The organism is Venatorbacter sp. C2-1 (assembly GCF_022832715.1).
In the GTDB taxonomy this organism is placed as follows: Bacteria; Pseudomonadota; Gammaproteobacteria; order Pseudomonadales; family Oceanobacteraceae; genus Venatoribacter; species Venatoribacter alkanivorans.
Map to the genome: position 1 here is coordinate 1,723,703 of NZ_CP094879.1, position 230,686 is coordinate 1,954,388.

At 52.7% G+C, this 230,686-nt stretch carries 183 protein-coding genes, 4 tRNA genes and 1 pseudogene (2 of these 188 cut by a window edge); 105 read left to right on the forward strand and 83 right to left on the reverse strand.

Annotated elements, in window-relative coordinates; all coding sequences use genetic code 11:
• From betI to MT343_RS07680, 7 genes are all read left to right on the forward strand, one after another.
• Positions 1–570: the 3' portion of a transcriptional regulator BetI gene (betI, locus tag MT343_RS07650; protein ID WP_243989479.1), read on the forward strand. It extends 66 nt beyond the left edge of the window; the window shows 570 of its 636 coding nt (coding positions 67–636); its start codon lies off the left edge, out of view; its stop codon occupies positions 568–570.
• Positions 571–574: 4 nt separating this feature from the next.
• Complete coding sequence (betB, locus tag MT343_RS07655) at positions 575–2,029, forward strand: betaine-aldehyde dehydrogenase (protein ID WP_145470984.1); 1,455 nt, start codon at positions 575–577, stop codon at positions 2,027–2,029.
• A gap of 4 nt (positions 2,030–2,033) precedes the next feature.
• On the forward strand, positions 2,034–3,734 hold the full coding sequence (betA, locus tag MT343_RS07660) for a choline dehydrogenase (protein ID WP_145470985.1): 1,701 nt from the start codon (positions 2,034–2,036) through the stop codon (positions 3,732–3,734).
• 24 nt (positions 3,735–3,758) lie between these two features.
• A complete protein-coding gene (locus MT343_RS07665; protein ID WP_145470986.1) occupies positions 3,759–4,685 on the forward strand; it encodes a choline ABC transporter substrate-binding protein in 927 nt (308 codons plus the stop codon).
• Positions 4,686–5,030: 345 nt separating this feature from the next.
• On the forward strand, positions 5,031–5,870 hold the full coding sequence (choW, locus tag MT343_RS07670) for a choline ABC transporter permease subunit (RefSeq protein ID WP_444875583.1): 840 nt from the start codon (positions 5,031–5,033) through the stop codon (positions 5,868–5,870).
• A gap of 1 nt (position 5,871) precedes the next feature.
• Positions 5,872–7,038, forward strand: coding sequence for a choline ABC transporter ATP-binding protein (gene choV / locus MT343_RS07675; RefSeq protein WP_145470988.1), 1,167 nt, complete (start codon positions 5,872–5,874; stop codon positions 7,036–7,038).
• Between the two features lie 130 nt (positions 7,039–7,168).
• A complete protein-coding gene (locus MT343_RS07680) occupies positions 7,169–8,227 on the forward strand; it encodes a porin (RefSeq protein WP_145470989.1) in 1,059 nt (352 codons plus the stop codon).
• A 107-nt stretch (positions 8,228–8,334) separates the two neighbouring features.
• On the opposite strand, the gene MT343_RS07685 is transcribed toward MT343_RS07680, so the two are convergent.
• The 8 genes from MT343_RS07685 to MT343_RS07720 form a co-directional block, all read right to left on the reverse strand.
• Positions 8,335–9,180 carry an SDR family oxidoreductase gene (locus tag MT343_RS07685; protein WP_145470990.1) on the reverse strand — a complete coding sequence of 282 codons (846 nt, stop codon included), beginning with the start codon at positions 9,178–9,180 and terminating at the stop codon, positions 8,335–8,337.
• A 183-nt stretch (positions 9,181–9,363) separates the two neighbouring features.
• The gene (locus MT343_RS07690; protein WP_145470991.1) at positions 9,364–10,911 is read right to left on the reverse strand and encodes an amidase; all 1,548 of its coding nucleotides are present in this window, start codon (positions 10,909–10,911) and stop codon (positions 9,364–9,366) included.
• A 120-nt stretch (positions 10,912–11,031) separates the two neighbouring features.
• On the reverse strand, positions 11,032–11,946 hold the full coding sequence (locus tag MT343_RS07695) for an FAD:protein FMN transferase (protein WP_222428622.1): 915 nt from the start codon (positions 11,944–11,946) through the stop codon (positions 11,032–11,034).
• Complete coding sequence (locus tag MT343_RS07700; RefSeq protein ID WP_145470992.1) at positions 11,930–13,117, reverse strand: DUF3570 domain-containing protein; 1,188 nt, start codon at positions 13,115–13,117, stop codon at positions 11,930–11,932. The genes MT343_RS07695 and MT343_RS07700 overlap by 17 nt, the downstream gene beginning before the upstream one ends.
• An 11-nt stretch (positions 13,118–13,128) precedes the next feature.
• Entirely contained in the window at positions 13,129–13,341 is a 213-nt protein-coding gene (locus tag MT343_RS07705; protein ID WP_145470993.1) for a DUF4266 domain-containing protein, read from the reverse strand.
• 15 nt (positions 13,342–13,356) lie between these two features.
• Positions 13,357–13,857 (reverse strand): TlpA disulfide reductase family protein, encoded by a 501-nt coding sequence (locus MT343_RS07710; RefSeq protein WP_243989480.1) that lies wholly within the window; start codon positions 13,855–13,857, stop codon positions 13,357–13,359.
• A 15-nt stretch (positions 13,858–13,872) separates the two neighbouring features.
• Positions 13,873–15,228 carry a DUF1501 domain-containing protein gene (locus MT343_RS07715; RefSeq protein WP_145470994.1) on the reverse strand — a complete coding sequence of 452 codons (1,356 nt, stop codon included), beginning with the start codon at positions 15,226–15,228 and terminating at the stop codon, positions 13,873–13,875.
• Between the two features lie 10 nt (positions 15,229–15,238).
• Positions 15,239–17,554: a c-type cytochrome gene (locus MT343_RS07720; protein ID WP_186436041.1), complete on the reverse strand. Its 2,316-nt coding sequence runs from the start codon at positions 17,552–17,554 to the stop codon at positions 15,239–15,241.
• Between the two features lie 326 nt (positions 17,555–17,880).
• On the opposite strand from MT343_RS07720, the gene MT343_RS07725 reads away from it, so the two are divergent.
• Entirely contained in the window at positions 17,881–19,872 is a 1,992-nt protein-coding gene (locus tag MT343_RS07725) for a sensor domain-containing diguanylate cyclase (RefSeq protein WP_145470996.1), read from the forward strand.
• A gap of 74 nt (positions 19,873–19,946) precedes the next feature.
• Here the strand turns inward: MT343_RS07725 and MT343_RS07730 are convergent, their stop codons facing one another.
• The 5 genes from MT343_RS07730 to MT343_RS07750 form a co-directional block, all read right to left on the reverse strand.
• On the reverse strand, positions 19,947–21,611 hold the full coding sequence (locus MT343_RS07730) for a methyl-accepting chemotaxis protein (protein WP_145470997.1): 1,665 nt from the start codon (positions 21,609–21,611) through the stop codon (positions 19,947–19,949).
• 229 nt (positions 21,612–21,840) lie between these two features.
• Positions 21,841–21,926 (reverse strand) — tRNA-Leu (locus MT343_RS07735).
• Between the two features lie 43 nt (positions 21,927–21,969).
• A tRNA-Leu gene (locus tag MT343_RS07740) sits at positions 21,970–22,055 on the reverse strand.
• Between the two features lie 41 nt (positions 22,056–22,096).
• A tRNA-Leu gene (locus MT343_RS07745) sits at positions 22,097–22,182 on the reverse strand.
• 55 nt (positions 22,183–22,237) lie between these two features.
• Positions 22,238–22,324, reverse strand: a tRNA-Leu gene (locus MT343_RS07750).
• A gap of 180 nt (positions 22,325–22,504) precedes the next feature.
• Between MT343_RS07750 and queA the strand changes: the two genes are divergently transcribed.
• The 6 genes from queA (at position 22,505) to MT343_RS07780 (ending at position 28,971) form a co-directional block, all read left to right on the forward strand.
• Entirely contained in the window at positions 22,505–23,557 is a 1,053-nt protein-coding gene (gene queA, locus MT343_RS07755) for a tRNA preQ1(34) S-adenosylmethionine ribosyltransferase-isomerase QueA (protein WP_145470998.1), read from the forward strand.
• Between the two features lie 23 nt (positions 23,558–23,580).
• Positions 23,581–24,729 (forward strand): tRNA guanosine(34) transglycosylase Tgt, encoded by a 1,149-nt coding sequence (tgt, locus tag MT343_RS07760; RefSeq protein ID WP_444875584.1) that lies wholly within the window; start codon positions 23,581–23,583, stop codon positions 24,727–24,729.
• An 89-nt stretch (positions 24,730–24,818) separates the two neighbouring features.
• On the forward strand, positions 24,819–25,184 hold the full coding sequence (gene yajC, locus MT343_RS07765) for a preprotein translocase subunit YajC (protein WP_145471000.1): 366 nt from the start codon (positions 24,819–24,821) through the stop codon (positions 25,182–25,184).
• Between the two features lie 74 nt (positions 25,185–25,258).
• On the forward strand, positions 25,259–27,118 hold the full coding sequence (gene secD / locus MT343_RS07770; RefSeq protein ID WP_145471001.1) for a protein translocase subunit SecD: 1,860 nt from the start codon (positions 25,259–25,261) through the stop codon (positions 27,116–27,118).
• A complete protein-coding gene (gene secF, locus MT343_RS07775) occupies positions 27,115–28,032 on the forward strand; it encodes a protein translocase subunit SecF (protein WP_186436043.1) in 918 nt (305 codons plus the stop codon). The genes secD and secF overlap by 4 nt, the downstream gene beginning before the upstream one ends.
• Before the next feature lie 87 nt (positions 28,033–28,119).
• The gene (locus tag MT343_RS07780; RefSeq protein ID WP_145471002.1) at positions 28,120–28,971 is read left to right on the forward strand and encodes a 23S rRNA (adenine(2030)-N(6))-methyltransferase RlmJ; all 852 of its coding nucleotides are present in this window, start codon (positions 28,120–28,122) and stop codon (positions 28,969–28,971) included.
• Between the two features lie 27 nt (positions 28,972–28,998).
• On the opposite strand, the gene MT343_RS07785 is transcribed toward MT343_RS07780, so the two are convergent.
• Positions 28,999–30,642, reverse strand: a complete 1,644-nt coding sequence (locus tag MT343_RS07785; protein ID WP_145471003.1) for an AMP-binding protein — start codon at positions 30,640–30,642, stop codon at positions 28,999–29,001.
• 399 nt (positions 30,643–31,041) lie between these two features.
• On the opposite strand from MT343_RS07785, the gene MT343_RS07790 reads away from it, so the two are divergent.
• Positions 31,042–32,160 carry a putative solute-binding protein gene (locus MT343_RS07790; protein WP_145471004.1) on the forward strand — a complete coding sequence of 373 codons (1,119 nt, stop codon included), beginning with the start codon at positions 31,042–31,044 and terminating at the stop codon, positions 32,158–32,160.
• Positions 32,161–32,174: 14 nt separating this feature from the next.
• Here MT343_RS07790 and nhaR read toward each other — a convergent pair whose 3' ends face one another.
• On the reverse strand, positions 32,175–33,080 hold the full coding sequence (gene nhaR, locus MT343_RS07795; RefSeq protein WP_145471005.1) for a transcriptional activator NhaR: 906 nt from the start codon (positions 33,078–33,080) through the stop codon (positions 32,175–32,177).
• Positions 33,081–33,183: 103 nt separating this feature from the next.
• On the opposite strand from nhaR, the gene MT343_RS07800 reads away from it, so the two are divergent.
• From MT343_RS07800 to MT343_RS07815, 4 genes are all read left to right on the forward strand, one after another.
• The gene (locus MT343_RS07800; RefSeq protein ID WP_243989481.1) at positions 33,184–33,900 is read left to right on the forward strand and encodes a Bax inhibitor-1/YccA family protein; all 717 of its coding nucleotides are present in this window, start codon (positions 33,184–33,186) and stop codon (positions 33,898–33,900) included.
• A gap of 119 nt (positions 33,901–34,019) precedes the next feature.
• On the forward strand, positions 34,020–34,334 hold the full coding sequence (locus tag MT343_RS07805) for a hypothetical protein (protein ID WP_225691849.1): 315 nt from the start codon (positions 34,020–34,022) through the stop codon (positions 34,332–34,334).
• A gap of 100 nt (positions 34,335–34,434) precedes the next feature.
• Positions 34,435–34,974, forward strand: a complete 540-nt coding sequence (locus MT343_RS07810) for a glutathione peroxidase (RefSeq protein WP_145471006.1) — start codon at positions 34,435–34,437, stop codon at positions 34,972–34,974.
• A 13-nt stretch (positions 34,975–34,987) separates the two neighbouring features.
• Complete coding sequence (locus MT343_RS07815; protein WP_145471007.1) at positions 34,988–35,383, forward strand: GFA family protein; 396 nt, start codon at positions 34,988–34,990, stop codon at positions 35,381–35,383.
• Positions 35,384–35,448: 65 nt separating this feature from the next.
• Here MT343_RS07815 and MT343_RS07820 read toward each other — a convergent pair whose 3' ends face one another.
• Positions 35,449–36,525 (reverse strand): alkene reductase, encoded by a 1,077-nt coding sequence (locus MT343_RS07820; protein ID WP_186436044.1) that lies wholly within the window; start codon positions 36,523–36,525, stop codon positions 35,449–35,451.
• Positions 36,526–36,697: 172 nt separating this feature from the next.
• Between MT343_RS07820 and MT343_RS07825 the strand changes: the two genes are divergently transcribed.
• The 4 genes from MT343_RS07825 (at position 36,698) to MT343_RS07840 (ending at position 40,347) form a co-directional block, all read left to right on the forward strand.
• The gene (locus MT343_RS07825) at positions 36,698–37,621 is read left to right on the forward strand and encodes a D-2-hydroxyacid dehydrogenase (protein WP_243989482.1); all 924 of its coding nucleotides are present in this window, start codon (positions 36,698–36,700) and stop codon (positions 37,619–37,621) included.
• 218 nt (positions 37,622–37,839) lie between these two features.
• Positions 37,840–38,976: an SMP-30/gluconolactonase/LRE family protein gene (locus MT343_RS07830; protein ID WP_145471008.1), complete on the forward strand. Its 1,137-nt coding sequence runs from the start codon at positions 37,840–37,842 to the stop codon at positions 38,974–38,976.
• An 84-nt stretch (positions 38,977–39,060) separates the two neighbouring features.
• Complete coding sequence (locus tag MT343_RS07835; protein WP_145471009.1) at positions 39,061–39,723, forward strand: LON peptidase substrate-binding domain-containing protein; 663 nt, start codon at positions 39,061–39,063, stop codon at positions 39,721–39,723.
• A 66-nt stretch (positions 39,724–39,789) separates the two neighbouring features.
• Complete coding sequence (locus tag MT343_RS07840; protein ID WP_145471010.1) at positions 39,790–40,347, forward strand: rod shape-determining protein; 558 nt, start codon at positions 39,790–39,792, stop codon at positions 40,345–40,347.
• A gap of 111 nt (positions 40,348–40,458) precedes the next feature.
• On the opposite strand, the gene MT343_RS07845 is transcribed toward MT343_RS07840, so the two are convergent.
• Entirely contained in the window at positions 40,459–40,677 is a 219-nt protein-coding gene (locus MT343_RS07845; protein WP_186436045.1) for a hypothetical protein, read from the reverse strand.
• A gap of 443 nt (positions 40,678–41,120) precedes the next feature.
• On the reverse strand, positions 41,121–42,089 hold the full coding sequence (locus tag MT343_RS07850; RefSeq protein ID WP_145471012.1) for an integron integrase: 969 nt from the start codon (positions 42,087–42,089) through the stop codon (positions 41,121–41,123).
• 334 nt (positions 42,090–42,423) lie between these two features.
• Between MT343_RS07850 and MT343_RS07855 the strand changes: the two genes are divergently transcribed.
• The 8 genes from MT343_RS07855 (at position 42,424) to MT343_RS07890 (ending at position 49,784) form a co-directional block, all read left to right on the forward strand.
• Positions 42,424–42,744, forward strand: a complete 321-nt coding sequence (locus tag MT343_RS07855) for an SMI1/KNR4 family protein (protein ID WP_145471127.1) — start codon at positions 42,424–42,426, stop codon at positions 42,742–42,744.
• A gap of 111 nt (positions 42,745–42,855) precedes the next feature.
• Entirely contained in the window at positions 42,856–44,031 is a 1,176-nt protein-coding gene (locus MT343_RS07860) for a Swt1 family HEPN domain-containing protein (RefSeq protein WP_145469044.1), read from the forward strand.
• A 459-nt stretch (positions 44,032–44,490) separates the two neighbouring features.
• Positions 44,491–45,069, forward strand: a complete 579-nt coding sequence (locus MT343_RS07865) for a hypothetical protein (RefSeq protein ID WP_222428553.1) — start codon at positions 44,491–44,493, stop codon at positions 45,067–45,069.
• 520 nt (positions 45,070–45,589) lie between these two features.
• The gene (locus tag MT343_RS07870) at positions 45,590–46,630 is read left to right on the forward strand and encodes a phosphoribosyltransferase-like protein (protein ID WP_222428552.1); all 1,041 of its coding nucleotides are present in this window, start codon (positions 45,590–45,592) and stop codon (positions 46,628–46,630) included.
• Positions 46,614–47,267, forward strand: coding sequence for an NADAR family protein (locus tag MT343_RS07875; RefSeq protein ID WP_145469042.1), 654 nt, complete (start codon positions 46,614–46,616; stop codon positions 47,265–47,267). The genes MT343_RS07870 and MT343_RS07875 overlap by 17 nt, the downstream gene beginning before the upstream one ends.
• 101 nt (positions 47,268–47,368) lie before the next feature.
• A complete protein-coding gene (locus tag MT343_RS07880; protein WP_145469041.1) occupies positions 47,369–47,692 on the forward strand; it encodes a hypothetical protein in 324 nt (107 codons plus the stop codon).
• Positions 47,673–48,212, forward strand: a complete 540-nt coding sequence (locus tag MT343_RS07885; protein WP_222428551.1) for a hypothetical protein — start codon at positions 47,673–47,675, stop codon at positions 48,210–48,212. The genes MT343_RS07880 and MT343_RS07885 overlap by 20 nt, the downstream gene beginning before the upstream one ends.
• A gap of 675 nt (positions 48,213–48,887) precedes the next feature.
• Positions 48,888–49,784: an alpha/beta fold hydrolase gene (locus MT343_RS07890; RefSeq protein ID WP_222428550.1), complete on the forward strand. Its 897-nt coding sequence runs from the start codon at positions 48,888–48,890 to the stop codon at positions 49,782–49,784.
• Between the two features lie 184 nt (positions 49,785–49,968).
• Here MT343_RS07890 and MT343_RS07895 read toward each other — a convergent pair whose 3' ends face one another.
• The 7 genes from MT343_RS07895 to dapE form a co-directional block, all read right to left on the reverse strand.
• Positions 49,969–50,313, reverse strand: coding sequence for a hypothetical protein (locus tag MT343_RS07895; RefSeq protein WP_145469040.1), 345 nt, complete (start codon positions 50,311–50,313; stop codon positions 49,969–49,971).
• Between the two features lie 138 nt (positions 50,314–50,451).
• On the reverse strand, positions 50,452–53,394 hold the full coding sequence (locus MT343_RS07900) for a valine--tRNA ligase (protein ID WP_145469039.1): 2,943 nt from the start codon (positions 53,392–53,394) through the stop codon (positions 50,452–50,454).
• A 184-nt stretch (positions 53,395–53,578) separates the two neighbouring features.
• Positions 53,579–54,361, reverse strand: coding sequence for a hypothetical protein (locus MT343_RS07905; protein ID WP_145469038.1), 783 nt, complete (start codon positions 54,359–54,361; stop codon positions 53,579–53,581).
• Positions 54,361–54,798, reverse strand: a complete 438-nt coding sequence (locus MT343_RS07910; RefSeq protein WP_145469037.1) for a DNA polymerase III subunit chi — start codon at positions 54,796–54,798, stop codon at positions 54,361–54,363. Before MT343_RS07910 ends, MT343_RS07905 begins: the two co-directional genes overlap by 1 nt.
• Positions 54,795–55,502, reverse strand: a complete 708-nt coding sequence (locus MT343_RS07915; RefSeq protein ID WP_186435904.1) for a TetR/AcrR family transcriptional regulator — start codon at positions 55,500–55,502, stop codon at positions 54,795–54,797. The genes MT343_RS07910 and MT343_RS07915 overlap by 4 nt, the downstream gene beginning before the upstream one ends.
• 127 nt (positions 55,503–55,629) lie before the next feature.
• Positions 55,630–56,475 (reverse strand): putative RNA methyltransferase, encoded by an 846-nt coding sequence (locus MT343_RS07920; protein WP_145469035.1) that lies wholly within the window; start codon positions 56,473–56,475, stop codon positions 55,630–55,632.
• A 10-nt stretch (positions 56,476–56,485) separates the two neighbouring features.
• A complete protein-coding gene (gene dapE / locus MT343_RS07925) occupies positions 56,486–57,613 on the reverse strand; it encodes a succinyl-diaminopimelate desuccinylase (protein WP_145469034.1) in 1,128 nt (375 codons plus the stop codon).
• Between the two features lie 218 nt (positions 57,614–57,831).
• Between dapE and MT343_RS07930 the strand changes: the two genes are divergently transcribed.
• The 10 genes from MT343_RS07930 (at position 57,832) to MT343_RS07975 (ending at position 72,395) form a co-directional block, all read left to right on the forward strand.
• On the forward strand, positions 57,832–58,395 hold the full coding sequence (locus MT343_RS07930; RefSeq protein ID WP_145469033.1) for a hypoxanthine-guanine phosphoribosyltransferase: 564 nt from the start codon (positions 57,832–57,834) through the stop codon (positions 58,393–58,395).
• Positions 58,396–58,516: 121 nt separating this feature from the next.
• Complete coding sequence (locus MT343_RS07935) at positions 58,517–59,005, forward strand: chemotaxis protein CheX (RefSeq protein ID WP_145469032.1); 489 nt, start codon at positions 58,517–58,519, stop codon at positions 59,003–59,005.
• A gap of 298 nt (positions 59,006–59,303) precedes the next feature.
• Positions 59,304–60,275, forward strand: coding sequence for a TetR/AcrR family transcriptional regulator (locus MT343_RS07940; RefSeq protein WP_145469031.1), 972 nt, complete (start codon positions 59,304–59,306; stop codon positions 60,273–60,275).
• A gap of 30 nt (positions 60,276–60,305) precedes the next feature.
• Positions 60,306–62,678 carry an efflux RND transporter permease subunit gene (locus MT343_RS07945; protein ID WP_145469030.1) on the forward strand — a complete coding sequence of 791 codons (2,373 nt, stop codon included), beginning with the start codon at positions 60,306–60,308 and terminating at the stop codon, positions 62,676–62,678.
• Positions 62,675–63,478: an outer membrane lipoprotein-sorting protein gene (locus MT343_RS07950; protein ID WP_145469029.1), complete on the forward strand. Its 804-nt coding sequence runs from the start codon at positions 62,675–62,677 to the stop codon at positions 63,476–63,478. Before MT343_RS07945 ends, MT343_RS07950 begins: the two co-directional genes overlap by 4 nt.
• Before the next feature lie 19 nt (positions 63,479–63,497).
• On the forward strand, positions 63,498–64,790 hold the full coding sequence (locus tag MT343_RS07955) for a hypothetical protein (protein ID WP_145469028.1): 1,293 nt from the start codon (positions 63,498–63,500) through the stop codon (positions 64,788–64,790).
• A 131-nt stretch (positions 64,791–64,921) separates the two neighbouring features.
• A complete protein-coding gene (locus MT343_RS07960; protein WP_186435903.1) occupies positions 64,922–66,346 on the forward strand; it encodes an efflux transporter outer membrane subunit in 1,425 nt (474 codons plus the stop codon).
• Complete coding sequence (locus tag MT343_RS07965) at positions 66,343–67,551, forward strand: efflux RND transporter periplasmic adaptor subunit (RefSeq protein WP_145469026.1); 1,209 nt, start codon at positions 66,343–66,345, stop codon at positions 67,549–67,551. The genes MT343_RS07960 and MT343_RS07965 overlap by 4 nt, the downstream gene beginning before the upstream one ends.
• Positions 67,548–70,667, forward strand: coding sequence for an efflux RND transporter permease subunit (locus MT343_RS07970; protein ID WP_145469025.1), 3,120 nt, complete (start codon positions 67,548–67,550; stop codon positions 70,665–70,667). The genes MT343_RS07965 and MT343_RS07970 overlap by 4 nt, the downstream gene beginning before the upstream one ends.
• Positions 70,668–70,817: 150 nt before the next feature.
• Entirely contained in the window at positions 70,818–72,395 is a 1,578-nt protein-coding gene (locus MT343_RS07975; protein ID WP_243989483.1) for a SulP family inorganic anion transporter, read from the forward strand.
• A gap of 750 nt (positions 72,396–73,145) precedes the next feature.
• Here the strand turns inward: MT343_RS07975 and MT343_RS07980 are convergent.
• The 6 genes from MT343_RS07980 to MT343_RS08005 all read right to left on the reverse strand — a co-directional run bounded on the left by MT343_RS07980 (position 73,146) and on the right by MT343_RS08005 (position 80,814).
• Positions 73,146–74,738, reverse strand: a complete 1,593-nt coding sequence (locus tag MT343_RS07980; protein ID WP_186435902.1) for a sensor histidine kinase — start codon at positions 74,736–74,738, stop codon at positions 73,146–73,148.
• A 163-nt stretch (positions 74,739–74,901) separates the two neighbouring features.
• Complete coding sequence (locus MT343_RS07985) at positions 74,902–78,093, reverse strand: efflux RND transporter permease subunit (RefSeq protein WP_145469023.1); 3,192 nt, start codon at positions 78,091–78,093, stop codon at positions 74,902–74,904.
• A 2-nt stretch (positions 78,094–78,095) separates the two neighbouring features.
• Complete coding sequence (locus MT343_RS07990) at positions 78,096–79,172, reverse strand: efflux RND transporter periplasmic adaptor subunit (protein ID WP_145469022.1); 1,077 nt, start codon at positions 79,170–79,172, stop codon at positions 78,096–78,098.
• A 213-nt stretch (positions 79,173–79,385) separates the two neighbouring features.
• Positions 79,386–80,090 (reverse strand): TIGR01621 family pseudouridine synthase, encoded by a 705-nt coding sequence (locus tag MT343_RS07995; RefSeq protein ID WP_243989484.1) that lies wholly within the window; start codon positions 80,088–80,090, stop codon positions 79,386–79,388.
• Entirely contained in the window at positions 80,090–80,242 is a 153-nt protein-coding gene (locus MT343_RS08000; RefSeq protein ID WP_145469021.1) for a cell developmental protein SirA, read from the reverse strand. The genes MT343_RS07995 and MT343_RS08000 overlap by 1 nt, the downstream gene beginning before the upstream one ends.
• Before the next feature lie 11 nt (positions 80,243–80,253).
• Positions 80,254–80,814 carry a hypothetical protein gene (locus MT343_RS08005; RefSeq protein WP_145469020.1) on the reverse strand — a complete coding sequence of 187 codons (561 nt, stop codon included), beginning with the start codon at positions 80,812–80,814 and terminating at the stop codon, positions 80,254–80,256.
• Between the two features lie 174 nt (positions 80,815–80,988).
• On the opposite strand from MT343_RS08005, the gene MT343_RS08010 reads away from it, so the two are divergent.
• Positions 80,989–81,390 carry a hypothetical protein gene (locus MT343_RS08010; protein WP_145469019.1) on the forward strand — a complete coding sequence of 134 codons (402 nt, stop codon included), beginning with the start codon at positions 80,989–80,991 and terminating at the stop codon, positions 81,388–81,390.
• A gap of 39 nt (positions 81,391–81,429) precedes the next feature.
• Positions 81,430–81,699 carry a YkgJ family cysteine cluster protein gene (locus MT343_RS08015; RefSeq protein ID WP_186435901.1) on the forward strand — a complete coding sequence of 90 codons (270 nt, stop codon included), beginning with the start codon at positions 81,430–81,432 and terminating at the stop codon, positions 81,697–81,699.
• A 92-nt stretch (positions 81,700–81,791) separates the two neighbouring features.
• On the opposite strand, the gene MT343_RS08020 is transcribed toward MT343_RS08015, so the two are convergent.
• Positions 81,792–83,402, reverse strand: a complete 1,611-nt coding sequence (locus tag MT343_RS08020; protein WP_145469018.1) for a methyl-accepting chemotaxis protein — start codon at positions 83,400–83,402, stop codon at positions 81,792–81,794.
• Between the two features lie 94 nt (positions 83,403–83,496).
• Here MT343_RS08020 and MT343_RS08025 point away from each other — a divergent pair, with 94 nt between their 5' ends.
• Positions 83,497–83,808 (forward strand): Nif3-like dinuclear metal center hexameric protein, encoded by a 312-nt coding sequence (locus tag MT343_RS08025; RefSeq protein WP_145469017.1) that lies wholly within the window; start codon positions 83,497–83,499, stop codon positions 83,806–83,808.
• A 23-nt stretch (positions 83,809–83,831) separates the two neighbouring features.
• Here the strand turns inward: MT343_RS08025 and MT343_RS08030 are convergent, their stop codons facing one another.
• Positions 83,832–84,383, reverse strand: coding sequence for an NUDIX hydrolase (locus tag MT343_RS08030; protein WP_145469016.1), 552 nt, complete (start codon positions 84,381–84,383; stop codon positions 83,832–83,834).
• A gap of 75 nt (positions 84,384–84,458) precedes the next feature.
• On the reverse strand, positions 84,459–84,809 hold the full coding sequence (locus tag MT343_RS08035) for a DUF3135 domain-containing protein (RefSeq protein ID WP_186435900.1): 351 nt from the start codon (positions 84,807–84,809) through the stop codon (positions 84,459–84,461).
• Between the two features lie 334 nt (positions 84,810–85,143).
• Here MT343_RS08035 and MT343_RS08040 point away from each other — a divergent pair, with 334 nt between their 5' ends.
• From MT343_RS08040 to purT, 4 genes are read left to right on the forward strand one after another with little or no spacing between them, the layout of a single operon-like run.
• Positions 85,144–85,716: a CoA pyrophosphatase gene (locus tag MT343_RS08040; RefSeq protein WP_145469014.1), complete on the forward strand. Its 573-nt coding sequence runs from the start codon at positions 85,144–85,146 to the stop codon at positions 85,714–85,716.
• Positions 85,717–85,726: 10 nt separating this feature from the next.
• Positions 85,727–86,251, forward strand: a complete 525-nt coding sequence (locus tag MT343_RS08045) for a gamma carbonic anhydrase family protein (protein WP_145469013.1) — start codon at positions 85,727–85,729, stop codon at positions 86,249–86,251.
• The gene (locus tag MT343_RS08050; protein WP_145469012.1) at positions 86,248–86,445 is read left to right on the forward strand and encodes a DUF1289 domain-containing protein; all 198 of its coding nucleotides are present in this window, start codon (positions 86,248–86,250) and stop codon (positions 86,443–86,445) included. The genes MT343_RS08045 and MT343_RS08050 overlap by 4 nt, the downstream gene beginning before the upstream one ends.
• Before the next feature lie 34 nt (positions 86,446–86,479).
• Complete coding sequence (gene purT / locus MT343_RS08055) at positions 86,480–87,676, forward strand: formate-dependent phosphoribosylglycinamide formyltransferase (protein ID WP_145469011.1); 1,197 nt, start codon at positions 86,480–86,482, stop codon at positions 87,674–87,676.
• On the opposite strand, the gene MT343_RS08060 is transcribed toward purT, so the two are convergent.
• A complete protein-coding gene (locus MT343_RS08060; RefSeq protein WP_186435899.1) occupies positions 87,639–89,255 on the reverse strand; it encodes a GGDEF domain-containing protein in 1,617 nt (538 codons plus the stop codon). The two genes, purT and MT343_RS08060, sit on opposite strands and share 38 nt — an antisense overlap.
• Positions 89,256–89,515: 260 nt before the next feature.
• Between MT343_RS08060 and MT343_RS08065 the strand changes: the two genes are divergently transcribed.
• Together MT343_RS08065 and MT343_RS08070 are read left to right on the forward strand one after the other, a co-directional pair.
• Complete coding sequence (locus MT343_RS08065) at positions 89,516–89,962, forward strand: MerR family transcriptional regulator (RefSeq protein ID WP_145469009.1); 447 nt, start codon at positions 89,516–89,518, stop codon at positions 89,960–89,962.
• A gap of 319 nt (positions 89,963–90,281) precedes the next feature.
• Complete coding sequence (locus MT343_RS08070; protein WP_225691888.1) at positions 90,282–91,358, forward strand: permease; 1,077 nt, start codon at positions 90,282–90,284, stop codon at positions 91,356–91,358.
• A 333-nt stretch (positions 91,359–91,691) separates the two neighbouring features.
• On the opposite strand, the gene MT343_RS08075 is transcribed toward MT343_RS08070, so the two are convergent.
• Positions 91,692–92,339 (reverse strand): class I SAM-dependent methyltransferase, encoded by a 648-nt coding sequence (locus MT343_RS08075; protein ID WP_145469007.1) that lies wholly within the window; start codon positions 92,337–92,339, stop codon positions 91,692–91,694.
• Positions 92,340–92,478: 139 nt separating this feature from the next.
• Here MT343_RS08075 and MT343_RS08080 point away from each other — a divergent pair, with 139 nt between their 5' ends.
• Positions 92,479–93,108 carry a DUF3833 domain-containing protein gene (locus MT343_RS08080; RefSeq protein ID WP_145469006.1) on the forward strand — a complete coding sequence of 210 codons (630 nt, stop codon included), beginning with the start codon at positions 92,479–92,481 and terminating at the stop codon, positions 93,106–93,108.
• 115 nt (positions 93,109–93,223) lie between these two features.
• Positions 93,224–95,512 (forward strand): 5-methyltetrahydropteroyltriglutamate--homocysteine S-methyltransferase, encoded by a 2,289-nt coding sequence (gene metE, locus MT343_RS08085; protein ID WP_145469005.1) that lies wholly within the window; start codon positions 93,224–93,226, stop codon positions 95,510–95,512.
• A gap of 92 nt (positions 95,513–95,604) precedes the next feature.
• Here metE and MT343_RS08090 read toward each other — a convergent pair whose 3' ends face one another.
• Together MT343_RS08090 and trhO are read right to left on the reverse strand one after the other, a co-directional pair.
• Positions 95,605–96,144, reverse strand: coding sequence for a hypothetical protein (locus MT343_RS08090; protein WP_145469004.1), 540 nt, complete (start codon positions 96,142–96,144; stop codon positions 95,605–95,607).
• A 254-nt stretch (positions 96,145–96,398) separates the two neighbouring features.
• The gene (trhO, locus tag MT343_RS08095) at positions 96,399–97,394 is read right to left on the reverse strand and encodes an oxygen-dependent tRNA uridine(34) hydroxylase TrhO (RefSeq protein WP_145469003.1); all 996 of its coding nucleotides are present in this window, start codon (positions 97,392–97,394) and stop codon (positions 96,399–96,401) included.
• A 311-nt stretch (positions 97,395–97,705) separates the two neighbouring features.
• On the opposite strand from trhO, the gene MT343_RS08100 reads away from it, so the two are divergent.
• Complete coding sequence (locus tag MT343_RS08100) at positions 97,706–98,527, forward strand: hypothetical protein (RefSeq protein ID WP_145469002.1); 822 nt, start codon at positions 97,706–97,708, stop codon at positions 98,525–98,527.
• A 308-nt stretch (positions 98,528–98,835) separates the two neighbouring features.
• Here the strand turns inward: MT343_RS08100 and MT343_RS08105 are convergent, their stop codons facing one another.
• From MT343_RS08105 to rsxA, 6 genes are read right to left on the reverse strand one after another with little or no spacing between them, the layout of a single operon-like run.
• Positions 98,836–99,549: an electron transport complex subunit E gene (locus tag MT343_RS08105; RefSeq protein WP_145469001.1), complete on the reverse strand. Its 714-nt coding sequence runs from the start codon at positions 99,547–99,549 to the stop codon at positions 98,836–98,838.
• Positions 99,550–99,551: 2 nt separating this feature from the next.
• Positions 99,552–100,244: an electron transport complex subunit RsxG gene (rsxG, locus tag MT343_RS08110; protein ID WP_186435898.1), complete on the reverse strand. Its 693-nt coding sequence runs from the start codon at positions 100,242–100,244 to the stop codon at positions 99,552–99,554.
• Positions 100,245–100,253: 9 nt separating this feature from the next.
• Positions 100,254–101,306, reverse strand: coding sequence for an electron transport complex subunit RsxD (rsxD, locus tag MT343_RS08115; RefSeq protein ID WP_145469000.1), 1,053 nt, complete (start codon positions 101,304–101,306; stop codon positions 100,254–100,256).
• Between the two features lie 2 nt (positions 101,307–101,308).
• On the reverse strand, positions 101,309–103,597 hold the full coding sequence (gene rsxC, locus MT343_RS08120; protein ID WP_145468999.1) for an electron transport complex subunit RsxC: 2,289 nt from the start codon (positions 103,595–103,597) through the stop codon (positions 101,309–101,311).
• The gene (gene rsxB, locus MT343_RS08125) at positions 103,594–104,202 is read right to left on the reverse strand and encodes an electron transport complex subunit RsxB (RefSeq protein ID WP_145468998.1); all 609 of its coding nucleotides are present in this window, start codon (positions 104,200–104,202) and stop codon (positions 103,594–103,596) included. The genes rsxC and rsxB overlap by 4 nt, the downstream gene beginning before the upstream one ends.
• Before the next feature lie 8 nt (positions 104,203–104,210).
• Positions 104,211–104,792 (reverse strand): electron transport complex subunit RsxA, encoded by a 582-nt coding sequence (gene rsxA / locus MT343_RS08130; RefSeq protein WP_145468997.1) that lies wholly within the window; start codon positions 104,790–104,792, stop codon positions 104,211–104,213.
• Positions 104,793–105,409: 617 nt separating this feature from the next.
• Between rsxA and MT343_RS08135 the strand changes: the two genes are divergently transcribed.
• From MT343_RS08135 to MT343_RS08175, 9 genes are all read left to right on the forward strand, one after another.
• Entirely contained in the window at positions 105,410–105,886 is a 477-nt protein-coding gene (locus MT343_RS08135) for a hypothetical protein (protein ID WP_145468996.1), read from the forward strand.
• Between the two features lie 862 nt (positions 105,887–106,748).
• Complete coding sequence (locus tag MT343_RS08140; protein ID WP_243989485.1) at positions 106,749–109,049, forward strand: ABC transporter substrate-binding protein; 2,301 nt, start codon at positions 106,749–106,751, stop codon at positions 109,047–109,049.
• 1 nt (position 109,050) lies between these two features.
• Positions 109,051–110,028 carry an ABC transporter permease gene (locus tag MT343_RS08145; protein ID WP_145468995.1) on the forward strand — a complete coding sequence of 326 codons (978 nt, stop codon included), beginning with the start codon at positions 109,051–109,053 and terminating at the stop codon, positions 110,026–110,028.
• A gap of 1 nt (position 110,029) precedes the next feature.
• Positions 110,030–111,448 (forward strand): ABC transporter permease, encoded by a 1,419-nt coding sequence (locus tag MT343_RS08150; RefSeq protein WP_243989486.1) that lies wholly within the window; start codon positions 110,030–110,032, stop codon positions 111,446–111,448.
• A gap of 10 nt (positions 111,449–111,458) precedes the next feature.
• Positions 111,459–113,069: an ABC transporter ATP-binding protein gene (locus MT343_RS08155; RefSeq protein WP_145468994.1), complete on the forward strand. Its 1,611-nt coding sequence runs from the start codon at positions 111,459–111,461 to the stop codon at positions 113,067–113,069.
• 110 nt (positions 113,070–113,179) lie between these two features.
• Positions 113,180–114,274, forward strand: a complete 1,095-nt coding sequence (apbC, locus tag MT343_RS08160) for an iron-sulfur cluster carrier protein ApbC (protein ID WP_145468993.1) — start codon at positions 113,180–113,182, stop codon at positions 114,272–114,274.
• Positions 114,275–114,533: 259 nt separating this feature from the next.
• Positions 114,534–116,576 (forward strand): NADPH-dependent 2,4-dienoyl-CoA reductase, encoded by a 2,043-nt coding sequence (locus MT343_RS08165; RefSeq protein ID WP_145468992.1) that lies wholly within the window; start codon positions 114,534–114,536, stop codon positions 116,574–116,576.
• A gap of 257 nt (positions 116,577–116,833) precedes the next feature.
• Entirely contained in the window at positions 116,834–117,235 is a 402-nt protein-coding gene (locus MT343_RS08170; RefSeq protein ID WP_145468991.1) for a hypothetical protein, read from the forward strand.
• Between the two features lie 251 nt (positions 117,236–117,486).
• Positions 117,487–118,104, forward strand: a complete 618-nt coding sequence (locus tag MT343_RS08175; RefSeq protein WP_145468990.1) for a hypothetical protein — start codon at positions 117,487–117,489, stop codon at positions 118,102–118,104.
• A gap of 164 nt (positions 118,105–118,268) precedes the next feature.
• On the opposite strand, the gene MT343_RS08180 is transcribed toward MT343_RS08175, so the two are convergent.
• The 3 genes from MT343_RS08180 to MT343_RS08190 form a co-directional block, all read right to left on the reverse strand.
• Positions 118,269–118,787: a discoidin domain-containing protein gene (locus tag MT343_RS08180; RefSeq protein WP_145468989.1), complete on the reverse strand. Its 519-nt coding sequence runs from the start codon at positions 118,785–118,787 to the stop codon at positions 118,269–118,271.
• A gap of 151 nt (positions 118,788–118,938) precedes the next feature.
• Complete coding sequence (locus MT343_RS08185) at positions 118,939–121,380, reverse strand: sensor histidine kinase (RefSeq protein WP_145468988.1); 2,442 nt, start codon at positions 121,378–121,380, stop codon at positions 118,939–118,941.
• Positions 121,381–121,405: 25 nt separating this feature from the next.
• Positions 121,406–121,927: a hypothetical protein gene (locus MT343_RS08190; RefSeq protein ID WP_145468987.1), complete on the reverse strand. Its 522-nt coding sequence runs from the start codon at positions 121,925–121,927 to the stop codon at positions 121,406–121,408.
• A 202-nt stretch (positions 121,928–122,129) separates the two neighbouring features.
• On the opposite strand from MT343_RS08190, the gene MT343_RS08195 reads away from it, so the two are divergent.
• Genes MT343_RS08195 through MT343_RS08215 form a run of 5 tightly spaced genes read left to right on the forward strand, consistent with a single transcriptional unit; the run spans position 122,130 to position 129,603 of the window.
• The gene (locus MT343_RS08195) at positions 122,130–123,632 is read left to right on the forward strand and encodes a Wadjet anti-phage system protein JetA family protein (protein ID WP_145468986.1); all 1,503 of its coding nucleotides are present in this window, start codon (positions 122,130–122,132) and stop codon (positions 123,630–123,632) included.
• Positions 123,633–123,634: 2 nt separating this feature from the next.
• Positions 123,635–124,597: a DUF4194 domain-containing protein gene (locus MT343_RS08200; protein WP_145468985.1), complete on the forward strand. Its 963-nt coding sequence runs from the start codon at positions 123,635–123,637 to the stop codon at positions 124,595–124,597.
• A 5-nt stretch (positions 124,598–124,602) separates the two neighbouring features.
• Positions 124,603–128,259, forward strand: coding sequence for an ATP-binding protein (locus MT343_RS08205; RefSeq protein WP_145468984.1), 3,657 nt, complete (start codon positions 124,603–124,605; stop codon positions 128,257–128,259).
• Positions 128,259–128,675, forward strand: coding sequence for a group II truncated hemoglobin (locus MT343_RS08210; RefSeq protein ID WP_145468983.1), 417 nt, complete (start codon positions 128,259–128,261; stop codon positions 128,673–128,675). The genes MT343_RS08205 and MT343_RS08210 overlap by 1 nt, the downstream gene beginning before the upstream one ends.
• Positions 128,641–129,603 carry a DUF4124 domain-containing protein gene (locus tag MT343_RS08215; RefSeq protein WP_186435897.1) on the forward strand — a complete coding sequence of 321 codons (963 nt, stop codon included), beginning with the start codon at positions 128,641–128,643 and terminating at the stop codon, positions 129,601–129,603. The genes MT343_RS08210 and MT343_RS08215 overlap by 35 nt, the downstream gene beginning before the upstream one ends.
• A 19-nt stretch (positions 129,604–129,622) precedes the next feature.
• Here MT343_RS08215 and MT343_RS08220 read toward each other — a convergent pair whose 3' ends face one another.
• From MT343_RS08220 to MT343_RS08240, 5 genes are all read right to left on the reverse strand, one after another.
• Complete coding sequence (locus tag MT343_RS08220) at positions 129,623–130,267, reverse strand: response regulator (RefSeq protein ID WP_145468981.1); 645 nt, start codon at positions 130,265–130,267, stop codon at positions 129,623–129,625.
• Positions 130,264–131,679: a cache domain-containing protein gene (locus MT343_RS08225; RefSeq protein ID WP_225691913.1), complete on the reverse strand. Its 1,416-nt coding sequence runs from the start codon at positions 131,677–131,679 to the stop codon at positions 130,264–130,266. Before MT343_RS08225 ends, MT343_RS08220 begins: the two co-directional genes overlap by 4 nt.
• A 184-nt stretch (positions 131,680–131,863) precedes the next feature.
• On the reverse strand, positions 131,864–133,156 hold the full coding sequence (locus MT343_RS08230; RefSeq protein WP_145468980.1) for a TRAP transporter large permease: 1,293 nt from the start codon (positions 133,154–133,156) through the stop codon (positions 131,864–131,866).
• A complete protein-coding gene (locus MT343_RS08235) occupies positions 133,153–133,683 on the reverse strand; it encodes a TRAP transporter small permease subunit (protein ID WP_145468979.1) in 531 nt (176 codons plus the stop codon). The genes MT343_RS08230 and MT343_RS08235 overlap by 4 nt, the downstream gene beginning before the upstream one ends.
• A gap of 72 nt (positions 133,684–133,755) precedes the next feature.
• Complete coding sequence (locus MT343_RS08240) at positions 133,756–134,829, reverse strand: TRAP transporter substrate-binding protein (RefSeq protein ID WP_145468978.1); 1,074 nt, start codon at positions 134,827–134,829, stop codon at positions 133,756–133,758.
• A gap of 460 nt (positions 134,830–135,289) precedes the next feature.
• On the opposite strand from MT343_RS08240, the gene chrA reads away from it, so the two are divergent.
• Positions 135,290–136,483, forward strand: a complete 1,194-nt coding sequence (chrA, locus tag MT343_RS08245) for a chromate efflux transporter (protein ID WP_243989487.1) — start codon at positions 135,290–135,292, stop codon at positions 136,481–136,483.
• A gap of 2 nt (positions 136,484–136,485) precedes the next feature.
• Here the strand turns inward: chrA and MT343_RS08250 are convergent, their stop codons facing one another.
• Complete coding sequence (locus MT343_RS08250; RefSeq protein ID WP_145468977.1) at positions 136,486–138,834, reverse strand: winged helix-turn-helix domain-containing protein; 2,349 nt, start codon at positions 138,832–138,834, stop codon at positions 136,486–136,488.
• A gap of 215 nt (positions 138,835–139,049) precedes the next feature.
• On the opposite strand from MT343_RS08250, the gene MT343_RS08255 reads away from it, so the two are divergent.
• The 3 genes from MT343_RS08255 to MT343_RS08265 are packed head-to-tail and all read left to right on the forward strand — an operon-like array spanning position 139,050 to position 141,240.
• On the forward strand, positions 139,050–139,745 hold the full coding sequence (locus MT343_RS08255; RefSeq protein WP_145468976.1) for a cytochrome c biogenesis protein CcdA: 696 nt from the start codon (positions 139,050–139,052) through the stop codon (positions 139,743–139,745).
• 32 nt (positions 139,746–139,777) lie between these two features.
• The gene (locus tag MT343_RS08260) at positions 139,778–140,308 is read left to right on the forward strand and encodes a TlpA family protein disulfide reductase (RefSeq protein ID WP_145468975.1); all 531 of its coding nucleotides are present in this window, start codon (positions 139,778–139,780) and stop codon (positions 140,306–140,308) included.
• Positions 140,305–141,240, forward strand: coding sequence for a redoxin domain-containing protein (locus MT343_RS08265; RefSeq protein ID WP_145468974.1), 936 nt, complete (start codon positions 140,305–140,307; stop codon positions 141,238–141,240). Before MT343_RS08260 ends, MT343_RS08265 begins: the two co-directional genes overlap by 4 nt.
• Positions 141,241–141,408: 168 nt before the next feature.
• Here MT343_RS08265 and MT343_RS08270 read toward each other — a convergent pair whose 3' ends face one another.
• On the reverse strand, positions 141,409–141,957 hold the full coding sequence (locus MT343_RS08270) for a lytic transglycosylase domain-containing protein (RefSeq protein WP_225692020.1): 549 nt from the start codon (positions 141,955–141,957) through the stop codon (positions 141,409–141,411).
• A 96-nt stretch (positions 141,958–142,053) separates the two neighbouring features.
• Positions 142,054–143,787 carry a proline--tRNA ligase gene (locus MT343_RS08275; RefSeq protein WP_145468972.1) on the reverse strand — a complete coding sequence of 578 codons (1,734 nt, stop codon included), beginning with the start codon at positions 143,785–143,787 and terminating at the stop codon, positions 142,054–142,056.
• Positions 143,788–144,012: 225 nt separating this feature from the next.
• On the opposite strand from MT343_RS08275, the gene MT343_RS08280 reads away from it, so the two are divergent.
• The 4 genes from MT343_RS08280 (at position 144,013) to MT343_RS08295 (ending at position 146,628) form a co-directional block, all read left to right on the forward strand.
• Positions 144,013–144,675 (forward strand): DUF938 domain-containing protein, encoded by a 663-nt coding sequence (locus MT343_RS08280; protein ID WP_222428549.1) that lies wholly within the window; start codon positions 144,013–144,015, stop codon positions 144,673–144,675.
• Positions 144,668–145,261: a DNA-3-methyladenine glycosylase I gene (locus MT343_RS08285; protein WP_145468971.1), complete on the forward strand. Its 594-nt coding sequence runs from the start codon at positions 144,668–144,670 to the stop codon at positions 145,259–145,261. The genes MT343_RS08280 and MT343_RS08285 overlap by 8 nt, the downstream gene beginning before the upstream one ends.
• An 83-nt stretch (positions 145,262–145,344) precedes the next feature.
• Positions 145,345–145,713, forward strand: coding sequence for a hypothetical protein (locus MT343_RS08290; protein WP_145468970.1), 369 nt, complete (start codon positions 145,345–145,347; stop codon positions 145,711–145,713).
• Between the two features lie 219 nt (positions 145,714–145,932).
• Entirely contained in the window at positions 145,933–146,628 is a 696-nt protein-coding gene (locus tag MT343_RS08295) for an MgtC/SapB family protein (protein WP_225691923.1), read from the forward strand.
• Positions 146,629–146,640: 12 nt separating this feature from the next.
• Here the strand turns inward: MT343_RS08295 and MT343_RS08300 are convergent, their stop codons facing one another.
• The 4 genes from MT343_RS08300 to MT343_RS08315 are packed head-to-tail and all read right to left on the reverse strand — an operon-like array spanning position 146,641 to position 150,512.
• Complete coding sequence (locus MT343_RS08300; protein WP_145468969.1) at positions 146,641–147,816, reverse strand: ABC transporter permease; 1,176 nt, start codon at positions 147,814–147,816, stop codon at positions 146,641–146,643.
• Positions 147,809–148,777, reverse strand: a complete 969-nt coding sequence (locus tag MT343_RS08305) for an ABC transporter ATP-binding protein (RefSeq protein WP_145468968.1) — start codon at positions 148,775–148,777, stop codon at positions 147,809–147,811. The genes MT343_RS08300 and MT343_RS08305 overlap by 8 nt, the downstream gene beginning before the upstream one ends.
• Positions 148,774–149,745 (reverse strand): HlyD family secretion protein, encoded by a 972-nt coding sequence (locus MT343_RS08310; protein WP_145468967.1) that lies wholly within the window; start codon positions 149,743–149,745, stop codon positions 148,774–148,776. The genes MT343_RS08305 and MT343_RS08310 overlap by 4 nt, the downstream gene beginning before the upstream one ends.
• Entirely contained in the window at positions 149,742–150,512 is a 771-nt protein-coding gene (locus tag MT343_RS08315; protein ID WP_145468966.1) for a TetR/AcrR family transcriptional regulator, read from the reverse strand. Before MT343_RS08315 ends, MT343_RS08310 begins: the two co-directional genes overlap by 4 nt.
• Positions 150,513–150,731: 219 nt before the next feature.
• Between MT343_RS08315 and MT343_RS08320 the strand changes: the two genes are divergently transcribed.
• From MT343_RS08320 to MT343_RS08340, 6 genes and pseudogenes are all read left to right on the forward strand, one after another.
• Positions 150,732–150,971, forward strand: coding sequence for a hypothetical protein (locus tag MT343_RS08320; protein WP_145468965.1), 240 nt, complete (start codon positions 150,732–150,734; stop codon positions 150,969–150,971).
• A gap of 3 nt (positions 150,972–150,974) precedes the next feature.
• Positions 150,975–151,169: pseudogene (locus tag MT343_RS19660) on the forward strand (RHS repeat domain-containing protein); the annotation flags it as partial.
• A gap of 36 nt (positions 151,170–151,205) precedes the next feature.
• Positions 151,206–151,754: a hypothetical protein gene (locus tag MT343_RS08325; RefSeq protein ID WP_243989488.1), complete on the forward strand. Its 549-nt coding sequence runs from the start codon at positions 151,206–151,208 to the stop codon at positions 151,752–151,754.
• Positions 151,755–151,758: 4 nt separating this feature from the next.
• Positions 151,759–152,217 carry a hypothetical protein gene (locus MT343_RS08330; protein WP_145468963.1) on the forward strand — a complete coding sequence of 153 codons (459 nt, stop codon included), beginning with the start codon at positions 151,759–151,761 and terminating at the stop codon, positions 152,215–152,217.
• Positions 152,218–152,876: 659 nt separating this feature from the next.
• Positions 152,877–153,446, forward strand: coding sequence for a L,D-transpeptidase family protein (locus MT343_RS08335; protein ID WP_243989489.1), 570 nt, complete (start codon positions 152,877–152,879; stop codon positions 153,444–153,446).
• A gap of 6 nt (positions 153,447–153,452) precedes the next feature.
• Positions 153,453–153,893: an acetyltransferase gene (locus MT343_RS08340; RefSeq protein ID WP_145468962.1), complete on the forward strand. Its 441-nt coding sequence runs from the start codon at positions 153,453–153,455 to the stop codon at positions 153,891–153,893.
• Positions 153,894–155,496: 1,603 nt separating this feature from the next.
• On the opposite strand, the gene MT343_RS08345 is transcribed toward MT343_RS08340, so the two are convergent.
• Positions 155,497–156,405, reverse strand: coding sequence for a hypothetical protein (locus MT343_RS08345; RefSeq protein ID WP_145468960.1), 909 nt, complete (start codon positions 156,403–156,405; stop codon positions 155,497–155,499).
• 257 nt (positions 156,406–156,662) lie between these two features.
• Between MT343_RS08345 and MT343_RS08350 the strand changes: the two genes are divergently transcribed.
• Positions 156,663–158,864 carry an OsmC domain/YcaO domain-containing protein gene (locus tag MT343_RS08350; RefSeq protein WP_145468959.1) on the forward strand — a complete coding sequence of 734 codons (2,202 nt, stop codon included), beginning with the start codon at positions 156,663–156,665 and terminating at the stop codon, positions 158,862–158,864.
• 69 nt (positions 158,865–158,933) lie between these two features.
• Here MT343_RS08350 and cobA read toward each other — a convergent pair whose 3' ends face one another.
• Both cobA and MT343_RS08360 read right to left on the reverse strand, forming a co-directional pair.
• Positions 158,934–159,782, reverse strand: coding sequence for a uroporphyrinogen-III C-methyltransferase (cobA, locus tag MT343_RS08355; protein ID WP_225691932.1), 849 nt, complete (start codon positions 159,780–159,782; stop codon positions 158,934–158,936).
• Positions 159,782–162,538 (reverse strand): nitrate reductase, encoded by a 2,757-nt coding sequence (locus MT343_RS08360; protein WP_145468958.1) that lies wholly within the window; start codon positions 162,536–162,538, stop codon positions 159,782–159,784. The genes cobA and MT343_RS08360 overlap by 1 nt, the downstream gene beginning before the upstream one ends.
• 479 nt (positions 162,539–163,017) lie before the next feature.
• On the opposite strand from MT343_RS08360, the gene MT343_RS08365 reads away from it, so the two are divergent.
• The 5 genes from MT343_RS08365 (at position 163,018) to MT343_RS08385 (ending at position 171,721) form a co-directional block, all read left to right on the forward strand.
• Positions 163,018–164,361 (forward strand): diguanylate cyclase, encoded by a 1,344-nt coding sequence (locus MT343_RS08365; RefSeq protein ID WP_145468957.1) that lies wholly within the window; start codon positions 163,018–163,020, stop codon positions 164,359–164,361.
• A 522-nt stretch (positions 164,362–164,883) separates the two neighbouring features.
• Complete coding sequence (gene nirB, locus MT343_RS08370) at positions 164,884–167,448, forward strand: nitrite reductase large subunit NirB (protein ID WP_145468956.1); 2,565 nt, start codon at positions 164,884–164,886, stop codon at positions 167,446–167,448.
• Between the two features lie 10 nt (positions 167,449–167,458).
• Positions 167,459–167,824, forward strand: coding sequence for a nitrite reductase small subunit NirD (gene nirD, locus MT343_RS08375; RefSeq protein ID WP_145468955.1), 366 nt, complete (start codon positions 167,459–167,461; stop codon positions 167,822–167,824).
• Between the two features lie 340 nt (positions 167,825–168,164).
• Positions 168,165–169,649, forward strand: a complete 1,485-nt coding sequence (locus tag MT343_RS08380; RefSeq protein ID WP_145468954.1) for a NarK family nitrate/nitrite MFS transporter — start codon at positions 168,165–168,167, stop codon at positions 169,647–169,649.
• A 242-nt stretch (positions 169,650–169,891) separates the two neighbouring features.
• Entirely contained in the window at positions 169,892–171,721 is a 1,830-nt protein-coding gene (locus MT343_RS08385; protein WP_145468953.1) for a bifunctional protein-serine/threonine kinase/phosphatase, read from the forward strand.
• A 36-nt stretch (positions 171,722–171,757) separates the two neighbouring features.
• Here MT343_RS08385 and MT343_RS08390 read toward each other — a convergent pair whose 3' ends face one another.
• On the reverse strand, positions 171,758–172,726 hold the full coding sequence (locus MT343_RS08390) for a DMT family transporter (RefSeq protein WP_186435896.1): 969 nt from the start codon (positions 172,724–172,726) through the stop codon (positions 171,758–171,760).
• A gap of 260 nt (positions 172,727–172,986) precedes the next feature.
• Between MT343_RS08390 and MT343_RS08395 the strand changes: the two genes are divergently transcribed.
• Positions 172,987–174,465, forward strand: coding sequence for an aminotransferase-like domain-containing protein (locus tag MT343_RS08395; RefSeq protein WP_222428548.1), 1,479 nt, complete (start codon positions 172,987–172,989; stop codon positions 174,463–174,465).
• Position 174,466: 1 nt separating this feature from the next.
• Complete coding sequence (locus MT343_RS08400) at positions 174,467–174,799, forward strand: DMT family transporter (RefSeq protein WP_145468950.1); 333 nt, start codon at positions 174,467–174,469, stop codon at positions 174,797–174,799.
• Positions 174,800–174,817: 18 nt separating this feature from the next.
• Here the strand turns inward: MT343_RS08400 and MT343_RS08405 are convergent, their stop codons facing one another.
• The 10 genes from MT343_RS08405 to MT343_RS08450 form a co-directional block, all read right to left on the reverse strand.
• The gene (locus MT343_RS08405) at positions 174,818–176,086 is read right to left on the reverse strand and encodes an NAD(P)/FAD-dependent oxidoreductase (RefSeq protein ID WP_145468949.1); all 1,269 of its coding nucleotides are present in this window, start codon (positions 176,084–176,086) and stop codon (positions 174,818–174,820) included.
• 69 nt (positions 176,087–176,155) lie between these two features.
• Entirely contained in the window at positions 176,156–177,331 is a 1,176-nt protein-coding gene (locus MT343_RS08410) for an alginate export family protein (RefSeq protein WP_243989490.1), read from the reverse strand.
• A gap of 24 nt (positions 177,332–177,355) precedes the next feature.
• A complete protein-coding gene (locus MT343_RS08415; protein ID WP_145468948.1) occupies positions 177,356–178,294 on the reverse strand; it encodes an ABC transporter ATP-binding protein in 939 nt (312 codons plus the stop codon).
• 15 nt (positions 178,295–178,309) lie between these two features.
• On the reverse strand, positions 178,310–179,326 hold the full coding sequence (locus MT343_RS08420; RefSeq protein WP_145468947.1) for an ABC transporter permease: 1,017 nt from the start codon (positions 179,324–179,326) through the stop codon (positions 178,310–178,312).
• A 105-nt stretch (positions 179,327–179,431) separates the two neighbouring features.
• The gene (locus MT343_RS08425) at positions 179,432–180,829 is read right to left on the reverse strand and encodes a CmpA/NrtA family ABC transporter substrate-binding protein (RefSeq protein ID WP_145468946.1); all 1,398 of its coding nucleotides are present in this window, start codon (positions 180,827–180,829) and stop codon (positions 179,432–179,434) included.
• Between the two features lie 363 nt (positions 180,830–181,192).
• Positions 181,193–182,479 (reverse strand): nitrate regulatory protein, encoded by a 1,287-nt coding sequence (locus MT343_RS08430; protein WP_145468945.1) that lies wholly within the window; start codon positions 182,477–182,479, stop codon positions 181,193–181,195.
• Between the two features lie 289 nt (positions 182,480–182,768).
• Complete coding sequence (locus tag MT343_RS08435; protein ID WP_145468944.1) at positions 182,769–183,905, reverse strand: hypothetical protein; 1,137 nt, start codon at positions 183,903–183,905, stop codon at positions 182,769–182,771.
• Entirely contained in the window at positions 183,896–185,104 is a 1,209-nt protein-coding gene (locus tag MT343_RS08440; RefSeq protein ID WP_145468943.1) for an SO2930 family diheme c-type cytochrome, read from the reverse strand. Before MT343_RS08440 ends, MT343_RS08435 begins: the two co-directional genes overlap by 10 nt.
• 57 nt (positions 185,105–185,161) lie before the next feature.
• On the reverse strand, positions 185,162–186,898 hold the full coding sequence (locus MT343_RS08445) for a parallel beta-helix domain-containing protein (RefSeq protein WP_186435895.1): 1,737 nt from the start codon (positions 186,896–186,898) through the stop codon (positions 185,162–185,164).
• Between the two features lie 461 nt (positions 186,899–187,359).
• Positions 187,360–188,409 (reverse strand): AraC family transcriptional regulator, encoded by a 1,050-nt coding sequence (locus MT343_RS08450; RefSeq protein ID WP_145468941.1) that lies wholly within the window; start codon positions 188,407–188,409, stop codon positions 187,360–187,362.
• Positions 188,410–188,675: 266 nt separating this feature from the next.
• Between MT343_RS08450 and MT343_RS08455 the strand changes: the two genes are divergently transcribed.
• Both MT343_RS08455 and MT343_RS08460 read left to right on the forward strand, forming a co-directional pair.
• Positions 188,676–190,829 carry a YgiQ family radical SAM protein gene (locus tag MT343_RS08455; protein WP_145468940.1) on the forward strand — a complete coding sequence of 718 codons (2,154 nt, stop codon included), beginning with the start codon at positions 188,676–188,678 and terminating at the stop codon, positions 190,827–190,829.
• A gap of 132 nt (positions 190,830–190,961) precedes the next feature.
• A complete protein-coding gene (locus MT343_RS08460) occupies positions 190,962–191,999 on the forward strand; it encodes a hypothetical protein (protein ID WP_145468939.1) in 1,038 nt (345 codons plus the stop codon).
• A gap of 106 nt (positions 192,000–192,105) precedes the next feature.
• Here MT343_RS08460 and MT343_RS08465 read toward each other — a convergent pair whose 3' ends face one another.
• On the reverse strand, positions 192,106–192,744 hold the full coding sequence (locus tag MT343_RS08465) for an NAD(P)H-dependent oxidoreductase (RefSeq protein ID WP_145468938.1): 639 nt from the start codon (positions 192,742–192,744) through the stop codon (positions 192,106–192,108).
• 367 nt (positions 192,745–193,111) lie between these two features.
• Between MT343_RS08465 and MT343_RS08470 the strand changes: the two genes are divergently transcribed.
• The 3 genes from MT343_RS08470 to MT343_RS08480 are packed head-to-tail and all read left to right on the forward strand — an operon-like array spanning position 193,112 to position 197,313.
• Entirely contained in the window at positions 193,112–195,271 is a 2,160-nt protein-coding gene (locus MT343_RS08470; protein WP_145468937.1) for a TonB-dependent siderophore receptor, read from the forward strand.
• A 58-nt stretch (positions 195,272–195,329) separates the two neighbouring features.
• Positions 195,330–195,875, forward strand: a complete 546-nt coding sequence (locus MT343_RS08475; RefSeq protein WP_145468936.1) for a hypothetical protein — start codon at positions 195,330–195,332, stop codon at positions 195,873–195,875.
• A gap of 7 nt (positions 195,876–195,882) precedes the next feature.
• Complete coding sequence (locus MT343_RS08480) at positions 195,883–197,313, forward strand: PepSY-associated TM helix domain-containing protein (protein WP_145468935.1); 1,431 nt, start codon at positions 195,883–195,885, stop codon at positions 197,311–197,313.
• 115 nt (positions 197,314–197,428) lie between these two features.
• Here MT343_RS08480 and MT343_RS08485 read toward each other — a convergent pair whose 3' ends face one another.
• The 3 genes from MT343_RS08485 to MT343_RS08495 all read right to left on the reverse strand — a co-directional run bounded on the left by MT343_RS08485 (position 197,429) and on the right by MT343_RS08495 (position 199,309).
• Entirely contained in the window at positions 197,429–198,067 is a 639-nt protein-coding gene (locus MT343_RS08485) for a hypothetical protein (RefSeq protein ID WP_145468934.1), read from the reverse strand.
• Positions 198,068–198,192: 125 nt separating this feature from the next.
• Positions 198,193–198,636 carry a hypothetical protein gene (locus MT343_RS08490; protein WP_145468933.1) on the reverse strand — a complete coding sequence of 148 codons (444 nt, stop codon included), beginning with the start codon at positions 198,634–198,636 and terminating at the stop codon, positions 198,193–198,195.
• Between the two features lie 352 nt (positions 198,637–198,988).
• Complete coding sequence (locus tag MT343_RS08495; protein ID WP_145468932.1) at positions 198,989–199,309, reverse strand: hypothetical protein; 321 nt, start codon at positions 199,307–199,309, stop codon at positions 198,989–198,991.
• A gap of 544 nt (positions 199,310–199,853) precedes the next feature.
• Between MT343_RS08495 and ald the strand changes: the two genes are divergently transcribed.
• From ald to MT343_RS08540, 9 genes are all read left to right on the forward strand, one after another.
• On the forward strand, positions 199,854–200,972 hold the full coding sequence (gene ald / locus MT343_RS08500) for an alanine dehydrogenase (protein WP_145468931.1): 1,119 nt from the start codon (positions 199,854–199,856) through the stop codon (positions 200,970–200,972).
• 708 nt (positions 200,973–201,680) lie between these two features.
• Positions 201,681–205,208: an exodeoxyribonuclease V subunit gamma gene (gene recC / locus MT343_RS08505; protein WP_186435894.1), complete on the forward strand. Its 3,528-nt coding sequence runs from the start codon at positions 201,681–201,683 to the stop codon at positions 205,206–205,208.
• Positions 205,205–209,041 carry an exodeoxyribonuclease V subunit beta gene (gene recB, locus MT343_RS08510; RefSeq protein WP_145468929.1) on the forward strand — a complete coding sequence of 1,279 codons (3,837 nt, stop codon included), beginning with the start codon at positions 205,205–205,207 and terminating at the stop codon, positions 209,039–209,041. The genes recC and recB overlap by 4 nt, the downstream gene beginning before the upstream one ends.
• Complete coding sequence (gene recD / locus MT343_RS08515) at positions 209,038–211,014, forward strand: exodeoxyribonuclease V subunit alpha (RefSeq protein WP_145468928.1); 1,977 nt, start codon at positions 209,038–209,040, stop codon at positions 211,012–211,014. Before recB ends, recD begins: the two co-directional genes overlap by 4 nt.
• Positions 211,015–211,117: 103 nt before the next feature.
• Positions 211,118–211,600: a hypothetical protein gene (locus MT343_RS08520; RefSeq protein ID WP_145468927.1), complete on the forward strand. Its 483-nt coding sequence runs from the start codon at positions 211,118–211,120 to the stop codon at positions 211,598–211,600.
• Between the two features lie 4 nt (positions 211,601–211,604).
• Complete coding sequence (locus MT343_RS08525) at positions 211,605–212,258, forward strand: PspA/IM30 family protein (RefSeq protein ID WP_145468926.1); 654 nt, start codon at positions 211,605–211,607, stop codon at positions 212,256–212,258.
• Entirely contained in the window at positions 212,258–212,902 is a 645-nt protein-coding gene (locus tag MT343_RS08530; RefSeq protein ID WP_145468925.1) for a YqiJ family protein, read from the forward strand. The genes MT343_RS08525 and MT343_RS08530 overlap by 1 nt, the downstream gene beginning before the upstream one ends.
• Before the next feature lie 64 nt (positions 212,903–212,966).
• A complete protein-coding gene (locus MT343_RS08535) occupies positions 212,967–214,661 on the forward strand; it encodes a flotillin family protein (RefSeq protein ID WP_145468924.1) in 1,695 nt (564 codons plus the stop codon).
• Between the two features lie 98 nt (positions 214,662–214,759).
• Positions 214,760–217,069: a DUF748 domain-containing protein gene (locus MT343_RS08540; protein ID WP_186435893.1), complete on the forward strand. Its 2,310-nt coding sequence runs from the start codon at positions 214,760–214,762 to the stop codon at positions 217,067–217,069.
• Between the two features lie 75 nt (positions 217,070–217,144).
• Here MT343_RS08540 and MT343_RS08545 read toward each other — a convergent pair whose 3' ends face one another.
• Both MT343_RS08545 and MT343_RS08550 read right to left on the reverse strand, forming a co-directional pair.
• Positions 217,145–218,311 (reverse strand): dipeptidase, encoded by a 1,167-nt coding sequence (locus tag MT343_RS08545; protein ID WP_222428547.1) that lies wholly within the window; start codon positions 218,309–218,311, stop codon positions 217,145–217,147.
• Between the two features lie 38 nt (positions 218,312–218,349).
• Positions 218,350–218,832 carry a protease complex subunit PrcB family protein gene (locus MT343_RS08550; protein WP_186435892.1) on the reverse strand — a complete coding sequence of 161 codons (483 nt, stop codon included), beginning with the start codon at positions 218,830–218,832 and terminating at the stop codon, positions 218,350–218,352.
• A gap of 349 nt (positions 218,833–219,181) precedes the next feature.
• Here MT343_RS08550 and MT343_RS08555 point away from each other — a divergent pair, with 349 nt between their 5' ends.
• On the forward strand, positions 219,182–221,584 hold the full coding sequence (locus MT343_RS08555) for a methyl-accepting chemotaxis protein (RefSeq protein WP_186435891.1): 2,403 nt from the start codon (positions 219,182–219,184) through the stop codon (positions 221,582–221,584).
• Between the two features lie 71 nt (positions 221,585–221,655).
• Here the strand turns inward: MT343_RS08555 and MT343_RS08560 are convergent, their stop codons facing one another.
• Complete coding sequence (locus MT343_RS08560) at positions 221,656–226,578, reverse strand: ATP-binding protein (protein ID WP_145468920.1); 4,923 nt, start codon at positions 226,576–226,578, stop codon at positions 221,656–221,658.
• Positions 226,579–226,783: 205 nt separating this feature from the next.
• On the reverse strand, positions 226,784–227,995 hold the full coding sequence (gene fabB / locus MT343_RS08565; RefSeq protein ID WP_145468919.1) for a beta-ketoacyl-ACP synthase I: 1,212 nt from the start codon (positions 227,993–227,995) through the stop codon (positions 226,784–226,786).
• Between the two features lie 177 nt (positions 227,996–228,172).
• On the opposite strand from fabB, the gene MT343_RS08570 reads away from it, so the two are divergent.
• On the forward strand, positions 228,173–228,421 hold the full coding sequence (locus MT343_RS08570; protein WP_145468918.1) for a hypothetical protein: 249 nt from the start codon (positions 228,173–228,175) through the stop codon (positions 228,419–228,421).
• A gap of 29 nt (positions 228,422–228,450) precedes the next feature.
• On the opposite strand, the gene MT343_RS08575 is transcribed toward MT343_RS08570, so the two are convergent.
• Together MT343_RS08575 and MT343_RS08580 are read right to left on the reverse strand one after the other, a co-directional pair.
• Complete coding sequence (locus MT343_RS08575) at positions 228,451–229,260, reverse strand: phosphatase PAP2 family protein (protein WP_145468917.1); 810 nt, start codon at positions 229,258–229,260, stop codon at positions 228,451–228,453.
• Positions 229,257–230,686: the 3' portion of an ArnT family glycosyltransferase gene (locus MT343_RS08580; RefSeq protein ID WP_186435890.1), read on the reverse strand. The gene runs 175 nt beyond the window's last position; 1,430 of the gene's 1,605 nt are visible here — the last part of the coding sequence; its start codon lies off the right edge, out of view; its stop codon occupies positions 229,257–229,259. Before MT343_RS08580 ends, MT343_RS08575 begins: the two co-directional genes overlap by 4 nt.

Consider the following 230,686-nt stretch of genomic DNA (forward strand, 5'->3'; position numbering starts at 1 on the left):
CTGAAATCCATTGAGTTGTATGGGTTTCAGGGCACGACCATCGTTACCATCAGCAAGCTGGCGGGGATGTCATCCGGCATCATCAGCCACTATTTCGGTGGCAAGCAGGGTGTTATCGAAGCCGCTGTGCGACATCTGCTGGAGCAGCTGAAGCAGGGCTTGTTGCAACAACTGCAGGCCGGTCAGGCGCGTCAGGTATCACCACGCGAGCGCCTGATGATGATTGTCGAAACCAACTTTGCCGGCTTTCAGCGCTCGTCTTCGGCCACGGTTACCTGGCTGGCGTTCTGGGCGAAAGCCATGCATGACCCGGCTCTGGCCCGCTTACAGCGGGTTAACAGCCAGCGCCTGAGCAGCAACCTGTTGTATTCCTTCCGCCAGTTAATCGCTGACCCCATTGCCGCCCGCGATGCGGCGGCGATGACCGCCGCCATGATTGACGGCATGTGGTTGCGCAGCACCCTCAATCTGACTCCTGCAACCGATGATGCTTTTAACGAAGCTGAGCGTTTGTGCAAAGCCTTTATTGATTCACTGATAGCGACCAGCGGTCGCACCGATGAGATCTGAATCCATGCGACTGATGAATTTTATTGATGGCCAGCCGCTGGCCAATCAAAGCGGTGAAACCTTCGATGTGATTAATCCGGCCACAGCCGAAGTGGCTTATCAGGTGGAGGTCGCCGACGACAGCATTAAAGCCGCTGCACTGGACAGCGCCCAGCGTGGTTTTGAGCAATGGTCGGCAACTCCGGCGATTGAACGCAGCCGTATTTTATTAAAAGCGGTGGCGTTGCTGCGTGAGCGCAATGATGAACTGGCCGCCGGCGAAGTACGGGATACCGGTAAACCCTGGCAGGAAGCCTCCGTGGTGGATGTGGTTACCGGTGCCGACTCGATTGAATTTTTTGCCGGTATCGCGCCAGCCATTGAAGGGAATCAGCAGGATTTAGGCGGTGATTTTTATTACACCCGCCGCGAACCGCTGGGTATCTGCGCCGGTATCGGCGCCTGGAATTATCCGCTGCAGATTGCCTGCTGGAAATCTGCCCCGGCTCTGGCCTGCGGCAATTCGATGATTTTTAAACCATCGGAAGAAACCCCGTATGGCGCAGTCAAACTGGCGGAAATATTTATTGAAGCCGGTGTGCCTGCCGGTGTGTTTAACGTTGTCCACGGTGCGGCCGAAGTGGGTGCCTGGCTGACGGCCGAAGAACGTATTGCCAAGGTATCTTTTACCGGTGAAGTCGGCACCGGCAAAAAAGTAATGGCTGCTGCGGCTGGCAGTTTAAAAGACGTCACCATGGAACTGGGTGGTAAATCGCCGCTGATTATTTTTGACGATGCTGATCTTGATGATGCGGTATCGGCGGCCATGCTGGCGAATTTTTATACTCAGGGTGAAATCTGCACCAATGGCACACGGGTATTTGTGCACGAAGCGGTATATGACGATTTTATGCAGCGTCTGCTGAAGCGTACCGAAAATAATATTGTGGCGGGTCATCCGATGGACCCGGACGTGAATTTCGGCGCTTTAATTTCCGCCAAACACCAGCAACTGGTTTTGAGTTATATCGACAAAGGCAAAGCCGAAGGTGCGACGCTGGCCAGTGGTGGGTTTGCGCTGGCGCCGGACAGTGCACCTAACGGCTATTTTGTTGCACCCACCATTTTTACCGATTGCCGCGATGATATGACCATCGTGCGCGAAGAAATTTTTGGCCCGGTGATGTCGGTGCTGACTTTCCGCAATGAAGATGAAGTCATTCGTCGCGCCAACGATACCCGTCTGGGACTGGCAGCCGGTGTCTTTACCCGCGATATCCGCCGTGCTCACCGGGTAATTCATCAGATGCAGGCCGGTATCTGCTGGATTAATGCCTATGGTGCCTCACCGGCGGAAATGCCGGTGGGTGGTTACAAATTGTCTGGTATCGGTCGTGAAAACGGCGTCGAAACCATTAAACACTACACCCAGTTAAAAGCGGTGTATGTGGGTATGAATCCACTGGAAAGCCCATTCTGAGGAAATGCCCATGAACGAATTTGATTACATTATTGTCGGTGCCGGTTCCGCCGGTTGTGTGCTGGCAAATCGTCTGAGCGAAGATCCGCAGGTGTCAGTACTGCTGCTGGAAACCGGTGGTTCGGATAAAAGTATTTTTATCCAGATGCCAACCGCATTATCCATTCCGATGAATACCAAAAAATACGCCTGGCAGTTTGAAACCGAGCCGGAGCCATATCTCAATAACCGCCGGATGCATTGCCCGCGCGGTAAGGTGCTGGGTGGTTCGTCATCTATTAATGGCATGGTGTATGTGCGTGGACATGCCCGTGATTTTGATGAGTGGGCAGAAGCTGGCGCGACTGAATGGGATTACGCCCATTGTTTACCTTATTTTAAAAAGGCTGAAACCTGGGCCTTTGGTGGTGATGAGTACCGCGGCGACAGTGGACCATTAGGCGTTAATAACGGCAATAATATGCAGAACCCGCTGTACGGGGCCTTTATTAAAGCCGGGCAGCAGGCAGGCTATGACTTTACTGCCGACTATAACGGTAAGCAGCAGGAAGGCTTCGGCCCGATGCATATGACGGTAAAAAATGGCCTGCGCTGGTCAACCGCCAATGCCTATCTGCGTCCGGCGATGAAACGCAATAATTTAACCGTGATAACCCATGCACTGGTGCATAAGGTTCTTTTGCAAAAGCAGCCGGATGGGTTACGTGCAACCGGTGTGCGCTATGAGCGCAGGGGTAAGATTAAAAATCTGCGCGCGCGTAAAGAAGTTATTTTGTCGGCCGGTTCCGTTGGTTCACCGCATATTCTGCAGTTATCCGGTATTGGCCCGCGTGATGTACTGGAGAAAGCAGGTATTGAAGTAAACCATCACTTACCCGGTGTCGGTGAAAACCTGCAGGATCATCTGGAGTTTTATTTTCAGTTTAAATGCAAACAGCCTATTACCCTGAACAGCAAGCTGGGGTTATGGAGTAAGTTTTTAATCGGCAGTCGCTGGCTGTTTACCCGCAAAGGTCTGGGCGCAACCAATCATTTTGAGTCCTGTGGCTTTATCCGCTCAAAAGCCGGGGTTGAGTGGCCCGACCTGCAATACCATTTTTTACCCGCAGCAATGCGTTATGACGGCCGTACGGCTTTTGATGGCCATGGTTTTCAGGTGCATATCGGTCATAACAAACCGAAAAGCCGTGGTTATATCCGCGCTGTCAGCGCTGACCCGCACAGTGCACCACGTATTCTGTTTAATTATCTGCAGCACGAAGATGACCGCGAAGGGTTCCGCGATTGCGTAAAGCTGACCCGTGAAATTATTGGTCAGCCGGCATTTGATGCCTATCGAGATGGTGAAATTCAACCGGGTGAGCAGGTGCAGACAGATGAGCAGATCGATGAATTTGTGCGCAGCAATGTCGAAAGCGCGTATCACCCATCCTGCTCCTGCAAAATGGGCACCGATGAATCAGCCGTGGTTGATCCTGAAGCCCGCGTTCATGGTGTACAGGGACTGCGGGTAGTTGATTCCTCCGTTTTTCCGACGATTCCCAACGGCAATTTAAATGCCCCCACCATTATGGTGGCCGAGCGTGCGGCGGATTTTATCCGCAGCAGTCTGACAGGCCGCTCACAGATATTACCTCCCGGTAACGCAGAGGTTGGTATGGAAGCCGACTGGAAAGAAAAACAACGGACTAATCCGCCGGCCTGATCCGGCAAAAAATGCAGGAGACAAATGATGACTTTACGAACGATTTTATTATCCATGGTACTGGCGGTAACTTCTGCCGCTCAGGCAGAGCAGTGCAATACGGTGCGCTTTTCTGATGTTGGCTGGACGGATATTACCGCCACCACCGCTCTGGCTTCCGTGGTGATGGAAAGTGCAGGCTATCAGACCAGTACGCAGTTACTGTCGGTACCGGTGACGTATAAGTCGCTGGAAAATGGCGATATTGATGTATTTCTGGGTAACTGGATGCCAACCATGGAAGGCGATATTAAAGCCTATCGTGAACGTGGCACGGTCGATACGGTGCGCAAAAATCTGAGCGGTGCCAAATACACTCTGGCGGTACCTCAGTACGTTTATGATGCCGGAGTAAAAACCTTTGCGGATATCGCTGAATTTGCTGATAAGTTCGATAAAAAAATCTACGGTATTGAGCCGGGTAACGATGGTAACCGTCTGATTCAGGACATGATTGATCAGAACACTTTTGGCCTGAAAGACTTTGAAGTGGTGGAATCAAGCGAAGCCGGTATGTTGTCACAGGTTAAGCGTAAAACCCGTCGTGATAAGTGGATTGTCTTCCTTGGCTGGGAGCCACATCCGATGAACAGCAACTTTAACCTGGCGTATCTGGAAGGCGGTGATGATTTCTTTGGTCCGGATCTGGGCGGCGCATCGGTATTTACCAATACCCGTAAAGACTATGTTGGCCAGTGCGCGGAAATCGGTAAATTTCTCAACAACCTGAGCTTTACCCTGGAAATGGAAAATCAGGTGATGGCGGCCATTCTTGATGACGGTAAAAAACCCAAAGCAGCAGCCACACAATGGCTGAAAAATAATCCTGACGTCCTGAACATCTGGCTGAAAGGCGTTAAAGCCGCTGACGGATCGCCGGCTTTAACTAAGGCACAGGCTGCTTTCCGCTAAGTATCCATAAACGCAGGAAGTTAGGGCCTGTTAACACTAAGTGAATCGAGCCTGCTGAGAGCCAGTTTTTCTCAGAACAAGGAGAGAGGAGTGATATTAGCGGGCTAAATGAATGACGAACGACGATGTTAATGGGGAAAACTGGCCTCAGCCCGAAGGGTTATGGCTAAAAATCCCTCATCCAGCGTTGCTGTTCGCTCGCTTAACCCGTTAGGCCACACTCTCAGCGCCTTGCCTGAGAAATTTTTAGCCGATAACAGGCCTGTTTAATTAGTGTTAACAGGCCCTAGTGCACATTCTGCACTGACTTCTGCTCAGATTTCTGTTTTGTTTCTTTATAACTACGTGAGTCTTATGGATAGTTTTAAAATTCCACTCGGTGAATATATCGAGCTGTTTTTCGACTGGTTGGTGGACAACACCTCCGGTTTCTTTGATGCCATGGCCGAATCACTGGAATGGCTGATTAATTCCAGTACTGATGCTCTTACCTGGATGCATCCGGGCGCCTTTATTGTGGTTCTGGCACTGTTTGCGTTCTGGCTGCATCGCTCTGTGGGATTGGTATTGTATGCCGTTGCCTCGTTATTGCTGATCTGGAACCTGGGGTACTGGGTCGAAACCATGCAGACCTTGTCATTGGTGCTGTATGCCACGCTGTTTTGTATTTTATTAGGTCTGCCTATCGGTATTTATGCGGCGCATCATCCGCGTTTATACACCGTCTTACGGCCGGTGCTGGATCTGATGCAAACCGTTCCGCCCTTCGTGTATTTAATTCCAACCCTGACATTGTTTGGTCTGGGCGTTGTTCCGGGCCTGATTTCCACCATTATTTTTGCCATTGCCGCGCCGGTGCGTCTGACCTATCTGGGTATTTCTGAAGTACCGAAAGAAATGGTTGAGGCTGGTCAATCCTTTGGTGCCACGCGCTCACAGTTGTTATGGCGTATCGAACTGCCGGCGGCGGCGGCTAATATTGCTGCCGGTGTGACGCAGTGCATTATGTTGTCGCTGTCGATGGTGGTAATTGCCGCTCTGGTCGGCGCCGATGGTTTGGGTAAGCCTGTGGTCCGGGCGCTGAACACGGTAGATATTGCCAGCGGTTTTGAAGCGGGACTGGCCATTGTTCTGTTGGCGATTTTACTCGATCGCCTGTGCAAACAACGGGAACAGGTGAGCTGATATGATCGAAATTAAACATCTTGATGTGGTCTTCGGCCCACAACCCCAGGAGGCGCTGGCATTACTTGATCAGGGCCTGGATCGTGAACAAGTACGTGCCCAAAGTGGTTCTTTGATTGCCGTTAAAGATGCATCACTGACGGTAAAACGCGGTGAAATCTGTGTCCTGATGGGCCTTTCTGGCTCTGGTAAATCCAGCCTGTTGCGTTGTATTAATGGCCTTAATCCGGTTGCCCGTGGGGCGGTAAATATTGAGCATGACGGTGAAATGCTCGACTTTGCCAGCGCCGATGCACAAACCCAGCGCGATATCCGTATGCGCCGGATTTCTATGGTGTTTCAGAAGTTTGCATTAATGCCCTGGCTGACGGTGGAGCAGAATGTTGCGATGCCACTGGAATTACAGGGCCTGCCGAAAGCTGAAATCAAACGCCGGGTCAGTGAGCAGCTGGAAGTCGTTGGCCTGGCTGAATGGCGCAAGCTTAAACCGGGTAAGTTATCCGGCGGTATGCAGCAGCGGGTTGGTCTGGCACGGGCGCTGGCGGTTGAGTCCGATATTTTATTAATGGATGAGCCGTTTTCCGCCCTCGACCCGCTGATCCGGACTCAGCTGCAGGACGAGTTGTTGCAGCTGCAGGAAAAACTGAAGAAGACCATTATTTTTGTCAGTCACGATCTTGATGAAGCGCTGAAACTCGGCAGCCATATCGCCATTATGAAAGACGGTGAAATTGTGCAGCATGGTAAACCGGAAAGCATTGTGCTCAATCCGGCGAACGATTATGTGCGTGATTTTGTTGCCCATACCAATCCGCTGAATGTATTGCGTGCGGTATCAATAATGCGTGAGCTGAGTGATATGGCGCAGCAGGAACGGGGCTATTGTCTGAGCAAACGCCATGATTATTGGCTTAGCCCCGATGGTAATCAGGTACAGGTAAAAGATCAGGTCTATGCTGTACAGTGTTGGCAGCAGGGTGATGATATCAGCGCGCTGCAGCAAATCCCCACCCGTGTGGGGCCGCGCACAGCCATGCGTGATGTGATGGAAATCCGTTACCACACAGGCCACTCGGTTCTGGTAGGTGATGAACAGGGGGTGCAGGGCGTTGTCGGTGACCGCGAGCTGTACCATACGTTGTTGGGAAAAATGATGTCCGACGACTAGTATCAATATCAGGTTGATGCCGTAATTTGGCCGGGCAAACAGGCGGTAAGCTCTGTCTGTTCTGGCCAGATATCCACGGGAAACCCTGAGTTTTCCGGGATTCATTCATAATAAGGAAGGAGAGAGTCTTTTGAAAAAAGTACACTTATCCCTGGCCATTGCGGCCATCAGTGCAAGTGCGGTGCCTGCTGTTGCATCGGAATCGATCAGCGGTGGCTTCTGGCTGAATCATGCGCTTTATAACAATAACGTTGATGAAGTGTCTTATGGTGATACCAGCTACGAAGCGCTGATTCTGTATATCGATAAAACCGATGAAAAAACCGGCTGGCAGTTTTCCTCAGAAATGCGTTACGGCACCGGTGCTTTCACCGATCCGGCGAATAACAATACCGGTGCTCATTTCGGTTTCCATAAAGCCTGGGTGGGTAAAACCTTTGGCAAGGGTGAGCTGAAAATCGGTAAATCTCAGGTGCCTTTTGGTTGGGCAACCGTTAACTTCTGGCCTGGCGATGAGTTGCTGGGTGGTTATGCCGACCAGATGGATGTCGGTGTTAAATGGAGTGCCGATCTGGGTGCGATTAACTATGACGTTGCTTACTTCCACGTTGATGACTTTGGTTCCAGCACCGAAACCATGGATGACGGCGGTCACTGGGGCAGCAAAACCACTTACCAGAAAACGCATACTTTCGTGCTGAACGGTGCATATGATCTGGCTGACAAGCAAAAAGTCGGTGCCTCTTACCAGAACGGTAAATTACGTGATCTGACCGGTGCTAACGCTGAGCGTCCGTATGTCGGTGAGCATAATGCCGCGGTTGTGTATTACGAAGGTGAGTTCAACAATTTAGGTGTTAAAGCCCAGTATATGATCACCGAACGTGATCTGAACGGTATTGGCGGTGTAAGCGGTTTACCTAAGGTTAAAAACGACCGTAAAGCCGTAACGCTGACCTACAGCATGGGTGATTACCTGTTTTATGTGGACTACACCAATGCTGAATCGAATACCAAGGGGAATACCGTTGGCTCCGCCGACAGCTGGGCGCCGGGTGTGAGCTATAACTATGGCCCGGGCTGGTTCTACCTTGAATACGTATCCAATGATGGTGATATCGGTGCCAATGGTGAAGTTGTTGACGGCGACTTCGATGCACTGTATCTGACCATGGATTATTACTTCTGATTGCATAAGATGTAATAAGACCATAAAAAAACCGCAGCTCTGGCTTAGGCTGCGGTTTTTTTATGGCGTCAGGTTATGTTTTATGAAACCACGTTGTGTTCTCGGCCTCAGCGTTTTAACGCCAGCAGGCCGAATTTTTTACTCAATATTTTGTCGAGCAGAGGCAGTGGAATCCAGCGCTTCATAAAGGGCAGTGCGCGGCTGCCATTACCGATACGGATCACCGGGTCCGGCTGGCTCAGTAACTGTGCCATTAATTCGCGGGCAAAATCCGTTGCCGGAGTCGGGTTGTCCTGTGAGGCAGTCGCCCGTGCCTGAATCTGTTTTTTCAGCGGTGCGTAAAGTGAACCGGGTTGAATCAGATCGCCCAGATTGGCCAGAGAGTTATCACCGAATTTTGACTGAATCGCACCAGGCTGAACGGTAATAACCTGAATATTAAACGGCGCAAGCTCCATGCGCAGAGCATCGGATAAGGCATGCAGAGCGGCTTTGGTGGCGCAGTAGGCGCCGGAAAAGGGTGTGGTCAGAATGCCGGAAACCGACCCGATGTTGACCACCTGAGCCGGATGTTTTTCATTCTGGCTGGCCTGTAATAACGGCAATAAGGCTTTGGTCAGCGCAATGGGCGCAAATACGTTGGTGGCAAACTGCTGTTGCAGCGATTCGCTGCTGAGCTCGGCCACCGGCCCCATCGCGGCGTAACCTGCGTTATTAATCAGGCAGTTCAGGTGGCCTGAGCGTTCACGGATAAGTTCAGCCGCCTGCTGAATATCCGCCGCATTGTTCACATCCATCTGCAGGGGAATTAAATGGGTGCTGGTCAGGTTATGCAGGCTGTCGGTATTGCGCGCGGCGGCATACACCAGATAACCATGACGCAGAAATTCTTCGGTCAGGGCGCGGCCAATACCTGAAGAGCAGCCGGTAATCAGAACGGTTTTATTATTCATGGGCATATTGGCAATCTTTTAATTGTTATCGGTCAGGGTGCCACAATCCTGTGACAGGATTGTGGATGGCCTTTTTATTTTCTGTTTCTGTAGCGTGTTTGTTGCATCTTATAAATCCGGGATACTTAGCTCCTCACAAATCCGGGATACTTAGCACCTCACAAATCCGGGATGCGTTGCACCTTATAAATCCGGGATGCGCCGCATCCAGGGCTGCGCCTGTTCCAGCTGTTGGGCCAGCTGCAGCAGGGTGTTCTCATCGCCCATTGGCGTAATAAACTGCGAGCCCAGTGGCAGGTTATTCGCCGTCCAGTATAACGGCACCGACATCGCCGGCAGGCCGGTCAGGTTGGCGAGCTGGGTAAAGGGCAGTTTCTCCAGATTATCCAGTGCCATCTGTTTCACCATACCGCTTTTCAAAAGCAACTTGTGCAGGCCAAAGGCATTGATCACTTTCATGGCTATTGCTTCCCATGCCGGTGGCTCAAAGCTGCCAATCGGCACCGGCTCAGAGCCGAGAGTCGGGGTTAATAATACATCGTAGCGCTGATGAAACAGGTGCATGGTCTGGGCAAAGTCATTCCAGCGGCGCTTGGCCTGCACGAAATCTCCGGCGGAGATGGTTTTACCGAGGAAGCCAAGTACCTTGGTCGTGTCTTCCACATCCAGATTGCTGATGCGGCTGCCCAGCTGCTGCGCCATAAATTCAAGGTCGGCCGCAACATGGCCGAAATACATGGTCAGGTAACTGTCGGCCAGCGCTTCGCCATCCAGACGGATGTCAACCGGCTCCACCTCGTGGCCGAGTTGCTCCAGCAATTTTACGCTGTGCTCAACGGCGGCAACGGCCTCAGCGCTGACCGGGCGACCAATAAACGAGGTGCTGGTATAACCGATACGCAGTTTGCGCAGCGGCTGGTTCAGACATTCGAGATAATTATTACGGCTGTGCAGCGGGTAGGGGCTGGAGCCATCGGGGCCAGCGATCACATCCAGCATGGCGGCGCTGTCACGCACACTGCGGGTGAGTACATGCTCGGTCGCCGCACCGTCCCAGAACTCCTGCGCATAGGGACCGGTCGGCACCCGGCCACGGCTTGGCTTGAGGCCAAACAGACCACAGCAGGCGGCAGGAATACGGATAGAACCGCCGCCATCACCACCGGAGGCCATCGGCACAATGCCGGCGGCAATAGCTGCGGCCGAACCACCGCTGGAGCCGCCAGGGGTGTGATTCAGATTCCAGGGATTGCGCGCCGGGCCAAAAGCCTTGGGTTCGGTGACGCCCATCAGCCCCAGTTCCGGCGTGTTGGTTTTACCAAAAAACACCAGACCGCTGCGTCTGAAACGGCTGGCCAGTTCACTGTCGCGTGGTGAAATACGGCCTTTTAATGCATTGCTGCCGTTGCTCAGCGGTGTACCTTCGACCGCACAGAGCAGGTCTTTCAGTAAGAAAGGCACACCAGAAAAGGGACCATCGGGTAAGCCGGCGTTAATTTGTGCGCGGCCGTAATCGTACAGGGGGGTAATAATGGCGTTGATTTTGGGGTTGACCGCTTCGGCCCGGGTAATGGCCAGATCCAGCAGTTCGCTGGCGGAAGTCTCACCGCGCCGTACCAGATCGGCCAGGCCCATCGCGTCATGCTGGCGGTAATCAAAAGGGGCTGCGTGGACGGCTTCAGCCTGTTCTGTGGCTGGATTACTGACCGTATCGGCGCTTGGCGTTTCCATAGTCTGACCTGCTGATGTTTTTCTTATTGAGGGCCTCTTTATATCAGCCCTTGGCGGTAACGGCCAATGCCGCCGGTGTCAGGTTATGGGTGTTGAATGTCAGAACGCAGGCGCTGAGTGTCAGGCTTCTGGTGTCAGAGGCCGCAGTTGCAGTGCGGGGTCGATCAGCAGGGCATGAACGTCCTGTTCCTGCAGCCAGTCAACGGCAGCGGCTTCACGCAGCATGGCAATGCTGGATAAGGTGCCGGCCAGCAGGCAGGACGGAGCCAGCACCGTCACCGAGGCCCAGTGGCTGACCGGCCAGCCGGATTGTGGGTTTAACAGGTGGCAGTAACGGCGGCCATCCAGCTCAAAATAGCGCTCGTAATCGCCACTGGTGGCCATGCCGCCGCGATAAACCGGAAGTTGCGCAATGGCCTGCTGCGGCTTGCGTGGATGGCGCACACCCAGCAGCCAGGGCTCTTCTCCCTGTGCGCTGATTTTCGGGCCGAGAATATGCAGATCACCGCCGAGATCGATAATTCCCTGATGCACGCCGGCATTGCGGGCAATGGCAGCGGCACAGTCGGCGGCGTACTCCTTGCCGATTCCGCCGAAGTCCAGCTCCATATCGGCGGGCATCCGCAGTTCGTTATCGTTCAGGGTCAGCCGGCCAAGGCCAATGCGTGGCAACAGGCGCTGCAGAGCGGCGCTGTCGGGCAGGGCGGGATGACGGAAGTTCCAGACGCTGCGCAGAATGCCGGAGCTGATATCAAACAGGCCGTCGCTCTGTTCAAAACAGACCCGGGCGTAATTCAGCAGCCAGGCGGTTTCGGCATCGATAACGCTGGCTTGCCCTGCATGCTCGTTCAGACGGGACAGTACGCTGTCGTGACGGTAGCGGCTGTATTTCTGCTCAATGCGGCGCACTTCCTCTTCCATCTGCTGCGCCAGTGTATGAATACCGGGCAGGTCGGGCAGATGAAAGCAGCAGGGCGACGCCATGGCGGTAAACTCATGGTGGTGCAGGGTTACAGCTTCAGTAGCGGTATTCAATGCCAAGACTCAGGATACTGTAATCGACCAGTGCCGGGGTTTCGTTATTGGTGGTTTGTACCAGGGCGAAATCTTCCGATGACAGGTATTGCTGCCAGTCGATACTGAGCGTCCATTGCTGATACAGAATGCGGCTTTCTAAGCCATAGCTGAAGGCACCATAAGACGATAACCGCGCATCGGAGCTGTTCAGCTGATCATCCGGCGGATTCTGTTCGAGGCTGTAAAAATCGGCCTGGGTCTGGCGGTAGTAGCGCATCATTGGGATAAAGCGGAACGAAAACGGCGCCAGGCTGACGCTCTGTGCCCAGCGTGCAGTCAGGGTGTGCGAGCGAATGCCCCAGTCATCGCTGTAGTAGCGGTAATCGCCATGCAGGGCTGCGCCATCCCATAACGGAAAAAAGTGCCGGTACTGACCACTGAGGGTCAGCTGTCCACGCCGGTCGGGGCGGCGGTCTTCAAATTTATACGGGTCGGACAGGTAGCCGGACAGCTGGGTGTAGCCGATGCCAACCTGTACGACGCGGTTTTTATCAATAACCTGCGAGACGCCTTCGTAAATGGAGACACTGCGTTTGCCGCGGCCATCGGCACGCTGGCGGTCAGGTGAAATATAGGCATCACTGGGCGACAGTTCATCCAGCGACATACTGACAGAGCCGAGCAGAGTGGTGTGTTTATTAAACAACTCCAGCGAACCATCGGCACCGAGGGCAACAGACTGGTAATCGTTTTCCTGCGACAGGGCCAGACTGGTTCCCAGTGTGCCGTCGAGCTGACCGTTCAGCGCACCACTGAAATAGCGCTTGGGAGCAACTTTCAGGTCATAGCGGGTTTCATTAATACTGGCACCACTCATCAGCAGCACGCTCTGGCCATTGGCATTCTGGTAAGTCTGCATGGGGGAAGCACCGCTCAGGGTTTCGTACTGAAACTCGCTGTTCAGATACCAGTCATCGCCCAATGGCCGTCCATAGCGAAACTGGTGAATATCGATACTGTAACGCTCGGTTGTCGGAGTAAAGGTTCGCGCCCGCGGAGCATCGGCTTCCTGATACTGACTGAAGCGGTACGCCATGACCTGTTCGGTTGGTGCGCTTTCCGCCTGAACCGGCAGGGTCGCCGCGGCCGCTGCCAGAGCGGCCAGAGAATTGAGTGTGTGTTTGCTCATAACATATCGGGCTAGTTACAGCCGCATCCGCCCCCGGCTGCCTGACCGCCGCCGGACGATCCTTCCTTGGAAAAATGAATATGGTTATCGAGCGAGGCCTTCAGTGGGTCGGGCTGCCAGGCCATGATGTCCTGGGCCAGGTTGCCCCGTTCCCAGGGTTTTACCGTGCTGCAGCCGCTGATCATCAGCAGGATAGCTACGGTAAGCAGTAATCGGCTGAGCATGGACTCAATACTCCGTTATTTTTGCTGCAGTTGCTGAATGACTTCAGCGCGGATTTTGCTGATATCGGAGGGCTTGAAGCCCTGATGCACGCTCTGAATCCGTCCCTGACGATCAATCAGGTAAGACGTTGGCATTCCACGCAGACCAAAAGCGGTGGGGGTTTTGCCTTCGCCGTCGTACAGCGTTGGGTAGCTGACCGGGAATTCTTTCAGAAACGCACGGGCATCTTTGACATCTTCATCCAGATTGATGGCCAGTACTTCAAAGCCCTGACCTTTCAGCTCAGTGCGCAGCTCGTTCAGCAGTGGCAGGGATTTACGGCAGGGGCCGCACCAGGAGGCCCAGAAATCAACATACACGACTTTGCCTTTGTAGCTGGCCAGTGACAGCTGACCTTTCTGGGTTAACAGCGGCAGTTTGAAGGCCGGGGCTTTGTCGCCGGTTTCCACCGCCAGACTCAGGGATGAGGTCAGCAGGCTGGTCAGTAACAGTACAGCGGTCATCAGTAAGCGCACGGGCTTATCTCCTTATTAAGCGAAAATATCAAAGTCGTTAACCCGCAGCGGATAATTGCTGTTCAGGACGCTTTGATCAACTCCAAGCAGCTTACGCAGAGCCTGGTTAACATGAGCCGGGGTCAGCTTGTCGCCGCTGGCATCGGCCAGGCCGGTGCTGCGGTTCAGTGTCTGAGCACGATATTCACTGGTGGAGGCGCCGAACACTTTGCCGCCGGTGCTGCCGGGGTGCAATACCATCATGCTGGTGACCGGCCAGTGATCTTTGCCATTACCGGAATTGTAGTAGGGTGTACGGCCGAAGTCAGAACCAACCACGACCGTGGTGCGGTCGGCGATACCGGCGTATTGCAGGGCAACCTGCAGGAAGTGGATGCCTTCCAGTAAGTCCCCCAGTTGCGGATAAGCACTGGCGTCGTGATTACCGTGGGTGTCGAAGCCACCGATATTCAGATTGGCCGAGGCCGCCAGGCCACTGTGGAAGGCGGCGGTTACCACCTCTGCCTGACTTTTCAGGCTGTTGGAACGGTTCGTGTTCCAGTTACTGTCGCGGCTGACGTTGGCACGGATATCGGCCAGCGATACGCTCAGCTGACCAAGATTGCTGTCTTCACTGCGCACACCGAACAACTGACTCAGCTGCTGGCGGCGTAACGGCAGTGGCTCCTGTTGCTGCTGGCGCTGAAGCCTGGCTTTCTGTGCAGCAACAATAGCGCTGTACTGGTCGATGCTGCGGTCACTGGTGCGGAACATAAAACCCCGGTCGCCGCTGTAGCGGTTAGGGTCTGCCAGCTGGTTAATAAAATCTGCATTACTGGCCCGGGCACGGGCAACCAGTGAGTCGGTAAAGTCGTAGCCACCGTTGCTGATAAACGCCATTGGCAGGGTTGGGCTGGTGGCCGCAGCAAAGTAGGCGGCAAGGCTGGGATAGCCAATCTCTTCTTTTCCAGACCATATTACGCGGTTGCCGGTATCGTGGTTATTGGTGCCGGTATCGATGCCGTTGATGATGGTCAGACGGTTGCCATAGGTATTGAAGAACTGATCGAACTGGCCTTCTACCCGTAACAGTACGGCATCGTCGTTGGAAACAAAGGATGGGATGGCACTCCAGCGGATATTGCCGAAGGCTTTAGCCGGGTCCAGATCGACGGAGTTGGTAGAGCCCAGATGGCGGTCAGACTGAGCTTCATAGGCACTGTTCAGACCTTTGGGATCGCACAGCGAGGTCGGGTCCCAGCCGCCACTGGCATTAACAACCACCAGAAACCGGTCGGGTGCGGCTGCAGCATGAGCCTTGGGAGTCCACAGCGGCATTTGTGCGGTCATGCCGGTGGCCGCCATGAGTTGCAGAAAGTGACGACGTTTCATGGCGTTCTCCTTATTCGTAGGCAAAGCGGTAGTCAGACAGCAGATAGGTAATTACAGCCATCCAGGCGCGGATGCTGTAATTTTCATCCCGTTCAAGGCGTAATTCCTCCGGCATATCGCCATTGGTACGGCCGTCGGCGGCACGGTACCAGCGCGCGCGACATTCCCATTCGAGAGAGGTCCCTGGTCGTGGTTCGTAGTCGCGGTAATTAACCAGCAGCTCCTGACCCTGGGCCCAGACCTGATAGAACAGGTCATAGCTGGCCTGCAGTTCGCTGCTGTTGATATCAAGCTGTTCGCCCAGCAGTACCCAGTGCAGATGCTGCAGGTTGTGTTTAATCATACTGACAGCCTGAGCGTTGACCGTGCCATCGCTGTTCAGCGGTGTGGTTGTCGGCTCAACATAACGGAACAGCTTGCGTTCGGTGGCTGTGCGGGTGAAATCCAGCGCGGTACCCCGGCAGGCCATTTCTGTCGCCATACGCTGCTGAATGGCGATGGTCAGGCCGCTGGGTTCACGGATGCGTTCGGTAATGCTGTCGGAATCCATGCCGCCGTACATAATGCGGTTGTTTTCATTGCGGAACTCATCCCAGCCAAAGCCCAGGGTAGCCTGCAGCTTGCGCTGCATCTGTTCCGGGCTGAGGAACTGGCTGGCACCAATATGCTTATTCGACGCCAGTTTGCCTGCATCTACCGCCTTGGCCCGGTAATAAGGGCTCATGATGATACCTTTGACTCCGGTTTTGATATTCCAGCCGTCGGCAGCCATGGCCTGACCGATGGTGTTGATAACAGCGCGCTGGCTGTTATAAGCGACCTTGTCGGCGTCACTGCCATTCTCGCCTGGCGATTCCAGCGGTTCCTGGCCAATGATCCCGGTATACAGGGTGCGCATGGTGGCGCGGATAAAGCGCGGGTCGTTGGCGATTTCGGTACCCAGCCACTGCAACATCTTACGGAAATAGCCGCTGCTGCCGGATAGTGGAATGGTTTTACCAGCCAGACCTGCGGGTTCTATATCGGAGCTGTCCCAGCGGTTAGGGGAGGTGCTGCCGGTCACAATAAACTGGCCGCGGTCGGTAAAGTGCTGGAAAGCAGAAGAAACCGGGTCCATTACCTGATGACAGGCATAGCAGGCCGGATCAAGCAGCGTCGGGTTTGCAGTACCTGTACCAATACCATCGCCCGGACGGTCACCCTCAATTTTCAGAATGTCGGTATCCAGAAAATAATCAAAAACAATACGTGAACGGTGACGGTTGCGGTTGGTTGCGGTGGTTGGATAGCGGTTTAAGAACATCGGAGAGGTCAGCACACCGGCGTGATAGAGGCCGCCTATTTCATATTCGAGATTCTTTTTTACCTGTGCCGGGCGGAAATCGTTCGGGTCGTAATAAACTTTAACACCGTTGGCATCACAAACTGGCTCAGCCAGCTGCTTAAAGGGGGTACCGGAATCAACCAATGTTGCTTCATAGACCTGCTGGCTGTACCAGTTCACCATCATGTAGTCGGCATTCATATAGAGGGTGTGAGGCAGACCGTTTTTGGCGGCGTAACGCACCAGCTCGAGAGGTTCGCGGGCAACGGCATCGTTAGTAAGTGTGCGCACACAGCCACGGATACTGCTCTGCTCATCCGCTGGGTAAGCATCGTTGTACCATTTACGGTTAGGGTAGTCGTCAGGGTCCAGCAGGTTGACTCCACCTTCAAACTGATTACTGGTCAGGTATTTGTCGGTCAGCAGCTGTTCGTTAAAAGCTTCCATCAGCCACTGATAAAAGTTCTCTTCATTCATCAGCTGATTGAGCGCAAGGCTCAGGCCGCTTTCGCCATTATTTTCCACCATGGCAATTTCGCTGTCGGTGGGCAGGCGGCCAGCCAGTTGTAAGGCTGCACTGCGCAGGGTAACGGTCAGTTCGTTATTGGCGACACCTTCCAGTGTGGTTGTGGCAGCGGCAAGGTTATAACCATTGAACGCATAAAGGATGTATTCCGCGGTATCGGTCGCACAGCTGCCACTGCAGCTGCCTACTTTTCCGATGGGCATAGTGCGGCTGATTTCATCCGCCAGAACGCTCAGAGTTGAGCAGGTGGCACAGGCAACCAGTGACGAGCCAATGGGGGTACCGTTACCGTCAACCCCATGGCAGGATGCGCACTGGCGTTCATACTGGCGCTGTCCTTCGGGGTTGTAATTGCCAATCAGAGTGCCATTGCCGCCATTCGACGCGCCGCCAACATCTCCTGAATATTCGCTCTTGCAGCCGCTCAGGGTTGCGCCCAGAGTCAGCAGTAATACCAACCAGAGTGTGTGTTTCATCCTCGCCTCACCGCGTTGAATCATGCCTTCTGCGGGCATTCCTTTTGTTATTGTCCTGATGGATCGGATCTTTTATAGCAGTCATTCAGTGAAAAAACTGTGAACAACGCTCAACTCTGATGATATGACAGAACCGGCAGTGTAAATTTTTGTGGCGCAGAAGGGTCATGCTGTATCTGCTGTAGCCTGTGCTCATGCAGAATACTTAGTAAATGGTCTTTATATGGTACTTCGGTACTTTTTCTTGTTCGGAATAAATCAGCCGCTATTCCCTTCACTGCAAGGTTTGCCTGCTAGACTGAATTCATCATACGGATGGATGAATTATGTCCCAGCGGTTACTTTCGCCAATGGTTTTTATTTGGCTGATGTTTTTTTCTGTCCCTGATGGAATAGCAGCAACCGCTGATATTGCAGAAGGTAACAATAATAAAGAGCGCATTACTGATCATAATGTCCGGACGGCAGAATATACCGATATCCGCACATTAGCGTCCGGGCAGGAGCTGGATCCGGTGTTGCAATATTACGAAGATACCCAAGCGGCCATTCAGGGGGTACCTTCGGCAGCCTTGGCCTGGCAGTACAACTTGCAGCATAAAATGTCTTTTGGTTATACCGATTCTGTGTACTGGTTTCGTCTGGCGTTGAGTAATCCCGGGGATCGGTCCGAACAACGCTTCCTCAGTCTTACCTATCCAGTGCTGGATCATGTCCGTGTCTATCACCGCAGTAATGAAGGAGATTGGCAGCAGCTGGAGCTGGGTGATAAACAATCATTTTATCAACGACCGGTAATTCACCGCTATTTTGTTATTCCTCTGACGCTGGCTGCCGGCGATGCTGACGAGTGGATATTCCGCGTGGAGACCTCCAGCTCTATGCAGTTTCCACTGAGTATCTGGCAGGAGCGTGATTTTTTTATTCACGACCAGCACCAGATTCTTGGGATGGGTCTTTATTACGGCATTATGCTGATTATGGTGCTGTATAATCTGTTTATATTTCTGGCGGTAAGGGAAGCAAATTATCTGTACTACGTGCTGTATGTTGGCAGCATGGCAGCGTTTCTTGGTAGCTTGCAGGGTATTAACTTTCAATATCTCTGGCCGACGGCTACTGAGTGGAATGACCAGAGTATCATTGTATTCCTCAGTGGCGTTGTACTCTTTGCGGCTATTTTTACCCGTAATTTTCTTAATCTTCAGGAAGTTAATTGGCTTAACCGCTCCTTTGGCGTGATTGTTATTGCTTCTCTGGCCATTGTTGTGATGAGCAATATTATCCCATATCACACCATGATCCGGGTTTTGATTGCGACGGCGGTGATTGGTATTGGTCTGGCTATTTATGGTGGTGTCTGGCGCTGGAGTCAGGGATATTCTGCGGCCCGTTATTACACCGTTGCCTGGTCATCAATGTTGATCGGTGGCGCGATTCTGGCAATGAATAAATTCAATATTATTCCGCGTAATATGTTTACTGAGAATATCGTCCAGTTTGGCTCTGCACTGGAAGTTATTCTGCTCTCTTTTGCTCTGGCCGATCGTTTAAATCAGGAAAAACGTGAACGTTTTGAGGCTCAGATAGCAGCTTTTGAGCATGAAAAAATAGCCCGCATAGCACAAGAGGATGCGCTGGAGCAGGAGCGTAATGCGCGGCTTGCTCAGGAAAAAGCGCTGGAACATGAACGTGAAGCACGTGAAGCGCAGGCAAAGGCGTTGGAAATTCAGCGTAAAGCAACGGAAACTCTGGAGCTTCGTGTTAAAGAGCGCACCTTAGAGCTGGAAGATGCCAACCGTAAACTGGAGATAATGAGTATCACTGATCCGCTGACCAATGTCCGGAATCGTCGTTTCTTTGATCAGATTATGCAGCGGGAAATGGCCCGTGCTATCCGTGAGCGTGAGCCGCTCAGTCTGCTGATGCTGGATGTGGATTATTTTAAAAAGGTTAACGATGTTCATGGTCACCAGGCGGGGGATGAAATTCTGCGTGTGGTCGCTCAGGCTATACGGCAAACGGTACACCGTAATACCGATCTGATTGCTCGTTATGGCGGTGAAGAGTTTATTCTTATTCTGCCCAATACGGAGTTGTCCGGAGCGATGCTGGTGGCTGAGTGTTTACGCAAAACCATTGCTAATCTGAGTTTTGACCGTCTTGCCGAAGGCCTGAAAGTAACGGTCAGTATCGGGGTACATGGTGACGTTCCGCAGTATCAGGATAAGCCAGAGCATTGGGTGCGTTATGCCGATGAGGCCTTATATTATGCTAAGGCCAATGGTCGTAATCAGGTGACACATTATCGGGGATGATTGTCGTAAGAAATAATAAAGGATGCATGGCATCCTTTATTATTTTCAGTTATTCCTTTCAGAATGATAGTGCTTTATTCACTGCGGTAGCCAATCCGGAAGCCTCCCCAGTGGCGGCCATTCACATAAATAGGCACGGATAAATCGTGCATCACTTCACCGGTATCCCGCTTATAGGTCTGCAATAAAAATGGCCGGGTGTTGGCGCCGCAACGTGCTCCGGTTCTGTCATTGAAAATACGTTTGGTACGGCTCTGCAGCAGATCTTTGGCGTAATCGCCGGTCAGTGGCTGAGAGAAACGTTTATTATGGGTTGGGAAATAACCATTAACATCAACTGCTCCGGCATAGGCAATGCTGCTGTTGCGTTCAAGAATTGGCTCCTGAATCGCCGGAAAATGCTGATCACTGAACGTATCATAGCTGGTTGAGTATTTTGTTGGACTGGTGCCTTTAATTGGCTGGTAATTTTTATCAAATACCTGATCTTCCGTCAGTTGTCCTTTGCTGATTGTTTCACTGAGCAGTGAGCCTATGGCTTCAGCAGCAGCTATTGCTTCTTTTTTTGCGGTGTCGTGGGGTTCTCCAAGCTCGCTGTTACCAAAGGCTTCGTAAATTTTTTCAGCGGTTTCAGAAAGCCCCAGTGAGCGTTCGGCAATGGAGGCTATTTCATGCTCGGTCAGTTGCAGTCGTTTGCTGGTCTCCTGCACGATGGACGAAATATGGCGGATATTCTGACTATTTTCCTGAACGCTGGATGCAATCGTGCTGATGCTGTGTTCAATTTCTTCAGAGCGATCATAAATATCATTAAGGTGTGTGCTGATTTTTTGTGTCATCTGCACGCCATGGTCAATGGTCACGGTCAGCTGTTGACTGTTTCCTACGGCATTTTTAATTTCCAGATTGATCTGATTAACGGTATCGCCAATCTGCTGTGTTGCATCGGAGGTTTTGGCTGCCAGTGCGCGAACTTCATCAGCCACAACGGCGAAGCCGCGTCCTTGTTCCCCCGCGCGGGCTGCTTCGATTGCTGCGTTCAATGCCAGCAGGTTGGTTTGTTCGGCAATGTCGCTGATAACCCGGGTAACGGCTTTAATTTCTTCGGATTTCGCTTCAAGCTGTGCAATCAGTTCAGCATTGGTATTAACCTGCTGTCGGGTTCCTTCCATCTGGGGGATGGTTTCATCAACGGCTTTTTTGCCATGGGAGTTAATGGTTTTGGCTTCACTGGCTGCGCGTGAGGCTTCCTGAGTCTGGCTCACCATGTGTTCAACGGTGTCGTGAATCTGGTTGGCTGATGCAACAATCTGGTCGGTATCGGCAACTTCGTCATGAATCTTGGTTTTCATCTGGTCGGCGGCATACGACATTTCCGCGGCGGCAATTGCAATGCGGCCGCCGTGTTCTGACAGTTTGCTTTTTAATTCGCTGTAAATACTCAGCTGCTGTTCGAGCCGGTCCAGATCTTTCTTCAAATAGGAAGGCAATGGATGGCGAGTGCGGTCGTGCTGAGCCGTGGGATGAGTCAGACGGTGTGCAATCTGGTGGCTTAGCAGGATCTGGGGACGGATGACCATGCGATACAGAACGGCAAGAGTAGCAGCGATTGTTATCACAATAACAGAGACTGTCGTCAGATCTGGCGGAGTAGACAGGTGGGCCAGTTGTGTCAGAACCAGGCTGGCGATGAGGCTGATCAGCGTTGCCAGCAATATGCGGATTCCATGCTTTGACATATTACGCTCCGGAATAGTTATTCCTTTCAGCTTAGTCAAAACAGAGCGGAGTCGCAGAAGTAAATGGTAGTAGTCTTCAGGCGTTGTCTGATCTGGCGGGGTTTCGGACTAAAGGTTATAACGTGACTTTTTTGCAAAGATAAAGTGCAGAGGCGGTAATCTGGATGTGTTTGTCGGGGGGGATAAAGAAGAGGGTAGGAAGTATTCACCAATCATTCAGAGAAATGATTGGTGCCCAGGGAGAGACTCGAACTCTCACGAGCATAGCTCACAGCGACCTGAACACTGCGTGTCTACCAATTTCACCACCTGGGCAGGGGTAAGGCTGTTAACCTTCCAAATTGTCACCACATAGATGTGGTGCCGAAGGAGAGACTCGAACTCTCACGAGCATAGCTCACAGCGACCTGAACACTGCGTGTCTACCAATTTCACCACTTCGGCGTGGGTCTGTTAAGTCTGACGACTTATCAGTTTCTAACTAATGGTGCCCAGGGAGAGACTCGAACTCTCACGAGCATAGCTCACAGCGACCTGAACACTGCGTGTCTACCAATTTCACCACCTGGGCTTGAGGCGCGGCATGTTACCACTTCGCACATCACACTGACAGTACTATTTTTGCTTGGTACCAGAGGCCGGACTCGAACCGGCACACCCGCAAAGGCGGGGGATTTTGAATCCCCTGCGTCTACCAATTTCGCCACTCTGGCGCATCAGTAGCGTGTCAGTGGCGCGCATACTACTCGAAAAAAATGCGCTGTCAACAATTTCTCTAATGATTTCCTTAACTTACCGGCTTATCTCCGGTAATCTTGCAGTCCTCCAGTCATTACCGCACCGGCCGGGGCTGCAAGCCGACTTTTGCAGTCTCAGAGCCCGCCAAGAACGAGATGAAGACCAGCGATTTTCACTTTGATCTGCCGGACGAGCTGATTGCCCGTTATCCGATGGCAGAACGCAGTGCCTCACGTCTGTTGTGCCTTAATGGTGCAACCGGTGAGCGTGCGCATCATACCTTTAAAGACCTTGCCTCCATGCTGGAGCCCGGTGATCTGTTGGTGTTTAACAATACCAAAGTGATTCCGGCGCGCCTGTTTGGCGAAAAGCTCAGTGGCGGCAAACTGGAAGCCTTAATAGAAAGAGTGACCGGTGAGCATGAAGCGTTAGCTCATCTGCGTTCTTCCCGTTCACCGAAGCCCGGCAGCCGGATTTTACTGGGTGGTGTCGAGGTTGAGGTGGTCGGCCGCGAAGGGGCGCTGTTTCAGTTACGCTTCCTTGATGAACGGCCATTGCTGAGCATTCTCGATGAAGTCGGTCATATGCCTCTGCCTCCTTATATGGAGCGTGATGATGCCGAAGAAGACCGCGAGCGTTATCAGACGGTGTATGCCGAGAAGCCGGGTGCAGTGGCGGCACCAACTGCCGGGCTGCATTTTGATGAACCGCTGCTGCAGGTGCTTAAAGAGAAGGGCGTTAACTTTGCCTACGTGACCCTGCATGTGGGCGCGGGCACCTTCCAGCCGGTGAAGGTGGATAATATCCACGATCATGAGATGCACGCTGAGTACATTGAAGTCAGCCAGGACGTGGTTGATGCGGTGAACGCCACCCGTGCTGCCGGTAAGCGTGTCGTGGCGGTGGGTACTACCTCGGTGCGCAGTCTGGAAAGTGCCAGCCAGAGTGGTGAGATTGCGCCTTTCTATGATGAAAGCCGTATCTTTATTTACCCCGGTTACCGCTTCCGCAGCGTCGATGCCATGATCACCAACTTCCACCTGCCGGAATCGACCTTAATTATGCTGGTGTCTGCTTTCGCCGGCCGTGATAACACCATGGCAGCCTATGCCGAGGCCGTTGCCCAGCGTTATCGTTTTTACAGTTATGGCGATGCCATGTTTTTATCCCGTCCGCAGCCAGTGCTGAACGACGCTCAACCGGAATAATGTCCATGACCCGTGAATGTTTTATGCAGTTTGAGCTGCACTCCGAAATTACTGATGGTTCAAGCCACGCGCGCCGCGGCACCATTACCTTTCCGCGTGGCAAAATTCAGACCCCGGCGTTTATGCCGGTGGGAACTTATGGCTCGGTGAAAGGCCTGAACCCGGATCAGATTGAGGCGCTGGGCGCTGAGATTATTCTCGGCAATACCTTCCACCTGATGCTGCGTCCCGGAACTGAGGTGATTAAAGAGCACGGTGATCTGCACGATTTTATCGGCTGGGATAAGCCAATCCTGACCGACTCCGGCGGTTTTCAGGTGTTCAGCCTTGGTGATATGCGCAAAATTACCGAAGAAGGGGTGGCTTTCCGTTCGCCGGTCAATGGCGACAAGGTAATGATGACACCGGAAAGCTCGATGCAGGTGCAGCGCGATCTGGGTTCCGACATCGTGATGATTTTTGATGAGTGCACACCGTATCCGGCGACTGAAAAGCAGGCAGCTGATTCGATGCGCATGTCATTGCGCTGGGCCAAACGCTCAAAAGACGCCCATGGCGATAATCCATCGGCTCTGTTCGGCATTATTCAGGGCGGTATGTATGAAGACCTGCGTGATGAATCCCTCGCCGGTCTGCTGGAAATCGGTTTCGACGGTTATGCCATCGGTGGTCTGAGTGTGGGCGAACCGAAGCCGGACATGATGCGCGTGTTGCGTCATGTGGCGCCGAAAATGCCGCAGGACAAGCCGCGTTACCTGATGGGCGTGGGTAAGCCTGAAGATCTGGTAGAAGGTGTGCGTCGCGGGGTGGATATGTTTGACTGCGTGATGCCAACCCGTAATGCGCGTAACTCGCACCTGTTCACCTCGAAAGGGGTGCTGAAAATCCGCAACGCCGCCAACCGCACCTACAACGGCCCGGTGGATGATGAGTGCGACTGCTACACCTGCAAAAACTTCAGTCGTGCATACCTGCATCATCTGGACAAATGCAAAGAAATTCTGGGGGCTACTTTAAATAGCATTCATAACCTCCATTATTACCAGACCCTGATGGCCGGTTTGCGCCGCTCACTGGAAGAAGGTACATTTGCCGGGTTTGTCGATGAGTTCTATGCCAAACGGGGCATGAAGACCCCGCCACTGGATCAGGACTCCGGAGCCAGGGAATAAATAACACGCGGCGCTTTACGGTGCCGTCTGTAAACATTTTGTCGTTCAGCCGTGACATACTCGCGGTAAGTAATTGGGAGACTCTCTACATGAAAGCAATTCTGGCAGCTCTGGCCTTAACTACCTCCGGACTGGCTATGGCCGACGGTGGCGCGGCAGCACAACAGCCAATGGGCATTACCGGTCAGCTGGTATTCCTCGGCGGTTTTCTGCTGATTTTCTACTTCCTGCTGTGGCGTCCACAGAGCAAGCGTCAGAAAGAGCATAAAAATCTGATCGGTGGCCTGAGCAAAGGTGATGAAGTGGTAACCGCCGGCGGTATGCTGGGCAAAATCACCAAAGTAACCGATGACTTTGTGGTTATCGAAGTGGCTGACGGCGTACAGTTGCCGGTGCAGAAAGTAGCCATCACGGCGGCTCTGCCAAAAGGCACCATCAAAGACGTTAAAGCTTAAGCCCCGTCTCCGGGCTCAGGACGGTCTCTCAGGAGGCCGTCTTTGTTTTCTGAATAAGGAATAAGGGCAGTTGTATGCTCAATAAATACCCGCTGTGGAAAAACCTTCTCATTGTGCTGGCGCTGATTTTCGCCTGTCTTTATGCCGCACCCAACCTGTATCCGCCCGATGCTGCTATTCAGGTAACGCCGGCCCGTTCTGGCGCTGAAATGTCGGAAGCGGTACTGACTAAAGTCCGTTCTGCTTTGCAGGAACGCAATATCGAATTTTTTGGTGAAGAAGTGACCGGCAGTACGGCACTGTTTCGCCTGACCAGCAACGAAAATCAGTTGCCGGCAAAAGACGCTGTACAGCGTTTGCTGGGTGATGAATTCATTGTGGCACTGAACCTGGCGCCGACCACCCCCGACTGGTTGCTCAATATGGGCGCGGGCCCGATGACGCTGGGTCTGGATCTTAGCGGTGGTGTGCACTTCCTGATGGAAGTGGATATGGATGATTACGTTAAAAGTAAAATCGCCAATTACCGTGAAGAATTCCGTAACCGTCTGCGCGAAGAACAGCTGAAGTACCGTCGTATTCAGATTGAAGATCATAAGCTGCGTATCAGCTTCGTCGATGCTGAAGTCCGGGCGCAGGCTAACAGCTTTATTTCCCGCACCTATCCTGAATTCCTGCAGGAAAATGAAGATAAAGGTGAGTACGCTGACGTTGTTCTGGCGATTACCGAAGCAAAAATCAAAGAATTTGAAGACTACGCCATCAAGCAAAACCTCACGACCCTGCGTAACCGGGTGAACGAGCTGGGTGTTGCTGAACCTCTGGTGCAGCGTCAGGGCCGTAACCGCATCGTGGTTGAACTGCCGGGTGTACAGGACACTGCTGAAGCCAAGAAAATTCTGGGCAAAGCCGCGAATCTGGAGTTTCGTCTTGAAGCCGAGCCGGGTGCCAGTCGTTTCCAGACCGAAGAATATGCCTTCCGTAATGAGCAGTTCCGTACTGCGCGTCTGGAAAAAGCCATTATCGCAACCGGTGACAGCGTAACTAACGCCCAGCCATCCTTTGATGAGAATGGCTTTCCGCAGGTGAATATTGATCTCGACGCCAAAGGTGGCGCGATGATGACTCAGGTTACCCGTAAAGCAGTAAAGCGTCGTATGGCGGTGCTGTTTGTTGAGCGTAAACCGAAAACCACCTATGAGCTGGTCGATGGTGTGGAAACGCCGAAAACCATTCAGATTGTGGAAAAATCCATTATTTCTCTGGCAACTATTCAGAGTACGCTGGGTAACAGCTTCCGCATTACCGGCCTGGAATCTGCAGAAGCCTCTGAGCTGGCTCTGCTGTTGCGTGCCGGTGCACTGGCGGCGCCAATGTACTTCGTTGAAGAGCGCACCGTTGGTCCAAGCCTGGGTAAAGAAAATATCGAAATGGGTATTAACTCAGTGGTATTGGGTCTGGCATTAGTGCTGGTGCTGATGGCTGTTTACTACCGCTTGTTTGGTCTGGTTGCCAACGTAGCCCTGTTGGCCAATATCGTTATTCTGATTGCTCTGATGTCGATGATCGGCGCCACGTTAACGCTGCCGGGTATTGCCGGTATCGTATTAACCGTGGGTATGGCGGTGGATGCCAACGTACTGATTTTTGCCCGCATACGCGAAGAACTGGGCAATGGCCGCTCGCCACAGCAGGCGATTCATGAAGGTTATAACCGTGCCTTTATCACCATTTTCGATGCCAACCTGACCACGCTGATCGTAGCGGTCATTCTGTTTGCTGTCGGAACCGGTCCGGTGAAAGGATTCGCGGTTACACTGTCGTTCGGTATTATCACCTCGATGTTTACCGCCATTGTTCTGACCCGAGCCATTATTAACTGGATTTACGGTGGCCGCCGTATTGAAACATTGTCTATCGGAGGTCAGTCATGATTGGGGCGACCAACTTTAACTTTATGCGTCTGCGTCATGCGGCCAGCATTCTGTCGATTATTCTGATTGTTATTTCTATCGGTTCTATCGCAATCCGTGGTCTGAATCTGGGGCTGGATTTTACCGGCGGTACGCTGCTGGAGGTTCAGTATGAAACACCGGAATCCATCGAGCGCATATCAACGGCACTTGAAAATGCCGGTTACCGTGATGTAACGGTTCAGCATTTTGGTGCGGAAACCGATGTATTGGTGCGTATGTCAGAAGCCTTCCGCGACAATCTGGGCGCAGAAGTTCTGAATGTTCTGCAAACCCAGAGTGCCGATAATAAACTGACGCTGATGCGCAGTGAGTTTGTTGGTGCGCAGGTCGGTGAAGAATTACGTGACCAGGGTGGTCTGGCTTTATTGCTGGCGTTGTTTGTGGTGATGATTTACGTTGCCGCACGCTTCCAGTTTAAATTTTCGGTCGGCGCTGTGGTGGCATTGTTCCACGACGTAATCATCATTATTGGTCTGTTCTCACTGTTCCAGTGGGAATTTGATCTGACGGTAATGGCAGCACTGCTGGCGGTCATCGGTTACTCGCTGAACGATACCATCGTTGTTGCTGACCATATTCGTGAAAATTTCCGCATGTTGCGCCGCGGTGATTCAGAAGAAGTCATCAACTATTCGATCAATCAGACGCTGGGTCGTACCATTATGACCTCCTTAACAACCGCTTTGGTGTTGTTTGCTCTGATGATTGTCGGTGGCGACCTGATTCATAACTTTGCGGTGGCACTGATGATTGGTGTGGTGGTGGGTACTTACTCGTCGGTATTTGTTGCCTCCAGTCTGTTGCTGATGATGAAGATCAGCCGTGAAGATCTGATGCCGCCGGAAGTGGAAGAAGTGGACGACCGTCCATAACAGTTGCCGGTCAGAAAAAACGCATCGCCTGGCGATGCGTTTTTTTTATCTTTTTATAACCATTAATCTGAGCACTGCGGACATTCTATGCTGAGCTACCGCCACGCTTTTCATGCCGGCAATTTTGCCGATGTACTGAAACATCTGATTCAGGTTGAAATCCTGCAATACCTGCAGCAGAAAGAAAAACCTTTCGTCTATATCGACACTCACTCAGGTGCCGGTCTGTATTCACTGCAATCGGCGGAAGCAGAGAAGAATGCCGAGTTTGAAACCGGTATCGGCCGTCTGCAGAACTGCGACTGGCCGGAATTACAGAGCTACCTTAATGCGGTGGCCAGCAGCCGCCCGGATCATGATCAGAGTGGTCTGGCAGCCAGTCAGCTTTATCCGGGCTCACCGAGACTTGGGCAGCTGTTTTTACGAGAGCAGGACCGCGCACAGCTATTTGAACTGCATCCGCAGGACTTTCGTTTTCTGGATGAATTAATGGCGACTGACCGCCGCTTGCGTGTTGAGCAAAGCGATGGATTTAAAGGATTAATTGCAGCGCTGCCACCACGTGAACGTCGTGGACTGGTATTAATTGATCCGCCGTATGAAATTAAAAGCGATTATGAGCTGGTGGTTGATACGCTGATAAAAGCCCACCGGCGTTTTGCCACGGGTATTTATGCACTCTGGTATCCGGTGGTGGAACGCAGTCGTATCAATAAGCTGGAGCAGCAACTGAAAGCCAGCGGCATTGCCCGTATTCAGTTATTTGAGCTGGGATTAAGTGCGGATACCGAAGGGCGGGGAATGACATCGTCCGGCATGATTGTGATTAATCCGCCATGGACGCTGAAAGATAAAATGCAGAACCTGTTGCCAAGGCTGAGTCAGTATCTGGCCGGAGAGCAGGGCGTCTGGCGCTGTGAGGAGTTGGCGGGCGAATAACGCCCGCTCTCTTTGATATTACCTTTATCAGGCTTGCTGCCAGACGACGCTCTGGGCATGTTCCCGCTGAATCAGGTCGTGGTATTTACTCTCAATTAAGTGGCGTTTGATTTTTAACGTCGGCGTCAGTAAGCCATTTTCCACACTCCAGCTGTCATCAACGACGACCATGGCATCCAGACGGGCATGGCTTTCCAGCTTTTTATTAATGTGTTCCAGGGTATGTTGCAGGCTATCGCGTAAGTGGTCTTTATTATGCGCCTGAGCTTCCGGTGTCAGTACTACCAGAGCAATGGGTTGTTTAAGATTGCTGCCGGTAACACAGATCTGTTCGATCAGTGAATTTTCCATTAATAAGGATTCAATTGGCACCGGCGCGACGTATTTACCTTTGGCGGTTTTGAATATTTCTTTCAGACGGCCGGTAATCCGGACGTAACCATCACTGTCAACGGTGCCCTTATCACCGGTGCGCAGATAGCCATCGGCGGTAAAGGCTTCGGCAGTTTTTTCCGGCTCCAGATAATACTCTTTCATCACGCAGGGACCTTTCAGCTGAATTTCGCCATCTTCAGCAATGCGCAGATCAACTCCGTCATAGGGGTGACCGATACAACCGATTTTATCGCGGCGGAATGGATAACTCAGCGTGCCCAGGCCATTGTTTTCCGACATCCCCCAGCCTTCGCTGATATTAATGCCAATGCGCTCATACCAGTGCAGGGTAGCCGGAGAAATCGGGGCCGAACCGGAACCAAACAGGCGTGCGCTGTCGAGTCCCAGTTGCTGGCGGATTTTTTTCGCGACGATGCCTTTCAGAATCGGAACACTGAGCAGACGATTGAGCTTCTTCGGTGGGATTTTGGCCAGTACGCCCATCTGGAAGCGTGTCCAGAGGCGCGGCACCGAGATAAATAACGTCGGTGATACGGCCTTCAGGTTTTCGGCAAAGGTATCGAGTGACTCAACAAAAGCAACGCTGAAGCCGTTATACAGGCTGGCACCCTCGACATACACACGCTCAGTAATGTGAGCCAGTGGCAGGTAGCTGAGCATGCGTTCTTTATTGCCAACCTTCAGAGCCTGGGCCAGAGCCTGGCAACTCCAGCCGTAAGAACCAAAGGTGTTAACGACACCTTTCGGATTACCGGTGCTGCCAGAGGTATAAATAATGGTCATGGTGTCAGAGGCATCAGGAACCGGCGAGCTGGCCAGTGGTGGTTGCTGCAGTAATTCCGGCCATTGATAGCGGGCAGGTATATCGCCATACGGCATAGCGAAACGGGTAATGTGGCTGTCGATGGCGGCACACTGGTGTTCGGTATCGTCCAGCTTGCCAATAAATATTGCCTTACAGTTACTGTGGGCAAGTACGTAGCGGATGGTTTCCTGCCCGGCGGTAAAATAAATGGGTACTGAAACATGCCCGGCCATCATGATCGCCAGGTCGGTAATAAACCACTCGGCACAGTTCTTCGACAGAATGGCGATGTGTGAACCTTGTTCGAAGTTCTGCGCAATCAGTGCGTTAGCGATTCTGCGTACCTGATCACCCACCTGTGCCCAGGTGAAATCATGAAAAACCCCATCAATTGGCTGGCGCAGGTAAACGGCATCCGGTGTGGTCTTTTCCCAGTAATAAAGCATTTCGAGAGGTGTCTTGACTGACATGCGTAAATCCTTGTTATTTTTATTGCTGAATTTCGGGCTATTCACACAGTAATAACTAACTCATTTTTGTTCTGTTAAGAATGGTAAATTGCTGAACAACTGAACACTGATAGCCGACTCCGCTACCACCCGTTTTGTCGATATCGATTACAGGGGCATCGTTAGCAGTCTGTTTTCTTATTCTGTACTTTGCACTGGCCTGTCGTAACGGTTATCTCCGGCAATAAAAAGGGTTATAAAGGCAGATTACAACATTGTGGATACGGCACCGTTTATATTTAATGCGCGCTGATTCACAGATATAAGGCCCAAAGGGATAAGCCTTGTATGGTTCATGTCCTTTACTGCCAACAATAAAAACAACAACAACCATAAACACCACATCAGCAGGATATTCGGATGATCAAAGGCCTATGGGTTGCCTGCCTGGCAACAGTATTACTTGGCATGCACACGGTGAGTGCAGCGGAGCGCGATGCCAAGCAGCAGGATAAGCTGCAGGCAACGGTAATGAGTCAGAATCTGCCTCTGGAAAAACGGATCAGGGCACTGAAGAAGCTGTACGCTGACCAGCTGGAGAATGGCAAAATTAATCGCAGTTTTTGCGTCTGGGATATGCTCGGAAAGGCCGGTCCGGTATTTGCCGCCGTTGATGATCAGAAGCTCCGTTCGCTGCATTATGGGCTCGACCTCACCATTATCGCCTATCAGGACGAGGACAGTCTGATCAACGATCTGACATCCGGGCAGTGTGATGCCGCTCTGATCAGCGGTAGTCGTGCCCTCAGCTTTAACCGCTTTGCCGGTACGCTGGAAGCACTGGGTGGCATCCCTGATGTGCAGCACCTGCAGATGCTGATGCAGGTGGTTGCCAGTCCGAAAATGGCTGACAGGCTGCAGGAAGGGGATTATGTCGTGCTGGGGGTTGCTTCTCTGGGGGAAAACTACGCCTATTCCGGCAGTAAGACGCTGCATAAATTTGCCCAGATGGCCGGCAAAGATCTGGTCGTGCCGGACAGCGATGTATCGTTACGCGCGCTGGCCGGACAGCTGAAAGCCAATGCCCGTCCGGGAGGTCTGCTGACCAGTGTCGATCAGTTTGTCAGCGGGCAGGCCGAAGCCATGCTGGCGCCACTGGTTGCCTATCATGTCGCGGGTGCCGGTAAGGCAAAACAGGGTATGGGAATAATGAACATGCCACTGTCGCAGTCGACCATTCAGCTGATTGGCCGCAGTGAGCGTTTCCCGATCGGTCTGGCACAGATTCTGCGCGAAGACTTCCTGTTCAAGTTCGATAACTACGTTAAACGGGTTGAAAAAGAGCGGGCGAATATTCCTGCATCGTTCTGGATAGATGTACCGGCTGCGGATCAGGCCAGAGAGCAGGCACGCCTGCGTGATCTGCGTATCGCTCTGCGTGATAAAGGCGTGTACGACCCGCTGATGCTTAAACTGCAGCGCAAAATCCGCTGCAAAGTGGACCCAACCCGCAACGAGTGTCTGAACCCGGTCGAGTAACTCCTGGCTCATGTTCAACTGGTCAGAAACCCATCCTTGGCGCGGTCAGTAATCAGTCTGACCGCGTTATGGCTGATGCGGCGTTCAGCCGATATGGCATAGAATTCCTGCACCAGATCATTCACTTCCCCGACGCATTCCACCTGATACTTGCGGCAGATTTCGTCGCGGATAACGGCTGGTGCAAAGAAAAATCCATGGCCTTCATTGCCGAAGGCTTCCAGCAGGGCGGAGTCATCAAACTCACCGGCAATCTGCATGGGAATGCTCAGGCGGTCGAGCCAGCTCAGCAGCTCGGTACGCAGACCAGAAGCGGTATCGGTCGGCAGCAGCAGTGGGGCATCGCGCAGGCATTCAGGAAACTCCCCCAAATAGCGTTCACGCAGTGCCGGAGCGGCGAAGCAAGCCAGCGTGCTGCGCCCAAGCAGGTGGTTAAAGCAGCGGATATTCATCCCGGAAGGAATCGGACTGTCGGCCAATACCAGATCCAGACGGTGCACGGCCAGCTCACCCAGCAGAATAGGCATCTGTTCTTCGTGGCAGACGATGCGCATGCGCCCGGATAAACTCAGCGCCGGTACCAGTAAGCGGTGGGCGATGGACTTGGGCAGCGCATCCACAATACCCACTCGGAATTCCAGTGGTCGTTCGGTCGCTCCCTGGTGCATCACTTCCTGCAATTCATCACCGAGGCGGAACATCTCGCGGGTGTAATCCAGCGCCACCCGTCCGGCGTCGGTCAGCTCCAGTCCACGCCCAGCCTTGGCAAACAGGGCATTGCCAAGATCTTCTTCCAGCAGCCTTAGCTGACCGCTGATGGTTTGCGGTGTCACATTCAGCCGTTTGGCTGCGGCAAGAATACTGCCTTCTGCAGCCACCGTATGAAAGTAGAGCAGGTGTTTATAGTTAAGACGCTTCATAAACTGTTCGTAAAAACCGATGTATTAGTGCAAGATAATTCGAATATTATTTTGTATTCGCGCTGCCTACAATGGCGCAATCTCTTACAAACAGGAGTTGGCAATGAATCGTCCCGATTATCTGAACATGAAGTCTGCATCCGCTGAGCCGGTGGTTGTACCGGCTGAACAGAATCAGGCGTATGAAACGCAGGCCGTGGATGGCCGTAAAGTACTGCGTAACACTTATATGCTGCTGTCCATGACACTGATCTTCAGTGCGGCTGCGGCAGGTCTGTCGATGGCCTTTAACTGGCCGCATCCGGGTATCATCCTGACGCTGGTGGGCTACTTTGGTCTGTTGTTTCTGGTTGAGAAAACCAAGAACAGCGCGATGGGTATTGTCTCAGTATTCGCACTGACCGGTTTTATGGGCCTGACTCTGGGACCAATCGTCTCTATGTACGCCAAACTGCCGGGCGGCACCGATATGATCGCCATGGCACTGGGTACTACCGGCCTGATCTTCCTGACTATGTCTGGCTGGGTGCTTAGCACCGGTAAAGACCTGAGCGGTATGGGAAAAACCCTGATGGTGGGTATTCTGGTCGCCTTCGCTCTGTCTATCGGTAACCTGTTCCTGGGTCTGCCAATGATCTCTCTGGCGGTATCAGCCATGTTTATCATGCTGATGAGCGGCCTGATTGCTTACCAGACCAGTGCCATTATTCACGGTGGTGAGACGAACTACATCTCCGCAACCGTTACCCTGTACGTTGCCATCTACAACCTGTTCCTGAGTCTGCTGCAGATTCTGGGTGTGATGGGCTCCGACGACTAACGATTTCTCTGTGCTCGAGAAGCTCGCCGCAGCACCTTTGGTCTGCGGCTTTTTTTTGTCTGTTATCCGACGATCTGGCGGTTGATACGTCTACACTTCCCTGATATCCGGAGAGGTTTATGCGCGTTTATTGGGTCACTTTTTTCAGACGGTTATTGGCAATTCTGACGGCAGGGCTATTGTTTCTGGCGCCAGTGACGTATGCCGAATGCCTTGACCGCGACGCCAAAGCGGCTAGCGACGATAAAGCCAAAAGCTACTTCAAAACGGCCGAAATTTTTCATCCGGCCCGGGTGCTGAAAGTGCACCATCCCAGCCGCCAGAAAGAGGTGGCCAGCTACGTAAAAACCGGTAAAAAATACTACAGCATCTTCACTCTGGTGAATGAAGATTGTCAGGCGCATTTTATCAAGCGCACCCGTCAGGGCGATTAGCGGCGTTAGCCTGCAAGCATTGTTTCCATTTCTGGTCGTTGACCAGCTGCGTTTATTCCTTCAGCCTGTGATCTGTAAAAACCTACTGCGGAGATCAGGTATGAGCATTTACGATATTCAGGTTAAAAATATTCAGGGTGAAACTCAGGCGCTGAACGATTACCGCGGCAAAGTGCTGCTGCTGGTGAACGTAGCGTCCAAATGCGGTCTGACGCCGCAATATGAGGGGCTTGAAGCTCTGTACAAGGCTGAAGCGGCCAATGGGCTGGAAGTTTTAGGTTTTCCCTGCAACCAGTTTCTCGGGCAGGAACCGGGCAGTGAAGATGAAATTCAGCAGTTCTGCAGCCTTACCTATGACGTTACCTTTCCGATGTTCGCCAAGCTTGAGGTAAATGGCCCGGGGCGCCATCCGCTGTACCAGCAATTAATTGCAGCTCAGCCAAAAGCCGTTGCCGGTGGTGCGCTGAAAGAAAAGCTGGCCGCCAAAGATCTGCTGCCAGCCAATGACAGCGACATTATGTGGAATTTTGAAAAATTCCTGATCGGTAAAGACGGTACGGTTCTGGCCCGTTTTGCTCCTGATCTGCAGGTCACCGATACGGTGGTGGCAGATGCAATCCAGCGTGCACTGCAAGCCTGATAAGGAGATCGTTATGCTGACAGGCAGCTGCTTGTGTAATGGAATTCAGTATCAGATCGATGGCGAACTGGGTCAGGCCATGGTTTGTCATTGTGGCAAGTGCCGTAAATCCAATGGCAGCGCCTTTGCGGTTAATGCGGCGATTAAGGTCGATGAATTCCGCCTGCTGAAAGGGCAGGAACTGGTGGGGGAGTTTGAATCCACACCGGGGGTCTTCCGCACCTTCTGTAAAAACTGTGGCTCGCCGCTGTACAGCCGGCGTCCATCCATGCCGGATATTTACCGGCTGCGTATTGGCACGCTCGACACCGATGTGCAGGTAAAACCCGTGGCCCATATTTATATGGGCTCAAAAGCCTCCTGGGATCAGTCGCACGACGATATTCCTCAGTACGACGAGCGTCCCTGATCAGATCTGCGGGGTATAAAAAAATCCTGCGCTGGATATTACTCCGGTGCAGGATTTTTTTATTTTCAGGCCGTCATAAACGGATAATCGGTATAGCCTTCAGCACCCTGGGTATAGAAGGTATTCTGATCCGGTGTGTTCAGTTCTGCTCCGGCCTGAACCCGTGCAGGCAAGTCCGGGTTGGCGAGAAAACCGGTGCCAAAGGCAACAGAATCGGCTTTTTCGGCAGCAATAATGGCAGCGGCTTCTGCAGCGCTGTAACCCATGTTCAGCATCAGATGGCCCTGATAATGTTCACGCGCAATACTCACCACATCCGCCTGCTGCACGCCAAAGAAATCGGCACGCATTAAATGCAGATAAGCCAGATTGAAACGGTTCAGGTGTTTGGCCAGATACTCGGTCCAGGCCAGCGGATCACTGTCGCGCATATCGTTAAAACTGTTCAGTGGCGATAAGCGCAGACCCACGCGGCCACTGCCGATTTCAGTGGTAACGGCGTCGAGAATTTCGGTCAGAAAACGGGCACGGTTTTCCAGCGAACCGCCGTATTCATCTGTGCGCTGGTTTGAGCCATCGCGCAGGAACTGGTCAATTAAATAACCGTTGGCGCCGTGAATTTCCACACCATCAAAACCGGCGGCAATGGCATTGGCAGCGGCTTTGCGGAAATCATCAACAATGGCGGCAATTTCTGTTTTGCTCAGAGCACGTGGCACGCTGTAAGGTTTTTTACCTTCCGGTGTGTGTACTTCGTCATTAATGGAAATGGCGCTTGGGGCAACCGCTTCGGTGCCGTTATTCAGCAGCGGATGGGCCGCACGTCCGGCATGCCAGATCTGCATAAAAATACGGCCACCGGCTTTATGCACGGCGTTGGTGGTCAGCTTCCAGCCTTCAACCTGCTCAGCAGAGTAAATACCCGGATCATTACCAAAGGCAGACGTGCGGGGCGTTACCATCGTGCATTCAGTAATTAACAGACCGGCACTGGCACGCTGAGCATAATATTCGGCCATCAGTTCATTGGGCTGGTGGCCAATGGCGCGGCAGCGGGTGAGTGGCGCCATAACGAAACGGTTGGGCAGGGAAATATCGCCTGTGGTTGTGGCGTTGAACAGAATCTGGGTATCGGTGGACATACATTCTCCGGGATGAATGAGTAATTTACTTATTGCGATAACTATATAGGGCCGCAGTGTCGGATTTCACCCGCCGCCACAGCAACAGACTGTTGTATTGAGCGTTATAGTCACTAACAATGGGCTGAATTCAGCAGGCCTGATCCACACATCCTGAACTGGGACACCGAACATGATGAAAGCCGTATTACTGGATGCCGACACGCTCGGCTCTGGCGTTGATTTAAGCCCGATCCGGGCGCTGGTGAGCGAACTTCGGGTATTTACCCGTACCAGCCCGGAACAGTTGGAAGAGCATCTGGCTGATGCCGAACTGATTCTTACCAACAAGGTGCAGATACCTGGCTGGGCTATGCAGGGCCGTAAGGGCATTCTGGTGCTGGCCACCGGCACCAACAATATCGATATGGACGCTGCCCGGGCGCAGGGTGTACCGGTGTGCAACGTCAGTAATTACGGCACGCACTCGGTGGCACAGCACACCCTGATGCTGATTCTGGCACTGGCGGCGCGCTTGCCGCGTTATCAGCACGACATCCGTGGTGGTGCCTGGCAGCAGAGCCCGTTCTTCTGTTTGCTGAATCACAATACGACTGAGCTGGCGGGTAAAACCCTGGTGATTGTTGGTCAGGGCACGCTGGGCAGTGCCGTGGCTAAACTGGCTGAAGCCTTTGGCATGACGGTGATGTTTTGCGCTCGTCCGGGAGCAGAAGATGACAGCCGCCTACCTTTTGAGCAGGCGATTGAGCAGGCTGATGTGCTCAGTTTTCATTGTCCGCTGAATGAACACACCCGGCACCTGCTCAACCGCGACAATATCGACCGCCTGAAACGCGGCTGTCTGGTGGTGAACTGCGCACGCGGTGGCATCATCGATGAAATGGCCGCACTCTGGGCGTTACAGTCTGGGCATCTGGGTGGGCTGGCTGTGGATGTATTACCGGTAGAACCACCAGGCGAAGGACACCCGCTGCTGTCTGCGCTTAAGCAGGGCAATCTTAATCTGATTGTTACTCCGCATAACGCCTGGATCAGTCCGCAGGCACGGCAGAATATTATTAATCTGACTGCCGACAATATCCGTATGTTGGCGTAAATTTTCACGCTCTTTATTAATAAAAATAACAGTCTTCCCTGGCTGTTTTGCCTGATTTTTATTATCGCCAGAGTAACAGTGCCGGCGGTTGTTTTACGTTAAAGAAAAGCCCGGACAATCCGGGCCAGTTATTTGCACCTTTAACCATGCTGAACCAGTTTTGATAAGTCCGGTGAATTCCGGGCCTGGAATAATCAAAACAATAAAAAGGATTCTGCATGCGCAACGTTGCTCTTACCCGCACTCCGTTTGTTGTCGGACGCTATCTGCGTTCTTTCTTTGCAGTGAAACTGCTTTTTCCCGAACGGGCTTTACGCATAATCTGCGCATTGATAACCATTTTTGTACTTACCGGTTGTATCGAAAAAGAAACTCTGGTGCGAATACCAGATGCTGAAAATATTCTGTTTACCTCCACCGGAGATTTACTGGTCAGTGGTGGTAAAAATATTTATCAGATCCGGCGTTCAATGGATGCCCTTGGCAATACCAGCTACCAAAGGCGGGCACTGTATGAGGGAAGCGACTGTGCTTTTGCCGGTATTGCCGAGCATAACGGCTGGGTTTTTACGGTCTGTCAGGAAAACCGGCTGGAATGGCGCTGGTTCCGGCTGGTTCTGGTGCAGGATACACACCTGCTGGCAGCCAGCCTAAAGCAACGGCCTTTAATATTCCGCGCGCTGGATCGTAAAGGTACAACCGATCCTCTGGACAGTTTGTCCATTCCCAATGGTCTGGCATTTGCTCCGGATGGAAACTTAATAATTGCCGATACCAATTATTTTGGTCGTTCAGCACTGGGCCGCATCAGTCTGGATTATTCGGCATCACCGCCAGCGATTAAAAGCTTTGAAAAAAACTGGCTGGGAGATGCTTACGGCATACAATCGCCAAATGGTGTGCGGGTCAGCGGTAACACACTGTACGTATCGGATGGTAATAAAGTACGCCGCTTTATATTTAATGCGCAGGGAGAAATACCCTTAACCCTGACGGATTACGCCGGCAACAGCATCAGCAATGCTGCGGCCGACAACGTATTGTTCAGCGGTGCGACACTGATTGACGACATCATGCCGTACTGCGGTGGTATTGCCGTGGCGATGTACCTGCAGGGGCAGCTGGTGTATCAATCGGCGGCCGGGGACCGAATAGCAACAGCACCGCTGAGCTTTGAATCACCCAGCTCGCTGGCTATTGGTGCCGGAGAAGGCTTTAACGGTTACGATTTACTGGTAACAGAGAAGGGCCTTATTTTTGATCAGCTTTCTGCTCTGGGGAACCGTCTGAGCCGCGTGCCGCTGGCAATGGATCTGGCCAATGCGGAAACCTGTCGTGCTATAACAGCGCCTTAGATTTATCTTCAGCCATGCTCAGCAGCCTTCTGAAAATCGCGTTATAGTGGCAGTAAGCCTGACGTGCCGACGTGTGGAGGTTGTATGAGCAGATTGTGTATTTTCCCGATCCCGGGTTGCGTTACCTTTCCCGGTACAGTGTTCCCGCTGCACGTGTTTGAGCCGCGCTATCGCGCCATGATCCAGCATTGTCTCGACACCGGTATGCCGGTCGCTATCTGTCATACCGAAAAGATGATCAGCCCCGGCAAACCCACCGGGAATCTGAAAGAGGCGCTGAACAGCAATCAGGCAACCTACCGGCCATATCCGGTTGTCAGTGCCGGACGCTGCGAGCTGGTAGAAACCAGCGATGACGGCCGCATGTATCTGAATGTACATCTTGAACAGCGTTATCGTCTGGGAGACGCGGTGCAGTTATTGCCCTATCAGATATACGAATGTGAGCCCTTTCCCGACCGCGAATTACCCGCGCCAGAAGCGGAGCTGGATGACGCTGATAATGCCCTGTTAAAAGATAAAATCCTGCATCGCCTTTACGCGCTAGGGCAGGGTGATGATGATGTAAAACGCAGTATCGAATATTTAATGGAGTCGGAAGAATGGCAGACAAAAAGTGCGCAGGCATTCAGTTTTGAATTGTTTGGTATGATCGCTTTCGATGCCGATATTCTGCAGGAGATACTGGAAATGGATTCGGCCAACGAGCGTCTGAACTACACATTAGCGCTGTTAAATGATGTATAACACTCACCTGACATTCTTTAGCCACAAACCGCCCGGGAAGGCTGTTACCAACTAAATGGAGTAAACATGCTGTCTGCTTTTATCCGCTCACTGCCATCGGGAACCTGCTATGCGCAATTGTGGAGCGACCGTATCCGTATAAGCTGCACGCAATCAACGAGGGTTTTTGACGACCAACCGTTATTGGCGATACGTACCGAAAACGGTAAAAGAATTGTGATGGCTGTCGGACGTAAAGCCGCACAGTTGTATCAGCAGGAGCAATTAAAAGAACAGCGCAACGAACAACAAAATGGAAAGCAAACGCAGGATATAACACTGGTTAATCCTCTGGATCATCCACGGTTGTTAATTGCCGATTTTGCTTATGCAGAACGGTTGCTGCGTTACGGAATTGCCAGTGTGTATGAAAAAATTGTTCTGCCGCGCTCGCCTGTGCTGATTATTCAGCCGATGGAAAAAACAGAAGGCGGTATCAGTGATATTGAGCGGCGCATGTACACCGAGCTTGGATTAAGTGCCGGAGCACGCAAAGTGTATGTGCATGATGGAGCCCCTTTGGCTCATCCGGTGAGGGCTGAAGATGCCGACCTGAAACGGATCATGGCGGCTAATAAACCATAAGCCCGAACCCTCTGTAGTCGGAGCTCAGACCTGGTCAGACAGATGACCGGCGTTGAGCCGGCTCAGGGCTGGCAGAAAGCCCGCGAAAAGAGAGTGCAGAACGATCATTGGTCAGCTGCCCATAGCCGCAATTTTTTCCTTCAGTTTTGCCTGATCACGCTCAAAGCTGGCCTTCTTCTTTTGCTCTTTTTCAATCATCGCCGCAGGAACCCGGGATATAAAGCCATCGTTGTTCAGCTTATTGGCGATGCGGTGAATTTCGTCTTCCAAGCGCTCAACCTCGGCGGTCAGGCGGGTGAGTTCTTCGGTGCTTTCCATCAGATCGGTCATGGTGATATTACCTCCTTGTGCGTGCTGCGAGGGATGGCTGGCAGTCACGGTCTGCCTGCTTCTGCCGCTGTCTGGCGAGCAGGCTTTAAAATTGAAACTCTGCATTCAAGTGTAGCCGGTTTTGCGGGGTTTGCCGGATATTTGCCAGGACGCGACAAATACAGGTATCCAGCCGGGCCGGGTTGAGAAGGCACAAATCGGGGTTAACGCGCTGATAAATCAGAGCGGTTGTTTACAATATACCCATGTATATGATCAGTGATTTATCAGTTGAGGGCGGTAATAAAGTCCGATAGTCTAATGAAAAAGCAGGGATTGCTGAACCTACCCGCTCGTCTGAGCAGCGGAACGGATGCTGATACTCCCTGAGAACGATATGCGTAAATCAAATATTGCCGGTCCTGTTGTGGCGTGAACAAGGAAGGGCGGCAGCGTGCCTGAATTCAGAACGATGCAATGGCATCCAGAGGGCTTGCAGTGCCAGCAAAATGTTGACCAATAACATGGGTATAAATCTGGGTTGTTTTTACATCAAAATGCCCCAGTAACTCCCGCACGGTGCGAATATCACGACCAGTACGAAGCAGTTCGGTAGCGAAACTGTGCCGGAAGGTATGACAGGTAATGCGCTTATTGGTAAGTCCGGATTTTATCACCGCTTGGCGAAGTGCTTTCCGAGGAACAGAGTCATGCAAATGGTGCCGGCAAAGAGTGCCAGTGATCGGGTGATTACATAAACCGGGTGATGGAAACAAAAACATCCAGGCAGCTTGCCGATAAGCAGAAGGATACTTTTTGGCGAGTACACCCGGAATTGAAGGGCCTATACCCTGCAGGTTGTCGGACTCCTGCAACCGAAGTGCGTTATAAATCTCTGCTTCAATGGCAGGGCGTAATAAGGGACTTAAAATGGTTACACGGTCTTTAGCGCCTTCACCATCATGAACCGTTAATGTTCCATGGGAAAAATTAAAGTCTTTCACGCGTAAGCGCAGGCATTCAGTAATACGAAGACCAGAACCAAACAAAAGGGAAAAAATCAGCTTATCGCGCCCTGAAAGCTCGCGCAGAATAGCGTCAACCTCTGACGTGCTGAGCACTTCGGGTAAGCGTCTCGGCTTGGTTGCAAAGGTGAAATCCAGGTCTCCTAATGGCTGTTGCAAAAATTGGTTGTATAAAAATGCCAGTGCGTTGAGTGCGATTTTTTGCGTATTAATCGCGACGCTACGCTTTGCAGCAAGATAACTCAGGTAGGCCATGACATCATCGCCGCCCAGCGTCGCCGGATGTTTGAGACGATGAAAACGGATGAAGTCCTTGATCCAGTAAATGTAGGTATGCTCGGTACGGAGACTCATTCCGCGCAGGCGCATAAACGTACGAATATCATTCAGGAAGGGGCTTTTACCCATATTAATACCCCAATTGAAATGCTGTATATAAAAACAGTATATTTGAGTTTTTTGTGAAATCAATGCGCGTTTAGGCGCGAGTGTAAAGATGTATATGCTCGAATTGACACCAAAGCCAAAAATAAGGGTTATATAATCAATGAGTTACGAGATTGTCGGAAGTGATCGTGCGCAAAGTGTAAAGATGATCGTGGTGCGAAAGCGTGCTTGCGTGTTTTTATCCTGGTAAGAGTCTTATTATCGGCGCTTTTCGTAACAGTGACAGTCGGTTAGGCTCGGAACTTAAAATCAAATGAAGGTGTGTAAATGAGCACGCCTACGAATAAACTGTTAAATGGCAAATATGAATATCGACTCTATTAAACAAGTTCTGAAGTCTTGGATAAGTGAGGGTTTCCTCGAAGGTGAGCTCTCAGTAGAGCCAGAGTGGTATGTCTTGTGGCGTCCGGAAGAACTGGAAGAGTTCAATCGTGATTATCAACTCGCTGAGTATGCTCCTGGTTTCCTAACCTTCGGTGGCAATGGTGGCGGTGAGCTTCTGGTTGTAAATGAATTAGGCGAGGTGTTCTACATGCCATGTATAGGCATGGCGCCAGATACAGCAATTAAAATTGCAAACAGCCTTCAAGAATTCAAAGGCTATATGCAGCAATGAGCAAGCCATTTAACAAGGCCAAGCAGCATCGCGCACTACGTGCGCTGGACCTCGCTACGCTCGGCCGCTGTTGGCGGCGTTAGAATTTCTTCGTGATTAAGGTGTAATCTTATGGAATGGAAAAAGGCACAAGTCAAAGATAATAATTTAGTTGAGATACCTGAGCGTTGGTTACACCTATATTATTATGAAGCTCTAAATGTTCTTTTTCGGTTCGAGAACTCACTAAGAGTATTTGTATACACCGTGTTGAAAGAAGAACTGAAGGAAAAATGGCAAGAAACCGCAGTTTCAGGTGGTTGCATAAAAAGCGAAACCAAAAAACGAATGAGGCAAAGTGATGACTATGGGTATTTAGGGCATGAGATTACATCGCCAATGCTATTTTTAAATAGTGGAGAACTTATTGATATTATCGTATCTGATGCCTATTGGAAATATTTTGCTAAGTACTTTAAGGCTAGTAAATCTATTGTCATCACAAAGCTTCAGGAAATTGGAACCGTTAGAAATTCGTTAGCTCATTTTAGACCAATCAAAGAAGATGATATCGACCTTATTAAGCAAAATACTAAACATGTGCTTCTTGAGGTTGAAAAGGCATTGGTAAAAATTACCTCTATTAGCGCCTTAGTACCCACAAATAGTGATGAACCTTGGTACTTAAAACTAAAAGCTTTAGGAAGTGAAAATATAAATTTATCTTTGTTCTATTGTGAAGATGAAAATTGGGTTCGATTATCGTTTTTGTATAAAATTCCGACTTTGCTAAAAAGTAAAATAACTGAAGAATTTTATACATATAAAGTGGGGGATTTAAGAACAGTTGAGGTTTTACGTAACTTTCAGGTAATAAAAGATAATTGTATATATGTAGCTGACTCATATGTTTTAGGTCGATTAAATGCTGATTTTGATGTCGTATCAAACAAAGAGTTTAGTGTGGTTCTATCAAAGCGTACTTTAACTGATAATATTGACTCTCTTGAAAGTGCGATCCGCGATATAATTACTAAAGTTGATGAAGAAACAGAGCTGTTAAAATCGGATGATTTAGCACGAGGTGTTTTAGTGGAGCCTAAGCATGCAAATGCATCGGTCAAAACTGGGCATAATAATAATCGTTACTGGCAAGTAGCATTAGATGCTTTGAAGCCTGATTCATCAAAAGCATCGGAAGTTGAATATTGGGGTACTAGGGGGCACTATGTGACCGATTTTGTTTCCGCAACTCAGCAGTACCCGTGGATGCCGTCTAGCATTTCAGATCTCGAGTTACCATTTTAAAATTCTAACAAACAAAGGCAGCGGATAAACCGCTGCTTTGAGCGTTAAGTGTCTATGAGAACAGAGCACGAAATTAAGTTAATGCTACATGCCCAAAGTGCGTTACTTGGTGAGGTTGCACCATCATTCAGGGCAGTATCATTCGAACTATCTCCCGATGGGGAAGACTTAGTTGCACGCTTTATTTTCGATGGAGAGCCAAGCGACGATGCTAGAGAAGTCGCGAGTGTTGTACTTACCAATCTGCTCTCAAATTACTCCAAGAATCATCGGAGTTATAACGAAGAAATGCTAGCCGTTCCATATCCCGAAGAAATGGAACATCTATCTTTGTTAGTGTATTTACGGAACGAGGACGACTGGAACTCATGGTCAAAGTTATACAAAAACACTTAACAAGCAAAGGCAAAGCGACGCGTACCGCGCGCTTGCTTTGAGCGTTAAGTGTATGGAGTGAATATGACACAGCAATATACAAAGCCAACATATTTGGAAGTGTCTAGTCATTTTCTACATGATGCTATTGATTTTAAAATTAGGTATCGCTATTGCATTGATAGTGACGGGCCATTATTTTTTGAACCAAAATCAAGAAGAACAAAATGTTTTGTAGATTTACGAATGGGGGTTGAGTCTGTCTTAAAGTCCCTAATTTGTTACTACACATATAATGATCGTAAAGGCAAAACACTTGTTAACTGGATTGAGAAATTTGGCCATAATCTGGCGAAAATGGTAAGAAAGCTAGAGGGTGAACTTCCAGAAGAACTATTTGACAAATTCAAAGAAGATATTCTCAAAATGGATGAGCTACCAGTTGGTTTAAGGTATCGCTTTGATACATGGAATTTTGAAGATAACAAAGAAGCTTTATATCTTGACACGATAGGGTGTGATCGTTGGCTAGAAAGCCTTTACTCTGCTTTAGAGCAACTTATTGAACATTCTAATGAACAACTGAAACCCCATAGTCGAATTGTTTCTGCTGCTGAAGTGATTGAAGAAATGGGCGAGGCACGATTTGAAAAATACACTTAACAAGCGCATGTTGCATCAGCCACTGTGTGGCTTGGACGGTTTTTCCGCTCGTGCCTCGCTACAAAACCGCCGCAAATGCGGGCGTTATGCGCTAAAACCCTAAATCCTCGTATCTTTCAAACCAATAGTTTTGCGCGCTTGAGGCGTGGATTGGCTCGTTCATGATCCCTTTCGTAACTAAACTCGGCGCCAGATTTCTAGTGCATTTTCGGGGTTCCTTTTGGCATGGCTAACATCTAAACTATTGGCTTATTAATAAATCGGCTAGCGTGTTTCATTCGTGGTTTTTGACGTCACATCAGTCATTGCGTTGGGCTCGCATAACAAGGCCCAGCACCGACTCCGTAAAAGCGTCACTTTTTGTGCAAAGAGCCGCACAAAAACCGCCGATTTTACTCCGCTGTGTGGGCGGCGTTAGGGCTCAGCCTACTAAACCCATACATGGCGCCTATTATCGTGCCGATCATGGGTATAAATGCAAAGGCGATTTAAGATTCGACAATTGGCAGGAGAATATTAGATGAGTGAACGTGATGACTTGCTCGCTTCAGTCGCGAACGAGATCAGGACCTATCGAGAAGGGGACCTCCCCGAACCGACGCCAGAGCACGTCGATCGTTGGCTTCATCAGTTCACGCCCGCTCAGCAGCTGCCGTTTCTGCGCGAGTTTGACCACGTAATCAAGCAGACCTTCTTCACGCGAAAGAACGTTAAGGACTTCCTCCGCGCTCTTGTGAGCAACGCGAAGCTGGCCGGTACTGATCCCGCTGCGTACTGGGCGTCCGCGAACTTCCTGAACATCCAGCAAAACGGGCAGAGCCAGAAGGAAATGCTGAAGCTCTTCTCAAAGTGCCTTGAAGATGAATGCGGCCTCGACTTGGATGACTGCGGAGAGGCTGGCGGCGACTTCATCTACCTTGATGACGTGATGTTCAGCGGCAACCGCGTGGGCAATGACCTTGAGCCGTGGATCGTCAATGACGCGCCTCAATCGGCCACGATCCATGTCATTGTTGCGGCCCTTCACTCGGGAGGCTCGTACCTTGTCGATAAGAGGATCAAAAACGTGATAGCACAGTCGGGGAAGAAGATCGCCGTCAAGTATTGGCGTGCCCTCGAGATTGAGAATCGCAAGTGGTACAAGAATAGTTCGGGAGTGCTTTGGCCTACGGCGGTTCCGAGCGTGGCCGAGGTTCAGGCGTACATGGCTCTGCCGGCGAAGTTCCCCTTCGAGCCTCGGCAGCCAAGCACAGTGGCAATCGAACCATTTTCCTCAGAAGCGGGTCGCCAGGTCCTGGAGAGCGAATTCCTTATCGCGGGCGCCAAGATTAGGGCTATGAGCGAGAATCCTAAACAGTCCATGCGTCCGCTCGGTTTCAGCCCGTTCGGCGTAGGCTTCGGCTCGATGATCGTCACCTACCGGAACTGCCCGAACAACTGTCCGCTTGCAATGTGGTGGGGAGACCCGGAGGCTAACTCGGGCGCCCTGCACTGGTATCCGCTGCTGCAGCGTGAGGGCTATTCCTCCGCGAGGAACATCTTCGATGACCTCACGCTCTAGCATCGATCGGCCCGAGAATAGCCTCCTGCGTACTTACGTCCGCAGCGAGGCTGTCGTCGTCTACAAAACGAAGGAGGACTTCGGTGGCCTGTCGAATATGGCCTCAGGCTTTCCTTTGCATATCAACGGCGTCCGAATCCTAACGACGGAGGCCCTATATCAGGCCTGCCGTTTTCCTCACATGCCGGAAGTCCAGCGGGAAATCATCGGGCAGCACAGCCCAATGACCGCCAAAATGAAGAGCAAGCCGCACCGTAAAGACTCAAGGCCAGACTGGGACGATGTTCGGCACAAGGTCATGCGCTGGTGCCTCCGAGTGAAGCTCGCGCAGAACTACGAGGAGTTCGGTCGGCTCCTGCTCGCCACACGCGATCGGCCGATCGTCGAGCAGTCGCGCAAGGACGACTATTGGGGTGCCAAATTGGCGGATGAGGCTGGCGACACACTGATCGGGCAGAACGTTCTAGGCAGGCTCCTGATGGAGTTGCGGGAGAAACTCAAAGACGGCGCGGATGGCATGCTGAAGACAGTGCCTCCGCTTGGCATTCCCGACTTCCTGCTGCTGGGTAAACCAATCGAGACGGTCACAGCCAGGAGGGCAGGCAACGGTGAAAAACCACAGCCGGAATTGTTTTAATTGCTTCGTTTAATCCGCTTCTGCGCCCTAACAATCGGCTGCACGGCGACCGATTTTTCGCCGCTTCGCGGCTCCAAACCGTCGCGTGAGCCGGGCGTTAAATGCCACAAGGAATCAGAGTATTTGCCAAGGAATTCCTAGTCGAAAACTATGATTGCTCTGAATACTTATCAAAGTACGAAGGTGGATACTACGATAACGAGGCTTGCCTGCAGCTGTTGCTTCCTATATCCGAAGTAGCAATAGATACAAAGCATCAACATTTGGTTATAGGCCATGCTGGATCTGATGGTATCGAATTTTGTTATCGCATCCACAAGCCTGGAGTTTGGGTCTTTTATCCAATTGAATTCGAATTTCAAATGGTGGCGGCCAATATCGGCCAACTAATAGAAGGGTGGTGCAATGGCACCATCAAAGTATAAGCATTTAACAAGAAAAGGCAGCATCGCCCCTGCGGGGCTGGACCTCGCTACGCTCGGCCGCTGCTTTTGGTGTTATGTAATTGAGACATCACTTATGAAGAAAATAATTTTAACTATGAGCCTACTTTCTATGTTTGGTTTTGCTAATGCAGTGGAATATTTTGAAAGTCAAGTCTGGTCTTATAAAACAAGAGCTGGAGAAGAGAAGTCTACGGTATTAATTAACAAGGTAGAAACTGATGAAAAATTAGGAATTATTTATCATATTAGTGTCAGTGACGTAAAAGTAAAAAATCCACATATAGACGGTGGTATCTCAAATGAGTTGCCTCACTTTCCAGTCTCTGAGGAAACACTGAAAAAGAGTCTTGTGAAGTTAATTGGTAAAAGCTCGCCCAATCCCGACTATGTTGAAGGCTACAATACATGGAAAGAAGCATTTGATGCAGGAAAAGCGGGCATATTTACTGTGCCTATATCTGAAATAATTGGTTTTGTTGAAGATACTATTGGTAAGTAGTTAAAAACGCATAACAAATTACTCCTTCTGACGTTTTGGTCTACGCTCCGTTTTGGGGTGGCTACGCCACTTTACCTCAAAAACTCCACTTCAACCAAAACGCAGCAGAGCGCGGCGTTAGGGCTCTTGAAATGAATCGCGCATTTCCAGGGTATTCATTAGTGAAGAGGGTGTTGAGTTCGGAATAATCCGCAAAGCCTCACTACCTTTTCAAGTAAGCTTGAAGGGGCAAAGGTATTGGCAGAGGATGAATCAGGAAACTTTTTCATTGAAGTTAATGAGGCTGTCTACTTCTGGGATCACGAAACCTCTGAGACGGAGTTTCTTGCTAGTTCATTGAATAATTTTATTTCTAGTGTGCAGAACCTGAAACAGTTGAGCTGAAGCCAGATCAAGTTGAATCGATTTGGGTTGATCCTGAGTTTGCGAAGAAATTTGGCATCAAATCCAGGCCCTAACAAGGCGTTCAAGCAAGGACGCGCTAACGCGCTTAGCTTAGCGTTGATATGATTCCCTTTGTTAAACAGGCAAATGGCGTACTCACCGGAAACCCAAAAAATTTACAACTGATGTCGATTTCGAAACTTCTCGTACGACTATATAGAGGGCTAAGGACTGGTCGATCAATATCGGCCGCCTTGTCATCCCTGTATATTCTTTCGAGAGGATTTCACAATGAATAAAAGAATCGTCATGCAGCTTCTGCATTTAACCACAACAGTAGCAATATTCACTTTCGGGGGCGCTGCGCCAACAGCAGCACAGAATGCGGAGCAATTAGCAATGAATCAGAACCCACAAGCAGTTCAGACAGGCTACGCTCCTGTCAACGGTCTGCGCATTTACTTCGAGATCCATGGCATCAAGAACCCAGCGCAGCCGCCTTTGGTGCTGCTACACGGTGGTGGCGATACAATCAATACGTCGTTTGGTCAAATCCTGCCAGAACTTTCCCGCACCCGGCAGATCATTGCATTCGAACAGCAGGGCTATGGACACACCGCAGACATCATCGAACGGCCATTCAGCTTCGAACAATCGGCCGACGACACTGCTGCACTGTTGGATTATCTGCATATTGAAAAAGCCGATCTTTTCGGTTTCAGCAACGGGGGCACTATCGCTTTGCAGGTGGCGATTAGGCATTCAAAGGTAGTGCGCAAGCTGGTATTGGCCTCGACTCTTCTCAAGCGTGATGGCGCGTATCCGTGGCTCTGGGACGCGATGGCTAATGCCAAGTTAGAAAACATGCCACAGGAACTGCAAGAAGAATATCTCAAGGTTGCGCCTCACCCAGAGAATCTACGGCTATTTCACGACAAGGCCGCGCGACGCGTGCTGGAATTCAAGGATATTCCAACTGATGCGCTCCGCAGCGTTTCCGCGCCGACGCTGATTGTTGTCGGCGACGCCGACGTCATTCGCCCGGAACATGCCGTAGAAACATTCCGGCTTTTCCAGCACGCTCAGCTCGCCGTGCTTCCCGATACAGATCACATGAAAGTGACGACGCGGGTCGATTGGTTGGTGCCTATGATCACAGATTTTCTGCAAGCACCGATGGCAAAGTAACGGAGGCCTTTCGGTTTTGCTTTACATCGGGCCAGAGGATGCCTGACAAAGTGCTGCTGTCGGACAGCTGATCCTGCCCCGTTTTAACGGACACCGAAGTCAAGCTGACGAGGTGTCCAATGCCAGAATATATTCAGCCAGAAAAGACCTGGCAGTTTTCAAACGAATTCAAAGTTAAAGCCGTTCAGTTGAGTGATCTTTGTCCGCCACTTTCCCTGATCTGCTTCTTACATGCCGCACACAGCGGCAGCGCTTCCGGCTTGCGGCGATAGTTTTTGGATGCCCAGTCGTTCCCCATTTTGCTGTAGTCAAATTTAAACGGCAGTTTACGTTCCGGGTTATTGAATGCGGGGGCGGATACACTGATACCACATTCTGAGCACTGGCTGGCGGATTGCGACAGTACTATCTGCAGCGGAATAAGCGGGATCAGCAGTAGCAGGGCAGCAAGAGGAATCTGAGGTGTTATCAGTACCCAGATAATCAGGCTGAGGGTGCCTGTTGCTGTCAGGAGACGGAAGGGTGTCATTATTCTATCCGGCGTGTGCTTAGATTATTCACTGGCTGACGACTGCGGATGTTACTGTATTTCTGGCCGACATAAATAAAAAAACCGCCGACTCTTATCAAGTGGGCGGTTTTTATTGCAGAGCCGGTAAGTCAGCGCTTACAGCGCCTTAATTTTCTCGATCTGCTCTTTGAGCTTAACAATGTCGCGCTCAAAGCCTGCGGCTTTTTCTTTCTCTTTTTCCAGAACCGCAGCCGGTGCTTTTTCGGTAAAGCCCGGGTTAGCGAGTTTGTTGGTTACGCGCTCCAGTTCTTTTTCCAGCTTTTCGATGGATTTGCCTAAGCGGGCTACTTCGGCGTCTTTATCGATAAAGCCGGCCATCGGAATCAGCACTTCCATATCGCCAACCAGCTGGGTGACCGACATTGGCTCTTCGTCGCCGTCGTTCAGCCAGGTGAGTTTTTCCAGCTTGGCCAGTTTCATCAGGAAGGTCTGGTTTTCTTCTGCGCGACGGAAGTCTTCGTCGTCGCCGTTTTTAAACAGCAGCTCCAGTTCTTTACCCGGTGCAATATTCATTTCTGCACGGATATTACGCACGGCGGTGATCACACCCTGCAGCCATTCGATATCGGCTTCGGCCTGGGCATCAATAAAGGCGTCCTGTGCCTGCGGATATTGCGCCAGCATGATGGTGTCACCGGTTTTGCCGGCCAGATCTTTTACCTGATGCCAGATCGATTCCGTAATAAACGGAATAATCGGGTGCGCCAGACGCAAGGTGGCTTCCAGTACGCGTACCAGAGTGCCACGGGTGCCGCGCTTGGCTTCTTCTGGCGCGTTGGCGTCCCACAGCACTGGTTTGGACAGTTCCAGATACCAGTCGCAGTATTCGTTCCAGATAAATTCGTACAGCGCTTGTGCGGCCATATCGAAACGATACTGGTCCATATGGCGGGTTACTTCTTTTTCGGCATTCTGCAGGCGCGAAATAATCCAGCGGTCGGCCAGTGACAATACGGCTGGTTCGCCATTGGCACCACAGGCAACTTTCATCTCGTCAGTAATGGCGATATTGGTGCCGGCTGCGGCAGCGTTTTCCACGGCTTCTTCACCAGCCACGCTGAGCATCACGTAGCGCGATGCGTTCCATAATTTATTACAGAAATTACGGTAACCTTCGAGGCGCTTCATATCCCAGTTAATATCACGGCCGGTTGAGGCCATGGCCGCGAGGGTAAAGCGCAAAGCATCGGTGCCGTGCGGGGCAATACCTTCCGGGAATTCTTTTTTGGTGCGCTTGCCGATTTTTTCCGCCAGCTGCGGCTGCATCATGTTGCCGGTGCGTTTTTCCAGCAGTTCATCCAGCGAAATACCGTCGATCATATCCAGCGGGTCGAGTACGTTGCCCTTGGATTTCGACATTTTCTGGCCGACTTCGTCACGGATTAAACCGGTAACGTACACGGTTTTAAACGGCACCTGCGGTTTGCCATCTTCGTCTTTGCAGAAGTGCATGGTCATCATGATCATGCGCGCTACCCAGAAGAAAATAATATCGAAACCGGTAACCAGTACGTCGGTCGGATGGAAATCGGCCATGCGCTTGGCCACTTCCGGGTCGTCCAGATTTGGCCAGCCCAGCGTACCGAAAGTCCACAGGGCAGAGGAGAACCAGGTGTCGAGTACGTCGTTGTCCTGACGCAGTTCGACGTCGTCGGCCAGATGATTCTGCGCGCGTACTTCGGCCTCGTCGTGGGCAACGTAGACGTTACCTTCTTCGTCGTACCAGGCCGGAATGCGGTGACCCCACCACAGCTGACGGGAAATACACCAGTCCTGAATATCGCGCATCCAGCTGAAGTACATATTTTCGTAAGACTTAGGCACAAACTGAATGTCGCCGTTTTCGACGGCTTCAATCGCCGGCTTGGCCAGGGTTTTGGCATCCACATACCACTGGTCGGTGAGCATTGGCTCAATCACCACGCCGCCACGGTCGCCGTAAGGTACGGTTAAATCGTGGTCTTTAATTTCCTGCAACAGGCCTGCGGCCTCAAAATCGGCAACAATGGCTTTACGCGCGGCAAAGCGCTCCATGCCACGGTATTTTTCCGGGATGCTGGCGTCGATGTCGTTATTCACGCTGCCGTCGGTATTAAATACCTGCGCGGTTTCGCGCACGTCGGCATTAAAGGTGAAAATATTAATCATCGGCAGGCCGCAGCGCTTGCCCACTTCGTAGTCGTTAAAATCGTGCGCGGGGGTTACTTTTACCGCGCCGGTGCCTTTTTCCATATCGGCGTGCTCGTCGCCCACGATCGGAATGCGGCGGCCCACTAATGGCAGAATAATGTCTTTGCCGATTAAATCTTTATAACGCGGATCTTCCGGGTTAACCGCCACACCGGTATCACCGAGCATGGTTTCCGGACGGGTGGTGGCAACTACGATGTAGTCGTTGCCTTCTGCGGTTTTCAGGCCATCCGCCAGCGGATAGCGCAGGTGCCACATAAAGCCTTTGGATTCTTTATTTTCCACTTCCAGGTCAGAAATGGCGGTGTGCAGTTTCGGGTCCCAGTTCACCAGGCGCTTGCCACGGTAAATCAGGCCGTCTTTGTGCAGGCGGATAAACACTTCCTGTACGGCTTTGTAGAAACCGTCATCCATGGTGAAGCGTTCGGTGTCCCAGTCGACCGAGTTACCCAGACGACGCATTTGGCCGGTAATGGTACCGCCGGATTGTTCTTTCCATTCCCAGACTTTTTCGAGGAATTTTTCGCGGCCTAATTCGTGACGGTCAGGCTGGCCTTCGGCCGCCAGTTTGCGCTCAACCACCATCTGCGTGGCGATACCGGCGTGGTCGGTACCTACCTGCCACAGGGCTTTTTTACCCTGCATGCGCTTGTAGCGGGTGAGGGCATCCTGAATGGTGTGCTGGAAGGCGTGACCCATGTGCAGCGAGCCGGTGACGTTCGGCGGCGGGATCATGATGGAGTAACCTTCGCCGGTCAGTCCGTCCTGATAAGGCTTGAAGTAGCCTTTTTCTTCCCACTCTTTGTACCAGGTTTGTTCAAGGGCGCTGGGCTTGTACGTTTTATCCATGGTTCGCTGCTGCTCGTCTCGTCGTTATCGCAGCCAGTCCCGGCGGGGCAGAGGCTGGCTGGTTTCGGGTTCAAAAAAATGGCGCCGATTATAACGGAAACTGCGGTTCAGGGGCAGGGTTTTGCAGCGTTTCGCTGTTTGTGCGGCGATTCCGGCGGCTGCCGGAACCGCCGTGGCGGGAAGGTCAGTGATTCAGCTTTTCGCGCAGCTTTTCACGCAGGCGTTCGGTCAGTTGCGGCAGCATTTCGGCAACCAGCTGGTCGATCAGGTGTTCTTTCTGCAGCGTGGTCAGCTGTTGCATATGTTGCTGCACGGCCTGTTCGCTGGCGCGCGCCTGCTTTTGCTCCATCACGCGCTGCATGGTGCGGTGTGCTTCCTGAGCACTGTGCTGGGCGGCTTCGCGCTCCTGGGTCAGGCGATCAAGAATGGCCTGGGGCAGGAAGGGGTTAGCCGATACCCGTGCCGGAGCAGCACCAGTATTGCCCGATGCCTCTGTGGCCGGGGTCGTTACCGGTGCTGTTGTTTCTGTGCCGACCAGTGGCGCGGCAGATACCTGAGCTGGCCGGGCTGGCATATCGCCCTGCGGACGCTGAATCACCACGTCGGGTAATGGCTGTGCACGCAATACCGGACGTGGGCTGGCGGCCTGCGGTTTGCCTTCTGCTGGCTTGTTCTGCGTTGCGTTGCTTTCTGCCGCTTTGGCTGCCGGTTGGTTCGCCGGGCGGCTGCTATCGGCTATTGGACGCAGTGGCACTGCGGTTGGTTTGGCCGATACGGCTTTTAATACCGGAATGTCATTCTCGCTGAACAGTTCGTCCAGCAGCGGAATGTCATCGGTCGGGTCCAGTGTCGGGATGCTGCGGCTGTGGTCTACCTGATCGCTGGCAGCATCATCGAGTACACGTTGCAGGTTTTCCAGTTCACGCAGCAGATTGCCGGGTTCGTCCTGGTCGTTACGTTGGGTCATTAACGCAATCTCATGTCGATATTGTTGATCGGGTAGCCCCGGTCTTTGAGGAATTTGTAGTGACTACGAGTGTAGTCCAGCACCTGATCTTCCTGTACTACGACGGCAATAAATCGCTGAAAGCGGCTGAAAAACGCCGGTAGCTGGCTGCTGAGATTCACCATCACATCATGATGATGGCCGGGATCGTTGTGCCAGCTGATACTGACCGGGCAGTCGGCCGGAGCGTCGCTGGCGCTGAGCAGGGTGTGCGGCACAAAGGCATCGTCGCGGAATTGCCAGAGCTGCTCGTCAAGCTGGCGGGCGGTGCTTTCGTCATCGACCTGAATCAGTACGCGATTACCCTTGCTGAAGGCTTTTTCCACCACGCGGCAGGCAAACAGCATCTGTTCGGCGCGGGTCTGGGCGGCGAGGATGTAAAAATCAACCTGGGTCATTGTATTTCTGCCGTGCTGTCGGGGCTGTTATGAGCCGTTCCGCTATTGAGAGCGTTACTGGCTGTACGGTGTATATGGCTGGCTTTATAGCCGGCAAACAGCCAGCTCAGGTGCTGCTGCAGTGTGGCGCTGAATTCGAGCCGGAACAGGGTCAGCGGAGGCTCGGCAATGGCGGCGGCCACGGTTTTGCTCGGGTGGCAGATATGCCAGCAGCCAATCATGGCCTGCTGAATATGCAGCAGCAGTTCTACCGCTTCGGCTACTGAGATGCTGAGCCAGCGGCTGATTAATGTGGCAAAGCGCTGCAGCAGTGGCAGCAGGCCAAGCTTAAAGTTGCGCGCTTCGTCTTCGGTCAGATTGCGTTCCAGTACGGTATGCAGAATGGCATTCAGACGGCAGAACAGGGGTTCCTCAGCCAGAGCCTGAGCGCAGACGGTGGCAGCATCATCACCCGGCGGCAGTTGCTCGCCGTGTTCAATCAGCCGTTCCATCTGTTGGTGGTAAAGCGCCAGAAACAGGGCCTCTTTGCTGCGGAAATAGCGGTACAGGGCAGCTTTGGTGATGCCGACCCGCTGGGCAATATCGTGCAGGCTCACCTGTTCAAAGGGGGCTTCGGCAAAATAGCCGGCGGCGGCGTCCAGAATTTGCTGGCGGCGCAGGGCTTTTTGTTCCGGGCTTTTTGCCCGCTGGCGGATACAGGTCATGAGGTCGGGCTGGTCTGTGCCGGCTTGGGCCGGTCGGACAAGGGCTGCCATGTTGGTAACTGAGGCCAGAATGCTACCTCTGGCCTCAGGGCAAGGCAAATGCTGCTGTCAGGCTCTTTGCGCTGCGTCACACCGATTGTCCGAACTGATGCAGAACCACGTCGATGGTTACCTCCAGTTCGTTCAACGCTTCCAGGCGTTGCAGCGCTTCATTGCGCACTTTCCAGCGGTGTGGGGTCATCATCAGCAGGTCCATAATCTGCTGGTTACTGGTCAGGCTGACACGGTATTTCAGGGTCTGCTCGCCTTTGCAGTCAAAGCCGTGTTCGGCCATGGCCGGACGCGGATCAAGGGCGGCGAGGTTTACTTCGTCGTAGATGATCTCGCGCAGTTCGACCAGATGATGCAGGCCGGTATTGAGCAGCACAATCTGCCCTTCTGGGCGCAGTGCGCGGGCAAAACCCTGCGGCATCAGATTGGTAAACAGGCAGGTGATCAGATCCAGACTGTGCGCAGTAAAGGGCAGCTGGCCGCCGGAGGCGACCAGCCAGTCGATCTGTTTACTGCGCCGTGCCGCACGGCGGACGGCGTCTTTGGAAATATCGACACCATATAAACAATGCGGCAGCTGATGATCGTCGAGCACTTCCTGCAGACGCTGGGTGTAATAGCCTTCGCCACAGCCAACGTCGGCAATCTGCAGGCCGCCGTCGTGGTTCAGTGCCAGTTCCAGCACCCATTGATTGAGCATATCGGAAATCGGCCGGTAGACCTGGCTGTCGAGCAGGCGCTGGCGGGCGTCGACCATTTCCAGCGTGTCGCCCGGCGCTTTCGATTTTTTATGCTGGGCCAGCAGCAGGTTGAGGTAGCCCTGACGGGCTTCATCATAGGTATGGCCGGCGCTGCAGCTCCAGCGCTTATCAGCGGCCTGCAGCTCCAGCCCGCATACCGGGCAGGCAATCACTTTGTTCACGCGTTGTCTCTCAGGCCAGCAGTAATTCGAGGATGCGTTCGTAGATCACGGTCAGGGTGTCGAGATCTTCGGCGACAATGTGCTCATCCAGTTTATGGATGGTGGCATTGCAGGGGCCGAGTTCCAGTACCTGGGCACCGGTTGGCGCAATAAAGCGGCCATCGGAGGTGCCGCCGGCGGTCGACAGTTCGGTGTCGCGACCGGTGACTTCTTTAATGGCCTGTACGCTGGCTTCGACCAGTGGGCCGCGCGCAGTCAGGAAAGGCTCGCCACTCAGGTTCCAGTCGATGTCGTAGCTGAGGCCGTGTTTATCGAGAATGGCGTGGGTGCGTTCTTTCAGGATGTCGGCGGTCAGTTCGGTGGAGAAGCGGAAGTTGAACACCACTTCCAGTTCGCCGGGAATAACGTTGGTGGCACCGGTACCGGCTTTGATATTGGAAATCTGGAAGCTGGTGGCCGGGAAGAATTCGTTGCCTTCGTCCCAGTGCTCTGCCGCCAGTTCAGCCAGTGCCGGGGCGGCAATGTGTACCGGGTTTTTCGCCAGATGCGGGTAGGCCACATGGCCCTGAATACCGTGTACATGCAGCACGGCGCCCAGTGAGCCGCGGCGGCCGTTTTTCACCACATCACCAACAGCGTTGGTGGAAGATGGCTCGCCGACGATGCACATATCGATCTTCTCGTTACGCGCTTCGAGAGTTTCCACCACTTTTACCGTGCCGTTTTTCGCCGGGCCTTCTTCGTCGGAGGTGATCAGAAAGGCGATGGAGCCTTTGTGATTTGGGTGTTTGCGCACGAAGTTTTCACAGGCAACCACCATGGCGGCCAGTGAGCCTTTCATATCGGCGGCACCACGGCCGTACAGCAGTCCATCGACAATGGTTGGCGTGAACGGCGGGTGGCTCCAGCGCCCTTCCGGGCCGGTAGGTACCACATCGGTATGGCCGGCGAAGCACACCAGCGGACCCTCTGTGCCACGGCGTGACCAGAAGTTTTCCACCTCTTCAAAACGCAGTTCTTCGTTATTGAAACCGGCGGCGGCCAGACGCTCCATCATCAGGGCCTGACAGCCATCATCATCCGGGGTGACTGAGCGGCGGGCGATTAAATCAAAGGCCAGTTGCAGAGTGGGGGTCATGCTGTTTCCTGATCGGCAAAGGCGGGCCGGAGTGCGCCGGACCGCAGAATTTAAAATGGCGCGTATCATAGCAAAACTGCGGCTGTTTTGCGCGCTGGCCGGGGTAGCTAAAGCGGCTGACCCAATAAGCCGTTGCGCCGTCCGGTGGCGGTGATACCATAGCCGGCTTTTTACCCGCCGGATTTTCCGGCCGACCAGCACTATTTAAGGTAGATAACATGAGCCAGCCCCTGACTCTTGAAGAACTGAACCAAGTGATGGCAGAAGCTGATCTGCTGAAATCCGAAGCTGACGTAGAAGCCGCGCTGAATCAGCTGGCTACGGATATCTCAGAACGTCTGAGCAGCAGCCTGCCGGTGGTGTACAGCATCATGAACGGTGGTCTGGTGATGGCCGGTCGTCTGCTGACCAAACTGCAATTCCCACTGGAGCAGGGTTATATGCATGCCACCCGTTACCGTGGCGAAACTTCAGGACAAACCGATCTGCAATGGCAGGCGCCACCATCGGTGCCGATGGAAGGCCGTACCGTACTGATCCTGGATGACATTTTCGATGAAGGAAACACCCTTGCCGAAGTGGTGAAATCCTGTCAGCAGCAGGGCGCGAAAGAAGTTCTGACTGCGGTGCTGGTGAACAAAGTTCATGACCGTAAAAACACTGATCTGAAGATCGATTTTATCGGTATGGATGTTGAAGACCGCTACGTATTTGGCTGTGGTATGGACTACCGTGGCTACTGGCGTAATGCGCCGGGCATCTACGCGGTGAAAGGTTTGTAATTCGTCAGCGTTTGCTGAACGGTTGGTTATAAAAGGCGCCTTTTGGCGCCTTTTTTGTCTATCCCGCAGATGGGTTTCCCGGCTGGTTTCGCTACACTGTATTGCAGAGGTGAACCTGCGTATGAATGTTGAGTTTATTAACCCGTTTGTAGAGACAATCAATAACATTCTGGCCACCATGGCATCCATGAGCTGCGAATACGGCAAGCCTTATCTGAAAGAAGGGCGTCAGCCTTTAGGTGTGGTTACCGGTATTATTCCGATGTCAGGTGACAGCGTACGTGGCTCACTGGCCATCAGTTTTTCTGCCGGCGCCATTATTAAAATCAGCAGCAGTATGCTGGGTGAAAGCATCGCTGAGGTGGACGAAACCTGCCATGACCTGACCGGCGAGCTGACCAATATGCTGTCGGGTGGTGCGCGTAAGCTGCTGTGGGAAAAAGGCTATGATTTTGACATGGCCAAGCCCGGTATTCTTTCCGGCGAGATGGATATTCCCCATGAAACCACCGGCCCGGTGCTGGTGATTCCGTTTGAAACCAGTGCCGGGCCATTTTTTATTGAGGTGGCACTGTCCTCCAGTCTGAAGCGTGCAGTGCTGAATGCCTGAGTGGGGCTGTCTTAACAAACCGGCGTTATGCCGGTTTTTTTATCACCTGGCTCCCACGCTCTGCGTGGTAGCCCTTGCTGGCACAGTTGTATTCCCACGCGGAGCGTAGGAACGAGAAGTCTGAATCGTGCAGTGCTGAATGCCTGAGTGGGGCTGTCTTAACAAACCGGCGTTATGCCGGTTTTTTTATGCCTGTCGGGTGGTTTTGATTCTGGCCTGAAATGTCCTCGGGCAGGGCTTGTTGTTTAGGCAGAAGAGAATAATATGACGGTTCGTCAATTTTCGACGGATCGTCAAAATGAAGTGGTTGTTAAAGTATATTTCTCCCGAGCGACAGCAGCGCCTGTTGCAGCAGATTCAGCAAATGTTGCGTGCCGGCAGTGCTCCGGTGCTGTGTCAGGCTGGTGATTCTGCCGCGCCGTTGATGGCCGATAAACGCCTGTGGATGGCCAGTGAGTCAAGCTCCGAAGGCGGCAATAAGCCGCTGTTTCCGTTGTTTTCCGGCAAACTGGGCGCCGGCAAAGCCGATTGCCCTCTGGGTCTGCGTAAAAGCAAAGCCGAAAAAATTGCTGAGCGTGAACAGCAGTTGCTGGATATTGCCCATGAATTGCTGAATCGCGATGGCTTTGCCGATTTTTCGATGGATAAGCTGGTGCGTGCCAGTGGCTATTCCAAAGGCACACTGTATAACCATTTTTCCAGTAAGGAAGACTGCCTGTCGGCGCTGTGTCTGCGTGGTATGGCAATGATGGAAGATATGTTCAGCCGTGCTGCTGCATTTGACGGAACCTTGCGGGAAAAAATACTGGCAATGAACGTTGCTTATCACCTCTATGCCAGCCTGCAGCCAACGTTGTCGCTGGCTGTTCTGTCGGCGAAAACCCCCTCATTTACCGAAAAAACATCCGCAGCCCGAAGTGAATTAATCGATGAGTGTGACCTGCGTGTTACCCGCATAGTGGATGATATTTACCGTAACGCCATTGAGCAGGGCTACCTGCAGGACAGCCCGGAATTAACCGTGGAATTAATGGCATTTATCAGCTGGGCGCAGGCATTTGGTCTGAATGCACTGATGACAACGGCCTGTGATATCACCGCGGTCAGCCGCGCGTTAGGAACCAATGTTGCTCTTATCAGCTGTAATATTCTGCTCGATGGTATGGGCTTTAAGCCTTTGTCTTCAGAGTGGGATTATCAGGCCAGCTGGGAACGGGTCGAACGCGATGTATTTGCGCCGGAAATGGCGCAGTTAGGTGCTTTGAAATAACTGAACCATTAATAACTACAGGGAAAGCGTATGAAAACACTCTGGTTAAACACCATATTGCGGTATCCGTGGATACTGCTTTTATTGTTACTGGTGCTGGCGTTTGGTGCTTCGTTTGGCGGTAAGAACCTTTATTTTCGCGGTGATTATAAAGTCTTCTTTTCGCATGATTATGGCCCGCTGCAGGACTTTGAGGAGATGCAGCGCATCTTCAATAAAAACGACAATATTTCGGTATTGGTCGTGCCACAAAATGGCGATGTATTCACCAACGAAAATCTGACTTTATTAGCAGAGCTGACGGAACAGGCCTGGCAGACGCCATTTTCCAGCCGCGTCGATTCGGTGGTGAATTTCCAGCATACCTGGTCTGAAGACGACGATATGATCGTTGAGGATCTGGTACAGAATCCACAGGATTTAACCCCTGCTGAGTTACAGCGCATCCGCAATATTGCCATTAATGAGCCGAATCTGAATGGTGGTCTGGTGGCCGCTGACGGCCGCGCTGCGGTGGTGAATATCACCGTGCAGATACCGGATACCCCCAACAACACCGCCGAAGTGATTGAAGTGGTCGATTTTGTTAAGGGGCTGACCAATGAACTGAGCAGCCGCTATCCGCAGGCGGCGTTTTATCATACCGGTGTGATTCCGATGAATTACAGTTTCGCCACCGAGGGTCAGAAAGATATGGCCACCCTGGTGCCGGCGATGCTGGGACTGATTGTGTTAATGCTGGCGGTTATGCTGCGCAGCGTGCTGGCCATGCTGGCAACGGTGCTGGTGCTGATATTGACCATCAGTGTGACCATGGGATTGGGTGGCTGGCTCGGCTTTTTCCTGTCCACCGGCACTATTAACGTACCGATTGTGGTGATGACACTGGCGGTGGCTGACTGCGTACATTTAATAGCTTCGGCACAATTTGCAATGCGTGAAGGGCGTTCGCGCAGCGAAGCCATACGTTTTGCCCTCGATCTGAATTTAATGCCGGTATTTATTACCAGTGCAACCACTGCAGTGGGTTTCCTGACGCTGGTGCTGTCGGAATCTCCGGTGCTGGCCGACTTCGGTATTCTCAGCGCGATTGGTGTGATGGTGGCGTTTGCTCTTTCAGTAACCCTGTTGCCGGTATTATTGCTGCTGTTGCCAGTGCGGGTAAAAGTGTCGCCTGAGCACCATGGCGGTATGGAAAAATTCGGTGGCTGGGTGGTGCGTCATCAGCGCACGCTGTTGCCGGTTACGGCGTTGTTGATGCTGATTTTCGGCTCGCTGGTCACGCTGAATGTAGTGAACGATGAAGCGACCAAGTACTTTGCCAAAGGCACCGACTTCCGCGATTCGGTGGATACTCAGGAAGCTTATCTTTCCGGTACCCAGACCATCGATTGGGCACTGTATACCGGTGAAGCTCAGGGCGTGAATGATCCGGCTTTTATCGCTAAAACCGAGGCCTTTGCTGAATGGCTGCGTCAACAGCCGGAAGTGGATCATGTGACAACGCTGTCGGATACTTTTAAGCGTCTGAATAAAAATATGCACGGTGATGACGAAAGCTATTACCGCATTCCACAGGATCGTGAGCTGGCGGCGCAGTATCTGCTGCTGTATGAAATGTCGCTGCCTTACGGACTGGATCTGAATAATCAGCTGAACGTGGATAAATCCTCGACCCGCCTGACCTCGACCCTGAAAAATCTGGGCAGTAAAGAAATCGTCGCGCTGGAAGACCGTGCCCGTGCCTGGTTTGCGGAAAACGCAGCCGGTATCCGCCTGACGGCGGCCAGTCCGGGACTGATGTTCTCGCATATTGGTGAAACCAATATGGACAGCATGATCATCAGCATGATAGCGGCATTGATTTTAATTTCGGCACTGCTGGTGGTGGCATTACGCTCATTGCGCCTGGGAGCGATCAGTCTGATTCCGAACCTTGGCCCGGCGCTGGTCGGTTTTGGTATCTGGGGGCTGATTTCCGGTGAAATTAACCTGGGCCTGTCGATTGTAGCCTCGATGACACTGGGGATTATCGTCGATGATACCGTGCATTTCCTGGCCAAATACAAACGTGCCCGCGATGATGGTAAAGACGCAGAAGCGGCGGTACGCTACGCATTTTCCAGCGTTGGCCGTGCCTTGCTGATTACTACCGTGGTACTGGTGGCCGGATTCTCTATGCTGGCATTCTCAGCGTTCCGCCTGAATTCCGATATGGGACTGGCCACAGCGCTGATTATTTTTATTGCCTTGTTGGTCGACTTCTTCTTCCTGCCGGCATTTTTATTGCGCCTTGATAAAAATAATCAGGCACACTGTAACGCTGAAGAACAACAAAAAGCCCGGCAAGACGTACAACAAGATCCAAATCCTGCATCCATTCTCACAGGGGAAACATTATGAAGATTTTTCTGAGCCTTATTACGGCATTTACTCTGGTCAGCCCGCTGGTTGCGCAGGCTGATGCGGTACAACCTGCTGCTGATGCGGCGGAGAAGGGGCTGGCCATTGCCAAAGACCGCAAACAACGTGATCTGGGCTGGGGCGACAGTGAAGCAAAAATGACCATGACCCTGCGTAATTCCCAGGGTGAAGAAAGCGTACGAGAAATGCGCCTAAAATCTCTCGAAGTGGTGGATGACGGTGACAAAGGCCTGACCATTTTTGATGAGCCGCGCGATGTAAAAGGCACCGCGTTTCTGAATTTCTCGCACACCGGAAAACCGGATGAACAGTGGTTGTATCTGCCAGCGTTGAAACGCGTTAAACGTATTGCTTCACGCAATAAATCCGGTCCGTTTATGGGCAGTGAATTTGCGTACGAAGATATGAGTTCATTTGAACTGGAGAAATACAGCTTTACCTACCTGCGTGAAGAAACGCTGAACGGTGTGGTCTGCCATGTAATTGAGCAGATTCCGGCAGATGAATATTCCGGTTATACCAAGCAGATTGTCTGGCTGGATACCGAACACCTGCGTGCACAACAGGTTGAGTTTTATGACCGTAAAAAGAGCCTGCTGAAAACCCTGAATTTCTCTGGTTATAAACTGTATAAAGATAAATTCTGGCGCGCCGATGTGCTGACCATGGTGAATCACCAGAATGGTAAAAGCACCGTGCTGAATACCGCCGAGCTGCGTTTTGATACCGGCCTGACGGATGCCGATTTTAACGATGCCACGCTTTCCCGCGTACGCTGAGCAGGAGGGCGCAATCGGTATGAAACGGCTGATAACCATCACGTTACAGAGCAGCGCCCTGATTGCGCTGAGTGTTAATGCCAGTACCAGCGCCAGCGCCGGGCTTATGCCCGACCTGGCCCTGCAGGGCGCCGTTGAAGGGCGCCAGTTTTTGCAGGAAGCGCAATTTCCGCAACAGGAAGACAGCGTGCTGTCAGTCTGGGCAGAGCCTGAGCTGGTGTGGGAGTGGGGCGATACCCAGCGCCTGACCTTTAAGCCTTTTTATCGTTATGACAGTGCCGATGATGAGCGCAGTCATGGTGATATCCGTGAGCTGATGTGGCTGACTTACGGCTCCAGCTGGGAAGTGCGTGCCGGTATCGGCAAAGTGTTCTGGGGCGTAACTGAGTCGCAGCATCTGGTCGATGTTATTAACCAGACCGATCTGGTGGAAGCACCGGACGGCGAAGAAAAACTCGGCCAGCCAATGGTGCATGCGACCTGGTTGCATGAGATCGGCACGCTGGAAGCCTTTATTTTACCGGGATTCCGCGAGCGTACTTTTGCCGGCGAAAAAGGGCGCCTGCGTTCTGCTTTGCTGGTCAGTGACGAGGCTGATTATCAGGCGGCGGAAGAAAAAGAACACGTCGACTGGGCGCTGCGCTGGAGCCGCTCGTTTGAAGTGGCGGAGGCACCGCTGGATTTAAGCGCGGCCTGGTTTCAGGGCACCGCCCGTGATCCTTTTTTAACACCGGATATCACCCTGAGCGGCAGTGGGCCACAGATAACCGGATTAACGCCGTATTATCCGCTGCAGCGTCAGCTGGGTATTACCGCGCAGGCAACGGTGGATGCCTGGTTGTGGAAGCTGGAAGTTCTGCGTCGTGATTTCGATGACCATGTGGCTGCTGATCTGAAAACACTGGGTGTAGCCGGCATGCAGGATTACAGCGCCGCAGTGGGTGGTTTTGAATATACCCTGGTGGGGCCTTTTGCTGAGCGCTGGGACAGCGCGCTGGATGTTGGTCTGCTGCTTGAATATCAGTACGACCAGCGCGGCAACGACGCGGCTATGGCACAGAACGATGTGTTTGCGGCTACCCGCCTGGCATTTAACGATGCTGACTCCAGTGAAATTCTGGCCGGTATTACTCAGGATCTGGATTACAGCGGCAGCCGCGGGGTTATGCTCGAAGCCAGCACACGTCTGACGGATTTCACTACGTTAAAAGTGAATGGCTGGATGTTTATGGCTGATGATCAGGAAGATACGCTGGCTTACAGCCTGCGTCAGGATGACTATATTGAAGTCAGTCTGAATATTTTTTACTGAGCAGTCATGCGTTGAATGGCAGTTGTGTGCAGCGAGGGTGTGTGGCGGGTACGGGTAAAGATGGGTAAACACCATTTTCATCTTTTCCGCTGCGCGCCTATTATGCGCCTTTTCACTGCGGAGAAGTCTCTGTGCGCTTTATCATCAGGGTTCCGTGGCGCGGCACTGCGGCGGTGGCGGTTTTAGCACTGGCCGGATGCGCCAGCGTTACACCGGTTGAACCACCCGAGACAGCATTACCGGACATTTTTACCGGCCAGAATAATAACGCCGGTACTGAGCAGAACAGCATCAGTGTTAACCGCTGGTGGCAATCCTTTAACGACCCGCAACTCGACCAGTTTATTGCACAGGGACTGGAGCAGAATTACAGCCTGCAGGCCGCCTGGGCGCGCCTTGCCCAGAGCCGTGCGCTCTGGCGGCAGAATGCCAGTGGCCAGTATCCCGATGTTAACGTTTCCCTCAGTAAATCCCGCAGCTGGCGTGAAAGCACAACCAGCGACTTATGGTCGGCGGGTATTTCCACAGAATACGAACTCGACTTTTGGGGGCGGGTGTCCGCTTTGGATGAGGCCGGCCGCTTAACCGCGCTGGCGAGTCATGCCGCAACACGCACTCAGGCTAATACGGTCGCCGGGCAAATTGCCCTTAACTGGTTTGGCCTGATTAAAGAAGGGCAGAACCTGACATTGCTGCAACAACAACAGGCGCGGGTTCAGTCGGCGTTACAGGTAATCCGCGGGCGTTTTCAGCGCGGACAGGCGGCGGTTTCCGATGTCTGGCAGCAGGAGCAATTACTGGAATCCATTAATGCTGACCTGATCAGCGCCGAAGGCCTGCGCGACAGTTACCGCCAGCAGCTGGCTGTGTGGATGGGGCACAGTGAATGGCTGTCGGCGGCGGCGCTGGAAAACAGCGAATTGCGCGCTTATCAGACGCAATCCTTGCCGCAGCTCGACACCACACCGTTAACCGTACCGGTCAGTGCCTTACAGCAACGCCCCGATGTGCAGCAGGCCTTCTTTAAGCTGCAAAGTGCCAATGCCAGCCTTGCCGCGGCCGTCGCTAACCGTTACCCGCGTTTTACCCTCAGCGCTTCTTACAGTGGCAGTGACGAAGATCTGGGCAAGGTATTTGATAACTGGCTGACGAATCTGGCCGGTGGTCTGGTGTTGCCCTTAATTGATGGTGGCAACCGCCGTGCCGCCGTTGCACAACAGCGCGCCGCATTAGATGAGAACCTGGCGCTGTATCAGCAGGCATTGCTGGACGCCGCGCAGGAAGTACAGCAGGCGCTGACCGACGAACGTCAGAGTCAGGCGCTGGTGCTTAGCCTGGAGCGACAACTGGAACTGGCCAGCAAAAGCGAAGCCTTCCAGAACAACCGCTATCGCAAAGGCGTGGGGGATTTTCTGGCTCTGTTAAATGCGCAACAGGATGTGATCAGTCTGGAGAAGCAGTTGTTAAATGCCCGCTGGAGCCAGCTGCAGAACCGTATTCAGTTATACAAAGCCGTCAGTCATGGCGACTTCAGTAAAGAGGAAACACCGTCATGATGAGTGCACGTCGTCATCGTCATCGTCGTCCGGCTTCAGGCAATGTTCTGCTGGTCGCGCTGGTTTTACTGGTTGGCGGGGCTTTGGCCTGGTACATCCTGACGTCTGCCCCGAAACCCCAGCGGGTAAAACCCGAAGTTCAGGCCCGGCTGGTGGAAGTGATCGCGCTGGAAAGCAAGGATGCCCGGCCATTCTGGCCCACTGGTGGCAAGGTGATGGCGGCCGACAGTGTAACCCTGACCGCACAGGTCAGTGCGCGGGTGGCGGACATCAGTAAGGATGCGCTACCGGGTGCGTATCTGGCCAAAGGCAGTCTGCTGGCCACGCTGGAGAAAACCGATTTTGAACTGCAGGTGCAGCAGAGCCAGGCCGCGCTGACTCAGGCTCAGGCCGATCTCGATATTGAACAGGGGCAGGCCGCACTGGCGCGGGAAGAATATGCACTGGCCGCCGAAAAACTCAGTGCAGAAGAACGTGCGTTAGTGCTGCGTGAACCACAGCTGGCGAAAGCCAAAGCTGCACTGCGTACCGCCCGCGCCAACCTTGATCAGGCGCGGCTGAATCTGGCCCGTACCGAGGTGCGTATGCCCTTTGCCGGTCAGATTATGGCGCGTCATGTCAGCGCCGGCAGTCAGGTTGGCAGCAGTACTGTGCTGTTTGATCTGGTCAGTACCGAACGCTACTGGATTGAAGTCAAAGTGCCACGTGCTTTCCTGAACTGGCTCGACAGCAGCGCAGACGCCACGCTGAGCATGAGTGGCTGGCAGGGGAAAACCCGCAGCGCCCGTGTTCTTAATGTGCTGCCGGATGTCGACAGCAGTGACCGGCAGGCCAAGGTGGTGCTGGAGCTGGATCAGCCACTGGCCGCAGGACAGCCGCTGGTGCTGGTGAACGATTTTATTGATGTACAGCTGCCCGGCCGTTTACTGAGCGGGGCTGTGACCATTGATGTCCGTCATCTGAATGATGATGACACCCTGTGGGTGGTGAACGCTGACAAGTTGTATAAACGCAAGGTGCAGGTGCTTTATCGTGGCCGTGAACAGGCCTGGCTGGCGGCGGCCGGGGATAAGAGCAAGGATGGGCAAAACGGTCTGCAGCCTGGTGACCAGCTGCTGCTCAGCCGTATCGACAGCGCTACCGATGGTATGGCGGTACGCATTCAGAACGATATACGCCCACAGGCTGATGGAGCACGTCCATGAGTCTGCGTTATACCGGGCCGGTGGCGTGGATGGCACGCCATGGGGTTGCGCCGAACCTGCTGATGGCATTTCTGATTATTGGCGGCTTTTTAATGTCGCTGAATATCCGTAAAGAATTTATTCCCAGCTACGAAGCCGACATGGTGATTGTCTCGGTTGGTTATGCCGGAGCAACGCCGTCAGAAATGGAGCAGGGCGTTATTCTGCCGATTGAAAACGAGTTGTCGGGTATCGATGGCCTGAAAGAAATTGTCTCCACTGCGACTCAGGGCTCGGCCCAGATCACAGCCGAGCTGGAGAACGGCGTCGATCGTCAGCAGGCCTATCAGGATATTCAGCAGGCGGTTAACCGTATTTCTACTTTCCCGGCACAGATGGAGCGGCCACTGGTGAGAATCGCCAGCCGTTCAATTGATGTGATTGAACTGGCGTTATTCGGTCCGCTGGATCAGTTCGGATTAAAGCGTCTGGGTGAGCAGATTAAAGATCAGCTGCTGGAATCGCCGGACATTACCAAGGTGGAATTACGCGGTATCAACGATGAAGAAATTCACGTTGAAATCAGCCAGAACGACCTGCAGCGCTATGGCCTTAAGCTGAGCGATGTGGCCGCCATTATCGGTAATAACGCCATTGAGCAGAGTGCCGGCAGCGTAAAAACCGACGGCGGCGACATTCTGGTTACCCTGGATGACCGTCTGTACTGGGCGGAAGAATTCCGTCAGATTCCGCTGATCAGCGACATATCCGGTGTGCAGTTACGCCTTGGTGACGTCGCCAAAGTGCGTGACGGTTTCAGCGACAGTAACCGCGAAATTACCTACAACGGCCAGACCTCGATGAGCTTTAAGGTGTACCGTGCGGAAAGCCAGACGCCGCTGACGGTGGTGGAAGCGGTGTACAAAAAGCTTGATGAAATCCGTCCGCAGTTACCGCCGGGCATGTCGCTGATCATTACCGACGATGATGGCGAAACCTATAAGCAGCGGGTTGGCCTGCTGCTGAAAAACGCGGTGGTGGGACTGGTGCTGGTGATGGTGCTGCTCAGTCTTTTCCTCGAATACCGTCTGGCCTTCTGGGTCACCATGGGGATTCCGACAGCCTTTATGGGCGCCATGTTGCTGCTGCCGGGCTGGGATATGTCGATCAATATGATCTCCATGTTCGCCTTTATCGTCGCGCTGGGCATCGTGGTCGATGATGCGATTATTGCCGGCGAAAATATCTACGAGCATATGCAGAAGGGCATGCCTTTTATGGATGCCGCCATTTTTGGTGCCAAAGAAGTCGCCATGCCGCTGGCCTTTGCCATTCTCACCAACGTCGCTGCGTTTCTGCCATTACTGGCGTTGCCGGGTATGATGGGCAAACTCTTTATTGCCATCCCTATTGTGGTTATCAGCTGTTTTATTATTTCCTGGCTGGAAGCCTTATTTATTTTACCGGCGCACCTCGGGCGTATGAAAAAACGCGATGTATTGCACGATCCGCACTGGCTGGACCGTTTGCAGCAACGCGTGGATAAAGGTCTGCACCGTTTTATTCAGACACGCTATCTGCCATTGCTGGACGGCAGCCTGCGTGCGCCGGGGTTAACTCTGGCAATCGCGGTGGCCATCGCCCTGATTGTGCTGGCCTGGCCTATGAGCGGACGTATGGGCTTCAGTATGTTCCCGCGTCTTGAAGGGGAATTTGCCGTCGCCAAGGTAGAAATGCCGCCTAATGCACCGCTCAGTCAGGCACAGCAGGTGCGTGATCTGCTCGAAGCGCGGCTGAAAGAGGTGGTTGATCCGATTGAAGCGCAGGGCAAACCGCTGCTGGTCAGTGTGGAAGGCGATATTGAAAACGCCACCATTGAGATCCAGGCCAAACTGGTGGACACCGAAGTGCGTCCGGTATCGGCCAACGAAGTGGTAAAACGCTGGCGTGAGGCCATTGGTGAAATTCCGGGTATCCGCAGTCTGACCTTTGATGCCGAGCGTGGCGGCGGCCCGTCCGGTGGTGCCGGTTTAACGGTTGAACTGCGCGGCAGTAATACCGAACTGCTGGCCACCGCCAGTGCTGAGCTGGGCGACTTTATGCAGCAGCTTGGCGGTGTTAAAGATGTGGCATCCAGCTTTACCAACGGTAAGCCGCAGTGGGATATCGAGCTGAATGAGCGGGGGCGCAGTCTTGGGCTGGAAGCCGATGTGGTGGCGCAGCAGATTCGCGCGGCATTGTATGGTGCCCGTGCTTTGCGTCAGCAGCGCGAACGTAATGAAGTGACGGTGCTGGTGCGCCTGCCGCAGGAGGAGCGGGCGTTCAGTGCCGATATCGAGCGGCTGATGATTCTGACCCCACAGGGCGGTTATGTGCCGTTGGCAGATATCGCCATTCTGCATAAAGAGCTTTCTCCGGCCAGCATCTCCCGTCGTGATGGTCGCCAGGTAGTGACGGTGACGGCTGAAGTGGAACCGCGCGAGCAGGTGCCGGCGGTGATGGCGGTGCTGCGCGAAGAAGCCTTTGCCGATCTGCGGGCAAAATACCCAACGCTGGATTTTGATTTCCGCGGCCGTCAGGCCGATACCCAGGAGAGCATGAGTTCGCTGCAGTTATACGGCTTTTTCGCCATGCTGCTGATTTACGTACTGCTGGCGATTCCGTTCCGCAGCTACAGCCAGCCATTGCTGATTATGGTGGTGATTCCTTTCGGTGCTGTAGGGGCGATTATTGGCCATTTGCTGCTCGGTTACAGTATGTCGATTATGTCGGTGATGGGGATCGTGGCGCTGGCCGGGGTGGTGGTGAACGACAGTCTGATTCTGATTGATTACGCTAACCGCCGTCGGCTGGAGGCCGGGCTGAGTGCGCTGGAAGCGGTTCGTGAAGCGGGTGTCCGCCGTTTCCGGCCAATTCTGCTGACCACCCTGACCACCTTTGGCGGGCTTTCGCCAATGGTGTTTGAAACCTCCCGCCAGGCGCAGTTTATTACACCGATGGCGGTATCGCTGGGCTTCGGTATTCTGTTCACCACCTTTATCTGCCTGCTGATATTGCCTTCACTCTATGTGTTGCTGGACAAAATCCTGCTGGCACTGGGGATCACTCCGGTGCACAGCACGGCTTCTGCGGTCTGATGCCTTACCTCTCTGTCCACCTGACAGAAATATCCGTCAGGTGGACAGTCAGCCCGGTAAACGCACAAAAAATAAGCGAAAACCTGAAAATGTCCTGATGGGCTGGTATAGTGCGCGGCTTTCTGAACCCAGCCCGGAGAAACCCGCATTATGTTGTTGCTGCGCGAGTTTATGCAGACCTTTTCCCCCAATGTTAAAAACGACACCTTATCTGGCCTGACCGTTGCCCTGGCACTGGTACCGGAAGCGGTGGCTTTTGCTTTTGTGGCGGGAGTTCATCCGCTGACCGGTCTGTATGCAGCCTTTATGGTGGGCCTGATTACCGCATTAATCGGTGGCCGTCCGGGCATGATTTCCGGCGCAACCGGTGCTCTGGCGGTGGTGATGGTATCGCTGGTGGCGGAGGCCGAGCGTGATTTCGGTGCGGGTTCGGGACCGCAGTATCTGTTTGCTGCGGTGGTGCTGATGGGCGTGATTCAGGTAACCGCTGGTGCGCTGAAACTGGGTAAATTTATCCGTATCGTGCCGTACCCGGTGATGCTGGGCTTTGTGAATGGTCTGGCGCTGGTGATTTTTCTGGCGCAGTTACCACAGCTGCAATCCTTCACGCCGGAAGGGAAGTGGGGCTGGACCGACGGTGTATGGCTGCAGGGAACTGAGCTGTATGTGATGCTCGGACTGGTGCTGGCAACCATGTTTATTACCCATTATCTGCCGAAAATGACCAAAGCCGTCCCATCGGCTCTGGCCGGTATTCTGGTGGTCAGCCTGGCCGCCTGGGGTCTGCAGCTGGATACCAAAACCGTGGGCGATCTGGCCAGTATTGCCGGCGGATTACCTGAATTCGCCGTACCTGTGGTGCCGATGACCCTTGATACCCTGTGGTTTATCCTGCCGTATTCAGTGATTTTTGCGGCTATTGGTCTGATTGAATCCTTGCTGACCGTCACCGTGATCGACGAAATGACTAACACCCGTGGCCGTGGCAATAAAGAATGTGTGGCGCAGGGAACCGCCAACGTGGTTACCGGTTTCTTTGGCGGTATGGGGGGTTGCGCCATGATCGGCCAGAGCATGATTAACGTCAGCTCTGGTGGCCGTGGCCGTTTATCCGGCATTGCCGCGGCGCTGTTCCTGCTCAGCTTTATTCTGTTTGCCAGCCCGCTGATTGAACAGATTCCGATTGCGGCCTTAATCGGTGTGATGTTTATGGTGGTGATCGGCACCTTCGAGTGGTCGAGCTTCCGTATTCTGCGCAAAGTACCTAAGCACGATGCCTTTGTTCTGATTCTGGTGTCTGCCGTAACCGTGGTGACCGATCTTGCTATTGCTGTGATCGTCGGTGTTATTGTCGCAGCGCTGGTCTTTGCCTGGGAGCACGCCAAACACATCAGCGCCCGTACCCGTATTCAGGAAAATGGTGCCAAAGTGTATGAATTATTTGGCCCGTTATTCTTTGGCTCGGTGGCAAATTTCAAAGAATTATTTGAGCCGGAAAATGACCCGGATGTAGTCATTATTGAATTCCGTAGCTCCCGTGTTGCCGACCACTCGGCGCTGGAAGCCATCGACAGTATTGCCGAGCGTTATCTGGCGCTGGGCAAAGAATTACATCTGCGCCATTTAAGTGAAGAATGCCGTAGTATGCTGAAAAAAGCCGGTAATCTGTGTGATGTTAATGTGATTGAAGATCCAAATTACCGCGTTGCGGTGGATGAGCTGGCCTGATATCAGGCTGGCTTAAAACCATAAAAAAGCCCGCTGATGCGCATTGCTGTCCCACAGTTTTTAATCAGCAGCGTAACTGACAATGACATCGTATTTTAATGTTTAGGCCCCATGACCTCTTTGAGGGGCCTTACCCCTCACGCCGGTCGGGCAAACTCCCCGCTTCGCGCTGTGCAGGACTTAATCCGCTCTGAATAATCCTGCGGTCCCGGTACCGCGAATAATGGGCCATCCATGGCCCTATTCGCTCGCCCGGCATCCATGCCGGGACATACCGGCGCAGCATTATTCAAACCGGCGTCCTGCAGGCGCATTGATTATTCCGCTAAGCGGCTTTTCAGATCAAACGTATTCTTTTAAATATCATGTCGCAAACACGTTTTCCGTTGAAATACGATTGAGCGGATTACTGTAACCGGCGATCGTGCGGCGCCAGACAACCAGATGATTCTGCGGCCTTCAGAGCAAAACCCTGCCCCGGAACGATACAAATATCTGGTGTTTTAAAACGTCGTTCCGGGGCGAATTGTTTTGCGTGCCGCATAATCATTGCCGTTGGCTGGATTAAGCCGGACGCGCCGAAAAGAGAGGATCGTAAGGAGATACCTCTCCTTGCAGGGGGCCAGGGGCTTGCCCCGGAAAGGCGTTTCAGATTGAAAAGCAGTAGTCGATGAATGCTGCAGTTTGGGGTGACAGTAGTGGCTGATGTGGGCTTTTTATGTCTTTATAAGGACATTTATACAGCAATCTTTATATCTGCGTACTGTGCTCTTCCGTTACCTTCGGAATAACCAACCGGAAAGCAGCGCCTTGTTCGCTGTCTTCAATCTGAATATCGCCTTTTAAGCGCTGATGCACGATGTTGTAGACCAGATGCATTCCCAGACCAGTGCCACCATGGCCACGCTTGGTGGTGTAGAAGGGCTCAAAGATTTTGGCTCTTGCTTCGGCATTAAGGCCAATACCATCATCGCTGTAACGGATAACAATATTGCCACGCTCTTCGGCTGCCTGAATGCGGATATGGCCGTCTTTTTTATGCTCAAAGCCGTGCAGCAGCGAGTTCATAATTAAGTTAGTCAGCACCTGGCTGATAGAACCGGCGTAGGTCTGCATCCATAACTGTTCGGAACAATCGATTTCCACCTGATGTTGATTCTGTTTGAATTTCGGCGACAGGGTTTCGAGAATTTCGTGCAGATAATCATGCAGTGAAAATTTACGGATATGCTCGCCGGTCTGATCTTCGGATACCTGCTTAAAGCTTTTAATCAGATGGGCGGCACGCTGCAGGTTTTTATCAAGGATGGTCAGGCTTTCATCCATCATGCCGGTAAATTCGACAAAATCCTGCTTACGCATTTCTCCCTGCTCAAAGGCGCTTTTCATCTTCAGATAATGATCTGCGATGTAGGAGTGAATGGTGATGCACAGGCCCAGCGGAGTATTAATTTCATGGGCAATGCCGGCCACCATTCCACCCAGCGATGACAGTTTTTCTGATTCAATCAGTTTGCTTTGCGTGGTGTGCAGCTCGGCCAGTGTCTGGTTCAGTTCGTCGACGGTGCATTGCAGGTTGTTGGTGCGTTCTTTAACCCGGTCTTCGAGTTCGAGGTTAATGGTTTTCAGTTGTTGCTGTGCCAGGGTTTTCTGCTGCAGCTCGTCGTTCATTTGTTCTGACAGAGCGTTGAAAGCACGGATCAGTACGTCAATTTCATCGAGATTATTGCCGGAGCGGGTAGATAGTGGTTCAAAGCTGTTGCTGTTTAGACGTTCATTAACTTCTTCGGCCATCAGGCTGATACGGCGATTAATCAGGCTGTGGACAACAAATCCTAACAGACTGGCCAGCAGCATCAGACTGACCAGCTGCGCAACCATATTGGAAATAGCCGCACGGGAGGCCTGGGCAAATACTGCATCGCGGTCGAATGCAATTTCGAGAAAACCGATATCTTTGCCATTAAAGGCAATCGGCATTTTTTCCACGTCTTTATGGTGTGGCCGCCGGCCTTCTTCGATGTTCATATTCAGGTTATCGGTCACCCGCACATAGCTGATGGCCTCAAGGTTCATGATGCCTTTTACCTGGCTGCGGATCTGAATTTCGTCATAAAACCACAGGCTGGAACCTAGGGATTCGGAGTAACCGGCACGGATATCTTCGAGTTTGCGCTGAAAGGCTTCAGTTTGTTGCTGGTAATTCCAGACAACAATGGCAGCAGAGACGCAGACGGACAGAGCGATGGAAGCGATAGCAAAGTAGAGGATGACCCGCCATAAAATAGAATGACGCCGGTTTTCGATGGTTTTTTTTCCCGGGCTTTCAGTACTGGTTTCCATGATCATTCCGAAATAAGACCTGAGTGTCTGGAGTGTCGCTGCGCTTCTGGAAGAGTAACGTCAGTTTAGCAGAAGGTTATACCGGCGACTGGGCTCATCAGGCAATAAAAAAGCCTGCGCAAGGCAGGCTTTTCCATTTCAGGTCGGCAGCCGGGCTAATGGTTCAGGCCCTGGCGCTGAAGGTTTTGCGGAAGGCCGCGAAGTACAGCAGCGGGATAATCACCAGCGTCAGCAGGGTAGAGACCAGAATGCCGAAGATCAGTGAGATCGCCAGACCGTTAAAGATCGGGTCGTCGAGAATAAAGAACGCGCCGATCATGGCGGCCACCGCGGTCAGTACAATCGGCCGTGAACGCACGGCAGCCGATACGATCACCGCATCTTCAAAGCGCATACCTTCGGCGGTTTTCTGATTGATAAAATCGACCAGCAGAATGGAGTTACGCACGATAATACCGGCCAGCGCGATCATACCGATCATCGAGGTGGCGGTGAATTGTGCGCCAAACAGTGCATGGCCGGGCATGACGCCGATAATGGTCAGCGGAATCGGCGCCATAATAATCAGCGGCACCAGATATGAGCGGAACTGGCCGACAACCAGCAGATAAATCAGAATCATGCCGACGCCATAGGCGATGCCCATGTCGCGGAAGGTTTCATAGGTGATCTGCCATTCTCCATCCCATTTCATGCTGATGTCATCGGTCAGTGGCGGTTGCTGAATGTACATCTGCTGCCAGTTCATACCGGCATCTGCCATGCCAAAGGCCATGCTGAACAGACCGTAGAGCGGGCTGTCGAGCTCACCGGCCATATCGGCGGTAACAAACACCACCGGCTGCAGGTTTTTGTGGTAGATGGTTTTCTCCGCGACACCTTTACGCACATGCACCAGATCAGACAGGGCAATAAAGCGGCCATCGGCGGCACGTACTTTCATCACCAGCAGCTGGTTGAGGTCGACTTTATCGCCTTCGTTCAGCTCCAGCCGGATCGGCAGCGGGTATTTATTATTGCCGGTATGCAGGTAGCTGACGTCTTCGCCTCCTAAGGCGGTATTGATCGCCTGCACGATGCTGCTCTGGGCAACGCCGAGCATGGCCGCACGCTGACGGTCGATTTCCAGCAGCCACTGCTCCTGATCGGCTTCCACCCAGTCGTCGGTATCAACGATGTCTGGTGTGTTTTCAAACAGGCTGCGCAGTTGTTTGGCCGCCGCGATCTGACGCTCGTAATCCGGACCGTACACTTCCGCCACAATCGGTGCCATTACCGGCGGACCGGGTGGAACCTCAACAATTTTAACGTTGGCGTTCAGTGTTTTACCGATCGCCTGCAGCGGTTCGCGCACGGACAGGGCAATGTCGTGGCTCTGACGGTCGCGCTGGTGTTTATCGACCAGATTCACCTGAATATCGCCCTGATGCGGCAGAGCGCGCAGGTAATACTGGCGCACCAGACCGTTGAAATTAATCGGCGCGGCGGTACCGGCGTAAAGCTGTACGTCTTTGATTTCCGGCACGGTCATCAGCTCGTCGGACAGTTCTTCCAGTACACGCAGGGTTTGTTCTACCGGCGTGCCTTCCGGCATATCGACGATGATCTGGAATTCAGACTTGTTATCAAACGGCAGCATTTTCAGCACCACCAGTTTGAATACCGGCAGGGCAACCGCCAGCATGATCAGCGCGGTTACACCGGCAAATAGCAGCAGACGTTTGCGTCCGGCGTCAGCCCCTTCGATAAAAGGCCGCATCAGGCGGTTAAAGCCGTCATACAGTTTGCCCTGCTTCGGATCGGCCTCATCGCAGCTGTGAGCATTGTCCGGGGTGTGACGATTGAGCAGTTTGTAAGACAGCCATGGGGTTACGACAAAAGCCACCACCAGAGAGATCAGCATACCGGTTGAAGCGTTGATCGGAATCGGGCTCATATAAGGGCCCATCAGGCCGGACACAAACGCCATCGGCATCAGCGCGGCGATGACGGTGAAGGTCGCCAGAATGGTCGGGCCACCGACTTCATCAACGGCTACCGGAATCACTTCCAGCAATTTCTTGCCGCCCATATGCAGGTGACGGTGGATGTTTTCCACCACCACGATGGCGTCGTCGACCAGAATACCAATGGAGAAAATCAGCGCGAACAGTGATACGCGGTTGAGGGTAAAGCCCCACACCCAGCTGGCAAACAGGGTGATCGCCAGGGTAATGAAAATTGCACCGCCGACAATCACGGCCTCGCGCCAGCTCATGGTCGCCAGTACCAGCACCACCACGGCGGCAGTAGCAAACAGCAGTTTGGTGATCAGTTTGTCGGATTTATCTTTGGCGGTAATGCCGTAATCGCGGGTGACTTCGGCGCTGATATTGGCCGGAATCAGGCGGTTATGCAGATCATCGAGGCGCTGCTCAATCGCCTGAGTGATATCAATGGCGTTCATGCCCGGCTGTTTGGCAATGGCCAGGGTAACGGCAGGGCGTGAGCTGTCCTGCCCGAGTTTACGGGTAAAGACTGCCTGCTCCGGGGTATCCGGTTGCTGCTGGATGGTGGCAACGTCGGCCAGGTACACCAGACCGCTCTGGTCTTTGCCGACAATCAGCTGGCCCAGTTCATCACGGGTTTTCAGGAAGCTGCCGGCCTGAATCTGGATTACCTGATTATTCTGCACCAGCGGCTGATGATAACCGCCGGCATTGGCACTGAGCAGGGCGTTGCGTACATCATCGAAGGCCAGACCATGGCCGTTCATACGCGCCGGGTCGAGCTCAACTTTCACCACATTGTTGTGGCCACCAATGGAGTAAATATCGCGGGTACCGGGAATGCGCTTGAGCTCGGTTTCCAGCGCATGGGCAACCTGGGTCAGCTGCGACGCCGTGACTTCGGCGGATTCCGACCACAGGGTGATGCCCATAATAGGCACATCGTCGATGCCCATGGGTTTGATCACCGGTTGCATCATGCCCAGGTTCTGCGGGAACCAGTCATTATTGCTGTAGACCTGGTTGTACAGGTTGAGGATGGCTTCTTCGCGCGGAATACCGACTTCAAAGGCCACGGTCAGAATGGCCTGACCCGGCTGGCTGATGGAGAAAATATCGTCCACGCCTTTGATTTCAGACAGCACCTGTTCGGCCGGAATGGCGACAAGCTGCTCCACCTCACGTGCGCTGGCACCGGGGAAGCCGATAAACACGTTGGCGAAAGTAACGTCAATCTGGGGTTCTTCTTCTTTCGGCGTCACCATGATGGCGAAGAAGCCCAGCAGCAGGCCGAGCAGGGCCAGCAGCGGGGTGATGGCCGAGTTCTGGAAAGCCTGTGCGGTTTTTCCGGAAATTCCGAGCGCCATGATTATTCTCCCTGTGAACCGATTGCGGCCAGCTGGGCCAGTGCATCGCTGACGATTTCATCACCGGCGCTGAGGCCGGACAGAATTTCTACCATGCCGTTATGACGGTTGCCGGCGCGAACCTGACGCAGCTCCGGCTGACCGTTATCCAGCACATAGACGGAGGTCAGCTCTGAGCGCTGCAGCAGGGCGCTGGCCGGAATCAGCAGGGCGTTACGCTCGCCGGTCTGTACGCGAATGATGCTCCACTGGCCGGGATAGAGTGCGCGACCGCTGGCATCCAGACTGTTGGCTGGCAGATTGGCGCGCAGACGCACGCTGTGATGGGTGGCATCGGCGTAAGGGAACAGCACAACGCTGTCTGGGTTGATGCTGTGTTCGCCCACGCGCACCTGAATCTGGGCGGCTTCCTGGTACTGGCTGGCGATACGTTGCGGAGCGTCGGCAACAGCACGCAGTTGTTCGAGTGATACGCCGGTCATCAGCGGTTGCCCCGGGCTGACCAGCTCGCCGACTTCCACATAACGGGTTTTAACCAGGCCGGCGTAAGGCGCTTTTACCTGGGTATAGGCCAGCTGCTCTTCGGCTTGTTTCAGCGCTGCAGCGGCCGCTTTGACCGCAGCGGCGGCGCTTTTGGCGCGGGCATTGCTGCTGTCGAATTCCCCCTGTGACAGCGTGCCCTGTTTGAACAGACGGCTGTTGCGGGTCAGCAGTACCTGAGCGTCTTCGTTCTGGGCTTTGGCCTGGGCCAGGTTAGCGCGTGCCTGTTCCAGCTGAGCCTGTTGCTGGGTATCAACGATTTCCAGCAGCAGAGCGCCTTGCTCCACACGGTCGTTGACATCGTAGTGTACGGCTTTGATGGCACCGCTGGTCTGCGCTGAGATCGTGCTTTCGTGCACGGCTTCCAGTGTGGCTTCCAGATCAAAGTACACCGGCACAGTGGTGGCCTGCAGAATCTGGCTGTTGGTGGCGCTGGTCTGATCGGCGGCTTGCGTGGCTGCCGCGAATACAGGCAGGGCCAGCAGAGCCAGGCTCAGGCTGCGCAGCAGACGACGGGACGAAGGCTGTGTGGTCGGCATGAAAAATTCCTCTCTGAATTCAGCGTCAGACCAATCGGTATGGACTGGCGATTGGTTCGGGTTAATATCAATATTACTACATTAGAATATACTAATATAATAATTGCAACCGTCCGGATGACGCTTTAACTGTGCACAGTATAGGGAGTGTTCGCAGGTGCTGCGGATTGTCTGCTGATAATGCCGAGGGGTTATGACAAAGAAGGGAAAAGGCTACAGAAGTTGCCAGGGGGTCAGCCAGTTGTCGGGCAGAGCTGCCCAGTCGCCATGCTGTGGCAGGCAGGTCAGCACTATATCCTGCGGGTCAGCACCGCTGACTTCATCGCGGAAGCAGAGCATAAAGGCATGCAGATAGGTGCGGTCGGCGCTCTCGCCGCCATAGCGCTCGTCGCCGTCAATGGCGGCACCGAGACTCTTCAGGGCAACCCGAAGCTGGTGGGTGCGGCCGGTCAGGGGCTTGAGCAGAAACAGCCGCTTCTGCTGTTGCTCATCATAGTGGCTGATAAACCGGGTAATGGCAGGGTTGTGGCTGCTGCGCTGTAACAGCCAGCTGCCATTACGGCCTTTGCTCATATCACCTTTAACCCAGCCCTGTTTCTTTTTCGGTTTTTGCGCGCTCTGCGCCAGATAGTATTTCTGGATTTTATGCTCAGCGAACAGGGCACTGAGGCGGGCGGCAGCGGTGGCATTTTTCGCCAGCAGAATAATGCCGGAGGTAACTTTATCGAGACGGTGAACAGGCCATAACGGGCAGGCAAACTGCTGTTCGGCCAGCACCACCAGACCCGCTTCGCCGTTTTCGCTGTGCATGCCAATGCCGGCAGGTTTGTGGATGGCGAGCCAGTCTTCGGTCTGGTTAATAACAGAAAATGGCTGTGAGTCGGGTGGCGTAATGGCGGGAGTAAAGGTATCCGGCACTAGCGGTTTTCCTGCTCCATGATTTCCAGCAGACGACGAACCAGAGCTTCAAACAGTTGTGCCTGTTCGTTGTTGCTGTCGGCGCTGAGGCTGTACATCAGGCGTTCGATTTCGGCGCGTGACATATAGCGTACGGTAACCGGGGTGGTCATTTCTGAATTCCTTAAAAGCGATAACTGAGCAGCAGATTATGGGTCCAGACGTCACCTTTGCTGGCGCCGGCCTGAAGATTTTCGCTGTTGTAATCCTTGGGATCACGCAGGGTGGCGGCTAGGTCGAGGATGATGGCATCAAACTGAGCGCCCACACCAAACTGCCATCCCCAGCCGTTAAACACACGGTAATGATCGCCGGCAGCACGCTGAACCAGCATTTTTTCATAGTGCCAGGCTGGCCCGGTGTAGATACGCAAGCCGGGTTCGGCCAGCCCCCAGCCCCACATCAGCTGGGTTTCGCCGCCCTGCAATTGGATGTCATCCTCACCATTAAGGCGGTAAAGAATAAAGCGCGAGGCGGCATGGTTGCTTTGTGGGAATTCGGCGAACAGGCTGAATCCCTGTTGCTCGCCGTTGGGCAGATAAGAAGGAGCATTACCTATATCGGCCTGAAAGAGCCCGGCACCCACACGGAAATTGGTTGGTTCGCTGTTATCGGCGGCCAGTATCGGCGCTGAGCAAAAAGCAAGCGCTGAGATCAGCAGAGAAGCGCGCAGAGTGCTTTGCATCGGGTCGTCCTTAGTCATTTTCTGAGCTTATCAAACGTGTTGTTACGCTGCTGATAAGGCGGATATTCAGGCTGGCGCCAAGGCTATCCCAGCCTTTTGGGGATGGCAAGCCGGACGGCCTTCAGGCGCTCTGCAACGGTCTATACTGATACTCTTTATAATTAGAGAGTGTGTATGCTGATGCTGTTTTTACGCCCGTTATTGCCGGTGTTATCTGCGAGTCTGTTTCTGGCGCTGATGGCTATTCCTGCGGCATGGGCTGGTGATGATCAGAACCTGCTGGCTTATCCGGTACAGGATGCCCGCGATAGCTTTCGCACGGGGCAATATGAATTTGTCGGAATTCAGCTGGCAGATGGCGTAGAATTGCCCGGTTTGAAAGATGCGGAAGCCGATAAGGTGCGGCGGGAGTATCGTATCCGGCCATTGAATAAGCGTTGGGAAACCTTTGCCAATGTCGAAGATGACCCGGCAAAACTGGCGCGGCTGCGCCAATATGCTCTGCGCTTTAATCTGACTATGTGGCGCTTAATGCAGAAAAAAGAACTGCAGGACGCAACCCGCTACCGTTACTGAGGTGAATGGCCTCATATCATTGTGTTGTATGAGGTGTTTGTGGATTGCCGACTCGGTTGTGGTGCCTGTTGCATTGCCCCCTCTATCTCTTCTCCTATTCCCGGTATGCCCGGCGGTAAAGCCGCCGGTGAGCGCTGCGTACAGCTGGATGAACATAATCTGTGTCTGCTTTTTGGTGATCCGCGCCGGCCTGCGGTATGTGGCGATTTTAAAGCCGATGAGGAAGTGTGCGGTACGGACAATCAGACAGCGCTGGATAACCTGACTCTGCTGGAAGATTCAACGGCGATTATTGTCCGTTCGCACTGAGCCTATTGGCACCCATGAAAAGAAACAAAAAAGCAGCCATTGGCTGCTTTTTTGTTTCTGGCGTTGTTGTTCTCTGGAGACGTCTGCCCGGGTCAGAGGCGGAATTTCTTCACCAGAGTGCTGAGGTGGTTGGCCATATTCACCAGACGCTTGGCAATATCGGTGGTCTGCTCGGCGCTCTGTGAGGTGTTGAGGGAATGGCTGCTGATACTTTCAATACCCTGACTCACATTACGTCCGACTTCGACCTGCATATGCATACGTTTCAGCGTTTCGTCGTTCAGGCTGCTCATACGGTCAACGTGCTCGGTCATGCTGTGCAGGGCTTTGGCTGCCTCGTTTACCCGCTCCATGCCTTCTTCGGCAATGCTCTGCGCATTGTGCATGGAATCGACCGCATGACGTGCTTCTGATTGCAGTTGCTCGATCATGCTTTCAATTTCCTGGGTCGACTCGTGTGTGCGCTGCGACAGTGTGCGTACCTCATCGGCGACCACCGCAAAGCCGCGGCCGGATTCCCCGGCCCGGGCAGCTTCGATGGCTGCGTTCAGCGCCAGCAGGTTGGTTTGCTCGGCAATGCCTTTAATAACACCCAGTACGCCGCCAACATTATTGCTGCGCTGATCAAGCGATGCGATTACCTCTGCGGTTGATTGAATCGCGGTATTCATGTTGCTGATACTGGCCGATGCCTGATCGGTTTTAATCACGCCGTTACGGGCGACAACCTTGGCCTCGGCAGAAGCCTGGCTGCTTTGTTCCGCGTTGGCCATAACCAGCTGAATACTTTCGTGCAGCTCTTCAATGGCATGCTGAATCTGTGTGGTTTCCGCTTTTTGTGACTGGGCGGCCTGTAGTGACTGGCTGGACGACACGTTGATATTTTTCGCCGCGTCCTCAAGTTCGCCGGAAGAACTGACCACCTGGCGCAGCGAGTCAGAGAAGCGCTCAATCATTTTATTGAGGGCCATTGCTGTGCGGCCGATTTCGTCAGCACTGTCGACTTTTACCAGTTGCGTCAGATCGGACTTGCGTTCCATCTGATCCAGTGTGCGGTGCATACGGCGCACCGGAGAAATAATGACTTTGCGCAGCAGCAGGGAAAGAATAATCAACGCGGCAATAAACATGGCTGCCTGAATCAGTCCCATCTTGAGCATGTTGTTGAAAATATGGCCATCAAGTTCGTCCAGCGAGTAGCTGATGCGGATGGCACCAAGGACATCACCTTCTTTGGCCTGATGGCAGCCGAGGCAATTGGTGCCGCGGTAATCCTCATGGGCCAGAACCGGGGTGAGAAAGGTCAGGGTGTGGCCGTCTTTGCTGTCGTTTTCAATAAGAATTTCCTCGCCGGCCAGTGCCCGCCGGTCGAGTTCATCAAGGGGATACTCGTGATCAAGCCCCTTACCATACAGCGCATCAATTTTCGGGCTGCGCAGCATCCGCGCTTCGACAATATTGTTGTCGGACAGCAGCTTGGTGCGTACCAATTCGCGGTTTGATATCGCGCCGGATATCATCAGCATATTCATGGTATCGAGATAGCCTGAAGCTTTATCCCGCAGTTGGGCATGAACCATATCTGAGCTCATTTTACGCTCAGCGGATACTGCAACACTGATAACAACAATGAGGACCAGCAAAAAGATACTGCCTAAAGCAAAGTAAACTTTATGCTGAATGGACTGGCTATTACCCTTCATGAAATTTCCTTAGTAGATGGCGGCATGACGGACGTTATATTCAAGCCTAGACCATTACTGGCAACTGACTAAATTATCGAGAGGAAGAAAAATAATGTACAAACTGGTGTTTTATGTGCCTGCGCCGGATCTTGAAAAGGTGAAGGACGCTGTCTTTTCTGCCGGTGCAGGAAAAATAGGTGAATATCAGGAATGCTGCTGGCAGGTTGCAGGCATCGGTCAGTTCCGCCCGTCAGCGGCGGCCAATCCTTTTATCGGGCAGGCCGGTCAGCTGGAGCAGGTCGAGGAATACCGTGTGGAAATGGTCTGTGCGGATGAGTTGATCGGCGCCGCCGTTCAGGCTCTGAAAGTGGCGCACCCATACGAAGAGCCAGCATACGATGTATGGCAGCTGGCGCCCTTATAAATCCGGTTGCTGCAATCCCTTCACTACAACCCCTTCGCCAGAGCCTGGGATATATCGATATCAAATACATGGGTTGCCTGCTGAGCTGACGGGTTGGCGAAATAGCGTTTTAACGTCTTGCTGACGGTAGGAAAGGCCAGCTCTTTCCAGGGGATGTCGTCTTCATGAAACAGGGCTACCTCAAGGCTTTCATCGCCCGCAGCAAATTCTGCTTTTTCCAGTTCGGCAAGAAAGAATATATGTACCTGATCAATATGCGGCACCGTGATCATGCTGAACAGGGATTGCAGCTGTACGACCGCGCGGGCTTCTTCCCAGGTTTCACGTAAAGCGGCTTGCTCGGTGCTTTCGCCGTTTTCCATAAAGCCCGCTGGCAGGGTCCAGAACTCCCGGCGCGGTTCGATGGCCCGGCGGCAGAGCAGTATCTGCCCTTTATGAACCGGCAGCGTACCGGCCACTATACGGGGGTTCTGGTAAAAAACGGCGTTGCAGGCGGGGCAGACAAACCGCGGGCGGTTATCGCCGTCAGGGATGATAAAGGTAAGTTCACTGGCACAATGGCTGCAGTATTTCATGGGATGTCCGGCCGCTGAATAAAGATTAGGGCCTGTTTAATTAATGTTAACAGACCCTGGCCGAGTATAACTGACTCAGGAACTGGCCCGGAACGGAAAAGGGATAACATTGGCAACACCAGCGTTATTGGCTGTGTTGCGGCTGAGAAGTGCATCTGCGTTGCCGTCGTCACTGAAATTCAGACTCTCGACCATGCAGTGCAGACGCTCGTGCATCATACGTGACATGCGCAGGCAGGCCGATAATGGATTACTGGCACGCTGGCGTTCCATATCAATCTGAAATTGCAGGCCGCGCAGACGGCGGCGGAAATCTTCACCTGCGCTGTTAATGGTCTGCTCGATCAGTTGCTGGCGCAACGCTTCCAGAGCTTCCGGATTGTGATTGGCCAGTTGTTTCAGTTCATCAAAGGGCGGCAGTTGCACAACAGGCACTCCGTGCAGGTTTTTGTTTGCATTTCTCTGGTTTTAGTCTACCGAATTGCAAGATGTGACAGAATCCTTTTGTCCGTCTGAAAAAGCCGGCTAAATGACTGAATTAATTAATAAAAATGGTCAGGACTGATCACTTCCTATGGCTTAAATCGTTTAAAAACAGAATGTTAAGTAAACGATCTGAGAGTGGTTGTGATGATCCTCCTGTGAGGATTCATACAATAGTCGGAGCTTTTAATGACTAAAAAATATAAAAAATCCCTTATTTGTTACGTAAGCCAGAGCAGTACTGGCTCGCTTTTCATCCAGACATTACAATGACGTTATGAATTCATCTCCGCTCTTCGACTATCTGCAGCTGCGTCTGCAGCAACATCAGCCACGAAAAGTGCAGCAACCCGATCTGGCTGAAGCTGGTGTTTTGGTTGCCCTCACCGACGAAGAGCAGCCGCAGGTGGTGTTAACCCGCCGGGCCGTGCATTTATCGACCCATCAGGGAGAAGTTGCTTTTCCTGGCGGCAAGCGTGACCCGGAAGATCAGAACATTATTATTACGGCACTGCGTGAGGCTGAAGAGGAAGTGGCACTGGCACGCAACCGTGTCAGGGTTCTGGGGGAGCTGGATCAGGTGGTGTCACGCTTCGGCTATCTGGTAACGCCGGTGTTAGGGCTTATTCCACCGGAAGAGCCGCTGATTGCCAATCCGGGTGAACTGGATGCGGTATTTAAAGTTCCGTTAAGTCATTTTCAGTTGCCGCCCAGCCGTTATTTTGAGCGCGGCCAGATCCGCATTCCCAGTTACGATTTCAATGGCTTCCACATCTGGGGGCTGACCGCCATGATGATTGCGGAGATGATGAATCATCTCTGGGATTGCGATATTCCGTACAAGGTATAGGAAGAACTCTATGTTTTATCAGCTGGGCGAGCGTCGTCCGACCCGTGGACAGGATGTGTTTGTTGCCGACGGCGCCAGAGTGATCGGCAGTGTTGTTCTGGGCGACAACAGCAGCATCTGGTTTGGTGTGGTTATCCGCGGTGATAACGATCTGATCACCATTGGTGAGCATTCCAATGTGCAGGATAACGCGGTGCTGCATACCGACTCCGGTATCCCGCTGACCTTGGGCAAGGGTGTAACGGTGGGTCATAACGCCATGCTGCACGGCTGTACGGTTGGCGATTATTCGCTGATCGGTATTAATGTGGTGGTGCTGAACGGCGCGAAAATCGGCAAGCACTGCATTATTGGTGCGAATGCGCTTGTGCCGGAAAACATGGAAATTCCCGATGGTTCACTGGTCGTAGGGTCGCCTGCGGTGATTAAGCGCCAGCTGAATGAGATGCAATGCAAAATGCTGGAAGGCAGTGCCGCGCACTACGTGCACAATGCCAAACGCTACCGCGAACAACTGCAGGAGATTGAACTGTGACGACTCCGGTCCGCTCCCCGTGCGTGAGTATCTGTGCGTTGGATGAAAATGATGTCTGTGTCGGCTGTTACCGCAGCGGCGAAGAAATCAGCCGCTGGGGGCGCTACAGCGATGACGAGCGCCGGGCTGTACTGCAAAAAGTGGCAGCGCGCGAGCAGGATGCGATGAATTTTACCCCCGTAAAGGCCGACTGACCGGCCACTTCTTTTCTTTCTGATGGACAACACCATGACAACACTGGGAACCCCTTTTTCTCCGACAGCCACCCGGGTGCTGCTGTGCGGTGCCGGCGAGCTGGGCAAAGAAGTTGTAATTGAACTGCAGCGTCTGGGCTGTGAAGTGATTGCCGCTGACCGCTATGCGAATGCACCGGCGATGCAGGTGGCTGATCGCAGCCATGTGGTGAATATGCTCGATGGCGCAGCGCTGCGTGCGGTGATCGAACAGGAAAAACCGCATCTGGTGGTGCCTGAAATCGAAGCCATTGCTACCGCAACGCTGGCCGAGCTGGAGCAGGAGGGCGTGCGCATTATCCCGACCGCCCGCGCCACCCAGCTGACCATGAACCGCGAAGGCATCCGTCGTCTGGCGGCGGAAACGCTCAAGGTTCCGACCTCAAGTTATCAGTTTGCCGATAACGAAGAGGATTTCCTGAAAGCGGCAGAAGCCATTGGTTTGCCGTGTCTGGTGAAGCCGATCATGAGTTCCTCCGGCAAAGGACAGAGCTTTGTGCGTGAGCAAAGTGAGCTGGCCCGCGCCTGGGCTTATGCGCAGGAAGGCGGCCGCGCTGGTAAGGGCAAAGTGATTGTTGAAGGTTTTGTCGACTTTGATTTTGAAATCACGCTGCTGACCATTCGCCATAAAGACAGCAACGGCAATACGGTGACCAGTTTCTGTGAGCCTATTGGCCATCGCCAGGAAGACGGTGATTATCAGGAATCCTGGCAGCCGCAGGCGATGACGGAAGCCGCACACGCGAAAGCGCAGCATATTGCCAAAGTGGTGACTGATGATCTGGGCGGACTGGGACTGTTTGGCGTTGAGCTGTTCGTCAAAGGCGATGAGGTGATTTTCAGTGAAGTTTCACCACGCCCGCACGATACCGGGCTGGTTACACTCATTTCACAGGATTTATCCGAATTTGCCCTGCATGCGCGGGCGATTCTGGGGCTGCCGATTCCGAATATTCAGCAGCATGGTCCATCGGCATCCTCGGTGCTGCTGGTGGCGGGTGAATCCACCACGATGCAGTATTCCGGTCTGGATAAGGCGCTGGCTGAAATTCATACTCAGCTGCGTTTATTCGGTAAGCCTGAGGTATCCGGTAAGCGCCGTTTAGGTGTGGCGCTGGCCCGTGATGAAAGTATTCAGGCGGCGAAAGACAAGGCTAATCGGGTGATTGCTGCCATACAGGTGACTCTGTAAAAGGCATTTCCGGGGTAATAATCTGCAGCATATTGCAGTTACGCCCGGAAGCTTTGGCCTCGTAGAGAGCGGCGTCTGCCGCTCTTAACCATTCTTCTTTTGACATATTTTCCAGCCACGGGCCGGATTCCCGGATCCATGCAATACCAAAACTGATGGTCAGTTGTTTGCTGACCAATGAGTGTTCATGGCGGATATTCAATTCGCGGATGCTCTCGCGGATTCTGTGGCGTACCGCATCCAGATTGTTGGCATCATCAATATATAAAATCAGCGCAAACTCTTCGCCGCCAAAGCGCGAGGTAATTTCATCGGTACGTTTGGCACAGCTTTTTAACGCCTGGGCAACGCGGTGCAGCGCATCATCACCCACCTGATGACCATAGTGGTCGTTAAAGCGTTTGAAATAATCAATATCCACCAGAATTAAGGCAGCGGACTGTTTATGTCGTTTCAGGCGTTTCCAGGTGGATTCCAATGCGTCATCGAAGGCACGGCGATTGGGAATGTTGGTCAGCCGATCTGTATTGGACAGCTGTTCAAGACGCGCCTGTTGCTGGCGGGCGGTATATACCAGCTGGTTGTAGGTATCGCGCAGCTGGCGCAACTCACGGATGCGGAGTGGTGTGGTGAACAGTACCGGACGCAGCATGCCGTCTTTATTATTTAACTCCAGCAAATCGGTTGCTTTACGGATTGGAGTAATCAGTAAATGAACCAGAAGAATAAAAATAATGCCCGGAATCAGCGCAATCAGCAGAAAGGCTGTGATGACATTGGAACTGAGGAATTGCGGCAGTTCCTGCTGATGATGAATGCGGAAACAGTACACCGGCTGTTGCTCCGGTGACATCAGGCAGCGGTCATGAAATGTCTGTGCGTCCTCGGGGCTGGTGAGCAGGTCGACGGCATTCTGCGGTATGTCTGTCCGCATCAGCGGGATGCGGGTAATCCGTTTCCAGACAGACAGTATGTCATCATCAAGCAACTGGAAAAAAATAAGCCAGCCTTGCCTTGGCCCTGAGTTATCGGAGTGCATTACCGGGCTGATGGCTAACAGATACGGTGATTCATCAATGCTCTGAAACAGCGTTGTTGGCTGGTCATTCAGATGTTCAACGCCACCCTGTTGCAACCAGTAAAGCAGACGCGTGCTGTTGCTGGTTACAAGCGATGACTCACTGTTGTATTCAAGATTAAAGACAGGCTCACGCTGATTATTGAGCAGCAGGGCACCGGACAGCTTCAGTGATTCGAAGGTGGTGTCAGTAAAGTTAGTGGCGATGTATTCTCTATAAGGTTCCTGAACGTAATGCCAGGTATCGTCCCAGTTGGCATAGTCGGAAACAAAGGTTGCCAGGGTTTCTTTCTTCAGTTCCAGCACACTGTTGAGGCTGAACATTTCGTTCTTCTGCGTTTCCAGTGCCGTGTTCAGTTCGGCCGGATAAAACCACAGCCAGCGCACCAACAGTAACCCGGCGAATAGCAGGGCAATAAAAATGATCGAAAGAAAAAGAAACAGCTGACGGATAGAAAACATAAGGTCTCTGTCTGGTTGTCCGGCCGGGTGCAGTGGCATGGACAGTCTCATTTAGGTCTGTTACGAACCCTCAGTGCGGTTGACCGGCTATGCAGACGGTTTCGTCACTGACTTTAAAAGCATAGCCGAAGCGGCGCGATAAAATGCGTAACCTGCGGTTTTTTCAGGCCGTTTTCTGATCTGTATCCGGCTGTGGGGTGACAATTTGCGGAAAACGGCTGAAAACACCACTTGACCTGTGAGTTACTCAAAGGTTTAAGCTGCGTTAATACTGAAGTATGTTCGGGCAGGAGAAGACTATGCGGGTACTGGAACTGGCCAGACGCGAGCAGGTTAATGCCAATACCATCCGCCATTATGTGCGGATCGGATTACTGAAACCTGGCAAAGACGACAGTGGTTATCATCATTTTACTGTGGCAGAGCACAAGCGCCTGCGTTTTATTCTGCAGGCGCGGGATCTGGGCTTCACGCTGGAAGATATCCAGACCATGCTGCAGGCCGCAGAACAGGGGGAATCGCCTTGTCCTACGGTACGCCAGCTGATCGAACCCCGGTTGTCAGAGGCCCGGGCGCGTCTGGCGGCGATGCAGGCTCTGGTCGCGCGGATGGAGCAGGCGGTTGAGCAGTGGGCCGGGCAACCTGATTGTGTCCCTTGTGGAGAACATATCTGTCATTTGATAGAAGGTGCCGATGTGCATCTGAGTGAACGTTGTGGAAGTCGGGGAGAATCTCAGCATGACTGATACGGAACGAAAGAGCTGCTGCGGCAGTGAGAAGGAATCAAAGCAAGCTGAGCAGGGCTCATGCTGCGCTACTGAAACGAAAGAAACTGAAATGAAAGCAACTGAGAGTTCGTGTTGCGGCAGTGCGAAAACATCAGCAGAGCCAGTGTCATGTTGTGCCGCGGAAGTAAAAAACGCGGAAGTAAAAAAAACTGAAGTAAATAGCAGCGAAAGCTCATGTTGCGGCAGTGCGAAAACATCAGCAGCGGCAAAACCGGCCTCGTGTTGTGCGGCTGAAGCGAAAGTCGCTGAGAGTTCGTGTTGCGGCAGCACGTCCGCAGTGGCAGCTTCCTGTGGTACCGAAAGCGGTGAGTCAGGCGGTTGCTGTCCGCCGGCAGAAAAAGGCCGCATCGACTGGATCTTATGGGGCTGCGGCAGTTTTGTGGTGCTGGGCTATATCGGTTTTTTATTGTTGGGTCATCAGCCTGACAGCAGTCTGCCCTGGCTGGGCGTGATGCTGCATACCTCGTATGAAATGGTTAACGCCATGTGGTGGGGGATTCTGACCGCCTCGTTCTTTGTCGGCTTGCTGGGGCGTATTCCGCGTGAGCTGGTGATGTCGGTTTTGGGGAGGGGCGGCAGTAAGCGGGGATTATTCCGTGCGACGCTGGCCGGCTTGCTGCTCGACCTGTGTAACCACGGCATTTTAATGGTGGCGATGAAGCTGTATGAACGTGGCGCCAGTATCGGTCAGGTGATGGCTTTCCTGATTGCCAGTCCATGGAATTCTTTAACGCTGACGTTAATTCTGATTGGACTGATAGGCCTTAAATGGACGTTGTTATTTATTGCCGCCTCTCTGCTGATTGCCTGGATCAGCGGCTGGATTTTTGATCGACTGGTTGAGCGCGGTACGTTGCCGGCCAATCCGAATCAGGGCGAATTTCAGCAGGTTCCCTTTCTGCCAACGCTGAAAAATACCTGGAAAGACAATGACTGGTCAGTACCGTCGCTGTTAAAGATGTTCTGGCAGGGCTTTAAAGAATCCAAAATGGTGTTGCGCTGGGTATTCTTTGGTGTGGTGTTAATTGCACTGGTGCGTGCCTTTGTGCCGGAAGACAGCTTCGGCATCTGGTTTGGTGCCAGCTTTACCGGACTGTTAATGACGCTGCTGGCCACGACCATTATTGAAGTCTGCTCCGAAGGCTCCAGTCCGATTGCCGCCGATTTATTTAACCGCGCGGCGGCGCCGGGCAATGCCTTTACCTTCCTGATGGCCGGAGCCGCTACCGATTACACTGAAATCATGGCGCTGCAAAACACCACCAGAAGCTGGAAAATCGCGCTGTTTTTACCGCTGATTACCGTGCCGCAGGTACTGCTGATTGGCTGGCTGATGAATACCGCCGGGGTGTAATTGTTCTGCAGTAAATAAAAACGCCGCACTAGGGCCTGTTAACACTACGTGAATCGGGCCTGCTGAGAGCCAGTTTTTCTCAGAACAAGGAGAGAGGAGTGATATTAGCGGGCTAAATGAATGACGAACGACGACGTTAATGAGGAAAACTGGCCTCAGCCCGAAGGGTTATGGCTAAAAATCCCTCATCCTGCGTTGCTGTTCGTTCGCTTAACCCGTTAGGCCACACTCTCAGCGCCTTGTTTGAGAATTTTTTAGCCGATAACAGGCCTGTTTAATTAGTGTTAACAGGCCCTAGCCAGATTAGTGCGGCGTTTTTTTAAAAGCAGGTTTTTATACCGGAAGCCTGGTGAAATCCAGAATCATCAACCGTCCTTCAAAACGGTTCGGTTCTAGGGCAAACCAATGCTCGTAGGTAAAGGCCGCAGGCCAGAGTTTTTCACAACGATTGGTTAACTCATCGAAGGTTGAACGCCCCGGATCGGCCAGAATAATCTGTTTAACGCCGGCTTTTTTTGCGCGTTTAAACAGGCGCAGTAAATCGCTGACCATTTCATCCCAGAAACAGATATCGGCACCGATAATACAATCGAATTTCGCCAGATTCTGACCTTTCATATCGTTAAAGGATGCGTGTAACGGACGCACTTTGGCATCGTTTGCGGCAGCCACCATATCCAGATACGGAAATACGCTGTCATCGACATCCAGACCGGTCACTTTGGCCTGTTGCTGGCTGGCACAATAGACCGCCGCCGGCCCCCAGCCACAGCCAAGCTCCAGTACCCGGGTGTTTTTCGCCAGCGGGTTGCTGCTCAGCCAGTCCATCAAAAGAAAACTGGACGACCAGGTTTTATGGCCGTGGACGCTTGGCTTAGCCACTTTTTTCAGTTTGCGGACCAAAGGGTGTTTCGCGGTAAAAAGGTAAATGCCATAGGCATACTGCATATGATCTTCGGCGAAGATTTCGAGGCGGGGCATGATAGAAAGCGCTTTGACAGACTATGTTGAGCGCCAGTCTACTGGGTTTTTTATCAGCCGCAACAGAATTGAGCTATTGCTACCAATGCTTCTTTGTATAATTCTGTACAGTAATTTGTATAGGTTTTATGGAGGCTTTATGAATTTATCCGAGTCCAGACCCGTTGTAGCTTCCCGCGGACTGTTTCCCGCCGCTCTGCTGCTGGCAGCCAGTGCGCTGTTAACAGGCTGTGCCGGCGTGCAGGTCGATGAGTACGCCGGGCGCGCTCCGCTGCTTGATCCGCGCACCTTTTTTGATGGCACCATCTGTGCCGACGGGGTGGTGCGTGACCGCTCCGGCAAGCAGATCCGCCAGTTTAATGCCCGTATTCTTGCCAGCTGGGAAGATCAGGGTAACGGTTCTGAAACCGGCACTCTTGATGAAGTTTTTTACTTCTATGATGAACCCGGTGCCTCCGCTGTCGAGGAAACCCGCGTCTGGACGCTGACGCCCAATAGCACCGGCGGGTATCACGCCAGCGCCACGGATGTGCCGCAGCCGACCACCATGAAGCATGCCGGTAACAGCATTCAGATGGCCTACACCCTGCGTTATGGCAAGCCCGGCGATACCATCGACCTGGATATGGATGACTGGATGTTTCAGGTCGCCGACGGCGTGGTAATTAACGAAACCCGTATGAGCAAATGGGGGATTCATGTCGGCCAGGTGCTGCTGGTGATGCGTAAAATGCCGGACGGATATCAGTGTTTGAGCGCGCGCGACTGAGACACTGATGAGTTTATCTATTAAATAAATTCAACTTTGTATTAGAAATCATCGTTTTATCTCATGATTGAATTTGGCCAGAATGTGAAAATCATTCAATCATTGAGATATTACGATGACACTTTTTCATACTCTCGGCTTTCCGCGCGTCGGTCAGCAACGCGAACTCAAATGGGCGCTGGAATCGTTCTGGGCCGGTAACAGCACACAGCAGGAACTGCTGGATGTGGCACATACCCAGCGTCTGGCGAACTGGCAACGTCAGCTGCAGGCGGGCGCCGATTTTATTACCGCTGGTGACTTTGCCCTTTACGACCATGTGCTCAATACCAGCTATCTGTTTGGCCATCTGCCGGAGCGCGCGCGCCATGGCGACGATGCGCTGAACCAGCTGTTTCTGGCGGCCCGTGGCCGTACCCCTTGTGGCTGTACCAGCCATGCCAGCGAAATGACCAAATGGTTCGATACCAACTATCACTATCTGGTGCCTGAGTGTCGGGCAGAGGATGAATTCCGCCTGCAACCGGAATTACTGCTGGAAGAAATCCGTGCCGCGCGGGCGGTGTATCCGAAAGTAAAAGCCGTGGTACTGGGGCCTCTGAGTTATCTGTATCTGGGCAAAAGTCTGGATAACAGCAATCGCCTGAACCTGCTGGCTAAATTACTGCCGCTGTATTCCGAATTATTTGCCCTGTTAAAAGCCGAAGGCATCGACTGGCTGCAACTGGATGAGCCGATTTTAGCCCTCGATTTACCGTCGGACTGGGCGCAGGCGTTTGAACCGGCGTATCACACCCTGCGTAATAATGGCCTGAATCTGCTGCTGACTACCTATTTTAATGGTCTGGAAGACAACCTCAGCCTGGCGCTGAATCTGCCGGTGCAGGGTGTGCATCTGGATCTGGTCAGTGCACCGGAACAGCTGACACCGGCGCTTGATCGTATCGGGCCTTATAAAGTGCTGTCGCTGGGCGTTATTGATGGGCGCAATATCTGGCGTTCCGATTTAAATGCGATCCGTGAATCTTTGCTGGAAGCCAAGCAGCAACTGGGCGAGCGTTTATGGCTGGGCACTTCCTGTTCATTGTTGCATGTACCCTATGACGCCGCCGGTGAATATCAGCTGTCGGATGGCGTTGGCCAGTGGCTGGCGTTTGCTCAGCAAAAACTGGAAGAGGGCGTATTGCTGCGCAATGCATTAAATAACAGCGACGTGCTCAGCTCTGCCGCCTGGCAGGCACAGGCCGATGCCATTCAGGCGCGCCGTACCTCAACCGCGGTACATAAAGCCACGGTAAAACAACGGGCCGCCGATGCTGCAGCGTTCGACTGGCAGCGCGATTTACCTTTTAACGAGCGCGCGGCATTACAGCAGGAATTACTGCAATTACCGCTGTTCCCGACCACCACTATTGGTTCTTTTCCGCAGACCAGTGGAATCCGCCAGTTACGTCGTCGTTTTAAACAGGGCGAGCTGACGCTGGCAGAATATGAAGATGGTTTAAAAGCCGAAATCGTGCATGCCATCCGGGTGCAGGAACAGATTGGTCTGGATGTTCTGGTACACGGCGAAGCCGAACGCAACGACATGGTGGAATATTTCGGCGAGCAGCTGGAGGGCATTGCAGTATCGGCCAACGGCTGGGTACAGAGTTATGGTTCGCGTTGCGTTAAACCGCCGATTATTTATGGCGATATTGAACGTCCGCAGCCAATGACCGTGCGCTGGAGCGAATTTGCCCAGAGCCAGACCGATAAGCGCATGAAAGGCATGCTCACCGGTCCGGTCACTATTTTAAAATGGGCATTTGTGCGCGATGACCAGCCCTGGTCAGCTACGGCTTATCAGCTGGCGGCGGTGTTGCGTGACGAAGTGCAGGATCTGGAACGTGCCGGTATCCGTATTATTCAGGTGGATGAACCGGCGCTGCGTGAGGGCCTGCCACTGCGTAAAGCGGCGCATAAGCAGTATCTGCAATGGGCGGTGAACAGCTTCCGTTTCAGTGTGACCGGTGTGGCTGCCGCCACCCAGATTCATACCCATATGTGTTATGCCGACTTTGACGATATTCTGCCGGCGATTCAGGGCATGGACGCTGACGTCATTACGCTGGAAACCGCGCGCTCGGCCAGTAAATTACTCGCAACCCTTAAAAGCTCGCCGTACAACAATGGCATTGGCCCGGGGGTTTACGATATTCACAGTCCGAATATTCCGGCCACTGACGCGATGCTGACTATTCTGCGTGACTCGCTCGATGTTGTTGCTGCGGAAAATCTTTGGGTGAACCCGGACTGCGGCCTGAAAACCCGCCGCTGGGAAGAAGTGATTCCGGCGCTGGAAGCCATGGTGGCTGTTGCCGTGCAATTGCGTACTGAGGTTAAGGTAACCGAGCAGGCCTGAATAAACAGGCTGGCCTGAGCCGGTTAAAGGCCAAAAAAATCAGACGCTTTGGGCAGAGGTGGTGAACGCTACCTCTGCCCTTTTTTTGCGCGTTACTGCGGGTAATGATTAACCGCAAAACTGAACACCACCTTCACCATAAAAAATACGCAGCACAGCAGAAACCAGGCCGGTATTGGCAGGGCAATCAGCACTAACAGACCGATACACATTAAAAAGGCCCCAAAAAAGGTCTGCAGTTTATGTCCCTGCAGCTGGTTAATAATCAGAGCGGCTGCGATGGTGTATATCCAGGTGAGTAATGCGTATTCAAATGGCGCTCCCAGAAGCCAGGCGATGGCCAGTATGTGTACATGAATCAGAATAAAAATCAGCCGGCCTTTTGGGCGCCCGGCGTAAAAACGGTTAGTGCCGTGGGTAAAGTTAGCGACACAACCGGCGAAAACATCGGCCACCAGAAGCATTCCAAGCACGGTCATCCAGGTAACTCCGGGATGTGTTGGCTGGTACAGGCCAAAATACATGACAGCACTGCCGGCCAGTGCAAACATCAGCGTGGCAACTATTTCGGCGGCTGATTGCTGTTCACCAAATACTTCGTGCAACCCTTGCGGCATCTTTATTATTTTCATTATGTATTCCCTGAGCGGAGTCTGGTCAGTCGCTATCGCTGTGTGCTTTTTGTCGAGGCCTGAAATTAGCTGGATTTCCGGGCTGGCTCAATGATTGCCCCGAGGAACAGAGTAATCCGCGGGAAAAGTAAATCGGCAGACATCTTCAGCAGGAGTGCTTAGCGGAGGACCGGGCGGGATTTATAGCGGGAAAAATTGCAGGAAAGGAGAGAATGCAGAGCCTGTTTATCACAATAAACAGGCCCGCAAGGGAATCAGCTGCGCTTACGCTGCTGTTCTTTTAAGGCCAGTTTTTCCTGGCGGCGCTTTTCAATAACGGAGGCCAGATCATTGCCGAGGTGCTCTTCGCCACGTTGTCTGGCTAATTGCATCTGCAGTTCACGCTGACGGAAACGTTCGCGCTGAGCGTCGTCGAACTCGTCATGGCAGTGATGGCAGCTGACACCGGGCACATAATGCTCGTGTTCTTTATCGGCTTCGGTAATTGGTCGGCGACAGGCGTGACATTGGTCGTAATCGCCTTTTTCCAGCTGATGATTCACCGTGACGCGGTTGTCGAACACAAAGCATTCGCCTTCCCACAGGGATTCTTCCTGCGGAATTTCTTCCAGATATTTCAGGATGCCGCCTTCGAGGTGATACACCTCTTCAAAACCCTGCTCTTTTAAATACGCAGTGGATTTTTCGCAGCGGATACCGCCGGTACAGAACATCGCAACCTTTTTGTTTTTCTCCGGGTCGAGATTTTCTTTCACGTATTGCGGAAATTCGCGGAAGGTTTTGGTGCGCGGGTCGAGGGCGCCCTTAAAAGTACCGATTTCCACTTCGTAGTCGTTACGGGTATCGACAAGCACCACGTCCGGATCAGAAATCAGGGCGTTCCAGTCGGCTGGTTTTACGTAAGTACCCACCACGCGTTTCGGGTCGATGCCTTCAACACCCAGGGTTACGATTTCTTTTTTCAGTTTTACCTTAGTGCGGTAAAACGGCATGTCATCGTCGTAGGATTCTTTATGATCGATGTCTTTCAGGCGTTCATCACGGCGCAGGTAATCGAGCAGGGCGTCGATGCCTTCACGCGAACCGGCCACGGTACCGTTAATGCCTTCGGCGGCCAGTAACAGGGTGCCTTTTACATCCAGACGCAGCATTTCATCCAGCAGTGGCTGGCGCAGGTCTTCGAAGTTATCCAGGGTAACGAATTTATACATCGCACAAACGACGTAAGGGCTTGTAGCAGGAGTGTTCATATTGTCCTCGGCTGGCCGGAACGTAAATCCGGTGCAGGGGTGAAAAGTACGGTCAAATATCAAAGCCTGTTGCCGTGAGCGGCAATAAGGCGGGCGGCATTATACCGGAATCGTGCGGCCTGCCCAGTACGGCGGGCTTTGCCCTGGCTGTCTGATGGTGCGTTGCTGTCAGACCGTCATTGGGTGGCCATTAAGCCTGCCATTAAGGCAGGCTTAGGAATATTGGTTGAAATTAATCGCAGCCAATAGCGGCCACCGCGCTGGCACGCTAAGTTCGGCAAGAGTTTTTCGTACCGGCAAAGGAGTGACCTGTGCGATTGATTAGCCTGCGATATTACCGTTCGGCCTGTCTTGGCTGCCTGTTTTTACTGCTGAGTGTCAGTGTTCTTGCGACCGCTGTCAGTACTTCTGTTACCGGGCATGATGAGGCTGTGACCATCGAATTGTCCTGGCAGGGCAGTACCGCTTCCGAGCTGTGGCTGATGGCACCTTCCGGTGAAATCATCCGCCCGACCCATCCCTTTGGCGAAACCCTTCCTGTCTGGCTGGAGCAGACTGATGCCAGTGAGCACTCCGCGGTACGTCAGCGGTTGCATATCGACCATCAGCTGGCGCCGGGTGATTACCGTATTGCGCTGCAGCTTGTTGCCGAAGCGGCAGAGGAGGCTGTTGATGCTGCCGGTGTCCGTTTTAAGCTGACGATGCGCCAGTACGGCCGGGTTATACGCCAGCTGAATGGGCGGTTGCGCAACAATTCTGAGAGGCAGAGCTCACCAGAGGTTATCTGGCGTCTGAATGCGGCCGAGCACTGGAACAGTAACCTGCCGCTGGCACTCCTGCGCGAGCAGTTTCAGGGCGTCTGGCAGCTACAGAGTTCTGAACAAACCCGGGTTTATATAAGGCTTCAGGGCCAGAGCATGGAGCTTCAGGTTTATGAAGACGGCGAATGCCAGTGGCTGGCGTTGCAGGATGCTATTGTTCTGCCCGGTGGTTTACGCTGGCAGCAGGAGCAGTTGTGGCTGCATACCGCGTTTTTCAGTGATCTGTTGTATGGAGCCGTGAGTGAGGATGAATTCTTACCCATGCAGCAGGCTTCCTGGCCGGAAGGTGAGTGTGAGGGGATGTCGTTTTAAACAACACTGCTGTGCAGAGCATTTCACCTGGCTCCCACGCTCAGCGTGGTAGCCCCTTGCTGGCACAGTTGCATTCCCACGCAGAGCGTAGGGAGGAGAAAGGAACGAGAAAGCATAAAAAAACACCGCCATTGCGGTGTTTTCACCTGGCTCCCACGCTCTGCGTGGTAGCCCCTTGCTGGCACAGTTGCATTCCCACGCAGAGCGTAGGAACGAGAAACTGCTGTGCAGAGTATTGGCGGAATAATAATGGGCAATAAAAAACACCGGCGTAGCGGTGTTTTTTATTGTTTTATGTTCAGTCGTTCTCAGCTGATTTTACCAGTCACCCGCACCCGCTTACTGCCGGCTTCAACCGGTGCTTTCTGCGCTTCGGCTTTTTCTTTCAGCTTATCGTCGATGATATTTTTCAGCGCAATTAACAGACCCATCGCCATAAAAGCCCCGGGTGGCAGAATGGCGAATAAAAAGTCGGGGTAGTCTTTTACCAGCTCAATTTTCCAGCTGGCGGCGGCCGGGCCGAACAGTAACTGCATATCGGAGAAAATCACGCCCTGGCCGAGAATTTCACGCATCGCGCCGAGAATAATCAGCACGATGGTAAAGCCCAGCGCCATGGTAAAACCGTCAACCACCGACGGAATAATCGGGTTTTTACAGGCAAAGGCATCGGCACGGCCAAGAATGGCGCAGTTGGTAACGATCAGCGGAATAAAGATACCCAGCACTTCGTATAACTCGTAAGTGAATGCCTGCATTACCAGCTCTGCGACTGTGGTAAAGGAGGCAATAATCATCACAAAGGCGGGCAGACGCACGGCATCGGGTACGTGGTTGCGGATTAAGGACACAGAAAAATTCGAGCCTACCAGCACCATCATAGTCGCCAGACCCAAACCGAGGGCGTTCACCACTGAGCCGGTCACCGCCAGCAACGGGCACAGGCCCAAAAGCTGCACCAGAGCGGGGTTGTTATGCCATAAGCCGTCGAGGCTGATGTCGCGCAGGGATTTCGTTGCCATCATTATTCTCCGCTGCCTGAACGCTGGGGTAACTGGCCGGACACTGATTGTGGTTCGGTCAGACGTTGTCCCAGCAGTTCGTTTTTATGTAATTCAAAAAATTTCAGCGCCAGTTTTACCGCTTTAACAACCGCTCTCGGGGTAATGGTCGCGCCGGTAAACTGGTCAAAATCGCCACCGTCTTTTTTTACCGCCCAGCGTTCTGCTTTCGGGTTATTCAGGCTTTTATCGTTAAAGCCCAGTACCCAGTCGGATTTTTTACGGTCGATTTTATCGCCCAGTCCCGGTGTTTCTTTGTGCTCAATAATCCGCACACCGGCAATGCTGCCGTCGGCGTGTACGCCAACCAGTACAGCAATCTGGGTGGTGTAACCATCCGGAGCAACCACTGGCAGAATCACGGTGTTAACCCGGCCATTGGTGCGCGCCAGATGAATCTGGGCATCGTCCGGCAAGGGGCCAAGCAACTGCTGGTTAAAGCGTTTATCGACGGCGATCACATCGGTCAGCAGGTCGTTGTCGTAGCTGCCGGCCGGCACAATTTCATTCAGCGCTTTGGCCTGAGCCATACGGATATTGTGCTCGATACGCTCTTTGGTGCCGACCTGCGCCACCGCGATGGCTCCGGCGGTGACCATGGCAAACAGGCCGAGACCAATGGCATTGCGACGGATAGATTGCAGTAAATCGTTCATGGCCGCTCCTCAGCGTTGTTTTGGCGGCAGGCCGCGTTTGGCTTTGGCGTGACCATAGGTCCGCGGCTGGGTGTAGGCATCAATAAAGGGGGCAGCAAAGTTCATCAGCAGCACGGCAAAGGCCACGGCATCCGGGTAAGCCCCCCAGGTGCGGATTACGTACAGCAGAATACCGATACCGGCACCGTAAATCAGTTTGCCGCGTGGCGTGGTGGAAGCTGACACCGGGTCGGTGGCAATAAAGAAGGCCCCCAGCATGGTGGCACCACTGAGCAGATGCAGCGACAGCGGGGTGTACATATCTTCATCCCAGCCCAGCATCAGCGAGCACAGACTGAGTGATACCAGCATGGCCAGCGGAATATGCCAGCTGATAATGCGGCGCCAGATCAGCACCAGACCACCGGCGAGAAACGCCAGGTTGACCCATTCCCAGCCGCCGTTCAGCCAGCCGTTAAAGGTGGCTTCGGCCAGCACGCTGTCGGCGGTGCCTTTGGCAATCAGATGCTTGTAAGCATCCAGCGGCGTAGCGCCACTGAAACCATCGGCCAGGCTGGCGGAACCGGCAAAAATTACCTGCAGGGTATCGGCAAAGCCCAGTGTCGCCTGACCGGACATCTGCGTTGACAGCGCCCAGCTGGTGGTCATCTGCACCGGGAACGACACCAGCACCAGCGCATAACCGACCATCGCCGGATTAAACGGATTGTTGCCCATGCCGCCATACAGCTGCTTGGCAAAGACGATGGCAAAGGCCGTGGCAACCAGCGTAATCCAGAAGGGGGCAAATGGTGGCAGGGCCAGACCAATCAGCGCACCGGTTAACAGCGCGGTGTTGTCTTTCAGGAAAAACGCCAGCGGGCGCTTACGGATACTGAGAATGGCCGCTTCGCTCGCAACCGCGGTGGCACTGGCGAGCAGCACATTAATAAAGGTGCCCCAGCCAAACAGGGCGGTAATCACTGCCAGACCCGGCAGGGTGGCAAGAATCACCGTCGCCATCACCTTGCTGGTGCTGTTCGGGCCGTGGGTGTGGGGTGAAGATAAGGTCAGCAAACCCATGGTCAGGACGCCTCGTTCGATGTTGTGCCGGCCGGCGCAAGGGCGGCCAGCTCCTGTTGCAGTTGCAATAGTTTATCCTGCTGTTTCTGTACGCCGAGCGTCAGGGCATCCACGGTGTCCAGCCCTTCGGCTTTGGCCATATCCAGACGCTCCTGCATTTTTGCCACCCGGTCTTGCTGGGCAAGGATCTTCTTGTTCAGCGCGTCGATATTGGCGGCCTGATCGGCGGCGTTATTGTTCACGGCGCTGCTTTCAGCCGCACTGCCATCCGCACTGCCATCTGCACTGCCATCAGAGTTGCCAGCAGCAGCGCCATCAGCGACAGAGGCATCGTAAGCCGCTTTGGCTTCATTCACCCGTTCCTGCTGTTTATCAACACCGGTCTGCAGCGCGTCAACGGTATCCAGCCCCTGTTCTTTGGCTTCGGCCAGACGCTTCAGCGCGGTATCCAGTCGTGCCTGGGCGGTTTCCCATTTACGCTTTAAGCGCTCCGGCGAATTCGGGTCGCCTTTGTCGGTGTCGGTTGTTGCAGCTGCCGGTGCGGCTTTGGCGGCTTTTTTCGCGGCCGCAAGCTGTTTGGCCAGGTCTTTGATTTTGTCCTGAGTCTTGTTCAGCGCGCTTTCAAATAATGGCACTTTGTCGGCCATGCTTTCATCGGCACGGGCCGCTTCGAGTTTTTCTTTGGTTTTCGCCAGTGCGCTTTGCGCGGCATCGAACTGCTTCTGCAGTTTTTCCAGCTCGGCGTTGCCGTCAGCTGCAGGTGTGTTGCTTGTAGCGGCTGCGCTGTCTGCGGCGACGGCAGGCTTGGCCGCCTGAGCTTTGGCCGCCGCTTCGGCACGGGCTTTACGCTTGGCTTCTTTTTCGGCGACTTCGCGTTCCTGACGGGCCAGACGCTCTTCAAAGCGCTGGCGCGCGCGTTCGGCCTTGGCCTGGGCTGCGCGTTCTTCGCGGATGGCGCCTTTGGCGTAACGGTAATACTGCACCAGCGGAATATGGCTCGGGCACACATAAGAGCAGGCGCCGCATTCGATGCAGTCAAAAATATTGTGCTGTTCGGCTTTGTCGAACTCCTGACTCTTGCTGAACCAGTACAGCTGCTGAGGCAGCAGGTCGGCCGGACAGGCATCGGCGCACATGCCACAACGAATGCAGGCCATGGCGATATCGTTGGGCGGTAATTCTTTTTCGGTCGGTGCCAGCAGACAGTTGCTGGTTTTGGTGATCGGCAGATCCAGACCGGGCAGGGCAAAGCCCATCATCGGCCCACCCATAATCACGCGTTCGCGCTTTTGTGGCTGATAGCCGGCCAGTTGCAGCAGGTGGCTGACCGGGGTGCCGATTAAGACTTCCCAGTTGCCGGGTTGCTGCATCGCATCGCCGGTTAAGGTGGTGATGCGTGAAATCAGTGGCTCGCCAAAGGCAACGGCGCGGTAAATGGCGGCCGCGGTGCCGACGTTCTGACAGACCAGACCGAGGTCGGCAGGAATGCCACCGGCCGGGACTTCTTCGCCGGTTAAAATTTTGATCAGCTGTTTTTCACCACCGGACGGGTATTTGGTGGGGATGGTCACCACGTCGATATGGTGCTCTTCACCCAGCTCAACCAGGGCGGCATTCAGGGCGGCAATGGCTTGCGGTTTGTTGTCTTCAACGCCGATCATGCAGCCTTTGGCGCCAACAATATGCAGCAGAATCTGTGCGCCCTGAATGACCTCAGACGCACGCTCACGCATCAGCATGTCATCGGCGGTGATGTAAGGCTCACACTCGGCGCCGTTCAGAATCAGGGTGTGAATCTCGCGCTGGCCGGTGCTCAGTTTAACGGCCGTGGGGAAACCGGCGCCGCCCATACCGGCAATACCGCACTGGCGGATATGCTCGGTCAGCTGGCGCGGACTGATATCGCTCAGATGCTCAAGGCCCAGTTGCTGATACAAGCTCTGGTGTTCAATCCAGCGCTCGGCACCATCAGGAATAATCACGATGCAGTCTTCCTGCAGGCCGGAAGCGTGCGGCACGGCGCGCGGTTCAACGGCGGCGACGATGCCTGAGGTTGGCGCGTGCAGCGGCACCGAGACAAAACCATCGGCGGCGGCAATCAACTGGCCTTTTAATACCTGGTCACCGGCTTTTACAAGTGGCTTGGCGGCGGCACCAATATGCTGGTGCAGCGGCAGTACCAGTTCGGCTGGCAGGCTGGCCTGCTGTACCGGCGTGGCGGTGGACTGGGCTTTGTTTTCTGCCGGATGAATACCGCCATCAAAATTGTGCAGGCGAATCAGGTTGGTCATGCGGCGTCTCCGGCCAGGTGGTGATGACGGTCGGTGGCAATGAGTTCAACGCCTGAGGTCGGGGCCTGCCAGTACCAGTTGGATTTATCGACGCTGACCGGAATCATATCGATACAGTCGACCGGGCAGGGCTCCACACACAGGTCGCAGCCGGTGCATTCATCGGCGATGACGGTATGCATCTGCTTGGCGGCGCCGAGAATGGCATCGACCGGGCAGGCCTGAATGCACTTGGTGCAGCCAATGCACTCGTCTTCACGGATAAAGGCAACGGTGGGTATGGCTTTTTCGGCGCCGTGTTCGGCGTCCAGCGGCTCAGGTTCTACGCCGAGCAGGTCGGCCAAAGACTGAATCGTGCCTTCGCCGCCGGGTGGGCATTTGTTGATTTTTTCACCGCCGGCAATGGCTTCGGCGTAGGGCTTACAACCCGGATAGCCGCACTGACCACACTGGGTCTGCGGCAGCAGGTTGTTGATCTGATCGACAATCGGGTTGCCTTCCACTTTAAAACGGATGGCGGCAAAACCCAGAACGGCACCAAAAATAACCGCCAGAACGGCCAGCAGGCCGACCGCAATAACAATGGTCCAGAGTGCAGCTGACATGAAAACTCCTAAATACTGACCAGACCGGTAAAGCCTAAGAACGCCAGCGACATTAATCCGGCAGTGAGCATAGCGATGGCAGAGCCCTGAAAAGGCTTAGGCACGTCGGCCACCGCCACACGTTCACGCAGGGCGGCGAACAGCACCATCACCAGTGAGAAACCCACCGCAGCACCAAAGCCATAAAGAATGGATTCGACCAGGCTGTTGTCGCGTTTGATATTCAGCAGGGCCACACCCAGTACCGCGCAGTTGGTGGTAATCAGCGGTAGAAAGATACCCAGCACGCGGTACAGCAGCGGGCTGGTTTTGCGGATGGCCATCTCGGTAAAGCCCACCACCACGGCAATCACCATGATAAAGCTGATGGTTTTCAGGTAGGCCAGATCCAGCGGAATCAGCAGGTAGGTGTACACCAGATAGCTGCACACCGATGCCAGCGTCAGCACGAAGGTGGTGGCCGCGCCCATGCCGATGGCGGTTTCCAGCTTGTTGGATACACCCATAAAAGGGCAGAGACCGAGGAACTGCACCAGCACGAAGTTGTTGACCAGAATGGTGCTTACCAGAATCAGCAGATAGTCAGTCATCAATGGCTCCGCAGCACATGTGTACCGTCGATATTAAAAAATGGGCGCGCATTATCCCAAAACTGTGTTATTTCGGACAAGAAGGTTTTTTTTGGTTCTAAGCACCGTTTGGAATAAGCTTAGTGGTTGTTACGTCTATGGCTTGTAACGGCCGCCTTATTGGCATGCCTGCCGGGGATGATAGCGGGCTGTTAGGGGAAGGTACTGATACGGGTCAAGGATATAACCGGATGGTTATTTTGAGGCGAAAGGCAGAGTATGGGGGCGGATCTTATCCGCGACAAAATCAGAAGATTCAAGTTACCCGGCAAGCACGGTGTGGGAGCGGCTTTCAGCCGCGATATTTGCACGCTTTGCATTCGTGCTTGCCCGTTTTGCCAGAGGGTAGTAACGTAAATGCCAAATGAATCAATAGATTGCGCTTCGGTTTACAAGCTGAAGTGTAAAGTTAGCCGCACAGAAAACCGGAATTAACAGGCATGCGCGCTTTTCTGGAAGGGATTTTTGAGTTATGGACGATTCCTCAGCTGGGTCAATAAATTATGCGGGGTTTCTCGAAGGAGTCGCCCGGAATAAATGCGCACGCATACTGATAATCTGTTAGTCGTACTGGAACTATGGAAATTTATACAAGCATTTATGACATTACAGAGCACGGATTTTCAGGTTGGAGGTTTGCCGTTCCGGGGGTACTTTTCTTGGTTGTGGGCTTAGCTTTATGGAAAATGCCGATAATTCATGCCCAGAATCTAAAGTTAATTGGAAAGACTTGCTTCTTCTTCTCTTTTTCGTGGTGTGTTGCTGCTTTTGGGCTCAGTTATAGAATTCACATTGATGCAATTGAAGCATACAGGCTGCACAGTTATCAGGTTTATTCCGGCGTAATTGAATCACACAAGGGAAGGTTAGGTGAGGCTACGGTAGAAGTTTTCAAAATCGGTAATAAGCGACTTTGGGATGACAATTTGCCAGTAGGGCAAAGGACAATACAACCAGAATTGCCTTCACTTAAAAATGAAGTCGGTAGCAACTTACGTATTTATATGGCTAAAGGCCTGGTGTTGAAAATTGAAAAAGTAACTAGTCCTCAATAGGCCTGGTATCAACTTTGAACCGCGACAATAGCTCGGGCTCGCCGCAAAGCCTGGCGTTACGCCGATAGTAGTGAGGAAATCTAATGTCGTGGTGGGCCTACATATACCTGATCATTTTGATTGCAATGCATACTTTTGAACAGATAAAGAGCTTTGAAAGTTGGTTCGATTTCATCGCCGAGTCTATAGAATTATCATTTGTCTGTATTTTTATTCTTGCCTTTTATTACCCTTCAATTGGGCATTTTTTTGGATATGCAATTTTTATAATGTTGATTCTTGGTTTTATGTATCAAATAACACATATGATTAAAGGTGTTATGGAATATAGACGTGAATCAGAATCACCCTATAAAAAGATCACGCTTACTATTGGTGTTCTATTGTTTGTCCCAATTGTTGCATTCGGGTATATCTTAGGTCTGATCGTCGGGTTAAGAAATGTATAACAAAGCAAGACGCAATTGCATGGCAGGCTGTGTTGGACTCGCTTCACTCGCCTGTGCTTGCAGACGTTATAGTTCTTAGAGTAAATAAGGACGCCTGTGCTGATAATGCGTCTAATCTCTGTTATGTAACCCGTCAAAGCGGCCTGATCGGCCCTTCTGTATAAAATATAACCACCAGAGCATCCGACACAGCGGACACTGACATATCCTGAATGAGGAAAGCTTGCACCGGCGGGAAATGTTGGCACACTCTGCTGTCATATCAGTCTGCCTCTGAGGTGTTGGGGCAGGCAAACACAATAATAAATCTCTGCATCGGACTGGCGTTGTGCCAGCTGCTCTCAGGTCGCCCTCGCTGTAAGAGGGAGCCGCAGTGAGGGGCTGACTGCCGGAGTTGTAATGGATAGCTGCTGATGAACACTGTTGTTTTGGGGAAGATGCGCCGCTGCGACGGGTTTACTGGTCGTCTGCAGGCTGGTTTGCAAAAGGCTGGCTGGTTGAAAGCTGTAAGCGCAGGTCTATGGCTGGCAGGCGCGCTGTTACTGGCGGGGTGCAGCGATCAGGCCTGGAATAATCCGCATCCGGAATCCGAAGCCAGCGCCAATATTCTCTATTCCAGTTTTTCCGAACGTCCCAAATACCTTGATCCGGCCCGCTCTTACAGTTCGGATGAATCACGCTTTATTGACCAGATCTACGAGCCGCCTCTGGCTTACGACTACCTTAAACGTCCTTACGAGCTGATCCCCAATACCCTGACGGCGATGCCGGATATCCGTTACAGTGATGCCGCTGGCAATGAGGTGGATGCCAACAGTGAAAACATTGCCTTTTCTACCTACCATTTTCAGTTGCAACCCGGCATCCGCTATCAGCCGCATCCGGCCTTTGCCCTGAACGACAGGGGTGAGTCACTTTATCTGTTTGCCTCGGCCGCCGAATCAGAGCAATACCGCACACTGGACGACTTTACTGAGCAGGGCAGCCGTGAACTGGTGGCAGAAGATTATGTGTATCAGGTTAAACGTCTGGCCGACCCTAAACTGCTGTCTCCGGTACGCGCATTGCTCAGCGATTATATTGTGGGCATGACGGAGTTCAGCCAGATTGCGAGCGATACGCGTAAAGCACTGGAAGAAGAAGGCAAGCAGACCTGGCTGGATTTACGCCAACTCAGCATGGCCGGTGTTGAGGCTCTGGGGCGTTACGATTTTACCATCCGCTTAAAAGGCAAATATCCGCAGTTTAAATACTGGCTGGCCTTTCACTTTTTTGCGCCCATCCCCTGGGAGGTCGATCGTTTTTACCATCAGCCGGGACTGGCCGAGCGTAACATTGTGCTGAACTGGCATCCGGTGGGCACTGGCCCTTTTATGATGACGCGCAACAACCCTAACGAAGTCATTATTCTGGAGAAGAACCCGAATTACCGCGCCGATTATTATCCTGCTGAAGGTTCGCCCGGTGATGCTGAGGCTGGCTTGTTGGATGATGCCGGAAAGCGGCTGCCATTACTGGATAAAGTGGTTTACCGGCTGGAAAAAGAAGCCATCCCGCTGTGGACCAAGTTTATGCAGGGCTATTACGACCGCTCCGGTATTGCCAGTGACAGCTTTGATCAGGCGATCCGCGTCAGCAGCGATGGTATTGGTCTGAGCCCGGAAATGACGGAGAAAGGCGTAACGCTGGAAAAAGAAGTGGTGCTGGGCAGTTATTATCTTGCCTTTAATATGCTCGACCCGGTGGTCGGCGATAAAGGGGATGCCAAAAGCCGCGAGCGTGCACGCAAGCTGCGTCAGGCAATCGCCATTGTTTACGACCAGCAGGAAATGATTTCGATTTTTGCCAACGGCCGTGGCGAAGTGGCCATGAGCCCGATACCGCCGGGTATTTTCGGTTATCAGAGTGGCGAAGAGGGCATTAACCCTTATGTGTTTGACTGGGTTGATGGCAAACCACAGCGTAAATCGCTGGAAGAGGCCAAACGGTTATTGGCCGAAGCTGGTTACCCGGGCGGCCGTCATGCAAAAACCGGTGAGCCTCTGGTGCTGAATCTGGATACCCCGACCGGTGGCAGTGGTGGCAGCGCTATGCAGAACTGGATGATCAAGCAATTCAAAAAGCTGAATATCCAGCTCAATATCCGTGGCACCGATTACAACCGCTTTAAAGAAAAAATGCAGACCGGTAATGCCCAGTTATTCCAGTGGGGCTGGCTGGCCGATTATCCGGATGCCGAAAACTTCCTGTTTTTACAGTACGGCAATAACGGTCAGGTGATCAGCGGCGGCAGTGGGGTAAATTCCACTAACTATAACAATGCTGAATACAACCGTTTATTCGACCAGATGCAGCTGATGGAAGACTCGCCGCAACGTATGGAGATTATCCGCCGCATGATTGCCATTCTGCAGCGCGATGCGGTCTGGGCATCCGGCTGGCATCCGCATTCTTATGTGCTGAATAACCATTGGGTACGCAATGTCAAAGCTCACGGTATCAGTAAGAGTGTGCTCAAATATTTTGCCGTAGATAAAGAGCAACGCCGTCAGGCACAAGCGGCCTGGAATGCACCGGTGTTATGGCCCATTTTTGTCGTCGCTGGAATTCTGCTGGTTACGTTGCTGCCGGGTTACCGTGCCTTCCGCCGTCGCCAGCAGCGTCGTATTCAAACGGCGCTGACAAATACTACATCTGCAGAGCAGGAGGGCTGATATGCTGGCTTATATTATCCGTCGTTTGCTGTACGCACTGCCTATTCTGTTGGGGGTTAACCTGCTGACCTTTGCCCTGTTCTTTATGGTGAATACACCGGATCAGATGGCACGGGTGCAACTGGGCGATAAACACGTATCGGCGGAAGCCATAGAGCAATGGAAAGCGCAGCGCGGTTATGACAAACCCTTATTTATCAACACCGCTGAAAACAGCGAAGGGCTGCTGACCGATACCATCTTCTTTGAAAAGTCAGCGCGTCTGTTTGTGTTTGATTTCGGTAAATCCGATGAAGGGCGGGTGATCGGGGCAGATATCAGTGAGCGTATGTGGCCCAGTCTGGCGGTGGCCTTGCCGACCTTTATTATCGGCATCAGCGTCAATATTGTATTCGCGCTGTTTGTGGTGATGTTCCGTGCCAGTGTGTTTGATACCGCAGCCATGGTGCTGTGCGTAGTGCTGCTGTCGATATCCGGGGTGTTTTATATTCTTGCCGGGCAGTATTTCTTTGCCAAACTCTGGCATCTGGTACCGATCTCCGGTTATCTGGGCGGCACCGATGCCATCCGTTTTCTGATATTGCCGGTGATTATCGGCGTGGTCGCCGGTATCGGTGGTGGTACGCGGTTGTACCGCACCTTATTTCTGGAAGAAGCCAATAAAGATTATGTGCGCACTGCGCGCGCCAAAGGCGTGTCGGAAACTGCGGTATTGTTCCGCCATATTCTGCCTAACGGCCTGATCCCGATTCTCACCAGTGTGGTGGTGGTGATACCGTCGTTATTTATGGGCAGCCTGCTGATTGAATCTTTCTTCGGCATCCCTGGTCTTGGCAGTTACACCCTGGACGCCATTCAGGCGCAGGATTTTGCCATCGTGCGCAGCATGGTGTTTCTTGGTTCCGTACTTTATATCCTCGGTCTGATTCTGACGGATATTTCTTACACCCTGGTTGATCCACGGGTAAGGCTGTCCTGATATGAATGAATTAGTGTCTGTTATGAATGAATTACTGAGCATTAAGCCCGTCGTGTTATGGAGCGATGTGCTTATTTATATTCTGGTGGCCAGTCTCGGACTGTTTTTTTACCAGTTAAGTAAAAACCCGCTGGCGCGTCAGCGCTGGCGTACGGTGTTTCACTCCCGTGCCGGTGTCGCCTCGTTTATTGTTATTCTGTTTTATTTGCTGATTGCTCTGCTGGATTCTCTGCATTACCGCGCACCTCTGGAAAAAACCGAAGGCAGCGAGGAAGTGCATTACAGTCAGGAAGTACACAGCCTGCTGGATGTGGTTCTGACCGAACTGCGCAATAAAGACGAAAAAACCTATTCGGCACCTTTCGCAATTTATTCTTTCGCCAAAGAAAACATGCAAACCGACGACGGGGTTGTGTATCGCGATTTTCCGCGCTTAGCGAATGCTGGACAGCATCTTGAAAGTGCGGCCGAGCATGGCATGGATATCTTTGTTCGTTCAATGAAAGCATTGTTGGTAGCCGCGTTTATCAGTGCGGTGATTATCGGTTTGCATATCGCCTGGCGTAAGCGCCAGCACTCACTGCAATCTGGGTTGGCCGGTGTCCGGACCTTACCCTGGGGAACCATTTATCTGACGTTATCTGTGTTGGTGCTTTCTTGTTGCTGGGTGCTGGAACTGAGTAAGGTGTATCACATTCTGGGGACCGATAAGGTCGGTCAGGATGTTCTCTACTGGAGTATTAAAGCCATCCGCACCGGGGTGTTAATCGGCACCCTGGCAACGCTGCTGACTCTGCCGCTGGCGATTGTGCTTGGTATCAGTGCCGGTTATTTCAAAGGCTGGGTCGATGATGTGGTGCAGTATATTTACACCACGCTGAGTTCTATTCCGGGCATTCTGTTAATTGCGGCATCGGTGCTGCTGATTGATGTGTATATCGAAACCCATCCGGAGCAGTTTAATCTGGTGGCTGTACGGGCCGATTTTAAATTCCTGGCGCTGTGTTTTATTTTGGGTATGACCAGCTGGACCGGCCTGTGCCGTTTATTGCGCGCGGAAACGTTAAAAGTCAGCCAGCTCGATTATGTGCAGGCGGCTCATGCCTTTGGTGTTGGCCATAACCGCATTATTTACCGCCATATTCTGCCCAATATTACCCATATTATTCTGATTGCTCTGGTGCTGGATTTCAGTGTCTTTGTGCTGGCCGAAGCGGTGCTGTCTTATATCGGCGTTGGTGTTGATCCGTCGATGGCCAGTTGGGGCAATATGATTAATGAAGCACGTTCTGAGTTATCCCGTGATCCGGTGGTGTGGTGGTCGGTAGCGGCGGCCTTTGTGCTGATGTTTGTGCTGGTGCTGGCGGCGAATTTATTCTCCGACCGGGTTCGCGATGCTTTCGATCCACGGTCGGCCTGAGGAAAGGTTCATGGAGTTATTACAGGTCGAGAACCTCAGTATCGAATTATTACCGGGCAAATATCAGCAGGCTGGGCGCTTGCTGGTAAAACCGGTGAGTTTTAGCATTCAGGCCGGAGAAATTCTGGCCTTGGTAGGCGAGAGTGGTTCGGGTAAATCGCTGACGTCGCTGGCGTTAATGCGCCTGCTGCCGGAGGCGCTGGCCATTCGCAGTGGCCGTGTGCAACTGGCCGGAACCGATGTGTTTAATCTGACCGAAGCGCAGATGAACTCGGTACGCGGGCGTATGGCCGCTATGGTATTTCAGGAGCCACAAAGCTCGCTGAATCCGGTGCAGACTATTGAACAGCAGATTGGCGAAGTGCTGCGTCTGCATAAAGGGTTAAGCGGTGCCGCGCTGAGCGAAAAAATCATCAGTCTGTTGCACGAGGTCGGTATTAACGATGCCGAGCAACGCCTGGGCTGGTATCCGCATCAGTTGTCCGGCGGGCAGAAGCAGCGTGTGGTGATCGCCATTGCACTGGCCTGCGAGCCGCAATTACTGATTGCCGATGAACCGACCACGGCACTGGATGTCACCATCCAAAAGCAGATTCTGGAATTGCTTAACGAATTACGCCGCAAACGCCAGCTGGCCGTGCTGTTGATTACCCACGATATGGGCGTGGTGGCACAGATGGCCGATCGTGTGGCGGTGATGCGCTATGGTGAAATTGTTGAACAGGCCGCTGCCCGCGAATTTTTTGCCGCGCCAAAACATGAATACAGTCGTGCGCTGATTCACTCATTACCCGATCGCCGCCATTTTTTGTCTGCTCCGGCGCAAAGCGAGCCTTTGCTGCAGTTAAAGGATGTGCGTGTCTGGTTTGCCCAGCGTAAAGGTATTTTGCAGCGGGTGGTCGGCCATACCAAAGCGGTGGATGGCATCAGTCTGAGTATTGGCCGGGGTGAAACCCTGGCTCTGGTGGGCGAAAGTGGTTCGGGTAAATCGACCGCCGGGCGCGCTATTTTGAGTCTGGAGCCGCTGGCCGGTGGTGAGCTGTATTTTGCTGGTGAACGCGTTGATCAGCTCAGCCAGCGTCAGTTTTTACCGTTGCGCAAGCGCATTCAGGTGATTTTTCAGGACCCGTTTTCGTCGATGAATCCGCGTATGAATGTACGCGATATTCTGGCCGAAGGGATGATCGCGCTGAAGGTTGAGGCCGATGCCGCTAAACGCGAACAGCGCCTGCAGGCATTGCTGCAGCGGGTCGGGCTGGAAGCCGCGCATCTGGATCGCTTTCCCCATGAGTTTTCCGGCGGCCAACGCCAGCGTCTGGCGATTGCCCGTGCCATTGCGGTGGAGCCCGAACTGATTATTTGTGATGAGCCAACCAGCGCGCTGGATGTTTCTATTCGTGGTCAGGTGTTGCAGCTGTTGCAGGAATTGCAGCAGGAAATGGGCTTGTCGTATCTCTTTATTACCCACGACCTGTCGATTATTCCGCATCTGGCGCACCGCGTGGCGGTGATGAAAGACGGCGTGATCGTTGAGCAGGGCGATACCGAGCAGATAATGACCGCACCACAGCACGATTACACCCGCAGCCTGCTGGCCTCGGTACCGGTCAGCCCGGTTTAGTGGCGCCAGCGCAGCACTGAATAACCCGACACTCTGGCGGTGGTAATTCTGCCGCCGGGGCGTAAAATCCTGCCATTCTTTGTTGTCGCCTTTTTGTGCAGGAGTGTCTTGTGTCACAGATTTCCCGTTCTCAGGTTGAGGCCGCTCTGGCCGGTTATACCGATCCTTATCTGGAATCCGATCTGCTCAGCGCCGGTTGCGTGCGTGATATACGTATTGATGGCGGCCGGGTTGAGGTGGATATTCATCTTGATTACCCGTCTGAATTTCTCAAAGGCGGCATCGCGCAGATGCTGCAAACGGCGCTGGAAAACATAGATGGCTGCAGCGCTGCGGCGGTGAATATCAGCTGGTCGGTGGCGGAAAACAAAAGCCAGAACAGCGTTGAAGCCATTGCCCAGGTCAAAAATATTGTTGCGGTGGCGTCCGGCAAAGGCGGGGTGGGTAAATCCACCACCGCGGTTAACCTGGCCATTGCGCTGGCCAAAGATGGCGCCAAAGTCGGCCTGCTGGATGCCGATATTTACGGCCCGAGTCAGGGCATTATGCTGGGGGTCGAAGACGGCACCCGCCCGGAAACCATCGACAACAAATGGTTTGTACCTATTGAAGCTCATGGTCTGAAAAGCATGTCGATGGCGTATCTGGTTACCGAAAGCACGCCGATGGTCTGGCGCGGGCCTATGGTCGCCGGGGCGCTGATGCAGATCCTGACTCAGACCCAGTGGGGCGAGCTGGATTATCTGATTATTGATATGCCGCCGGGCACCGGTGATATTCAGCTGACCCTGAGTCAGAAATTCCCGGTATCCGGCGCCGTGATTGTCACCACACCGCAGGATATTGCCCTGGCCGACGCCAAAAAAGGCGTGGAAATGTTCCGCAAAGTGAATATTCCGGTGCTGGGTATGATTGAAAATATGAGCATGCATATCTGTTCGCAGTGTGGTCATGCCGAGCATATTTTTGGTGAAGACGGTGCCGAGCGTCTGGCGGAAACCTACAACACCACGGTGCTGGGTTCACTGCCGTTATCCAAGTACATCCGTGAGCAGTCCGATGCCGGTACGCCGGTGGTGGCCGCGGATGATTGCTCGGAAGTCTCTATGATGTACCGCCATGCTTCACGCCGTCTGGCGGTAGCACTGGCACGTCAGGCAGCTGCGGCGCAGGCGATGCCATCCATTGAGATTGCTGACGAGTGATTGCAGGCGGGTAGCTTGCAGACGAGCAGGTTGCTTGCTTAAGAGCCCGGCTTCCGCAGTCAGGTTTCTGGGTCCGGCTCTCGGGCCCGGCTTACGGTACCTGGTGTTAAGAATGATCATTCATATGCTATGTTTGGTCATTTACCTGTCAGTAAAGCCGGGTAAACTGGTTCGCCATAAAGCAATACAGGATGCCGGCTTGTCCGGCAGCCGATGATAATAACCTGTGCCAACACAACCGATTTGTGAGAAAGCAACCATGAGCAAGTACTCCCATATTCTGCAGCCACTGGATCTTGGCTTCACCACTCTGAAAAACCGCGTGATGATGGGCTCCATGCACACCGGCCTGGAAGATCGTCCGTGGCACTTTGGTGAGCTGGCAGAATACTTTGCCGAGCGTGCCCGTGGTGGTGTTGGCCTGCTGGTAACTGGTGGTTTCTCTCCGAACCGTGCCGGTGACCTGTTGCCGTTTGGCTCCAAAATGATGAGCAGCTGGCAGGTGCCTTTCCACAAAAAAGTAACCAATGCCGTGCATGAAAACGGTTCCAAAATTCTGCTGCAGATTCTGCACGCCGGCCGTTACGGTTACACCCCGCTGAACGTTGCGCCTTCTGCGATTAAGTCGCCGATTACACCGTTCAAGCCAAAAGAACTGACCAGCAAACAGATTTATAAAACCATCGACCAGTATGCCCGTGCCGCCAAACTGGCACAGAAAGCCGGTTACGATGGTGTTGAGGTGATGGGTTCTGAAGGTTATTTCATCACCCAGATGATCAACAAGCGCACCAACCAGCGTAGCGACGAGTGGGGCGGTTCTTACGAAAACCGTATCCGTTTTCCGCTGGAAGTCATCCGCAAAATGCGTGCGACCGTAGGCGAAAAATTCATCATCATGTTCCGCCTGTCGATGCTGGATCTGGTGGAAGAAGCGTCCGATATGGAAGAAGTTATCCATCTGGCGAAAGAACTGGAAAAAGCCGGTGTCACCATCATTAACACCGGTATTGGCTGGCACGAAGCCCGTGTTCCGACCATCGTGACCTCTGTTCCGCGTGCAGCCTTCGCCGATGTTACCGCCAAGGTAAAAGCGCAGGTGAATATTCCGGTGGTCGCTTCTAACCGTATTAATATGCCGGAAACGGCTGAAGATATTATCGCCAACGGCAAAGCCGATATGGTGTCGATGGCGCGTCCGTTACTGGCCGACCCGTACTGGGTGAAAAAGGTTGAAGAAGACCGCGCTGACGAAATCAACACCTGTATCGCCTGTAACCAGGCTTGTCTGGATCACACGTTCGAAAACAAGCGTGCATCCTGCTTAGTTAACCCGCGTGCCTGTAACGAAACCAAACTGGTGTACATCCCGGTTAAACAGGCGAAGAAAGTAGCCGTTGTCGGTGCTGGTCCTGCGGGTCTGGCCTGTGCCGTTACGGCCGCTGAGCGTGGCCATGCAGTCACTCTGTTTGAAGGCCGTGGCGAAATCGGTGGTCAGTTCAACTACGCCTCGAAAATTCCGGGCAAAGAAGAATTTAAAGAAACCATCCGCTACTTCACCGCCATGATCAAAAAATACAATATTGATCTGAAGCTGAACCACATCGTAACAGCCGATGAATTAAAATCCGGTGGTTTTGACGAAGTGGTGATCGCCTCTGGTGTTGCACCTCGTATGCCGAATATTCCGGGTATCGACAGCCCGAAAGTGGTGTCTTATCAGGAAGTGCTGGATAAAGAACTGCAACTGGGTAAAAGCGTTGCCGTTATGGGTGCCGGTGGTATCGGTTTCGATATCAGCGAATACCTGACCCACGAAGGTGAATCCACCACGCTGAATAAAGATGCCTGGATGAAAGAGTGGGGCGTGGACGAAAGCAACAGCACCCGCGGTGGTCTGAAAAAAGCCGAAATTCACCCATCACCGCGCAAGGTGTACATGATGCAGCGTAAGGCTTCGTCACTGGGTAAAGGCCTGAATAAAACCACCGGTTGGGTACACCGCGCTGTGATGAAAATGAAAGGCGTGGAAATGATTGGCGGTGTGTCTTACGACAAGATCGACGAGCAGGGCCTGCACATCACCATCACCAAAGGTGAAGAAAGCAGCCAGCGCGTACTCGACGTTGATAACATCGTGATCTGTGCCGGTCAGGTATCGGTTAACGAACTGCACGAAACCCTGAAAGCCGACGAAAGCAAAGCCTTTGGTCTGCACTTAGTGGGTGGTGCTGAGTTTGCCGGTGAACTGGACGCCAAACGCGCCATCAAACTGGCCAGCGAACTGGCGGCCAGTCTGTAATATTCGCCTGATTTACAGTGAATAAAAAACGCCGCTTAATGCGGCGTTTTTTTATGGCTACTGAGTGTGAAAGGTTGCGTATGGTCTGGTGGTGTTGTGTCAGCTAAGTCTGAATTGATTGGTATCAGGATTTTTGCTGTAAATTTATCGCAGTATTTGTTGTACATACACATGGATTTTTGTATATCTTTCTCTTTTTCAGCTTTTTATCTGGCTTTTTTTTGGTGTAGATGATTCTCGATAGGTTGGGGATAGCTATGATTTATAAGATAACGATCAAGACTATTTTGATTCAGCTTGTTGGTGTGATGCTGGTTGCGACAATGCTGGGTGTCGGTTATCTGGTTGTTTTTAAAGATGCAGATGTTGGTGGTGCTCTCTTTTTTATGGGGTGTTTGGCTATTGTTTTTTCTGTTGATTCGATAGTTATTTTTGTTCGGTATTTTCTGATAAATAAAGATAGTGTTGTTGAATTTTTAAGTTTTGATTGGATGAGGTGGAGTCAGGGAGGTGTAGAAACTTACATATCTCCTGATGATGTTGAGAGTATTGATCTGAATCTGACCTATCCTGTATTTGACGAACGAATTGGTTGGGGTGGAGGCGATAACTTTATTTACGCTAAGTTTAATCTGAAGGATGGGCGTTCGTTTTTTTAACAAGCCTGATGTCTCCGAAGCTTGATCTTCCTCGAAGTTTCTATCAGAAAGCGGTTAGGGTGCGAAATTTTCGCTTCTGGTTGTAGAAGAATATGTCGTTGATGGTTTAAGGTTGACTGTTCTGTAGTAAACATTAGGTTGGATTGATAAGTTTTGTCATTCTATCGATTGGTCTAATGGTATTTTTCATACTTGGCTTTTCGGTTTTTTATTTTAATCGATCGTAATAATGATCTTTTAGAGGAATGGAGATGCTTAAGAAGACTCTTGTTAATCAGGTCATGAAGTCTTTGTCTTCTGATTACCCTGGTGCGGTAGTTTTTGGGCAGGTCTTAATTTTCTCAGCTGATGATCATGTGCTCAAGTCTATTTCGCTGAATTTTAAATCACGGGCCTGTGATGTTCATCTTTGTGCTATTCCTGTTGTATGTACGTGGCATTGGGAAAGCTTGGGGTACTCTTGCTCGGCTGTAAGAGGGGTGCGCTTTGAGAATGTTGGGTTTGACGATTTTTTAACAAAACTGAAAGTTTCTGTGCAGTCTTTTGTTTCTTCTTTGGCCAGTCTGCCGGGAGGGTGGAAGCTTTTGGAACAAGCGGATGGGTGGCGAAAGGAAGGGAGGTTAGCAACTCGCTCGGGGGTTGATTATGCTTATTTAGCTGTTTTGCTGAAAGAGTATGGTCTCGCAGGGGATTTTATCTCTTACGTGGAATCAAGCGACCTTCCATTGGATGATGATATGGCAATACGCTTTGAATCGCTGCGGGGACAGCAGGAAACGAGTGAGGAAGCTGCGTATGAATATGTATCTCAAATGGAATTGAAATCGAAAGAGAAGCTTTTATCTTTGGGTAAAAATACGTTTCACTAGTCATGATGGCGTTTAAAGGTATTTCTACTTTTGGGTCCTTGAATAAAAAAACGCCGCTTAATGCGGCGTTTTTTATGGTTGCGGTTTATCAGCCCAGCTATAAGCACATGGCCAGATAATGCTGATTTACCCTGGCGGCGTTACTCTGCTTTTATTCTGGCTTTTTATTTGGTGGCTAAAGCTTCCAGCTCTATAAAATCATAAGCTTTGCCATTCTGCGAAGTAATACGGATATACCGGGTATCGCGCTCGGCCATAGTGCAGCTCATGGTTGTAGTCGTTACAGTTTGGCTGGTGCAGGCAATGCCGCCGCTAAATACGCTCAGGTTGGAGGCGGTGTAGCTACTGCCATTGGCGGACAGCTCAATCAGAATGTCAGGACTGCTACCAATTGCAGCACTTGCTGCCTGACGGGTCAGTTTAATGCTTTTAATTTTTTCTATTCTGCCAAAATCGACCACGATTTTTTGACCTGATGCACTGGTCCAGCTGGTATTGTTGTTGCCATCGATCAGGTTTTTGGCATCGCTGCTGTTATGGCTGCTGCTGGCGCTGGCTCCGCGAGAGAGCAGGGCAACATTGGTATCGGACTTCAGCCCCGGAATGCTGCTTTCGCTGCTGCTCCCACCACAGGCGCTGAGAAGAAATACCGATGCAGCGATAAGGGAGAGTGCTGGTTTCATAATACTGCCTGTCGTAAAGAGGAATGGTTACTGATTATAAAGTTCTGCTGATTTTGCGATCAATAATTAAGCGGTTGTCTGATGTAGAAAGGCGGAGAATGTCTATAAAAAAACCGGGTCTTTGCCCGGTTTTTATTCTATAAATCAGGTTCTATGCACCGCTGTCATTATGTTCCGCCGGCAGTGGAAAACGCACCACCAGATAAAACCCTTCGGCGTCGTCCGGCCAGTCGATATGGCCATGCAGCAGTTCGGTGAGCAGATTATACGTCTGGTACAGACCCAGACCTTTGCTGCGTGCTGAAGAGCGCTGGGTGGTATAGAACGGCATAAAGATCGCTTCACGCTGCTCGGCGTCGATGCCTTTACCATTATCCTGATAATGCAGCTCCAGATGTTCACCACGTTCGCGTAAATCAACGCTGATCTGCAGTTTGCCTTCGGCTTCCTGCTCCCGGTTGTGCACGCAGGAGTTATCAACCAGCTGATTAAGAATAATGTCGAGGGCTTCCGGGTAGGTTTGCCATTCGGTCAGATAGCTGTGAATGCCGGTACGCAGTTTTACCTGCGGATGTTGCTGGCTGTTGGTATTACGCCATTGTTCGAGCCATGGGCGCAGCTCGATGATTTCGCTGGCGTACTGGTTTTCCAGTACCACAGCGTTTTTCATCAGTTGGTTAAGGCTGTTGAGGCGCTCAATACCATCGTGAATATGCACCAGCCCCTGCTGCAGTTGTTGCTGGGCTTCGTCGGCACTCCAGTCATCGTGGTGCTCGGTTAAGAAGCTTTCGGCCAGACGGATATTGCCCAGTGGCGTATTCATTTCGTGGGCAATGCCCATCACCAGCTGGCGCAGTGCGAGGGTCTTTTCTTTTTGCAGGTGCATCAGCTCCTGCTCCTGCTGATACTGTTCGGTGACGTTCTGGCCGGAGCCAATCCAGGCGGCGCGTTCGCCCGGTGCGCGTTTGCGGATGGTCAGTGACACCATCAGGCGTTCGCCGGTCAGGGGCTGGATAATGGCAACAACAAAAGCCTGTACACGTCCGCTGTCGCGCAGTTTGCGCCACAGGGCCCGGCGCTGTGAGGCTTCGGCGATCAGGCTGTCAAAGCTCGGGTTGTCATTGCTGAAATGATTCTGCTCGCTGTAACCCAGCATGGTGCGCCAGGCCGGGTTGGTTTTGAGGAAAAAACCTTCTTCGTCGAGCTGGAACTTTCCGGTCAGTGAGTTCTGATACAGGTCTTCATAGTCGCGCAGATACTGAATGGCATCCTCCTGGCTTTTCAGCATCGCTTTTCGCGCCGCCAGCTGATCTTTCTGCAGACGCATAATACGCTCACCCAGTGCCAGCGACAGCAGAATGACTTCCATAAAGGAGCCGATCTGATAGGCGTACAGAGTAAAGGTATTGGTCGGAATCAGGCCCAGGCTGCGGGCATTGGCCAGAATCAGTCCGGTTATCAGCATCATCCAGGCAATGGTGAAGAAGCGTGCGGCTGATTCGCCGCCAATCCAGACACGGATGCTGACAATAAGAGCCGATGCGGTTATCAGCATGCTGAGAAGATTGTTAATCGGCACCATTACTTCGTAATGCAGCAGCGGAATCATCAGCAGGGTGACGAGCGTGATTGCTGTGTATACACGGAACAACCGGTAGGCTGCCGGGCTGTGTTGCTTCAGGCGTAAAAAATTGGGCACAAAGAAACACAGAATCAGCTGATTCACAGAGAACGCCAGCAGAAACGCGCTGTTATTAATCATCGGCAGTTCTGGCCAGAAGAACTGGAAGGCTGAACCTTCATAAGTCATATGAAATAACAGGAACGACAGCACAAACGCCGAGTAATAGAAGTAACTGCGCTCGCGGGTAGCGAAGAAAATAAACAGGTTATAAAGGCCCATTACCAGCATGGTGGCGTAGTAGCCGCCACGCAGGATGTTGTTCATCAGCAGTTCGTTATGCAGCGTCTGACTGTCGACCAGACTGGCCGGTAACTGATACGTGCCGTGGGTTTCAACGCGCAGTAACAACAGGTAGTCGTGCCCCTTGTCGGTCGGCAGGTGGATAATGGTGTTCGGGTGCGATACATCGCGGTTGATGTCGAACGGCTGTAAATCACCGGCCTGCTTGTGTACACATTCACTGCTGTTGTTGTAGGGGCGCGGGCACAGGTACATATCGACCTGATCAAGCAGGGAATAGCGGTTCCACAGGTACCAGTCATCCAGGCTGCCGGTGCTGAGCGGAGTGCGCAACCAGAAGGCTGAATCGCTGAAGCCAAAATTCAGACTGTCGGATTTACTGTTCTGCCAGCTGTCCGTCAGCATGGCGGCATCGGGCGTCAGGCTGCGATGCGGATCTTCCAGCCACTGACTGTGGCGGCCGATGCTGAAATCGCCCGGCATATTCAGGTTTAAGACCGGCGGTAACAGCGGCAGGCTAGCGGAAGTTTTGTCGTTTGGCGTGTGCGGTACGGGATCCGACGCCAGAGCACTGCTGTGCTGGGTAAAAGAAAATAACAGCAGCATAAACATCACCGGCAGCGACCGGAGCAGCGGCTGAGGGAATAACGCGCGACTGGCTATAGCCATGGAATAATCCTGAAAATAAAAGATGTTACTGGTTATAGGCGAGTGCCAGTGTGAGCAGGGTCAACCAGCCGACCAGTCCGGCCACAATTGCCGCCCAATTCTGGCCTGAAAGCTCAGTATTCTGCGCAAAAAAATGCAGATGTTTGTCGTGAATCTGATTGATGCTCTGATTTGCCAGCAGGTTGGGCAGCAGGGTCATCAGGTTAAGCAGAATCCCCCAGGGATGATCGGTAGCCAGTAACCACAGTGGCACCAGCGTAAAAATCAGAAACAACAGGTAAATACGTAAAGGCGACCAGCGTGGAGTAGCGTTTTCAACCCGTGCACGCTGATGAATCCGGCGATAAAGATCGTACTGATAGACAACAGCCAGCAGTGTACGCAGCAACGGATTAACCGCTTCACCACGGCGTTGCAGTTGCAGCCAGTTGCGGTATGTCCAGAACAGCGCGTAGAGGCCAAAGGTAGCCAGTGTCAGTTCGATCAGTTTTTCCGTACCGACCTGAAAGAAGGTGGCTTTATGCTGTTGTTCCGGGTGAGGCTGCATGGCGGCGGCGTCCTGAATGGGTGCGTCCTGGGTTGTTACGCCGGCAGTATACCCCGGCTGTTTGCACGGGGAAATGCCGTCAGCGCCTTCATAATGTCAGTACTGATGCGGGCTGGCGGGGGATGTGTCGCGGCGCTGGTCATTGGCGCAGGCTTTCAGTAATCTAGCCGGTCATTTAATCCGCCTTACAGATACATTTTGTATGTTTTTTGAACAGGAACGAGGGCAGTTTTTCCGCCCGTTGACCGGCAAGTACCGTGCTCAGGTGATGGAGAGCCTGCGCGAGCTGTACCAACGCCTGTACAGCTCCAGCAGTGCCGATTACGGTCAGGCTCTGGCCCGCGATACCCTGATTGAAATCTTTCAGGAAGCACTGGTGCGTGCGCCACTGCTGGCGGACGAAGGTCTGTCAGATGAGCAGCAGAATGATGCTGCCAGTGACGACAACAGCGAAGGCCGTTTCCGCACCAGCCGCGATCAGGCCGTTTGGGTGCTGAACCAGCTGCTGGAACATGGCTGGATCGAAAAGCAGGTAGACGAAGCAACACTGCAAAGTACCTTTGCCTTTAGCCGTTATGGCCGGTTGTTTACCGAACCCTTTGTGGCTGAAAGCCGCAGCATGGCGCGCACCCGCCACCGTAATACCCGTAATACCCGTAACTCGCTCGAATCTTTTCTGGAGCGTGGTGATATTTACGACCTGCTGGATGCCTACGAATATTCCGAGCGCATCATCAGCGACTTCACCGATGTGATCGCCGAGCTGGAAGAGCGCAAACGTGATCTGGTACGGGAAATGGAAGATCAGCTGCTGGTACAGCGTGCCAGCGAAGCCTTCTTCGACTTTATGGAAAACCGTTTCCAGCCTGACCTGTCGGTACGTTTATCGGCTGATAACGTGGAAAAACACCGCGATCAGATCAGCCAGCTGATTAATGGTATCCGCAAGCGCGATAAAGCCTTTAAAGCCAATGCCGAACGCCGCCTGCGCGAATTATTACCGGATATTGCTCAGGAAGGGCAGTCGGTGCTCTGGACCATTCTCGACGGCATTGAAATGCGCCTGCGTAATGCCTCCGACATTATGTTGCCGGCCCTGCGCAAAGCGCTGCAAAGCTTTACCAAGCGCGCCGATATTATTATTCGCCAGATGAGTTATCTGGCGTCGCAGCAGCACAACGATGTACTGGCGGTCTGTAAGCGTCTGGCAGCAATGCCGGAAAAACAGCAGAACGCCTTGCTGGATAAAGCCGCCGACCGTATGGCCGTACCACAGATTGCACTGGTTGATCCGGGGCAGGTGCGTCTTGCGGCACCGCGTCAGCGTCGCATGATTGATGCCGCCGTTGATGATGGTCAGGGCGATTTTGATGTGGATGCACGCAAGGATATTTATATCCAGCAAGTGCTGGATCAGGCCTTCCTGGTGAATCAGCAGGCCCTGAAAACCTATATGCAGAAGCATCTGGGCAGTGGCCGTAAAGTGTCTACCCGTGAATTACCGATTGAAAATGCCAAAGATTTTCTTGCGGTTGCTCATGCCATCGGGCTGGGTGCCGCTGATGGTTTATCCAGCGAATTTGAATTCCGCATTGAATACGACGAGCAGGCCGACACTGAGCGTACTGACGGGGCTGAAAACAGCGCCACGTATTTCCTGAAAAAAGACCACTTCACCTTCGAGCTGGTGCAGAAAGAGTCCTGAATATGTTGCAGATCATTGAAAAAGAGTTAGAAAAAGAAGGCCTCAGCCAGCGTGATTTTTCCGAATTACTGGTACGTCTGCTGGATTATGGTGTTGTCTGCCGTGACGAAAGCCAGATTGAGCAGCAGCTGTACGACCGCTACCTGCGACTGGAAGAATTAATCGGCGATTATCTGTCGCTGCTGGGCATCCGTATTCAGCACGACCGCCGTTTTCAGTTTGTGCGTTTATATCCGCCCGGTGCCCAGGTGCCCGGCATGGTGGATGATCCGCAGAACAGCGGTGCCCAGGCATTCCGCAGCCGCTTAAATCAGAACGAAGTGGCGTTGATTCTGGTGCTGCGCGCGCAATATGACAAAGCACTGCGCGAAGGCATGGTGGATGAACAGGGCTGCGTCATGGTATCGCTGGAAGCGCTCAGCATTGCCATGAAAAATCTGCTGAAACGTACCTTGCCGGAAAACCTGACTGAGCGTAAAGCGCTGTTCCGCCGCTTAAAACAATTACGCCTGGTGCAGATTGCCAACGAAGATACCTTAACCGATGGCGATATGTGGCTGCGTGTACGACCAATGATTATGAGCTATGTCTCCGATCAGGTGCTGTCGGAATTAATGGAAGACGAGCAACAGGAAAATGCGGATGCCGCTGAACTGCTGGCTGCTTCTGCTGCAGGTGAAACCGCAGAAAGCGCCAGCGCTGAGGATACTGATGAGTCTTTGCAGGCTGCAGCAGAAGAGGCTGCCGAAAAGACCGAAGGTGTTTTTGAAGGTGCTGCTGAAGAGGTTACTGACGAAGCCGCTGACGATAGCGTGGCAACAGAAGATACCGTGTCGACCGCTGCCGAAGAGCCTGCAGCCATGGCTGAAGAATCAACGGCCACTGCCGCAGAGCAGGCGCCGGAAGAAACAGAAGAGCAGGCAGCCGACAGTAAAAAACAACCTGCCAGTTTGTTTGGGGAATAATTGTCATGTTTTTAAAGAAGTTTATTTACGTTAACTGGGGCAATATTCCGGCAACCGAATTTGAATTCGGCCCGATTAATTTACTGTCTGGCGGTAACGGCTCGGGTAAAACCACCGCAGCCGATGCGATTCAGACCATTATGACCGCCGCCCACGATACGCTGTTTCATTACAACCCGGGTCAGGACGAAGCGACCCAGCGTGGCCGTGGTAAAAACGTCCGTACTCTGGCGTCTTATGTGCTGGGTTGTGACGACGGCAGTTATGCCCGCCCGAACGGTGCCGTAGGTTATCTGGCTGCGGTTTTTCATCCGACCGTTGGTGCCGATGGTGCCGCCGGTGAAAGTGGTGAACCTTTTACCGCCATTATTGGTGTCAGTGCATCCATTGATCGTGCCGGCAGTCAGCCGGTGGCGCGCCAGAATGATCTGCAGTTTTATATCGTTACCGAACAGCTGACGCTGTCGGATTTTCTGCACGACGATAAAGACGGCCAGCGCAATGTGATTGAGCTGAATAAATTGCCTGGTCATCTGAAAGGGCGCATGGATGCCAGCAATATCGAAAAATACGATACCAAAAAACAATATCTGCGCCGTCTGTACGGAGCACTGCGTGGCCGAACCGATGCGGTGAGTGAGCGCGAAGCGATGAATGCCGCGCGTACCTTCTCGCGTTTTATGGCGTATAAACCGGTTAAAAGCATCAACGGTTTTGTTGCCAACGAAATTCTTGAAGCCAAAGATCTGGGTGATGCGATCCGCAGTGTATCCGATCTGATGAAAACCATTTATGCAATGGAATCGGATGCCAATACCCTGGCAGAAACCATCGCCATTCTGAGCAATACCAAAGGTGCCTCACAGCGTTATATCGATCAGTGGATCGACTACAACGTACTGGAATACACCGCCGCCAAGAGCCGCTATATCAATGATCAGCGGGCGTATCTGGCCGCTAAAGAAAAGCAGCAGGGCATCCGTGAGCGTCTGCATAAAGCGGAAAAAGAACGGGAAACCGCACAGGAACGCCGCAAGCAGTTGCGTGAGCAGCTGATCAGCATGGAAGCCCAGCGCCGTGGTATCGATGCGCTGCAGGATAAAGACGCTGCCGAACAAGCCATTGCCGAAGGCAAAAAACAATTACAGCAGCAGGCCATTCCGCTGCTTGAGCAGGACCAGTTATTACAGGCCTCGTTGCGTGCTACCGAACTGGTGTACGGCGCGTTGCAGAAAACCTCCATCGGTCTGGAAATTCCAACCCTGGGGCAAAAGAAAATTATCGATCAGGCCAAACAGGTTCTGGCGATTAAAGATCAGGGCGCGGTCGATTTCCGCAAACTGCTGGGCAAAGACTGGGTTGATCTGTCGCCGCTGGAAGCGCATCTGGATGATGCCCAGCAACAGCAGATGCTGGTTAACCAGTGGCGTGAGCGTTTCCATTCCACCGAACTGGAAAGCAGTGGTATTTCCCTGCGCGATCAGATTGCCAAGCAGGTCGATCGCCGCGAACAGAAGCTGCAGCAGATTCAGGGCCGCATGGCACAGAAGCAGGCGGATATCGACAGTCTGGAATCGCGTCAGCTGAATTATCCGGGTTTTGTTCGTCAGGCACTGGAAGCGATTCGTCGGGAATGTCCGCAGGCTGATCCGCGCGTACTGGCCGACTACGTGGAAATTACCGACCCACAATGGCAGAGTGCCATTGAAGGTTATATCGGTGGTGCCCGTTTCAGCATTATTGTGGAATCGGTATTTGAAGCCGAAGCTGCGCATATTCTGCGTTCTATTCCGGGCGGCAGCCGGGCGCGGGTTATTCAGGGCGAAAAAGCGAAAAAAGACTGTGAGCGCCTGAAATTATCCGATAAATCCATTATTCATTTAATGGAATTTGAGCACGCTACCGCGCGTTATTACCTCGAAGCCAGTTACGGTTCGGTTGAACAGGTGGCCGATGCTCAGGCGCTGCGTATGACCCGTCGTGGTGTAACTAAAGACGGCCTGGGTTCCGGTGCTTATTCGGTTTATCGCTGTGACCTTGACGATACCGAACTGGTGTTTGGTCTGGGCGCCCGTGAGCGCGCTCTGGCGGCGAAAAAAGCAGAATATGAGGCTCTGGTTGAGCAGGCTAACGAAGCGGCTTACCAACTGAAACAGGTTCAGCAATTACTGGATGCGGTTAATTTGCTGCGCCATGTGAGTTTTGCCGATCAGATGCAGCAGATGTTGGATACCCAGTATCAGATGCAGCAGGCCGAACAGGCATTAAGCAATGTGGATCTGTCTGACTTCTCGCAGCTGGAAAGCCAGTTCGATGCACTGAAAGAGAAAGCCGATGATCTGGATGCCCAGATTAAAGAACTCGATGGTGAGCTGGGACGTTTACAGCAACAGCTGAATGACAGCGAAAAACAGTGCAAAAATCTGAGTGACCAGCAGGAACAGACGTCTGAAGTTGCTGACAGCAAAGAAGAAGCCCTGCGTCATATTGTCAGCGTCTGGCCGGAATTCGATACCGAAGCACGGCTGGCGGCAGCAGATACCGAAGCGCAGGAAAGTCCGGCGGATGCGATTGAAAATCATCGTAAAAGTATCAGTCAGGAGCTTAATTCCACGGCTTATGAAATCGAGCGCAATATTGCCGAACATAATCTTCGTTGTCAGACCGCGGATGCTATCGTCTACACCCCGGATTACCGTCAGGAACACAGCGTTGCTTTCTTTAAGACCGTTTGTGGTCTGGAACGCGAAGTTGAGCGCGTTTATAACCGCCTGAAAAATAATATTCTGGTGGAGAAACAGGACAAGCTGGTGCAGCTGCGCGAAAGCTTTAACAACGCCTTTGTGACCAACCTTTGTCACTCCATTTATCAGGCGATTAATGATGGTAAACGCATCCTTGAAGACCTGAATAAAGAACTGGCACATCATCAGTTTGGTGCTGACCGCGAAACCTACTGGTTCGACTGGCAGTGGGTGCCGGAGTACAAAGAATACTGGCAGTTCTTCGAAGAAATTATCAAAAACCCGAGTCTTGGCGACGGTGCAACACTTTTTACCGCTGATCTGTCGAAAAACTCCAAGCGTGTGCGTGATCACCTGATGACCATGCTGCTCGACGATGATGAGCAGAAAGCAATGCGTGAGCTGGAGCGGATTTCCGATTACCGCAATTACCGTGCCTACGAAATTTACAAGCAACCGGCCAATAAAGAGCCAATTGCACTGAGCCAGTACGGTACCGGCTCCGGCGGTCAGCTGGAAACTCCGGCGTATATTATCCGTTCGGCGGCCATTACCTCGGCCTTCCGTTTTAACGAAGGGGATACCCATCTGCGCGTGGTGCTGGTGGATGAGGCCTTCTCGAAAATGGATGAAACCCGCTCGAAGGAGGTGATTAATTACCTCACTGAAAGTCTGGGGCTGCAGCTGCTGTTTATTATGCCAACCAGTAAATCCGGTCCGTTTATGGATCTGATTTCCAACCAGTTTGTATTCTCCAAAGTACCGCTGACCGGCGGTCAGAAAAAAGGTGAACTGCAGACCCGGGTATTGATAGATCGTCAGCAGTGCAATCAGGAAAAAGTCAAAGAGCTGTGGGCAAATCATCGTCGTACCATCCGCCATCAGGCGGCGCTCGATTTTATGGAGGAATTTGCCTGATGTATGACTCTGTGGAAGAAAAGCGCCCTTATGGGCAGGGCGACGCGTCTTTTCAGGCGGCCGGTGGCTTTGATGGTATCAAAGCCCTGGTTGATGATTTTTATGCGGCGATGGATACCCTGCCGGAAGCTGCGCATATTCGCGCGATGCATCCGGCCGATTTATCCACCTCTGCCGATAAACTGACGCGATTTTTGTGTGGCTGGCTGGGCGGCCCGCGTTTATTCAGCGAAAAATACGGCCCGATTGCGATTCCTAAATTTCATCAGGCGTTTCCTATCGGTCCGGCGGAACGCGACGCCTGGTTGCTGTGCATGAAAGTCGCAGCGGCTAAGCAGCCCTTTGCCGATGACTTTAAAACCTACCTGCTGGAGCAGCTCTATGTGCCGGCGGAACGCAGTCGCAGTCGCGATTAAGCTCGTTATCATCTGGCTGCTGAGCGTTTCTGTCGCTCAGGCAGCCGTGTACCGCTGGGTTGATGAACGCGGCCAGGTACACTTTTCTGATAAACCCCATAAACAGGCTGAAGTACTGGAACTGAAAACGCAGGGTAATAATGGTTGGCAGCCATTGGATATCCGCGTCATTCAGGAGGGCAGTCTGGCCTCGGCCGCCCAGCAACTGGATCTGGCGCGTATTCAGCGCGAAGTGAATGAGGTTTACCGCTTTTACGATCAGGTGATTTATTTTGATTTTTACCGCCAGGTGCCGGTGAAAATTCATCTGCTGGCTGATCAGCGTGAATATATGGCCTTTGTGAAGCGTATTTCCGGATACTCGGCCGCCAATTCTCTGGGGGTATATCTGTCAAAAACCCATGAGATTGCGGTGTTTATTCACGATGATGCTCTGGGCGGAATTGAAAGCACGTACAGAACCATCCGCCATGAAGCCAGTCATGCGATTCTGCATTCTCTGGCGCAGATACTACCGGACTGGCTGAATGAAGGTATGGCCGAGCAAATGGAAACACTCAGTTATAGCCCGGAAGGATTTCTGATCGGCAGCCATGACAGTAACCGCCGCAGTTTTCTTGCCCGCCAGAACAATGCAATGGACGTGCTGAAGTTTATTGAAGTGCGTAGTGACGACTGGCGCAATGCCAATCACCGGCGTGGGGTAAATCAGCAGATGGCAGGGCAGCTGGTGTATATGCTGTTGTCGACTACTTATGGCCGCAGCCTGATTACGCGTTTATTACAGGATTATAAACGTGGGGTGAATATGCGCGCGTTTTACTTGCTGGATGAACACTATATTGGTGGTGCTCAGGCGCTGAAAACACACTGGGAAAACTGGCTTAAAACAGAGATGCGGCAACCAGCGATAATTCGTCTGCAATAAGCGTAAAAACGGCCGCTGTTCAGCGGCGGATAATCCCATGATCCAGTGCGTAGCGGATTAACCCGGCAGAATTACCGATGCCCAGCTTCTGTTTGATCTTCAGCCGGTGTGCTTCCACAGTACGGACAGAAATATCCAGTTCGCGGGCGATTTCTTTATTACCCAGGCCTTCGGCCAGGCGGGCCAGGACATCTTCTTCGCGTGGGCTTAATACATCTTCGCTGGCGGGCGGGCGGGGGCGGCCAAATTCACTGAACAGGGTTTTGGCAACGCTGGAACTGAAGTAAGTGCCACCCTGATGTACGGTCTGAACGGCAAGGATCAGCTCTTCCGGAGCTACATCTTTTAATACGTAGCCAGCGGCTCCGGCCTGGATAACTTTCATAATATATTCGCGATCATCATGCATGGTAATGATCAGCAGGCGAATATCCGGCAGTTGTTCCTGAAAGGCGATACAGGCTTCAAGACCGTTCATGACCGGCATGGATATATCCAGCAAGACAACATCCGGATGGTGCTCTGCTGCGGCAGCCAGGGCTTCTTCACCATTACTGACATCGGCGACCACGCTCAGTCCTTCGCTTTCGAGGCTGACTTTAAGCCCTTCACGCACCATCGGATGGTCGTCGGCAATAATCAGGCGAATTGGTTTGCTGCTCATAATGAATCGGCCTCTCTTAAGGCTGTGTCCGGATTAAGGAAAAATTCCGCATGAATGAGTGTACCCTGTGTGCGCCGGCTGCGGACACTAAACTTTCCGCCTACAAGTTCGACCCGTTCACGCATGTTCATCAGGCCGATACCACTCTGATCTTCTTCGAGAGAAAACCCGCAGCCGTTATCTTCCATTTCAATCAGAATACTCTGCAGATTATGGCTGATATTCAGGCTGACCTGAGTCGCTTCGGCATGCTTTTGCACATTGGTAATGGCTTCCTGTACCAGACGATACAGTGTCATCTCAATGGCATCGGGCAGGCGGGTTTCCGGTAAACGGATACGCCGTTTTACCCGTATTTTTCCCGACTCGCTGATATTATCGAGCAGACTGTGCAATGCCGCCTCAAGGCCCAGATCATCAAGCATCACCGGGCGCAGATTGTGTGATACCCGGCGCACTTCCTGAATCGACATATTGAGCATGTCGGTGGCTTTATGCAGATGTTCACGGGCATCTTCGTGGGGCCATTTTTTATCCGCCAGATTTAACCGCAATTTGGCGGATACCAGCATCTGATTAATGCCATCATGCAGTTCACGGGCAAAGGTCCGGCGCTGCATAACCTGAAAGGCTACTGAACGATGCGCTAAATCCTGCAGGCGCTGATCGGCCAGCTGGGTGGCATGAATATTAATAATAATAACGATGATGACGACCAGTGCGAGGGTAACGGCCAGCAATACGGACGCTGCGAGAAAGGTGCGGCGTACATTGGTATTCACTTTATTCTGCAGTGAGCGGGTTTCAGCGGCGATATCATCAACGTACAGGCCGGTGCCCATCATCCAGTTAAGATAAGGAATATTGACGACGTAACTGAGCTTGTTTTCCTGCCCCGATAACGAGGGCTTATTCCAGATATAGCGATAAAACCCACCACCTTTACCCGCCAGCGCCAGCAGATCGCGGATAACATACTGGCCGTTATCGTCCTGAAAATCGATCATGGGTTGGCCGACCAGATCCGGCTGTGCCGGGTGAACAAGGTTGGTACCGTTCTGGTCGTAAACAAAAAAGTAGCCATCGTTACCGTAGGTGAGCCCCTGCAGGATGCGTTTAATTTCGTATTCTGCCCGTGACTGGTCGAGGCCATATTCCAGTTCTTCCAGAACCGGATTAATCGATGTCATGGCCAGGCTGACATAATCGACCAGCGCTTTGCGTTTACTGGCCAGTACGTTTTCTTCAAAAATAGCGACCTGTTGCTGTGCCAGTTGCTGTGCCTGGCGCTGGGTTATCCAGGTAATGGTCAGGGTGAGTGCGACCAGTGGTAATACGGTAAGCAGCAGGATCTTGGCTTTTAACGTCAGATTCATACCCGGTGGCCGTGGCGGAATTAAAAGATTGTTCATCTTAGAACCTGTCGGCAAGGATAGATAGTCGCCGTTCGGAGCCTGATTCTGTCGTTTGCTGTCGGGTATTCATAAGTACTTTATTGTCATTATTATTGTCAGCAAAGAGAGCAGCGGTAATGGATAAATAACATATTCTGTAGCCGGATGCCTGATGCTTTCCGGCCACAGAACAGGACTCCTGTCAGTCAAGCAGGCCATACCATTCAGGGAACAGCAGAATGGTAATCACCACGCCGACCTGCATTAAAATAAAAGGTACAACGCCGCGATAAATATCCATGGTGCGGACACCGGCGGGTGCGACCCCTTTTAAATAGAACAGACTGAAACCAAAAGGTGGTGTCAGGAAAGACGTCTGCAGGTTCATGGCAATCAGAATGGCGAACCAGACCGGAGCAATGCCCAGTGCGTTAGCAACCGGTGCCAGAATCGGTACGATGATAAAACTGATTTCCACGAAGTCGATAAAGAAGCCCAGAATCATAATGGCTACCATCGACAGAATCAGGAAGCCCATCGCACCACCTGGCATATCAGACAGCAGTTCCTCAACAATATAATCGCCACCGGTGTAACTGAACGCCATGGAGAACGCCGTTGCACCAAGCAGAATGGCGAAAACCATCGCAGAGATTTTTACCGTTTCCTGTGAGGCCTCGTACACCATTTTCCAGTTAAACTGGCCGTAAATAGCCGCCAGAAGCAGGGCGCCAACACCACCCAGTGCCGACGATTCTGTCGGGGTGGCAATACCGGCAAAAATGGAACCGAGAACAACAAGAATCAGCGCCAGCGGAGGAATAATCGCCTTTAAGGCGCGGATATATTGCTCATGACGATGGGTTAAATCATCGTCCATCGGCAGGGCTGGTGCAGCTTCTGGTTTAATCCAGGTGTAGATCAGGATATACACCACGTAGCAGCCAATCAGCACCAGACCGGGCGCTAATGCTGCCTGGAATAAGTCGCCAACGGGAATACCTAATACATCACCGAGAATAATCAGAATAATGGATGGTGGAATAATCTGCCCCAGGGTTCCGGAGGCACAGATAGTTCCGCAGGCCAGAGACTTGTCATAATTATACTTCAGCATAACCGGCAGGGAGATTAATCCCATCGCAACAACCGAGGCGCCAACAACGCCGGTAGAGGCGGCTAATAAAGCTCCCACAAGAACCGTGGAAATAGCCAGACCACCACGCACACCACCAAAGAGTTTACCCATGGCTTCCAGCAGTTGTTCTGCCAGTCTGGTACGTTGCAGCACAATACCCATAAAGATAAACAGTGGTACTGCCATCAGGGTGACGTTTTCCATAATGCTTTGTACGCGGAAAGGCATAAAAGCGAAAATGTCCGGACCTTCAGCAAATACGCCAAAAATAAGGGCGACACCGCCAAAAGTAAACGCCACCGGGAAGCCGAAAATCAGCATCAGCAGGGCGACGAAAAACATAATAATACCGATCATAAAAGCCCCCGGTCGATTTTGGTTTCATGCTCATCTTTCAGGGCAATTACGCTGTTCAGAATCATTGCAATACCGGATATGGCCGTCGCAAAAAATGCAAATGGAATAACGGCTTTAATAATCCAGCGATTGCTCAGGCCGCCGGGATCGCCGGAGGTTTCGCCCAGGCTCCAGGCTTCATGCGCAAAATCGATACCGTACCAGCCGACCAGCAGGCAAAACGGGATCAGTAACAGCAGGCCGCCGGCAATATCAATAATGGCTTTGCGGCGGATGGATAAATTTTCATACACCAGATCCACGCGCACATGGCCACCGGCCCGCAGCGTGTAAGGAACACCCAGCATGAACATGGCAGCAAACAGATGCCATTCCATTTCCTGCATCGCGATGGAAACTTCATTCAGGGCGTAACGCATGACAACGTCAATAAACACGTTCATCAGCATCAGAATAAAAAGCACAGCGGCGACTGTGCCGAGAAAATCGGAAAAGCGATTAATGGCCCGTTCTGCCTTAATCAGCATAATGCACTCCCGTTTGCCCCCGCCGGACTGGGTAAGCCCGGCGGGGCGTCTGTCGTTGTTATTGGGTCCTGATCAGTCGGCGCTGTTCAGGTAAGCTTTGTCAGAAATATCGGTCCAGCGGCGGGCTTTCTTCAGATAAGTTGCCTGCGAATCGAGAATTTCTTTGGCCAGTGGATCTTTTGCCGCACTTTCTGCCAGCAATTCGTTGTTGGCTTTATGCAGAGCTTTCATTACGTCAGCCGGGAAAGTACGGATCTGAACTTTAGGATAGTCTTTATCCAGCACGGCCATGTTTTCAGCGGATTCGTGGTAAGACTGAATGTACATATCGTAGGCTGCGGTACGCATCGCGACGCGCAGGACTTCCTGCAGATCCGCAGGCAGACGGTCCCATGAACGCTTGTTGATCATGAACTGCAGTTCGGTTGCAGGCTCATGCCAGCCGGTGTAGTAGTAAGGGGCGATCTTGTGGAAACCCATGCGCAGATCCAGAGACGGACCAACCCATTCCAGTGCATCGATGGTGCGGCGCTCAAGGGCAGTGTACAGCTCACCTGGCGGGATATTGGTCGGGCTGGCGCCCAGTTTGGCCAGAACCTCACCGGCAAAGCCCGGAATACGCATTTTCAGGCCTTTCAGGTCTTCCAGGCTGTTGATTTCTTTCTGGAACCAACCACCCATCTGGTTACCGGTGTTACCGCCCGGGAAGCTCAGGATATTGAACTCACCGTACACTTTTTCCATCAGCTCCATGCCGCCGCCGTAGTAGAACCAGGCGTATTGCTCAGGGGCGGTCATACCGAATGGCATGGTGGTGAAATACAGCGTATTCGGTACTTTGCCTTTCCAGTAATAAGACGCTGAGTGGCCCATATCGTACTGACCGGCACGTACCATATCGAACACGCCAAAGGCTGACTTGTGCTTGTTGGCGGAGTCGATGGTGATCTGCAGACGGCCATTCGACATTTTCTCAGCCATCGCAGCCATATTACGCGGTGCGTCACCAAAAACCGGGAAGTTCGTCGGCCAGCTTTCGGCCAGTTTCAGACGGTATACTTTCTCGTCTGCCTGAGCAGTACCGAACATAGCCAGACTGCAGGCAGCGGCTACCAGTACCTGTTTAAAGCGGGATAGGCGGATCATGGTTATTATCCTTTTTAGTGTTTCAGATTGATTGTGCGTACCCGAGAAGAGGCACAGCACACCCTGACTTTTCGAGTGTGCAAGTCATGGCTGTTGATGACTATCCGCAGGACTGCGGTTTTGTAAGTAGTTCTGGCAACAACACGTAAGTAGTTTTACCAGTATGCTGTGAGGTGTCAGACCGGAGGCCGAAAAGGAAAAAGGCCCGCAGCCCTTGTCACTGCTGATATCAGGCTTGAAAAACAGGGTGAAAATATTGGTATGACCAATATTCCAGCGAGCGCTAGACTTTGGTCGTGTAAGGCCCTGATGAAGCCTGTTCAGGTCTGCATCATCTTCTGATTTCACGTTTTTCCGGGTTTTATGTACATTGCACAGCCACGATCAATATGCGCGGCGGATAGCGATGACAATGCCAGTACGGCCTGACAGGCCGGCAAAGAAAACAGAGCCATTGGCTGTGCGCTTATGGCATGTATTCCGCCAGTTCCTGTGGCTGGGTTGCATCAGTTTTGGCGGGCCAGCGGCTCATCTGGGGTATTTTCAGCGTGTCTTTGTCCAGCGCCTGCAGTGGCTGAGTGCAGAGCATTACGCGCAGCTGGTGGCGCTGGCGCAGTTTCTGCCCGGGCCGGCTTCCAGTCAGGTCGGCTTTGCAATTGGCGTGCAACGGGCCGGAGTGGCAGGTGGTATCAGCGCGTTTATTGCCTTTACCTTGCCGTCTTTCTTACTGATGCTGGCGCTGGCCGGCGGTCTTCATACCCTGCTGACTTATCACTGGTTTCCGGCGTTGATTCACGGCCTGAAATTGCTGGCCGTGATGATTGTGGCCGATGCCACACTGAGCATGGCGAAGACCTTCTGCAGCAGCGCCTTTAGCCGGGTGTTGATGTTGCTTACTGCCGTTGCGCTCTGGCTGACGCCGCTGCCGGTTTGGCTGTTGCTGATTCTGGCAGCGTTCGGCGGCTGGATATACGCGCGCTGGCAGGGCACCAGACTGGCAGATTCTGCCGGGCAGGCAGAGCAACAGGCGCAGCCGTTTCAGTCGTATCCGGCCAAACGTCTGGCACTGATTATCGGACTGATGCTATGGGCCGGTCTGTATTTACTCAGTCATCTGTCCGGCCTGAACGGTACTGCAGATACTATGGGCATTTTCGCCGCCTTTTATCAGACCGGCAGTCTGGTGTTTGGTGGCGGCCATGTGGTGTTGCCCCTGGTACAGCAGCAGTTTGCCGGGCAGCTGACTGCCGAAACCCTGCTTACCGGTTATGGCGCTGCGCAGCTGGTGCCGGGCCCGATGTTTACCTTCGCCACGTTTTTAGGTGCTGAATTATTGCCAGAGGCTCGGGTGAGCGGCGCTTTACTGGCAACGCTGGGGGTATTTTTACCGGGTTTTATTCTGTTAACGGCGGTGCAGCCGTTATGGTCGCAGTGGCTGGTTAAACCCGGTTTAAAGCACGCCTTAATGGGCGTTAATGCTGCGGTTGTCGGACTGTTACTGGCGACATTGGTCACACCGGTCGCCAGCTCAAGCCTGCTGAATGGCGCCGATATTGTTTTTGCTGCGGTAGGTTTTATTGCCCTGCGGCGGAAAGCACTCAATGTGATCGGATTAATTCCGCTGGCACTGGGTTTTGGTTTGCTGGCGCCCTGACGTCAGCCCTCCAGCCAGTCCGATTCACAGTACACCAGATGCGGCAGGGGCTCCGGCGGCAGCAACTGATAGTCCCCTTGCTGATACAGACGTAAGCGCTGCGTATCGTCTTCCTGCCAGAGCTGCGGCCAGCGTTTACGGAACTCTTCCAGCACCTGTTGCGCCTGCTCAGGCCGCTGCTGCTCGTAGTGAACCCGGGCCAGATATCTGGCCTGCAGCCGGGTATCGGGAGAGCGGGCGGCCAGCAGTGCTTTGTCATACTGTTGCTGCTGCAGATAAATCCACAGAATTGAATAGTTGCTGTAGCCGATGCTGGTGGGCATTTGCAGGGTCTGATAATGCGTCTGAGCCTGCTGCAGCTCATCCAGCGCCTGAGCGAAATAGCGGCTGCGCTGTTTTTCCGGCGCGCTGCGCGCCAGATCAGCCAGTGCCCAGCCGCGGAAGAAGCGCGCATGGGCGAGATAGAGTTTGGACGGCGCTGTATCGATAAAACTCTGAAATTGCTGCAGTGCCTTGTGCAGGTATTCGCTGTTCTGGCCATGACGGCCAAGGCTGCTCTGGTCGAGTCCCTGATCCAGACTGGCAAAGCCCAGATAAAGTTCGCTCAGGCTGATCAGCGGAGTGGCTCCCAGCTGGCGGGCGATCCCGGCGGCTTCGCGGAAATAATCCTGTGCCAGATCCCCCCGGTGTAACTGCAGCTGAAAAAAGCCGCCATAAATCAGCGCCTGAGCCAGATCATAGGGTTGCTTCAACGTGCGATAGGCAGCAATGGCTGCTGCCAGTGCAGTGCTGCGCTCATGCAGCGGGAAACGGTAATTCTGCGCAATCGCCAGTTCGGTGGCGGCGATCTGTGGCTGATTATTCAGCTGGCGATAAAAATTAAGCGCTTTCTCCAGCCGCAGGCGATTGCTGTCCAGATCGTTCAGAGGCGACTTTTCCAGACCGCTGTTGCTGGGGTTACCGAGATAAAACAGCTGGTCTGCGCGCAGTTGTATATCGGCGGACTGTTCTGTCCGCAGGCTGGCCTGTTGCAGTAAGCGCTGATGCTCCTGCCAGTCCATTGCATCCCAGGCTTGTTGTGCCTTGAGCTGCAGGCTCTGAGTGATCAGCTCCGGATCGGAGGTTTGTTGCGCCAGATTCAGTGCCTGATCGGCGAGCAGGCTGCTGTTGTTATCGCCGCGCCATAAGGCCAGCTGTGCACGACTGTGCAGAGCAAAGGTTTTCAGGCTGAGGTCATTGTCCAGTTCGCTGGCGGGAATGGCGGCCAGTTGCTGTTCGGCCTGTTGCCATTCACCAAGATTGAGCAGGGCGCGTATCAGCCAGGCTCTGGCCCAGTGGCTGTCCGGCTCAATGGTCAGGGATGCCTGGAAATAAGGCCGTGCACGAACGGCACCTTGCTGACGCAGGGCCTGCATCCCCTGCGCCAGTGCCTGGGCAGCAATCGGGTCGGTTGCGGCTGCCGGGTGTTTTTCAGCGTGCTGCGGACGCAGTAAGGCCAGCAGTTGCTGACTGATGGCCAGCGACTCGGCCGGCAGCGATGGGTAGCTGATAGCCCCTTGCTGGATACGGCCATCACGATAAATCAGCTGAAAATCCAGCACCTGTTGCTGGTTATGCAAACGCACGCTGGCAAACAGCGCAGCGTCCTGCTGCTGGTCATTGAGCAGGGTGCGGATATGCACCGGCAGGGTCGGCCAGGGCAGACCTGAACCGAGCAGTAATGACTGCGCCTGAGCCGGGGGGGTAACGCTCAGTTTTTGTTGGCGTTTCAGGTCAATGGCAATCATGTCCGCCAGCCCCAGCTCAAGCCAGGTCATCTGGCTTTCACCGGTGGCATTAATAAAAGGCAGAACCAGCAGGGATGACGTACTGCCGGAAGGGGAGATCTGAGTGCTGGCCGGACGCCAGAGCATCAGTGCGCTCACTAACAGGGCCAGTGCGCCGCCCAGCACCAATGTGCGTAACAGAGCCGGATGCCATTTCTGGCGTGCCATTGACTGGCCGGGCGATGGTTCACTGTCGCTGCTTGTCCCGGCGGCTGTCAGGCGGCCAATAAACTGATAACCACGCTGATTGAAGGTGCGGATATAACGCGGTGATTGGGCGTTGTCGCCCAGTGCCAGCCGCAGTTCGCGAATGCTCTGGGTGAGGGCGTTCTCGCGGTAGTCGCCGTGGGTCCACAGTTCGGCCAGCAGTTCCTCTTTACTGACTACCCGGTCGGCATGTTGCAACAGATAGTGCAGCAGGTTGGCAACCTTGTGGCGCAGCACGGTGTGTTCGCCCTGATCGCTGTGAAGACTGCCGCGCTCGGGGTCAAAGGTAAATGCGTCAAATCGGTACTGCCTGGTCATCCGTTGGGCCGTTTGCTGCCTGAGGTAAGGCGCCCATTCTAGGTAGTGCCGGCTTCCCCGGCAACCGTGCTGTTCTTTGGTGATTTCTATAAGCTATTGAAATATAAAGGAAAATATAAATTTTATAAGGATTTTAAGAGGATTTTAGCCCGTTTACATAACCTCAGCGGCGCTTCCTGCTATCAATGTCGTCATTACCAACGACGGAGTCCGTTATGGACAGTTTTATTCAAACCGCCTTGTTTGATGGGCAATGGTCAGTCTGGGTGCCGCTGGCTGTATTTGCGACCGGCTTGCTGACCAGTCTTACCCCCTGCGTGTATCCCATGCTGCCGATTACGGTGGCGGTGGTCGGCAGTCACAGTGCTGACCGCCGTCAGGCCTTTGTCTTGTCGCTTTTCTATGTTCTGGGGCTGTCGCTGACTTACGCCATTCTGGGCGTTTTTGCGGCCAGCAGTGGCCAGCTGTTTGGCTCGGTCGCCAGCCATCCTGTCACGCTGTTGCTGGTGGCGTTTATGTGTCTGCTGTTCAGTGCCTGGATGCTGGGCTGGCTGAGAATGCCGGCCTTGCAGCTGCCAGACGTGCCTGCCGCCGGGCGAATGCCTCCCTTTGTGCGCGTCATGCTCAGTGGTGCGCTGTCGGGCCTGGTGCTGGCTCCCTGTACATCGCCGGTATTCGGCATGCTGCTGATGTATGTGGCGGGACAGGGCAGCGTGCCCTGGGCGCTGTTACTGATGTTTGTGTTTGCCCTCGGCATGAGTGCGTTGCTGCTGGCTGCTGGCACCTTCAGCGGCATGCTGGCACGACTGCCGAAATCCGGGCGCTGGTTGCTGCTCAGCCAGCGTCTGCTGGCCGGCCTGATGTTACTGGCTGCTGTGTGGTTCAGCTGGCAGGCGCTGCAACCGTTCTGAAGTTTCTGTTTTTAATCAATAAGGAGAACGCAATGCGTAAACCACGTAAACCTGTGCTCAGACCGGCGGCTTTGCTGCTGGGCCTGACGCTGATTCTGGCTCCCTCTCTGACGCAGGCGAAACCACCACTGGCGGTTGGCGATCCGGCGCCGGATTTCAGTGTGCAGACACTGGATGGCAAAACGCTGCAATTGAGCGAGCTGATCGGCAAGAAGCCGGTGTATCTGAAATTCTGGGCAACCTGGTGCAGCTACTGCAAAGCAGAAATGCCGTACCTGCAGTCCGTTTATGAGCAGCCGGGAGAGCCTGTGCAGGTACTGAGTGTGAATGTCGGTATCAACGATTCGGTAGCCAATATTCAGCAGCTGTTTAAAGCCGGAGGCTACAGCATGCCGACCACCTTTGATCAGAACGGAGCGCTGACCGCCGCTTATGGGGTGGTGGGTACGCCAACGCATATTCTAATCGACCGGGATGGGCGCGTGGCTTACCGCACGTTTTTACTGACCGATCAGCTGGAAAATATAGTGGCTGATTGGAGCCAGCAGGAGGACAAACAATGAAAGCAGGACTGATGTCTTTATTATTACTGGCACCGGTGGCGGTGCAGGCTGAATTCACCGATTTTCGGGGTGAACCGGTGGTCATTGAAAACGAAAAAATCCGCCATCTGGTGTTTACCGATATCTGGGCTGTTTATGATGGCCGGGGCGATGAACAATTGCTGGAACGACTGCCTGCCAGTTTCCGTCAGCAAAGCCAGCAAATCTGGATTCAGCCGCAGTTAAATGTCACCACCGCACAGTTGCAGGAGTTTACGGGCTACTATCCGCAGTTACAGCCGCTGGTGCTGGATAAGGAATTCCGCCTGATGCGCAGCGAGGGCGTATGGGAATCGCCTTATCATGTGCTTTATCAGGGCGAGCAGCGCGTGTTTTCCGGCAGTACGGATGAACTGCGACGTTATCTGGGTCTGACGGTAACAGAAAAAATGGAAGCTGTTGCGGCTGACAAGGCTTCTGATAACGAGGCTGACAATGCGGTTGTTAGCGCCGGCCCTCCGCAGAGAAAAAAACAACAGCCGGTACAGCAGAAAAAGCCGCAGGCCGGTGCTGATATGGGCGATATCATGTTGCTCAATACCGGGGGCAGAGAGCAGAGTCTTAAAATTCTGACAGCAGAAAAACCGCTAAGCCTGGTATTTCTCGATACTCTGTGTCCGATGCCACATTTTCCCGGCTGCGAAGATAAAATCGCGCAGCTGAATCAGCTGGTAGCAAGCACACCGGAGCGCCAGTGGTTAGGTGTTGTTAATTCTTACTATGTTAATGCTGAGGCGGTAGAACCTTTCCGTCAGCGTTTTAACCTGACGCTGCCGTTAATGTTTGACCACGAGCATAAAGTCTTTGATGCCTTTGACGTACATGCAACACCTTATCAGATTGATATCGGCATTGATGGTGTTCTGAAAAGCAGAGGGGATCAGATTCATTAAAATAAAAAGCCCGCAATCGCGGGCTTTTTTATACGTCAGAATTTTATTTGACACCGATGTTTGTATTTTTAAGGTTATTGCTGTGGATTTTTCAGGGTTAACGCTCTTTTCGGTTGCAGTTCAGGCTTGAGCGGCAATCAGAAAAATCCGGGTGAAAAATATCAATAACTAATAATTCACAAACCAGTGCCGTTCCCAGGTCAGCATAACTTTTTCCGGGTATTTTGTGCGGCCAAGGCTGCCGTTGTAGCGTGCTAACGCACGAATCCAGTCGCCTTTTTCTTTATCGAGATAATGTTTGAGGATGGTACAGCCGTAACGCAGGTTGGTGGCAGGGTGCATCAGGTTGTCGTCGGTGCGGCCGATTTCTTTTTTCCAGAATGGCATCACCTGCATATACCCCTGGGCGCCGACGTAAGACAGGGCAAAACGGTCAAAGGCGCTTTCGACCTGAATCACCGATAACACCAGTTCCGGTGATAAACCGGCCCGGCTGGCTTCTTTATGAATCAGGCTGAGTAATTCCAGCCGTTGTTTATCGTTTTTGATATAGCGTTTAAGGCGTGCCGACATATCGACCAGCCAGACCTGAGCATCGTATTTATCTTCAAAGGATTCGCTGCTGTTAACCGCATCTTTTAATGCGTTGCGCAGTTCCGGATCAATACTTTGTGCAGAGCTCTGCGTAGCACTATAGGAGGGCAGGCTGATCAACATCAGAGCCAGCAGAGCGAAAAAAACCAGCGAACGCACAAGGCGTCCACTGGTTTCAGCTGTGAAGTCCCGGTTCGGAGTCTGCACAGAGGTCAGCATTTAACCAATCTGCTGCTTAAGAAAATCAAGGATGTCGGCCAGTGGGATATCCTGAGCTTCGCCATGGCGGCGCGCTTTGTATTCCACATTACCGGCTTCCAGACCACGGTCGCTGATCACGATACGATGTGGCAGGCCCATCAGTTCCATATCGGCGAATTTAACCCCAGGGCTGGTTTTCTTGTCGCGGTCGTCCAGATACACGTCGAAGCCCGCAGTCGTCAGCTGAGCGTACAGCTCATCGGTGGTCTTGGTGACGGCTTCGGATTTCTGGTAAGCCATAGGCACAATACCGATGTTGAACGGTGCAATCGCATCCGGCCAGATAATGCCTTTGTCGTCGTGGTTCTGTTCGATCGCTGAAGCAACAACACGGCTGACACCGATGCCGTAACAACCCATCACCAGCGTACGGTCTTTACCGTTCTCATCCAGCACTTTGGCTTTCATGGCTTCGGAGTACTTGGTGCCGAGCTGGAAAATATGGCCCACTTCGATACCGCGTTTGATTTCCAGCGTACCTTTGCCGCATGGGCTTGGGTCGCCGGCAACCACGTTACGCAGATCACGGACTTCCGGCAGCTCGCAGTCACGTTCCCAGTTAAAGCCGGTCAGGTGGGTGTCAGCGGCATTGGCGCCACAGATAAAGTCGGCCATGTGCGCCGCAGAACGGTCAACATAGCACTTGGCCTGGATGCCCTGCGGGCCGACAAAACCACTGACGCCGCCAATGGCTGCGATTTCAGCTTCAGAAGCAAACTGCAGTGGTGCCGCGACACCGGCAATTTTCTCGGCCTTGATTTCGTTCAGCTCGTGGTCGCCACGCAGAAACAGCACCACCGGAGCCGGTTCGCCCAGCGCGTTTTCTTCGGTGTGTTCACCACGTACAACGATGGCTTTCAGCACCTGAGCCGGGCTGGCTTTGAGGAAGCTGGCAACGTCTTCGATGCTGGTCATCGCCGGCGTGGTAACGCTGGTCAGCGCAGCCGTGGCCGCCGGACGTTCGCCCGCCGGTGCTACGGCTTCGGCCAGTTCGACGTTAGCGGCGTAATCGCTCTCATTGGAGAAGGCAATATCGTCTTCACCGGAAGAAGCCAGTACGTGGAATTCGTGTGAAGACGCACCGCCGATTGAGCCGGTATCGGCCAGAACCGGACGGAAATCCAGACCCAGACGGGTAAAGATGCGCGAGTAGGCTTCGTGCATTTTGTCGTAGGTAATCTGCAGACTGGCTTCGTCGGCATGGAAGGAATAAGCATCCTTCATGATGAATTCACGCGCGCGCATCACACCAAAACGCGGACGGGTTTCGTCGCGGAATTTGGTCTGAATCTGGTACAGGTTAACCGGCAGCTGCTTGTAGCTCGACAGCTGGTTACGGGCCAGATCGGTGATCACTTCTTCGTGGGTCGGGCCGATACAGAAGTCACGGTTGTGGCGGTCTTTTACGCGCAGCAGTTCGCCGCCGTACTGGAACCAGCGCCCGGTTTCTTCCCACAGCTCGGCAGGCTGTACCGCGGGCATCAGCACTTCCTGAGCGCCGGCGCGGTTCATTTCTTCACGCACAATGGCTTCGACCTTGCGCAGGGTGCGCAGACCAAGCGGCATCCAGGTGTACAGGCCGGCGGCCAGTTTGCGGATCATGCCGGAGCGCATCATCAGCTGATGGCTGACGACAACGGCATCGGCCGGGGTTTCTTTTTCGGTTGCAATCAGAAATTCGGTGGCGCGCATAAGCTTTGTCTGGATTCCACATGAGTGAATAGGAGGAGATTGCCGCGATTTTATCGCTTGCGCGCTCCGGCGGCAATTTACCATTTGGCCGGCTTTTGTAATGTGCTCCCCCGGTAGCTGTCTGTTCGTTGCCGGGCTGACATATAAAATTCACCGCAGGGCTCTTGTGCAGTCACTCAGCTATGACATACTCGCGGTCCATTCGTCCGTGTAAAAGGTGATGTCATGGCGGAGGCCGACGATTTGCACAGTGCGGCGCACAATATGCAGGCAAAGCAGGTTACAGCTTCTGCTGAAGCACCGGTATCTGAAGCCTGCCTGCGTAATCAACAACCCATTGCCGATATGCTGGAACGGGAGCTGCCACCGCACTCTGTTGTGTTGGAAATTGGCAGCGGTACCGGTCAGCATGCTGCCTTTATCAGCCGCCGTTTGCCGGGTATTAAATGGCAACCGTCTGAGCTTGCTGACCGTATTGCCGGTATCAATGCCTGGCGCGAACGCGCGCAGAACAGTAATTTTCTGCCGCCTCTGGTGCTGGATGTGGCGCAGGACCTGTGGCCGGTTAAACAGGTGGATGCGGTATTCAGCGCCAACGTGGTGCATTTTATCGGCTGGCCTAAAGTACGTGCCATGATGGCGGGTATCGGCCGGGTGCTGAAGCATACCGGTCTGGCATTTTTTTACGGCCCGTTTAATTACGGCGGTCAGTTTACCAGTGACGGTAACCGCCTTCTGGATCAGTGGCTGCGTGAGCGTGATCCGGACTCGGGCATTAAAGACTTTGAACAAATCGTGCTGGCGGCGCGTAAAGAAAAACTGCGTCTGCTGAAAGATATCGCCATGCCCGCTAATAACCGTCTGCTGGTGCTGCAAAAATATGTCTGATACATCGTCTTCTGCTGTAAAAGCACTCACTCCCTGCGCCTGGGCGAAAGGGGATGATTATCTTGAATATCACAACAAGGAATGGGGCATCCCTAATTACGACCGGCAGAAATTGTTTGAAAAACTCTGCCTTGAAGGTCAGCAGGCGGGTTTAAGCTGGATTACCGTATTGCGTAAGCGCGACCATTACCGCCAATGTTTTTACGGCTTTAATCCGCAAAAAATCGCCCGCATGACGGATGAGCAGATTGAGACATTACTGACCGATGCCGGACTGATCCGTAACCGCTTAAAACTGTATGGCATCCGCAAAAATGCTCTGGCCTTGCTGGCGCTGGAAAAACAGGGTATCGATTTTGTTGAATTGCTCTGGAGTTTTGTCGGCGGCGAGCCTGTGATTAACCGTTTTGCCAGTATGAAAGAGGTTCCGGCCGAGACGGCTGCCGCCAAAGCCATGAGTAAAGCGCTGAAAAAAGCCGGTTTTACCTTTGTTGGCCCGACCATCTGTTATGCCTTTATGCAGAGTATGGGGCTGGTGAACGACCATATGACCGATTGTCCCTGTCACCCGGATAACCAGGCCTGAGACGGCTTTATACCCCCGGTGCAGCCTGGCCTCCGCCGATAGCTGAACTGCACCGGTATAACATAAAAAGGAATCCTGAATTTATGACTGTCAGCAGATTAATGGCCCTGTCGTTGTCTTTCGCCCTGTTATTGTCTTTTACCGCACAGACCGGTGCGCAGGATGGCAGCACTGACGATGCTGTATTTGTGTATCTGGACGAAGTCGGCGGCCCGTATTTTGATGAATGGTATCTGCACGGCGATATCGCCCGGCCGGAACGGCTGACACTGCAGCGCAGCGGTAAATCCGGCGAATTGTCGGTTCCTGTGACGGTCGACTGTCACGCCGCAACGGTGGACGTCAGCGGGCCGGGGCTGGTGTTTGAAAGTATGGATATCAGCGCCGGTGAGGCGCAGGAATATATTATTGCGCCCCTCGCTGAAGCGGTTATTCAGAAAGTCTGTCCTTAATCTGCCGTTTATTCGCAGTGCTCATAAGTCGTGCCCGTAAGTGGTGCTCATAAATAGCGCTTAAAAATGGCGCTCAGGCGCCACCATAATCCCCGTTTTATCTGTTTTATTTTTCTGTCAGCAACCGCGCTTATCAGTGCTCAGCGGTTTGACGAACCGGCTGATATGAACCAGTTTTTATAACAGGTTGTATTTTCAGATGGGTAAAGGAGCAGACCTTTGATACTCAGCAGTGATGAAACCGAAATGCTGGTGCGCCTACTGACGGCGCTGGCGGCGGGAGTTCTGATTGGTTACGAACGTTCTTACAGTGGCCGGCCGGCGGGCTTCCGTACTCATGGTCTGGTCAGTCTGGCGTCCTGTATGCTGATGCTGGTCACCGTTTATGAAGCACACTGGCTGCGCACATCGGTTGATTTAATCCGTCTTGATCCGACCCGTATGGCGCAGGGCATTATGACCGGCATTGGTTTTTTAGGTGCCGGTGTGATTATGAAAGACGGCATTTCGGTACGTGGTTTAACCACGGCGGCGTCTATCTGGATTACCGCGACCATCGGCATTCTTGCCGGTATCGGTTTTTATGTACCGATGCTTATCTCCATCGTTCTTACGCTGGGTACGCTGTCATTATTCCGCTGGCTGGAAGCCTTTATGCCCAGTCAGGCCTATTATCATTTTGATGTTAAGGTCGCGCGTACATCGGATATGACGGAAGCAACATTGCGTGCGCTGCTGAAAGAACATGGCTTCAGCATTGCCAATTTCAGCTACCGGCTGGATGGTGAAGAACAGATGCGGCGCCACGGTATGGTGTTGCGTACCTCAGACCGCAGCAGTGTTGGCCGCTTATTCACCACACTGGAAACACTGGATTCGATCCAGCAGTTCCGTATTACACCAACCGGTGACTGAAAGTCACCGCCATCAGTCGAGCCGCTTTTTAAAGCGTAATGCCGCGAATACCAAACCTCCCAGAGTGAAGGCTGCGAGCCACTGGGCATCGCGCTGTAAATCCCAGAGCAGGGCATCGCGTAAGACAATTCCCCGTACCATGCGCATAAAATGCGTGGCCGGCAGCGCTTCAGAAATTACCTGTGCCGGCTGCGGCATGGCCTCGTAGGGGAACATAAAGCCCGATAATAAAATCGATGGCATTAAAATAAATACCGTCATCTGCATCGCCTGCAGCTGGGTTTTGGCAATGGTTGAAATAACCAGTCCCAGAGTCAGACTGGCGAAAATAAACAGCAGTGCAGCCACCAGTAAGGTCAGTAAACCACCCCGTACCGGCACCGAAAAAAGCAGGTGTCCGATGCCTAAGATAATGCCGACCTGAATTAAACCAACCAGTACATAAGGCACGATTTTACCGATCATTAATTCCATCGGTTTTACCGGTGTGGCAATCAGAAATTCCATATTGCCCTGTTCGCGTTCGCGCACGATAGCGGCGGAGGTAAACATAATCATGGTCATGGTCAGAATAATGGCCAGCAGACCAGGCACAATATTGACTACGCTGCGCTGCTGTGGATTAAAAAACTGCACCACTTCAAAGGTGGGGACGTTATCTTTTAATGCCCGCCCGGCCAGAGTATCCAGCGGCAGCTGACGCAGACTGCGGATGCTGGCGGCAATCACGGTATCACCGCCATCAACCAGCCACTGGCCAACAGGCTGAAGGGTTTGGCTGTTACTGCGGCCGCTGTCGCGGTTAAAGGCCGGATGCACACTCAGGCGCTGACCGAGATTGGCGGGCAGGTAAAGCACGGCTTTAACATCACCGCGGACAATGGCTTGTTCTGCTTCCTGGGCTGAGGCGTAGACCCGTACAAAGTCGACGGTCTGACTGGCCTCGGTAATGGCAATGAGTTCGCGGCTGTAAGACGACTGACTCAGGTCGACCAGTCCGGCCGGTATATGGCGCACATCGGTGTTGATGGCGTAGCCAAACAGCAGCAGCTGTACCAGTGGAATCATCACAATCATGCCAAAGGTCATGCGGTCGCGTGCCAGCTGGCGGATTTCTTTAACCACTATGGCGGCTACACGGCGCCAGGTGGCCAGCAGCGGATTGTGTTGTATACGCAGCTCAGACATGGCGTTCTCCCTGCTCAGCAGCCGGACTGATGACGGATGCGGGGGGCGCCGAGTGCTGACCGGTGCAGGCAACAAACACATCTTCCAGACTGGGGCGTACCGCTTCGATACGGCGGCCATTGACCTGAGCCTGCAGCCACTGTTGTGGTTGTTCGGTCTGATCGCGTACCAGTACCCGCAGGCGGGTGCCCAGCTGCGCGGCTGACAGCACCTGCGGGCATTGCACCAGCTGGCTTTTCAGGGTACGCAGATCGTTGCCTTCCACTTCCAGCACATGCGCGCCCATGGTGGCCATTAATTCAGCCGGTGATCCGTCGGCGCGTTTAACACCGTTTTCCAGAATGGCCAGTGCATGGCAGCGTTCGGCCTCATCCATATAGTGGGTGGAGACCAGAATGGTGGTGCCGGCGTTACACAGGTCGAACAGCCGCTCCCAGAATTCACGGCGGTTTTCCGGATCGACCGCCGAGGTTGGTTCATCCAGAAACAGCAGATCCGGGTGATGCAGGGTGGCAGCTGCCAGTGCCAGCCGTTGTTTCTGACCGCCACTGAGTGAGCCGGCCAGCTGCGTCTGGCGCTTATCCAGTGCATACAGGGCGAGTAATTCGTTGACCCGCTCACGGCTCTGACGGCTGTTAAAGCCGTAAATCTGCGCAACAAAACTGAGGTTCTCGCGGATGCTGAGGTTGTCGTACAGCGAGAATTTCTGCGTCATATAGCCAATGCGCAGGCGCAGGGCTTCGGCTTCTTCCGGCAGGCGCTGGCCCAGTACTTCCAGCTCACCGGAAGTGGGGGTCAGCAAGCCGGTTAGCATGCGGATCGAGGTGGATTTACCGCAGCCGTTGGGGCCTAAAAAACCGTAAATAGTCCCGCGCGGAATCTGCAGGTCGAGATGATCGACCGCGATATTGTTACCAAAGCAGCGGGTCATTTTATGTACGTTAATCGCCAGATCGCTCATGGTTTGCTTCCCTGTGCTGAAGCGTCGCCTGGCAGTAAAACCTCAACCGCCAAACCGCTGGCGAGCCCGGCGGGCATATCGTTCAGTACGATTTCCGTCAGATGCATCAGTCGTGCGCGGTCGCGTTCATTCAGGGCGAAATACGGGGTATAGGCGGGCTGCGCACGGACATTCCGCACCCGGCCATGCAGAGTTTGCGGCAGGCCTTCGACCCGCACCTCGACCTCTGTGCCGACACTCAGCGCGGCGATCTTGCTTTGCGGTACATACACCCGCACATAGGGTTCGGCATTGGCCAGTAAGGTCAGCAGGGGCGTACCGGCGTTCACCCGTGAGCCGGCTTCGGCGGCTATCAGATCAATACGTGCTGCTCGCGGTGCGCGCAAGGTTAAGTCATCCAGATTCTTCTGTTCACCGGCCAGACGGGCTTCGGCGGCTCTGAGTGCAGCCTGGGCCTGACGGATTTTTTCCGGCCGGGTACCGTTGGTTAACTGACGCAGTTGTTCTTCCGCCTGATCGAGGCGGGCAGCAGCGGCATCGTGCTGGGCGATGGCGTTGTCGAGTTCGGCCTGACCAATCATCTGTTGCTTAAACAGTGTGCGGTTACGGCTCAGGCGCTGGCTGGCTTCGGTCAGATTGGCGCGCGCTGCTTCAGCTGCTGCTGCTGCGGCGGCGCGTTCTTCGCGGCGGGCACCGGCCAGTAATTCATCCAGCGTGGCGCGGGCACTGTCGAGTTCGGCCTGACGCTGCTGCAGACGGCTTTCTGCCAGTGTGTTGTCGAGGGTCAGCAGGATATCGCCGGGCTGAACGCTCTGGCCTTCAGTCACGTTCAGGGTGCGGATGACTTCGCTGACCGGGGCGCTCAGGCTGATACGGTCGCGTTCCAGAGTGCCCAGAGCAACGGATGAACCGTCGCTGCCGCAGGCGCACAGCAACAGGTAAAAGGGGGTAAGCCATAGCGTTTTCATTTCAGGTTCTCCCCGCTGGTGTTCTGATCGGCAGCGGATTCTGGCGGTGTGAATACGCCCTGGCTGAACAGGCGGCTGTTATGACCGGCCAGTGCTGCCAGAGTGTCGGGGTTAATGCTGACGCCTAAGCGGCGCAAAATTAAAGGGGGCGCGACCAGCGGGAATACCATCAGGCTGATAAACGACAGCCGCGCAAACTGTGGATTAACACTCTGATCAAACTGACCGGGCAGCAGCAGAGCCTGTTTCAGCCAGCTGTCGGACGCCTGAACAACATCGGCGAAGACGCGGCTTAAAATGGCAAAAGGTTCCAGATCATCGCCTTCATTCAGAATGCGGAACACCAGCCGCGGCAGATGCGGATGGCGTCCCATAATCCGGTAATAGGTCTGCATCAGGTGCTCGGCCTGCTGTTGCGCTGCAGGGGGCTGGCCTGCTGTCGTCGTGTCAGCTCCGGCCTTACGCAGAGCATCCAGCACCGGTGCCAGAGTTTCGCGCATCATCGCCTCAAACAGGCCGGCCTTGCCGCCAAAGTAGTAACGCACCAGTGCGGCATCGACTCCGGCATAACGGGCGACTTCGCGCAGGGTCACGGTGCGGTAGGGACGGTTGGCAAAGAGTTCACGGGCGGTTTCCAGTAAAGCCTCACGGGCATCGGAATCGCCCAGCGGGCGGCCACGGCGTGTTTTTTTAGCATCGACTGTTGCAGCCTTGGGTGCTGCATCCGGACCTTTGCTGTGGGTGTTCTCTGAAGGGGGCTGTTCCATGCTGATCGCCTGTTTCATCACTTGATGAATATCCTAGGGCAGAGTCATCAGGATTGGCAGCGGAATAATTCTGCGGATAGCAGCGGTTGATGAATTATTTCGGAAACATAAATACTTAAGTTATGACGGTGGTGATGATCGTGAGCAATCTATGCGCCTGGGGCTGGGACGGCAGAAGATTAGCTTGGTAATGTAACCGGATTCGGGCTCGGTAACTCGTTGACTGGTATTGATTATTATGACCTTGTATCCGGCCCTTATGCGGTGACCTCGGTGGGTAATGTTCTGGAGCGTATTGCCTATGTCGGTGATTTTGCTCAACTCACGGAGTATGGCACGTTACAGGCCTTTGCCGATAAAACCCAGTCGCAGACCCAAGCCTGGCATTATCTGCATCGTGATCACCTGGAATCAATCGAAGCCATTATTGATGAGAATGGCCTGCTTGCTCTGACATAGGGAGTGTCACAGTACTTCAGTTATGACGCATTTGGTCAGCCAAGAATCCTTTTAGGAGATGTTACAAACAGAGGCTTTACTGACCATGAGCATCTGAGTGAGTCTGGTCTGATCCATATGAATGGTCGTGTCTACGACCCGTTGGTCAGTCGCTTTCTGAGCGCTGATCCCATTGTACAGGCGCCGGAGTTTAGTCAGAGTTATAACCGCTATTCTTATGTATGGAATAGTCCTTTGAGCTTGGTTGATTTAAGTGGGTATGAGGCTAGAGCATATATAAGTGATGGAGTGAGGACAATTGAGTGCGATTTTAACATCCAATTGATGGATGATATTACTGTTGAGGAACGGGGAAAATATTTATTATCTGCAGCAGATATACTTTCTCAAAAGGACGTTAAATTTATTATTAAAGATGATGCTTCTGCAAAAATTAACTTGATCCTCAGGCGTACTTCTTGGCTTGTTGAGCTTTCCAATGGGAAAACGATTACTGTTGGGGGGAATGCAGGTATCATAGCAGAAACTCAGAAAGGCCCAAACATAGAAGCTTGTCTTAATGCAAGATCTATTGCTCATGAAATTGCGCATAGGACCGGCTTACCTCATCTTTGGGATTATGAGCGATTAGTTTCTAATGATGAAAATAATATAAACAACCTTATGAACACGTATCTAAATATAATAAAGCCATTGCGTAGTACGTCGGGCTGGGATCTTACGCCAGAGCAGTCGGATTTTATGTACAACGTAGTTCTATATCAACAATCGCCTGAGGAATGATGGTATGAGAAAACGTTGGTGTCTCACGATTATTATGCTGGCTATATTTGTCAGCTCGTGTCATCACGGAAACTTGAAAAGTGGACGTTATATGTCTGCTTATGTTGATTCAGAAATTACGGATGTAGAGATTCTGGCTGTCTTTGAAGAAGATCTTGATAGAGTTGTAACTGAAGGGGTTCATTCGGTCTTTATTGACCCGAAAATGAGAGGTAAGATTTTATTTGGTAACGGTAAATGTGCACATGTTGATGAAGACCCTTACTTAGATGTTGGCTTGTTTGGCGGAGTTTGGCTTCGAGTAGATTTTTACGAAAAGCATTTTTCGTTTGCATATGATGGTTATAGTTATGAGATTGAGTTTGAACGGGGGTATCGATATGTATTTATTAGTTATGATGCCGCTGCGGCGAGTGTATATGTAGAGAATTCTAAGTATCCTTTGGTGATGTATTTGGAGTGACTTTCTCAAGACTGGATTATGATAAGTGCGGTAGTTTTCATTGTAATGAAAAATAAGGGGTGGCTTTTTACTGTACGTTTATGGTGTTGGTGTTGTGAAATTAGTAATAGATTTATAAAATTCTAAGTGTTTTATTCTGCAAGCTAACAGGGTTGGATGTTTATAATCGGTATGAGGGAAAAGCAAGGCAGATACCTGTTGTTTTTCTGAGCTTGCAGAACTCAGTTCTTGAAGGTTATACCGATTTAACTCTTCGGGAAATGCCTTCATCCGGTAGATTTTAAGCGCTTTTCGGTTGCTTTTCTGGCGGCACAGCGTGTTTTTTAGCATCGGCTGTTGCAGCCTTGGGTGCTGCATCCGGACCTTTGCTGTGGGTGTTCTCTGAAGGGGACTGTTCCATGCTGATCGCCTTTTTTCATCACTTGATGAATATCCTGGGGCAGAGTCATCAGGATTGGCAGCGGAATAATTCTGCGGATGGCGGCGGTTGATGAATTAAGGGTGCTTACCCAAGCGTTGTTGTTAGTTTGTGGTTTATTGACTAAGTACTCAGCGCAATACAGACTGGCTGCCAACATAACAGGGATATAGGTTGCGCTGATAGCCGTCTGAACGGTTTATCTGAGCGTGGATGCAATAACAGGATTGGGGCCTTTACGGTGCGACAGATAATTTTACGGGCGTATTCAGCCATCAAATTCTCACGTAGATTTTTGTTTAAAAGTGCGAGTGGTGGTCTTTTCTGTTGTCTGCTTGCAATGCCGTCTGTTGATGCCGGAGCTGATTTGCTAACGACTGGTTTGCAAACCGTTGACCTTGTTAAGGTCGACAAGTCGGAAAGGAAAATGTATCTGCTTTCGGGTGGTAAAATCGTTAAAGAATACCGTGTGGCTCTGGGAGAAAACCCGCAAGGTCATAAGCAGCAGGAAGGTGATGAAAGAACCCCTGAGGGTGATTACACGCTCGATTATAAAAAAGAAGATTCTGCTTATTATCGGGCTATGCACATTAGCTATCCGAACGCCGTAGATGTTGCTGAAGCCGAGAAAAAAGGTATCGCTCCGGGTGGTTTTATCATGGTGCACGGTCAGCGTAACGGACTGGGATGGCTTGCACCGCTTGTGCAGTATTTCAACTGGACAAACGGCTGTATCGCACTTACCGATGCAGAAATGGATGAATTTATGAATCTTGTCAGTATCGGAACAACAATACGGATTGAGTGGTAAATCATTGTGTATACAGAACGGGCAACACAGGCGGACTATCCGCGACTGATAGAACTATGGGAAGCATCGGTGCGGGCAACGCATGATTTTTTAGCCGAGCAGGATCTGGTTGAGTTAAAACCACTGATTCTGGAGCAGTATTTTGCTGCGGTTGAATTGACGGTGGCAAAAGATACTGATGCTCAGATTCTGGGATTTATCGGCGTCAGTGAGGGCAATATTGAAATGCTGTTTATTGCACCAGAATCCAGGGGGCTGGGCGTGGGGAAGCTGCTTACCTGTTATGCCATCAATTGTCAGCAGGCTACCAGAGTGGATGTGAACGAACAGAATGAGCAGGCGCTGGGGTTTTATCAGCATCTGGGTTTTTCGGTTGTCGGACGCTCGCCGCAGGACGGACAGGGGAAACCTTACCCGCTGTTGCATATGGAGCTGACAGCCGTTTAACGGACGGAAACATAAGATAAGGACATTGCTATGAGTGAACCGGTCATGTGGGTTCGTAATCTTTATACTGGCGCCGGTGGTGGTGCGTATTCCGGCCCCGGCGGAGGCATGTATCGCGGTCCCGGAGGGGGCGCATCTGTCGGTCCAGGCGGTGGCCTGTACCGCGGACCGGGCGGCGGGGCTTATAAAGGTCCTGGTGGTGGATTGTATACCGGCCCCGGCGGTGGTGCTTATGCTGGCCCCGGGGGCGGTTTATATACGGGACCTGGCGGTGGTTTATACACTGGCCCGGGCGGTGGACTCTATACCGGTCCGGGCGGTGGACTGTACACCGGCGCAGACCCAAATCCATTTATGGCTAACTTTCCTCCATGGCCTGTTTTTGCCCGTGAGCTCAGGGCAATGGGTAAATACCGGGAGGCGGACTTAATTGAAAAAACACTGCGGCGTACGGGTGGAAGGTAAGCAGATGATAACGTGGCCTGTACGATATGCAGCTCAATTGTTTTACTATTTCCGCTCTGGTTTTGAAGAGAGCCAAATAACTTTCGACGTTTATCAGGATTTTTTTGTTGGCAGGGGGCGGGTTTGATTGATATCTGATTCCCCCAAGCCTTATCAGGCTGTCAGTATTTTTCTGAGAGCCTGGCAGTATGAGATCCGGTAATTCATAAAGCCCATTAATACATCATTTAGTATCTTTTTAGTACGCTAAGCTCATCAAGCACCGTAACACTTCCACACTTACGTCCCAGATATTCTAGTTCACTGTTTGTATAACTACGCGGAAAGGTATTAATGAAAACAAACTTACCATCAATGAGTGTAACAACATCAGCCCCCTTTGCGGATGATGATACATCCCCTCTAAAACTTATCGTTCCTTTGACACTTTCACAGGAATAAAAGAGAAGATTTAGGCTACCATAGAAGGCCAAAGCCACGTATAGAGATAGAAAGGCAAAAAAACCATACCCAACAAACATCTTCGTAAGGGAGTAAGACTTCAAATAAGGCGTAACTGCAACACAGGAAAATATACAAAAAAAGACCGCAGAAGCTAACAAGCCCTAAACATTAGCGGTTATATAATCTTCACAAAACCAGCAAATAATTATTAAAACACAGAGAGCGTTCATGTATACCACTGAAACACTTTTCATTCAAAAACCACCAATACTTATGTCGCTCGTGCCAGTATCATCTAATGAAGTCATATTAAAATTCAGCTCCTCTGAAGGTCTGTAATCAGCCTGATCTTTAAGCGCCTCCTGTATGCTCTTTATAAGCTTTGATGTGAAGCACTATGTGTTTGAATAGTATAGTGGTCAAATAAATCTGGCCAGCCTTCTTTATGGGCATTACTGTCCTTTTGGTGTTTGCAACTTGCGTTGTTTCCGCAATCGTAGAACTCAGTTCTCAAGGGTGGATTTTCCGGCACCTGAGCTGAATACCGATATGGTCTACTAGCAGTTGAGTCAATGCGAGTTTAAATTCGCGGCTGAGCTGTCTTCGGTTTCGCGCTAGCTGTACGTTTTTGGGAGAATGTCACCCATCGTCAGGTTGCCAAATAAATTAGGCCATTACCCAGAAAGAGAAACCGTCAGATATAGTCAATCATAATCCGGCTCCACATATCCTCCGCTAACAATGCAATCTTCTCGTTGTCCGTAGGAAAGGCTGGTCCCTCTCTGAAGGCGCCGCCAAATTTTCTCTCCAGCTCTGTTTTGTTGTGCAGGATGGCGCTCTTCAGCAAGAGATGTATCTGTGCTTTAAGCTGGTCTTTTGCCGGAATTTCATACCAGCTGATATTCTCCGTTTCGTAAAAACGGACAATGCTGTACGCACGATAGGCTTTGCCTTTGGTTTTAAAATCGCAAGTCAGGCGGAATTGTATTTCAACATTTTTGCCATCGTCATCGGGCAGATCACAGATCACAAAGGCCATCTCGCCTTTGATGGCGGGTGACGAGCGCGCAGGCAATGATTCGGTGGTGATGCTGCAATCAGACGGTTGTACATAGGCTTTATTGCCCAGAGAAAGAGCAATATTGTTGGTCTCACGACAGTCGTAATCGTTGACACATACTTTATTGCCAGCGCGCTGGACAAAGCGGTCACAGGCACTCGGGGCGTCATCAGGGAAGGTGCTGCTGTCGCAGGCTCTGTTCAGTACCTGCCACTGCTGACCAAGGTAAATCGCCTGATGCTGATGCAGATTGCTGTTACGCAGGGAAAAACTCTTGCTGGCGAGTGCTTCTGCTTCGGTGGGAAAAGCATCGGATATAAAATGTTCCTGGTTAAAACAGTAACTGGCAATAAAAGCCTGCTCATGCTCATCGAAGGTAATCACTGCATGCCCGATATCAATGGCGTCAAAGACAAAGAAATGCTGCCGCCAGCCAGCGCTGTTGCTGAATGTTGATGGGGTATTGTTGCGGCTCAGCAGCGTGTTGCTCCAGCGTTGCAGGGTATCTTCCAGTGATGTCCTGATATCGGGTGTAACGTCCATATTCCGGCTCGGTGATGACTTGGCCCGCCAGTATAACGTCCGCCAATGGGGTTATGAATAGGGAACATAATAAGGAGGGGCGGGAGAACGCGGCAGGAAGGACAGTTTTCTTATGACTGGCAGGGCTGAGCAGAGGGTTCCTCAGGAGTACTTCAAAAAGCAAACAAGACTCCGCGCCTAAAAACTGGATAATAGCGCTCATTCTGATCCGGGCAGGCTGAACGCCCGGTTGCAACCCGCTTATTCTGGTATTCCGCATGCAAATTAAGGTCAATTTTCTCGACAACCTCCGTCTGGAAGCCAAATTCGACGACTTTACCGTGGTGGCTGATCAGCCGATCCGCTACAAGGGAGACGGTTCCGCACCGGGGCCGTTTGATTACTTTCTGGCCTCTTCAGCCTTGTGTGCGGCCTATTTCGTTAAGCTGTACTGCCAGACCCGTGATATCCCGACTGAGAATATCCGCCTGTCGCAGAACAATATCGTCGATCCGGAAAACCGTTATAACCAGATCTTCAAGATTCAGGTCGAGCTGCCGGAAGATATCTCCGAGAAAGACCGTCAGGGGATTCTGCGCTCCATTGACCGCTGTACGGTTAAAAAGGTTGTACAAACCGGCCCGGAGTTTGTCATTGAGGTGGTCGACAACCTCGACGAAGACGCACAGGCGCTGTTGATGACACTGCCGGCTGACAACGCGGCGACCTATATTCCGGGCAAGGATTTACCACTGGAACAGACCATTGCCAATATGTCGGGTAAGCTGGCCGATCTGGGCATGAAAATCGAGATCGCGTCCTGGCGTAATATCGTACCGAACGTCTGGTCGCTGCATATCCGTGATGCCGATTCGCAGATGTGTTTTACCAATGGTAAAGGCTCCAGCAAAGAAAGTGCGCTGGCCTCGGCGCTGGGTGAATTCCTTGAGCGTCTGAACTGCAATTTCTTTTATAACGATCAGTTTTTTGGCGAAGAGATCGCTAACGCCAATTTTGTTCATTACCCACAGGAGCGCTGGTTTAAACCCGGCCCGAACGATGAACTACCGCAGGAAATTCTCGATGAATACTGTCTGGATATTTATAACCCGGATGGCGAACTGTGTGGCTCACACCTGTACGATACTAATTCGGGCAATGTTGAACGCGGTATCTGCTCGCTGCCCTATGTGCGTCAGTCTGACGGCGAAACGGTCTATTTCCCCTCTAATCTGATCGAGAATCTTTTCCTCAGTAACGGCATGAGTGCCGGTAACACCCTGGCTGAAGCACAGGTACAGTGTCTGTCCGAAATTTTTGAGCGGGCGGTAAAACGCGAAATTCTGGAAAATGAAATCGCGCTACCCGACGTACCGCGGGACGTACTGGCGAAATATCCGGGTATTGTTGCCGGTATTCAGGGGTTGGAAGAGCAGGGCTTTCCGGTTCTGGTAAAAGATGCCTCCCTTGGCGGCCGTTTCCCGGTCATGTGCGTCACCCTGATGAACCCGCGTACCGGCGGTGTGTTTGCTTCTTTTGGCGCCCACCCGAGTTTTGAAGTAGCGCTGGAGCGCAGCCTGACTGAATTATTACAGGGCCGCAGTTTTGAAGGCTTAAATGATCTGCCGCAGCCAACCTTTGAAAGCCAGGCTGTGCAGGAGCCTAATAATTTCGTTGAACACTTTATTGATTCAACCGGGTTGGTGTCCTGGCGCTTTTTCAGTGCCAAAGCCGATGTCGATTTTGTTGAATGGGATTTTTCTGCCAATAACGAAAAATCCAACGAAGAAGAGGCGGCTAACCTGTTCGCCATTCTGGAAAAACTCGGGCTGGAAAGCTATATGGCGGTGTATGACGATTTAGGCGTTAATGCCTGCCGGATTCTGGTGCCAGGGTATTCTGAAGTGTATCCGGTGGAAGACCTGATCTGGGATAACACCAATAAAGCGCTGTATTTCCGTGAAGATATTCTTAACCTGCACAGCCTTAACGATGAGCAACTGGAAGATCTGGTTGAGCGTCTGGAAGAAAGTGGTCTGGATAACTACACCGATATTATCACCCTGATCGGCGTTGAATTTGATGACAACACCGTCTGGGGGCAGCTCACCATTCTGGAACTGAAACTGCTGGTTTATCTGGCACTGGATCGTCTGGAAGAAGCGAAAGAGCTGACCGAAACCTTCCTGCAGTTTAATGACAACACGGTAGAGCGCGGGCTGTTTTATCAGGCGCTGAACGTGATGCTGGAAGTGGTGCTTGATGACGAACTGGAGCCTGAAGACTACATCGGCAATTTCCGCCGCATGTACGGTAACGAGCGTATGGATGCTGTTGTCGGCTCCATTGAGGGCAGTGTGCGTTTTTACGGCTTAACACCAACCAATATGCAGCTGGAAGGGCTGGATAAACACCTGCGTTTGATTGCCAGCTACAAAAAGCTGCATGCCGCGCGGGCTGCAGCAGCGGGGCTTAATTAAGCACGAGTCATTACGCTTATATTTATTAATGCCAGACGAAAGCCCTGCAGTGCAGGGCTTTTTAGATTCTCAGGCTACTGCCTGTGCATTCAACTCAGCCTGCAGTTCTTTATTACTGCGTGCCATCGCTGCCACTTCCCCGACAATAATCAGCCCCGGACCATCGCTCTCGCTTTTCAGATAACGTTCGGCCAGATACGCAAGATCCATCAGTACGCCTTTAAAAACCTGTTGGTTGGCTAACGTGCCGTTGGTGATTAAAGCCACCGGGGTGGACTCGTGCAGGCCTTCCTGCAGCAGTTGGGCGGTAATCGGCCCGGCCTGGCGCAGGCCCATATAAAATACCCGGGTTGGATTCTGGCACGGAGAAAATTCGTTAAATTTGCTGTGGCCGGAATGCAGTACCAGCGCATTGCCGTAATCACGGTGGGTGAGGGGAATACCGGCTGCCGCGGCACAGCCTCCGGCGGCGGTAATGCCGGGGACAATATCCACTTCCACGCCGCGCTGTTGCAGGTATTCCATTTCTTCGCCGCCGCGACCAAAAATAAAAGGATCGCCGCCTTTTAAACGTACCACGCGCTGGTATTTTCCGGCAGCCGATAGCAAGGCTTTATTAATATCCTGCTGCGTCATTTTATGCGCGCCACAACGTTTTCCGGTATGGATACGTGCACACTGGCGCGGCAACAGGGCGAGAATATCGTCAGAAATCAGGCTGTCGTACAGCACCACGTCTGCCTCGGCGATGACCCGCATGGCTTTTAAGGTCAGCAATTCCGGATCGCCCGGACCGGCGCCGACCAGCCAGACTTTTCCTGAACCTTTCTGCTCTTTGCTGCCTGGTGGATTGGTCAGTTTGGATGCATGCAAAGAGGACGCACGTTTTACCGGATTTTTTGCCTGTATTGTCATCATTATAATTCCACTGCAGTGCAGGCCGCGTCGCTGAACAGGGCTGCAGGTTGTGTATCGCTACCGGCGCTGTGGCTGGCCAGCAGGGTTTTTAACTCGGGAATGCAGGAGCCGCAATTGGTGCCGCAACGCAGAGCCTTGCCTAGTGCGTCACTGCTGTCGCAACCGTTATTAATGGCCTGAATAATCTGTTTTTCACCGATCTGGAAGCAGGAGCACACAATAGCGCCATGATCCGGGGCATCAGCCGGTTGGCCGGCAAGCAGAGCTCGGCGCTGCTGGCTGCTCAGTTCGCTCTGGGCAAAGCATTCGGTCAGCCACTGACGATTACTGAACTGCAGATCTTTATGAACAAAAATGACGGCTTCAAGCTGGTTATTAACAATCAGAACATGGCGGTAATGTTGCTGAGCGGGGTCGCTCAGCGTTAACCACTGGCCTTTTAACGGTTGGTCCGGCAGCCGCTGACGCAGAGCATCGACAAACTGGCCGGCATCGCCCTGACCAGCCACTTCGTAGACCATGCCAGGATTATGGATGTCATCGCCAAACACACCGCAGGCCCAGTACGCGCAATCCGGTGTACCGATATCACGGCGGCTTAACACAAAGCCCTGCCACCCGGGACGGAAAGGCTCGGCATTAACCGCACTGTATTTCAGTTCCGGCTGACCGGAGATGGCGTCCACGCTGCTGTCGGTCAGGGTACCCATGCGTGCGGCACTGGCGTAACGGCTGGTCCAGTGCATGGGTACAAATATTTCGCCGGTGCGCTGGTTATCACTGATATGGGCACGCAGCAGCAGGCTTCCACGGGGGTTGAATATCCGTACCAGTGAGCCGTCTTCAATCCCGCGCAGGGCGGCATCCTGCGGGTGAATATCGGCGTATGGTTCGCTGATATGCTGTGCCAGCCTCGGTGCTTTACCGGTGCGGGTCATGGTGTGCCAGTGATCGCGTACACGGCCGGTATTCATAATCAGATCGCCGCCAGTGCGGGGGGCTGGCAGTTCGGGGGCAACGGCAATAAAGCGTGCTTTACCGTTATCGGTGTAGAAGCGACGGTCATCAAAAAAGCGCTGACGCCCCTGCGGATATTGCGCATTCACCGGCCACTGTACCGGTGCCATGGCGTCGTACTGCGCGCGGCTCATAGCGCTTAATCCGCTTAAATCAAAATCACGGCTGCCGTTATTTTCAAATGCCGAGAGTCTCGCATGTTCGTCAAAAATATCGGCCGGATGGCTGTAGTTAAATGCATCTGCATGACCCAGGGCATGGGCCACCTGGGTGATAATCCACCAGTCGGGCATGGCTTCACCCGGTGGCGGCAGAAAACCGCGCTGACGTGAAATCCGGCGTTCGGAGTTGGTGACGGTGCCGTTTTTTTCGCCCCAGCTGGCTGCTGGCAGCAATACATGGGCAGCGGCAGCAGTATCGGTATCGGCCATGCAATCGGAAACCACCACCAGTTCGCAGTGTTTGAGCGCTTCTTTTACATCGTCGGCATCGGGCATGCTGACCAGCGGGTTGGTGGACATAATCCACAGAAATTTGATCTCGCCGCGTTTAACGGCCTGAAACAGGTCAACGGCTTTCAGGCCCGGCCGTTCGGCCAGATTAGGTGCCTGCCAGAAGCGCCGTACCCGGTCGCGCTCGGCAGCGGAAAAATCCATATGCGCAGCCAGCTGATTAGCCAGTCCGCCCACTTCACGGCCGCCCATAGCATTGGGCTGACCGGTAATGGAGAAGGGCGTGGCGCCGGGTTTACCAATACGGCCGGTGGCTAAATGCACATTGATGATGGCATTGCCTTTATCGGTGCCGGTCGCGCTCTGGTTAATACCCTGAGAATAAAAAGTAACCGTGCGTGGGGTATCGGCAAACCAATGAAAGAACTGCGCCAGATCTGAGGCTTCGATATCCAGCTGGCCGGCAACGTCTTTCAGGCTGCGGCATTGTTGCCGTGCGGTTTCCAGCGCGCTGCCAAAGCCTTCGGTATGCAGGGCGATAAAATGGTGGTCGAGGTTATTGGTTTCACCGAGATACGCCAGCAGGGCGGTAAACAGAAAAGCATCGCTGCCGGGACGGATAGCCAGATGCAGGTCGGCGAGATCACAGGTGGCGGTGCGGCGCGGATCAATCACCACCACTTTCATATCCGGGTTGGCTTTTTTCGCGGCCACCATGCGTTGATACAAAACGGGGTGGGCCCATGCCGCATTGGAGCCGGTAAGCACCAGCAGGTCGGCCTGCTCTAAATCTTCGTAGCAGCCGGGTACGGTGTCGGAGCCAAACGCGCGCTTATAGGACGCAACGGCCGAGGCCATGCACAGACGGGAGTTGGTATCCATATTGGCGCTGCCGATAAAGCCCTTCATCAGCTTATTGGCAACGTAATAATCTTCGGTCAGCAGCTGGCCGGAGCCATAAAAGGCCACGGCATCCGGCCCATGGGTATGAATCACTTGCTGAATTTTATCGGCAATAAGGTTGATGGCCTGGCTCCAGCTGCTGCGCTGGCCGTTCATGAGCGGATACATCAGGCGGCCGTTATGGCTGATGGTTTCATGCAGCGCTGAACCTTTTACGCACAAGCGGCCGAAGTTAGACGGATGACGGCTGTCTCCGGCGACCGGTAACAGCTGTCCATTCTGCTGGCTGATATCAACGCCACAGCCAACACCGCAGTAAGGGCAGGTGGTCTGCGTTTGCTGTGTGGCGGTTAACGGCGTTGCTGTCTGCTCAATGGCGCTCATTGGCAATCCACTCTGAAAAATCCCAAAAAAAAGCGCCCACAGGTTTTTACCTGTGAGCGCCAATGCTCATTCTGCACAACATACGTTTCGTCGCGACAGGCCTTGTAAGCGCTGTGTATGACGGTTGGCATCTGCGTTGATGCCGGAAACGGCCTGATAGTGGCAGCTTCGTTATTCAAGACAATTCAAGATAAGTGCCAACCCTGCGGGCAAACCTGAAAAATAACAGCAAAGGCGCAGAATGGATCATCCGTGCGGGACGGCACAGTATTCCGTCGGCCGGTATTGATTCGGCAAAGAATAAAAATGCGTTTTAGCGGAGCGCAGATTGGTCTTTATGACTCAAATTGGTGCGAAGGTGCCTGTGATTTAGCAGGCACTGCCTGAGTTTGCGCTATAAGCAGGCAGAATCGTTGCTACACTCTGAAGATCGGCTCCAGGTGTGCCGGATCAATTTGTACAGAAAGGCCCGGTATGTGATGACTGACGAAATAAATAACCCCGGAATAAAGCGACTGCTCGCCGAAATCCCTTTGCTGAATCGCCGTATTCAGCACTATCAGCCGGGTATGCCGATCACCATTCTGGCGTTCGGTACTGGTACTGTACCGCCGTCACTGGCAGAAAAAATCCGTGCGGCGGGTTACCGGCTGAAAGAAGTGGAATCCATATCGCACCTGCTGCATCACGAAGGTAATAACACCTGCGCCCTGATTGTTAATCTTGATTCTCTTAACGATAAGCAGCAGCAGCGTGTACTACAGCTGGCGCAGAAGAATCTGCATCTGCCGGTGCTGGCCATCAGCACCGCCAGCGGGCTGGAAGAACGCATTATTGCCATCCGCATGGGGGCTCAGGCTTTTATTACCACGCCGGTTAATGATGATCAGGTTCTGGCGGAGATTAATGCCCTGACCGAACGCTATGAACGCGACCCTTATCAGGTTCTGATTGTTGATGATCAGCCTTCTGTCGCCGAGTTTCTTTCCTCCACTCTGCAGGATGCGGGTTTTCATACCTATGTGATTACCCAGCCAATGAGTGAGCTGATGCCGTATCTGCAGAATCATATTCCTGATCTGATTCTGCTCGATTTGTATATGCCCGGTATCAGTGGTCAGGAGCTGGCGGGGGTAATCCGCCAGCAGGATAATCTGATCAGCGTGCCTATTGTTTTCCTGTCCAACGAAATCAGCCCCAAAGTTCAGGTGCAGGCCATGTGTACCGGCGCCGATGTCTTTTTAAGCAAACCGGTGCAGCCGGTTGATCTGTTGTTTGCGGTAGAGTCGCGAATCCGCCGCGGCCGTATGGTACGTAATCTGGTGACCCGTGATTCGCTGACCGCGCTGCTGAACCGGCGTGAATCTATGCGCCGCCTGCAGGAAGAGGTGCTGCGCTGTCAGCGTTATGGCAATAAACTGTGCGTTGCTCTGCTCGATCTGGACCGTTTTAAGCGTATTAACGATACCTATGGCCATGCCGTCGGTGATCGTGTCATCAAACATTTTTCTTTGCAGTTAAAAAACAGCCTGCGTGACGGCGATATTATTGGCCGTATTGGTGGGGAAGAATTTATGGTGGTGCTGCCGGAAACGACGCTGGCGGTTGCCCGGCGGACTTTTGAACGGCTGGCCGAAGAACTGCGCGAGAACCCGTTCAGTGATTTTTCCTATACTTTTTCCGGCGGGCTGGTACGTTGCTTACCCGGCGTTATGGAAGATGCCCTGCTGGAGCAGGCGGACGTGGCATTATATGAAGCCAAAGCCGCTGGTCGTGATCAGGTTGTGTGTGTTGAGCAGCCGGCGGCATCCGGACACGGATAAAAAAGCCACACGCGGAATTCTCTGAATCCGGTGTGGCGAGTGCGCGAATCCGCTTCACAGAGTGAGCGTTTAACGGCCTGAGCATCGCAGGAATCCAATCTCAGCGCAGCCCCTTTCATTGCGTCTGTCTGCCAATCAAAACATTGTGCTTTCCTTATTCTGCCGTGTGCACTCATTTATTACCGATAGCCCTTCATAGGTGCCATTGCCTCTGCTTCGAATGGCTTGCTGCGATTCGTGTTGTCATCAGGCTTCAGGTGATCCCGGATACGTTTTTTATTGCCCTTAATCAGGGCGACCGGTTGTTTATCTGGTGTTTTCTGGTGCATTTCCCCGATTTAAAAATCAGCCTGGCGCCATAAACAGGCTGTTGATTGCTGAAAACAGGGCAAATTTATTCTTTGGCATTCATGTTGCTAAACCCCTTGTGATGTTTTTGCACTGCAACGGCGTGGTGTGAAAATAGAGCAACGATGCAAATACAGGAGAAATCAGATTATGACCCGATAGCGAGGCCATCCCATGAGCAAAAAGCGTATTATCGTCGTTGGCAACGGCATGGTTGGACACAACTTTATCAACACTCTTGCCACCTCCGAACATTCCTCCGAATTTGAACTCGTTACCTTCTCAGAAGAACCGCGTCTGGCTTATGACCGGGTACAGCTGAGCAAATACTTTTCCGGCTATACCGCCGCTGATCTGGCATTGACCACAGCAGATGATTATGAACGTCAGGGCGTGGTATTTACCCTGAACGATAAAGTCGTGGCCATTAACAGCCATGAAAAAACCATCACCACCGCCAGTGGCCGTAAAGAAGGTTACGACAAGCTGGTACTGGCAACCGGTTCTTACCCCTTTGTTCCGCCGATTCCGGGCAAAGACCAGGATCACTGTCTGGTTTACCGTACTATTGAAGATCTTGAAGCGATTTCTGCCTCGGCCGCCGTGAGTAAAACCGGTGTTGTTGTGGGAGGCGGACTGTTGGGTCTGGAAGCCGCAAATGCGTTAAAACAGGCCGGTCTGGAAACCCATGTCGTGGAATTTGCGCCGCGTTTAATGGCCGTACAGCTGGATGAAGGCGGCGGTAAATTACTGCGCCGTAAAATCGAAGATCTGGGCGTTACTGTTCATACCGAAAAAAATACCAAAGAAATTGTTGCCGGGCAGGAATGCCGCTATCGCATGAATTTTGCCGATGGCAGCTTTCTGGAAACCGATATGATTCTGTTTTCTGCCGGTATCCGTCCGCAGGATGAACTGGCGCGTCAGTTCGGACTGGATCTGGGTGAACGTGGCGGTATTGTTATTAACGATTACTGTCAGACATCCGATGACGATATTTATGCCATTGGTGAATGCGCACTGTGGGATAACAAAATTTTCGGTCTGGTTGCTCCCGGCTATCAGATGGCCAAAGTCAGTGCCGCACATATTGTCAGTTCGTTAATTACCCACGAAGAACCGGCACTGGCCTTTAAAGGTGCCGATATGAGCACCAAACTTAAATTGCTGGGCGTTGACGTTGCCTCCATCGGTGATGCACACGGACATACTGCCGGCAGTCAGAGTTATGTATTTAATGACGATATTGCCGAAGTCTATAAACGCCTGATTGTTTCTGCCGATGGTAAAAAATTGTTGGGTGCGGTGCTGGTAGGTGAGGCTGAGGCTTACGGTACGCTGTTGCAGTTAATGCTGAACGATATGGATATTCCCGGTAACCCGGCGGCACTGATTCTGCCAGCGGTGGATGGTGAAGCTTCCGTCGGACTGGGCGTTGCTGCCTTACCGGAAACGGCTCAGATCTGTTCCTGTTTTGATGTTACCAAAGGTGATCTGGCGGCAGCGGTGCAGGGCGGTTGTTGCACCATGGGGGATATTAAAGACGCGACCAAAGCCTCGACCGGCTGTGGTGGTTGTTCTGCGCTGGTGAAGCAAGTGATGGATGCTGAGCTGGTGGCTCTTGGTGTTGAGGTTAATAACAATCTGTGCGAACACTTTGCTTATACCCGTGCTGAGCTGGCGGATATTATCCGTGTTAAAGGTTACACCACCTTTGCTCAGGTATTGCAGGGGCATGGTAAAGGCCATGGCTGTGAAATCTGTAAGCCAACGGTCGGTTCTGTACTGGCCTCCTTCCATAACGAATACATTCTGAAAGACGAGCATATCGGTCTGCAGGATACCAACGATATTTTCCTCGGTAATATGCAGAAAGACGGTACTTACTCCATTGTGCCACGTATTGCCGGTGGTGAAATTACCCCGGATAAACTGATCGTGCTGGGTGAAATTGCCAAAGAATACGACCTGTATACCAAAATTACCGGTGGTCAGCGTATCGATTTATTCGGCGCACAATTACATGAACTGCCGCAGATCTGGGAGCGTCTGGTTGCTGCCGGATTTGAAACCGGCCATGCCTACGGTAAATCGCTGCGCACGGTGAAATCCTGTGTTGGCAGTACCTGGTGTCGCTACGGTGTGCTCGACAGTGTATCGATGGCGATTGCACTGGAGAACCGCTACAAAGGCCTGCGTGCACCACACAAAATTAAGTTCGCCGTATCCGGCTGTACCCGCGAATGTGCGGAGGCACAGAGCAAAGATATCGGTGTTATTGCCACCGAAAAAGGCTGGAACTTATATGTCTGTGGTAATGGCGGTATGCGTCCGCGTCATGCTGATTTATTTGCCACCGAACTGGACGATGAAACCCTGATTAAAACCATCGACCGCGTACTGATGTTTTATGTACGCACCGCCGACCGTCTGCAGCGCACGTCGGTATGGATGGAAAACCTTGAGGGCGGACTGGATTACCTGCGTGAGGTCGTGGTCGACGACAAACTGGGTATCTGCAGCGAACTGGAAGATGCCATGACCCGCGTTGTGAGTACTTACCAGTGTGAATGGAAAACAACACTGGAAAATCCGGAAAAACTCAAACGCTTCCAGCATTTTATTAATGCCGATGAAGATGACAGCAACCTGCTGTATGTGCGCGAACGTGGTCAGCGCCGTCCGGCAACTGCAACCGAGCGGATTGAACTGGTTAATCTCAGTACAGTACAGGGTTAAGGAGCAGATTATGACATTATTAAATTCAGTAAAAACCGGCCAAGAACAGGCCGTTGATCAATGGAGCAGCATTTGTCTGTTAGAGGATATCGCTCCGGATACCGGTGTGTGCGCGCTGTATCAGGGCGAGCAGGTTGCACTTTTCCGGATCGGTGACAGCGATCAGGTGTTTGCCATCAGTAATTACGATCCGCTGGGTGAGGCCAATGTGTTGTCACGCGGTATTGTCGGTTCTGTTGGTGAGCGGCTGGTGGTGGCATCACCCTTATATAAACAGCATTACGATCTGGCGACCGGCGAGTGTCTGGAAGACAGTGATCTGTTGCTGAAAACCTACCGGGTAAGAGTGGAGCAGCAGCAGGTTCTGCTGGGCTGAGGCTGCATAGGGCCTGTCGACACTAAGTAAATCCGGCCTGCTGAGAGCCAGTTTTTCTCAGAACAAGGAGAGAGGAGTGATATTAACGGGTTAAATGAATGACAAACGACGAAGCTAATGAGGAAAACTGGCCTCAGCCCGAAGGGTTATGGCTAAAAATCCCTCATTCTGCGTTGCTGTTCGCTCGCTTAACCCGTTAGGCCACACTCTCAGCGTCTTGCCTGAGAAATTTTTAGCCGATAACAGGTCTGTTTAATTAGTGTCGACAGGCCCTAGCTTCAATTATTGAAACGCTGCCCGGAAACCGGGCAGTGATATTAATTACCGGATGAATTATCTGATGACGGTCGAAAAATTTAATCTGTTTAATTTCAGCGGTAAGATGAAAGTACTTCATCTTAGCTGGATCGCATTTTTTATTACCTTTGTTGTGTGGTTTAACCATGCACCCATGCTGCAGGCGATTGCCGCCAGTCTGGGGCTGAGCGCTGCGGAAGTTAAAACACTGCTGATTCTTAACGTCGCGCTGACCATTCCTGCACGGGTTATTATTGGCATGCTGACGGATCGTTTTGGTCCGCGTATTGTGTATTCTCTGCTGCTGGCGCTGTGCTCTGTTCCCTGTTTTATGTTTGCCCTGGCCGATGATTTTACTCAGGCCGCGATTGCCCGCTTTCTGCTGGGCTTTATCGGTGCCGGTTTTGTGATTGGTATCCGTATGGTCAGTGAATGGTTTCCGGCTAACGAGCTGGGAACGGCTGAAGGGATTTACGGTGGTTGGGGTAACTTCGGCTCTGCGGCGGCGGCATTCACCTTGCCGGTTATTGCGCTGTTATTTGGCGGGGACGATGGCTGGCGTTATGCCATTGCTCTGACCGGGGTTCTTAGCCTGCTGTTCAGCGTTATTTATTATCGTAATGTTTCGGATACACCGAAAGGCTCTACCTACTTTAAGCCAAAGCATGTCGGTGCGCTGGAAGTCACCAGTAAAGGCGATTTTTTCTTTCTGCTGGTGATGAAGGTGCCTATGTATGCGGCGCTGGCATTATTGGCATGGAAGCTGTCTCCGGCTGGTGTCAGCATGCTGACCGATACCATGGCAGTGGGGATTTATATCGGCCTGGTGCTGTTGTATCTGTACGATGTCAGCCATGTCTGGAATGTTAATAAAACGGTTTTCAAAGAACCGGTTGCTGAAATTCATCGTTATAAATTCCGTCAGGTGGCGGTGCTGAATATTCTGTATTTTGCCACCTTCGGTTCTGAACTGGCGGTTATTTCCATGCTACCGCTGTTTTTTGCCGAAACCTTTGAACTGACACCGGTTATGGCCGGCATGGTGGCTTCGGCTTATGCTTTTATGAACCTGATGTCACGTCCGGGGGGCGGTTGGTTGTCGGATAAATTCGGCCGTAAGCCAACCCTGCTGATTCTGACCTTGGGTCTGGCTATTGGTTACTGTGCGATGGCAATGGTCGACAGCAGCTGGCCTTTGTGGCTTGCCGTTGTTGCGGCAATGGCCTGTTCGTTCTTTGTTCAGTCCGGAGAAGGTGCTGTATTTGCTGTCGTGCCATTAATCAAACGCCGTCTGACCGGGCAGATTGCCGGTATGACCGGAGCCTACGGCAATGTCGGTGCCGTGACCTATTTAACGGTGTTGTCATTCGTGGATTATTCAACTTTCTTTATGGTGATCGCGGCGACGGCTGTCGTGGGCTTTATTGCTCTGTTGGCCATGGAAGAACCAGCAGGCCATATTGCTGAGGTGCGTGATGATGGTACGGTTGAAATGATTGATGTGAACTCTGCTGCAACGGCGCGCTGAGTTATAAGTATAACGATCGGGCGAACCAGACATACGGTGACAGCAGGTGCTTACCTTCCTTCATCAGTTGTGCCGTGTTTGGATATTTCGCCTATTGCGCTGTTGCGCACTGTGTAAAACGGGACGGATATCAATGAATACCGGGCTACTCTCTCACGTCTGGTATTCATTATCTGTGCATCGTTTTACACAGGTTTTTTATTGCAGACCGTTGGGTCCTGGTGCCTGACTCAGAGACATCTATGCAGACTGACAGAGCATTACATAAGGAATATGGTCTTGCCACTGAAGGTGACATTATCCGTCGGCCTTCTGCCAAACGCCTGATTGTCACGCTGGGCGGCTACTCTTCTGCAGGTCCGAAAGACGAAAATCAGGATGCCTTTGCCGCTTGTCTTACCACCCAGGAGCATTATAAAGGGGTGGCCCTGTGTGTCGCCGACGGTGTCAGCTGCAGCGAGCATGCGCAGCAGGCAAGCACCACCAGTGTGACGCATTTTCTGCAGGATTATTACAGCACGCCCGACAGCTGGGATGTAAAAACTGCAGCAGGAAGAGTTTTATCCTCACTTAATGCCTGGCTGTATCATCACGGTCAGCAGGCCAGTGCCCGCCATAACAGTCTGGTGACGACCTTCAGTGGGCTGATTTTAAAATCCAATACTGCGCATTTACTGCATGTCGGCGACAGCCGGATTTATCGTCTGCGGGCCGGTATTCTTGAGTTGCTGACCCGCGATCATAATCATCAGCAGGGTGGGCGTCAGTACCTTAGCCGGGCGCTGGGAATGGATACCCACCTGGAAGTTGATTATCAGACTCAATCATTGCGGCAGGGCGATGTTTTTGTACTCACCAGCGATGGTGTGCATGGTTTTTTAACCGCCCAGCAATTACAGCAGACACTGAACGGTGCATTGCAGGCCGCTACTGGTCGTCACGGAATCAATCAGCATCAGCTGGAGCAATGCAGCAAACAGCTGGTGCAACAGGCTTTGGCTCAGGGCGGTGACGACAATGCAACCTGCTGTCTGCTGGTGGTTGAACAATTACCGCAGACTAACCTGGAGGAAGCACACCGTACTTTGTGTGAGCGGGCTATTCCGCCGGTAATGAAAACGGGCGATAAAATCGACCACTTTCAGATACAGGAAATTCTGTATGCCGGTACGCGCAGCCATGTCTACAGAGTGCGTAATCTGCGCGACCAAAAAGACTATGTATTAAAAGCACCGTCGCTGAATTTTCAGGATGATCTGGTTTACCTTGAGGGCTTTGTGCGCGAGCAATGGGTTGGCAGCCGGGTCGATCATCCGAACATTATGAAGATTTACCCGCCACTGGATAGCAGTCGCTTTCTTTATCATATTTGTGAAAAGCTGGATGGCGACAGCCTGCGCCAGTGGTTGCATGACCATCCGGCTCCGTCTGCTGCCGATGTCCGTAAACTGGTCGGGCAATTAATCCATGCACTGCGGGCATTTCAGCGATTGGGCATGCTACACCGTGATTTAAAGCCTGAAAATGTGCTGGTTGACCGCGATGGCGGTATTAAATTAATTGATTTTGGCACCGTTCAGGTACGTGGCCTGGCAGAAATTAGCAGCGCTGTTAAAGAAGAATGCCCGCAGGGATCGGTTAACTATATTGCACCTGAAACCGTTCTTGGCACTACAGGCCTGCACAATGCCAGCCATCAGAGTGACTTATTTTCGCTGGGTGTTATGGTCTATGAGCTGTTCAGCGGTGCGCAGCCTTTTACTATGGATCAGGTACACCGGCGCGGAGCGAAATCGTTTTCGCAATGGCGTTACACGTCGCTGTTGCAGCATCGTCCGGACTTGCCGCTGTGGCTGGATCTCTGTATTCAGAAAGCCTGTGAACCCAATCCGGCGGAGCGTTATCAGGCTTATTCTGAATTCTGGACCGACCTGCATCAGCCGAATGCTTCGCTGCAGCGGCAATACCGGCAAAAGCCATTGCTGGAGCGTAACCCGCTGCGTTTCTGGCAAATACTCAGTGGGCTTTTACTGCTTGTGATTATTTTACAGGCGCTGATTTTTTCCGGCTGATTCAGGGCCTGTCAATAGGCCCTCCCTGATCGCAAATCAGCGCTTTGCACTTTTCATCGCACACATCACCATCAACACTATCAGCGCGCAAAAAAACAGTTGAGCGACAGTAATGCTGTCACGCAGCATCAGGCTGATAAATGCCAGAGTAAAAAACGGCTGCAGCAATTGCAGCTGACTGATTTTGGCGACACCCGCCGTCGCCAGGCTGCGATACCAGAAACGGAAGCCCCATAGCTGGCTGATGAGACCCAGATAGAGCAGGGCGAGTATGCTTTCCACAATATCCTGCTGGTTGCTGTGCGCAGCTTCCGTGGCCCACAAACTTCCCCATACCAGCGCAGACAATGGCAAATATAAAACCACCATCCAGCAGATGGTCTGCCAGCCGCCGATCATGGCGGCGGCTTTGGCTCCGGCGCTGTAACCCAGACCGCCAAACAGCAGGGTAGCGATCAGGGTCAGCAGATGCTGAGGGGCGAACGCCGGCAATGCACCGATGGTGGTAATGACATAACCGGCGAGCAGGCTGCAGCCGACAACGGAAAAAAACCAGAAGCGTGGCGGATGACGTTCGCCCTGCAGCAGGGTGGCCAGTAACGACGTTACCAGCGGCAGGCCGGCCAGAACCACGCCCATATCAGCGGAAGGTATACGGGTAAGGCTGAGACTCAGTAAATAAGGAAAGCCCAGTACCACACCAACACCGGCCAGCAGCAACCAGGGCAACGCCTGCAGCGGCGGACGTTTCCAGCCATTAATAACGATTACCACCCAGGCTGTCAGGCCCGCGATGACGGCGCGGCTGGCGGCAATAAACTCGGCTGAAAAACTGCCCAGTGCGATCTGTGTCATCGGAATGGTGAGGGCAAACAGCATCACCGCAAACAAGGCCTGATGAACGGCACTGAATACGGGGACCGCGAATTTTCCGGGTTTGCTGTTAGCGGGTAAGTTTGTCCTGCTGTCAGGAGGAGAAGGAATGGTCAGAGATGGATTTTGCATACATGGCCTTTGTGCTGAATCGATGGATAACTGATGAATCATCATGCCGTGCTGTGGGTTACGGCAGCAGACGCAGGGCGGGAGAGAAGCAGCGGTACAGTAGCGCTGCTATTGGCAACTGTACTGGAATGAATTGGCCAAACTGTATCGGTTGGCGGTACAGTTGTTTCTTTAGAATGCGCTTTGTCAGTGAGTAATTGGCCATGGAGCCTATTCCACGCCGCCGATTCTATGCAGCCGTCAGTGCTCAGGAGTTCATCGTGTTACAACGCCAGACAGAACAACCCCTTTATCAGCAACTGGCTGGCCGGGTGGCGGATGATATCCGTGCCGGAGTGTTTGCGGCCGGCAGCAAAGTACCCAGTGTGCGTAAACTGGCAGTGCAATATGGCGTGAGTATTTCAACCGTAACCCAGGCTTATGCCTGGCTTGAGGATCAGGGCTGGATTTCGGCCCGGCCACAGTCGGGTTACTTTGTCCGCAGCCATGTGTCGTCTGCTGAGCAGCAGATACCGCCGTTATCGGCCGGTGATAAACCCAGCGCTGTTACCAAAGCAGAATTTATTAATGGCATGCTGGCGAAAATCAATCGTCCGGCCATGATCAATCTTGGTGCTGCGATTCCGCGTCCGGACTGGTTACCGCAACGGGTGCTGCAGACCCATATTCAGAAAGTCAGTCGTTTTCATTCTGCCGAAGTATTTGATTATTTATTTTCACCCGGTCTGGAAGAGCTGCGTAATCAGGTTGCGGTACGAATGCGCGATGTGAATGTGCGTTGTCAGGCGGATGACATCGTTATTACCCATGGCTGTGCCGAAGCGCTGGCCCTGTGTTTACGGGCAGTTACGAATCCCGGTGATCTGATCGCGGTTGAATCACCCTGTTATTACGGTTTTTTACAGACCGCCGATATGCTGGGGCTGAAGATTATTGAAATACCCACTGACCCGCAGCAGGGCATGAGTGTCGATGCACTGCAGCTGGCACTACAGCAGTGGCCGGTAAAAGTCATTCAGGTCAGCAGCCGTTATTCCAATCCGACCGGTTGCAGTATGCCGGTAGAGCAACAGAAAAAACTGATGGCGCTGGCCAGTCAGTATCAGGTGCCGGTGATCGAGGATGATGTTTATGGCGAAACAGGGTATCCGGTCGCGCGTGGACAGGCTCAGCCACCGGCTTCGGTGCTGAAAACCTACGATCAGGATGGTCTGGTGCTGTACTGCTCGTCGTTTTCCAAAACGGTCTCGGCAGGCTTGCGTGTGGGCTGGTGCATTCCCGGTCGCTGGTACCGGCAGGTAACAGAACGGCAGACATTTACCACTTTTTCGGCAGCGAGCCTGTCACAATACGCGATGCTGTCGTATCTGCAGAACGGCCACTACGACCGGCATCTGCGTCAGTTCCGGGTGCGTGCCGCCAACAGCATGCAGCGTTTTATTCATGCCATCCGCCAGTATTTTCCACCGGGAACCCGGGTTAGTGAGCCTGCCGGAGGATTTATTCTCTGGGTCTGTTTGCCCGAGGGCGTCAGTGCGATGGATCTGCATTATGAGGCTGCGCAGCGTTCGGTAATTATTATTCCCGGTGATGTGTTTTCCAATACTGAGCATTTTTCCAATTATATCCGCATTAATACGGCTATTACCTGGAGTGAGGATGTGGAAGATGCGATTAAAATACTGGCGCAGCTGGTGAAAAGACAGCAGCAAAAATACAGTGGCAGTGTGGGAGCCTAGTATGAATACCTGGTGGATTCTGGCGATTGCGATTATTGCCGAAGTGATCGCAACCTCAGCGTTAAAAGTCAGCGAAGGTTTTACCCGTTTAATACCCTCGCTGGTGGTTGTGGTTGGCTATTCTATAGCGTTTTATGGTTTGGCCCTGACATTAAAAACCATTCCGGTCGGCGTTGCCTATGCCATCTGGTCAGGCATGGGCATTGTTCTGGTTACCCTGATTGGCTGGTTTTTATTCGATCAGAAACTCGATCCGGCGGCTATTATCGGTATGGTGCTGATTATTGCCGGTGTCGTGGTGATGAATGTTTTCTCTGCCAGCAGCAGTCACTGATAATCTTTCAGCACAGTATCAGCAATACGCCTGGCCGAACAATAATGTTGGCCGCAGAGCGGTAACGCTGTCACCCTGTTGCATTAATTCATAATACCAGTGGCTGTCGGCGACATCGCCGACACACAGGGCCCCGACGATACGCTCATCGCGCAACAGTATTTTCTTATAAATACCCGCGTGCTCATCCAGCAGTTGCAGAACTTCTGTACTGCTGTCTGCTTCAAACTGACCGATGCTGTGAATATCGACACCGGATACTTTTAATTTGGTTAAATGCTCGCGCTCCTGATACGACAACAGAGGATCGGCAGTGCTTAATCTCTGCTGCTGATCGGTTTGATATTGCTGGTGCAGCTGGCTTGCAAGGATGCTGGCCTGTTCCCAGATGGGAGCGACCAGGCCATAGGTGTTGCCGTTAAATTCGCAGCATTCGCCTAATGCATAAATATGCGGATGACTGGTACGCATCAATGCATCTACCTGAATCCCCTGACCACAGCGGATACCCGCACTTTCTGCCAGTTCTTTATTGGCAATAATACCGGTAGCAAATACCACCAGATCGGTATCCAGCTGTTGCTGAATATGGCGCTCAGCCTGTTCAAACTGAATAGTATTGATGTGCAGTTTTGGCGCATTGCTGCTGCACAATTTAAGCGGGGTGCAGCCGGTGCGTACATCAATACCACGGTTAAGCAGTTCTTTTTCCAGTAATGCCGACGCTGTGGCATCCATCTGGCGGTTCATCAAAACAGGATTGCGGTGCAGCAGGGTTACCTGAATGCCGTGGCTGCGAAGTCCCGTGGCGGCTTCTACACCCAACAATCCGGCACCAATCACGGTAGCGTGTTGTATATCCGGCAAGCGTTCAAACATAGTGTCAACGTCGCGCAGACTGCGGAAACCAACAACATTGGTTGCATCTGCACCGGGAATATCAGGCACAAAAGAACGGGAACCGGTGGCTAGTATCAGTGCGTCATAAGCAAAATGGTCGCCACCGGAACAGATAACCTGCTGGGTTAGCGTATCAATGCGTTCAACATTCTGCTTCAGATAAACAGAAATACGCCGGCTCTGATACCACTCTTTATCATGTGGCGTAATGGCATTCAGCGTTGTTTCGCCGGCCAGCAGTGGTGAGAGCATAATGCGATTGTAATGAGCAACAGGCTCGTCGCTTAGTACGTGAATAGCGCTGAACGGATGGTTCTCGCCCAGTTGCTCCAGTACCCGGTTGGCTGCCAGACCATTGCCAATAATCACCAGAATGTTTGTCGCCATGTTCTATCTCCTTCGCTGACAGATGGCGGTACCCGCAGGGCACCGCCGTATCGCTTTTTTAAGGTTTAATCAGAATTTTGCTTCCAGCCACAGCCAGGCTTTGTCGCTGTCGCTACCATTATCTCCGGCGCTGTAGGCGGCGTATTTCAGACCGGCACTGTAATGCTCAGCAAAGCTTCTGGCGGCGAGGAAATTGACTTCGCTGCCTTTATCGTCATTGCCTTCATCGGCACTGTACTCATGGTACATGGCCAGCAATTTGACACCGGCGACGGCACCCGTGGCTTTAATATAGGTATCACTCAGGCCATCGGCCGGAGTTACCAGGAATTTGTCTGCCCAGCCATTAAACGCATGTTTGGTGGCTAACGGGGTCTGGAATCCATAGGCGCCGTCATCACTGCCGAGGGTTTCATTGCCCAGTGCGAGAGTAATGCCGGACAACACCACGCCGCCTTCCAGGGCATAATAACTGGCATCAAAATCATCGCTGGACTGGGTAGCAAATTCTGCGCTGTAGATCAGGCTCAGATCATTGACGGCCGTTTTTCCGGTAAAGCGCGCACCATAGGTATCCAGCTTGGCGTCACTGTCGTCATCCTTTAATAAATAGGCGTAACCGGTCAGGTTTCCGGCTTTGAGTCCGGAGTAGGTGGCATTAAGTAAATGGCTGGTAACGTCGGCATCAAATTTACGCAGAATACCGTTAACCTGATCGATGTAAGCGTATTGAAGGTTAAGATCGCCGGTTTTATAAGCCGCTTTTATCGCATCAAAAGTTTGTTCATTCTGACGCCAGCCGACATTACCGACGAAGCGGGCATTATCCAGAATAATACGCTGGCGACCGGCTACAAGGCTGAAGCCATCTTTGCTGTAGCTGATCTGAGCACGGTTGATCTCGGTGTTCTCCGGATCGGCAACGGTATCATAATCGGTATTTTCCGGAGCATAGTCGTCGATAGCGGCGCGTACATCTTCAATTTCGTACAGCACTTTAAAGCCGTTAAAATCGGCTGTTTCATAACCCAGGCGAGAGCGCAGAGTGAGTGCCGTGGCAGAGTCTTTATCGGCAGCATCGTCATCATCAACGCTTTCATAGCGCAGGCGAAGATCAATAATGGCGTCACCTTTTTTCAGCATATCAACAGCCGTATCTTCTGCCAGCACACTCTGACTGAAGACAACCTGGCTGATGGCTAAACTCAGGGCAGTAGCTGACAACGTTTTTTTTGTTTGCATCATTCTTTCTCCGGTATCTGATTAAAATCAGGCAGTTTTTAACTGGTTAGCTTTATCCTGATCCGGTGTATGAGCATGGGAATGCCCGGCCGGGGTGTTTATCGCGCGGGTTTCATGATTTTCTTTTATTATTTGGGAACCTGAGACCTGACCATGGGGTTGCGTGGCAGGCAGGCCGTCATCAGTTTTACGTTGTTTTTCATAAAGGAAACTCAGCACCTGATGGCGGTAATGGTTGTAGCGTGGGTCATCGGCTAACTGCAGGCGGTTACGGGGCCGCTCAAGATCGATGTGCAGAATTTCGCCAATGGTGGCGGCAGGGCCATTCGTCATCATGACGATGCGGTCGGACAGCAGAACGGCTTCATCGACATCATGGGTAATCATAATGACGGTGTTATTCAGCTCCTTCTGAATGTCCATTAATGAATCCTGAAGGTGCGCGCGCGTCAGAGCGTCGAGCGCGCCAAAAGGCTCATCCATTAATAACACCTGAGGCTCCATCGCCAGTGCCCGGGCGATGCCCACGCGTTGCTTCATGCCACCGGAAATTTCATCCGGGCGTTTATGCATGGCATGGGTCATATGCACCAGCTCCAGGTTGTGCTCAATCCAGGCTTTCATTTCGGCTTTGGATTTTTTGCCACGGAATACCTGTTTTACTGCCAGTTCGACATTTTCATAAGCACTGAGCCAGGGCAGCAGGGAGTGGTTCTGAAAAACCACCGCACGTTCAGGGCCTGGCTCGTTCACTTCTTTACCATTCAGAACTACGCCGCCTTCGGTTGCCTGCAGCAGACCGGCAACAATATTCAGCACGGTGGATTTGCCGCAGCCGGAGTGGCCGATCAGTGAAATATACTCACCTTTATTAATCTTAAGATCGACACTCTGCAACGCGCGGAAACTGCCTTTTGCGGTGCTGAATTCAATACCTACCTGAGTCAGTTCGAGTAGTGGGTTCATAATTTTCTCCGGTTCTCAGCGTAAGGTGGCGGACTTATCCCAGGAAACGCTCCGTTGCAGCAGCAACATAATGCGGTCAAGGGCAAAACCAATTAAGCCGATGGTAATAACCGCGACCATAATACGGCCGAGGGAATTTGAGCTGCCGTTCTGGAATTCGTCCCAGACGAATTTTCCAAGTCCGGGGTTTTGTGCCAGCATTTCCGCAGCAATCAGCACCATCCAGGCGATACTCAGCGACAGACGAAGACCGGTAAACATCATCGGAATAGCGGCAGGTAACACAATTTTCCGTACATGAGTCAGCCAGCTTAAACGCAGTACCTGACTGACATTTTTTAAATCCTGAGAAATAGAGGCGACGCCCACGGCGGTATTAATAACGGTTGGCCACAGGCAGCAGAGCATGACGGTAATCATGGAAGTGACAAAAGACTTTGCTACAACCGGGTCATCGCTGACATAGACAGCACTGACCACCATAGTGACCAGTGGCAGCCAGGCCAGAGGTGATACCGGTTTGAAAATCTGAATCACCGGGTTAAATGCCGAGTACAGGTTGGCACTTAAACCAATAACAATACCCAGCGGAATGGCGATCAGTGAGGCAATCAGAAAACCGCTCAGAACCGTAATCAGGCTGGTACCAATCTGATCGACGTAGGTTGGCTTACCGGTATAGTCGCGGATTTTGACGATATAATCCGGGTCCTGTGCCAGACGCCGGGCATTACGTTCATCCTGGCGCTGGTAAAAAGCGGCTGCTTTTTCACGCTCTGTAATATGTTCGCTGATCAGGGTTTTACTCTGGATCAGTACATCGGCAGGTCCGGGGAATTTTCCCAGAGAGGTGTTAATACTTGATGCGGCCGCATGCCAGATCATTAAAAACACCAAAATCCCTGCCAGAGGAATGCCGATGGCTTTGGCAATAATGCTCAGGTTCTGGCTGCGGTTTTCTCCCTGAGCGGCTTTAATCATCGGTTCCAGCCAGCTTATTTTGCTTAATGTTTGGGTCAGGGCAATGCTCATAGGATCTCCTTGACGGATTCAGTTGACTGCACAATTTCGATGAATGTGTGATGGTAGTCCGGCTGTTTTAGTCCGGCTGTTAAAACAGCCGGCTTATTCCCTGTGTTACAGCTTTTGCTCGCCTTTCAGGCCGATAGCAAACTTCTGCAGGTAAGCATTCGGTTGCTGACCGTCATAGGTGATGTTGTCGATAAATTCCGTTTGTGGGGCACGGAAGCCGCTTTCATTGCTGAAGTCAGGGAAGTCTTTGGCATCGGCTTTGCCTTCAGCAATAAGTGCTTTTGCTGCTTCTGCGTAAATGTCAGGGCGATACACTTTTTTCGCGATGTCTTTGTACCAGTCATCCGATTTAGCTTCGGCAATCTGACCCCAGCGGCGCATCTGTGTCAGATACCAGATGGCATCGGAGTAATAAGGGTAGGTGGCGTTGTAGCGGAAAAAGACATTGAAATCCGGTACAGAGCGCTTATCGCCTTTTTCATACTCGAAAGTACCGGTCATGGAGTTAGCAATCACTTTGTAATCGGCGCCTACATACTGTGGCTTGGCCAGAATTTTTACCGCCTCCTCGCGGTTGGCATTATTATTTTCATCAAGCCAGGCGGCAGCACGGATCAGTGCTTTGACCACACGCTTGTGAGTGTTCGGATATTTTTCTGCCCAGGTTTTGCTGACGCCAAATACTTTTTCCGGATTGTTTTTCCAGATTTCGTAGTCGGTAATCACCGGAACACCGATGCCTTTAAAGACGGCCTGCTGGTTCCAGGGTTCGCCTACGCAATAACCATAAATCGTACCGGCTTCCATCGTTGCCGGCATTTGTGGTGGCGGTGTAACCGAAAGCAGGGCATCAGCATTCAGCTGACCGGAGGTGTCACCTTTCGACGGTGCGTAATAACCCGGGTTAATACCGCCAGCCGCCAGCCAGTAGCGTAATTCGTAGTTGTGGGTGGATACCGGAAAAACCATGCCCATATTAAATGGCTTACCCTGGGCTTTGTATTTTTCTATGACTGGTTTCAGGTAATCGGCTTTAATCGGGTGTACGGGTTTCCCTTCAGCATCTTTGGGAATAAAGGGTTTCATTTGCTGCCAGACATCATTGGAAACGGTAATGGCATTGCCGTTTAAATCCATACTGAAGGCGGTAATGATATCGGCTTTGGTGCCAAACCCAATGGTTGCGCCCAATGGCTGGCCCGCCAGCATATGGGCGCCATCCAGCTGGCCATCAATCACGCGGTCGAGTAGTACTTTCCAGTTTGCCTGTGCTTCGAGGGTGACATACAAGCCTTCGTCCTCAAAGAAACCCTTTTCATAGGCAATAGCCAGCGGTGCCATATCGGTTAATTTAATAAAACCGAATTTAAGCTCTTCTTTTTCCGGATAATCATCAGCATGACTGAGTGGTATCGATAATGCCGATAAACCACTGGCCAGACCTGTGGTCAGAATCAATGCACTTTTTATCAGTGTGCGGCGCAGAGTGTTCAGTCCTTGCATGGTCTTCCCCTTTCTTGGCAACAAAAAAAAGGCGCCACAACGGTTGCCCGTTGTAAGCGCCTTTGCTGTTAAAATGTGTCAGTACGGTTACCCGCCATTGGGTATGCACTGAATAAGAAATTCAGAATAAGTATTGCCAGAAGCGTGCCAGAGTTTTCAGACAATGTCCGTCTATGGCGTTTTTAACGCATTTTAATCCGCTAACTTCCTGTTTTTATTTGGGTTGCAATCAACCGTAAGGTTTTTAAAAGCGGTTGTCAGGAATAAAAAAATCCCTGCGTTTTTACGGCAAGGATTTTTTTTGCTCTGCTGAAGAGCAGGTTATGCGTTGGTGCTGCGACTTGGTGCAGTGCACAACCTGATTTAAAGAAGCTCGGTCATGCTTAATAAACCGGCAGCAACATCCACCAGACGGCGGTTCTGATTCATCGCCATACTGCGTAATAACGCATAGGCTTCCTGTTCGCTCATCTGGCGGCGCTGAATCAGTTCACGTTTGGCGCGGTCAATCAGTTTGCGCTCATGCAGTTCTGTACGGGCGGCATCCAGTTCATCATTCAGGCTTTTTAAGCGTTGGCCCTGAGCTTCGATTAATTCGACCACCGGCTTACTGACGTTATGCACCATATCGTCATCGGGACCGCTGAGAGCATGGTCTGACTCATGCCCGGCGGACTGTGAATGGCTGACGTACAGAGCAAACGAAGGAACATCGTCGAACGCTCCGCGTTGCAGGTCATTGCCTTGTTGGTCGGGACTTAATGCCGCTTCGCGTACCGCAAGAATGCGTTGCTGGCTGTGGGAGAGGAGTTGGGTTTCCAACACTTCTTCGACATATTTGATGGCATCCAGCCGTTCAGAACAGCAGATAAACCAGCGCACATCATAATCCGCTGCTGCCAGTGACTGGGGACCGGCGGTCAGGGCCAGACGCCGCAGGCGTTCAAATTCGAGCTGGAATTCACCGCGCTGAACCTGTTCCCAGGCGCTCAGAGCTTCGTCACTGGCATAATCGCTGAAAATATGGAAACAGCGATCCTGCCGGTCGATTAACTGTGTCAGGCGCTGACGCAGGCCGGGGTCAAATTCATGAGCGGAAAATCCGGCAGCCCCACAGGCGCGTTCCTGTCCGGCCAGCTCTTTGCCCTGCATTAAATTAAACATGGCGACGAGAATACGTGCGGTTATTTCATCGGCCGCGTTGCCTGCGGCCTCGAACACCACGGCCAGTAAGCTCTGAATCATTTCGGAATAGGCTTTGATGGCAACGGTGGTATTGAATTTCAGCTGCTCTACATCCTGACGCAGTTGTGGCAGTCGTTCGAGACTGTGCAGGGCATAACCCAGACGGCGGAACCAGCGTGCGGGAAAGGCATGCTGCCCATGCTCTGGCAGTAAGTTGGCCAGGGCTTTATGAAACAGCGCCAGTTGCTCATTGCTGCTGTGCCACTGTTGTTGCAGTTCTTGCTGGCAACGCAGGCCAGCACTGCCAAGAAAGCGGTTGGATAATCCGCGTTCGTACTGCAGCTGATGCAACAGATTGCTGATGGCAATCACCAGTTGGCCGGTACGGGCAAACTGTTCAAGTTCCTGTATTTCCTGTTGCTGACCGAGGTTCAGAAAATAGGCAACGCTGTGAAGATCCTGCACGGAAATGAATCCTTCTTTGCAAATAAATAAGGGCTTTGCTCAGCGTTGGTGCAAGATGAATACCAGATGTGAAATATCGGTTAATAAACGGAAGTGCAGCTGACGGTTGTGCAGCCGCTGATCAGATTAACGGGCCTGGGGACAGGGAAAAGCCTCTGAGCCGGTCAGGGAGCAGGGTTGAGGCAGACTGCTTGCGCTGTAAAGCGGCAGAGCGATATGACATCGCTCTGTTCTGGTGCAAAGCTGCCAGCGGCCAGGGCCTGTTTGATTAGTGTTAACAGGCCCTGGTTCAGCCGCTGGCACAGTCCTGATCGGGCAGGGTATCGATCCAGGCCCGTATTAAAGCCACGGCGTCTTTGTCGGGCACGCTGCGTCCTATCGGCGGCATCCGGTCGGCAGCACCGTTTAATTCCATGCGTAACGGCAGGCTGGAGTCATTACCGCGCCCAGGCCAGATATCAAAGCCTCCGCCACGCCAGCCATGGGCCGAGTTGCAGACACCATGGGTATAGTCAATGGCGGTGCGCCAGTATTCCAGCCGCAGGCCGGAAAGAGCGGCGGCGCCGTTATCGTTGTGGCAGTGAGCGCAGTTAATATCCAGATAGGCTTTGGCACGTTGTTGCAGCGGTGCTGATGTATCGCGCCAGTCCGGTGCATAAGGATGCTCACCGGCCGGCAAGGTAATAAGCCCCAGAGATTGCCAGTGCTTAAGCTGGTTTACCGGCTGGCCATTCACTTCAATAGTCTGATTCAGGTGGCGGATTTTCGGGCCAATGGGCACAAAACTGAGCTGGTCATTGATCTTAACCTGATGGCAGTTCTGGCAGCGCAACAGAGAGGGCGATTCATAGGTCAGATTCAGCATTTCGCCTTTATGGCTGAAACTGACAGGTGTCTGGCTGCCGGCTATCGCCAGGCGGGCATCATTAATGTTGTTATCCCAGACATAAGGAATAAATATCCAGCCACTGCTGCGTTTGACCAGCAGGCGGACTTCCATAATATCTTCTGCACTGTCTGTGGTGCTTTGTGTGGGCATAGCAAAGACTTTAACGATGACACTGCCGGTTGGAAAATCGAGCACATCCTGTTGCTGGTAACCGAGCTGAGTACCTTCCGGCAGAAAGATATAGCGGTATTTACGCGCATGATCGGTAAATAATTCACTGCCCAATTTATAATAAATACCGCCATTGCTGTTTTTAATATCGGAGGGTAATCCTTTAAACAGACCATATTGCGATAATAACGGACAGCGCGTTTGCTGCAGGGCCTGCCAGTTAATTTCGCTGCCGGATTGGTCGCAGAGTGGGTCCGCGGAAAGGGCTGGGGTATTGTTTTCGTCCGCGCTGCCGGCTCCGCAGCCGATCAGCAATAGCATTAAAAAAAGGGCGCAGAAGCGCCCGGTGACATTAATTAATTGCACAATGCCGGGTCCAGACTGTCAATCCAGGCTTTGATCAGTGCAGTACCTTCGGTATGAATAACCGCGCGGCCCAGCGGTGGCATGATCAGGCCGGCCTTGGTGGTATTCATACGGTTATACAGCAGCGACTGGGAAGAATCGCCCGGTACAATAATCCAGGTTGAACCAGCGCTGGCTCCGGAAACCGGTACGGCACAGGCACCATGATGACCTTCGTTGCCGTCCCAGGGGATGTTGTAGTCAGCGCGGAAAGCCGTATTGCTGGCCTGGCCTTCGGTGCGGTGGCAGTGGCCGCAGTTGATATCCATCCAGGATTTAGCGGTTGCTGTCAGTTGTTCCGGCGTACCGCTGTATTCACTGAGGGATTTATAGTCACTGAAATCTGCCGCTTTCTGGATGCTGCTGTTTTCGGCCGGCAATCCGGACAGCATATTGTCGGCGACCCATTTGTTTAACTGATTTTCCGGGCCCTGACCAAAATCATAATCGGAATTCAGATAGCGGGCTTTGGGGCCGATCGGGGCGAAATAAGCCGGTGTCGGATCAATACCGTTAACGGCATCGTGGTCGCCATTAGGATTAAACTGATGGCAGTTGGTACAGGAATTCTGATTTGGTACGCCATAATTAAACGACAGGGTATCTTCACCGTGTTTCAGATTATTAATGGCTACCACCTCACCGGTCTTATCCCAGACGGCTTCGGTTTCTGCCGCGTTCCATACATATGGGCGGGCTACCCAGCCACCTGCTTTTTTGATCAGTAAGCGGGTTTCAATAATTCTTTCCTTTTCTACACCACGATCAGAGGTGTCGGCGGGCATGGTAAAGGTTTTGGTAATGACGGTGCCGACGGGGAATTCAAAAACTTCTTTTTCTGAATAGGTGGCGGTTTGTCCTTCGGGGATAAATACAAAACGATACTTGGATGCGTAGTCGGTAAACAGTGGTGCAGAGAGGCTGTAGGGCAGTCCGCGCGTACTGGCATTCTGCGTCGGGTCGCAAGGGTTATCAAATAACTGATATTCAGCCAGTGTTGCAGCATCGGCCTGCAGTACTTTTTCCCAGTTAACGTTTTTTTCCGATGAGATGCAGGCAGACGATGAACCGGTATTGTCGCTATTGCTGCTGCTTTCGCCGCCACAGGCAGTCAGTAATACAGCGGCTGAAATTACTGCCAGAGAATTGATATATTTCATAAATTTAATCCGCAATACAGACTTGGATAAGCCGGGGGCCTATGGCCCCCGTGGAGATTACAGAGCGCAGGACGGGTTGGTGGAATCGTCAGCGGTGCAACCAAAGGTTTGAGCATTAAAGGTAACGGTAGCGGCCGTTCCTTCGAAGCCTGAAGCACAGCTCATGGTGCCATTCGGGTCTGCCATAATGGCTCCCGCAAGGCTGAGATTACCGCTGAGCTGTTCCAGTTTGGTAAGCGGTGAGCCGTCGACAAAGGTGCCGGCGGTTGCGCTGGTCTCATAGACAGAAGCCGCAAACAGATCCACACCATCAATACCATTAGCAGACTGACACAGGCCGCCATCGGTCGCGTAAGGGGCAAATTTGCTCAGGTCGATTGCCGTGTAATCAGGAGCACCAGGAATATTGGCTTTTACTGCAGCCGCTACCTGATTAATACCGCCGGCAATGGCTTGCATAATGCTTTCACCTTCACCGCCCGGGTTTGGTGTATTGGCCAGCAGTTCACCAACGCCATCATAAAGAATATGAGGCACAGTGGTTTTACCGCCCGCGACATCCGGTAACTGGGTGTGGAAGGCGGTATAGCCGTCGATCAGATCCTGAATCAGCGCGCCTTGTGGGTTATTCAGCTCGGCAGCGAGGCTGATGGTGTTGTTGTGAATATTGATGTTGCGTACGAACGGTGACCAGCCATCCATAAAGACTTCAGCATATGGGTGAATATCACCGTAGCTCATGACTTCACCGCCAACGTCCTGATCCGGAACGGCAGCGACTTTGTCATCTGGCAGCATGTAGGAAGTAATAGCGATAGAGGTTGTCTGGTGGTCTTTGATGGTGTTGTTGTAAATCTCAACGTCGGATGTTGAGAGTACGATCACACCGGTACCTGGTGGCACGATATGAACACCACCGGCAAAGGTGCCGACTTTGGCGAAGTTAGGTGCGTTGTTGGCTTCAACATTGTTGTCGAATACGCGCACGCCGGAACCGTATTTACCGTTGCCGATTGGCAGATCAAAAATCAGGATACCGCCGGTGTTGCCGGTAGCGGTGTTGCCATATACGTCCGCCTCGGTGCTGTTTTCGATTTCGATACCAGCGACGTTTTTCTCGGCAATGTTGTTACGCACAACGATCTTGTCAGACTGACCCACATAAATACCGGCATCGGCAGAGCCTTTTACGTAACAGTCTTCAATCAGCACGTTGCTGGTCTGTACCGGATACAGACCATAGGCACCGTTGGTTGACTGGTAATCGGTCTCCCACACAGTCGCCATACGACGCATGATCACGCCATCGGATTTGGTCACTTTAAGAGCGTTGTTATTCGACTCGTAGATGGCGAAATCTTCAAAAATAAGATTGTTGGTATTGTTGATCAGGAAACCATCGGAAGCGGCGCCGCTGGCGTCGATAATGGTTTTCTCCATGCCAGCGCCACGGAAGGTGAGGTTGGATACCGGAATGTTATCGACCAGACCGTTAAAATCGATGGTGTTGGTGAAGGCATAACGCCCCTGAGGTAATACAAAGGTGTCGCCGGTTTCTGCTCCGGCCAGTGCTTCGATCAGCTCATCCTGAACGGCTTTGTCGCTCAGATCGCTGGCCGAACCGATACAGATAACCCGTGCCCCGGAGGTGCTGCTGTCGGTACAGTTAAATACTTTCTTCAGGCCGCTGCTGCTTTTGTTATCGCTGCCGCCGCAGGCTGTCAGGCCGATGGCGGCAATGGCCATCGCCAGAACCAGCGGCTTATGACCGCGGGAGGTGTGTGCTTTCTGCATGATGAATACCTTTCTCATTGTTTTTATGCGCCCGGATTCCATCCCTGAGCGTTATGTCGGTAGCTTCCCAGCCGTGGCTCATCAAAACGAAAGGCGGCGAAAGGGTAAAAGCAAATCGTGCTGCAAACTCTGGAAGTGGCTGTGCATTTTATGAAAAGCCAGTGTTTATGCAGGCTGCAGGGATGTAACAGACAGCTGAAAACTGACTGTGCAAAAGTTAAAACGCAGGATGTGCACAGTTCTTTATGAGGTGTTTGAGTGTATTTTCAGTGCGTCTTGCGGGCGCTTTTTGGGGTTAGGCTGAGCCTCCTTTTATGCCCTCAATATGGCTGCACAGAAAGCGTGCAGAAAGGGGCTGTTACGCCCCTTGATGGGTCGATGAGACCGTTCTGAGTGGTGGTAAAGAGAGCGGCAGAGCGAGGAGGGCAACGAAGTACGCTGACTGAATAGCCGCCGCGGTGTCATCCGTTGTGCGGTGGCTGGCCGCGATGCTCACGGTAATCAGACGGTGTGCTGTGATGGATTTTACGGAAGGCACGGTTAAACGAACTCATCGTACGGTAGCCAACGTCGAGCGCAATATTGGTAATCGGAGTTTCGGCTTCGTTCAGTAAGCGGTCGGCGGCTTCGCCAATACGCAGCTCGTTAATGTACTCGTTAAAGTTGTTGTAATTCAGCGCCTTGTTGATGGTGGCCCGCAAACGGTATTCCGGAATGCCAAGTTCCTGAGCAAGAATCGCCAGGGTCAGATTCTCGCGCCGGTAAAAACCCTGATTCATCAGTTCCTGCAGCATCTGCAGTTCTTCGCAACTTTGCTGGCTGAGGGCCAGGGTGGTGACTGCCGGTTCATGATCCATATTGTTGTCTGCCGCCGCCGGCGCAGGCTGTGGCAGCAAACGCCACAACTCAGAACGCCCCTGCATCAGCAGCCAAGCCAGAATCAGCATGGAAACATCCAGGGCCAGATAGCGTGAGGTGTTGTCGCCGATGCGCATATTGAACGAAAAAATACCCCAGCCAACAGCCAGCCCCATGGCCAGCATCACACCGCCACGCAGGCGCCGGCGGGCTTCCACCAGGTCGTTATTCCAGTTACTGATCACTTCCCACAGTCCGGCCAGAATCAGCAGATACTCCAGCCACTGCGGAATGCCTTTCAGCAGCAGGTGCAGGCCATCCGGGGTTCCGGTCAGCAAATACAGCAACGGACCTAAGAAACTGTAAAAGGCCAGACCCCAGAGAAGACGGCGCGGTTCATCGGGGGCGACAAAGGTCAGGCGGCAGCACATCCAGAACAGGGCGGGTGAGGCACTCTGTACAACAAAGGAGTAGCCGTGCCAGGCCTGAGGCAACCAGGGGTGAAACAGATGCACATTGGCGGCAACCAGCAGCAGGATAAACAGCCGGGCGGTCAGGGTGTGAAAAAAATCCCGGGCAATAATCGCCGCCAGTATCAGACTCAATCCGGCTCCGAAAGCCGCAAAAAACAACAGAGGATCAAAGGGTGGCATAGGCTGGCTCGTACGTTCTTCTTATTTTGAGCGCTATTTGCGCAGCTCCCGATACTCGGCCAGTGCGCGCGAAAAGACAAGGTGATGGTGCGGATAAAATGCCGGGAAGGTAAAAAATGGCCTGTAAATCACAGATTAATCCTCATAAATGCAAGGGGAATAAAAGCGTAAAATGATCGCGAAAGGCAGGGAATATTTTGCCTTTCACCTTTTGTCGGCCCGCGTAATTTGGGACAATAGCGGCCGTTTTTTCCCGGTCCGGACTTATGACTCAGCCAGCGCAACACCTGTTTTCTTACTACCCCTACTGGGCCGAATGTTTCGGCACGGCTCCTTTCCTGCCGATGTCCCGTGAAGAGATGGACGTGCTGGGCTGGGACAGCTGTGATGTGATCCTGGTAACCGGTGATGCTTACGTTGATCATCCGAGCTTCGGCATGGCGGTATTGGGTCGTCTGCTGGAGGCTCAGGGCTTCCGCGTCGGCATCATTGCCCAGCCGGACTGGAACAACCCCGAAGAGTTTAAAAAGCTGGGTAAGCCTAATCTGTATTTTGGCGTCACCGCCGGCAATATGGATTCGCTGATTAATAAATACACCGCCGACCTGAAAGTCCGCAGCGACGATGCCTACACACCGCACGGCGAGCCGGGCAAGCGTCCGGACCGCGCGGTGATTGTGTATTCGCAGAAATGCCGTCAGGTGTACAAAGACGTGCCTATCGTGATTGGTGGTATCGAGGCCAGCCTGCGCCGTATTGCCCAGTACGACTACTGGAGTAACCAGATCCGCCGCTCGGTATTAATCGATTCCGGTGCCGATATTCTGTTGTACGGTAACGCTGAGCGCGCGCTGGTGGAGCTGACCCACGCCCTGGCGGAAGGCAAAACCCTGGACGATCTGCAGGATCTGCGCGGCACAGCGGTGGTGCGCGATGCTACACCGGCAGGCTGGAGCGAAGTCGACTCCACCCGCATCGACTGGCCGGGTCATATTGACCAGATTCCTAATCCGTATGAAATGAAAGATACGGAAACAATGAGCTGCAGCACGAACGGCAGCAGCGGTGATGCGGCCGACGGGGCCGATGATGTGATGCCGGTAAAAATCGTGCCGATGCCACTGCAGCGTAAAGCCGGTCTTGATCCGGATAAAACCTGTATCCGTTTACCATCCTTTGAAAAAGTCCGCAACGACAGTGCCCTGTATGCCCATGCTTCACGGGTTCTGCATCAGGAAGCCAACCCTTATAACGCGCGGCCATTAATTCAGAAACACGGTCATCAGGAAGTGTGGATTAACCCACCGCCGATTCCGCTGGAAACCGATGAAATGGACTCGGTATTCGGCTTTGCCTATCAGCGTGTGCCGCACCCGAGTTACGGCGATGCGAAAATTCCGGCCTACGAAATGATCCGTTTCTCGGTCAACATTATGCGCGGTTGTTTTGGCGGCTGTACCTTCTGTTCGATTACCGAACACGAAGGACGGATTATTCAGAACCGCTCACAGGAATCTATCCTGCACGAGCTGGAAGAAATCCGCGATAAAGTACCGGGCTTTACCGGCACCATTTCGGACCTGGGTGGCCCGACCGCCAATATGTACCGCCTGCACTGTAAGAGTGAAACCATTCTGAAAAGCTGCCGGCGTTTGTCCTGCGTGTTTCCGGGCATCTGTAAAAATCTGGAAACCAGCCACGAACACACAACAGCGCTGTACCGTGCGGCGCGTAAAATCCCCGGCATTAAACGCATCGCCATTGCCTCCGGCTTGCGTTACGACCTTGCTGTGCGTGATCCGGAATACGTACGTGAACTGGTTACCCATCATGTGGGCGGCTTGCTGAAAATTGCGCCGGAGCACACCGAAGAAAACGTGCTGAATAAAATGATGAAGCCGGGTATGGGCACCTACGATGCCTTTAAGAAAATGTTCGACCGTTTCTCAAAAGAGGCGGGTAAAGAACAATATCTGGTGCCGTATTTTATTGCTGCCCACCCGGGTTCAGAAAATAAAGACATGATGAATCTGGCACTGTGGCTGAAGCGCCAGAAAATGCGCGTGGATCAGGTGCAGACCTTCTATCCGTCGCCGATGTCGCTGGCAACTGCCATGTACCATTCCGAACGCGATCCGCTGCACCGTATGAGTTATAAATCGGACAAGATTTATATTCCGCGCGATCTGAATCAGCGTCGCCTGCAGAAAGCCTTCCTGCGTTATCACGATCCGAAAAACTGGCCGTTATTGCGTCAGGCCCTGAAGGATATGGGGCGCACTGATCTGATCGGCAGTGGTCCTAAAGCACTGATTCCGGCAGAGGAGGAGGCGGTATTGCGTAATACTCCGCGTCCGGGTTTTGCCAAAAACAGTAAAGCCGGTGTGCGTAATAAGCGGCCTGTGCGTAAATCACGGTAATACTGGTTTGCCCCTGCTGCTGCGGGGGCCGATTGCGCTGGCGTGGTTTGAGCGGCTGGAGCCTGCACGTATCGGTTTGAGCTGAATGGCAAAAGGCGGTACGGTGACCTGAAACTCTGTCGGGATGACCCTATGGCTGAGCACTCCCCGGTTCCGGATACCGCATGGCTTATATCGCTGGTTGAAAAAATACTCGATAACGCCATTTCGCCGTATTTATTGCGTGCAGAAGTCAGTGAGTTAGCTGCTGCTCTCAAATCGTTGGGACACGAACATCCTGAGGGCCTGTCAGGCGCTGCTGCTAAAGGAACGTTAACCGCAAACGGCCTGGCACTGGCACCGGATATGGCGGCAACCTGCGCTGATGATGCTGTCCGGACAATTATGTTCCTGCGTGGCACGCGGGCGGCTATTGCTGATCAATATGCGCAGGGTTCAGGTGGTCCGGTACGGATTTTATATGCGGGCTGTGGGCCATATGCCATTCTGGCTGTGCCTCTGATGCTGGTTCTTAGCGCTGAAGAAGCATCTTTTACACTTATCGATATTCATCCGGAATCGGTCGCTTCTGCAGAACGTATCATTACTGCCCTGAATCTTGCGGATACGGTTTTCGATATGAAGGCTGTGGACGCTACCGGGTATCTGGCAGACCCGGATTTTCTTGCGGATATTATTCTGACGGAGGTGATGCAGGCGTGTCTGCAGACCGAGCCTCAGGTTGCGGTTGTCCGCCACCTGTTATCGCAGTCACCGTCTGCACTTGTTATTCCGCAGGAAATCCGTGTCGATCTTGTGTTTGCTGATCCGGAGGTTGAGTTTTCTGCAACGCGAAGGGCGGTTGCAGGCCAGAGTGCGCAGGACGGGCGTGTTTATGCCGGTTCTGTGTTTATTCTGAATAATGAGGCTGTTTTCTCATGGAAGAATGTCAGCGGCAGTTATTTGCCTGGTTTATCGGTAGAGGTTAATCATCTTCCTGATGACCGTTATCAGCCAATGTTGTTTACCGATATTTGTGTGTATCAACAATACCGCATTGGTGCTTATGAATCCGGCCTGACCTTTCCGCGAATGCTGGAATCAGCTGAGAAAATATCCTCCGGAGCGCAGCTGCATTTTCAATACCGGCTGGGAGATAATCCGGGCGTTTTTATTGCAGCGGTCCGGTAGCCGAATACACTATCAAATACCGTTTTTTCCGTTTCTCTCATCGTCACAATAGAAAAAGAAGGCCAGCGGCCTTCTTTTTCTATTATGTGTCTGAATATTGCGAAGATTATTTTACTTCAGTAATAAAACCATCGTGACTGCGGCGCACCTTCTGCAGATTCACCAGCCAGTCGCCTTCTTCAGCGCGATAGCCTAATGGCAGCAGAATAACCGAGCGTAAGCCTTTTTCTTTCAGGCCCAGAATCTCATCCACTTTCTCCGGGGTGAAGCCTTCCATTGGTGTGCTGTCTACCCGTACTTCGGCGGCGGCAATCAATGCCGATCCCAGGCCGATATAGGCCTGACGGGCAGCATGCTGGTAGTTGGTTTCAGCATCGCGCTGCGGGTAAATACTCAGCAGCATTGCGCGGTAGTTTTCCCAGCCTTCGTTTTTAAAACCACGGATTTCGTTGGTCAGATCGAACATATGGTTAATGCGTTCTGCGGTGTAATTATCCCAGGCGGCAAACACCAGCAGGTGAGAACAATCGGTAATCTGATCCTGATTCCAGGCATGAGGTTTGATTTGTTCACGTATTTCTTTGTTGGTAATAACCAGCACTTCATAGGGTTGCAGGCCGCTGGAGGTTGCCGTCAGGCGGATCGCTTCGAGAATGGTATCGAGCCTTTCCTGTTCAACAGTACGGCTTGGATCGAATTTTTTGGTGGCATAACGCCATTGCAGATTACTGATTACATCAGACATAAAAAACTTCCACAGAAACAGTGATACGAAGCCGGAGTGGCTGTTTTGGGCAGGTACAGCATCAGGCTGTTGGCGCAAGTATACGCTTGTCAGCGAGGGGCTTTGAGCAGTGGTGGCGGGTAACACTATTGCGCTGATCCGGTTAATCCCCGGTGCCTGCAGGGCTACTGATTCTGCGCTGCAGGCCCGGTCAATACGACCACTTCAAACCTAACCCTGTTACCGGACTTTTCCTCCCCAGTATCCGGCTCAGGGTGGTGATATGGACATTTCTGGCCGTATTTTGAGTTGACTCAGTTGTAAGTCGTAATGATAATGCGTCGCAATAACTATTTGAGTCAAAGTCTGCAGGTTCTGGGGAGGACTGATGAAAACGCAACGATTAAACCGTCTGGCGTTGAGTATTGCGCTATTGAATGTGGCCTCTGTGGCATTGGCAGAAACCACAGCGGGCCAAGAGACGGGAGCGCTGGTTGCCGATGCGAACAATGCGCCGGAACAGAGTGAGGTACGCCTCGATAAAACCGTCGTTCGTGCGGAGTTGACCAACTTTGGCGCGACTAAATCCAGTGTGCCTATTGTTGAAACCGCACGTTCTGTCTCGGTAGAAACCAGCGAACAATTTGAAGAAAAAGGCGCGCTGAATCTTTCTCAGGCTACCTCCTATATGGCTGGTGTGACCGCCGAAACCTATGGTTTTGCCACCCGTGGGGATGCTATTCACGCCCGTGGTCTGAGCCTGCCACGTTACCGCGATTCTATTCAGGAATTATTCGGCAGCTACAACACCACCCGTGCCGAAGTGTATACGCTGGAACAGGTCGAAGTGCTGAAAGGCCCGGTGTCGGTACTCTATGGGCAGGGCACGCCCGGCGGTATTGTTAACTATGTGTCGAAAACGCCGAAGGCGGACGCCGCGACCGAAATTGTTGCCGAGCTGGGCAACAATAACCGCAAGCAGCTGGCCGTCGACTCAACCGGTAAACTGGGCAGTGACAAATGGCTGTACCGTATGGTGGCGCTGAAGCGCGACAGCGACACTCAGGTGGATTATGTCGAAGATAATACGCTGGTGCTGATGCCTTCGGTCAGCTATGTGCCATCGGCAACCAGTCGCTACACGTTAATCGCTATGCATCAGAACACCGACAGCGACACCGGTGCGCAGTTTGTGCCGGTGGAAGGAACCTTAAAACCGTTAAAAGACGGTACCTACCTCGATCAGGATGTGTATACCGGTGAGCCGGGCTGGAATAAATACGATACCCGCTCTAACCAGTTAACCGCTCTGGTTGAACAGCAGCTGACAACCAATTTAGCACTGGAAGCCACTGCGTTATGGCGTGAAGGCAGTGCCGATTATAATCAGGCCTGGCCGGTTTTTACCGGTGCCGGCAACAGCCGTTATCTGAATGATGTTCTTGGCACCAATGCCTTTACCGACACCACCGTGGCGCGGACTTTTTATAAAGCCGATAACGAATTTCAGCTTTATGCGCTGGATGTTCGTCTGTTAGCCGATTTTGATACCGGAGCGTTGCGTCATCAGATTCTGGTTGGTGCACAAAAACAAAGTGTAACCACGGATAATGACACTGCACGTTCCGCCGATGGTGGTGCGTCATCCGGTAATTTTGATTACGTACTGGATCTGAAAAACCCGAAATATACCGGTGCGCCGGATGATTCTATGTTTACCTACACCGATAATCCGGAACAGAAAATCGACAGTATCGGTTTGTATGTGTCCGATCAGATCAGTTATGACAACTGGCGTTTTACCGCTGGCCTGCGCTATGACGAAGTCGATAATGACACCGGCAGTGCCAAACAATCAGACGATGCGCTTTCAGCCAGTGCCGGTGTGTTGTATGCCTTTGATAATGGTCTGGCACCTTACATCAGTTATTCCGAATCCTTCGAAACCGTGGTCGGTATTGATGCCAACGGTAAGCAGCTGGAACCACGCGAAGCAACCCAATATGAAGCGGGTCTGAAATTTGAACCTAATGGTTTCCCCGGATTATTTACGTTGTCGTATTTCGATATCGAAATTACCAATCTGCCAAACCCGAATGGCGTGCCGGGCACCAGCTCGCAGCAGCAGGGCGTAGCAAAAATTGACGGTGTTGAACTGGAAGGTAAGGCCAACGTCGGTGATTTTTATATTCAGGGTGCGCTGAGCACACTGAATACAGAAGATCAGAATGGCTACCAGTATGCGGCTGAGCCGGATAGTAATGCTTCGCTCTGGGTGACCTGGAAACCGGCCGGAAAATTCCGCATGGGTGGCGGTGTGCGTTATGTCGGAGAAAGCGTGTCTGAAACGGCAACGGTTAAATACGTTACGCCGGATTACACCCTGGTCGACATGATGCTGGGCTACGAAGCAACCGAGCAGCTGGACCTGGCGCTGAACGTACGCAATCTGGGCGATGAGGAATACCTCACTTCCTGTCTGGCACGTGGCGATTGTTTCCCGGGTGTGCGCCGTACCGTTAATGCCCGTGTTACTTACAACTTCTGATTATCGGGGCCTGCTGCCTGCGCATTAAGCAGGCATCAGGCCCTTACGGATATTTATCATGATGTTATTTCTGATGGCAGCTGTCCCTTCGTTATGCGGGGTTGGTTGTCTTTTTTATTCGTGGAAATCAGCACGGGGGCAGGGACGCAGTCTGGTTATTTATGGCTGGCTGTTACTGTTGTTGTCTTTGCTGAGCTGGATACAGCTGGCGGGGGCCGAATACGGCGTTGTGTTTGCGTTGTTATTTCCCGCTTTTTTGGCCTGGCTGATGATTGTTTTTCAGCGCCGTAAAGGCCGTCGTAAAACGTCAGCGCCACGGACTGTTCAACCCATGCTTGCGCCATCCTGGCAGGGCATTGGGCGGAATATTGCGCGCTTTCTCTGGTTATTTGCCGGCCTGGGTGTGGCCATGCTGCTGGTGAGTGTGGCACTGGTCATGCAATTTCCCTTTGCCGCCAATCTGAATCTGGCATCAGCATTGTTGTTATTTCCTCTTCTGTGGGCCGCCTCGGTGTGCTGGTTTCTGAGCAGTCGCAAACCCTGGAAAGTCTCGTTACTGAGTACCGTAGCGGCACTGGTGTCATCCTTATGGTTATTGGTTTGATGGTGTTATGAAATATTCCAGACAATTAGTTAAATCCAGCCTCAGCGCACACAGCTGGCTGGGTATTGGCATGGCAGCGGTGCTGTATCTTATTATTCTGAGCGGTACGCTGGTGGTGTTTCATACGCATATCGAACGCTGGGAACAACCGCTGGCAGCAGAATTCCATGAGTTTGATGCGGCCGCTGTTGAAAGCGCATTTAATGAATATCTGACCACGCCCGACAATCTGACGCCGCACATGTATCTGGTCTTTCCGTCAGACGCGATGCCACGGATTAAATTCGCCAACGAACAGCAGGGCGAATACCGCAACGCCGATGGCAGTGCCGGAGTGCCGGCCTATGACGATTGGGCACACCAACTCAGCGACCTGCATTATTACCTGCACCTGCCGAAAAACATCGGCATAATTCTGGTGAGTGCGATGGGGGTTATTCTGCTGGCGCTGATCATCAGCGGTTTGCTGGCGCATCCATCTATTATCAAAGATGCCTTTGCCTGGCGCTCCGGTTCTGAACGTATTCATTTTACCGATCTGCATAACCGTCTGAGCGTCTGGGGTTTGCCATTTCATCTGATGATGGCCTTTACCGGTGCGTATTTTGGCCTGGCCGGGCTGATTATTCTGATTGCTGCTGAAGCCTTTCATGATGGCGACCGGGAAGCGGTAACGCGGCAGTTTTTCAGTGGCGACCCGGTGGTAGAAGCACAGCCATTACAGGTGGATATTCAGCAGCCGCTGCAGTATCTGAATGCCAACGTGCCCGATGGTCAGTTATTGTTTATGACCATCCACGAAGCCGACAGCGAACAACGCTTTCAGGAATATTATGTACAGCAACCGGGGCGGCTGATTTATTCCGAAAACTACCGCTTCGATATGCAGGGCAACTTCCTCAACCGCGCAGGCTATTCCGACGGTGATCTGGCCAAACAGATTGTGTATTCCATTTATCGCCTGCATTTCGGCAATTTTGCCGGTATGGGCAGCAAGCTGCTTTATTTTGTAATGGGGCTGGCCCTCACAGTTGTCTGCGTCAGCGGTATTAATATCTGGCTGAACCGGCGCAAACACGAAGACCTGCTCAACCGCTTATGGGTGGCGGTGGTGTGGGGCGCACCGCTGGCCATTACCGTATCCGCCATCAACGGCGTGTTAGCGCGCTGGCCATCGGTAATACCCTTCTGGGGCGTGCTGCTGGCAGCGCTGGTGCTTGCGATAATTGTTCAGCCAGCCGCCCGGTTCCGGCGCCAGATGCAGCTTGCCGGAATACTGACCGTATTCGTGCTGTTGGCAGGCTACACCATTCAATTCGGGCTGGCAGCCGCCTTTGGCGCCGGATTACTGCTGACCTGCGGCCTGTTGGTATGGGCGCTGGTGCTCGGTATTTTTGTAATCCGAAGCTCAGGGGCTGGGGTTGGAAAAACCGGGTAAGCGCAGGGGAGGGGCGGAGAGGAGAGGGAGGAGAGAAAATTGGTATCGGACACCTTGTCAGTTTGACTTTGGTGTCCGTTAAAGCGGGGGAATATTACAACTTGACCAGCTATTATTAATACCCAATAACCCACTCAATATCCGGCATGGAATAAAATCGTTCAGCTATTCTTTCTTCGAGCGCTCTTCTATGTGCGGCGCCTACAAGAAAGACAGCATTTATAGTTTCGCAGTCCTCGCAATAAGAGAAAATATTATCAATCATGCCCTGCTCACGTTCTGAATTTACGGATCGCCACTTACGGTATATCCTCTTAATTTCTGAATCGCCGAGCATGCTGACAATTTTAGCCTCATGATCCTCTAGTTCACTCTGAGCCATTATGTATTTATTACTGTTCAGATATTCAAGACCATTGGATCTTATCAAGCCCGCAACTTCCATTTGCATATTAATGCTAACGTTTGAGCTGTTCGCATCTAGAAAATCAAATAACGTATTATACAAATGGAGATCGTCTGGTTTAGGAGTGATATTGTCAATTGGGACGAGTTTTGGATGAGCCTTCTCCAAGTGCATTGCAATCGCTCTATTTTCAAGTCCAGATAAAGATGTGTAGCTTTCAATTTCCTTTTCTGGAAACTCTAAGAACACTACTTCTGGATTCAATCGCTCGAGTACCTCAAGCAGAGCCTGAGCGTTTGCAGCTCCATTATCTTTGTGGACTGTAAATATCACGGTGATATTCTTCATCTGGTATACCTGAATTTCAGTTCTAAACACTCCGAGATCAGGTGGAGTGAAACATATGACGCTTCAAGAAATTGCTTCTTTCCGTAGAGGTATTTCTTATTCATATGCTTTGCCTTGTTAACTTTTTACAGGCCACTGAGTCCAACCTCTATTTCATTTACGATAGCGGACAGTGAGCGGCCTTTCGGTTGATTGGCAAGCTCAAATGCAGCCTCCATTGGTGCAAGCAAGGCATTTAGATTATTGAATGAAGAGAACCCCCCAATAACATAGTGCCCATAGAAACGAGAGCTCGGAGCCTCGCAAACACTCCAGCAGCCACCATGTTTCTCAATAAATAGCTCTCCAATGAAATAGCCAATTCGAACAATAATCCAGTTCTTAGCATCCTCTGAGATGTCTTGTTCGGATAGCCAGCTGCTGATTGGCTCAAGAAAGGCGGCTGGATTGATTAGAATTTCATGTGCATTCTTAAAGCCTAACTTTTCTGAAAAATCGTGAAGTACAGGCATTCTTTCCTTGCGGAATGAATCGAATCTCTCTTTTTGCATTTCGATATCTATCGGCATTCTCGATTTCTGTTCGCAAGTTAACGCCAAAGCAGCGGCGCGCGTAGCGCGTCCAGCCCGCAGGGCGATGCAGCCTTTGTTTGTGAACTGCTCACCGCAGACGATATTTCATTGTTATACCCCAGCGCCCACCCTGAGTACCGCCAAAGTGAGCATCACCCACATTAAAAAGCTTGGGGTACTGGAGTAAATCACCATTTTCAGCTGCCTCAGCATATAAATAAAGAGTGAAGACATACATTGCAGCTATGGAATTAAGGCAATTCTTTAAATTTGCCCTCTCAAAGTGTTCATGTCTGTGATGTTTAACCTTGTTGTGATCTTGCCACCAGAAAGGAGGGTGAGCTTCAGCCTAATCTTCCAAAGGGTGCAGTGTAAGACCGTGCTTTGGCATTAGAACTTCAAAGTCGATAATTTCGGGATAAGCATCGGTAACCTCTTGGAAATACTGATTTATTGAAGCTGCCGTTGAGTCGTGATTGAGAGATTTACAAATTTGCTTTAATACAACATCCACTTCAGAGCATGCAGAAAGAAAAAGCCTTGCGATTTCTATTGAGAATGCCTCGTCGTTTCTTGAAAAATCAACGTACCTAGATAATTTTTCTAGATCATCCTCTATAGCCAGAAAATAATTCCAATGAATTGGTGTTTCTACTCTTTGTATCCCCATGGAACCTAATATCCTTGGCAGTTAACAGCATATTCATAGGCATGCTCACTCACACACCTCTGTCCTTGTTGAAGGACCGAGTCTAACCCACTGTCACCGCTGCGAAAAGTGCTGATAATGATATCGCTATCAGGCTATAAACGCGCACACTATCACTCCGTCGTCGTTTTACACGTTGCGCACAATCTCGTTGAGTGATCCGTTAACCCATTGATTTTGCGGGGCCGATTCTTCTCTGTTGGCAGACAATCTGCACATCGTCATTTTGGCACCGGAGCGTAAATGCGCACGATTCCAGTCGCTTATCTTAATAATCTGGTTGTATATGGCTCTTCACCGAATGTAGTGGACTGATGTTGTTTTTATTACTGCTTCGGTCTGTGCCGATTATTCATTCGCTTTCTCTCGGACCTTTATTTCTTCAGGCATCTCTTCAGACTGCCATCTCTTCAGACCGCCATCTCTTCAGGTAGGGTTTGTGGGCCTTCTGCGGCTCAATACCTCCCGGTCAGCTACACTATTTTCATATATTGCGGAGGTGCTTATGCGTATTGGTGTTCCGAAAGAGATTAAAAACCATGAATACCGGGTTGGTCTGACCCCGGACAGCGTGCGCGAGCTGGTGCATCGCGGTCATGAAGTCTGGGTGCAGCAGAACGCAGGGGCGGCCATTGGCTTCAGTGATGACGATTATCTGAGCTGTGGGGCAATGGTCGTTGATGCTGCGGCTGAGGTGTTTGATAACGCCGAACTGATCGTTAAGGTCAAAGAGCCGCAGCCGGAAGAAATCAGCCTGATCAGCGCTGAACATACACTGTTTACCTATCTGCATCTGGCGCCGGACCCGGCACTGACCCAGGCGCTGATGGCAACTGGTGCTACAGGTATCGCCTATGAAACCGTTACCGATAAAGCCGGGCGGCTGCCACTGTTAGCCCCTATGTCGGAAATCGCCGGGCGCATAGCGGTGCAGGCCGGTGCCCGCAGTCTGGAGATGGAGGCCGGCGGGCGCGGGGTGTTGCTGGCCGGAGCGCCGGGTGTGCCGGCTGGCGAGGTAGTGATTATCGGCGCCGGGGTCGTGGGGCGAAATGCTCTGGCTATCGCCGTGGGCATGGGCGCGCAGGTCACGGTGCTGGATACCTCGATGCAGGCGCTGCGCGAGCTGGATCAGCAGTACGGCAACCGCATCCATACCCGTTTTTCTACCCGCACCGTATTGGATGAGTGTCTGCCCAAGGCCGATCTGGTGATTGGTGCGGTATTAATTCCCGGTGCTGCAGCGCCTAAACTGGTGCTGCGTACTCATTTAGAAAGCATGAAACGCGGCGCGGTGATCGTCGATGTCGCCATCGATCAGGGCGGTTGTGTGGAAAGCGCACGGCCAACCACCCACAGTAATCCAACCTATGTCGACAGCGGCGTGGTGCACTACTGCGTTGCCAATATGCCGGGGGCGGTAGCCCGCACTGCCACGCAGGCGCTGAATAACGCCACCTTGCCTTTTGTGCTGGCGCTGGCGGGTAAGGGTGTTGAGCAGGCGCTGCGTGATGACCCTTATCTGCGTATGGGCCTGAACCTGTGTCAGGGCGCGCTGACCAGTGCCGAAGTGGCGGCCAGTCAGGGCGTGGATTATGTTGAGCGCGAGACGCTGCTGGGTCTGTAAACTCCGGCAATAACGTAATGCTGTTCACTTAACGTTTTAAATCATTTTGAAACGCCCAATGCCTCACAGGGGAACTTATCCCCTTGCCGGCGGGCCGCCCCCAGCTTTGCGCTGCGCAGGCCTTTTTCCTCCATTCAGACCTCCTCGGTCACGGTAACGCGGATAATGGGCCATCCATGGCCCTATCCGCTCGCTCTGCATCCATGCAGAGACGTACCGGCTCAGTGCTCTTCATTCCGGCGTCCTGCAGGCGCATTGATTACTCCGCAAAGCGGCTTTTCAGAACGGACATTATTGTTCGATAAAAACGACGTTGCGGCTGAGATAAGCCGCGCCTCTGGGCCCGCCGCCATGAGCGATGATTTTTACGATCTGGCTGGCATGGATGCCAGGCAAGCGTATCCGGCCATGGATGGCCGATATACGCGTGGTCAGTAAAAACTGAGTGAATAAGGATCACGGGCCAGAAAGCGCAAAGCAGGGGCCCGGGGAGAAGTTCCCCGGATTGGGGCGCAGGGGCTTGCCCCGCAAAGGCTGTTCGAGTGCAGTCAGCGCTGGCTGGTTGCTTAAGTGAACAGCATTACGGCAATAACGGTTTCTTTCTGTGGGCGGTGCCCACCCTACATCCTGTGTGTTGTGTTATTGGCTCTCAAGGCCGGTCTTCTCTGGTACTCTATGGCCTGCCAACCACTTGCCCGCAGGGAAAGCATGTTCCGCCTCTATCATTCCAACGATCTTGAAATTCTTAAGGGCATTCTTGTCCATCAGATGCAGGAATCGCCCGTCGGCCCCTTTGGTCAGGAAGCCATTCTGGTGCAGAGTCAGGGCATGTCGCACTGGCTCAAACTGCAGCTGGCTGATTCGCTGGGGATCGCCGCGCAGGTGGATTTTCCGCTGCCCTCAAGCTTTGTCTGGCAGGTGTTTAACCGTCTGAAACCGGAGCTGCCGGAACGCTCGCATTTTGATAAGCAGATCATGGCCTGGAAGCTGGTACGTCTGTTACCACAGCTGGCGCTGAAAGAGGGTTGTGAGGCCATTGCCCATTACCTGCAGAATGATGCCGATGGCGTTAAGTGCTATCAGCTGGCGCAGACCATTGCCGACGTGTTTGACCAGTATCTGGTGTATCGCCCGGACTGGCTGCTGAGCTGGGAACTGGGCGAGGATGAAGTCGCCGATACACAGGTATCGGCCCATCCGTGGCAGCCGCTGGTGTGGCGGGCGTTGGTAGCCGACAGCGCCAGACTTGGTCATTCGCTGGATCACCGTGCGCGCCTGCTGCAGGAGCTGGAACAGCTGGTGCAGGCCCATCCTGAGCGCCTGGCTGATCTGCCCAAACGGTTGTTTGTGTTTGGTATTGCGGCGTTGCCGGGCAGCTACTGGCAGGTGTTGCAGGCGATTTCGCCGGTGATTGAAGTGCATTTCTTTTTGCTCAATCCGTGCAAAAACTTCTGGGGCGATATCGTCAGTGAACGGCAGAAGATGCGCATTCTGCGTGATAACCCCAACGTCGAAACCCTGCTCGACAGCGGCAACCCCTTGCTCGCCTCCTGGGGCCGGCTGGGGCGTGATTTTCTCACACTGGTACACGAAACCGCCGAGCAGTATGAAGGCCGCATTCAGGATGTGGATGCCTATTTAGAACGGGAGGTTGAACCTGAATCACAAACGCTACTGGCACACCTGCAGCAGGACATTCTGACTTTAACCGACCGTCAACAGGGGGCGTTCAGTAAAGACGCGCAATTACACAGCCGCTTTAAGCAGGGCATTGCCGCCGACGATGGCAGCGTGCGCTTAATCAGCGCCCACAGTCCGCTGCGTGAAGTACAGCGCCTGTACGATCAGATTCTGCACTGGCTGGATAACGACCCCGACCTTAAACCGCGCGATATTGTGGTGATGGTGCCGGATATCGACCAGTACGCGCCCTATATCGACGCCGTATTTGCCAGCAGCCGCGCGCGCACGGAGCAGGGCGATGAGTACCGTATTCCCTGGGCCATTGCCGACCAGTCGATGGCACAGGAAGATCCGCTCATCGACAGCTTCCTTAGTTTGCTGGGGCTGGGCGACTCGCGTTTGCTGATAACCGAGGTTCAGGACTGGCTGGATGTCGCCGCGATCCGCAGCCGTTTTAATATCCGCGAAGACGATCTGCCGGCATTGCGCGACTGGCTGGCGCAGGCGCAGATTCGCTGGGGCTTAAACAGCGAACAGCGTCAGCAGCTGGGCTTGCCGGCGTTTGAACAAAACAGCTGGCGTAAAGGCTTGCGCCAGTTGTTACTGGGGTATCTGACCCCGGACAGCCGTCAGGATTTTATGGGCGATTTTCCGGTGGCGGCCACCGAAGGCAACGAAGGCGAATTGCTTGGTCATTTAATGGCCTTTATCGACGTGCTGGAACACTGGCAGCGTCTGTTTGCGGCCGGGCCGCGTCATGTTGCTGACTGGTCGGCGTCGCTGCTGCGGCTGCTGGATGATCTGTATCTGGCCGACAGTATCGAGCAGAACTCGCTGCAGCGTATCCGCGATGCGGTGCAGCGCTGGCAGGAAGAATTAACCCTGGCCGGCTTTAACGGTGAATTATCCGCGCCGGTGGTGCGCAGCTGGTTTAACGAACAATTAGGGCAGCAGGGCGGCTGGCAGCGTTTTCTCGCCGGGCCGGTGAACTTCTGTACCCTGATGCCGATGCGTTCCATCCCGTTTAAAGCGGTGTGTCTGCTGGGGATGAACGACGAGGATTACCCGCGCCGGGTAACGCCGGTGGGCTTCGATTTAATGGTTGCCGGGCGCAGCCGTCGCGGTGACCGTTCGCGCCGCGAAGATGACCGTTATCTGTTTCTGGAGGCGGTGTGTTCAGCACAGGATTATCTCTATATCAGCTACCGTGGCCACGATGTACGCGAAAATGCCGAACTGCAGCCATCGGTGCTGGTGGCGGAATTACGCGATTATTTATGCGATGGTTTTGCCCTTGAGCAGGATCTGGATTTACCGCACCAGCAAAGCCGTCAACAGATGCTGAACTGGCTGCTGGAAGAGCTGCCACTGCAGCCCTATAACCGTCAGGCATTTGCTGCTGATGATTTATTAAAGCGCCATGTGCGCAGTTATCAGCAGGTGTGGGCCGACGTCGCCGCCGAACAGGGCGCAGGCCATGAATCGGAAAGCGATCATTTCTTCAGTCAGCCACTGGCTATTCCGGCCGATATCGATACCAGCGTAGTTGCCTGGGAAGACGTGAAGCAGGCCCTGGCAGACCCGCTTAAATATTTTGTGACCCGCCGCTTAAAAGCCTCGTTCGATGTGTACTGGCAACAGCACGAAACCGAAGAACCCTTTGCCTTAAATGGTCTGGATTTATATCAGCTGAAAGACGACTGGCTGCAATTGGCCATGGCCGATATTCAGCACGGCCACGCTGAAGAATTAAGCGATGAACTGGCTTTTACCCGTCGCCAGCAGGCGCTGGGGCAATTACCGGTAAATGCGCTGGGCAAGGTATGGAGCGATGATCTGATTGATTATTCGCGCCCGCTGGCGCAGAAAATCGTCGAATTATCCGAATTCCGTATGGAAGTAAAAGCACTGTCGGTGGCGCTGGAAAACTGCACAGTACAGGGCGAACTGCAGCAGGCCTTTGTGCGCCATGAAGCTGACCAGTGTGGTTATCTGCTGTATCACCGCGTCGGTGATATTTATGGCAAACATTTATTACAGGCCTGGCTGGATGCCTTATTGGTAGCCGCCGCGAGCCCTGGCAGCATTAGTCATGTCTGCCTGCTCGGTTTAAGTAAAGACAAGGGTAATACCTGGCTGCGGCAAATACAGCTGGGCTTGCCTGCACCGGACACAGCGCTGGCTTTAATTAAACAGGCCGTCGACTGGTACTGGCAGTGCTGGTGCAAACCCATCGCCCATTTACCCGACACCCTGTGGAGTCTGATTCAGGCGCAGGAATTTATTGGCGAAAAACACGCCGACGATACCGACGCGCAAGCCGATGCCATGCAAAAAGAAATCACTAATCTGGTGCAGCGCGAGTTTGGCGAACTGGCATCACCCTATTTACAGCGCTGTTTGCCGGATTTTGTCGCGCAGTTGCAAAGCCAGTCGCCCGATCAGTGGCTTGCTGAGCAGGGCATCTTGCTGAACAGTCTGAAAAAACACATAAAAACCGATGAGCTGCATAAAGATTCCGCTGCCAGCTACAGTGGAGGAGAAGGCGCATGAAAACCTTATCCATTCCTGATTTTCCGCTGTACGGTCAGTCGCTGATTGAAGCCAGTGCCGGTACCGGTAAAACCTTTACCATTACCGGCCTGTATAACCGTTTGATGCTTGGTCACGGCCGTCCGCGTTTGGGCTGCGATCAGATTCTGGTGGTGACCTTTACCCGTGCCGCTACCGAAGAATTGCGTGGCCGTATCCGCCAGCGCCTGCGTGATACGCTGGAAGATTTATTGTCGCTGGAAAACGGCCAGCCGATTGACGATCAGCAGCTGCAATATTTACAGCAGTTAGCGGCTGTTCAAAACAGCGAAGGCCATAACAGAGATGCCCAGCACAGCGATATCAACAGCCTGTGTAAGCAACTGAAACCCTGGCTGCAAAGCAATCTGGCATTAATGGATGAAGCGGCGATTTATACCATTCACGGTTTCTGTCAGCGCATGCTCAAACAGTTTGCCTTCGACAGTGGTGTGGTCTTCAGCGCCGAGCTGGTACTCGACAGTGACGGCTATCTGCAACAGGCCTGTGAAGATATCTGGCGCCAGCAGGCTTATGCGCTGAATGAACAACAGAGCCGCTATTTAATCAGCCGTTATGCCGGCCCGGATGATGTACTGGCGAAAGTAAAAGCGCGGATTAACCGCCCGGATATGACGGTAATTCCGCCGCTTTCAGCTGATGGCCTGAGCAGGGCGTGGCAAAGTGCTGAAGCCGCATTTACGACCGCCAAAGCCGCCTGGTCGCAAATCAGCGCGGCTGATGTGGTGCAGTTAATTGCGGATTCCGGGCTGGATAAAAAATCCTACAGCAAACGTTTTGCCCCGAACTGGGTAGAAGAAGCGGCCGGCTATTTTGCCGGGCGTTTTTATATGCCGGCGCCGAAAAACCTCTACCGTATGACGCCAGCCGCGATGGCAGAAAAGCTGAAAGACGGTGGCGAATTACCGCAGCATGCGGCCTTTGACGCGACTGAAGATTTTCTGCAGGCGGCCAGCCAATTAGCTCTGCTGCTGGAAGCTGCGTGGATGGACGCCATTAAAGAGCGTTATTTCGAGCTGCTGGAAAAAGCCGGCGCCTTAACCCCGGATGATTTATTACGTTTATTGGTGAATGCTCTGCGTGCCGAGCAGGGCGAGTTGCTGGCCAGTCATATCCGCCATTTATATCCGCTGGCGATGATCGACGAGTTTCAGGATACCGACCCGCAGCAGTACGAAATTTTTAATCGGATTTATCCGCCGTTAAGTGAGAGTGACAACGCGCCGGCGACGCAGGTAGGTCAGGAGGGGCAGGCAGAAAAGCATGGTCTGATTATGATCGGCGACCCCAAGCAGGCTATTTACGGCTTCCGCGGCGCCGATATTTTTACCTACATCAAAGCCCGCCGGCAGCTTGCCGAAGAGCGGCGTTTTACCCTGGAAAAAAACTGGCGCAGTCATACCCGGCTGGTCGCCGGGGTAAACCAGTTATTCGCCGGCCACGACAGTCCCTTTGTGTTCGATCGGGATATTCAGTTCGTTAATGTATCGGCGGCAGGTAAACCCGACGGCCAGCCATTAAAAATTGCCGGTGAGGAACAAACCCCGCTGCAGCTGTGGCATGACGGTGGTGAATATTCCCGTAGCAGGGCGCAATTTACCGCTGCAGAACAGTGTGCCGAGAAAATTGATGCCTTAATGCACGGTGATGCGACGCTGGGTGATACTCCGGTGCAGGCGCGCGATATTGCCGTGCTGGTGCGCAGCCGCAAGCAGGCCGGATTAATCCGCGAGGCGTTATCTGCGCGCCAGATCGGCAGTGTGTTTTTAACCCGCGACAGCGTGTACGACAGTCTGGAAGCGCGGGATTTATTCGCCTGGTTGCAGGCGGTGGCGCACCCCAGTGATGAACGTGCACTGCGCACTGCCATGGCCACCGAAACCCAGGGCTTAACTGCCGCGCAACTGGATGCTCTGTTAAATGACGAGCTGGCATGGGAACGCACGCTGGAGCAAAACCATAATTATCATCAGTTGTGGCAACGTCGTGGTGTGATGGCCGCCATTATGCAATGGCTGGAAGAAGACGGTCGCGCGCAGCGCTTGCGTCGTCATCAGGATGGCGAACGCCGTATTACCAACCTGATCCATCTGGGGGAATTACTGCAGAGTGCTGCCCGCCGTTTACGCGGCCACGAGGCATTATTGCGATGGTTTGGTGAGCATATTTTCTCCGATAACCGCAGTGGCGACGAAGCACAGCTGCGTTTAGAGAGCGACGCCAATCTGGTCACTATTGTGACCATCCATAAATCCAAGGGTCTGGAATATCCGCTGGTGTTTTTGCCGTTCCTGTGGGACGACAGTTATTTACCGAATCCGCGCAGCGATACCCAGTATTTCAGTGAGCGCGACGGCATGGTGCTAAATCTGGAGCCGGATGATGAAGCCAAAGCGCTGGCGCAGCGTGATTCTCTGGCGGAGTCTTTGCGTCTTTTATACGTCGCTTTAACCCGTGCGGTGCAGGGCTGCTTTATCTGGCTGGCTGATGCCGTGGATGGCAAAAGTAAAAAAGAGAAAAAATCGCGTATTGCGCAAACCGCGCTGGGCTATTTGCTGGCACTGGAAAATGACCCTGACTGGGCCGGATTAAAACAATCAACTTCAGCTGAATGTTTAATTACCGATTTACCCCAGTGGCCGATAGATGAACTGCGTCGCAGCGCAGTCATACAGGAAGCGCCACAGGCGGCTGTGTGCCGGCCGCACCGCTGGGACAGCTGGCGCGTGAGCAGTTACAGCCAGTTAACCGCCGATGATCATAGCGGGCACTCTGCTCACGACGATGTGCTGGTGATGGATGAAAACAGTGAACAATCAGACAGCGGTGAGTCTCTTTCCGAGCTTAATGGTGCCGAATTTCTCGACGCTGCGCTGCTGCACGAAATCAGCAAGCGCGAATTTGATGCCACAGCACCGGCACTGACCTTTGCCAAAGGCGCGAACGCCGGTACCTGTCTGCACGCTATTTTTGAACACTGGGATTTTGTGGATGCCGATGCGCTGCTCAGCATTACCGAACGTGAACTGAGCCACTATGGTTTAGCACTCAGTGAGGATGAAGTCGGCGCCGGGGAAAAACAAAAGCAGATCCATGAGGTCGCCGGCTGGATGCAGGCGGTGGTGAACAGTCCACTGATGAATGATCAGGGCGAGCAATTCACCTTAGCGGATATTTCTGCGGCCAATCGCCTTGATGAAATGGAATTTTACCTGCCGGTGCAGCAGCTTAAGGCGGTGGATATTAATCGTCTGTTAGCCGACCCGGCGAAAAGCGGACGCTTTCATTTCGATACCTTAAGCGGCTATTTAAAAGGTTTTATTGACCTTATTTTCTGCCATAACGGCCGCTATTACGTGGCGGACTATAAATCCAATCATCTGGGTTTCAGCCTTAACGATTACACCCCGGCGGCATTAAAGGTGGCAATGGCCGATCATCAGTATGATTTACAGGCCTGGCTTTACACCGTCGCACTCGACCAGCTGCTGCGTCAGCGTCTGAATCATTATGATCCGGCTCAGCATCTGGGAGGCGTGTATTATTTCTGGCTGCGCGGTATGCATCTGGGCGACAGCGCTCCGCGTTTAGTTGCCGATGATGCGGCTGCCTCACAGCAGGATTTATTTGCCTCACAGCAAGATTTATTTGCCGCACCCGCGCTGACTCAGGTGCCGGGCGTGTATTACCACGCTGTCGACCTAGATGCGTTGCAACGCTGGCGCCAGGCGCTGTTGCCGGATTCTGTATGCGCGCGAAACAGAACTGATAATAAAGCGGAGGCCGGTGTATGAATCCGCTGCTGTTGCAATATTTGCCCGAAATTGAAGTGAAAAATCTGCGTGATATTGACCGTCAGGTGGCTATGCAGATGCTGCAGTGGGAATTACAGGCGTCAGCGGACGCCGAACCGCACACGCTGCAGTTACTGGCGATGGCGTCGGTGATGGTCAGCGTTGCCCTGGGCAAAGGGCAGGTGTGTCTGCCGCTGACATCCTGTGCCTTGCCTGAATGGCGCGAGTTCTGGAGTGAGCATTCATTACTGGCCAGTTCGCAGCTGGCTGCTTGCCGTACTGTGTATGTGGCAGAGGCTGTCCTCAACACAGCCGTTGGCGAATTTCGTGATTACGCCCAGCAGCCGCTGGTACTCCATGGCAATAATCTCTATCTGGCGCGCTATTTTTTCTACGAGCGCGGTGTATTAACTCAGATTCACCAGCGTCTGGCACAGGAACCGGCGTTAAAGGATACGGAGCTGACCAGCACGCTGATGCAATTATTCGGCGAGCCGGCTGCTGTTAATCCGGGTGCTGCTGGCTCGGGGGCTGCTAGCTCAGAGGCAGTGGTTGATTGGCAGAAAGTGGCTGCGGCCAGTGCCTGTATTCGTAATTTTGCGGTGATTACCGGTGGCCCGGGTACGGGTAAAACCACCACGGTCACGCGTCTGCTCAGTGCGCTGCTCAGCCGGAACCCGCAGATGTCGATTGCGCTGGCTGCGCCCACCGGAAAAGCCGCCGCGCGCATGACGGAATCCATTCGTGGTGCCAAAATACGGGCACAGCAAAGCGGCGAAAAGTCTTTGCCTTTTGCCGAACAGATTCCGGATGACAGCTACACGCTGCATCGTTTGCTGGGCTGGTCACCACGCGGCTTCCGTTATAACGCCAATCGCCATTTACCCTTCGATTGCGTGGTGGTGGATGAAGCCTCGATGGTCGATCTGCCGATGATGTATCACCTGTTTCAGGCATTGGCCGCCGATACCCGCTTAATTCTGCTCGGTGACCGCGATCAGTTAGCCTCGGTAGAAGCGGGCAGTGTGCTGGCGGATTTATGCGATGCCGGCGTGCAGCACGGCCCGGACGACGGCTTTGCTCAGCGCCTGCAGCAACTGACCGGTTTTGATTTAACGGCCGTCACAAAAGACGCTGTAAGCCCGATGCAGAATGCGGTGGCGTCACTGCGGGTATCCCATCGCTTTACCGCGGACAGTGGCATAGGCCAGCTGGCAGTGGCGGTCAATAACAGTGACATTGCGCGTGCCGATCAGGTGCTGCGCCAGTTTGCCGATGTACGCTTTGTGGCGGTAAATCCGCTGGCCGAGCAGCCGTTCTGGCAACAGCCGCAATGGCAGCAAACCTTAATGGATGGCTACCGTGATTACGCCGAAGCGTTGCGCGCTTTTGCTGCGGATAAAGCCGATGCGAACGATGTTTTCAGCGCCTTTAACCGTTTTCAGATTCTGGTGGCGCTGCGCCAGGGCCCTTATGGGGTTGAACAGGTGAATCAGCGTACCGAGCGTTTACTGCAGGCGGCGGGATTAATCGATACCCGTGCTTCAGCTTCCGGCTGGTACGCCGGCCGTCCGGTGATGATCAGCCGTAACGATTACGATCTCGGTCTGTATAACGGTGATATTGGTATTGCTTTGCCGCTAACGGATGAGCAGGGCAGGCAGACGTTAAAAGTCGCCTTCCCGGATGCCGACGGCGGCGTGCGTTATTTATTGCCCAGCCGTTTGCCGGCCCATGAAACCGCTTTTGCCATGACCGTGCATAAAAGCCAGGGCTCGGAATTTGATCATCTGTGTCTGCTGTTACCGGAGCAGTGGCAGAGCGTTATTACCCGCGAGCTGATTTACACCGCCATCACCCGCGCGAAAAAGACTTTCAGCCTGTTTGGCGGCACAGCCTGCTGGCAACAGGGGCTGAATACCCGGGTGCAGCGCGCCAGTGGTTTACGGGAAGCACTCTGGCCTCAGCGCTGAGGTCCGGTGTGGTGTGTTTACGTGCTCAATATTTTTTATTGACCACGTAAACAAGGCTGTATACATTTGTATTCACTGTGTATGCAGATGAACAGGGAAGCTCATGATCAGCAAGTCACAATCAATCAGTGTGCGTTTATCGGAAGACGATTACGCCTATCTGATGGCCATCCGCCAGAACGGTGCGCTGACCCAAAGCGATAAAGTTCGCGAGCTGATTGCTATGGCGCGGGAAGCGGTGGGCACCGAAAGTTTTGCCCGCTCGTTTATTACCGCCAGTGACAGCATGGCGCCGTATCGCGCACGTTATAAATCCCCCGAATCTGACCGCAGCATCCTGAATGAAGCGGTCTTTGATCTGCTTACCGAAAGCGCTGCCATTATTCAGTCGCAGGACAGCAAAGCCTGTGCTGCTGATCTCGAACGGCAATTATTTCCCGTTGTCAGCGATCTGCTGCGTCGTCTGCTGCCGCCATTACTGGCGCAAAGCGGCGGTACACTGCTGAACAATGATCTGGCTGAGCAACTGCAACAGCAGTTGCTGACGGATTTTTCTCACCTGAATTGCGCTAACCGCAAGGAGTAACACCATGTCTGAAGGATTATTAAAACGTATCGGCCGGCTGGTGTCGGCATCCGCCAACTCTCTGGTCGACAGCCTGGAAAATGCCGCACCGACCATGGTGATGGAAGAAGCGATCCGCGAAATCGACAGCGCCATTGCCGATGTCCGTGCCCAGCTGGGCAAAGTCGAAGCGGCGCGTTATCTGAGCACCAAAAGTTTAAACGCGGATAACAGCCGTCATGCTGAACTGCAGGCGCAGATTGAAGTGGCTGTTGCTCAGGGGCGCGATGATCTGGCCGAAGCGGCGATTGCCCGCCAGATGGATATCGAAGCCATGATTCCCGTGGTGGAAAAAAGCATCGCCGACAGTGACGCCGAAATTAATGAACTGAATTCCTATATTCAGGCCCTGCAGGCGAAAAAGCGCGAAATGCAGGAAACCCTGAAACATTATGAAATTGCCAATGCCGCTGCGGTTCAGGCTGAACATGCCGGCACTGCCTCGACCGCCACTCAGGTGGAGCAGGCGACCGATGCTTTTAACCGCATTCTGAATAAAGCCGGTGCACCGGGTGTGAGCAGTGGTGATGAGCGTAAGCTGGCCGAACTCGATCAGCTGGCCCGTCAGAACCGCATTCAGGAACGACTGGCACGGGTTAAATCGCAGGCGAACGATTAATGGAATTTCTGTTTTCTGATGGCAATTATCCTTTTGCCGTCGCACTGGTATTAATGCTGATTATCGCCGTGCTGGAAGGTGTGCTTGTGGTTATTGGTCTGGGTTTATCGCAATTTATTGATGGCCTGTTACCCGACGTTGACCTGAGCGTTGACGGCGAGGTGCCGAATATGGGGCTCAGCCGTTTTCTGGCCTGGCTGCGTATTGGTCAGGTGCCGGTGTTGATTATTCTGGTGATGCTGCTGATGTTTTTCGGGCTCAGCGGTGTGGTGCTGCAATCGCTGTTTATGTCGGCCTTTGGCTTTATGCTGCCGGCGATCGTTGCCGTGGTGCCGGCGCTGGCGGTTGCGTTGCCTCTTACGCGCCTGCTGACCGGATTGCTGGGTAAAGTACTGCTGAAAGACGAAACAGAAGCGGTCTCTTCCGCGTCCTTTATTGGTCAGGTAGCGACCATTACGCTGGGTGAAGCCCGCCAGGGTAGTCCGGCTGAAGCGCGATTCCGCGATCAGTTTGGTACAACGCATTATCTGATGGTTGAACCGGATACCGATGAAATCTATCGCGCCGGTGATAGTGTTTTGCTGGTGCAACAGAAAGGTGCTGTGTATCAGTGCATCCGCCCGGATAACCAACACCTGCAATAACCAAAACCTGCAACAATTAAAAATTACATTACGGACTACTTTTTAAAACTCTCAGGGAGCTTTTATGGATAACCTTTTCTCAGCAGTCTTTTTTGCTGGATTTATTTTTGTCGGCCTGCTGGTCATTGGGATGATTTTTGCGCGTTTATATACCCGTGCATCGAAAGAACGGTCTTTTGTCCGTACCGGTATGGGCGGGCAGAAAGTCATTATGAACGGCGGGGCGATGGTGCTGCCGGTATTGCATGAAATTATTCCCGTCAATATGAACACCCTGCGTCTGGCGGTATCGCGTAAAGAACAGCAGGCGCTGATTACCAAAGACCGTATGCGTGTTGACGTACTGGCCGAATTTTATCTGCGCGTTAAACCCGATGCGGATGCCATTGCCAACGCGGCACAAACTCTGGGTGCGCGTACGCTGGACCCGGATGCACTGAAAGAAATGATCGAAGGTAAATTCGTTGATGCCCTGCGTTCGGTGGCGGCAGAAATGGAAATGGCGGAACTGCATGAACAGCGCAGCCAGTTTGTACAGAAAGTACAGCAGGTCGTGAGCGAAGACCTGTTGAAAAACGGTCTGGAACTGGAGTCGGTTTCCCTGACCGGTCTGGATCAGACGCCACGTGAATTCTTCTCGCCCGATAACGTGTTCGATGCCGAAGGTCTGGCGCGTATGACCCGTTCGATTGAATCACGTCGTAAAGAAGTGAACGAAATTGAGCAGGAAACCCGTGTACTGATCGAACAGAAAAACCTTGAAGCCGAACGTCAGCGTCTGCAGATTGAGCGTGAAACCCGCTACGCCAAAATGGAGCAGGAACGCGAAATTGCCACCCGAGAAGCCGATCAGCAGGCTGAAATCGCCAAAGAGCGCGCAGATAAAGAACGTAGTGCCAAACAGGCCGAAATTGAAGCGCAGCGGGAAATTGACCAGTCGCGTATCGCCGCCGATCAGGCAACCCTGTTGCTGGAAATTGAAAAAGACCGCCGCCTGCGCGAGCAGGAAATTGAGCGTGAGCGGCAGCTGGAAGAACGTCAGATCCAGAAACAGAAATCACTGGAAATTGCTGAGCAGGAACGTGCCATTGCGGTTGCCGAAAAATCGAAAGAGCAGTCGCTGGCCGATAAACTGGCGAACGAGGCCCGTTCGGAAGCGGTGCGTGCAGAAGAAAAAGTAACGACTGCCAAACAGGTGGAAATTGCTGAGCGTGACAAAGCCATCGAGCTGATTGAAGCGCAGAAAGAAGCGGAACGTCAGGCGACCGGGGTAAAAATCGCCGCCGAAGCTGAAAAAATGGCCGCCGAAGATAAAGCCGAAGCGCTGCGTCTGCAGGCCAACGCCGAAGCCGATGCTATCCGTATTAAAGTGGAAGCCGACCGTGAGAAGTACGCGGTGGATGCTGAAGGTCAGCGTCTGATGAACGAAGCCCTGAACAGTCTGAGTGATGCGCAGATTGCTCTGAAGCGTGTGCTGAGCCTGCATGCAGCGCTGCCGGGCATTGTACGTGAAAGCGTGAAACCACTGGAAAACATTGAGGGTATGAAAATTATCTCTATCGATGGTCTGAACCAGATGGGTGGTGAACGCAGTGCCAATGGCAGTGGTGTGCTGGATCAGGACAGTGCTGCTAATGGCCAGAGCCTGCCGGAAGCACTGGTCAACAGTGCATTAAAACACCGTGCTATGGCGCCACTGGTTGATTCACTGCTGAAAGAAGCCGGCGTGCATGAATTTGCCCGCGATCTGAACAGCTGATTCCTGTCGCCGGTTTTTAAATAAAGAAACAGAGCGTATTATCTACGCTCTGTTTTTTTATTGGGAGTGTACGTATGCCTCCGCGTCAGACGGCTTTGTTGACTAAAAAACGCATTGCCGGTTTTTTATTTTCCTTCGTTGTAGTGCTGATTTTGCTGCTGCTGGTCTTGCTTTACAGTGCGCCTTTTTTTGCTGTCAAAGCTGGCCAGAAATGGTACGGAAGTCAGGGCGCTGGTTATCAGTTAACGGTGTCAGACTGGCATTGGGTGCCGTTTCGCACCGATCTTGAATTAACCGGTGTTGAACTGCGCCACCCGCAGACGGATGCTCCGCAAGCAACAACCCGTGTTGAACGGCTGCGGCTGAGTTTTGATCCCTGGGCACTGGCCCATCAGGAAATTTATATCCGGGATATCAGCCTCGACGGATTACGTTTAAGTGCTGCACTGCGAAATGATGAAGCGTTGCGTCTGTTAATCAGTGGCATGGTGATTCCCCTGCTGGCAGATAACAGCGCAGCCGCTGTGACAGAACCCGTGACAGAACCCAGAACGGAGACTGCGGCTCAGCAACGCGAGGCTGTTGCTGTTGAGAGCGCGGATATTCAGACCACTTCTGTTCAGGCAGAAGAAAGCACTCAGAAAGAACAACCCTGGCGCGTGCGTCTTGGCCGTTTAACGCTTAACGATGAAATCATCGACTGGCAGCAGGATGCACTGACAACACAAGGCCCGGCGAGCCGTGGTCAGCTGCGGATTGCATCGCTGCAGGCCGGCCCTTTTGACAGTACCGCCGCAGACGCTTTGCCACTGAACCTGACACTGGAACTGACGCAGTTTGAATTAAGCGGCGCTCAGCCGGTCAGTCTGCAACAGACCTTTACCCTGACCCTTGCCGGGCAATTACAGCAGCTGTTAACCGCCCCGCAGTGGGACGGAGATATTGTGCTGGAAAATCTTCAGGTAACCGCTGCCGGTGCACCACCTCTGGCTTTTAAACGCTTTCAGCTCAGCGGTGTGCAGGCTGCTGCTGATGCACAAAGTATCGCAGAGCTGAGTCTTGAGCAGCTGGTACTCGGAGCCGGCGATGCGCCGTTGTTGAGTCTGGGACATTATCAGGTCAGCGATATTTCGGCATCTGCATCACAGCTGGCGACGGGGCTGCATGAATATGCGGATTTGCAGGTGGCGCTACAGCGTCTGGCGGATGGCAGAATTGATCTGGGCGCCACCGTGGCCTCGCCGGTGGAGTCGCAGCACACAGCAGATGCAGAAAATGCAGATGCAGCAGATGTAATGGATACAGAAGAACGTACCGGTACTGTTTCTGCCTCTGCCGAAGAGGGGCGAGCGGATGACGATAGTCGTTTCCGGCTGTTTATTGCCGGAATTCAGCAAAATGGTGACAACAGTGGTGCCGATATTCGCGATGCTTCGGTAAAACCTGCTTATCAGGGAAGAGTGCAGATCCGTGAACTGAATATCAGTGAAATATCCGCCACACTGGCCGCATCTGCCCGGCCGGAATTGCAGAAGCCGGTACAGGTACACGCTGTTTTATCACTCGACGATTATAACCGTATTGCACTGGACACCAGTCTGACTCTGGATAGCAGTCATGCGCCTGAGATTTATCCGCAGGGCAATATCACGTTGCGTATCAGTCAGCTGGATATGGTGGCATTTAATGGTTATCTGGCGCAGGCGATGGGCTATCACCTGGAAAAAGGCATGCTGAATCTGGATGTTGATATGGATATGCAGCAAGCCCGGCTGGGTGGCGAAGCGCGGATATTATTGCGTAATTCCAGTTTTGTGCCGGAAGACGAAGCAACCATTAAGCGGGTCAGCAAGCAGATTTCCATGCCGGTCGATACCGCGCTGGATTTATTGCGTGACGATAATGGTAATGTCCGTCTGACCGTACCGGTCTCCGGCGATATGAGCAGCCCGGATTTCGGTTCCGGTGATATTACCGCGCAATTAAGTAAGCTGGCCTTGCAGAGTGCCGCTCTGCATTATCTTAAACAAAGTCTGCAGCCTTACGGTTTATTACTGAGCATCGCCTCCTATGCCGGGTCAGAATTAATGGCGATCCGCCTGGATGCTCTGGCGTTTGCTGAGGGGCAGACAGAACTGAATGATGAGCAGATTCCGCAGCTGGAAAAAGTCGCACAACTGATGCACGGTAAAACCGGGCTGGAATTGCAGGTGTGTCCTTTTGTCAGCGCCGCTGAAGCCTCTGCTCAGGAAGAACAGTGGCCGCAACTGGCACGCCAGCGCGGTGCTGTGGTTAAGGCCTGGCTGGCGCAGAAAACCGATGAAAATGATCATTCTCTGGCGCCAAGAGTTACAGTCTGCAAACCGCAAAAAGGCAAGAAAGCAGAAGTGGTGCTCGGATTTAATTAAGCGCGGTCGTACGCTTAGACATGCGTTTAGACCGCGCGCTTAATTGCATTCAGAGAAGCGTTTCTCAGGGTTTTGTCAGGGCAGAATCTGCAGCAGAACCCGCAGCATATTACCGCCCATGACTTTACGGATTTCTGCGGTGCTGAAGCCCTGACGCAGCATTTCGTGGGTTAACGCCGCAAGCTCAGAGGTATCAAACTGTGTGGCAACAGCGCCGTCAAAATCTGAGCCCAGTGATACATGATCTTCACCAAGTAAGTCGATGGCGCTGCGGATGGTTCTGACAATACCGGCCGGGGTGTCATCGCAGGTGACATCTTTCCAGTAACCGATACCGATCACGCCACCGGTGGCCGCAATCTGTTTCATCAGCGCGTCAGGAAAATTCCGTTTTACCCGACAGTGCGAAAAAATACCGCTGTGGCTGACAACCAATGGTTGTGCTGTGATGGCCAGTACGTCTTTCACCACCTGTGGGGAGGAATGTGCGAGGTCGATAATCATGTTTTTTTCAGCTGCTCTGAGTACCACCTCACGGCCAAACGGAGTCAGCCCGGCATTGGACGTGCCATGTAATGAACCGCCCAGCTCATTATCAAAAAAATGCTGCAGGCCGATCAGGCGATAACCGGCATTGTAGAGTTTATCCAGATTTTCGATGTTACCTTCCAGCGGATGTCCACCTTCCATCCCCATTAATGCTCCGATCAGGGCTTTTCCCTGTTCGCGCGCGCTGACAACGGCTTTTATATCGGCCGCCTTGCGGATTAATGTCAGTTGCTCCGGTGCTTTGTCAGCATAATTTTTCAGGCGTGTTACCTGATACAGTGCACGCTCATACAAACTGTTCCAGCTGGCAACCGGCCAGGTCTGGGCAATGGCGAGCGGGGTGATATTGTCTGCAGCATCTTTGCTGTTGGCATGGTAGTTCTGACCGCTGGGACTTTTGGTAACCGCGGTAAATACCTGCAGGGCAACATTGCCCTCACGCAGCCGGGGAATATCAACCTGACCGTAATCGCTGCGTTGCAGCAGGTTTCTGTCCCACAGCAGGGAATCGGCATGCCAGTCACCAATCAGCAGCGTCTGATGCAGTGCACGGGCTTCCGCAGAGACAGGCCAGGGGTTGTGGCTTTTTACGCTGTTCATGCCTTTTTCTACCTGGCCAGGCACGATAATGCGCGCTGCGATTAAGGCCAGAATTAAAAGGATGAATAATACGTACAGTATTTTGCGCAGCACGTGAGGCCCCTGATTTGTCCGGTGAATGATGCTACAGGTTATTGGCTGCAGGTCGCGGCGGCAATAGCTTCCTGAGTAACGATTTCTTTCAGGCTTTTAATGGCTTCAAAGCGGTATGGATTGGTTTGTGCACCGTCATAGTTGCAACCTTTTCCGGGTGTCAGCTGAGTAAATTCAACCACCACATGATTAGCCTGCTCCAGCACGTCATCAATACGGATACCGTAACCGCCATTCGGGCGGATGCCGAGGTCAATCAGCACAATCTGGTACTGGTTAAAATCAACATCTTTGCTGCTTTCCGCGGAGTAGTCTGCCAGCACTTCACGATAATCATCGGCATTATTCAGTATACGGATGGTTTTAATTTCGCTGCCGCTGCCAATGGTCTGCAACCCCTGATGCAGGGTCGTGTGGGAAAGACGGTTTTCCGCTTCCTGGTCGGTGGCGACACAGCCGAATAATAAAACAGAGGCACTGACCAGCAGGGCTTTCACAGGCAGCAGATGATAGCGTGTCATAACATTGTCCTTACATAGCGGGGATAAAAATCTTCCGGTGTTTACCGGACGACAGAAATAATGCTGCGTAGCATGACGGCAGCGGCCTGTCTGAACAATCCGTCGCATGTAAACCCCGTGTAATATTCACAGTCAAATTTCTCCCTGCTATACCCCCTGGTGACACATCGGCGATAAATTCCCTGATAAATGTGGAGGTATATTGTCTGAAAAAATGGCTCCGGCACAGTTACATTTCTCTTTCTGTCGCCGCTTTCATTTTCCTGATCCTTTGTCTAAACCTGTTACTGTTAGCCGCTTCAATAGTGGCATGGATGCACCGCCGACTTGCGCAGGAAGGGCAGAAAATATGCAGTTATCCATTCGATCCCGGCTGATTTATACCATCGCATTTATGGCGTCTTTACTGCTTGTGATTGGTGCTATCGGTATTTTCAGCCTCGCCGCGATGAATCATTCATTACGTTCGGTGTATGAAGACCGGGTGGTTCCGTTACAGCAACTGAAAGTGATTGCCGACCATTACGCCGTGAGCGTGATTGATGCGGTAAATAAAGCCAATGCCGGATTGATCAGTGGCAGTCAGACCCTGCAGCTTTTACATGAAGCCGCAGCGGATATTGATGCTGAATGGCAGCGTTATATGTCAACTTATCTCACCGCCGATGAGCAGGCGCTGGCAGATCAGGCGCAACAGCTGTTTGTGCAGGCAAATCGCTCTCTGGATGAGCTGGAGCGGTTTCTGGAACTTAATCCGGGCAATCTGAAGGGACAGCTGGATGCATTTGATGGGCCGCTGTACGCCACTATTGACCCGATCAGCAGTAAAGTCAGTGAGCTGACTCAGCTGCAACTGACCGTCGCAAAAGCAGAATTTATCAGTTCACAGTCTTTGTACCAGTGGGTCAGGGCGCTGGCGGTGATTATGATTCTGATAGGCGTGGCTATGTCCGCTTATTCCGGATTGTTACTGATCCGGGCTATCTCCGTACCACTGTCCCGCGCGGTTGCGGTGGCGGAAAATATTGCCGCAGGCCGGTTAAATAACAGCATCGAGGTATTACGTGAAGATGAAACCGGCCAGTTAATGATTGCGATGCAAAAAATGCAGCAGGCCATTCAGAAGTATGTAGAGGATCAGCAGACGCTGGCTGACCGGCATGCTCAGGGCGTGCTCAGCGCCCGTCTTGATGCACAGCAATATCCGGGAACGTTCGGTGAAATGGCCGGCCAGGTAAATGGTCTGGTCGAAGACTATATTGCCGTAATTAATGAAACCATTGCAGTGATTGCGGAATATTCACAGGGCAATTTCGACCGCGATATGGTGGCACTGCCCGGTGAAAAAGCACAGATCAGTGCATCGGTTGCGGAAGTAAAACGGGCATTGCTGGAGATCAGTGATGATATTCAGCAGCTGTCCGCTGCCGGTGCCAGCGGTGATTTCAGCCTGCGTTGTGATGCCAGCCGTTATCGTTTCCGTTTTAAAGACATGCTGGATAATCTGAATGTGCTGATCTCAACCTGTGATGCCGGCTTTAACGATATATTGCGGGTGGCTGAAGCGCTGGCCAGTGGTGACCTGCAACAAAGTATCGATAAAGACTATCCGGGATTGTTTGGCCGAACCAAAGCCGGCGTTAACCAGACCGTGTATGCGTTGCGTAAGGTGATTGGTGAGGTAGAGGCTATGGTGCGGGCCGCCGCTGATAATGGCGATTTCAGCGTGCGCCTGAGTCATGAAGATAAACAGGGCTTTTCTCTGACCCTGGCTGAACGCCTGAACAGCCTGTCGCAGATTACAGACACCGGTCTGCGCGATGTGATGCGGGTGGTAACAGCACTGGCCGATGGCGACCTGACGCAGAGCATCAGCGCTGATTACCCGGGCTTATTTGGTGAAACCCGTCAGGCTGTCAATGCAACTGTGCGTAATCTGGATGCTCTGGTCAGCAATATCAAGCAGTCGGGTATGACGATTCAGGTGGCGTCTGGTGAGATCGCTCAGGGGAATGCTGATCTGTCACGGCGCACCGAATCCCAGGCCAGTAATCTGGAGCAGACGGCGGCCAGCAGTGAAGAGCTAACCAAGACTGTATTACGTAATACAGAGAGCGCGAAGACCGCTAATACACTGGTGCAGGAGTCGGCAAACATTGCACAGGAAGGTGGTCTGGTTGTGCGTCAGGTAATTGAAACCATGGGGCTGATTCAGCAGTCGTCAAAGAAAGTGGTCGATATTATCAGTGTGATCGATGGTATCGCATTCCAGACCAATATTCTGGCATTGAATGCCGCCGTTGAAGCTGCCCGGGCCGGTGATCAGGGACGCGGTTTTGCCGTGGTCGCAGCTGAGGTCAGGAGCCTGGCGCAACGCTCGGCTCTTGCGGCCAAAGAAATCAAAACCCTGATCGAAGATTCCGTTACGCTGGTTGAGAATGGCAGTCAGCAGGTACAGCAGGCGGGCGATACCATGGCTGGCATTGAGCGCAGTATTGGCCGGGTAAAAGATCTGACACTCAGTATTGTTGAGGCATCGGTTGAGCAAAGCACCGGGCTGGCACAGGTGAATCAGGCGGTTGCACATATGGATGAGGTGACGCAACAGAATGCGGCATTGGTGGAGGAGGCGGCTGCGGCGGCGGAATCTCTGATGGAGCAGGCCCGGTTTATGTCTGAGGCGGTGAGTGTGTTCCGTTTGAGCGACATGGTACAGGGTAGCGGTCATGCTGTGCTGCGGAATCTGGCCTGAGCCGGATAGAGCCGTAACGGCCCAATAAAAAAGCGCCCGCAGGCGCTTTTTTATTACTCAGTATGAACCTGTCAGGCTGCGTTTTCGCTGCTGCTGACCGGTTTCACCACGAACAGTAAGTCGCCCTGGTTAACCTGCTGACCATCGCTGTTCATAATGCGCGTTACCTTGAATTTCTGCCCGGCAGGGTAGAGTTCGGTACCGGCGCGGTTGAACTGTTTCAGACTCAGCGGAGTGAACATCTTCATGGCTTCCATCAGACACAGGGTCTGGTCAACACCGATGATATCGCCTTCTTTGACAAAGGCCGGTTCACTTGGCGATGACGATCCGTAGAAAATACTGGTCGATGGCGACAATACTTTCAGCTCGTCGGAACCTTCGATCTTCAGTGCCGCCGCATCCACCGCGTTGGCGCTCATATCGGCCGCGTCTTCAATATCTTTGATCAGCGCATCGACATCGATACGGTCAAGGAATTGCGGCAGATAGGTGGTGTCGTAGACACCGTCCTGGAAGACTTTGTCGTCCAGCACGCGCTTGAGCAGCGGGATATTGGTGCACACGCCGGTAATGCGTACGCGTTCCAGATATTCACGCATCTTGGCGATGGTGTCGTTGCGGTCTTTACCGTAACAGATAATCTGTACCACCATGCTGTCGTAGAACGGCGATACCTGTTTGCCAGGTGCGGCCATCGCGATCAGCTCGATGTAGTCTTCTTCCGGCAGCACGCAGTCGCGGATCAGGCCTGGTGTTGGTACGAATTCAACATCGTCACCCTTACGCACAGCTTTCTCAGCATTCACGCGCACTTCAATGGCATAACCCTTGGATACCGGCTTCAGGTCAGCAATGCTGTCGCCCTCGGCAATGCGGAACTGGGTGCTGACGATATCAATACCCGACACCAGTTCAGTCACCGGATGCTCTACCTGCAGACGAGTGTTCATCTCCATGAAGTAGATGGTGTTGGCGTGCAGGTCGAAAATAAATTCAACCGTGCCAGCACCGACGTACTTCACCGCATCCGCCAGTTTGGCAGCAAAATCGTAGGCCGCCTGTTCCAGATCACGCGGCAGCATGGTGGAACCGGATTCCTCGAAGATTTTCTGGTTGTTACGCTGCACCGAGCAGTCACGCAGACCGAGAATCTTGGTGTTGCCATGGCTGTCACGTAATACCTGTACTTCGATATGACGCAGGGAGGTTACGTATTTTTCCAGATACACGTCGCCGTTACCGAAAGCAGCTTTGGCCTCAGTAGAAATCTGGTGGAACAGGGCGTGGATCTTATCCGGCGAATGCACCACCTGAATGCCTTTACCGCCACCACCGTGTACCGCTTTCAGCAGCACCGGATAACCGATTTCATCGGCTACCGCAGCGGCATTGGCGGAACTGGTCAGAATGCCGTGGGAACCCGGTACAACAGGCACATTCACACGCATCGCAGTGTTAATGGCGTTGGACTTGTTGCCCATGGTTTCCATCGAGGAAACCGGCGGTCCGACAAAGTTAATGTCGTGGTTACCACAGAGGGCGGCAAACTGGCTGCTTTCCGACAGGAAGCCGATACCCGGGTGCAGCGCATCCACGTTTTCGTGGTGGGCGATACGCAGTACCGATTTGGCGTTCAGATAGCTTTCGTCCGGGGTGTTACCACCGATACAGACCACACGGTCTTCAGGCCCGAGCATATCCACCGGTACCGATTCCATATCCGGGTCGGATGCAATCAGAATGACCTTGATATCGTTTTCCTGTGCCTTGCGGATCAGTTTTACCGCAGTACAGCCACGAGCGTGGATCAGCACCTTGTCGATCTTGCCGTATTTTTTCAGTTTGCTGGCATTGGCGCCGGTATCCGGAGCCATGCGCTCCGCCGTGACATAGCCCTGCAGCACGCGGTCGAGAACGTCATCGACGCTGAAGCGGGCAACCGGCATATCCGGGTCGATGGCACGCAGGCGGTCGTCCAGATCATCAAAGAACGGGTGGCTGACCAGACCGTCCATCGACTTAGGCGATACCGACAGGTAGTTCGACAGGGTACAGGTACTTGGCAGATAGCTTGGCACCACGATCTGGCCGGCAAACGGCATATTGGTGCCGGAGAAGTAGTAGGTCTGTGCCAGCGGGTGAGTAACAAAACTCGCCTGCGCACCACCGGTACAGTCACCGAAACCGAAGATCACGATCGGCAGATCGTTATCGCGTACGAAACGGGTGATACGGTCGTTAACCACGGCCATAGAGAACAGGGCAGCCGCACCTTCTTTGGTCTGCATACCGCCGGAGGAAACAAAGCACACGATCGGCAATTGCAGACGCGCACATTCCACCATCAGCTTACAGAACTTCTCAGCGGAGGCCATATCGAAGGCGCCGGCCTGGAAGTCGAGGTTGGAAACCAGCGCACCGACCTGTTGTTCACGCTCACCGATTTTGATGGTACCGATACCTGTGATCACACCGCAGGGCTTGATGTCTTTCTTCAGCGCACCTTCGATTGAGCTGCGGAAGCCTGGGAAGGCCACCGGATCGGCGGACATCAGGCTGGCATTCAGTTCTTCAAAATCGTTGAAGAAGCGGTCAATGATGGCCTGTGCTGAGGTCTTCTTCTGACGTTTGGTATCGTCCAGAACCTGCTGAATCAGCAGATCGTGGTAAGCCATGGTCAGACGGTTCCAGAAATCCTTACGGCGACCGATAGAGACCGGGTTGATACGGCCGTTATAGGTCTTACCATCCTGCTCGGCTTCATGATATTCCGGCAGCAGTTTTTCGAAAATAAAGGTGATCACCACAAACAGGGTGTCGGACAGGCGCGGGAAGGCCAGTTTTTTCCATTCCTCAACCGACTTCAGGAAGTCGCCACGCTGATTGCTCTTGATAAAGTAGCTCAGCCAGTGGTTAAAGGATTCGCGCTCCTGGGCGGTATAACTGTCGCCTTCGGTGGCTTCGGCCAGAGATTTCTCCAGCAGGGTTTTCACCGAGTCGCGGGACAACGAACGGTCTTCGTTGGCTTCTTTCGCCACGCCGACCAGATTGTTGATGAAGTTATCGTACAGCTGACCAAACACCAGCATGTTCTGACATACCTGGCTGAACTCGTAACGCAGTTCGTCGTGCAGAATGGCATCCAGAATGGTGATATCCGGATGTGCCGGGTTCTGAATGTTTTCCTGACGGAACTGAATGTAAGGGGCCAGTGCTTCTTCAATGATGCGACGGTTGGCTTCCACTTTGATGCTGGCAATGCTGTTGGCCAGTGCTTCGGTACGGGTGGAAAGTTTTAAATCCGCGCGGATATGATCCGGAATCAGCTCATCTTTGAGGATGCTGTTCAGAGCGGTTGCCAGTGACTGCTTCAGTGCGCCCTTGGACTTTTCCTTGGCCAGGCCCTGAGTCAGTTCCTGACGGGTTTCGTGCGGCAGTTGCTCGCGAATGTAAGCGGCCAGCGGATGCGGGTTCTTTTCTACGAACTCAGCCACGGCAACGGCATCGAGGATGTCATTGGCGCGCAGCAGGAAACGGCTCTGCTTGTAGTCTTCAAGGTAATCCATCAGTCCCTGGAAATTAACCGAGGCATCGGATTTCCAGCGGTTAAACAGATACAAACCGAGGTTAAAGCACAGCTCCTGCTTGGCTTTTAAATAATTGTTCTTGGGCTCGCCGAAGAACAGACGCGCGATGGTGCTGCGGCTCTCGTCACGGTCTTCGTACTTGCTCCAGAAGTTTTTCCAGCTTTTGTGCAGGTTGTCGTCGTAGACGATTTTTTCCGGTGCCTGCAGCCAGTTCTGGAATTTGCGCTTGGATTCACGCTGCAGACGGGACTGCAGCTGGCCTTCCGGTACTTCTTTTTCTGCCAGGCGACCATAGTTTTCCAGTGTTGTGGAATGAATACGGCGGCGCAGGGTGAGGTAGCGGGTGTAGCGATAGGTCAGGCCGAACAGGTTGATATGCTCGGTCGGAGTCTGGGCAAGGAAGAAGTTAGAGTCTTTCTGCAGCTTTTCCAGTTTCTCAGACGGCTTAAGGAAACGTTCAACACTGCGCTGATAATGGTCCATCAGATATTTGCTGTGACGGGCAAACTCGGCGGCACTGGCTTCGATGGATTCGATACCGGTGGTAATGGCCTGATGCAGATTGAAACGCTTTTCGTCAGCATCGGTCGGAGCGTAATCGATGATGCCATCGATAATCCCGGCTTCACGCAATTCAAAACCGGATACGCCAACGTACTTGGCACATTCCTGCCAGGACAGGTTGTATTTACGTGCAATGGACGCCAGTCCCTGCGGCTGAATGGTGTTGAAAATACCATCACGCACGCTGAGCAGAATATTGGTGGTAGCCAGCGGAATTGCACCACCGGAGTAGCCAGCACCCCAGATAATACCGAGGGTTGGCACATCATTGTTGGCCATTTCGGTAATCAGGTGGGAGATGCTGTGTGCCTGATTGCCGGCATTCGCGGCTTCACCGGCATCGGCTCCGGGGGTGTCGATAAAGGTAACAATCGGCATGGCGCGACGGGCAAAGGCACGGGCCTGCTGGGCAGCACGATTGTGATGCTGTGGCTGCCACGCACCGTTGGCGTGTTCACGGTTCTGGCAGATAAAACCAACGCGGCGTACATGACCACCAAAGTCCATATCGGCCTCGGCGCAGTACAGCGGGCCGTCTTCTACTTCGGTGATAACACGCAGCACCAGATGCTGTACCACAGCTTTAGCGCCCATGCGGCTGTTGCTTTCGCTGGGCGCGACGATCTGTTCAATATAATTGTCAATATTCAGGCCACGCAGGCGCTCAAGTTCGGCCTCGCAGCGTTCCGGAGAGATCAGCCCTTTAACGCTCTGATCAACGGCGTTATCTTCGTATTCCGGAAACAGGGAAAAGTCGGCAGACAGCTGTTCTGCTTTCTGGAACAGCTGGTCGATATGTTTGGATATGGCGTTTCCTGTTGAAACCTGTTGCTCTGTCATCGTTACTACATTCCATAATGTGCCGATATTCAATCGGGCCGGCCTGAATCGGATGTCGCGGAACCAGCCCATCATGCCTCTGTAAAACTACCGCCACAGCCAGAAAACTGACCGTGTGCGGATTAACAGGGGGCATTAGTAAAACCTAAAAAGTCTTTCTTGAATATCACTAATAACCAGTAAAAGCGACTCAGTACACGTTTTTTCAGAGGGACTGAAAAATCAGGGTCGCGTTGGTCCCACCGAAGCCAAAGCTGTTCGACATCACGGTTTTAAGCGCAGCGTCGCGGTTTTCGGTCACGATGGGGAAACCAGCTGCGCCTTCGTCTTTTTCGGTGATGTTGGCACTGCCGGTAATAAAACCGTGCTTCAGCATCAGCAGGCTGTAGATCGCCTCCTGTACCCCGGCGGCACCCAGAGAGTGACCGGTCAGAGATTTGGTTGAGCTGATTGGCGGTACTTTGTCGCCGAAGGCCTGGCCTACGGCGCGCAGTTCGGTAATGTCACCCGCTGGCGTGCTGGTGCCGTGGGTGTTCAGATAATCAATGGTAGGGTTGCCTGCCATTGCCAGCGCATCCTGCATGCAGCGCACGGCACCTTCGCCGGACGGCGCAACCATGTCAGCACCGTCGGAAGTGGCCGCATAGCCGATCAGTTCAGCGTAAATAGTCGCGCCACGGGCAACGGCGTGTTCGTATTCTTCCAGTACCAGCATGCCGCCGCCGCCAGCGATGACGAAACCGTCACGGGTGGCATCGTAAGGGCGGGATGCAGTCTCCGCAGCGTCGTTGTATTTGCTCGACAGAGCGCCCATGGCATCAAACTGCATGGTCAGAGACCAGTGTTCTTCTTCGCCGCCACCGGCGAAAACGATGTCCTGCTTGCCCCACTGAATCAGTTCCATCGCATGACCGATGCAGTGTGCACTGGTGGCACAGGCGGAGGTCATGGAGTAGTTCACACCTTTAATAGAGAACGGTGTTGCCAGGTTGGCCGATACGGTGCTGCCCATGGTGCGGGTTACGCGGTATGGGCCGACCTTACGGATGCCTTTTTCGCGCAGAATGTCGACGGATTCAACGATATCGCTGGAAGATGCGCCACCTGAGCCGGCAACCAGGCCGGTGCGGGGATTGCTGACCATCTCAGCGGTAAGGCCGGAATCTTCAATGGCTTCACGCATGGATAAATAAGAATAAGCTGCGGAGTCACCCATAAAGCGTTTCAGCTTGCGATCGATGACTTCGTCCAGATCAATGTGCGGTTTGCCGGCGACGTGGCTGCGGAAGCCGAGTTCGGCGTATTCCGGCATATAGCTGATACCAGAGCGCTGTGCCCGCAGGGATGCCAGTACCTCATCTTTGTTATTACCCAGACAACCTACGATTCCTAAACCTGTAACCACAACTCGACGCATAACTGATACTCTGATTCTTATTAACGAAATGAAATCCTGTACAGCCTATGACAGAAATATTGAGGTAATATTTCAATCCTTTGGCGGCCACCACTATATAGCAGTCGTCAAAAAGGCATAAAGAAAAATATTGTTAACCAATAGTCTTTAATCAAAAGAAAAAGGGTTGTATTAGTGATGGCTGATCAAGATGTGCGCTGGAGCCGGGCGCAGGAGCTGATGTTGGAGAATGCATTGGATGTGGAGACCATGGCTGCTTGTCTGGGGCAGGACGAGGATCGCATGCAGGCTATGTTAGGGGAAAAACCGACGCGGAAAATCACGGATGCCGTGGCGGCACAGATGGAGCAGACCTTTTCCAAGCCCAAAGGGTGGCTCGATCAGTCCGATGATGGCGGTATTACCTTCGACTTGTTTGGCGCATGATATCAGCAGAATGCGGTAAGCCGGGGACGTTAACGCCCCCCGACTATTCGGTTTCCGGTGTCTTGCTGTCGCAACAGGCGCGCAAACGGCAACCAGATTTTGACCAGCGCGGTGATGACTGCAACCAGACTGGCGGCAATCGCCAGCGGATCGGTAAACGGATAACCATCTTCATGAAAGGCCAGGTAGCCCGAAGCCAGTGTCAGCAACAGCGCACTGAGTAATTTCCAGCCATGGGCCTGTAGCCACTGGAAGCGATTGACTAACGCAACGCTCAGGCAGGCGAACAGCAGGCCGAAAGTACCACCTACCAGAATATCCAGCGGCCAGTGGGCGCCGACCATCGCGCGGCTCAGGGCGGCCGCCAATCCCAACAGCAGAATCAACAGACCAACACTCAGGCGCTTGTTGTTCAGCCATAACAGGCCGGCACAGCTCAGCGCGGTAAAGGAATGGCCTGAGGGGAAGCTGTGTCCTTTCAGAACGGCACCAATAATGGTGAAGCTGTCATGGCTGAGCACGGCGGCCGGGCGGGCAACGTCCAGCGTATTTTTGAAAAAATGCACAAAAACCGCGCCCAGAATCAGCAGTACCAGCGACTGGGTCAGTAATAATGGCCGGTAGCAGGCGGCAGTCAGCAGCACGGCAACGGCAAACAGTGTGTCGGCGACCAGTGTCAGGTTGGCCCACAGCCAGTCAGGCAGCATGCCGCCTGCGTGATTCCACCGTAAAAACAGGGCCTGGTTAGCATTGCTCAGCCACAACAATAAGGCTGCGCTGAGCATCAGTGCTGCCAGAGTCAGTAACGGGGTGCTGCCCAGAGTCTGTTGCTGCGTCATGGCTGCTCCGCAGCAGGGGCTGGGGTTGGAGCAGAGTCTGGCGCAGCGATGCGGCGCACAATCTGAATCGGGCCCGACTGGAACAGTACATCATAATATTCGCTGTCACTGGCCAGGCGGTCTTCACGGCCAAAGCCGACCTCGCCAATTTCCAGTGGGCGGCGGTGCGTCACCTTATTCAGATAAACGTTAAAGCTCGGCATATCGATGGACTGGGTGTAGACCGGCTCATCCAGCGTCTTGGCAAACTGTGCCGCTTCCCAGACCGGGCGTTGCTGCGCTTCACTGAATGCAGGCACAAAAATAAACCAGACGAACAGAGTCTGGATTCCGCCAACCATGACCAGGCGGCTCCATAACGGATAGCGGCGCCACAGAATCAGGGTCAGGCTGACGATGCCGGCCAGCGCAGCCAGAATGGCGAAGTCCTGATTAAAGTAATGTCCGGCGCGCTGGGCGACGGCAATCTCAATCGGGTTGGTCAGGCGTTGTTCGGCCACCGGAATCAGCAGCGGGAACGCGACCATTACACCAAACAACAGGGCCGGGAACAGCAGGGCGAACCAGCGGTTCTGCAGCCAGGCGTGGTAGCGCGCCATCAGGATCACCAGCGGTGTGCAACCGTACAGGATGTAATGCGGCAGCTTGGTGCTGGCCAGACTGAATAACACCAGCACCACCAGAAACCAGATCCACAGGAAAGCATCCAGCGGGTCTTTGCCCGGCAGGATATTACGCACAGACGGAACAACGCGCAGCAGCAGGGCACCGAACGGTGCCAGCACAAAAGGCAGCACCAGCGGGTAGAACAGGAAGCCGCCGTCGTGACCTTCCATCGCATTATTGAAGCGGTTGACGTTGTGCTTGAGGAAGAAGCCATCAATAAAGGCCTGTCCCTGTGCCTGATACTCAAGGATGTACCAGGGGGCGGCGATGGCGACAAACAGAATCCAGCCGGGAATAAAGAATATTGCGCGCAGAAATTCTGCCCGGAGGCCCTGGCTCAGGTAAAACAGTGCGGCCACCACAAAGGGAATGGCAACGGCCACCGGCCCTTTGGTCAGTACGCCCAGTGCCATCAGTGCGTAAATTGCAACCAGCAGGCTGCTGGCGGGCTGACGGCTGTAGCTGTACATCAGCAGCAGTGTGGTGGCCAGCAGGGCATTGAGTAAGGCGTCGGCGGTGGCAACGTGGGCGATCATATTAATGCCCAGGCTGGCGGCAGCGATCAGCGCGGCGATGATGGCGGTTTTTTCATCCAGATGGCGGCGTACAAAAGCGAATATGGCCAGTGTCCAGCCCAGCCCGGCCAGCGCTGAAGGCAGGCGGAAAGCCCAGACTTCAGTGCCGAATACCGAGATAGACGCGGCCTGCAGCCAATAAATCAGGATTGGTTTGTCGAAACGCACCCGGTCGTTAAGCCAGG

What these genes read in the sequence shown, in the direction of transcription:
- betB (WP_145470984.1), top strand. Translation starts at nt 575, where the DNA reads ATGCGACTGATGAATTTTATTGATGGCCAGCCGCTGGCCAATCAAAGC.
- betA (WP_145470985.1), top strand. Translation starts at nt 2,034, where the DNA reads ATGCCCATGAACGAATTTGATTACATTATTGTCGGTGCCGGTTCCGCC.
- MT343_RS07665 (WP_145470986.1), top strand. Translation starts at nt 3,759, where the DNA reads ATGATGACTTTACGAACGATTTTATTATCCATGGTACTGGCGGTAACT.
- choV (WP_145470988.1), top strand. Translation starts at nt 5,872, where the DNA reads ATGATCGAAATTAAACATCTTGATGTGGTCTTCGGCCCACAACCCCAG.
- MT343_RS07685 (WP_145470990.1), bottom strand. Translation starts at nt 9,180, where the DNA reads ATGAATAATAAAACCGTTCTGATTACCGGCTGCTCTTCAGGTATTGGC.
- MT343_RS07690 (WP_145470991.1), bottom strand. Translation starts at nt 10,911, where the DNA reads ATGGAAACGCCAAGCGCCGATACGGTCAGTAATCCAGCCACAGAACAG.
- MT343_RS07700 (WP_145470992.1), bottom strand. Translation starts at nt 13,117, where the DNA reads ATGAGCAAACACACACTCAATTCTCTGGCCGCTCTGGCAGCGGCCGCG.
- MT343_RS07705 (WP_145470993.1), bottom strand. Translation starts at nt 13,341, where the DNA reads ATGCTCAGCCGATTACTGCTTACCGTAGCTATCCTGCTGATGATCAGC.
- MT343_RS07715 (WP_145470994.1), bottom strand. Translation starts at nt 15,228, where the DNA reads ATGAAACGTCGTCACTTTCTGCAACTCATGGCGGCCACCGGCATGACC.
- MT343_RS07720 (WP_186436041.1), bottom strand. Translation starts at nt 17,554, where the DNA reads ATGAAACACACACTCTGGTTGGTATTACTGCTGACTCTGGGCGCAACC.
- MT343_RS07725 (WP_145470996.1), top strand. Translation starts at nt 17,881, where the DNA reads ATGTCCCAGCGGTTACTTTCGCCAATGGTTTTTATTTGGCTGATGTTT.
- MT343_RS07730 (WP_145470997.1), bottom strand. Translation starts at nt 21,611, where the DNA reads ATGTCAAAGCATGGAATCCGCATATTGCTGGCAACGCTGATCAGCCTC.
- queA (WP_145470998.1), top strand. Translation starts at nt 22,505, where the DNA reads ATGAAGACCAGCGATTTTCACTTTGATCTGCCGGACGAGCTGATTGCC.
- tgt (WP_444875584.1), top strand. Translation starts at nt 23,581, where the DNA reads ATGCAGTTTGAGCTGCACTCCGAAATTACTGATGGTTCAAGCCACGCG.
- yajC (WP_145471000.1), top strand. Translation starts at nt 24,819, where the DNA reads ATGAAAGCAATTCTGGCAGCTCTGGCCTTAACTACCTCCGGACTGGCT.
- secD (WP_145471001.1), top strand. Translation starts at nt 25,259, where the DNA reads ATGCTCAATAAATACCCGCTGTGGAAAAACCTTCTCATTGTGCTGGCG.
- secF (WP_186436043.1), top strand. Translation starts at nt 27,115, where the DNA reads ATGATTGGGGCGACCAACTTTAACTTTATGCGTCTGCGTCATGCGGCC.
- MT343_RS07780 (WP_145471002.1), top strand. Translation starts at nt 28,120, where the DNA reads ATGCTGAGCTACCGCCACGCTTTTCATGCCGGCAATTTTGCCGATGTA.
- MT343_RS07785 (WP_145471003.1), bottom strand. Translation starts at nt 30,642, where the DNA reads ATGTCAGTCAAGACACCTCTCGAAATGCTTTATTACTGGGAAAAGACC.
- MT343_RS07790 (WP_145471004.1), top strand. Translation starts at nt 31,042, where the DNA reads ATGATCAAAGGCCTATGGGTTGCCTGCCTGGCAACAGTATTACTTGGC.
- nhaR (WP_145471005.1), bottom strand. Translation starts at nt 33,080, where the DNA reads ATGAAGCGTCTTAACTATAAACACCTGCTCTACTTTCATACGGTGGCT.
- MT343_RS07800 (WP_243989481.1), top strand. Translation starts at nt 33,184, where the DNA reads ATGAATCGTCCCGATTATCTGAACATGAAGTCTGCATCCGCTGAGCCG.
- MT343_RS07805 (WP_225691849.1), top strand. Translation starts at nt 34,020, where the DNA reads ATGCGCGTTTATTGGGTCACTTTTTTCAGACGGTTATTGGCAATTCTG.
- MT343_RS07810 (WP_145471006.1), top strand. Translation starts at nt 34,435, where the DNA reads ATGAGCATTTACGATATTCAGGTTAAAAATATTCAGGGTGAAACTCAG.
- MT343_RS07815 (WP_145471007.1), top strand. Translation starts at nt 34,988, where the DNA reads ATGCTGACAGGCAGCTGCTTGTGTAATGGAATTCAGTATCAGATCGAT.
- MT343_RS07820 (WP_186436044.1), bottom strand. Translation starts at nt 36,525, where the DNA reads ATGTCCACCGATACCCAGATTCTGTTCAACGCCACAACCACAGGCGAT.
- MT343_RS07825 (WP_243989482.1), top strand. Translation starts at nt 36,698, where the DNA reads ATGATGAAAGCCGTATTACTGGATGCCGACACGCTCGGCTCTGGCGTT.
- MT343_RS07830 (WP_145471008.1), top strand. Translation starts at nt 37,840, where the DNA reads ATGCGCAACGTTGCTCTTACCCGCACTCCGTTTGTTGTCGGACGCTAT.
- MT343_RS07835 (WP_145471009.1), top strand. Translation starts at nt 39,061, where the DNA reads ATGAGCAGATTGTGTATTTTCCCGATCCCGGGTTGCGTTACCTTTCCC.
- MT343_RS07840 (WP_145471010.1), top strand. Translation starts at nt 39,790, where the DNA reads ATGCTGTCTGCTTTTATCCGCTCACTGCCATCGGGAACCTGCTATGCG.
- MT343_RS07845 (WP_186436045.1), bottom strand. Translation starts at nt 40,677, where the DNA reads ATGACCGATCTGATGGAAAGCACCGAAGAACTCACCCGCCTGACCGCC.
- MT343_RS07850 (WP_145471012.1), bottom strand. Translation starts at nt 42,089, where the DNA reads ATGGGTAAAAGCCCCTTCCTGAATGATATTCGTACGTTTATGCGCCTG.
- MT343_RS07855 (WP_145471127.1), top strand. Translation starts at nt 42,424, where the DNA reads ATGGCAAATATGAATATCGACTCTATTAAACAAGTTCTGAAGTCTTGG.
- MT343_RS07860 (WP_145469044.1), top strand. Translation starts at nt 42,856, where the DNA reads ATGGAATGGAAAAAGGCACAAGTCAAAGATAATAATTTAGTTGAGATA.
- MT343_RS07865 (WP_222428553.1), top strand. Translation starts at nt 44,491, where the DNA reads ATGACACAGCAATATACAAAGCCAACATATTTGGAAGTGTCTAGTCAT.
- MT343_RS07870 (WP_222428552.1), top strand. Translation starts at nt 45,590, where the DNA reads ATGAGTGAACGTGATGACTTGCTCGCTTCAGTCGCGAACGAGATCAGG.
- MT343_RS07875 (WP_145469042.1), top strand. Translation starts at nt 46,614, where the DNA reads ATGACCTCACGCTCTAGCATCGATCGGCCCGAGAATAGCCTCCTGCGT.
- MT343_RS07880 (WP_145469041.1), top strand. Translation starts at nt 47,369, where the DNA reads ATGCCACAAGGAATCAGAGTATTTGCCAAGGAATTCCTAGTCGAAAAC.
- MT343_RS07885 (WP_222428551.1), top strand. Translation starts at nt 47,673, where the DNA reads ATGGCACCATCAAAGTATAAGCATTTAACAAGAAAAGGCAGCATCGCC.
- MT343_RS07890 (WP_222428550.1), top strand. Translation starts at nt 48,888, where the DNA reads ATGAATAAAAGAATCGTCATGCAGCTTCTGCATTTAACCACAACAGTA.
- MT343_RS07895 (WP_145469040.1), bottom strand. Translation starts at nt 50,313, where the DNA reads ATGACACCCTTCCGTCTCCTGACAGCAACAGGCACCCTCAGCCTGATT.
- MT343_RS07900 (WP_145469039.1), bottom strand. Translation starts at nt 53,394, where the DNA reads ATGGATAAAACGTACAAGCCCAGCGCCCTTGAACAAACCTGGTACAAA.
- MT343_RS07905 (WP_145469038.1), bottom strand. Translation starts at nt 54,361, where the DNA reads ATGACCCAACGTAACGACCAGGACGAACCCGGCAATCTGCTGCGTGAA.
- MT343_RS07910 (WP_145469037.1), bottom strand. Translation starts at nt 54,798, where the DNA reads ATGACCCAGGTTGATTTTTACATCCTCGCCGCCCAGACCCGCGCCGAA.
- MT343_RS07915 (WP_186435904.1), bottom strand. Translation starts at nt 55,502, where the DNA reads ATGACCTGTATCCGCCAGCGGGCAAAAAGCCCGGAACAAAAAGCCCTG.
- dapE (WP_145469034.1), bottom strand. Translation starts at nt 57,613, where the DNA reads ATGACCCCCACTCTGCAACTGGCCTTTGATTTAATCGCCCGCCGCTCA.
- MT343_RS07930 (WP_145469033.1), top strand. Translation starts at nt 57,832, where the DNA reads ATGAGCCAGCCCCTGACTCTTGAAGAACTGAACCAAGTGATGGCAGAA.
- MT343_RS07935 (WP_145469032.1), top strand. Translation starts at nt 58,517, where the DNA reads ATGAATGTTGAGTTTATTAACCCGTTTGTAGAGACAATCAATAACATT.
- MT343_RS07940 (WP_145469031.1), top strand. Translation starts at nt 59,304, where the DNA reads ATGAAGTGGTTGTTAAAGTATATTTCTCCCGAGCGACAGCAGCGCCTG.
- MT343_RS07945 (WP_145469030.1), top strand. Translation starts at nt 60,306, where the DNA reads ATGAAAACACTCTGGTTAAACACCATATTGCGGTATCCGTGGATACTG.
- MT343_RS07950 (WP_145469029.1), top strand. Translation starts at nt 62,675, where the DNA reads ATGAAGATTTTTCTGAGCCTTATTACGGCATTTACTCTGGTCAGCCCG.
- MT343_RS07955 (WP_145469028.1), top strand. Translation starts at nt 63,498, where the DNA reads ATGAAACGGCTGATAACCATCACGTTACAGAGCAGCGCCCTGATTGCG.
- MT343_RS07965 (WP_145469026.1), top strand. Translation starts at nt 66,343, where the DNA reads ATGATGAGTGCACGTCGTCATCGTCATCGTCGTCCGGCTTCAGGCAAT.
- MT343_RS07970 (WP_145469025.1), top strand. Translation starts at nt 67,548, where the DNA reads ATGAGTCTGCGTTATACCGGGCCGGTGGCGTGGATGGCACGCCATGGG.
- MT343_RS07975 (WP_243989483.1), top strand. Translation starts at nt 70,818, where the DNA reads ATGTTGTTGCTGCGCGAGTTTATGCAGACCTTTTCCCCCAATGTTAAA.
- MT343_RS07980 (WP_186435902.1), bottom strand. Translation starts at nt 74,738, where the DNA reads ATGGAAACCAGTACTGAAAGCCCGGGAAAAAAAACCATCGAAAACCGG.
- MT343_RS07985 (WP_145469023.1), bottom strand. Translation starts at nt 78,093, where the DNA reads ATGGCGCTCGGAATTTCCGGAAAAACCGCACAGGCTTTCCAGAACTCG.
- MT343_RS07990 (WP_145469022.1), bottom strand. Translation starts at nt 79,172, where the DNA reads ATGCCGACCACACAGCCTTCGTCCCGTCGTCTGCTGCGCAGCCTGAGC.
- MT343_RS08000 (WP_145469021.1), bottom strand. Translation starts at nt 80,242, where the DNA reads ATGACCACCCCGGTTACCGTACGCTATATGTCACGCGCCGAAATCGAA.
- MT343_RS08005 (WP_145469020.1), bottom strand. Translation starts at nt 80,814, where the DNA reads ATGCAAAGCACTCTGCGCGCTTCTCTGCTGATCTCAGCGCTTGCTTTT.
- MT343_RS08010 (WP_145469019.1), top strand. Translation starts at nt 80,989, where the DNA reads ATGCTGATGCTGTTTTTACGCCCGTTATTGCCGGTGTTATCTGCGAGT.
- MT343_RS08020 (WP_145469018.1), bottom strand. Translation starts at nt 83,402, where the DNA reads ATGAAGGGTAATAGCCAGTCCATTCAGCATAAAGTTTACTTTGCTTTA.
- MT343_RS08025 (WP_145469017.1), top strand. Translation starts at nt 83,497, where the DNA reads ATGTACAAACTGGTGTTTTATGTGCCTGCGCCGGATCTTGAAAAGGTG.
- MT343_RS08030 (WP_145469016.1), bottom strand. Translation starts at nt 84,383, where the DNA reads ATGAAATACTGCAGCCATTGTGCCAGTGAACTTACCTTTATCATCCCT.
- MT343_RS08040 (WP_145469014.1), top strand. Translation starts at nt 85,144, where the DNA reads ATGAATTCATCTCCGCTCTTCGACTATCTGCAGCTGCGTCTGCAGCAA.
- MT343_RS08045 (WP_145469013.1), top strand. Translation starts at nt 85,727, where the DNA reads ATGTTTTATCAGCTGGGCGAGCGTCGTCCGACCCGTGGACAGGATGTG.
- purT (WP_145469011.1), top strand. Translation starts at nt 86,480, where the DNA reads ATGACAACACTGGGAACCCCTTTTTCTCCGACAGCCACCCGGGTGCTG.
- MT343_RS08060 (WP_186435899.1), bottom strand. Translation starts at nt 89,255, where the DNA reads ATGCCACTGCACCCGGCCGGACAACCAGACAGAGACCTTATGTTTTCT.
- MT343_RS08065 (WP_145469009.1), top strand. Translation starts at nt 89,516, where the DNA reads ATGCGGGTACTGGAACTGGCCAGACGCGAGCAGGTTAATGCCAATACC.
- MT343_RS08075 (WP_145469007.1), bottom strand. Translation starts at nt 92,339, where the DNA reads ATGCCCCGCCTCGAAATCTTCGCCGAAGATCATATGCAGTATGCCTAT.
- MT343_RS08080 (WP_145469006.1), top strand. Translation starts at nt 92,479, where the DNA reads ATGAATTTATCCGAGTCCAGACCCGTTGTAGCTTCCCGCGGACTGTTT.
- metE (WP_145469005.1), top strand. Translation starts at nt 93,224, where the DNA reads ATGACACTTTTTCATACTCTCGGCTTTCCGCGCGTCGGTCAGCAACGC.
- MT343_RS08090 (WP_145469004.1), bottom strand. Translation starts at nt 96,144, where the DNA reads ATGAAAATAATAAAGATGCCGCAAGGGTTGCACGAAGTATTTGGTGAA.
- trhO (WP_145469003.1), bottom strand. Translation starts at nt 97,394, where the DNA reads ATGAACACTCCTGCTACAAGCCCTTACGTCGTTTGTGCGATGTATAAA.
- MT343_RS08105 (WP_145469001.1), bottom strand. Translation starts at nt 99,549, where the DNA reads ATGGCAACGAAATCCCTGCGCGACATCAGCCTCGACGGCTTATGGCAT.
- rsxG (WP_186435898.1), bottom strand. Translation starts at nt 100,244, where the DNA reads ATGAACGATTTACTGCAATCTATCCGTCGCAATGCCATTGGTCTCGGC.
- rsxD (WP_145469000.1), bottom strand. Translation starts at nt 101,306, where the DNA reads ATGGGTTTGCTGACCTTATCTTCACCCCACACCCACGGCCCGAACAGC.
- rsxC (WP_145468999.1), bottom strand. Translation starts at nt 103,597, where the DNA reads ATGACCAACCTGATTCGCCTGCACAATTTTGATGGCGGTATTCATCCG.
- rsxB (WP_145468998.1), bottom strand. Translation starts at nt 104,202, where the DNA reads ATGTCAGCTGCACTCTGGACCATTGTTATTGCGGTCGGCCTGCTGGCC.
- rsxA (WP_145468997.1), bottom strand. Translation starts at nt 104,792, where the DNA reads ATGACTGACTATCTGCTGATTCTGGTAAGCACCATTCTGGTCAACAAC.
- MT343_RS08135 (WP_145468996.1), top strand. Translation starts at nt 105,410, where the DNA reads ATGGAAATTTATACAAGCATTTATGACATTACAGAGCACGGATTTTCA.
- MT343_RS08140 (WP_243989485.1), top strand. Translation starts at nt 106,749, where the DNA reads ATGAACACTGTTGTTTTGGGGAAGATGCGCCGCTGCGACGGGTTTACT.
- MT343_RS08145 (WP_145468995.1), top strand. Translation starts at nt 109,051, where the DNA reads ATGCTGGCTTATATTATCCGTCGTTTGCTGTACGCACTGCCTATTCTG.
- MT343_RS08150 (WP_243989486.1), top strand. Translation starts at nt 110,030, where the DNA reads ATGAATGAATTAGTGTCTGTTATGAATGAATTACTGAGCATTAAGCCC.
- MT343_RS08155 (WP_145468994.1), top strand. Translation starts at nt 111,459, where the DNA reads ATGGAGTTATTACAGGTCGAGAACCTCAGTATCGAATTATTACCGGGC.
- MT343_RS08165 (WP_145468992.1), top strand. Translation starts at nt 114,534, where the DNA reads ATGAGCAAGTACTCCCATATTCTGCAGCCACTGGATCTTGGCTTCACC.
- MT343_RS08170 (WP_145468991.1), top strand. Translation starts at nt 116,834, where the DNA reads ATGATTTATAAGATAACGATCAAGACTATTTTGATTCAGCTTGTTGGT.
- MT343_RS08175 (WP_145468990.1), top strand. Translation starts at nt 117,487, where the DNA reads ATGCTTAAGAAGACTCTTGTTAATCAGGTCATGAAGTCTTTGTCTTCT.
- MT343_RS08180 (WP_145468989.1), bottom strand. Translation starts at nt 118,787, where the DNA reads ATGAAACCAGCACTCTCCCTTATCGCTGCATCGGTATTTCTTCTCAGC.
- MT343_RS08185 (WP_145468988.1), bottom strand. Translation starts at nt 121,380, where the DNA reads ATGGCTATAGCCAGTCGCGCGTTATTCCCTCAGCCGCTGCTCCGGTCG.
- MT343_RS08190 (WP_145468987.1), bottom strand. Translation starts at nt 121,927, where the DNA reads ATGCAGCCTCACCCGGAACAACAGCATAAAGCCACCTTCTTTCAGGTC.
- MT343_RS08195 (WP_145468986.1), top strand. Translation starts at nt 122,130, where the DNA reads ATGTTTTTTGAACAGGAACGAGGGCAGTTTTTCCGCCCGTTGACCGGC.
- MT343_RS08200 (WP_145468985.1), top strand. Translation starts at nt 123,635, where the DNA reads ATGTTGCAGATCATTGAAAAAGAGTTAGAAAAAGAAGGCCTCAGCCAG.
- MT343_RS08205 (WP_145468984.1), top strand. Translation starts at nt 124,603, where the DNA reads ATGTTTTTAAAGAAGTTTATTTACGTTAACTGGGGCAATATTCCGGCA.
- MT343_RS08210 (WP_145468983.1), top strand. Translation starts at nt 128,259, where the DNA reads ATGTATGACTCTGTGGAAGAAAAGCGCCCTTATGGGCAGGGCGACGCG.
- MT343_RS08215 (WP_186435897.1), top strand. Translation starts at nt 128,641, where the DNA reads ATGTGCCGGCGGAACGCAGTCGCAGTCGCGATTAAGCTCGTTATCATC.
- MT343_RS08220 (WP_145468981.1), bottom strand. Translation starts at nt 130,267, where the DNA reads ATGAGCAGCAAACCAATTCGCCTGATTATTGCCGACGACCATCCGATG.
- MT343_RS08225 (WP_225691913.1), bottom strand. Translation starts at nt 131,679, where the DNA reads ATGAACAATCTTTTAATTCCGCCACGGCCACCGGGTATGAATCTGACG.
- MT343_RS08230 (WP_145468980.1), bottom strand. Translation starts at nt 133,156, where the DNA reads ATGATCGGTATTATTATGTTTTTCGTCGCCCTGCTGATGCTGATTTTC.
- MT343_RS08235 (WP_145468979.1), bottom strand. Translation starts at nt 133,683, where the DNA reads ATGCTGATTAAGGCAGAACGGGCCATTAATCGCTTTTCCGATTTTCTC.
- MT343_RS08240 (WP_145468978.1), bottom strand. Translation starts at nt 134,829, where the DNA reads ATGATCCGCCTATCCCGCTTTAAACAGGTACTGGTAGCCGCTGCCTGC.
- MT343_RS08250 (WP_145468977.1), bottom strand. Translation starts at nt 138,834, where the DNA reads ATGACCAGGCAGTACCGATTTGACGCATTTACCTTTGACCCCGAGCGC.
- MT343_RS08255 (WP_145468976.1), top strand. Translation starts at nt 139,050, where the DNA reads ATGGACAGTTTTATTCAAACCGCCTTGTTTGATGGGCAATGGTCAGTC.
- MT343_RS08260 (WP_145468975.1), top strand. Translation starts at nt 139,778, where the DNA reads ATGCGTAAACCACGTAAACCTGTGCTCAGACCGGCGGCTTTGCTGCTG.
- MT343_RS08265 (WP_145468974.1), top strand. Translation starts at nt 140,305, where the DNA reads ATGAAAGCAGGACTGATGTCTTTATTATTACTGGCACCGGTGGCGGTG.
- MT343_RS08270 (WP_225692020.1), bottom strand. Translation starts at nt 141,957, where the DNA reads ATGTTGATCAGCCTGCCCTCCTATAGTGCTACGCAGAGCTCTGCACAA.
- MT343_RS08275 (WP_145468972.1), bottom strand. Translation starts at nt 143,787, where the DNA reads ATGCGCGCCACCGAATTTCTGATTGCAACCGAAAAAGAAACCCCGGCC.
- MT343_RS08280 (WP_222428549.1), top strand. Translation starts at nt 144,013, where the DNA reads ATGGCGGAGGCCGACGATTTGCACAGTGCGGCGCACAATATGCAGGCA.
- MT343_RS08285 (WP_145468971.1), top strand. Translation starts at nt 144,668, where the DNA reads ATGTCTGATACATCGTCTTCTGCTGTAAAAGCACTCACTCCCTGCGCC.
- MT343_RS08290 (WP_145468970.1), top strand. Translation starts at nt 145,345, where the DNA reads ATGACTGTCAGCAGATTAATGGCCCTGTCGTTGTCTTTCGCCCTGTTA.
- MT343_RS08300 (WP_145468969.1), bottom strand. Translation starts at nt 147,816, where the DNA reads ATGTCTGAGCTGCGTATACAACACAATCCGCTGCTGGCCACCTGGCGC.
- MT343_RS08305 (WP_145468968.1), bottom strand. Translation starts at nt 148,777, where the DNA reads ATGAGCGATCTGGCGATTAACGTACATAAAATGACCCGCTGCTTTGGT.
- MT343_RS08310 (WP_145468967.1), bottom strand. Translation starts at nt 149,745, where the DNA reads ATGAAAACGCTATGGCTTACCCCCTTTTACCTGTTGCTGTGCGCCTGC.
- MT343_RS08315 (WP_145468966.1), bottom strand. Translation starts at nt 150,512, where the DNA reads ATGGAACAGCCCCCTTCAGAGAACACCCACAGCAAAGGTCCGGATGCA.
- MT343_RS08330 (WP_145468963.1), top strand. Translation starts at nt 151,759, where the DNA reads ATGAGAAAACGTTGGTGTCTCACGATTATTATGCTGGCTATATTTGTC.
- MT343_RS08345 (WP_145468960.1), bottom strand. Translation starts at nt 156,405, where the DNA reads ATGGACGTTACACCCGATATCAGGACATCACTGGAAGATACCCTGCAA.
- MT343_RS08350 (WP_145468959.1), top strand. Translation starts at nt 156,663, where the DNA reads ATGCAAATTAAGGTCAATTTTCTCGACAACCTCCGTCTGGAAGCCAAA.
- cobA (WP_225691932.1), bottom strand. Translation starts at nt 159,782, where the DNA reads ATGATGACAATACAGGCAAAAAATCCGGTAAAACGTGCGTCCTCTTTG.
- MT343_RS08360 (WP_145468958.1), bottom strand. Translation starts at nt 162,538, where the DNA reads ATGAGCGCCATTGAGCAGACAGCAACGCCGTTAACCGCCACACAGCAA.
- MT343_RS08365 (WP_145468957.1), top strand. Translation starts at nt 163,018, where the DNA reads ATGACTGACGAAATAAATAACCCCGGAATAAAGCGACTGCTCGCCGAA.
- nirB (WP_145468956.1), top strand. Translation starts at nt 164,884, where the DNA reads ATGAGCAAAAAGCGTATTATCGTCGTTGGCAACGGCATGGTTGGACAC.
- nirD (WP_145468955.1), top strand. Translation starts at nt 167,459, where the DNA reads ATGACATTATTAAATTCAGTAAAAACCGGCCAAGAACAGGCCGTTGAT.
- MT343_RS08380 (WP_145468954.1), top strand. Translation starts at nt 168,165, where the DNA reads ATGACGGTCGAAAAATTTAATCTGTTTAATTTCAGCGGTAAGATGAAA.
- MT343_RS08385 (WP_145468953.1), top strand. Translation starts at nt 169,892, where the DNA reads ATGCAGACTGACAGAGCATTACATAAGGAATATGGTCTTGCCACTGAA.
- MT343_RS08390 (WP_186435896.1), bottom strand. Translation starts at nt 172,726, where the DNA reads ATGCAAAATCCATCTCTGACCATTCCTTCTCCTCCTGACAGCAGGACA.
- MT343_RS08400 (WP_145468950.1), top strand. Translation starts at nt 174,467, where the DNA reads ATGAATACCTGGTGGATTCTGGCGATTGCGATTATTGCCGAAGTGATC.
- MT343_RS08405 (WP_145468949.1), bottom strand. Translation starts at nt 176,086, where the DNA reads ATGGCGACAAACATTCTGGTGATTATTGGCAATGGTCTGGCAGCCAAC.
- MT343_RS08410 (WP_243989490.1), bottom strand. Translation starts at nt 177,331, where the DNA reads ATGATGCAAACAAAAAAAACGTTGTCAGCTACTGCCCTGAGTTTAGCC.
- MT343_RS08415 (WP_145468948.1), bottom strand. Translation starts at nt 178,294, where the DNA reads ATGAACCCACTACTCGAACTGACTCAGGTAGGTATTGAATTCAGCACC.
- MT343_RS08420 (WP_145468947.1), bottom strand. Translation starts at nt 179,326, where the DNA reads ATGAGCATTGCCCTGACCCAAACATTAAGCAAAATAAGCTGGCTGGAA.
- MT343_RS08425 (WP_145468946.1), bottom strand. Translation starts at nt 180,829, where the DNA reads ATGCAAGGACTGAACACTCTGCGCCGCACACTGATAAAAAGTGCATTG.
- MT343_RS08440 (WP_145468943.1), bottom strand. Translation starts at nt 185,104, where the DNA reads ATGAAATATATCAATTCTCTGGCAGTAATTTCAGCCGCTGTATTACTG.
- MT343_RS08445 (WP_186435895.1), bottom strand. Translation starts at nt 186,898, where the DNA reads ATGCAGAAAGCACACACCTCCCGCGGTCATAAGCCGCTGGTTCTGGCG.
- MT343_RS08450 (WP_145468941.1), bottom strand. Translation starts at nt 188,409, where the DNA reads ATGCCACCCTTTGATCCTCTGTTGTTTTTTGCGGCTTTCGGAGCCGGA.
- MT343_RS08455 (WP_145468940.1), top strand. Translation starts at nt 188,676, where the DNA reads ATGACTCAGCCAGCGCAACACCTGTTTTCTTACTACCCCTACTGGGCC.
- MT343_RS08460 (WP_145468939.1), top strand. Translation starts at nt 190,962, where the DNA reads ATGGCTGAGCACTCCCCGGTTCCGGATACCGCATGGCTTATATCGCTG.
- MT343_RS08465 (WP_145468938.1), bottom strand. Translation starts at nt 192,744, where the DNA reads ATGTCTGATGTAATCAGTAATCTGCAATGGCGTTATGCCACCAAAAAA.
- MT343_RS08470 (WP_145468937.1), top strand. Translation starts at nt 193,112, where the DNA reads ATGAAAACGCAACGATTAAACCGTCTGGCGTTGAGTATTGCGCTATTG.
- MT343_RS08475 (WP_145468936.1), top strand. Translation starts at nt 195,330, where the DNA reads ATGATGTTATTTCTGATGGCAGCTGTCCCTTCGTTATGCGGGGTTGGT.
- MT343_RS08480 (WP_145468935.1), top strand. Translation starts at nt 195,883, where the DNA reads ATGAAATATTCCAGACAATTAGTTAAATCCAGCCTCAGCGCACACAGC.
- MT343_RS08485 (WP_145468934.1), bottom strand. Translation starts at nt 198,067, where the DNA reads ATGAAGAATATCACCGTGATATTTACAGTCCACAAAGATAATGGAGCT.
- MT343_RS08490 (WP_145468933.1), bottom strand. Translation starts at nt 198,636, where the DNA reads ATGCCGATAGATATCGAAATGCAAAAAGAGAGATTCGATTCATTCCGC.
- MT343_RS08495 (WP_145468932.1), bottom strand. Translation starts at nt 199,309, where the DNA reads ATGGGGATACAAAGAGTAGAAACACCAATTCATTGGAATTATTTTCTG.
- ald (WP_145468931.1), top strand. Translation starts at nt 199,854, where the DNA reads ATGCGTATTGGTGTTCCGAAAGAGATTAAAAACCATGAATACCGGGTT.
- recC (WP_186435894.1), top strand. Translation starts at nt 201,681, where the DNA reads ATGTTCCGCCTCTATCATTCCAACGATCTTGAAATTCTTAAGGGCATT.
- recB (WP_145468929.1), top strand. Translation starts at nt 205,205, where the DNA reads ATGAAAACCTTATCCATTCCTGATTTTCCGCTGTACGGTCAGTCGCTG.
- recD (WP_145468928.1), top strand. Translation starts at nt 209,038, where the DNA reads ATGAATCCGCTGCTGTTGCAATATTTGCCCGAAATTGAAGTGAAAAAT.
- MT343_RS08520 (WP_145468927.1), top strand. Translation starts at nt 211,118, where the DNA reads ATGATCAGCAAGTCACAATCAATCAGTGTGCGTTTATCGGAAGACGAT.
- MT343_RS08525 (WP_145468926.1), top strand. Translation starts at nt 211,605, where the DNA reads ATGTCTGAAGGATTATTAAAACGTATCGGCCGGCTGGTGTCGGCATCC.
- MT343_RS08530 (WP_145468925.1), top strand. Translation starts at nt 212,258, where the DNA reads ATGGAATTTCTGTTTTCTGATGGCAATTATCCTTTTGCCGTCGCACTG.
- MT343_RS08535 (WP_145468924.1), top strand. Translation starts at nt 212,967, where the DNA reads ATGGATAACCTTTTCTCAGCAGTCTTTTTTGCTGGATTTATTTTTGTC.
- MT343_RS08550 (WP_186435892.1), bottom strand. Translation starts at nt 218,832, where the DNA reads ATGACACGCTATCATCTGCTGCCTGTGAAAGCCCTGCTGGTCAGTGCC.
- MT343_RS08555 (WP_186435891.1), top strand. Translation starts at nt 219,182, where the DNA reads ATGCAGTTATCCATTCGATCCCGGCTGATTTATACCATCGCATTTATG.
- MT343_RS08560 (WP_145468920.1), bottom strand. Translation starts at nt 226,578, where the DNA reads ATGACAGAGCAACAGGTTTCAACAGGAAACGCCATATCCAAACATATC.
- fabB (WP_145468919.1), bottom strand. Translation starts at nt 227,995, where the DNA reads ATGCGTCGAGTTGTGGTTACAGGTTTAGGAATCGTAGGTTGTCTGGGT.
- MT343_RS08570 (WP_145468918.1), top strand. Translation starts at nt 228,173, where the DNA reads ATGGCTGATCAAGATGTGCGCTGGAGCCGGGCGCAGGAGCTGATGTTG.
- MT343_RS08575 (WP_145468917.1), bottom strand. Translation starts at nt 229,260, where the DNA reads ATGACGCAGCAACAGACTCTGGGCAGCACCCCGTTACTGACTCTGGCA.